The sequence below is a fragment of the Microbispora sp. NPDC046933 genome, from assembly GCF_040644635.1.
GTDB lineage: Bacteria > Actinomycetota > Actinomycetes > Streptosporangiales > Streptosporangiaceae > Microbispora.
Window position 1 is genome coordinate 99,813 of record NZ_JBEYWW010000003.1, and the last position, 227,772, is coordinate 327,584.

Below are 227,772 nucleotides of genomic sequence, written 5' to 3' on the forward strand. Positions count from 1 at the left end.
CTCCACCGGCTGCCCGGCCCGGCGGGTCTGCTCCACCAGCTGGTGCAGCTCACCGGCGGACGGCATCCTGACGTCGGTGTCGTGATCGGCTTTGAGCAGGTCGAGCAGGTGCCGCAGGTCGGCGATGGCCCGCCGGCCGGTGTCGGTGACGGCGCTCAGCGTCGCGTCCAGGCGGTCGGGGGCGGCGGTCAGGTAGCGTGCCGCCTCGGCCTGCACGACCATCGCCGTCACGTGGTGGGTCACCACGTCGTGGAGCTCGCGGGCGATGCGGGTGCGTTCGGCGGCTCGGGTGGCCTCGGCGATGTGGCGGCGGCGTTCGGCCTCGGCGGCGCGGGTGGAGCGCAGCCAGGCCCCGATGCCCCACGCGAGAGCCAGCGCCAGGTAGAACACCACGTACCCTTCCACCTTCTCGGTCGCGCCGAGCCGACCGAGCGCGACCGCCAGCGGCAGGTACGCCGCGGACAGGAGGAGCACGGCGACGCGCCGGTGGCGCTCCAGATGGGCGCCCGCGCTGATGAGCGCGATGGGCATCGCGTTGCTCGCCAACACGTGGTAGGCGCGGATCTGGTCGAGGACGAAGCCGAGCGACACCAGAGCCAGACACACGGCCGGCCAGCGCCGGCGCACGGCGAGCGGAAGGCACTCCAGAGCGATCACCACGAACGTCAGCGCGTCGAAGGGGCGGACCGGCAGGTCCCCGACCTGCGTCCCCTTGCCGTGGAGCGACGGCAGGAGCGATGCGACGGCCAGCAGCAGCCCGAACGGTAAGTCCCGGACAACGACGTCGCACCGCCGCCACAGGTCCATGACCCGCCGTAGATCGATCACTGGGCGAGCGTAGCGGTCGCGCCGCGCCGGAGCGGGACCACGTTGCCGCGCCGGCGGGCCAGCCACATGAACACGAGCGTCAGCAGCAGGCCGAACACCACCGCGTACGGGCTCGCCTCCGGCCCGAACTCGCCACCGGTGAGCAGGGCAGGGCCCGACGTCACGCCGTGCAGCAGCCCTTCCGGCGTGCCGTTGCCCGAGACTTCGGTGCCGAAGATGCCGGCCGCGGCGAAGTTCCAGCCGAAGTGCACACCGATCGGCACCCACAGGGTGCGGGTGGCGGCGTAGGCGGCGGCGAGCATGCCCCCGGCCTCGATCGCGATGGCGATCGCGCCCCACAGGCTGGCGTGCGGGTTGGACAGGTGCGACAGGCCGAACAACAGGCCGGTCAGCGCCAGCGCGATCCACGTCCCGGTCCAATCCTCGACGATCCGGAACAGGATGCCGCGAAACAGCAGCTCCTCCGTCACCGCGGCGGCGGCCATGAAGCCGAGCAGCCCGACCGCGCCGGTCACCGAGCCCAGGCCGTCGACCCGGTAGCCCCCCACGAAAGCGATGTTCACGATGACGGCCGCGAACATCCCGGCACCGATCACCAGCCCCCGGCCGACGGCGGCGACGGCGCCTTTCGCCGCCACCTCCACCGGCGCGCGACGCTCGGACCACCGCACGACCCTGGCGTACACGAACACCGCGAGCACGGCCGTCGCGACACCGAGGACCAGGGTGAGAAGCGCGTTCCCCTGCACCACGCCAACGATCGTGCCGCCGACGAAGGCGACCACCGCGACCGGCACGAGTTGCTTCAACAACCGCATGACCACTCCCTTATGTGGGGGACTCCGCGACGGGGCGCCGCGGCTACGCCGGAAACGCTAGGGATTCGGCGGCGTGGAGTCGTCACCGCGCGGTGGACACTCGCGGGTAGCTCGCACGGGGGACAGGCACACATGCGGATTCGTCGTACGACGCCGCCGCGTTCGACGTCGCCGTGGATCGCGTACATTTCCGGCGGCGTCCGCACCGCACGACACAGCGCGGCGGTCGCGGCCCTCCCCGGCAGACCACGCTTGTCCCCCGCGCGAGCTACCGGTGAATGTCCACCGTGCGGTGACGATCCCGGACCGCCCGATCCCTAGCGTTACGACGCAGCCACGGCGCTCCGTCCGCTTTTCCCGCTACACCGCCGTGCGCATCACCCCGGCGTCGACTCCCTCACTGGAGGACCTCATGCTCCGCAATATCAAGACATCCGTTGTGGCCGCGCTGTGCTGCACCGTGCTCGGCGCGGGGGTCGCCGGCTGCGACGGCGACGCGCTGGAGAACTGGGACCCCTTGGCCCCCGCCACGCGGACAGCCGATGCCGCCCCGATCTCCGGGACCGAGAAGATCGATGTCGCGGGCCGGTCGGTGAACGTGTCCTGTTCGGGCGACCCGGAGAAAGGCAGGCCGGTCATCATCCTGATGCTCGGGGCAGGCGATGGGCTGGACAAGCTGGCCGCCATCCAGAAGACGCTGAGCAAGCAGAACCGGGTCTGTTCCTACGACCGGCTCGGCGCGGGCGCGAGCGACCAGCCGGACGGCCCGCAGAACTTCTCCAGCACCGGGAAGATCCTGACCGGGGTGCTCGACCGCGTCGCCGGTGACAGCCCGGTCGTCCTGGCCGGGCACTCGCTGGGCGGCCTGATCGCCGCCAGGTACGCCCCCGACCACCAGGACAGGGTCAAGGGGCTGGTCCTGATGGACGCCACCCCGCCCACCATGGTGGACGACATGACGAAGTCGATCCCCGAGTCCGCCACCGGCCCGGCGGCCGAGCTGCGCGCACAGAACCTCGCGGTGTTCAAGGGCGAGAACCCGGAGAAGCTCGTCGTCACCGACGGCAAGGTCCGTTCCGCCGGGAACATCCCGGTGGAGGTGATCCAGCACGGGAAGCAGTACCTCGCGGCCGTCCCCAAGTACGGGCCGCGCCTGGAGCAGGCGTGGGCCGCTGGACAGCGCAAGTGGCTCGCGCTGTCCAGCGACAGCACGCTGAGCACGGCCAAGAACAGCGGCCACTACATCTACGTCGACCAGCCCGAGGTCGCCGTCCAGGCCATTGAACGCGTCACCGCGCAGGCCGCACGTCAAGCGCATGGCGAGTGACCGGCCCGGCCGGGCCCAGGATCAGTGGCCGGTTCGTCCGTGCGAGGTAGCCGGCGAAGTGCTCGCGGGTGGTGGCACGCGGCCCCGATCGTGATCACGCCCGCTCGTCCTGGGCCGAGGGGTGCGGGGCGTCCTTGGCCCGGCAGGACTGGCCGGTGAGCATGTTGGTGGTGGCGCCGGTGATGACGGAGTCGAGCCGGTTGCGGGTGTCGGTCAGGCCGGCGATCTGCTTGTCGATGTCGTCGCGTTGGGTGGCCAGCCGGGCGAGCAGTTCGGGTGTGGCGCGACCGTCGACGACGCACGGCATGAGCTCGACGATGGTCTTGCTGGACAGGCCGGCGGCGTACAACTGCTGGATCAGCCGGACCCAGTCGACCGCGCTGTCGGGGTAGTGGCGCTGACCGCTGGGGCTGCGTTCGGCGGCGAGCAGGCCCTGCTCCTCGTAGTACCGCAGGGCCCGGACGCTGACCCCCGTCCTGGCGGCGAGTTCCCCGATGCGCATCTGTCCCCCTTCGTGATGTGCGGCACACACGTTTGCCTCTCACGTCAACGTCAGGTTTTAGCGTACTGGCACGGGGCTGATCGCCCCCTTCCCGGTCCGTCTACACCTCACTGCGGCCTGACCACCGCACAGAACCTGAAAGATGGAAACGCTCATGACCACTTCCGAAACCGCGGAGACCCGCATCACCGACGGCCTCGCCGCCACCCCGATCGTCTCGGTCAAGCCGATCGTGCTGCCCGCCCCGGAGCGCGGCGAGGACCTGCACGTGCGCGTGTCCGCGCCGGTCGCCGGACGCGACCTGCCGATCATCTTGTTCGCGCACGGGTTCGGCTCGCACCTGGACGGCTACGCACCCCTGACCGACTACTGGGCCGCCCACGGCTTCGTGGTGATCCAAGCCACCCATCTGGACTCCAAGAGGCTGAATCTCTCCGCGGACGACCCCCGCAAGCCCCAGATGTGGCGGTTCCGCGTCGCCGACATGAAGCGCATCCTCGACGAGCTCGACGTGCTGGAGGCGGCCGTCCCCGGCCTGGCCGGGCGCCTGGACCGCGGCCGTGTCGTCGCGGCCGGGCACTCCTTCGGCGGCCAGACCGCCGCAATCCTGGTGGGTCTGCGTGTCATCGACCCGCGGACCGGGATCGCCGAAGACCTGTCCGACCCGCGGATCAAGGCGGGCATCCTGCTGGCCACGGCTGGGAAGGGCGGAGACGACCTGACCCCCTTCGCGCGGGAGAACCTCCCCTGGCTGCGAGACCAGGACTTCTCCCACATCACCACACCGGCCCTCGTGGTCGTCGGCGACAAGGACGAACTCCCGCTGTCCACCCGGGGAGCCGACTGGACCGCCGATCCCTACACCCTGAGCCCCGGCGGCAAGAGCCTGCTCACGCTCTTCGGGGCGCAGCACTCCCTCGGCGGCATCGCCGGCTACGAGGCCGCCGAGACCACCGACGAGAACCCCGCACGCGTCGCCCTCATCCAGCAGGTCACCCTCGCCTACCTGCGCCACGTCCTCGGCATCGACAGCTCCACCTGGGCCGCGGCGCAGGCAGCCCTGGCCGACACCCCCCATCCGCTGGGACGACTCGAATCCAAATGAGGGTGCCGTAAGGATCGGCGCGCCAGGGGCGCCGCCACGGTGAACAAGCCCGTGGAGAAGCCCGACTGGGCGGCCCCTGGCTCCCCCACCCACCAGGCCTACAGCCGCTTCCTCGTCGACAATCCTCAACTGTGCACCGTCATCCAGCAGCGGGTGGCGAGCTACTGGGCCTGCTACCACCGCTGGGAGTTCCCTCGGCTCGCCGACTACCCAGGACACCGGCTCATCACCGCCATGCGCGCCGTCGCCGGGACCTTCACCACGCACCGTGGCGGCCGGCGCGATGGACCGCCGATCTGCGTCGCCGAAGGATTCCCAGTGGCTCACAAGTCGTGATCTCCACGCTCCCCGCCGGGTGATCGACCGATCACCCGGCGCCCTCCGGTGCCTCCTGTGGCGAGAGAAGAAGAGATGGCGAGCGAGATACTCATCCTCACGGTCGACGGCGACCCCCACGCGGAACACGTCGCCGGCCTCCTGGCCACGCGGGGGGCGGAAGTGGTCGTCTTCGACCCGGCCGAATATCCGGCCCGCGCGGTGCTCGACGCGGCCTACGCCCGCGACGGGCGCGTACGGCGCCGGCTGCGCACCGGGACCGCCGACGTCGATCTCGACAACCTGGCGGCCGTGTGGTTCCGCCGTCCCACGTCTCCGGCCGCCTCGGCTTCGAGCTCCCGGCGACGCGGGCGGGCCGTCCGCTCCGCATGACCAACGGCGTACGGCTGCGGGCTCACCGGGGTCTGTCCCGTGTCCTGGGGACGTGCTCCGGGGACCGGCGCCGTCCTGGTGATTCACAAGTGATCTCCAAGGTTTGATCTCTACCTTCCTTGCCATGTGCTCAACCGACCGCCGAGGTGCTCCCCCGTGATGCCACGGTCACCGTGCGGGGGAAGGATCGCCGTTCTGCGGACCGGTGGAGAGGAAATCAATGACCAAGATCAAGATTGATGACATCGCGACTGTCGGCCCTGAGCTGGACGAGGGCGACCTGCGCCTGGTCAACGGCGGACTGCCGCGGCGGTTCGAGTAGAGCAGCACCGTCTACAGCGGGGGCTGGGATGGTCCGTACTGCGAGCAGACCACCGGCCCGGACGTGTGTGCCCGCGCCCCGTCACGGCTCAGATCGACCCCCAATCGCCAGAGAGGAGACCGGGGATGTTGTCCGACGCGCTGGACACCCTGCGCGGCTTGGCCGACCTGGAGCCCCCGCAGGCGCGGGAGCGCCGCCGGAACGCCAAGATCGCATGGTTCTGGGGCACGACCGCGAGGACGAGCGCGCTGTGAGCCATCGGATCTTCCGGGGAGAGGCGCTGCGCCGGCACGCCGCCCAGAGGGAGCAGCGGTCGCGGACCCTGGAGCCGGGACCCGGCAGGTTCGTGGTTCTGTGGGTGGTGGTGGTCCTGCTGGTGGCCGTCCTGTCCCTGCTCACCTGGCCGCTCCTGAGCGGTGGCGGATCGGGCGCCGAGGCCGGCGCGGGCGTGACGGTTCACGACAGCCGAGGAGGCGGGAAATGAGACGGGTCCCCGTCGTCCTGCAGAACGCCACGACCGAGTGCGGGGCCGCGTGTCTCGCGATGATCCTGTCCTTCCACGGCCGCCGCACCACGGTCCAGGAGGTCGCCGCCCACCTGCATGTGGGCAGGGACGGCCTGAGCGCGCTGGCGATCGTCCAGGCCGCACGGGAGTACGGCCTGCGGGCGAAGGCGTTCTCGCTGGAGCCCGCCGACCTCGCCCGGCTCCCGATGCCGGCGGTGATCCACTGGGAGTTCCGGCATTTCGTCGTGGTGGAGCGGTGGGCGCCCGGTCACGTGGACATCGTGGACCCGGGGCTGGGACGCAGGCGGCTCACGACCGAGGAGTTCGACGCCGGCTTCACCGGCGTGCTGCTGGTGTTCGAACCCGCCCCGGGCTTCCGCCGGGCACGTTCGAACGCCGCCCGTGCCTGGCGCCGCGACTTCCTGCGCACCCTGCTGCTCAGGAGGAAAGGGCTGTTCGCCCAGGTGCTGGCGGCCTCGGCGCTGCTCCAGGTCCTCGGCCTCGGCCTCGCGACCGCGTTCCAGGTCGTCGTCGACCGCATCCTCCCGCGCGGCGACGAGGGGCTGCTCGCGCTCGCCGGCGCCGCTGTGCTGGCCGCCGTGGTGACCCAGTTCGCGGTGTCGTACCTGCGCTCGCTGCTGCTCGTCGCGCTCCGCGCGCGCACCGACGGCGAGGTGACGCGGAACCTGGTCTCCCATCTTGTCGCGCTGCCGTACCGGTACTTCACCACGCGGGGAAAGGGCGACCTGCTGAACCGGTCGAACAGCGTGGCCTTCCTCCGGCAGATGCTGACCGGCCAGATCCTCTCGACGCTGCTCGACGGGCCGCTAGCGCTGGTCTACCTCGTGATCGTCTTCCTCGCGGACCCGGTGCTCGGGGTCTTCCTCGTGCTGCTCGCCGTGGCCCAGGCCGGCCTGCTGCTCGGTACGGCCGGCAGGGTCGGCGACCACACCCGGCGCGAGCTCACGGCCCTGGCCGCCACGCAGGGCAGGCTGATGGAGGCCATCGGCGGCATCGAGACGCTCAAGGCGTCCGGCGCCGAGCCACGCGCGATGAAGCGCTGGTCGGAGGAGTTCGCCGTCCAACTGGACGCCGACGTGCGAGCCGGTCTCGTCAAGGGGGCCGTCGAGTCCGCGCTCGCCGCGATCCGCTACCTGGCGCCCCTCGGGCTGTTGTGGGTCGGCGCGTGGCGCGTGCTCGACGGGTCGCTGAGCCTGGGGACGCTGCTCGCGCTCAACTCCATCGCGGCGGCGGCGCTCGCCCCGCTCGGCTCGCTGATGACCGCCCTGCAGAGCCTCCAGCAGGCGGGAGCGCACTTCGACCGGCTGTCGGACATCCTGGCCGCCGAGCCGGAGCCGTCCGAGGGGATCGAGGTCCTGCGGCTGCGCGGCGCGATCGAGCTGCGCGGCGTGAGCTTCCGGCACGACCCCCGCGGCCCCTGGGTGCTACGCGACGTGTCGCTGGCCGTACGGCCCGGACAGAAGGTCGCGTTGGTGGGCGCCTCCGGCTCCGGGAAGAGCACGCTGGCCCGGCTGTTGCTCGCGCTCCACACACCGACGGAGGGCGAGATCCGGTACGACGGCGTTCCCGCGTCCGAGCTCAACCCGCGCTCGCTGCGCCGCCAGTTCGGAGTCGTCACCCAGGATCCGTCCCTGTTCACCGGGACGATCAGGGAGAACATCGCGCTCAACGATCCGGATGCGTCCCTGGAGCGGATCGCCGAGGCGGCCGGGCGCGCCTGCCTGCATGACGAGATCGCCGCGATGCCGATGGGCTACGAGACGATCCTCGTCGAGGGCGGCGGGCTGTCCGGCGGCCAGCGCCAGCGCCTCGCCCTGGCCCGCGCGCTGCTGCCTCGCCCCAAGGTGCTCCTGCTCGACGAGGCCACAAGCCAGCTCGACGCCGCGACCGAGGCGCGGATCGAGGCACGCCTGGCCGGGCTGACGCAGACCCGCGTCGTCATCGCGCACCGGCTCAGCACGATCAGGGACGCCGACCTCATCCTCGTCATGGACAAGGGACGCGTGGTCGAGGGCGGCACCCACGCGCAGCTCCTCGCTATGGGCGGACGCTACGCCCGCCTCGTCGCCGCCCAGATGGCCGGCGTCACGGGCTGACACCGGCCGCCTCCGAGCCGATCGCAAGTACGGGGCGAGAATCCTTGACGGGTGGTCCGTCCGGTGCGGCGTGCCAAGAGCCGGCGGAGCGAAGCGCGCTCAGCCGGTCGGCGGCGTGGCAGAGATCAATGGCATGAGCACCTCGTCCACGATCGCCTCGACGTCCGCGGCCGTGACGACGCCGGCGTCCATGTGCTCCATGACCACCATCTTCGGGCCGACCGATGCGATGCGGTCGGTGACGGCGGCCGGGCGCACCTCACCGCGGTCGGCCGCGGCCCGCAGCAGGTCACGCAGGAACGCCTGTCGTGGTTTGAGGATCACTGTTCTGATCTGGGCGTACAGCTCGGGATGACGGGACCGCTGGGACAGCAGCGGCCGGAGCGCACGGCCGTGCGGCTCGTCGAGTGTGCGGGCGAGGTTGCCGAGCAGTGCCACCAGATCGGTCCGCAGGGCGCCGGTGGCCGGGACCGTCATCTCGCCGCCGAATCCCGCGGACGGGTCCGTGAGCGCGGCCATGACGAGCTCGGCGGGCGTGCTCCAACGCCGGTACAGCGCGGCCTTGCCGGTGCCGGCCCGCGAGGCGATCTTGTCGAAGCGCAGCCCCTCGAAGCCGACCTCGGCGAGCTCGTCAAGCGTGGCCCGGTAGACCGCCTGTGTCAGCGCGTCGCCACGCCGCCGCGTCTGCCGGGTCCCCGGCGCCGCGTCACCTGCCGTCCGGCGCGTGGAGGAACTGCTCATAGCCCCTTCTATACCGGTGGCGCCCAGGACGACAAAGCCGACTAGCATCTTAGTGAACAGATTTGTTCCTTATTGAGAAATGGCGGGTGAGCCATGCCGTCCTCCGAGAAGGTCGCCATCACGAACGTCCGGGTGTTCGACGGCCGACGACTGTCCGAACCGGTCACCGTGGTCATCGACGGGCCGCTGATCGGCACAGACCCGGCCGGCGCGCATCGGATCGACGCCCACGGCGGCGTCCTGCTGCCCGGGCTGATCGACTCCCACCTGCACCTGGAGGGCCGGGACACGCTGGAGACGCTCGCGCGGTACGGCGTCACGACCGCACTCGACATGGCGTTCACCGCACCCGAGAAGCTGCCCGGGCTACGTGGCCTGCCCGGCCTGCCGGACATCCGCAGTGCCGGCCTTCCGGTCATCGGCCCCAACGGTCCCCACGCGCGCCTTCCCTTCACGCCTGAGCGGGTCATCCTGACCAGCGCGGACCAGGCCGAGGCGTTCGTCGCCGCCCGGGTCGCCGACGGCTCCGACCACATCAAGATTGTGCTCGAGGCACCCGGCGAGGGCGGGCCGGACCAGGACGCGGCGGACGCCCTGGTCCGTGCGGCGCACGCCCACGGCAGGCAGGTCGTCGCCCACGCCGCGTCGGGCGGCGCGTACCTGGTCGCCCTCGATGCCGGCGCCGACGTCATCACCCACGTCCCGATGACGCCGCCGCTGTCCCTGGACCCCGAGCTGGTGAAGCGCGTCGCAGCCGACGGACGCGTCGTCGTGCCGACGCTCACCATGTCGGAGGGAGCACTCGCCGCCATGGGCCATCCGGACGCGCTCGTCGCTTCGATCCGCGTGGTCGGCCTGCTGCACCAGGCCGGCGTGCCAATCCTGGCGGGCACCGATGCCAACGCGCAGCCCGGCACCCCGTACCAACCGCCGTTCGGCGAGAGCCTCCACCATGAGCTGGAGCTCCTCGTCGAGGCCGGGCTCAGCCAGGCCGAGGCGCTGCGCGCCGCCACCGAGCTGCCGGCTCGTCACTTCGGCCTCACCGACCGCGGCGCCGTCACACCTGGGCTTCGCGCCGATCTGGTCCTGGTCGACGGCGACCCGCTCGCCGACATCAGCGCGACCCGCGCCATCACCCGCGTCTGGTGTGGCGGGCAAGAGGCCGTCCCGCCCAGGCCGTGACGCGCACCTATTCGCCCTGCGCGCGGCCGCACCTACGGGACGATCCTGGTCGGCATCACCACCAGCCGGCCGGTCGACATGCCGCCCGAGCGGTCAGCCGACACCCTGTCACGGGTTCGAGTGGCGAGGGCGAGTGGCCATGGCGCGGGCTGCGGGAGCGGTGCCGATCACGAGCAGGGTCAGTGCGACATAGCCCAGGGGAACGGGACGGCCCGGCAATACGAAGACGGCCACCGTCAGAGGGCTGCTGGCTATCATCGACCAGGCCGCCCACCCCGGGATGACTCTGGCTCGGCGGAGCGCGACACCGAGCAGCACGTAGGCCACCAGGTGTCCGACGATGTAGATCACGAGAAATCCGCCCATGGCCGCATCGTTGGAGAACCGGTCCAGCAGTGTGGCGTACGAACCGCCGTCGGGTAGTGCGGCCATGGTCATGGTGAGGTCGTCGAGGGCGGTCAGGGCCGAGAACGGCAGCCAGCCCACCACGGCGAGCAGCCCGCCGATCGTGGCGAGCCACGGCGCCCGGGGATAGGCGAGACAGGCGAGTCCGGCGGCTCCGATGGGGAGCAGGAAAGAGGCGAGGAAGTACGCGGCCAGGTGCACGGCGTTGGTCATCGGGTTCGCGGCGGCGTTCGCCGCTATGCTCGTCAGGCCGTCCTCGTGGACGGCCGGGATGAGTGCGCTCCCCACGTCGTAACCGAGTGGTCCGCCGACGATCGCTACCGCCAGGACAAGTCGCCAAAGCCGCTCGTATCCCGGCATTCTGGCGGAAGAACGCTCGTCCGGCATGGACGGATTCACCGCGTGTTCATGCCGGGACGAGCCGCTGGAAGTGGAAGCGATCATTTCGGTACCTCCGGGGAAACCGCAGACGCAGGACGGCCGGTGCGAGGGAGCACCGTCGCGGTGCTGCCGACAGCTTTCCGCCGGCCCATGGCCCACGTCGTCGGTCGCCTGGCGGCACTTCAACTGCGCAGGTCCCGGTATCCGGGGCCCCGGGAGTACGTCGCCGTACGTAGAGGTGGGGTCTTCTCGCAGGTCAACCGCTGCGACCAGGGTGAACCAGGCCGGATTCGTAGGCGAAGACGACCAGTTGGGCTCGATCGCGGGCGGTGAGCTTGACCATGGCTCGAGAGACATGGGTGCGGGAGGTGGCTGGGCTGATCACCAGCCGATCGGCGATCTCCTCGTTGGACAATCCCCGGGCCACCAGCGCCACGACCTCCCGTTCCCGCGGAGTGAGCAGATCCAGTGCCCGCACGGCCGGCCGGGTCGGTGCGGGGGCGGCGGCGAACGCCATGATCAGCCGGCGCGCGGCCTGCGGGGCGAGCAGCGCGTCGCCGGCGGCGGCCGTCCGGATGCCGCGCAGCAACTCGGCGGGTTCGGCGTCCTTGAGCAGGAATCCAGCCGCCCCGGCACGGATCGCCTCGAAGACCAGTTCGTCCTCATCGAACGTCGTCAGTATCAGCACCTTCACCTCGGACAGGTGCGGGTCCGCGGCGATCGCCCGGGTTGCCGCGAGCCCGTCCAGTACCGGCATCCGGATGTCCATCACGACCACATCGGGGCGATGAGCACGAGCGGCGGCGAGCGCCTGCTGTCCGTCGCCGGCCTCCGCGACCACCTCCAGGCCGGGTTCCGCGGTCAGCAGTGCTCGTAGCCCGTGACGGATCATCACCTGGTCGTCGGCCAGCACGACTCGCAGCACGTTCACCGCTTCGCCCCCAGCGGCAGCCGGGCATGGAGGGTGAAGCCGCCGCCGGTCTCCGGGCCCGCATCCAGCTCGCCACCGACTGCTGCGACCCGTTCGGCCAGCCCTCGCAGTCCGTGGCCAGTGGCCCCCACGGCCACGCCTGCGCCCATGCCGTCGTCCGTGACCTTGATCTCCAGTCGGCCGTGGCCGGTTTTCACATCGGCGCGAACACGCGCACCGGGTCCGGTGTGGCGCATCACGTTGGTCAGCGCTTCCTGGACGATTCGATAGGCGGTCGCGGAGATCACCTCGGGGATCGCACCGCCGTCCAGGTCGGCGGCCAGGTCCACCTCCAAGCCGGTCGCGCGCACCGACGTCACCAGCGCGTCCAGGTCCGCGAGATTGGGCGCGGCCTGCGGCTGCCCCTCACCGGTCCCACGCACGACCGTCAACGCGGTACGCGCCTGGGCCAGCGCGTCGGTGCTGATCTGACGTATCGCCTGCAGGGCCTCCCGGGCCTGCTCCGGCCGGTCACCCACCAGGTGCAGTCCGACGCCGGCCTGGAGGCTGATCGTGGCAAGGCTGTGAGAGAGCACATCATGCAGCTCTCGAGCGATCCGAAGCCGCTCCTCGGCGACCCTTCCGGCGGCCTCCTCCTCGGCGAGCCTCCGGCGAACGTGCGCCGCCCGGGCGGCCAGGACCGCCACCGCAGTCCACACCACCGCGATTGTGATCATCCGAAGTGGCTGCCAGCCTTCCGGTGGGCCGGTGGCGACGGCCATCCCCACCCCTCCGGCAGCGGCGAACGGAACCCACAGCCGCGCCTCGGTGACCCCGGAGACCAGTGCCACCAGGCCCGCGAAAGCCCCCAGGTAGATGGGCCAGCCGGCGAACCGCAACGCGAGGTAGGCCACCGCTGTGCCCACGGCCAGTGTGAAGGCGAGCAGGGGGTTGGCCCGTCGCAGGGTCAGGGCCAGCCCGCACACCGCCAGGAGCGCCAGCCCGAGCGCGGTCACGGGACGGGCCTCAGGCTGGGTCACCCGCGCGACCAGCGACACCAGGGTCATGACCGCGGTCAGGATCACCGCCGCTGCCACATCCACCGCAGTACCCGCCCGCATCATCACAGGATAGGGACGAACAACTCCTCACGTAAGTGACGCCGTTAAGTGCCCACTTAGCCGCGTCTCGGCCCCGTCACGCGGACCACGCAGACGCGGCCATGACCGCCGGCTCCTCTCAACCCACCGGGCGGCCTGTCAGATTGCGCCGATGAGAGCCGTTCGATGACGAGATCAGGAGACCCTTGCTCGTTATCCGAGTGGCATCCGCGTCCATCTGCTACCACTGACACCCTCCCCTGATACCACTCGGGTAGGTACGATGACCGCATGGCGATGACCCTGCGGTTCGACGACGACAACGACGCGACCCGGCTCCGCGCCGCCGCGGCGGCCGAGGGCGTTTCCATGAACGAGTTCGTTCGGCGCTCCGTCCACGAGCGTCTGGAGCGGATGTCGGTCCTGCAGAAGCTCCGTGAGGCGTGGGGGCCGCTCCCGGCTGACGCCATGGACGACGTTCACCGGGCCGCCGCCTCTCTCGGCATCGACCCCGACCACGCGGCCGAGCTTCTTGGAGTGGCGTCCTACCGCGCGGCGTCGTGACACCATCGCCTGGTGACCTCCCCCGCTGACCGGCCCCGTGGCCGCGTCCTCGACACCGCCGCACTCGTCCAGGCCACGACCGGCAAGCCGCTGTACGCCCGCGTCCTGGTCGAACTCGCCCTGGCGGCCGGCACCGCGACCTTGCTCATCCCGGTGACCGCCTACGTTCAGGCGCTCGCGGAGCTGCCTGCGGATCTGCGGTGGCGGCTCATGCTGCTGACCACCTCTCCCGGCGTCGAACTGGACCTGCTCGACGACCGGGAGAAGGCTCACGAAATCGCCGACCTCAGCGCGGCCGACGCCACGCTCGCGCACGTCGCCTGGTGCGGGGTCCGCTATGGTTGGCCGGTCGTCAGCGACCGCATGGTCGACCTGCGCATCGTGGCCCTGGGCGTCGAGGTCGAACCCCTGCCCTGACTCGGGCCGCATGAAGCAGACGAGCACAGCATGATCGCCCTGGTAGCCGAAGCACCAGCCTCAGTCGGTCAACCCCCGAGAGACTTCCGGGCCGAACCACTAAGCCCGGCGGGTCACGGCGGTCTCCCGCTCCACACGCGACAACTTCTCGGGATTACGCACGTGGTAGGCGCCGGTGACGTAGCCGTTCTCCACGCGCACCGCCACCACTCCGTCGATCTCCCCGCCGACCCGTACGAGCAGCCCGGGGCCGCCATTGATCTGGACCAGCTCGACCGACCGTTCCGCGTCGCGTCTCCACCAGCCGACGGCCAGCAGCCGAGCCACTTTGTCGATCCCCACGACGGGCCGCAGCAGGGCGTGCCTGACTCCGCCGCCGTCGCTCAGCGCGACGACGTCCGGCGCGAGGACGTCGAGCAGGCTCTGCAACTCGCCGGTCTCGACCGCTCGCTTGAAGGCCTGGAGCGCGGCTCGGGTCTCGGCCGGGGAGGCGATGCCGCGGGGCCGGCGCGCGGCGACGTGTGCCCGCGCCCGGTAGGCGATCTGGCGGACCGCGGACGGACTCTTGTCGACGGCCTCGGCGATCTCGTCGTAGTCCAGGTCGAACACCTCGCGCAGCACGAACACCGCCCGCTCGGTCGGCTGCAGCGTCTCCAGCACCAGCAGCATCGCCATCGAGACGCTCTCGGCGAGCTCGACGTCCTCGGCCACATCGGGCGCGGTCAGCAACGGCTCTGGCAGCCACGGCCCGACGTAGGACTCCTTGCGCCGGCCGAGCACGCGTAGCCGGTCCAGCGCCTGCCGGGTGACGATCCGCACCAGGTAGGCGCGCTCCTCCCGCACGGTGTCGAGGTCGACGTCCACCCATCGCAGCCAGGTCTCCTGCAGGACGTCCTCGGCGTCGGCGGCCGAGCCGAGCATCTCGTAGGCGACGGTGAACAGCAGGTTGCGGTGGGCGACGAACGCCTGGGTGGCGGAGTCCACGGAGTCGACATGGTCGGCACGATCGAGCGGCTCGGCCGGGTCCGCACTTCGTTCGCTCCGCTCGGTCACGCCCCGCTCCTGCCTGTTCGTTCTCAGCGCTGCCACACGCACAAGACGTCGGTCCCCCACCGCTTTGTAACACCCGCGGTAAGTGGCCTATGTCACATGGCCGCGCTGTTACAAGGATCGGGGCGCCGGCGTCTCGTGGTCGTCAGGACGCCGCGCGAACGATCCGTACGGCACTACGACGAGCTGAGAGTGAGAAGGGAAGCCTTCCCCATGTCCACGCCCACGACGACCGACCAGCGGTCGCGCATGCCCAACCCCCTCCCCTTCCTCCCCGAGATGGCGGAGGTCGGCGAGGGTCTGCACAAGGCCCTCCAGAACGGCGCGATTCCGCAGACCACCATCCACCTGCTGCAACTTCGCGCCGGGCAACTCCTCGGCAGCACGTACTTCACCATCAGGGAAACCGGCAACCTCCGCAGGATCGGGGAATCAGAGGAGCGCATCACCGCCGTGTCCACCTGGCGGGACGCGATCCACTTCACCGAGGCCGAACGGATCGCGCTGGAGCTCGTGGAGGCCGTCCTCACCCCGAACCCGTCCGGGGAGCGCGTCCCCGACGAGCTGTACGCCAGGGCGTCCGCGCACTACGACCACAAGGCGATGTGGTCGCTCATCATGGCGATCGCCCACATCGGCTTCTTCACCCCCGCCGCTCTCATCGCCAAGCCGATCCCCGGCATGCCCCCCGGCCAGAACTACAGCGAGTGAGAAAGGCACCCAGCATGAGCATCACGACGTTCGCGGTAGCAGGGGCGACCGGGCGGCTGGGCCGCCACGTCGTCGACGTCCTGACCGAGCGGGGACACCAGGTCGTGCCGATGTCCCGAGCCACCGGCGTGGACATCATCACCGGTGAGGGCCTCGCCGAGGCCCTCACCGGGGTCGAGGTCATCATCGACGTCGCCTCGTGGCACTCCTCCGACCAGGACGCCGCGACGGAGTTCTTCCGTACGTCGGCCCGCAATCTCCACGAGGCCGGCCAGAAGGCGGGGGTCGCCCAGATCGCCATGGCGTCCATCATCGGCACCGACAAGGCCACCGCCGGTTTCCTCGCCGCCAAGAAGGTGCACGAGGAACTCCTCCTGTCCGGCCCGCTCCCCGTCAGCATCCTGCGGGCCGCGCAGTTCCACGAGTTCGTCGGCCAGCTCCTGGACTGGCAGCAGGGCGACGTCGCCTACATCCCGGCCCTGCCCACCCAGCTCGTGGCCTGCCGCACCGTGGCCGAGGAGCTGGTCGACCTGGCCACCGCCCCCGCCGCCCCAGGAACACCGATCCCCGAGATCGCCGGCCCTCGCAAGGAGATCATGGCCGAGGCGGCCCAGCTCCTCGGCGCCCGCCGAGGCATCAAGGTCGTGGGCGTCGACGGGTCCGGCATGCCCGATGCCGAGATCGCCGCCAACGGCGGGTTCCTGCCCAGTCCGCATGCCAAGCTCGCCGGACCCACCTTCCAGCAGTGGCTCGGCACCCAGCCCTGAGCCGACCTTGCCCTTGTTCTCGGAACTCCACCACCCGGGGCCCCGAGGGCAAGGGCTCCCCCGTGACCAAGCGCATCTGCAGCGCCTTCTACGGCGCCGACCTCGACCTGCGGCTACGCCGCCTCGGCGGCACGCAGCTCGTGCCGGCCGGGATCGCCACCAGTATCGGCGTGGAGTCCACCGCCCGCGCCGCCCACGAGCACGGCTACGACGTCACGCTGGTGACGGACGCCATGACCGATCGGGACGCCGAGGTGCATCGCCACAGCGTGGAACGGATCGTCCCGCTCCTCGGCGAGAGCGGCTCCACCGCCGAGATCATCGGCCTGCCGGCCAAGATGACCGCGTTCACAGGTGTTGGTCCGCCACAGCCGCATGCAGGGCAGGTCGGCGTCATCGCTGACCAGCACAAACGCCGCCACCCGGTCCTGCCGAGAATGCTTCCCACATCACGGGATATTCTTTGTCTTTCCTACCGATTTACTAGCAAACTCTCCTCCATGACCGCAGCCGTGCTCGAAACCATCTGGTTCACCCGCTGTCCCATGTCCACCGCGACGGGCATCGCGGCCGACCAGGGCCGGCTGGCCGGGCTCGGCCTCGGCGACGCCGAGCCGGTGGATGTCGCGGCCGGGCCCGGCGGCGGCCAATGGGAGGCCGAACCGGCCACCGCAAGGTGGACGCGGTCTATGTCAAGGGCGCGCTCGCCGTCGAAGCCGCCCTGCGCCATGGCGCGGAGGTCGGCATCGACCGAAGATCTCGGTCGCGGACGCCGTACTTCCCGAGATTGGCGAACTGGTGCCGCGGAGCCGCCGAGCTCCGGCAATTATTTCCCGCCTTTCCTGGTTGGCTTCAATTGAGGAGGAACCACCGTGCCGCTGCCCACGCAACGACTACGCAAGTTGGGTTTCCTGACCATCGGGCTGTTCGACGGGGACGACCCTCGCCCGGGACACGAGTCGACACTGCAGATCATCGAGCTGGGCGAGCGGCTCGGCTTCGACAGCGCGTGGGTGCGGCACCGCCATCTGCAGTACGGCATCTCCTCCCCGGTCGCCCTCCTGGCCGCGGCCTCCCAGCGCACCACCCGCATCGAACTGGGGACGGCGGTCATTCCCCTCGGCTGGGAGAACCCGCTGCGGCTCGCCGAAGACCTGGCCACGGTGGACATCCTGTCCGGGGGCCGGCTCAACCCGGGCGTCAGCGTCGGACCGCCGCTCCATTACGACCAGGTCAAGGACGCGCTCCACCCCGGCACCGCCGACCTGGAGGACTTCAGTCACGAACGGGTGCGCCGGCTGCTGTCCTTCGTACGCGGTGAGCCGGTCACCGGCTTCAGCGGCACCGAGGGGTTCGAGGTCTTCTCCGACCGGGTCCAGCCCCACTCGCCGGGCCTGGGCGCCCGCATGTGGTACGGCGGCGGCAGCCTCCGCTCGGCCCGATGGGCGGGCGAACACGGCATGAACTTCCTGACCAGCAGCGTCGTCAAGGCGGAGGAGTCGGAGAACTTCGCCGAGATCCAGCTCTCCCACATACGGGAGTTCCGCGCCCGCCACCCCGACGGCCAAAGGGCCCGCGTCTCCCAGGGCCTGGTCGTCATCCCCACGGACACGGCCACGCCGGAGCAGCGGGCCAAGTACAAGGAGTACGCCGACAAGCGCGCGCCCCGCACCGCCACGCCGCAGGGACCGGCCCGCATGATGTTCGCGCCCGACCTCGTCGGCAGCTCCGCCGAGATCGCCGAGCAACTGTACGCGCACGCCGCCTTCCGGGAGATCGACGAGGTCGCGTTCGCGCTGCCGTTCACCTTCGACCACGAGGACTACGTGCAGATCCTCACCGACATCGCCAGGAGGCTGGGGCCCGCGCTCGGCTGGCGGCCCGCGACAAGGTCAGGCGGTGAGGCTTCCCCGGTCGTGCGGTGAACCCCAGACACCCGTGAATGTTCCACGTCGATGCGCTTGACGCCCTCCATGGGTCTGATCGCGGTGTGGCGGTAGGCGGAGAAATCGGTGGTGTCGCCTAAGGCGGGGTGCTGTTAGAGGTCGCGGGCCCGACCTTGTCCTCCGAGAAAGATCGGCTGTGCGGGAACAGATCCATCTTCCAGAGTATTCCTACCAATAAAGCGGCTAAATCCTTGAGTGGAAGGGCCGCGGAGGAACGCCGCACGGAGAAGAGAGGATGAGCCGACCATGACCGACCGTCGCCTGTTGCTCGCCATCGATCTGGACGGAGACGGCGCCCATCCGGCCGCCTGGCGCCACAGCGGCCATCCGCCCGCGCACACGCTGACTGCCGCCGCGCTGCGGCGGGTCGTCACCGAGGCGGAGGCGGCGGGCTTCGCGCTCGCCACCTTCGCCGACACCCCGCTCCCGCCCGGCCCTGCGCCGGACAGCGCCGGGCGGCTGGAGGCGGGTGCCCGGGCCGCGTTCGCCACCCTTCTGACCAGCGGGATCGGGCTCGCCCCCACGCTGCACACGACCACGACGGAGCCGTTCCACCTGGCCACGCAGCTGGCGAGCCTGGATCACGCCAGCCGGGGCCGGGCGGCCTGGGTGGTCGGCGCGGCCGACGGGGACGACGCTCTCGCCACCATCGGGGCGCAGGCGCTCGCGGAAGAGGACGCGCGGCGTGAGGCGGCCGACGTCGTCGAGGTGGCGCGCCTGCTGTGGGACTCCTGGGAGGACGACGCGGTGATCAAGGACGTGGCCACCGGCCGCTACCTCGACTCCGACCGCGTGCATCACGTCAACTACACCGGGAGGAGCTTCACCATCGCGGGACCTCTCATCACGCCGCGCCCACCGCAGGGACAGGTCGTCGTGCTCGCCCCGGCCGGCCTGGAGCTCGACGCCCTGGCCGACGTGGTGCTCGTGAGCGAGACCGACGTCGGCGCGCTCGCCCGTCGGGCGCAGCAGGCCAGGGACGCGGGCGCGGCGCTCGCGTTCGCCGAGATCGAGGTCGTGCTCGACGCCGCCGAGCCGGCGGCGCGGCGGCTCGCCGCCCTGGACGCGGCGACGCTGTGGCCGGACTCGGGACGCCTGCGCTACACCGGACCGGCCGGCGGGCTCGTGGAGCTGCTGCGCTCGCTCCCCTCGGCCGTCGACGGGGTTCGCCTGCACCCCGCCGTTCTCGCCGCCGACCTGCCGGTGCTCGCCGGGGAAGTGCTGCCCGCTCTCGCCGCGGCGGGCCTGCACGCGCCGCCCGCGCCCGGGGCCACGCTCCGCACGACGCTGGGCCTGCCCCATCCCGCCAACCGCTTCGCGGCCGTCGCGAGCGCGACCGCCTGAAGGGACGACACCATGACCTCCCCCAGCCCGACCGGCGCCCCCTACGACCCGCACGCCCACGTGCACCTCGGCGTGTTCTACCCCGGGGTCGGCCCACAGCTCATCTGGACGGGCCCGGACGCCGCGCCCCACACCGCGATCGAGACCTTCGTCCACGTCGCGCAGCTCCTGGAGCGCGGCCTCTTCGACGCCTTCTTCCTCGGCGAAGGACTGCGCGTACGGGAGAACCGCGGACGCGTGCACGACCTGGACGTCGCCGGCCGCCCCGACGCGATCACCCAGCTCTCCGCGCTCGCCGCGGTGACCGAGCGGATCGGCCTGGTCGCCACCCAGAACACGACCTACAACTTCCCCGCGGACCTCGCCCGCCGCCTGGCGAGCCTGGACCTCCTGTCCGGCGGGCGGGCCGGCTGGAACATCGTCACCACCGACAACGCCTGGACGGGCGCGAACTTCCGTCACGGCGGCTGGCTCCCCCATGAGCGGCGCTACGAGCGGGCCACGCAGTTCGTGGAGGCGGCCAAGGAACTGTGGGCGTCCTGGGCGCCGGACGCGATCGCCGAATCAGGAGAGGAGGCGTCCTGGGCACGGCCCGGAGCGGTCCGCGAGGTGGAACGCGACACCGACCTGGTACGGCTGCGCGCCCGCGCCACCGTTCCGGCCAGCCCCCAGGGACGGCCGGTGCTGTTCCAGGCGGGCGACTCCGACGGTGGCCGTGAACTGGCGGCCCGCCACGCCGACGTGGTGTTCTCGGCCAACACCGACTACGACAAGGCCGTCGCCTACGCCGCCGATCTGCGTGCCCGGCTGGCCCGCCACGGCCGCTCGCCGGACTCGCTGCGCATCCTGCCCGGCGCCTCGGTGATCCTCGGCGACACTCCGGAGGAGGCCAGAGAGCGCGCCGAGTGGGTGCATGCGGAGCAGCTCTCGCCACCCCGGGCGATCGCGTTCCTGGAGCAGTACTGGGACACCGACCTGTCGGACTACGACCCGCACGGCCCGCTGCCCGACATCGAGCCGAGCCAGGCCGAGCTGGACCCCTCTCGCGGCACGCTCCCCATCGAGCGGCGCACCGGCAAGCTCGCCACCATCGCCCGGTGGCGGGAGCAGGCCGCGGCGGAGAACCTGTCGATCCTGCAGCTCGTGCGCCGGGTCACGCCGCGCGAGCGCGCCTTCGTCGGCACCCCGTCGCAGGTCGCCGACGAATGGGTGCGGTATGTGCGTACGCGCGCGGTGGACGGGTTCAACATCAGCCCGCACCTGCTCCCCTCCTCCCTGGAGGACATCGTGAACAAGCTGGTTCCGGAGTTGCAGGAGCGGGGCGCCTACCGCACCGAGTACACCGGGACGACGTTGCGCGAGCACCTCGACCTGCCCGCGCCGTCTGGAGGGTCAGGCGTGGGGGGCCACTTCGCCGGTTGAGATCAGCAGGATGACATGACCTTCACCGTCGTACGGCCGGCTGCCGCGCGAGGTGGCCCCCCACCTCGCGCGCGTCGGCCTCGATGCGGTGGATGAACGTGGATTCGCACCGCCGCAGCACGGGCAGCCCCGGCACATACAGCTCCGGACTGCCGACCGCACCACACTCGCCGGTGACCCTCCCGAGCAGCGTCGCTCAGGCGGGCCCGGCTCTCAGGCCAGAACGTACATGCGGATGGCGACGACCTCGCCTTCTTCCTCTGGCCGGGCGAGACCCACGAACACGCTTTCGGCGAGCCATCGATGCGCGGGTGCGTCGGTACGGAACGTGGGCGAGGTGCGGTAGTAATGCCCGGCCTCGGTCACCCGCAGGTCGCCGTCGTACTGGTCGGGGCAGTCGGAGCCTTCGTGGTAGTAGCCCCGGTTGACGATGTCGATGACGGCGCCGTCGTCAGCCTGAAGCAAGTAGCGGGCGTCCAGCTCGCAGACGCGGCCGCGGGTGTTCGACCAGTCGCCGCCGCCGGGCAGGACGATCCCGCGCAGCAGCGGGCCGTCGACCGTGCCGCCGACGATCGGAGTGAACTCGGTCTTCTCACCGTCGCCGTGTCCGACGTGCAGGGTGGGGGCGAGGCGAGCGCGGATCTCGAACGCGAAGGTCAAGGCGGGGGCGAACGGGACGGATGCTTCAGGCATGATCAACTCCTTGGTGTGGAGGGCGTCCGGCGTCGCCTCCGGGTCGGCGCACCCGCGAACACCCTGCGGAGGCCGTCTGCGGTACGGAAGGAACAAGAACGAGGACCACCGGCGGCGTGCCGAACCGGTCAGCGGAGGGTGACCGGGGTGAGCCGAGGGGCCCGGTCCTCTATCTCCTGGGCGGCATCCAGAATGAGGTCCTCCGCGAATCGCCCGCCGATGAGCTGAACGCCGGCCGGGAGCCCGTCCGTCACTCCTGTCGGGACGGTGACCGCGGGGAACCCGAGAACCGGCACGGAGATCATCGGCCACTGCGCCGCGAACAGGCTCCGGGCGCGCGCCGGGTCGGTGATGTCGGCGTCCTGCTCGAAGGGAGGCTCCGCCGAGGCCGGGGTCAGCAGGATCCGGTCCGTGCCGAGCGACTCCTGCAACTGGCTGATCAGCGTCGCCCGGCGGGCCCAGCCCTGAATGTACGCCGTGATGTCCGGCTTCTCACCCCAAAGCTCCGCCGCCGCCTCGTAGAAGTGGGTCATGTTGACGCCGGTCGCCTCGCCGCCCAGCTCCAGCATCCCGGGCAGCAAGGGCCGCATGTCTTCGGCGAGCAGCAGATGCCACAGCCGCGCCGCCTCGCCGAGCAGTGGCAACTCCAGCTCCTCCACCTCATAGCCGGCGTCGATCAGCCACCGCGCCGCGGTGTCCAGCGCGTCGTTCACGGACGGATGCGGCTTGACGAGCCCCACGTCGCGGACGAGCCCGACGCGGATCGGCCCGGACCGCGGCGAGGCTCTGTGCACGGCGGGGATGCCGAACGGGTCGCGCAGGTCGGGGCTCGCCATCGCGTACAGGGCGGTTCGCGCGTCGGCCACGGTCCTGGCCAGCGGGCCGTGCACGGCCCAGGCCTGGAAGGTGAGCGGGCCCTCCAGCTCCATCTCTCCGGGGGCCGTCCAGTTGGACACCAGGCCGACCGTCGGGCGGATGCCGACCAGGCCGCAACAGGCGGCGGGGTAGCGGACCGATCCGGCGATGTCGTTGCCCTGCGCGAGCGGCGTCATTCCCGAGGCCACGCTGCTGGAGGCGCCGCCGCTGGAGCCGCCGGGGGTGCGCTCGTGGTTCCACGGGTTGAGGGTTCTCCCGTGCGGGTCGTTCGACGAGAACCAGCGCAGTGAGAAGGCCGGCGCGTTGCTCCGGCCGAGGAAGATCGCCCCCGCGCCGCGCAGGGCGGTGACGCACGCGTCGTCCCCGGGGGCCATCGCGTCGGCCGTGGCCGACAGCCCGTTGCTCATCAGGCGGGACTTCTGCCCGGTGTTTATCTTGGTCGACATCGGTACGCCGTGCAGCGGGCCGAGGACCTCACCGGCGGCCACCGCTTCATCGGCCCGGCGCGCATCGGCCAGCGCCTCCTCGGGACGGACGTCGAGGAGAGCGTTCAGCACCGGATTGACTTCCTCGATCCTGCCCAGGCAGGACTCCACGACATCGACCGTTGAGAACTCGCGGTCACGGATCCCCGCGGCCAGCCGGGTCGCGGACAACTGCCAGAGTTCCATGGCTGCTCCTAGATGGTCTCCCGCGGGGATCACGAGTAGGGGACACCCTTCCGCCCGCGGAGGGGGAATCGGGCCGGGGTAGGCGCCGGAGGTGCGCGCATTTGGCGATGTCGAAGGAGAGTACGTCATGTAACTGCCATATACAACACTGTTGTATCACCGGCTTCTTGTGGTTAACCTGCCGTCATGCCGGTGGAGATTGACGTCGCCCTGCGACTCGCGAACATCGCCGACGCCACCCTGGAGATCGTGGCGGCGGAGGGCACCGACGGGGTGACCATAAGAGCCGTGGCCAGGCGGATCGGTGGTTCCACGACGCTCGTCACCAACTACCTGCCCACACGCGAAGCCTTGCTGCGCAACGCCATCGAGCACGCGATGCAGTCGTGGGAGACGGAACTGGGCGAGGCCGTAGGGGGAGCGACCGGACGGGAGCGCCTGTCCGCCATAGCCCGCTGGGCGTGCTCCACGACCGGCAACGACCAGGTGCTGCGCCGGCTCTTCATGGAGATCCTCGGCCGCGGCGGGCCCGGATCGGAGGCACTTCAGATCGTCAGGGAGGACGCGCGGCAGAGTCGCGACCTGCTGATGGATGCCGCTCAGGAAGCGGGTGCGGCCGACGCCGCCTTCACCGCCGACATCCTGCATCTCGTCCTACGCGGTTTCTACCTTTCCAGTCTGGAGGATCCCGAGTGCTGGAACAGCGAGCGCATGACCCCGCTCGTCGAGCGGCTCGTCCGCTTTTTGTCCGCCCTTCCCGCCGGCCCCTCCGACCCGTCCTTGGGCGCGCCGCGATGAGACGCACGGCGTTATGAACCGCTCCCACCGAGCGCCGATGGACTGGTCACGATTACCCGCATAGCGCACGGGACGTGAGATCGGCCCATTCGGACGCGGCCGCGATCCGCCCCTGTTCGCATCTTCCGGCCGAGCCGTATCGACCACCGGCTTTTGAATCGCCGTTACGATCTGGGTCAGTCCTTGCCCCATGAGGCGTGACCTCCCCGCCCTGACCCTTTTCACGTTCGGCAGTTCTTCGACTGCGACGATTCCAGTTATGCATCCATAAGGTGTTCGACCATGGCGAGGATATCGACGTCGCTCCCCTGATTCCGGATGAGCCGCCCCCTATATCGCCCCGTGCGTTGGTGTCAGTCTCACGGCCACGCTCTTTTCAATTTGGAGCATTGACAATCAATCGGTGACCAACCACCCTGAGTGGCCAAGACCTGATATCTGGTCCACCCACCGCCTCGCACAGACGCGGCGTTGAACACATTTCCCCCCGCCGCCGCAGCGGCCTGGGTTCAATCACCTCCTCGAATTCGGCGATGTAACTCGCCTCGGCCCGCACCGGCATGAGAAGGGTCCTCCCATGACACGTCCCCGTCCCCGCCTGGCCGCGTTCGCCGCGGCCCTCGTCGGCACCTGCACGCTCGCCGGGTGCGCGAACGACGACGGCCCGGCTGCCTCGAACTCACCGGCCACGGCCGCCCTCACGACGTCCGTCCCGGCCGCGACCACAGACGTCGACAGCGTCACCTGGAACGTCCCGGCCGGCGAACCGCCCACGCTGGACCCCGCGCAGTCCGCCATCGAGTCGGTCAGCACCATCGTCCCCAACATGTGCGAGGGGCTGTTCACCCTCGGCCCGGACTACGAGCTCCAGCCCGCGCTGGCCACCTCCGTCGACCACCCCGACCCGCTCACCTACGTGATCCACCTGCGCGAGGGCGTCAGGTTCTGGGACGGCAAGCCGGTCACCCCGGAGGACGTCGTCTACAGCGCCGAGCGGATCCTCGACCCCAAGCTCGGCTCGTCGTGGATCGGCTGGGCGGCGCACCTGAAGAGCATCGACGTCACCGGCCGCCGCGAGATCACCGTCAGATTGAAGCAGCCGGACGTCATCGTTCCGAACCACTTCGCGATGCCCTCCTTCTTCGTCGTGGAGAAGTCTTTCGCCGAGGCCGCCGGCACGGACTTCGGGACCGCCAAGGGCGGTGTGATGTGCACCGGCCCCTACAAGCTCGACAAATGGACGCAGGGGCAGAACATCACGCTGACGCGCAACGACGCCTGGTGGAGCACCGCGACCACGCCCAAGATCAAGAACCTGCGCTTCACCTTCATCACCGACCCGTCCGCGATGGCCGCGGCGCTGGCCGGCGGCGACGTCGACGGCCAGTACACCGTCCCGCGCGCCGCGCAGGACCAGCTGGCGGCCAAGGGCCACATGCTGTACGGGCCGAGCCTGTCCACGGCGTTCCTGTCGGTGATCAACCAGAACGGCGCGCTCTCCGACCCCGCCGTCCGGCAGGCCCTGCACGCTCTGATCGACTACAAGGGGATCATCGCCTCCGTCTACCGGGGTACGGCGCAGCCGGAGCGGGCCCTGGTCCCGCCCGAGGCCTGGGGGTACGGCAAGACGGTCTTCCAGGAGGAGTACGACAAACTGCCCGAGCCGGTCCAGGACCTCGACAAGGCCAAGAAGCTCATCAGCCAGTCCGCCAAGGCCAAGGAGAAGATCGTCCTGGCCTACGCGACGGTCATCGAGGAGGAGAGCAAGATCGCCACGGTGGTCGCCGACATCGCGAACCAGGCGGGCCTGCACATCGAGCTGAAGCCGCTCACCGCCGAGCAGTACGGCGCGATGTTCGCCTCCCCCGAGGCCCGAGCGGGCATCGACCTGTTCATGTCGACCGGCTACCTCGACTTCCCCGAGCCGCTGGCGTACTACCAGTTCTTCACGACCGGGAGTTTCTACAACTTCGGCGGGTACGGCGACAAGGACTACGACAGCGCCGTCGCCGCCGCGCTGACCACTGAAGACGACGCCGCCCGGGCCCGGGAGGTGGCCAAGGCGCAGGCCATCATGGCCAAGGACCTGGTCAACATCCCCATCGCGACGCCGTACGTCAACGTCTACTACGGGCCGAACCTGGCCGGTCTGGTCCCGCGGCAGAGCTATGTCAACACGCCGTGGGCGGTCGAGCTCGGCGGCAAGTGACGGTCCCGTGACGATGCAACGCATTTTCGCTGTCTGGATCGGCAAGCGGGCCCTTGGCGCGGTCATCACGGTCCTGATCGCATCGATCCTCATCTATGGGGCGCTTCGGCTGGTCCCCGGCGACCCGGTCGTGGCCCTGGCCGCCGGCCGGCGCCTCACCCCGGACCAGGTCGAGGCCCTGCGCCACCGCTACGGACTCGACCAGGGGGTCGTCCAGGGCTACCTCGGGTGGATCGGCGGCGCGCTCCGGCTGGACCTCGGAACGTCGCTGAACTACCAGACCAGCGTCGCCTCGCTCATCGCGGGCCGGCTCGGCGTGTCCGGCCTGCTGATCCTGTACTCGGCGGTCCTGGCGATCCTGTCCGGCTCCGTGGTGGCGCTGGTATCGGCGGTCAAGGGCGGCCTGGTCAACCGGGTCGCGGCCGTCGCCGCTGCCATCACCACCGCCACGCCTCCGTTCGTGGCGGTCATCGTCCTCCTGGCGGTCTTCGCGGTCGGCCTCGGCTGGTTTCCCGCCACCGGCGTCGGCACCGGTCTCGTCGACCGGCTGTGGCACCTGACCCTGCCCGCGGTCGCCATGACGATCGCCGTCTTCGGCGTGCTCGCCCGGGTGGGCAACGCGGCGTTCGCCGACGAGCTGCGGCGCGAGCACGTGGAGGTGGCGCGCAGCCGCGGGGTGAGCGGTACCGCTGTGATCGGAAGGCACGTGGTGCGCAACGCGCTCGCGCCCATGCTGACCGTCGTCGGTGTGCTGTTCGCGAGCCTGTTCGTCGGCACCGCCGTCGTCGAGACCGCATTCGGCTTGGACGGCATCGGCTCGCTGCTGGTCAGCTCGGTGTCGCGGCGGGACTTCCCCGTCGTGCAGGGCATCGCGCTCATCGCGGTCGTGCTGTTCGTCGTGGTCAACACGCTGGTGGACCTGGCCATGCCGTTCATCGACCCGCGGGTCACAGTGGGAGGGCTGCGCCGATGACGCTGACGATTCCCGCGCTGCGCGCACGAAGCGCCAAGAGGCGCCGCCGCCGGCCGCTCAGCGTGGCGCTCGCGGTCGTGTTCCTGCTCCTCGTCGCCCTCACGGGGCTGCTGGCCCCCGTGCTGGCCCCGCACTCCCCGAACGCCACGGACCTGCTGAACTCCCTGGCGCCTCCGGGGTCGGCAGGGCATTCGCTGGGCAGCGATTCCACCGGGCGGGACGTGCTGTCGAGGATCATGTACGGTGCCCGGCTGTCGTTGCTCGCGCCGCTCGGCGTGGTGCTGCTGTCCGGGTTGCTGGGGACCGCGATCGGCCTGCTCGCCGCCCGCGCGGGAGGATGGATCGACACCCTGCTGTCGCGCGCCATGGACATCGTCTTCGCCTTCCCCAGTCTCCTGCTGGCGATGCTCGTCGTGGCGGTGTTCGGGCCGGGGCTCACCGCTCCGATCTGCGCCCTGGCCATCAGCTACACCCCCTTCGTCGGCCGCGTCGTTCGCAGCATGGCGATCCAGGAGGGCGCCCGTCCGTACATGGAGAGCTACCGGGTCATGGGCTTCGGCGAGCTGTCGGTGGCGATCCGCCACCTGCTGCCCAACGTGTTGCCGGTGCTCATCGCCCAGAGCGCGTTGGGCTTCGGCTACGCGCTGGTGGACCTGGCATCCCTGTCCTACCTGGGGCTCGGCGTACGGCCGCCCGACGCGGACTGGGGCTCGATGATCGCCGAAGCGCAGAGCGCCATCCTCCAGGGGTCGCCATGGAGCGGATTGATGCCCGGCCTGGCGGTGCTGCTGACCGTTGTGAGCGTCAACGTGCTGGGCGAGCACATCGGCGCCTCCGTCGGCAGGAAGCAGAGTGAAGGAACATGACCATGCTCGTGAAGGAAGAGCCAGCGGCGCGGCCGGACGAACGGACCGCCCTCGCCATCTCGGGGCTGAACCTCGCGATCGGCACGGGTGACAAGGCGATCCCTCTGCTTGCCGACGTCACCGTCCGGGTGGGCCGGGGGGAGACCGTCGGTCTCGTCGGCGAGTCCGGCTCGGGCAAGTCGCTGACGGCCCGGAGCGCCCTGGGCATGCTGCCGCGCGGCGCGCGCGCCACCGGGAACGTCACGGTCGCGGGTGCCGACGTGCTCGCCGCCGGGCGGAAGGCCCTGCGCGACCTGCGGCGCACCCGGGTGGCGATGGTGTTCCAGGACCCCCGGGCGTCGATCAACCCCGTGCGGCGCGTGGGCAACTACCTCACCGAAGGGCTGCGCGCCCGGGGCATGCCCTCGCGCGCCGCGACGGAACGAGCGCTGGACCTGCTCGACCGGGTCGGCATCCGGGACCCTCGGAGCGCGATGCGACGCTTCCCGCACGAGTTCTCCGGCGGCATGCTGCAACGCGTCGTGATCGCCGGCGCCCTGTCCACCGAGCCCGAGCTGCTCCTGGCCGACGAGCCCACCACCGCCCTCGACGTCACGACGCAGGCCGAGGTGATCGGCCTGCTGAAGACCATGCAGCGCGAGCGCGGCACCGGCATGCTCTTCGTGACCCACGACCTCGACCTCGCCGCCGCCATCTGCGACCGCATCTACGTCATGTACGCCGGCCGCATCGTGGAGGAGTCGGCCGGCGTCTCGCTCTTCCGCACGCCCGCCCACCCGTACACGAAGGCACTGCTGGAAGCGAGCCCGTCCGTGCACGGCGACAAAGTCGAGATCAAGGCCATCAGGGGACGCCCGAGGGCGCTCGCGGAGTCGCCGTCGGGCTGCTCGTTTCGCGACCGTTGCCCGCTCGCCGGCGACGACTGCGTCGAGAGTGTGCCTGCCTTCCGTCCGCACAAGACGTCCCTCGTCGCGTGCCTCCGCCCGGAACAGGTGACGCCGTGACCGCCACTTCCCCCGACCTGATACGGCCCGTGCTCACGGTGACATCGCTGACGAAGAAGTTCGGAGACTTCATCGCGGTCGACGATGTGAGCTTCGACCTGATGCCCGGCGCCTCGCTCGGGATCGTCGGCGAGTCGGGATCCGGAAAGACGACCACCGCCCGGATACTCGCCGGGCTCGAACGACCCACCTCCGGGACGGTCACCCTCGCCGGCGAGGTCGTCGAGGGACATTCACGCGGCGACCGGCTCAGGCGGGCACGACAGCTCCAGATGATCTTCCAGGACCCCTACGGCTCCTTCGACCCCCGTCTGACCATCGCCCAGGCCATCGCCGAACCCATGAAGCTGCATGCGCCGGGCTCCACGCGCGAGCAGCGGGCCCGCGTGAACGAACTCCTGGACCAGGTCGGGCTCAGCAGCCGGGCCGGGGAGTCGTTGCCGCGCGATCTGTCGGGCGGTCAGCGGCAGCGCGCCGCGATCGCCCGCGCGCTCGGCATCGCGCCACGCGTCCTGGTGCTGGACGAGGCGGTCGCCGCGCTCGACGTCTCGATCCAGGCCCAGATCCTCACCCTGCTCGACCGGCTGCGCCGCGACACCGGCATCGCGTACGTCTTCGTCAGCCACGACCTGGCGGTCGTGCGCCACATCACCGACACGGCCATCGTGATGCGGCATGGCCGCGTCGTCGAACGCGGCGAGACCGAACAGATCCTGCGCAGCCCCCAGCACCCCTACACCCGCCTGCTGCTCCACTCGATCCCCTCCCCCGATTGGGACCTCGAGCAGGTGGCTCGTGACCGCCGCGCGCTCGACCGGCACTGAGCCGCCATCACCGATCACCCTTCCAAGACACGGAGACACAACGTGCTGACCATCAACCGGGTCGGACCGGCCGACCTGCCCCACGACGCCACGCAGGTCATGATCCCCATGCGGGACGGGGTCCGGCTGGCGGCCGACGTCTATCTCGCCACCCCGGAGGCGCGGGGCGCCGTCATCCTGGTCCGCCTGCCGTACGACAAGGACGGCGTCTACTGCTTCATGCCCACCGTCAGCCGCTACTTCCGGGCGAAGGGCTACCACGTGGTGGTCCAGGATGTCCGGGGCAAGTACCGGTCGGAGGGACCGGCGGAGTTCGGTCTCCACGAGGCCGACGACGGATACGACACCATTCAGTGGCTCACCGAGCAGCCCTGGTGCGACGGGAACGTCGTCATGTGGGGGGACTCCTACTACGGCTACACGACCATCGCCGCGGCGATCGGCGGCCACCCCGCGCTCAGGGCGATCTCCCCGCGGGTCACCGGATCCCAGCTCTCGATGGTCCTGGAGTACGGCGACGGCACGCGAGAGGTCGAGGAGACGGCCCGCAAGTTGTACTTCGCCTCCCACTATGTGGACGCGGATCGGTACGAGTGGGAGCCCGACTGGAACAGCCGCCCGCTGCGGGACACGTTCGAGCGGTTCTTCCAGCAGCTCGGCAAGCGCTCCCCCAACTTCGACGCGGAGTTCGAGGGTGAATCGCGATTCGTTCCGCCGCCGCAGAAGGCGCTGCTGGAGAGCCGTCCCATCCCGGCGCTGTACACCATCGGATGGTTCGACAACTGCGCGAACTGGTCCTGGCATGACGTCCGCGCCCTGTCACAGACCCCGGCCTGGGCCGCACACCTCTATCTCCGCCTGGAAGCCATCGACCACGAGAACTACTGGCTGGGCGACGCCCCCGTCGCCCCACACGACGACCACGCCGCCGACCCCGCCGCCATGGACCGGATGCTGCCCAGGTACCTCGACCCCGCGATCGAGTTCTTCGACGCCGTCCTCGGCCGCTCAGGTGATCTGGCCGCGCTGCCCCGGGTGCGCTACGAGGTCTGCCACGGCGAGTGGCGTGAGAGCGACACCTGGCCTCCCCGGCAGGCCTCCGACCTCGAATACCACCTGGCCCCGGGGCTCCTCACCACCGAGGCGGTGCCGGAGGAGAGCCTGGCGGAGTGGACCCACAACCCCGTCGACCTGCTCCCCTCAACCGGCGTGAACCCCTTCGCCGCCCTGTTCGACCGGTCGGACCTGAGCGCCATCGGGCAGCGCGGGGACGTGCTGCGCTTCACGGGTCCCACCACCCTCAGGGACGTCGACCTGATCGGCACCGCCACCCTGACGCTGCGCCTTACGGCCCCCGCCGGCGCCAACGTCCACGTCCGGCTGCTGGATGTGACCCCCGAGGGCGCGTTCCTCGTCGCCAAGGGCCAGCTCCACCTCGACGTGCCGCTGGCCGCCGAGGAGGCCGTCGTCGACCTGCAGAGCATCGCCTACCGGCTGCGCGCCGGGCACCGCCTCGCGCTCGACGTCATGAGCAGCGACTTCCCCGACTACGTCCCCGAATGCCCCGCCGGAGCCGACCCGTGGACGAGCCTTCCGGGAGCGCCGGCCACCCGGGCGCTCACACTGGGCGGCGCCAATCCCTCCTGTCTCCGCATCGGCAGGTGGCAACCCGAGCAGCTCCGGCGGATTCGCCGGCGTCAGGGAAGCGAGTAACGAGCGACACCCCTGCGGTAGCGCATCCGCAGGGGTCCGCATCACCATCGACACCAGATCGCGAAACGGCGCAAACCCGGCGAGTCGCGTTGATCCATCAGCCCGGCGAGCACGGTGGTCTCGCAGGTGCCGCAGGTCTCCTCGCGACATGAGGGCGACACCGAGGACGGCGTCGAGGTCGAGCAGGCCGTGCTTGTCCTGCGGCCGCAGCTCCGCGGCGAACGCCATCGACGCGACCGTACGACCAGCATGGACCAGCCTTCAGAAGGCGTTACGCACGTTGATGTCCCTTCCGTCGCTTGCGCTCGGGATGGCGTGCTGGTCAAGGGCTCTGCAGGGCTACGGTCGAGGCTGAGCGAACAATCCGGGCTCGTCCTCGACGAGGAGGCCGCGGCCGGCACGTCCTCGTCACCGAAACCTTCTCCGGCTTGCCGATCACGACATTCCGGGCGTCTACCCCTGACGGCCGACTTCGCTCTCTTCGGCCGTTCGAACACCCCTTATCCACGACCTGCCATCATCGTGAAGATCACCAAGCATCCGGGGAAAGCGTCAGAGCCAGAATCGCGTAGCCCCATCACGTGGCCGGGGGCCGCAGGCCGAGCCACTGCTCGGCGTCCCAGGCATGGAACCGCTCGACCTCGGTGAACCCCAGCTTTGCCGCGAGGCGCATCGAGCCGACGTTGGCGCTCTGGGTGGTGAGCACCACCGGCTCGCCGGGAAGGGCGCCGTCAAACCAGTCGAGTGCCGCCGCGCACGCCTCGGCGGCGTACCCCTGCCCCCAGGCCTTCGGCAGGAACAGGTAACCGAGATCGGCCTTCCCCACGGCAGCCGGGCGACGGTGCCCGGCTGCTCTCCTGAGCAGGATCTGGCCGATCATCGCCCCGTCGAGCTCGACGACGAAACTCCCGGGCCATCGCTCGGGCACCTCGGGCATCTCACGCTCAAGCTCGTCACGCGGGCGGGGACCGCCGAGGTAGGTGTGCACCTCTGGCGAGGCGAGCAGCTCGATGAACGTTGTACGGTCCCGCGCCTCGGGCTCACGGAGCACGAGCCGCTCGGTCCGGATCAGCTCAGGCGGCCAAGCCACATGTCCTAGATCTGCCATGCGCGCAAGCTAGCGACCCTGTAGGACGACGTTCAACTTGGGTGTTAACGCGTGGCTCACCGGCCGAGCTATGAGCGCGACGAGGATGCCGCGGTTGGTCGGGGAGAGCGTCGATCTCCGCCTGGGTCTGCTCGATGTGGCAGGTCAGGGAGTGCTCGCGGGCGTCGATCCGGTTCAGGAGCCAGCTGCCGGCGGTCGGATTGGCACACGTCGCGTCCGGTCGTGTCCACCGCCGTGACGGGGCGGTGCCACGGGTCAGGCGGCGGGACATCACATAAGGACATGACTCGCGAACCGCACTCTCACGGGACTGCTCCAGCACTTGAGTGCCTCGACGTCTTGCAGGATGACGGTTCGGTTGTTCTCCGCGAGGAAGTCCGACACGCTCTGGTCCTCGAGGGCGAAGTCGCGGGCGACGGCCCGGACGCCGTTCGAGGGCTGCTCGGTCTCGGGGGTGATGGCGTAGACGACCTCGACGTGGACGTCGTCCGGGTCGCTGCCGTCGGCGTTCGGCGGCGACCCGCGGGGCGCGATGCGAGAGTGCAGCCTGTACAGGGTGCACTCGATGTCCTGCCAGCGCATGTTCCGCCCGGTCAGCCCCGAGCTGTGGTCATACCGGAGAAGTGGAGGCGCCGGCATCCGGCGGCGGGAGTCGTCGCAGTTGGGACTTCTGGATCTTTCCCGAGCCGGTCTTCGGCAGGTCGTCGACGATGTCGAAATGGACCGGGACCTTGTACTTGGCCAGGCGGGAGCGGAGGAACTCGCGCAGCTCGCCGGCGGTGACACTCGCGCCGGGGCGGAGGACCACGAACGCGCGGCCGACCTCGCCCCATCTGGCGTCGGGTACGCCGAGCACGGCGACCTCGGCGACGGACGGGTGCTCGAAGATCGCCGCCTCGACCTCGGCCGGGTAGACGTTCTCCCCGCCGGAGATGTACATGTCCTTGACCCGGTCGACGATGTACAGGTGGCCCTCCTCGTCCACCGTGGCGACGTCGCCGGAGCGGAACCAGCCGCCCTCGGAGAACGCGGCGGCGGTCGCCTCCGGATCGCGCCAGTAGCCAGGCGTCACGTTCGGCCCCTGTATGAGCACCTCGCCCGGCTCGCCCGGCGACGCGTCCGTGCCGTCGGGCCGGACCACGCGTACGTTGGCGAAGAACACCGGCACCCCGGCCGAGCCCACCTTGCGCACGCTCTGGCTCGGCTCCAGGAACGTCGCGCCGGGCGCCGTCTCGGTCAGCCCGTAGCCCTGGCAGAAGATCAGGCCCCGTTCCTGGTAGGTGCGGATCAGCGCGGCCGGGATCGCCGCTCCCCCCGCCATGAGGCTGCGCAGCGAGGACAGGTCCGCATCGGCCCACCTGGGCGACCGGGCGAACGCGGCGAACATGGTGGTGACCCCGAACATCCAGGTGACGCCGTACTTCTCCATCAGGTCGTAACACTCGTGCACGTCCCACGACGGGGTGATCACCGAGCAGCCGCCCTTGAGGAAGGTCGGCAGCAAGGTCTGGTCCAGTGCGGCGACATGGAAAAGCGGTGCGCTGATCAGCGTCACCTCGTCACCGGCGACATCGACGCCGGTGAGGAGGTTGAAGCAGTTCCACACGAGGTTGGCGTGGGTGAGCATCGCGCCCTTCGGGCGCCCGGTCGTACCCGAGGTGTAGAGGATGAGCGCCGTCTCGTCCAGCCCCACAGGCGTGTCGATCGGCGTGGGATCGCCCTCGGCGAGCCAGGTCTCGTAATGCCGCTCCCCCGGCCCGGGCTCACCGAGGGCGACGATGTGCCGAAGGGGAGCCGCGGTGTCCGGCAGGGCGCGGACCACCTCGGCGCACTCCGGCGCGTAGATCAGGACCTCGGCACCCGAGTGGTCGAGCATGTAACCGATCTCGGGCGCGGCCAGACGGAAGTTCAGCGGCACGAAGATCGCCCCGAGCAGGTGCGAGGCGAACATCGTCTCGACGAAGGCGACGTGATTGCGGCCGAGGTAGGCGACCCGGTCACCGGCCCGCACCCCCGCTGCGCGCAACTGCGACGCCAGCCGTGTCGTCCGCTCATGGACCTCGGCGTAGGTGACGGGCCGGTCCGCGAAGATGAACGCGGTCCGGTCCGGTGTCATCCGGGCCCGGCGGGCGGGCCAGCCTCCCAGTCCGGCGTTGCGCATCGGTCTTCGACCTCCTGTGAGCTGGGGGGATCAGGGAAGGGCCTTCTCGCGCACCAGGCCGCGGCCGATGACGTCCTTCGTGATCCCGGCGGTGCCGCCGTGGATCGTCTGGATGCGGGCGGCGAACTCGCGCACCGCGGACCGGAAGACCTCGTGGTCCTCCTCACAGAAACGGCGTCCGATCACGGGTCAGGCGTAGTGCCGGTAGATCGCCCGGGCGACGCAGGCCGGCTTGCCGGCGCCTTCGATCTCGACGGTGAAGTCGAGCGACATCTGCACGCCGTCGCCGGGGACGTCCTCGACCGAGGCGACCGTGGCACCCAGGCGGATCCTGGCGCCCACCTTGACGGGGCTGGGGAAGCGGACCTTGTCCAGGCCGTAGTTGATGCTCATCTTCACGCCCTGGATGTGGAGCAGTTCGTTGAACAGCGGGATGACCAGGGACAGGGTCAGGTAACCGTGGGCGATCGTGCCGCCGAACGGCCCGTCCGCGGCCCTGTCGGGGTCGATGTGGATCCACTGGTGGTCGTCGGTGGCGTCGGCGAAGGTGTTCACCCGCTCCTGGCTGATCTCCAGCCAGCCGCTGTGGCCGAGATCCTTGCCGGCCAGCGCCTTGATCTCGTCGAGCCCGTCGGCCGTGGTGGTCATGCGTGTGTCGTCCTCTCCTGCGAGCTTTCCTGCGTGCCGAGGCCGAGCAGGCGTACGGCGTTGTCCTTCAAGATCTTCGGGCGGACCTCGGGCTTGATCTCGAGCTTGTCGAAGTCGGCCAGCCAGCGGTCCGGGGTGATCACGGGATAGTCGGAGCCGAACAGCACCTTGTCCTTCAGCAGCGTGTTGGCGTACCGCACGAGCTGCGGCGGGAAGTACTTCGGCGACCATCCCGACAGGTCGATGTAGACGTACGGCTTGTGCGTGGCCACCGCGAGCGCCTCGTCCTGCCACGGGAACGACGGGTGGGCCAGGATGATCCGCAGCTCGGGGAAGTCCACGGCCACGTCGTCCACCAGCATCGGGTTGCCGTACTTCAGCCGGATGCCGCCCCCTCCCGGGACACCCGCGCCGATGCCGGTCTGACCGGTGTGGAACAGCGCGATGGCGCCGAGCTCCTCGATGGCCGCATACAGCGGGTACGCCACCGGGTCGTTGGGGGCGACGCCCTGGATGCTCGGGTGGAACTTGAAGCCGCGCACGCCGTGCTCCTCGACCAGACGCCGCGCCTCGCGAACGCCCGCCCGGCCCTTCCAGGGGTCGACGCTGGCGAACGGGATCAGCACGTCGGCGTGCTCGGCGCAGCTCTCCGCGACCTCCTCGTTGGAGATGCGCGGGTGCCCGGTGGCGTGCTCGGCGTCCACGGTGAACACCACCGCGGCCATCTTCCGCTCCCGGTAGTAGGCGGCCATCTCCGCGATGGTCGGCTGCCGGTGCCCGTGCGCCTTGAAGTAGTCCGCCGATGCCCCGAACAACTCCGGGCTCAGCGAGCCGTGCCCATCCTTGGAGATCTCCGCGTGGGTGTGCACGTCGATCGCGACCAGTTCGTCGACGTTCATCCTCACGCCCCCTCAGGCGCCTTCGGCGCGGGGATGCCGTACGTCTCGGGGTCGGCGCCGACACCCGACTCCCAGGCGGCGGCGATGTCGTCGGCCGTCCACCCGCCGTCGGCGAACGCCACGGCCTTCTCCTTCGGATGGGCCCACAGCGCCAGGCGGTCGCCACCGATGCCGATCGCCTGGCCGGTCACGCCCGCGGAGGCGTCCGAGGCGAGGAAGACGACGAGCGCGGCGGCGTCCTCGACCGTGCCCAGGCCCTCGTCCTTGCGCAGCCAGTCCGGGAACGGCCGGCCGGTCCGCTCGGCCTCCTCGATGACCGGCGCGAACGCGGGGATGGTCTTGGTCATCTCCGTGGCGGCCACCGGGACGACCGCGTTGACCGTGACGTTCGCCCTGGCCAGCTCCAGCGCCCAGGTGCGGGCCATCGCGGCGATGCCGGCCTTGGCCGCCGCGTAGTTGGTCTGGCCGAAGTTCCCGCGCTGCCCGGCCGGCGAGGCGACGAGGACCAGCCGCCCGCCGCTCCCCTGCTCGCGCATTCGGACCGCCGCGGCCCGCGCGCAGGTGAACGTGCCGCGCAGGTGCACGTCGATCACGGCGTCGAAGTCCTCGTCCGACATCTTCCACAGCACCCGGTCGCGCAGGATGCCCGCGTTGGTGATCATCACATCCAGCCGGCCGAACTCCTTGACCGCGGTGGCCACCAGCCGCTCGGCCACCTCGGCCGAGCCGACCGGGGCGACGACCGCGACCGCCCGGCCGCCCCCGCCGTTGATCGTCTCGACGACCTGCGCGGCCGCTTCGGCGTCCACGTCGTTGACGACCACCGCCGCTCCGGCCGCAGCCAGCGCCTCGGCGTACGCGCGGCCGAGCCCGCGGCCCGCACCTGTGACAACGGCGACCTTGCCGGATAGATCCATGGGATCCCCTCTGACTTGTAGGGCGATTGCGGCGAATATAAGTCACTATCATGACGACCGTCAAAGAATTGCCCAATGTCTTCTCGTCTCCTACCCTCGTGCGCACGCAGGTGCTCGCGGACGGGCACCGCCGCGTCTGGGAGACCGGCGCGGTGAACCGCGAACGGGACGGAACCTGGACCCTCGTCGGGTTCTCCCTCACCGACAGCCTCCGCACCACCCGGCACGATCTGCGCTCCCAGCTCGTCCGGGCCGGATTCGGCCTGCTCCAGAGCGCACTGTGGGTCGCCCCCGGCGCGAAGGACGTCAGCGGTATCCTCGCCTCCCTCCAGCCGAGCGATCTCCGGCTGGACGACCATGTCACCGTGCTGCAGGCCCGGGCGCTCAAGCCCACCGAGTCGGCCGACCTCGTCCGCAAAGCCTTCGGCACCGAGCAGATCGCCGAGCGCTACCGGGCCTTCCTCGATCGCTGGGACAACCCGCATCCCCTCCCCACCGCGGCCGACGACCTCGCCGTGGGAGTCCCGGACAGCAGACCGAGCATGACGTCCGGGGTCATCCGCAGGTGAAGGATGCGGAGGACTGCGATGCAGGCGGTTTCTCCAGGTTCTCGCGGCGACGGATGCGGATCCGCCTGACCGAGCTCACGTACAACGGCCACGCCCGGCGAGCCATCCGGGTGGACGACGCGAAGTCCCGGGCGGTTCTGGAGAAGTTCGCCGCGAAGCGGCTGGTCGTGCTGCGCAGGGACGAGGCCGAAATCTCCCACGACGTATTGCTGAGGGCCTGGCCGCGCCTGCGTGAGTGGCTGAAGGGTGACGAGCAAGGCCGGCTGCTCGTCAGCGAGCTGAACCAGGACGCGCAACGCTGGAAGCGGGACGCGCGCGACCGCCGCTCGCTCTACGGTTTCCGCCGGCTCAGGAGGGTCGAGAAGGTCCTGGACCGCTGGAACGCGGACGACCGCGACCGCTACCCGCGGCTCGAACCGGCCTCAGAAGCGTTCCTCACCGCCTCGCGCCAGAAAGTGCGCAGGACCGGCATCACCGGGCTCGCCGTGGTGGTGGCGGTTCCCGTGATCGCGGGCGGCGCCTGGGTGAGGCTCAACGATACGCGGGCCGCGTCCGAGGCCCACAGCCTGGCTGAGACAATCATCAACCGGAGCCACGCCGTACGGCAGAGCGACCCCTTCGTATCGGGTTTGCTGGCCGCGGCGTCCTGGCAGACCCGGCACAGCGACGAAGCCAGGCAGGGCATGCTCGACTTCCTGGCCACCACCGCGCACGCCGTGATGCCCGCCTCGTCCGCGGCGGCGTTCAGCCCCGACGGCAACACCCTCGTCACGACCGGCGCCGACGACACGATCGAGCGTTGTCGCCGGCCCGTGTCCACAAACGGGTTCCGTCGGTGGTGAAGCCCAAGGAGGTGATGGTATCTCTGTGGCCGGTCACGGTGGTGCCCGTAAGGCGGTGGGTCCTGACATCCCAGTAGTGGACGCTTCGGTCGGCGGCCGTGGCGAGCGTTGAGTCGTCGAGGCTGACGGCGAGCATGTCGATCTTCCCCGAGCGGATGGGACCACCAAGGGGGCGGAGCGAGGTGGACTGCCACAGCCGGATCTCGCCGCCGTGGTACGTCGCCAGGAGGTCGCCGCCCAGGGCCAGCAGGTCCGCCTTGGCGGGGACGGTGCGCATACGCCGGCCCGTGACCCGGTCCCAAAGGGACATGATCGCACCCTCCCGGACGATGACGGTGCGGCCGTCGGGACCGAACGTCGTCATCTGCGCGTCGGAAGGTATGCTCAGCGGCCTGCCTGCGGGCCTGCCCGTTGCGACCTCGTAGAACCGGATCCGGTAGTCCAAGGTGGCTACGGCGATGAGGGTGCCGTCCGGGCTGAAGCCGACGGTGTCGACACGGCCGTCGGCGTCGGACACGTCGGGGACCGGCATGATGGGCGGGCTGATCGGCTTGCGGGAGGAGACATCCCACAGGTGCACCGTGTGATCCTGTCCCACGCTGGCGAGGACCTTTCCGTCCGGGCTGAACAGCGTGTGGTAAACCGCTCCGATGTGTGCGTCCGGCAGGGTGCCGAGCCTCCTGCGCGACCGCACGTCCCAGACACCGGGCGGCTCTGGAACACCAGGCTCCTGGCCGAGGTCGGCGACCCCATCACGCTGAGCACAGCCGAGACCGCCTTCGAGCGCGACTCCCGGGTCCTGTCCTTCAGTCCCGACGGCAGTCTGCTTACGGCGGCCGTGGGGGACGAACTCCAGCAATGGACGACACACGCCGAGCGGGCTCCGGCTCTGCCAGCGGGCACGCTCGCCGTCTCCCCCGACGGCCGAACCGTCGCCATCGAGGAAGCCGGGAGGCTCGTGCTCAAGGACAGAGCCTCTGGCCGCCGCACGGGAGCCCCGTTGCCGCTGCCGGACGCGGCGATGCGGCGGATCGCCTTCAGCCCGGACTGGCGCACGGTCGCGATCTCCAGCGAGAACGACATCCGGGTCTGGGATCCGGCCACCGGACGCCCGCTCAGCCCGGTCATGACCGGGCACGGTGAAGGCTATTCGGGGTACGACCCGGACGGCACGGTCGTCACCGGGCCGATCGACGGCATCGTCGACATGGCCTTCAGCCCCGACCGCACCACCTTGGTCTCCGCCGGAGTGGACGGGGTGCTGCGCTTCTGGGACGTCGCGACCGGCCGCTCCACCCGGGAGGCCGCGTACGTCGAAACCGTGAGAATCGACAGCCGCGGCCGGCACGCGGTGACGCTCGCACTCGATCCCACAGACGAGAGCTTCGGCGAGGTCAGATTGTGGGACCTAGCCACCCGCAGGCCAGTCGGCACACCGTGGCCGGCGCACGCCGGCGGCGCCGACGCCGCCGCGTTCAGCCCCGACGGGCGCATCCTGGCCACCGGGGGCTGCGGTTCGAACTGAGGGGTCCTGACCCGCGCGTCGGAGGTCGAGGGACAAGTCCTCTGACGAGAGGAGCAGCTGAGAACATAAGCCAGAGCAGGAGCGGCCTCGAAGAGCCGGGAAGCGGGGAGATTCCTCAGGCGCTTCCGCCCTGGAATATCTCGGTCGGTATCAACACTCCCGGGCGCCCGGTGGGCCCCGCGTCGATTTCGGCCTGGCATCGATCGATCAATTCGCCGGCGACCTTCTCCAGCGGAATCCGTACGCTCGTGATGGTCGGCTCGGTGATCAGTCCCATCGCTCCGCCGTCGAAGCCGGTGACCGCGATGTCGCGGCCGGCACGCAGGCCGAGGGAATGACAGACGTTGACCACGACGGCGGCGATGGAGTCGCTGCTGGTCACGATCGCGTCAGGCCGCCGGCGCCGGCTCAGTATCCGGCGTACGTGGTCACGAATCGCGTCGCCCGAGCCCTGGAAGATGTCGTCGTCCGTCGCCTCAAGCCCGTGGCGGTCCAGACCCCGCTGGAAGCCGTGGAGTCGTTCGCGCTTCCAGTACTCGTCGCCCTCGGCCCCCACGTAGGCGAACCGGGCGTATCCCTTCGCGACCAGGTGGTCCATCAGCATGGCCATGCCGTGGGCATTGTCGATGTCGACCCACTGCTGGGGGAGGTCGGGGGCGAGGCGGCCGAAGGACACGAAGGGAAGCGTGCCGCGCGCCAGCAGTCGGACGCGGGGGTCGTCCACCTGTGATTCCGAGATGATCAGTGCGTCGATGTTGCCCCGGGCGATCAGCTCGGTGAATACGGACAAGGGGTCTTCGTCGGTATGCGTGAATACCAGAATCTGGTAGCCGCGCCGGGCCGCCGCCTTTATCAGCGCCTGGAGGAAACTGAGGGTGAAGCCTTTCACCGTCTCCAGTTCCTCGCCGGACATGTGGTAACCGATCTGCATGCTGCGCCGGGAGCGCAGGGTCTGGGCCGCGCGATTCGGCTTGTATGAAAGCGCTTCCATCGCGGCCATCACGCGGGCCTGCGTCTGCGTCGAGAAGTAATCCTTGCGGTCGTTCAGCACATTGGAGACCGTCTGTCGCGAAACGCCGGCGAGTTTTGCGACATCGTCGATGCTGGGGCGGCGGACTGAGCGACGATCGTTCGCGCCGGCCATTTTCCCCCGATCGGCTGTGTCTGACATTCGCACCACTCATGGTGTCGCGGGCGCCCGGACCCAAACGCCTCCGGACTCTAGCACGCACCGCAGGCCCCGGAGAGGGCCGCGCAGACCGGCGGAGCGCCACTCCGTACGCCCCCCGAGTGAACCGCGGAGGACATCTTGACGTAACGCCGGTGTCATGTCACTCTCGGCTCCATTGAACGTTACATGTGAGCGCAAACACACTCCATCACCCCCATCGAGACATGTAGCCGGGCCACAGGCTCTCGGCGGTTGACGCGTGGCCTGATTCGGATGAAAAGGACGTAAGTGTGGCAATCGTGGAAACTGTCGTCGAGGCGGGAGATCCTCACTCTGGTACGAGCGACGAGGTCGCGGCGCGGCCGGACGGGCGCGGAGCCGACGGCTTAGTCCACCTCCAGGCGGCCGGGGTGAGCCTGGTGCTCGACTGCCGCGGCCCCCGGCTGCCACGGGTGCTGCACTGGGGACGCGCGTTGCCCCACGCGTCGGACGCGGACCTTTCGGCGTTGGCACTGGCTTCGCTGCCGGCGACGGTACCGAACTCGCTCGACACGCCGGCTTCGGTGGCGGTGGTGCCGGAGCCGGCGACGGGGTGGTTCGGTCTGCCCGGTGTCCTGGGCCACCGCGACGGCCGGCATTGGTCGCCGCTGTTCGAGACGGAGCACGTCGGCCTCCACGACCGCGGCGCCGGCGAGGGTGGCGAGGTGGCCGTCCTGGCGTCGGACACCGGCTGCGGGTTGTCCCTCGAACTCCGCCTCGACCTGACGGCCGACGGCGTGCTCCGCATGCGAGCCGCGCTCCGCAACACCGCTTCCGGGTGGTACACGCTCGACGGCCTGGTGATGGCTCTGCCGGTGCCGGCGGAGGCGACCGAGCTGCTCGACTTCACCGGCCGCTGGAGCCGGGAGCGGGACCCCCAGCGACGCGCGTTCTCGGCCGGTGCTCACGTCCGGGACGGGCGACGCGGGCGCACTGGTTCGGACGCGTCGTTCATCCTGGTCGCGGGCGAGAAGGGGTTCGGGTTCCGGTCCGGCCAGGTGTGGGGCGTCCACGTCGGATGGAGCGGCAACCACCGGACGTACGCCGAGCGGCTGCCCACCGGAGAGTCGGTCGTCGGGGGCGGCGAGCTGCTGCAGAGCGGCGAGGTCCGGCTCGCGCCCGGCGCGTCGTACGAGACCCCATGGGTCTACGCCGCCCACGGTGACGGCCTCGACGAGATGGCCGCCCGCTTTCATCGCCTGGTGCGGAGCGGGCGGGGCGGGCGGGGCGGACCGCGACCGGTGATCGTCAACACCTGGGAGGCCGTCTATTTCGACCACGACCTGGGCCGGCTCACGGCGCTGGTCGACGCGGCCGCCGAGGTCGGCGCCGAGCGGTTCGTGCTCGACGACGGCTGGTTCCGGGGCCGCCGCGACGATCGGGCCGGTCTCGGCGACTGGTTCGTGGACGAGACACGCTGGCCGGACGGGCTGCACCCGCTCGTCGAGCACGTGCGGGCCCGGGGCATGGACTTCGGCCTGTGGGTCGAGCCCGAAATGGTCAACCCCGACTCGGACCTGGCCCGCGCGCACCCCGACTGGATCATGGCGACCGAAGGCCGGCAGCCCCCGCCGGTCCGTCATCAGCAGGCTCTCGACCTGCGCCGGCAGGAGGCCTACCAGTACATCCTGGAGCGGCTGGACGCGCTCGTGAGCGAGTACCGGATCGCGTTCCTGAAGTGGGACCACAACCGCGACCTCATCGACGCGGGCGTACACGAGCAGACCAGGGCGGTCTACCGCCTCATGGACGAGCTGCGGGCGCGCCATCCCGGGCTGGAGATCGAGTCGTGCTCGTCGGGCGGCGCCCGGGTGGACCTCGGCATTCTCGAGTGCACCGATCGTGTCTGGGCCAGCGACTGCATCGACGGCATAGAGCGGCAGGCGATCCAGCGGTGGACGGCGTTGCTCCTGCCGCCGGAGCTGATCGGTTCACATGTGGGGTCGGCGCGCTCGCACACCACCGGACGGACGCAGAGCCTCTCGCTGCGGGCCGGTACCGCACTGTTCGGCCACTTCGGCATCGAGTGGGACCTGACCGCGGCCTCCGGCGAGGAACGCGCGGAGCTGCGGCGGTGGGTGCAGCTCTACAAGCGGATGCGCGGCTGGTTGCACCGCGGTCTCGTCGTACGGGCCGACCATCCCGACCCGGCGCTGTGGCTGCACGGAATCGTGTCGGCGGACCGCGATCAGGCGCTGTTCTCGGTGGTGGCGATGGCCACCGGCGCCCGCACCCAGCCCGGACGGGTCCGCATCCCCGGACTCGACCCGCATCAGCGCTACCGCGTGAATCCGCTGGCCCCGGGCGACAGTCCGGGCACCACCGCGGTGACCCCGAACCCGTGGCTGGCCGAGGGAGTCGTGGTCACCGGCCAGGTGCTGGCGGAGGTCGGCCTGTCCGCCCCGCCGCTCCACCCCGAACAACTGCTCCTGCTGCACATCACGAAGGCATGACCGTCATGAGGACCAGCACCGAACGGCAGCGCGACACGGCGGCGCCGCAGCCTGACACGTCCCCGCCGCAGCCCCGGCGCCGGGCGGGCGACCTGCCCGTCGCGATGGTCTTCCTCCTGCCCGCGGCGGTCGGCTTCGCCGTCTTCTACCTGTGGCCGACGCTGCGGACCATGTACCTCAGCTTCACCGACTACAGCCTGCTCGCCCCGCCGGAATGGGCCGGCTTCGACAACTACCGGCGCGTGTTCGGCGACCGCCTGTTCTGGAACTCGCTCAAGGTCACGGTCGAGTACGTCGTCATCAACATCGGGGTGCAGACGATCGTCGCCCTCGGCATGGCCGTGCTCATGCACCGGCTGACCCGCTCGGGGCTGATCCGGGGCATGCTGCTGCTGCCGTACCTGGTCGCCAACGTGGTGGTCGCACTGATCTGGTACACGATGCTCGACGCTCAGCTCGGCATCGTGAACCAGGCGCTGGAGTGGATCGGCCTCGACCCGGTGGCCTTCTTCGGAGAGACGAGCACCGCGATCCCGACCATCGCGCTGGTCAACGTCTGGCGGCACATGGGCTACACCGCTCTGCTGATCTTCGCCGGTCTGCAGGCCATCCCGAAGACCGTGTACGAGGCGGCGGCGACCGACGGCGCCTCCGAGGCGAGGATGTTCTGGCGGATCACCCTGCCGCTGTTACGGCCGGCCCTGGCGCTCGTACTGGTGCTGACCGTCATCGGATCGTTCCAGATCTTCGACACGGTGGCCGTCACCACCAAGGGCGGGCCGATCAACGCGACCCGGGTGATCTACTACTACATCTACGAGCAGGCGTTCCAGCGCTTCAACTTCGGTTACGCCGCCGCCATCTGCGTCGCCCTCTTCGCGATTCTCGCCAGCCTCGCGCTGCTCCAGCTCAAGCTGCTGCGCGCCGGCGAATCGGACCTGGACTGAGAGGCAGGCCATGAGCCACACACCGAGACAGCTGAGCTGGCAGCGGACGGCGGCCTGGGCGATCCTCGTGCTGTTCCTCCTGATCACGCTGCTGCCGTTCTACTGGATGCTGCGCATCTCGCTGTCCAACAACCGAACCCTCTTCGCGAACCCGAGTTCGCTGCTGCCGACGGACTTCACGTTCGGCGCGTTCAAGCGGGTCCTGGGCATCGCGACGCTGGCGGAGGCCAACGCGGAGGGCGGCTCCGGCGCGAACATCAACTTCTGGCGCTACCTGGCGAACTCGGTGGCGACCTCGGCCGTCATCACGGTCTGCCAGGTGTTCTTCAGCGCCATGGCGGCGTACGCGTTCGCCCGGCTGCGCTGGCCCGGACGGGAGAAGGTCTTCTTCGTCTTCCTCACCGCACTGATGGTCCCGCCGATCTTCACCGCGTTGCCCAACTTCGTGACCGTCAAGCAGCTCGGGCTGCTCAACACGTACGCGGGGATCGTGCTGCCGTACCTGTTCATGACGCCGTTCGCGGTGTTCTTCCTACGGCAGTTCTTCCTCAACATCAGCAGGGAGGTGGAGGAGGCGGCGATCGTGGACGGCGCGGGACACGCGCGCATCTTCTTCCGGTTGATCGTGCCGATGAGCTCGGCGCCGATCGCCACCATCTCCCTGCTGGTCTACATCGGAGCCTGGAACGAGTACTTCTGGCCCCTGCTCGTGGGGCAGGAGGACGGCGTCCGGGTGCTCACCGTGGCACTGGGCATCTTCCGTGCCCAGACTCCGCAGGCCGGACCGGACTGGTCCGGGCTCATGGCCGCGACGCTCCTGGCCGCGTTACCGGTCATCGCGCTCTTCACCATTTTCGGACGATGGATAGTCAACTCCATCCAGTTCTCCGGGATCAAATGATCCCTCTCCGAACCACCCTCATCCCCCCACCGCAACAAGGAGATCTGGCATGAGACGGATAAGGCGCCTCGCCGCTGTCGCGACGATATTTCCGCTGGCCCTGGCAGGGTGTGGCAGCGGCGGCGAGAGCGGGGACGGCGGCGGCGCCGCCGGCACCGCGAAGACCGAAATCAGCTATTGGCTGTGGGACTCCAACCAGTTGCCGGCCTACCAGGCCTGCGCTGACGCGTTCCACGCCGCGCACCCCGAGATCACCGTGAAGATCTCACAGTTCGGCTGGGACGACTACTGGACCAGCCTCACGACCAACCTCGTGTCCGGAACCGCGCCGGACGTCTTCACCAACCACCTGAACTACTACCCGGAGTTCGCCGGCAAGCATCAGATCCTGCCGCTGGACGAGTTCGTCGCGGCCGACGGCATCAAGACCGACGCCTACGCCCCCGGCCTCGCCGACCTATGGGTGTCGGCCGACGGCAAGCGGTACGGCCTGCCGAAGGACTTCGACACGATCGCGATCTTCTACAACAAGAAGATGCTCGCCGACGCCGGCATCACCGAGGACCAGATGAAGTCGCTCACCTGGAACCCCAAGGACGGCGGCACCTACGAGAAGATCATCGCCCACCTCACCGTCGACAAGAACGGCAAGCGCGGCGACGAGCCGGGCTTCGACAAGAAGAACGTCAAGGTCTACGGCCTGGGCCTGGACGAGAACAACGGCGCCGGTGTCGGCCAGCAGATGTGGAGCATGTACGCGCTGTCCACGGGCTGGCAGTTCACGGACAAGAACCCGTGGGGCACCAAGTTCCGGTACGACGACCCGCGCTTCCAGGACACGATCGCATGGTGGCGCGGGCTGATCGACAAGGGGTACATGCCGAGCCTGGCCATCGCCCGGTCCGGCACCAGCGTCAACGACGGCTTCGGCGCCGGCAAGTACGCGCTGTCCACCAACGGCTCCTGGATGATCAACACGTACTACGGCTACGACAAGGTCGAGGTGGGCACCGCGCCGACGCCCATCGGCCCCTCCGGGAAGCGCGCGACCATCTACAACGGTCTGGCCGACTCCATCTACGCCGGCACCAAGCACAAGGACCAGGCGTGGCAGTGGGTCAAGTACCTGGCGTCCGCCGACTGCCAGAAGACGGTCGGCGACAAGGCCGTCGTCTTCCCGGCGATCCCTGAGGCGCTCGCCATCGCCGAGGAGAAGTTCAAGGCCAAGGGCATCGACATCAGCGCCTTCACCGTGCAGATTCACGAGAACACCACGTCGCTGTTCCCGATCACCGACCACGCCAGCGACGTTGCCGCGATCATGGGCCCGGCGATCGACGCGGTGCTGAGCTTCGAGGCGGAGCCGTCCTCGCTCAGCAAGGCCAACGACGAAGTCAACGCCCTGTTCCAGTAGCGCGCGGCGTGCCACCTGCCGGCACGAACGCCCGTGGGCAGTAGATCACCGCCACCGGCGGAGCAGGAACACGCGAGACCGAGTGAGAGAACGCGGTGAACCGGCCGAGAAACGCCTGTCCAAGGGCTCGGCCGGCCACCTTCGATCACCAAACCCCTACCCCATTGGCCGGCAGTTGGAGAGCCAGAGGAGAGGCATGTCCAAGTTACCAACACATCGGCGAGCACGGCGAATCATCGCCGCGGTGACAAGCACGTTCGCCCTCGTCGCCGCAGGGGCGACGGCGGCGGTTCCCGCCCACGGAGACGGCCCGGCGGCCCCGCGGCTCGTCGTCGACCTCGGCCAGCGGACCGGCGCGTTCCGCGGCGCCGCAGGCGGAGCGCTGTACGGGCTGAGCGACGAAGGCGTGCCCAGCGACAACACGCTGGAGCCGCTGCGGGTGGCCACGGTCAACCAGAAACCCCCTGCGGGCGCCCAGCACCCCAACGGCGACGCCTTGTCGGTGGCGCCCTCGTTCTTCCGCAACGGCGGCAAGTACATCCAGATCAACGTCCAGGACATGTACGCGCAGTGGACGTACGAGAACGCGGGCGGGGTGATCCCCTGCAATCAGGTCTGCTTCGACAACTACATGCAGAAGCTCGCCTGGGTGGTCGACCAGGTCAAGAACAGCCCGTACGCCGACCGGATCGTCTACGTGCCGTTCAACGAGCCGGACGGGATCTGGTACGGCACCTCGACCGGCAACGCCGCCCAGTACCAGACCCGGATGGCCGCCCTGATGGCGCACTGGAAGGCGGCCGTCGAGTACATCCGCGAGCACCACAAGGGCGCGCGGGTCATGGGCCTCAACGACGCCACCTTCCGGGCCCGCAACTACGGTGACTTCCTCACCTACGCCCGCGACAACAACGTGCTGCCCGATTTCGTGTCCTGGCACCAGCTGGAGTCCGGCAGCCTCAACCCCGCCGGCGGCAACTACTACCGCACCAACTACCGGACCTACCGGAACCTGGAGCAGGAGCGAGGCATCTCCCCCATCCCCATCAACATCAACGAGTACGGCGGCAACCGCGACCTGACGGTGCCCGGCCAGCTCATCCAGTATGTCGCCATGTTCGAGGACACCAAGGTCGACGCGGGCGGCAAGGCGTACTGGACCGCGGCCGGACTGCTCGGCGGTGACGTCGTCGAGACCAACAAGCCCGGCGGCGGCTGGTGGTTCTACAAGATGTACGCCGACATGGCCGGCGGTGACACCGTCAAGGTCACCCCGCCGACCCCGACCACCCTCGACAAGCTCGAAGGCATCGCCTCCATCGACGACAGTCGCAGGCAGGCGCGCATCGTGGCCGGTGGCGGAACGTCGAACGCCTTCGACGTCGTCATCGACAACATCGACAAGGAACTGTTCGGCGACAAGGTCAACGTGACCCTGGCGGCGACCACGTGGAGCGGCCAGAACTCCGACGCCCCGCCGCCGACCGTGCTGCTCGACAGCGACTTCACCCCCGAGAACGGCTCGCTGACGATCCCGGTCCGGGGGCTCGGCGTCAGCGGCGACGGCGGGACGAACATCGACCTGATGTCGGCGTACGAGATCGTGCTGTCGCCCGGCGGCGCCGGCACCCGCCAGTCCGTGGACCTGCCCTGGCGAGCCTCGTACGAGGCGGAGCTGGCCACCGTCACGGCCGGGACGATTCAGACCTTCGGCACGCCGTCGAACTGGAACGCGGCGGCCACCTCCGGCACGCGCCACGTCGGCAGTCTCACCCAGAGCGACAGCGCGGTGACGTTCGACGTGAACGTGCCGAAGGCCGGTGCGTACAAGCTGAGCATCCTGTACGCCAACCAGACCGGTCAGCCCGCCCAGCAGGTGCTCACGGTCAACGGTGGTGAGGCGCGGTTCGTCGACTACCAGGCCACGCTCAACTTCCAGTGGCGCACCCGCAAGGACGTGGTGGTCCAGCTCCAGGCGGGCGCGAACCAGATTCGCCTGGCCAAGTCCCATCCCGGGCTGGGCACCGCGGTCGGCCAGGCGACGCTGGACCGCATCGACCTGGAACCGGCCTCCACCGGCCCGGTCACCCGTGACTACGAGGCCGAGCGGTCGCAGACCAAGGGCGACGTGACCTACGAGTACGACCAGCAGAAGCAGTCGGGGGCGGGCTTCCTCACCCTCAAGCGCGGCGGCGAGGCCATGTTCACCGTGTACGCCGAGGAGGACGGGTACTACGACCTGGAGTTCCGGCACAACAGCCCCGGCAAGCCGGGGTCGATCACCGCGAACATCGGGCTCGACCGGCGCGCGGTCGACGGTGCGGTGCTCCGGGCCAAGCCGGGCGGCGGCACCTTCTGGAAGAGCGACCGGCACCGGCTGTTCCTGTCGGCGGGCGTCAACCGGGTGACGGTGGAGCCCACCGGCCCCACGCCGGTGCGCCTCGACAAGGTGAGCGTGACCTCGGCGACGTCCGGACCCCGCCCGGTGCAGGTGATCGAGGCCGAGTCCGCCGCCCGGTCCGGCTCGGCCGCGGTGGACAACCACGGCTACGCCTCCGGAGGGAAGTTCGTCGGCTGGATCGGACAGGGGCCGCAGAACCGGCTGACCCTCACGGTCGACGTGGACAAGGCGGGTGACTACATGCTCGTCGTGCACTACGCCAACGACGAGCGGAAGTCGGGCCACGTCTACAACGCCGACATCATCTCGCGCCCCCTCGACATCTCCGTCAACGACGGGAACTCGAAGCGGTACTGGTTCAAGAACACCTGGTCCTGGGGCAACTGGTGGGCTCGCGGCGTACCGGTGACCCTGAAGGCCGGCACGAACACGATCAGCGTGTACAACGATCCCGCCAACGGCGCGAAGGCCCAGGGATGCCCGGCACCGTGCATCTCCGAGCTCGACAGCCAGTGGGCGCCCAACCTCGACAAGTTCGACATCGCGCCGATCAAGGTCGGCTGATGCGGCACCCCGGGGCGGGAGCGGCGGTGGGACAGCCGCTGCCGCCCCGGGCTCTGAGCAGCCTGATCAGACCGCGCACGGCGGCCGGGATCACGAATCTCCCAGGATGGCCGCCTAACCTCGGGCTTTCACGGCGAATTTGAGCAGGCTTGATCGTTTAGGCGAGCCACGCGCCGGGCGCGGGCGGCTGGTCCCCCTCGACATCGACGCCACCATCGTCATCGCCCACTCCGACGAACAGCAGGCCGCGCCGACCTGGAAGAAGACCTTCGGGTTCCACCGCGCGCCGGCCCTGTTCCCCCGGCGTACCGCCATCCTCGGGGGGTGATGTAGCCGGAGCCCGGGTCCTCACGGGTCCGGGCTCCGGCTGCACAAGCGATGCCCCTAGCCGGTCATCCTGGAGCGGAGCCCGAGCAGGGTGTCGATCACCAGGAACGCGGCCAGGGAAATGCCCATCAGGGGCAGGAAGTACCCCACGACGAGGGCGAGCAGGGCCAGCGGCGCCAGGACTCCCCAGTGCACACCCCGCCAACCGCCGCGGGGGTAGGGCCTGCCGAAGCCGCGGGTCGGACGGCGCCGCCACCACATCCGGTAGCCCAGCACGATCAGCGTGATGAGCCCGACCGCGATCGCGGCCAGGACGATCTGGTTGACCAGGCCGAACAGCAGCCCCATGTGCGCGTCGATGCCCCACCGGGTGAGCTTGGCGGCCAGCGGATAGTCGGCGAACCGCAACGCGCCCACGATGTACCCGGTCGCCGGGTCGACCGCCACCTGGTCCAGCCGCGTGGGCGCGGTCTTGTCGATTTCCTTGGCGATGTAGGGGCTTCCGGTTTCGCCAGGCCAGGTAATCTCCAGGGGGCCGGACAGCCCCGTGCCGGTCGCGACCTCCAGGACCCGGTCCACGCCCACGTCAGAGTTCAGGTCGACGTTGTGGTGGCCCATCGAGGCGTGCGCGGCGTGGTCGAGGGGAGCCGCGCTGATCGACGGGGTCGCCCAGCCGAAGGCGGCGCGTAGTTCGTCGATGTTCGCTCCGGCGTACTTCGACCAGGTCAGACCGGTGGCGGACAGGAACAGCACGCCCAGCACGGCCCACAGGCCCACCGAGCCGTGCCAGGACAACGTGCGGCGCAACCCGGTGGCGGCGCGGTCGGGAGTGAGCAGGCCGCGCAGGCGCCGGCCGTCGCGGCGACGCCTGCTCAGCCACAGCGCCAGCCCGCCGAGGGCGACGACCCACAGCCAGCTGGCGGCCAGCTCGCTGTAGATCCGCCCGGGCTCTCCCAGGTGGAGGCGACGGTGCAGGTCGGAGATCCAGGCGCGTACGGGCAGTGCGCCGGAGCTGCCGTAGCTTTCCAGCGTGCCGCGCACCTGACCGGTCCCGGGGTCGACGAAGACCGCCATCTGGGTGCTTTCGGGCAGGTTCGGCACGTCCAGCAGCACCCTGGTGGTCAGGCCGGGCTCGGCCGCGGGCTGTACCGCGGTGACCTTCCCCTCGGGAAGTGCCTGGCGGGCCGCGGTGACCTGCTGATTGAGGGGAAGGCTGGTCTGGCTCACGGGTGCGGTGAGCTCGTGCCGGTAAACGACCTTTTCGATCTGAAAGGAGACGGCGTACAGCAGACCCGTGGTCGCGGCGACGAGCAGGAAGGGGGCGATGAGGATTCCGGCGTAGAAGTGCAGGCGCAGCACCAGCGGGCGCAGCGCCGCCCAGGTCGCACGCCTGGGGTGGGGAGGCCGGGCCGGATCGACGGCATGCTGAATGTCAGCGGTAGAAGTCATGCGGGTTCTCCGTTCAAGGCGAGCGCACACCGACGGATACGCGTCACCTGAGTAGGGGGGTTGAGCCGCGGACCGCGTTCAGCGCGGTTCAGGGCGGCGAAACGGGCGTACGGCATGGCGAGCCGATGCCGCCGATGGCAGGCAGCCCGTATCAGAGAACGGAGACAGCCAGAGGCGGACCGCGCCGGGCGACCACCACGACGAAGTCGGAGCGACGAGGGACCGGGAGGAGATGTTCCCCGACTGGGCGGGGAGTGGGCGGGGCGATGTCGACCAGCGCACCCGCGAGGACGCGCAACACGGCCCGCAGTCCGCGCACCGGCGTGACGGCCAGATGCACGATCAACGCCAGGGCCGACTCACCGTGTTCCAGCACCCAGGCGGACAAGATCGCCGTCGCGGCATGAATCAGCAGCATTCCCAAACCGGTGCCGTGCTCACCCGTCCACGGCGACGGCGACGCGTGCGCGGCGCCGAGAGTGAACAGGTGGTGCATCCCGTACTGCGCGCCGAAGGAGGCGCTCAGCAGGACTCCCATGCCCCGCTGACGGCTTGCGAGCAGGAACGCGCCCAGCCAGGTCAGCGCCATTGCGGCGACCAAGGTTCCCCCGCGCACGGGAGCCCCTCCGGCCAGCATGTGCAGAGCGGCCGAGACCAGCACGCACGCTGCCGCGAACACCGCGGCACGTAACGCACGCAGGGACGATCCGCCGACATGCACAGCCCGATCGTCCCAGAACACCCATATACCTTCCATTCTTGACTTGTTTGATCACTATCGGATATGGGCGTCCATTTCCTCCATATGGGGCCTGGCCAGGCTTTACCGCCTGCCGCGGTTGCGAACCAGCACAGGTGAGCGGGTGCTGCCGCTCGCCGTGGTGCTGGGGCCAGGCGACGACGGGGTGAAGTCGTCAGAAGTACGTACGGCTCCGGGTGGCCTCCTACCGGCCGCGCCGTGGGTGGCCCGGCCAGGTAGGAGGCTCGTTCACGGTCAGGCTAGAGCCTGCGTGGTGATCAGCAGTTCTCCGTGCGCTCGTACGCGCCATAGTGCCCGGCCAGCGAGTCGGTCTCGGTCCAGGTGTAGGAGGTGTAGCCGCCCGGGCCGATGGTCCTGCAGCCGCTGTCAGAGTGGTTGTTGATCACGGCGTTCTTGCGAACCGTGCCGGAGCCGCAGTTGTGGTACGTCCAGGTGTGCGTCCACTGGCCCCAGCCCACGCCGCTGCGGGCGTCGTACGTCTCGACGGTCGCCCCGCAGGGCTCGCCGCCGGCCGCGTTGGAAGCCGTAGCGGGCAGGACGGCAATGGTAGCTGCCGACAGGCTGAGCACAGCCGCCACGCCCAGTTTGGATAGGCCATTCCTGATCAATTTGACCCTCCAGAGGTCCTCCGCCGACCTCCCTGGCCGGCGTGGTCGAAGCATCGGATGCGCCGGTATAGGCGGTGTATAGGCCCAGGTAGAGCACCCTCTGGTGGCCGAGCCGACGCCCACGAGCCCCCTCGCAGCCGTAGTTGAGCAGGCCAGAGATCGAGAGCCCAGAGGAAACAGAACGGCCGTCCGTGCGCGCTTCCACGTCGCCGAGATCACCCGAGCCGCGTACAACCCGATAGCCGTCAAGAGATGGGGCAAGTCCTGGCGGGAGGTGCTCATCTACATCATCACGTCACCCGAGGACCGCTCGGGTCGGACGGGAAATCGCCGGACGGGGCGGAGCCCTGGGATGCCGGCTGCCGCCAGTGCGTCGATCCGGGACTGGAGTTCCTGGGTCAGGTGCGAGCAGCGGGCACAGCCGATGCGGATGTCCGCGCTCGGGACATCACCGTCGGCACGGGGTAGGCACCGGTGCCGTCCTTCGAGGTCGGCAGACAAACGTACTCCCGACCAGCGCGGGCGGACCGCACCTCTCGGCCAACCGCGCCACCGACTCGCGGCCGCCGTGCGCGATCTAAGCGCGAAGGGCGTCGATCAGGGCATCGACGGCGGCGAGCGCGGCGGCCGTGTCGAGTCCTGCGCGGGAGACCAAGGAAAGGCCCTGGACGGTGAACAGCAGTAGCTGCGCCTGGGCCTCGGGGGTGGCGGCCTGGGTGACCTCGCCGCTGGCCTGCGCGCGCCGCAGTGCGTCGGCGACGATCTGGGTGAAGCGGGCGTGCGAGCGGGCTACGATCTCGCGGGCCTCGGCATCCTGCGGAACGAGTTCGGCGGTGGTGTTGCCGATCATGCACCCTTGCGGAACGCCGACGTCGGAGGCGTACTCCTGCGCCCGGGCCGGGTTGGCGAGCACCTCGCGCAGCGCCGGCAGCACCGGCCCGGCCTCCAGCGCCGTGGCCAGCTGGCGCTCGTAGGTGTCCCAGTACAACTGGACCGCGGCCAGGTAGAACTGCCGCTTGTCGCCGAAAGCGCCGTACAGGCTGCCCCGCTCCAGGGTCAGCGCGTCGACGAGGTCCTGAACGGAGGTCGCTCCGTAGCCCCGGGACCAGAACAGCAGCAGCGCGCGCTCCAGGGCCTGGTCCTTGTCGAAGGCGCGGGGGCGCCCTGTCCGTGCCATGCCCCCAGGTTACGACTTTTTGACTGCCTGCACAAAAGGCCGTACGGTGATGACCGAGCGACTTTTTGAACGCTGACACAGAAGTCGGCACGCGCGAGCGTGCCGGCGGACGAGAGGCAGGACCACATGGACTTCGAGGGAAAGACGGCGCTGATCACCGGATCGGGCGCCATCGGCGGGCTCGGGCACGCGACAGCGAGGATCCTCGCCGCCGGCGGGGCTAACGTGATCATCACCGGCACCGACCCGGACCGCGGCGCCCAGGTCGTGGACGACGTGCGGGAGAGCGCGGCCGGCTCCGCCGGCACTGTGCGCTTCATTCCCGCCGACCTGGCCGACCCGCAGGCCGTGCAGCGGCTGGCCGAGGACGCCGGGGCGGTGGACATCCTCGTCAACAACGCGGGCGTCGTCCCGTTCAGCGCGACCGCCGACCAGGACATCGCCGCCTACGACGCCGCCTTCGCGGTCAACGTGCGCGCGCCGTTCGTCCTGGTCGCCCAGCTCGCGCCGAAGATGGCCGCCGGCGGGGGCGGCAGCATCGTCAACGTCAGCTCCACCGCGGCCGGCCTGGGCCTGCCGCTGATGGCGGTCTACGGTGCCACCAAGGCAGCGCTCGAGTCCCTGACCCGCACCTGGGCGGCCGAGTTCGCCGCCTCGAACGTGCGCGTCAACGCCGTGTCGCCCGGCCCGATGACCACCTCCAAGGTGGTGGCGGCCATGGGACCGGACCTCGGCGGCATGGGACTGACGACCGCGCTGAAGCGCGCCGCCGACCCGGCCGAGGTCGCCCAGGTAATCGCCTTCATCGCCAGCGACCAGGCAAGCTACGTAACCGGTGCCGTCGTGGCCGCCGACGGAGGCCGGACCGCCATCTGACCCCGGACGTGCCGGCTACCGACACGGCGGAGGCGGTCGCGGCGTTCTCCGATCATCTGTATTCCCATGCCGGGCCTGTCGGGGCCGCACATGGACTCGGCCACTGCCATGACACTTATGCCCTCCGAGGACGGGACCTGGAAGACCAAGAAATGTGCCCCGGTCCGCATCCGCATAGACGTGAAGTCCGCCGGGGAAAGCCGCCGGCCAGGGCCCCGTCCGCAGTGAGGAAGCCGGCCTCTGGCGGGTGTCCCGTGATGGCGGGAATGGCCCGTCGTCGTTGCCAGAACCACCGTTAGCAGAACCACGCGCCTTGGGCGCGAGTGAGGAGAATGAGTTCAATGGGTCGTCTTGAGGGAAAGCGCGCACTGATCACGGGCGGGACGAGCGGCATCGGGCTTGAGACCGCCCGCGAGTTCCTCGCCGAGGGAGCGGCTGTCGCGATCACCGGCCGCTCGCGGGAACGGCTGGATGAGGCCGCCCGGCAGCTGGACGGCCCGCTGCTGCCCATCCTCAGCGACGCCGGCGACGTGCCCGGCCAAGCGGCACTCGCGGCGCGGCTGCAGGAGGAATGGCCGCAGCTCGACATCGTGATGAGCAACGCCGCCGACGTCACCCATCTCCCGATCGAGGAATGGACCGAGGAGGCATTCGACAGGCTCGTCGCCACCAATCTCAAGGGACCGTTTTTCCTGATCAAGGCCTTGCTGCCGCTCTTTTCACGGCAGGCCTCGGTCATCCTCGTCGGATCTGTCTCCGCTTTCATCGGGCACGAGAACGCGGCAGTCTACGGGGCCGCCAAGGCAGGCCTGCTGTCCCTTTCCCGCGGGCTGACCTATGAGCTGAAGGACCGGGGCGTCCGGGTCAACGGGCTGAGCCCGGGGCCGACCCTCACGGACACGTTCAAGTCGCTTGGCCCCGAGCGACAGGCCGCCATCTACGAGGAACTCCGGCAGACCGTGCCCCTCCATCGCATCGGCACCGCCACCGAGCTGGCGAAGGCAGCTGTCTACCTGGCCTCTGACGAGTCCGCCTACACCGCCGGCACCGTCCTGCGCGTCGATGGCGGCATCGGAGAACTCGCCTATTAGGGCGTGCATCTGGTTGTGATCAAGAGGTGGTCTGGGCGAGGTCTTTGATCCAGATCATCGCGGCGCGGAGGTGGAGGCCGGCGAGGTAGCTCACGGGGGTCTTGTCATAGCGGGTGGCGATGCCTCGCCAAGCTGTTGATGCAAGCCCCCGGACATGGGGCGAGCCATCGCGTGACGGTCCCTGCCCTGACGAGCAGCCGAGCCGTTCTGACCACCGCCCCTGGACAAGGCGTTCCTATCGGCGGTCGTTCAGTCTCATGTACGGTCGGGCCGACTCTGGAGCGCGTTTCTCAGGTTGTTCAGTATTCCGATGCGGTTGGGGTGGTCGGCAGGAGTGAGTTGCACGGCCTGGCGCCCCCGTTGGATCGCCTCGTCCAGGTCCGCCATCGCGCCGGTCCGCTCGAACCGGGTCAGCAGCACGATCCCTAGGCTGGACAGACATAGGGCACGCTGGGGGTGATCGGCAGGAGTGGCGCTGAGAATGCGCTGCCACAGCTGAACCGTACCCGACGTTCAATTCCCTTGGGTGCCTCCAATCTGGATCGCCCGAAATGGCCCTTCTCGTTTCGTAAGCAGCGCCGTGCAGCGGCAAGGCGGTATGACAACGCGGCTGCCTGAGCAGCCCATTTTCTATCCCGTACTCAACGAGGACTACGCGATCAGAATCGCCCGCGACTGGAATGCTCCCCGCCACGAGGTGGGCTTTGATCAGCCCGTGGCCCGACCGTCGACCGCCACCCACCGGTAGGAGCGCACCTCGGCGCCGGAGGGGTCGTACGCCACCTCGAACGTCCGGTCCTCCCGCTGAAGCGTCAGGGAGACACGCTCCAGACTGCCTCTGGCGATCTCGGAACCGGCCGGTCCGTCCAGGATGCGGTCGCCCTCGCGTACGCCCGCGAGTTCAGCGGCCGACCCGGCGACCAGACCGGTGACGACACGGGTTTCCAGGCTGGGGATCGCGAAGCCGAGTTCCGTGACGTGATCGCGGATCTCCTCGCGGACGAACCGGGGACCGAACGCTTCCGAGGCGGGGACGATCCACTCCCCCGCTCCCATCGCCGCGAAATCCCTCCGCGCGGTCTCACCAAGCTCGTCGGTCACCAGGTCGAGCCATTCGGGAACGCCGATCTTCTCTCCGGCCCGCTGCCGTTCGAGCACGGTGAGCACGAGGTCGTCGAGGCTGCGCCGTCCGCCACTGGCCGCGCGGATCTTGGCGTCGACGTCGACGAGGTAGAACATGCCCCGGCCGTACGGCACGCGCTGTGCCCGCTGGTCCTTCCAGAACAGCTCGAACGCCTCCGCGTTGCTGAGCGTCTGCAACGGGTTGGTGTAGTAGCCGCGAGCGCGCTCGTTGACCAGCTCGAGGAACTCCGTGTCGTCGACGAGCCCGGCCCGGTGGGACAGCATGATTGAGTAATACTCAGCCGTGCCTTCGGTGTACCAGGCGGTGTCGCCGTGATCGCCGTCCAGACGCGGCCAGTTGTGCGCGGTCTCGTGGGCCAGCAGGGAGGCCAGGCTGTCGACGGTCGGCGTCTCGGCGTCGCTCCAGCCGAACATGAACGAGCGCGGCAGCGCCGTGCCGCCGTTGCCGGGGTAGGGGTGCTTGCGGATGAACACCCGGTGTCCCGGCGCGGGCTCGCGGAAGAAATCGCACATGACCTGGTAGATCCGCTCGATGCGGGCCGCCACGGCGACGAGGTCGAAGGACGGCTCGCTGAGCCAGTACATCGAGAACGACCGGGGTTCCTCGGCCGGGTACGTGTTCACCGGTCCGGCCATGTAGAAGGCGTACAACAGGGTGTCTACGGTCCCGATCACCTGGACGGCCCCCTCTCCGAGACTCGACACGCCCAGCCCCCCGTCGAGGCCTTCCCACCGCAGAGTGATCGCGTAGTCGCGGGTCGTGTCAGGCAGAGCGAGGAAGGTGATGCCGGCGCCCTGCACGCCGCCCGCCTCGGCACGGAGGTCGAACAGCGGGCCGTTCCTGGTGGCGGCGTCCACGGCACGGACTGGCGCGAGGTAGGAGACGGTGACGTCCCCGACGCTGTCGCGGGTGGCGCACCAGCGCCGGTAGGCCCAGGACGGCGTGGGCGGCTCGTCCTCCTCGCGCAGGGGCAGCTCGCCGAGGTCGTCGGTGACATGAAGGTCGGCGGCGCGGACAGACACGCCGGGGATGCCGGCGATGACGATGGGCAGGCGGCAGAGCGTCCGGCCTGCCGGGATGGACGGTGCCTGAAGGACGTAGCGAACGGCGATGCCGTCCGGCCGGGGCGACAGAGTGAGGGAGAGGGTGGGGAAGGTCACTGATCACGTCCCTGTGGAGGTGGTGCGGATGAGGGCGCGCAGAGCCGCACTCGCCGTGCGCAGCGTGTCGTCGTCGGCGAGGGAATGGCCTGCGGTCAGCTGAAGCGTCTCGACCCGGGATGGCGGAGCCCCGCAGTGCCGGATCGCGAAGACGCTCGCGGCCAGCGGGGTGGCCAGGTCGAAGTAGCCGCCGATGAGCAGCGCGCGAGCGTGGGGCCGTTCCCGCAGGAGAGTCGAAATGTTGGCTGTGGGGTTGCGGTAGAAGTCGGGCTTGGGGTGGTCGTTGCGCCAGTCGAAGGCGAAGTTGAGCTCCAGGGAGAGCGAGACGTATGAGCCGTCGTCGGTGGCCTCCGCCTCGGAACGGAGATAGTGGGCCAGCGCGTCGGAGTGGATGACGTTGGACCGGCCGATGCCGAGGGCGGGGTCGTCGGCGGCGGGTGGCCGGTCGTCTACGGCCTCAGGCGGCATCGGGCCGGTGATCCGGGTGTCGAGGCGGCCCACCAGCTCGCCCCGGTCCGCGAGCAGCATGCGCAGGAAGGTCTCGCTCTGGACGCGCAGGTCGTCGGCGAGCACGCGCTCGGCGGGTAGTGCGATCAGGTCGGCCACGCGCTCGGCGACGGCGGCGCGGTCCCGCTGCGGCAGCCCCGACCCCAGGTGCAGCGCTGTGAGGTACTCGGACTGCGCGAACGCCTGGGCGCTGGCGAAGACGGTGGCGGCGTCGGGGATGCCGGCCGAAGCACGACCGTGCACCCAGGCGGCCACGGCCATCGTCGGCAGGTCGAACACATGAGGCAGGTCGTTCCCCGGTGCGGGCGCGGTGGCGCTGGCGTCCAGCATCGGCGAGATGAAGACGAGCCCGGCCACGTCGAGGTCGGTGATGCGGGCGCACATGGTCGCCAGCCGGAAGCCGCCGAAGCTCTCCCCCACCAGGTAGATGGGCGAGTCCTGGCGCTTGTGCTCCGCCAGCCACCACCGGATGAAGCGCTCGGTGGCCGCGGCGTCGCCGTGCACGGACAGGTACGGCGCGGCGCCGTCTTGACGCAGTTCGCGGCTGAAGCCGGTGCCGACGGGGTCGATGAAGACGAGGTCGGCCGCGTCGAGAAGGCAGAAGGGGTTGGGGACCACCCTGCGCCGGCCGGACGCGTGGTCCCTGCCGAAGCTCAGGGGATCTACGGGGTCGGTGACGAAGCGTCTGGGGCCGAACGCCGACATGTGCAGGGGTGACGACGACGCGCCCGGTCCGCCGTTGAACAGGAACATGACCGGCCGCGCGGACGGGTCGCCGGCGAGGTAGGCGGTGGCGGAGATCAGGGCGTCAGGGGTGCCGTCGGCGCCCGTGAGCGTGAGGGACTCCCACTGGGCGTCGTACTCCACGGCCCGGCCGGCGATGGTCACGGTGTGCCTCATGCGCCACCACCGATGAAGGCGCGCAGGTCGGCGGCGAGGTCGCGGAGGGTGGATTCGATGGAGTACATCATGTGCCCGCCCGGGTAGCGTTCCAGGCGCACCCGGCCGGCGGGCCAGCCGCACTGCGCGGCGGCGTGCTCGGCGGCGCCGACGGTCGTGGACAGGTCGTGCATGCCGGTGCCGACGAAGACGCGCAGTTCGGGCAGCACGGTCATGGCCTCGGTCAGCGCGTGGCCGTAGGGCCAGTCGGCGAACGGCGACGTGCTGGCGTTCCACCGCCAGTGTTCGACGTCGCCCGCCGTCCTGCGGTATTCCTCGCCGGTGTCGACCTTGAGGAACTCGCGCAGGTACGGCTCGATGGCGGCCTCGATCGCCTGCGGCACGGCGTCGGTGCCGAGCGCACGCGGACCGACCATGCGGGCCTGGATCGACTCCGGAGGCAGCGATTCGGCGGGCGGCCCTGCGTAGCGGCCGTCGTGCATGGCCAGGACCAGGTTCCGCTCACGGAGCAGCTCGGCGCGGAACTCGTGCTTGGTCAGGCGGAGGTCGCGCTCCTCCCACAGCGCGGCGGGGATGCCGGTGAGCTGCGCCAGCCTGGCGGCCAGCCGCTCCAGATCCCGCCTTGGGAGGGCGGGGCCGCGCAGCAGCGCGGTGACGTACTCGGTGCGGGCGAACGCGAACGCCTCGTCCACCGCCCGCTCCAGCGGGACGGCGCCGAGCTTGCCATGGTGGTGGGCGACGGCGGTGAGGGTCGGCAGCGAGACGACGTAGCTGAGAACGTTGGCCGGACGGCCCGCGGTCTCGATGATGTTGGTGGCCTGACCGAGCAGCGTCACTCCGGCCACCCGGATGCCGGCCTCGGCGAGCAGCCTGGCGGCGAGCGCGACCCTGATGGTGCCGTAGCTCTCGCCGAGCAGGTGGACGGGCGCGGTAAGCCGGTCGTGCACGCGCAGCCACTCCCGAACCCAGGCGACCATCTGGTCCACGTCTTCGGCGACGCCGCCCAGTTCGGTGTCGGCCCGGCTGTAGCCGGTGCCCGCCGGGTCGAAGAAGACGAGGTCGGCGACGTCCAGCAGGCAGTGCTCGTTGTCCACCACGCCGGTGGACGGGGCGTGGATGTCGTCGGGGAAGGCGACACGGCGCGGCCCGAAGGCCCCCATGTGCAGGAACGCCGACGACACGACCGGCCCGCCGTTGCACAGGAACAGCACCGGCCGGTCCGGCTCATCGGCGAGGTAGTCGAAGGAGACGATCCTGGCGCCGGGGATCGGTGTCTCGTGCATCGAAGCGCTGTAGCCGATCGTGCGGCCTCCGAAGCGACCGGTATGGCTGGTCGTCACGATGGAGCTCACCAGGAGGCCCCCTTCACAGGTGGCGGCACCGTGAACGGTGCGATGGACAGGGCGCTGTGGATCTCGGCGGGGAAGTAGACGTCGCCGCCTTTCACGGTCATCCGGACGCGGCGAAGGGCGGAGATGTCACGGGTCGGGTCGCCGTCCACGAGGATCAGGTCGGCCCTCTTGCCGCGGGCGACGCTGCCGCTCATGTGGTCACGGCCCAGGTGACGGGCGCAGTCGAGGGTGGCCCTCCGCACCACCTCGGCGGCCGGGATGCCGGCCTCGCAGTACAGCTCCAGCTCCCGGTGCAGGGTGAAGCCGGTGCCGTCATCGGTGCCCGGCCACAGCTCGACGCCCTCGGCGTGCAGCGACGCCATGGTCTCAAGCAGCCGGGAGAACGCCTCGTCGTAGCCGTCGGCCGGATTGGGGACGAAGGTGCGCTTCCGGTAGCGCTGGTAGCCGACGGGCATGTGGTCCAGGTATGCCTGGTCGCCCTCCTGGACCTGCCCGGCGCGGCTGAGCATCAGCCGTTCCAGGATCACGGCGGTGGTGTCCAGGCCGACACCGCGCTCGCGCATGAGGCCGATCGTGCGGCGCACCTGCGGCGAGGCCAGGTCGAGGTCCTTGGCCCGGGTCATCGCGGTGAGCCGCAGCGGCGTCCTGGTGTCCTCGCCGGGGTCGAGCACCCAGCCGAGCATGAGCTGGTTGAGGTGGGCGATCTCGTCGTACCCTGCCTCGATCATCTGGTCCGGGGTGGCGAAGGCGGGCACGTGACCGGTGACGCGCAGCCCGAGCCGATGCGCTTCGGCGGCCAGCGGCTCCACCCAGGCGGGGTCCACGGAGTTGTAGATCTTGATCTGGTGGTAGCCGCGCTCCGCGTACCAGCGCACCATGCCGAGCGCCTCGTCCAGTGTGCCGGGAATAACGCCGATGCGCGCCGAGTACGGGCTTCGCCCTTCGATGAGCCCCGACGGCACGATGCTCGGGCCGGGCAGCTCGCCGGAGTCGAGCCTGGGCATCAACGCCAGGAGCATGTCGTTGTCGTTGCCCATGTCGCGCGTGGTGGTGACACCGGCGGCCAGGTAGAACAGGCCCGTGGCGAGCGAGTTGTGCGCGTGCATGTCATGCAGGCCCGCCAGCAGGGTCCCGCCCTGCCCGTCGATCTCCACTCCGGTTCCCGGAGCGTCCGGCTCGACGGAGGTGATCATTCCCCGGTAGAACACGACCGAGTGGGGATCACCGAGCCGCAGCGTCCGGGGGTCGAAGATCCGCACGTCCCGAATGCGGACCGGAGAATCGCACGTGTGGCGAACCTGCCCGCCCACCAGCGACAGGTGCTCGATCGACAGGGTGGTGTCCAGCGCGGCCAGGTCGTCCGCGTCGTCCAGGTGATCCTCGCGTACGACGAGTTCGCGGAGCATCAGCGTGCCGCCGAGCCGGGCGACCATCCGGCGGTCGGCGTCCAGCAGCACGAACTCCGGCAGCAGCCCCGCACCCCCGAGCACGTACGCCTGCAGTGCCCGCTCGCCCAGGAGCACCTGACGCAACGGCTCAAGGGTGAGACGACCGCTTGGCAGTACGTCCACCGCGCCGCCGTGCGCCAGGGCGGCCCTGGCGTAGATGCCGGAGGAGTAGGGGCTGGTGTCGTTGGCGAGGTACAGGCGCCCGGCCCCGGCCGGAGCCCGCCCGCGATCGGCCTGACATTCCCACGTGCCGTCCTGGAGCCGCTCACGGACGGGCCCGCCCATGAGGGACGTGCCGTCGATCTCCCACGCCAGCGGGATGCCACGATCGCCCAGGGTGATCCGCTCGCGAAGCCTGGCGCCGCGGCCGTTGTCGTCCACCGCGTACTCCACCAGCAGGTCGGCGCCCGCCCGGTCCACGGTGATCCGGCCGATCACCTCACCGCCGCGGATCACGGCGAAGCGCTCAGTCATCGTCGCCGCGCCAGGCCACGCAGGTGATCTCGACGTTGGCGTGGGCGGGCATGTCCTGGACGACGACCGCGGCCCGCGCGGGCGGCTCCTGGCCGAAGTAGTCGCTGTAGATGTCGTTCAGCAGGGGCCAGTGCTCGATGTCGCGCAGGTAGCAGGTCGCGGAGACCACGTCCTCCAGGCGGAAGCCCGCCTGCGTGATCGTGGCCTCCAGGTTCTTCATCGTCTGCCGGATCTCGGCCTCGATGCCGCCCTCGACGATCTGGGTCGTGCCCGGGACGAACCCGCCGGTCCCGGCCACGTAGCAGGTGTCGCCGGCCACGACGGCCGACGAGTACGGGCCGAGGGCGGTCCCGGTGTTGACGACCTTTTTCGGCATCGACTCTCCCATCAGAGGTTCTTCAGTTCGGTGAGCAAGTGATCGACATCGGTGTCGGTGGTGTAGAAGTACGGGGACATCCGCAGGTAGCCGCCGCGGGCGGCCACCGACAGTCCGGCGGACGACAACCGCGCGACAGCACCGGGCAGGTCGCGCAGCCCGCCGAGGCTGACGATCCCGGCCATGCGCTCGGGACGCGCGGCCGGTGCGTGGCCGAGCTCCGCCGCCCCCTCCCAGAGGCGTCGGGCCAGGTCGGCGACGCGGGCTCGGATCTCCTCGTGCCCTACGGATCGCCGGTAGGTCGCCGCCGCCTCCAGCGCGTACATGCCGGGGAGGTTCGAGTGACCGATGCTCAGGCGCGGCGTGGGCGGCCTGTCACCCCAGAGCGGCGAGGGCCGCAGGGATGCGAGGGCGGCCCGCTTGCCCGCGACGACGGCGAGGCCGAAGCCGCCCAGTAGCCACTTGTAGCCGGTCGCGATGTAGAAGTCGACGTCGTCCAGACCGACCGTCACCACGCCGGCCGCCTGTGCTCCGTCCACCACCAGCAGCGCGCCCGCCCGCCGGCAGGCCGCTCCCAGTGTGCCGATGTCGACCAGAGTGCCGGTGAAGGAGCTGACATGGGAGACAGCGACGACTCGAGTGCGTGGTCCGATGCCCGCCAGCAGGGCCCCGAGCCGGTCATCGCCCGCCAGCGCGTCCACCTCGACCACCCGGACCGCCTCGCCCAGCGCCCGCCAGGGCAGGACCACGGTCGGGAACTCGTCACGCAGAACGAGCACCTCGTCGCCCTCGCACCAGGGCACGGCATGGGCGATGGCCTCGATCGCATCGGCGGTGCTGGGCATGAAGGCGACCTCGCCCTCCGCCACACCGAACTCGGCCGCGTACGCCTGATGGGCCCGCTCCACGACGGGGCGCCACTCGCGGGATCCGCGCGTGCCTCGCCCCATCGCCTCGTAGCAGGCGCCGACCGCCGCCCCGACAGCCGCCGGCACGAGTCCGATGGACGCGGTGTCGAGATATCCGGTCGGCTGCATGCCATCCTCCGCTGTGCCGGTGAGTTCAACACACAGTAGAGGATTTCAAATATCAGTCAAGAGTGTCCGCTTGGAGCTCGTTGAGATAGTTGTAGATCGTGAAGCGGCTGACGCCGAGCCGCTGGGCCGCCAGCTCCACGGCTCCGCGCAGGGTGAAGAAGCCGCGCTTGTTCAGGTCCTCGACCACGGCGACCTTGTGGGACTTCTTCATCAGCTCGACCGGCACTCCGACGCCGGCCACGGCCTCGTCCAGGATGCCCTCGCCGAGACTGTCCAGCGACACGGGGAACGTCTCGGCGGGAGCGCCGGGCCGTGCGCCAAGCAACGGGCCGGCACCGGCGTTCGTCGTGGTCAGCGCTTCGAGGATGTCCGCGGCCCGCTTGAGTTCCCCGATGTCGGTGTTGATGCACAGGCACACCACGGACTTCCCGGAGGGGGCGTGAAAGAAGATGCTGGACGAGCGCATCACCAGCCCGTCCGCGGTCTCCGACCTGTAGCCGATCAGATGGTCGGTCCACCCCGCCTTGAAGGTGCGCAACCCCAGGTCGGTGGGCGGGCCGCCGATGTCCCTGCCGGTCAGCGTGCCGCCGATGGCGGCGATCGTGTTGGGCATCGCGGTCAGATTGTGCAGGACGACCTCGGTGTTGGGACCCAGCGCCTGAGCCAGAACCGGAATGACCGGTCCCAGCAGCTCCACCACCAGGGCGGCATGCGCTCGCTCGCTCGTGGTGAACGTCAACTTGCCGTCCTCGGACGTCGCTGTCATGGCTGCACCCTGTCTCATGGGAACCCGATGTCAACAGCATGTAGGAAAGAAGTGCGGATATGAGGGAGAGAAACGAGCTGTTACAGTACGGAAACTTCTCACTATTGTAGAGGCTTGCAACGAGTCGTATAGTTCCCGTCACCTTGGTGAAGGGAACCAGCCCATGTACGAGCACACCCGACGACGTGTCCTGGCAGGCCTGGCGGCCGCAGCCGGTCTCACCCTCGTCAGCGCCTGCGCCTCCGGTGCGAACGGTGGACAGAGCGGGCATAGCGCCCGTCCAGCGACCGAGCAGAACATTCCGTCGTTCACGTACGCGATCACACAGATGCCGACCTCGCTGAACAGCATGTCGACGAAGGTCAACACCCAGATGATCACCTCACTGGTGACCGAGCCTATGGAGCGCGTGGCCTTCGAGCAGGGCACGGTCAAGATCACCCCGCATCTGGCGGCCTCTGTCACGGAGCCCGACCAGAGCACGGTCGTCTACAAGCTGCGTGAGGGCGTGAAGTTCTCCGACGGCAAGCCGCTGACCGCCGAAGACGTGGCCTGGAGCTTCACCGCCTCCGCCGCGCCGACCGCGGAGACGGCCGGCAACATGGCCGGGCTGAAGAGCGCCAAGGTCACCGGGCCCGACGAGGTGACGGTGACCTGGAAGTACCCGCTCGTGGGGCTGCGGATCGCGCTGGCCGCCGTCCAGGTGCAGGAGGCCGCGTTCGCCGAGGCGCACGCCAAGGAGCTCGGCACCTCCGCCGCGCTGCCCATCGGCACCGGCCCCTACGCCTACCAGGGGCAGACCTCCCAGGACATCACCCTTGCGCGCAACCCCGCGTACTGGGGAACTCGGCCGAAGCCCGACGCGGTGAAGTTCACCGTGATCAGCGACAACTCCGCCGCCCAGCTCGCCATGCGCTCCGGCTCACTTCAGGCCGGGGAGGTCACCGACCTCAAGACCGCCTCCCAGTGGAAGAACAGTGGCGCCTCGCTCTATCCGGCCGACGACTTCAACTCCAACCTGCTGTCCATGGACACCAGCACGCCGCCGTTCGACGACGTCCAGGTGCGCAAGGCCGTGGCGCACGCCATCGACGTCAAGGGCGTGCTCGCGGCGGCGTTCGGCGAGTACGCCAAGCCGCTGGGCACGCTCGTGCCCACCGGCGTGCTGGCCGGAGTCGCCCCCTCGCCCGCCGAGGCCCAGGCGTTCGTGGACCAGTTGCCCCGCTACGAGTTCGACCTGGCCAAGGCCAAGGCGGAACTGGCGCGGTCGGCCCACGCCGGCGGTTTCGACGTGACCGTGCCCTACATGAACACCGACCCCTGGCAGAAGCTGCTGCTGCTCAACCTCCAGCAGAACATGAAGCAGCTCGGCGTCACCGTCACGCCCAAGCCCGTGCCCCCCGGCCAGTGGTTCCAGACCTTCTTCAGCCACCAGACCTCCGGCATCCAGGTGATCCCCGGATTCACGAGCACGCTTCCCGACCCCTCCGGGCTGATGTTCTCCTTCGTCGGCAAGGCCAACATGAAGGCCAACTTCATCAACGCCGCGAACTTCACCACCGACACGGTGGAGAAGAACTATCGGGCCCTCGCCCCGGAAAGCGCCGCGACGTACGACAAGGAAGCGCGCTGGGCGGCCACCCGGGCCGTACTCACCGAGGTCGCCGAGCAGGTGCCGTACGTGCCGCTCTTCACCCGCCAGAACGTGTACACGATGGCCGGTGGGCTGACCTATCTCCGGCCGCCGAGCTTCTACGACAAGGTGAGTGGCACCTGGATCGACCTGGTGCGTTCGAGCAAATGACGATCGTCCGCTTTCTGGCGCGCCGGCTGGGCGCCACGCTGCTGTTGCTGCTGGTGCTCAGCTTCCTGGTGTTCGCGTTGCTCGCGGCGAGTCCCGGCTCGCCGCTGCAGACCCTGATCGGCTCCCGCCCCCCATCGCCCGAGCTCCTGGCGGCGGTCGAGGCCAAGTACCACCTGGACCAGCCGTTCCTGGTCCAGTACTGGCACTGGCTCGCCGGCGCGGTGCACCTGGACCTCGGCCAGTCGATCTCCGTCCAGACCGACCTGGCCGTGCTCGCGCTGATCGGGGATCGTGCGGCGATCTCGGTGCAGCTCGGGATCTACGCCGTTGTGCTCGTGCTCGGCTTCGGCATCCCGCTCGGCATGGCGGCCGGCATCCGGCGCGGCAGCGCCACCGACCGGACCGTGTCCTTCCTGGCCACGTTCTGCATCAGCGCGCCCCCGTTCGTGCTGTCCATCGCGCTGCTGTACGTGTTCGGCGTGGCGCTCGGCTGGTTCCCCGTCTACGGGGTCGGCGAGGGGGTCGGCGAGCGGATCGCGCACCTGACCATGCCGGCCGCGGCGCTGGCCGGATTCCTGTCGGCCGTGGTCATCCGGCAGACCAGGGCGGCGACCCTGACCGTGATGCAGCAGGACTTCATCACCTTCGCCCGGATCCGGGGGCTGAGCCCCGCGCGCGTCCTGATCCGCTACGCGCTGCGCAACTCCTCCCTTCCCGTGGTGACCAGCGCGGGACTGCTGCTGATCGCCACACTGTCGGCGGGACTGTTCGTGGAGCAGGTGTTCTCCCTGCCCGGGATCGGCACCCTGCTGCTGCAAGCGGTGATCAACAAGGACATCCCCGTGGTGCAGGGCCTGGCCATCCTCATGGGGGCCGTGGTGGCGGTGGTCAACCTGACGGTGGACCTGCTCGGCCTGGCCCTCGACCCGCGCACGCGGACGATCTCGAAGGCAGGTGCCTGATGGCGACGATCGCGGCCACCGTCTCGACCACCGCCCGCGGCGTGGCCAGAGCCCCGGTCACGGTGCGGCTGGCCGCCGGTTTCCTCCTGTGCGTGGCGATCCTGGCGGCGGCCGGGACGTGGCTGGCGCCGTACGACCCGACCGCCCAGGACCTGATGCTGAACGTGTCGGGACCGAGCGGCGCGCACTGGCTGGGCACCGACCAGCTCGGCGCCGACGTGCTGTCGCAGGTCCTCGCCGGGACCCGGGCCGCGCTGCTCGGGCCGCTGGTCGTGGCGCTCGGGACGGTCGTGCTCGGCGCCTCACTGGGCATCCTGGCCGGCTACCGCGGCGGCTGGATCGACGCGCTGCTCAACCGGCTCGCCGACCTGATGTACGCCCTGCCCTCGCTCCTGGTGATCATCGTGCTGATCGGCATCGTGGGCGGCGGCTACTGGTTCGCCGTGCTGGTGCTGACCGTGCTGTCGCTGCCCAGCGAGATCCGGCTGTGCCGCAGCGCCACCCTGGCGCAGGCCCGCCTGCCGTACATCGACGCCGCACGCACCCTCGGCCTGCCCGCTGGGCGGATCATGGCCAGGCACCTGCTGCCCAACATCATGCCGACCGTGATCGCCACCTTCCTGCTGGACTTCGTCACCGCCCTGATCAGCCTGTCCGGCCTGTCCTACCTCGGCCTGGGCGCCCCGCCGGGCACGCCGGACTGGGGCACTCTGCTCGCGAGCGGCCAGAACCTCCTGGCCGACAATCCCTGGATCTCCCTGGCCCCCGGCGCCATGATCGCCCTCACCGCGACCAGCTTCACCCTGCTCGGCGACTGGCTCTACGACCGCTACTCCGCGAACGGCGACCACTCATGAGCCCACTTCTCACCGTCACCGATCTGCACGTACGCGCCGGCGGCAAGACCCTGGTCCGGGACGTCGGCTTCACCCTGGAGGCGGGCGGCAGCCTCGGCATCGTCGGCGAGTCCGGCAGCGGCAAGACCATGACCGCCCGCGCCGTCCTGGCCGCCCTCCCCGCCGGGGTCACCGCGAGCGGCGAGATCGTCTTCGACGGCATCTCCATGGTCGGCCGCAGGGAACGCGACCTGCGGCCGCTTCGCGGCACCCGCATCAGCATGGTCATGCAGGACCCCTTCACCGCGCTCAACCCGTTGCAGACCATCGGCGAGCACATCCGCGAGTCCCTGCCCCGGCAGGTACGGCGCGACCGTGCGGCCGCCCGCGGCGAGGTCGCCCGCCGCCTGGCGGAGGTCGGCCTGGACGCCACCGAGGTCGCGGGCAAGTACCCCTTCCAGTTGTCGGGCGGCATGCGCCAGCGTGTGGCCATCGCCGCTGCGCTCGCCGCGGACCCCGACCTGCTGATCGCCGATGAGCCCACCACCGCGCTCGACGCCTCCACCCAGGCCGAGATCCTGCGCCTGCTGCACAAGCTCCAGCGCGACCGCGGCATGGCGCTCGTGCTCATCACGCACGACCTGCGCGTGGCCTTCTCCGTCTGCGACCGGGTCCTGGTCATGTACGCGGGATCGGTCGTGGAGGACGCCCCCTCGGCCGCGCTCATGGAGGCGCCGGAGCACCCCTACACCCTCGGCCTGCTCATGGCCGAGCCACCCGTCACGCACGTGGTCGAGACCCTCACCGCGATCCCCGGCAGTGTCCCGCGCGCCGACGACGTGGCCGCCCAATGCGCCTTCGCCGCCCGCTGCGACTGGCACGCCCAGGAGTGCGTCGCGGGCCGGCCCGCTCTGGCTCCGGCCGGCGAAGGCCACCTGTCGGCCTGTACGCGCCTGCACGAGATCGGCACCGAGTTGCGGCTACGCAGGCAGCAGGCCGCCGCCCCCGCCGCGGCGTCACCCACGCCGACCGGCATGCCGATCCTCACGGTGTCCGGGCTGAGCATGACCTACCGCGCCGTCTCCATGGTCTCCCGGGCGTCGGTGAAGCAGGCCGTACGAAACGTCTCCTTCGAGATCGCCGAGGGCGAGTCGCTCGGCCTGATCGGCGAGACGGGCTCGGGCAAGACCACCATCGCACGCTGCATCCTCGGGCTGCAGACCGCGACCGGCGGCACGATCCGCCTCGGCGACCTCGACGTCTCCGACCACCGGCGGCTCAGCGGGAAGCAGCGCCGCCGAGCCGGCCGCCTGGTCCAGGTCGTCTTCCAGGACCCCTACGCCTCGCTCAACCCCATGCTCACCATCGGCGCGGCGTTGGAGGAGGCGATCTCGGTCGGAGACACCGGCCAGACCGCCGGCGAACTGCTGGAGATGATCGGCCTGTCCGCCTCCTACGCCGGACGCAGGCCCGGCGCCCTTTCCGGCGGCCAGCGTCAGAGAGTGGCCATCGCCCGCGCCATCGCGGTCCGGCCCAAGCTGCTGATCTGCGACGAACCGGTGGCCGCGCTGGACGTGTCGGTCCAGGCCCAGATCCTCGAACTCCTGCGCCAGATCCGCCGCGCGTACGGCACGAGCATGCTGTTCATCACCCACGACCTGTCGGTGGTGCGGCAGATGGCCGACCGCGCCATCGTGCTGCGCCACGGCGAGATCGTCGAAAGCGGCAGCACCGCCGAGGTGCTCGACGCTCCCCGGCACCCCTACACCGTCAGCCTGGTCGAATCCGTTCCAGGACACCAGTAGCCAGTTCATCGAGAGACCGGCCCCTCATGACAGATCCGAAGCTTTCCGAGCCCGCCGTCCTGCACAGCTCCAGATCCCTGACGAGGCTGCCGCCCACCTCCCGGTAGGACGAACTGCTCGGCCGCGGTTATCCCGAAGACGCCGTCGCCGCAATTCTGGGTGGGAACTTCCACCGGGTGGCGGGCGAGGTGTGGCAGCCGCCGACGAGCGAATAACGCATCGCCTTCACCCCTGCCGGGGGGCTTCGGCATCGCGGAACGCCGGAGCCCGGCCGCCGCCGCGGGCGTGCCGGGCCAGCAGGGGCGGCACGCGGGATGCCACCACCGTCGACAGGATCACCACGCTCGTCGAGCGTGCGACGTGGGGCGAGCGGTTCACTTCCAGGAGCGCCTCCTGGAACTCGCCCTGGGTCCGCGCCGCCATGCGGCAGATCACGTCGCTGGTCCCGGTGGTGGCGAACGCCTCCACGACCGCCGGGTGACGCTCGAGCTCGTCTCGGACCTCGTACAGCGCGCCCTGCGCTATCTCCAGCGTGACGAAGGCCTGGACGGCGAAGCCCGCGGCGTTCAGATCCACATCCGGGCCATAGCCGGTGATCACTCCGGCCGCCTCCAGCTTCTCGATCCGCGACTGCACGGTGGCGCGCGCCACGCCGGTCACCCGGGACAGTTCCAGCGGCCCGGCACGGGGGTGGTCCCGCAGCGCCTTCAGCAGGGCGAGGTCCAGCTTGTCCACAACGCTCAAGGAAGTCCACCTTCTCAGGTGTCACGGTGATCAACTAGGCAAAATGCATAGCAAACAGGCAAATCCGCCAGTCCATCATGGCATGTAGATCAGTCGGGACTGAGCCGCTTGCGCAGCCAATTTCCCATGTTGTGACATATCGCCTAGTTCAGCACCGTCGCACCGCGACATCCACCCCCTGGAGGATCACCATGAGCATCGAGCAGATCCTGACCGATCAGGAGCGCCTGGCCGAGCTCGGCATCGACGAGCTGAAGCAGCTGGTCGGGCTGGTTTCCTATGACGACTCCACCGATCCCTTCCCGGTCACCGGATGGGACGCGGTCGAATGGGTGGTGGGCAACGCCACGCAGTCGGCGCACTTCTTCCAGTCAGCCCTGGGCATGGAGCTGGTGGCCTACTCCGGCCCGGTGACCGGCAACCGCGACCACCACGCGTACGTCCTGCGGAGCGGCGCCGTGCGCTTCGTCGTCAAGGGCGGGGTCGCCCCGGACAGCCCGCTGCACGACCACCACCGCAGGCACGGGGACGGCATCGTCGACATCGCCCTCGAGGTGCCCGACGTGGACCGGTGCGTCGAGCACGCCCGCGCCCAGGGGGCGACGGTGGTCGAGGAGCCGCACGACGTCACCGACGAGCACGGCACGATCCGGATCGCGGCCATCGCCGCCTACGGCGACACCCGCCACAGCCTGGTGGACCGCTCGCGCTACAACGGCCCATACCGGCCCGGCTATGTGGAGCGGACCTCGTCCTACGTCAAGCGTCCCGGCGCGCCCAAGCGTCTGTTCCAGGCGCTCGACCACGTCGTGGGCAACGTCGAACTGGGCCGCATGGACGAGTGGGTGGACTTCTACCGCCGTGTCATGGGCTTCACCAACATGGCCGAGTTCATCGGCGACGACATCGCGACCGACTACTCGGCCCTCATGTCCAAGGTGGTGGCCAACGGCAACCACCGTGTGAAGTTCCCGCTGAACGAGCCGGCCATCGCCAAGAAGAAGAGCCAGATCGACGAGTACCTGGAGTTCTACCAGGGGCCGGGCGCCCAGCACCTCGCCCTGGCCACCAACGACATCCTGCGTACGGTCGACCTTCTGAGGGAGGAGGGGATCGAGTTCCTCGACACCCCCGACTCCTACTACGAGGACCCGGAGCTGCGGGCCCGCATCGGCGAGGTACGCGTCCCGGTCGAGGAGCTGCAGAAGCGCGGCATCCTCGTGGACCGCGACGAGGACGGCTACCTCCTGCAGATCTTCACCAAACCGATCGGCGACCGGCCCACGGTCTTCTTCGAGTTCATCGAGCGGCACGGCTCCCTCGGCTTCGGCAAGGGCAACTTCAAGGCGCTGTTCGAGGCGCTGGAGCGCGAGCAGGACCGGCGGGGGAACCTCTAGCCGCGCGGCGACCGGAAGGAGCGAGCGATGGCCTACTACCTCCGCGTCGGGGACGTCCCGCCCAAGCGGCACACAGAGCACCGCGCCCCCTCGGGCGAGCTGTACTACGAGGAGCTGATGGGCGAGGAGGGCTTCTCCTCCGACTCGTCCCTCCTTTACCACATGGGCATTCCCGCTGCCGTCACGGATGTGCGGAGCCGGGAGCTACCGGACCAGTCCACCGTTCCCAACCAACCGCTCGCTCCCCGGCACCTGAAGCCGGTCCCCTACTACCACTCGAACGTGGACTCCGACGAGGTGATGTTCTACTGCGGCGGTGACTACGAGGCGCGGAAGGGCTCCGGGATCGGCCAGGGCTCGGTCTCGCCGCACCCGGCGGGCCATGCCCACGGCCCCCAGCCGGGCGCGGTCGAGCGCAGCCTCGGAGCCCGCTTCTTCGACGAGCCGACGGTGATGGTCGACACCTTCCGGCCGCTGGAGCTGGGCGAGGCAGGCCGGACAGCCGACGATGGGGAATACGTGTGGTCCTGGTCAGGACGGAGGTCCTCGTTGTGAAAGCCTCATCTCCCGGCACGGTTCCGCGGTCAACCGGCTTCCGGGCGTTCTTCGACGACGCCGCACTCTTCCCACCGGGCGACGCGCCCATGGCGGAGGCGGTGCCCCGCCACCGAGACCACCACGCCGCCTGGTACGGCGACACGGTGGGGCCGTTCGTCTGCCCGCGCGGGCGGCTGGGCGAGCTCCACGACCTGCTCACCGGCGACGGACCCGCGCTCGACGTCGCCCTGACGGTGCCCGAGGGCCCAGAGGCTCTCGCCGCGGGCGTCGCCGAGGCCACCGCGCATCCCCGCGTGCGGCTGCGGGCCGTGGAGCTGCCGGCCGGCCGTTCGCAAGGGGCGTTGGAAACCCTGGCGGAGACGGCCGGCGCGGCCGTGCCGCGCGACGTGACCGTGTACGCCGAGGTGGCTCTCGACCCGGACGCACTCCGGGCGATCCCGGCGTTGGCCGGGACCGGCCTGCGTTTGAAGTTCCGGACCGGGGGCGTCAGAGCGGACGCCTTCCCCGGAGAGCCGGCACTCGCCGCGGCCCTGACGTGCGCCGTCCGCCACGCCATCCCGTTCAAGCTCACGGCGGGCCTGCACCACGCGATCCGGCACACCGATCCCCGCACCGGGTTCGAGCATCACGGATTCCTCAACGTGCTCGCCGCCACCGACGCGGCCCGGCAGGGCGCGGACGAGGCGGCGGTCTCGGCCGTACTCGCCTGTCGGGAGGCGGAGACCGTCGCAGGACGGTGCACTCCCGAACGGGTCGCCGCAGCCCGGCAGTCCTTCGTCTCGTTCGGCACGTGCAGCATCGAGGAGCCCGTCGCCGATCTCATCGCGCTGCGACTCCTGGAAAGGGCCTGACATGGTGGCACATCACGTTCCACGATCCTGGGTCGCCATGCGGGAGAACCATCCGTTCGGCCTGCAGACCCTGCCGTTCGGCTCGTTCGCCGGGCCGGACGGCCGGCCTCGGGTCGGTGTGGCGATCGGGGATCACATCCTCGACCTGACCGCGGCCTGGCCCGCGCTGTCCGGCAGCGACGACGGGTTGTTCGCCGCCGGCACGCTCGATCGGTTCCTCGCCGCGGGACCGGAATGCTGGGCCCGGGTCAGGCAACTCCTCACGCATTGGCTGGGCGAGGTGAGCGAACGCGGACGAGTAGCCACATTCCTGTCCCTCGCCTCGGCCCACACCATGCTGTTGCCGTTCGAGGTCGCCGACTACGTCGACTTCTACGCCTCAGAGCACCACGCCGCCAACCTGGGCAGGATGTTCCGCCCCGGCTCAGAACCGCTCACGCCGAACTGGAAGCACATGCCCATCGGCTACCACGGCCGGGCCGGCACGGTCGTCGTGTCGGGCACGCCGATCGTCCGGCCCCGGGGCCAGCGGCGTACGGCGGACGGGGACATCCAGGTCGGGCCAAGCACACGGCTCGACATCGAGGCCGAACTCGGCTTCGTCGTGGGCGTGCCGAGCACCATGGGCACGCCGGTCCCGCTCAGCCGGTTCGACCGGCACGTCTTCGGGGTGTGCCTGCTCAACGACTGGTCCGCCCGCGACATCCAGGCGTGGGAGTACGTGCCGCTTGGGCCGTTCCTCGGCAAATCCTTCGCGACGTCGATCTCGCCGTGGATCGTCCCCCTGGCCGCTCTGGAACACGCCAGGGTGGCGCCCCCGCCGCGCTCGCCCCGGCCGGTCGAGTACCTCGACGACACCGGCGAGGCCCCGTGGGGGCTGGACATCCGGCTGGAGGTCCGGCTCAACGGCACCAAGGTCAGCGAACCACCCTTCGCCGAGATGTACTGGACTCCCGCCCAGCAACTGGCCCACATGACCGTCAACGGCGCCGGCCTGCGCACCGGTGACCTCTTCGCCTCCGGCACGATCAGCGGCCCGACCCCGGAGAGCCGGGGCTCGCTCATCGAGCTGACCTGGAACGGCGAGCACCCTCTGCGGGTCGAGAGCGGCGAGCGCACCTTCCTCGCCGACGGTGACGAGGTGGTCATCACAGCGACCGCCCCCGGACCGTACGGGACCACCATCGGCCTGGGCGAGGTCGCCGGCACGGTCGTCGCGAGCCCTGAGTCGAAGAGCCTGGACGACAGCGCGGCACCTGCCCACTCGACCTCTCGACGATAAGAGTCGGGGACGCCGCGAAGTGCGCAGGGCGGGCCTGGACAGCGTACGGCTCGACCGGTTGGCCACCGCGCTGCAGACCGCGGGTGACATCGCCTTCCGGGTGACGGCGCCGGGAGCCGCTGAGACGCTGGCCGCCGCACCCCTCAGGGCACAAGCCGGCGAGGTAGTCGAAGAACTCCATGCGTGGTAACGGTCGTTCGCCCCAGGGCACCTGCTATGCGAGGGTTCACGAGGCGCCCGGGAGATAGTCGATGAGCTTCAGGGCGGCTGGAGCGGTGGTGTCGGGAGGTGGGGCGGCGACCGACAGCCGCCAGAACGGTTCCGGGCTGGCACCGGTCAGCCGGACCACTGCCAGGGCGGCGGCCTGGGGCTTGCGTGCGATCGGCTCCGGAACGACCGCGACGCCCAGGCCGTGGCCGACGAGGTCGATCAGGGTGTGGACGTCATTGACCTCCAGCGACACCTGGCGGGCGGCGCCGGCCGCCGCGAAGGCGCGGTCGGTCAAGCCACGAGCGCCCCAGCCGGGATGAAAGTCGATGAAATGCTCCCCGCCCAGTTCTGCCCACCTCACCTCCCTCGCCTCCGCCAGCCGGTGATCGGGATGACAGAGCAGAACCATCGGCTCGCGGGTCAGCGGCAGCATCCGTAGGTCCGCCGGAGCCTCATCGGGCAAGGCGACGAAGGCGAGGTCCAGCCGGCAGGCGGCCACCTCGCCGATGAGGGTCGCGGAGTCCGCCTGTCTGAGCCTGATCTCCACGCCAGGGTGCGCCGATCTGAAGCGGGCCAGCAGCGCCGGGACGTCGACCCCGGCAACGCACTGCTCCGTGCCCACGGACAGGGTCCCCCTCAGCAATCCCTGGACCGCTTCCACCGCCTCCTTGGCGGCACGCACCGATCCGAGGGCCCGCCGCGCCTCGGTGAGCAGCACCCGCCCGGGTGCTGTCAGCTCAACGCTGCGGGTGTTGCGGGCGAAGAGCCGGACCGCCAGTTCCCGCTCCAGAGCGCGAACCGAGGCCGACAGTGCCGACTGGGAGATCATCAAGCGCTCGGCGGCACGCGTGAAGTGGCGCTCCTCCGCGACGGCGACGAAGTGCTCAAGCTGGCGCAGTTCCATGATTCAGAAATTTAGCCGATAAATCCGTGCGATTTATTCTGTTGGACGCCAGCGTGATCCCGGCCCGATTCTGGTGGCGGTCGGCCGTGACGGTCGGTTCTCACACTGGAGGAAGACGTGGAACGACGGGCACTCGGTAGGACGAGTCAGCACGTGTCGGTGATCGGGCTTGGCACCTGGCAGCTCGGTGCCGACTGGGGTGAGGTGAAAGAGGACGACGCTCTGGCCGTACTGGACGCGGCGGCCGAGAACGGGGTGACCTTCTTCGACACCGCCGACGCCTACGGCGACGGGCGAAGCGAGCAGTTGATCGGCAGCTTCCTCAAATCGCGGCCGAACGAGGGCATCGTGGTCGCCACCAAGATGGGGCGCCGAGTCATGCCGCAACGTCCCGATCTCTACTCGCTGGACAACTTTCGCGCATGGACCGACCGGTCGCGGGCCAACCTGGGCGTCGACACCCTCGACCTGGTCCAGCTGCACTGCCCGCCCACGATCGTGTACTCCACCGACGCAGTCTTCGACGCGCTCGACACCTTGGTGGAGGAAGGACGCATCGCCGCCTACGGAGTCAGCGTGGAGACACGGGCGGAGGCGTTGGCCGCGATCAGCCGACCCGGTGTGGCCAGTGTGCAGATCATCCTGAACATGCTGCGGCTCGGGCCACTGCTGGACGTGCTCCCCGCGGCGCGCAAGGCCGGCGTGGGCGTCATCGCCCGAGTACCGCTCGCCAGCGGTCTGCTGTCGGGCAAGTACGACGAGCACACGGAATTCCCTGCCAGCGATCACCGCAACTACAACAGGAACGGCGAGGCGTTCGACATCGGAGAGACCTTCTCCGGGGTCGATTTCGCCACCGGCCTGGCGGCGGTGCGGCGGCTGGCCCCGCTCGTGCCCGCCGGCGCGACGATGGCCCAGTTCGCCCTGCGATGGATCATCGACCAGCCCGGTGTCACGGTCGTGATCCCCGGCGCCCGCAACCCCCGGCAGGCGCGGGACAACGCAGCCTCCGCCGCCCTGCCCTCGCTCTCCGAGGACGCCCTGCGCACGGTGCACGAGGTGTACGACGAGCTCATCGCCCCGCAGGTCGGTGACCGGTGGTGAACGAAGTCGTCTCCCCGGACGGGCTGGCCGTACGCGCCGGACATCACCACAATCCGTACCGCTACCTGCTCAGCGACGACGAACTCGACGAGCTGCTGCTGGAGCTGGGCACGCGGCGTGCCGCGAGCATCTGGCGCAACCACACGTCCACGGCCGAGTCGGCACCGCGCGGCGTCTACGGCCGGGCATGCATGGCCTTCGTGATCATGGACCCCACCGCCGGGCCCTGGATCCCGAACGACCGGGCCGTCCTCGGTGCCATAACGGTCGGCGACGACGGCTCGTCGTTCCTGCCCAACGCCGCGGCCAAGGCGGGCGGGCACCGCCGGCTGGCGCGCAACTACGGGGAGGCGGTCCTCGTCGACACCCACCTGTGCGGCGACGGCCATTTCCGCTACGGCCACAGCGCCGACGTGCGCGGCCTGATCGTCGGTGCCAGCGCGCAGACCACCGACCAGGACCTGTTCGAGGCGGCCGCACTGGCCCACGACTTCGTCCACGCGATCACCGAGCGGCATCTCGCCTGGACCCAGCGAACTGGCCCGGGCGAATGGCTGACAGAGTCAGACACTCCCGCCGCGGAACACATCGCCATGGTGGACTGGTTCGCTGCCACATAAAGGTGCTCGCGAGCCTTACGGGCACCCACCGCTCGATCACCCGAGCGGCGGCGATTCAAGCTTAGACGGCAGGAAGGCCGTAGCCGAGGGTTCTGACGAAGGCGTCGATGTGTCCTATGACCAGAGGACGCACATGGGGGTTCAGCACCTCGAAGTGGCCGCAGGGCAGTGTTCGGACACGCAGCCGGGTCGCCAGAGAGTGCCAGTTGGCGACTTGCTCTTCGTAAGTCGGGCCGGTGCAGGCGAGCAGGAGCGCGTCCCCGGCGAAGCGTGTGGTCACGGTGTGGTTCAGCGCGGCCGTGAGATGAGCCTTGGCGAGCAGGCTGATCTGGTGAGCGGTGAGCCGCGGCGTCAGCGCCGAGCAGGACCGTTCGATGGATCTTCGGATGGACTTCGGTCCCCCGGGGATGAGGGTGGGGTTGGGGTAGCTGTCGATCAGGGTGATCGCGGGAGTGGGCGCGGTCTCGGCGATACGCGCGGCGAGTTCCCAGGCGACGATCCCGCCCAGCGACCAGGGGCACCGAGAGCCTTCATGACTTTTCGTGCCGGATCTCGTGGTAGCCGCCCTCGACCAGCGCCTGACCAGCCTGTAGCACGGTCACCCGGCCGGCGAGGGTGGAGACGACGTTCATGTTGTGCTCGACCATCACCACGGTCCGCCCGGTGCGGAGCTTCTGCACGAGCGCCACTGTCCGGCCGATGTCCTCGACGCCCATCCCCGCGGTCGGCTCGTCCAGCAACAGCACCTTCGGGTCGAGGGCCAGCGCGAGCGCCGGTTCCAGCGCGCGCTTACGCCCGTAGGCGAGAGTCCGGCATGCTGCTCGGCCTGATGGAGCAGGCCGACTTCGTCGAGCAGTTCGTCGGCGCGCTCAGTGAACCGGTACACGGCCTTGTCCGACCGCCAAAACCGCCAGCCGAGCCCGGTCGGCCCCGCGAGCGCCAGCTCCAGATGGCGCCGCAGGCTCAGCTGCGGGAAGAGGTTGGTGATCTGGAACGATCGGGCGAGCCCGACCCGCGCGACCTCCTCGGGTCTGCGCCCCCCGATCTCGACACCGGCCAGCCGGATGCTTCCCGAGGTCCGTGGGATGAAGCCGGTCAGCAAGTTGAACAGCGTGGTCTTGCCCGCGCCGTTCGGGCCGACCAGGGCGTGCACGCTGCCCTCTGCGATGTCGAGGTCCACGCCGTCCACGGCCCAGAACCCGCGAAACTCCTTTGCGAGACCGCGGGTGACGAGTATGGCCTCCGCCATCAAACCTCCAGGGGGTGAGATGGAGTGATCCAGGACACATGCAGATCACGCTGAGACGCCGCACACTATGACCGCATGACATGCCGTTCCATGTGCGAAAGCCACGCAAAGCCATCGAGATAAGGGGTCCGCGGCCACATCACATACCGATCCCGACTTCGCGCTCGTCCACGCGGCGCGCGGCGACCGGTTCGGCAACCTCGTCTTCCATTCCAGCGCGCGTAACTTCAACCCGCTCGCCGCGATGGTCACGCGCGTGATGACCGCCGAGGGCGAGGAGCTCGCCGACGAGCTCGACCCGGACGCGATCCACCTGCCGGGAGTCTTCATCGACCGGGTGGTCGTGACCGAGGTGGGATCGAGCCCGCGACGGCCGGCCGGCCGCGGCCATCCTCGGCGGCATGCAGGTCTCCGAACGGGGCGATCTGGCCAAGTGGACCATCCCCGGAAAGATGATCAAAGGGATGGGCGGGGCGATGGACCTGGTCCACGGCGCCGCCAATTGATCGTACTGATGGAGCACGTCCCACGACGGTTCGCCGAAGATCGTCGAGGAGTGCCGCTCACCGGGCGTGAGGTCGTCGACCGGATCATCACCGATCTCGCTGTCATCGATGTCACGGACGAGGGCCTGGCACTGGTCGAACTCGCACCGGGCGTCACCGAGGAAGAAATGCGCGCGGCCACCGAGGCCCTGCTCCCATAGGCGCTCTGCCAAATGTGGTGGTGAGCCACATGGCAGAGATCACATCCGAGGAGTTTTCTAACTGCACTCCCCCCAGCCCGAGGAGTGCGGAATGTTTCGCAAGGCCGTGACCGCCGCCCCGTTCGGGGCTGCGGTCGCCATCCCAGCCGGGCCCGCCGCCACAGCCTCTGACCGCCCCGCTGCTCCACCGATACCCGGCGGGAACTGCAGATCTCCGCCTGCCCTGACGATCTGACGACCACCGCAACCCTCACCACCGGCCACACTGTCCATGGCGACCGGGCCGGGCTCACCCCGGCCGGCGCGGTCAACTCGACCAGAGTCCGCAGCCTCCAGATCGACGGCTACTTCCCCGACACCTCGGCGACCAACGCCAACCCCGGCTGGAACCACGACTCCCAGTTCGTCATCCGGCTCCCAGCGCGCTGGAAGTGCGGCCTGGTCATCGTCGACAGCCCCGGCAACCGCCGCCAGTACGCCAACGACTTCGCCATCTCCGACTGGGTCCTTGCCCAGGGCTACACGTATGCCGCGACCGACAAGGGCAACACCGGCCCCGCGTTCCACGAGGGACGGCAGGAAGCCGGGTGACGCGATCGCCGAGTGGAACGACCGGGTCACGCAGCTGCTCACCTTCTTGCCGACCGCTCTCCAGGGCCGTCCGGAGCACGTCTACCCGGCGGAGTCGGCCGTGCTGTGGCCCTACCACCAGCAGGTCTACCGGGGCCTCACCCAGACCATCTACCGGAAGGAGCTGGACCCCCGGCTAGACCGGTGAGGACGCGCTGTACGACTACGCCTTACCTCCGCGCTCCGTCCACCGGGCGGTGGCACGGATCCTGCTCACGGTCCGCATCGGCCGACCCCTGATCAGCCTGCAGGACACCCTCGATGGCCTCTACGACACCTACCCGTCGCTGCTCCGGCCGATCCTGTCCTGTTTCCGCTCAGCCTTCAGCGCCCTCGACGCCTGACGCCGCAGGGCGTCCAGCCCGCGGCGTCGGCCACGGTGCCCCGCCCGGCGGCAGGCGACCTCGCCAACACCTACTCCCTGAACCGACAGGGACCATGATCGGCGCCCCCTCGCGGGGCGCTACGGGGGAGAGTCCACCCACCCCACCCAGAGGAAGAGCAATGGAATTCCGCAAGACCCTGACCATCCTGACGGCTGCGGTATGCCTCGCCACCGCCTCCGCCACCGTCGCCCTCGCCGCCGTCCCCTCACCCGCCCAGGGCGCCTTGACCCGTTACAACATCAGCGCCAGCTACGTGTCGGGGGTGTCCTCCGGCGGATACATGGCGGGCCAGCTGCACGTCGCCTACTCAAGCGTCTTCCAGGGCGCCGGCATCTTCACGGCCGGACCGTACCGGTGCGCGCAGGACTTCGACTACGCGGTCACCGCGCAGGCCGGCTGCATGCAGAACGGCTCCCGCAAGACGCCCGCCCAGTTGGAGAGCGAGACCCGTACCCTCGCCAGCTCCGGCAAGGTGGACGCCGTCGCCAACCTGTCGGGGGACCCGGTGTACCTGTATCACGGCACCAGTGACAGCACCGTCGTCCAGGCCGTCAACGATGACCTCGCCACCTATTACAAGGACTTCGGGGCGAACGTCACCTACAACAAGACCACCAGCGCGGGCCACTCCTGGGTAAGCCCGCTCGGCACCGTGTCCTGCTCCTCGACGGCGTCGCCGTACATCAATTCCTGCGGCAACGACGCCGAGAAGGAGATGCTCACCACGCTGTTCGGCAGTGTGAAGGCGGCGGCCTCCACCCTCACCGGGAGCCTCATCCAGTTCGACCAGAACACCTACGCGCCCGGCGGCAATGCCAACGCGATCAGCATGGACAGCAAGGGGTTCGCATACGTGCCCACCTCGTGCGCGGGCGGCGCGAGCTGCCGTCTCATGGTCGCCCTGCACGGCTGCAAGCAGGGCTACAGCTATCAGTCGTTCGGCAACACGTTCATGCGGCTGGCGTACCTCAACGAGTACGCCGACACCAACAACATGATCATCCTGTATCCGCAGGCGATCCCGCTGTCCTCTGCCTCCACCACCAACCCCAATGGTTGCTGGAACTGGTGGGGGTACGGCGGCGACGCGAACTACGCCTGGCACGGCGGCAAGCAGATTGAAGCGATCATGAACATGGTCGAGCAACTCACCGGCGGCACCACCCCGACGGCCAGCCCGAGCCCGACCGCCAGTCCGACCGCCAGCCCGAGCCCGACCGCCAGCCCGACGGCCAGCCCGAGCCCGACCGCCACATGTGTAACGGCCTCCAACTACGCGCACACCGTCGCGGGCCGCGCCACCGCCACGTACGGCTACACCTACGCCAAGGGCTCCAACCAGAATCTCGGCCTGTGGAACTTCTACGTCAACAGCACGATCAGGGAGACCAGCCCGGGTTACTGGGAGAAGTGCTGAGATAGCGCGGGCAAGGTGAAGGCCCCGGGACTCCGGAGGGAGTTCCGGGGCCCCGGTCGGAGTGAAAGACCACGCCGTCCGCGTCACCGCCGCGCGTGGTCACGGCCATCTGCAGCGAGGCGACCGTCAACGCCGCGTCGTGATGCTCGCTCATCGCATAGCCAAGCAGCCGCCGGGAGAACGGGTCCTCCACGGTCGCCAGGTACGACTTGCCCTCGCCGGTGTCGATCTCGGTGACATCACCGCACCACAGCACGGCGCGACCGCGGTGAACTTCCGGCGGACCAGGCCAGAGACAGCCGGGCGCCTGCCTTGGCGGGTCAGCGACCGCCGCTTCTTCGGCGGCCGCCCGGCCAGGCCGAGCTCGGCCATCCGCGTCGCCACCGTGTTCTTCGACACCCGCCGGCCCGCTTGGTGCAGGTCATGGGTGATCCGCGGGGAGCCATAGGTGCCCCCGGAAGCCTCGAACAGGCGGATCATCTCGTCCTCCAGCTCCGCGCGTTCCTTCTCCATGCCGCCTTCCTCGCGGGCGTGCTGCTTGACCAGCTCGGCCTTCTCCCGTCGCAGCCGCGCCGGCTCCTCGCGCCCGGACTCCTTCAGCGTCCCGGTTCGGTCTCCACGCTACGAGGGGAAGCGCGGCACGCGTCTCCCCTAGTGTGAGGCACCGAACTGGCGGGCCTGCGGGATGGTCATGGTGACATGCAGGACGACATGGTCGGTCAGGCAGATGTGCTGGTAGGGGACGTCGCCGGGGAACCGGGCGAAGTCGCCGGCCGCCAGCTCGACCTGGTCTTCGACGGGGCCGGTGCGGAGCCTGCCGCTGATCACGTAGACGTGGTGCAGCGCGCCCAGCGTATGGCCGGGCACGGGGCCGCCGGTCTTGCCACGCTCCAGCTTGAGCACGAGGGTGTGCACGTAGCCGGAGCCGTAGGTCTGATCCAGCATGCGCTCGGACCAGCCGTCCCGTTCCTTCCACGCCGCATCACCCTGACGTTGGACGTAGACGGCGCTGCCCCATTCGGTCAGCAGTTGCCGGGGTGCGACGTCGAGGGCTTTGCCCAGCGCCGCCAGGGTGTCCACGGTGGGGTTGCCGGCGCCCTGCTCCACCTTGGACAGCGTCTGCTTGGAAAGTCCCGACCGGCGGGCCAGCTCGCCGAGGGAGATGCCCTGCTCGCGCCGGAGCCTGCGCACGTTCCGGGCCACGAGTTCGTTGTGGTCCACGGGCACCTCCCAACTGTCACTTATAATTACCGGTTCGTCCATGTTGACTGACGTCCGTCTTAGCAGACATTCTGTCACATATAAGCACCCCCTGTTGACCTGCGAACATCGGTAGTCAGCGGAGCAGCACATGAGCAACATCGTCGTCGAGAGGCATTCGCCGAGCAGGGATGACCGCGCCGCCGTGGAGAAGGCGGTCAATCTGCTCGAGTCCTTCGGCAGCCAGGGCAGCACCGGCATCGGAGTGAGCGAACTGGCCCGGCGGGCGGAGCTGAGCAAGTCCACCGCGTTCCGGCTGCTCGGTGTGCTGGAACGCAACGGCGTCGTGGAGAAGGTCGGACAGAAGTACCGGCTGGGCGAGCGACTGCACGAGTTGGGGCGGCAGGTGCTCGCCCCCGGCCACGATCAGGTCCGCGACGCGCTCCTGCCGTTCATGACGGATCTGTACGAGCTGACGCGCGGAACGGTGCACCTGGCCGCGCTGCGCGGCATCGAGGTCGTCTACCTGTTCAAGCTGCACGGCCATCGTCCCGTCCCGTCGCCGTCACGCATCGGCGGCCGGGCGCCCGCGCACTGCACGGCGGTGGGCAAGGTGCTGCTCGCCTACGACCACGACGCCCTCGACCGGGTGCTCTGCACCGAGCTGCGCAGGCATACGCCCAGCACCATCACCGACCGCGCCGGGCTGGCCGAGCAGATCGGCCGGGTGCGCGCCGAGGGGGTGGCGTTCGACGATCAGGAGGCGGCACCCGGGCTGAGCTGCGTCGCGGTGCCCGTCTTCGGCGCGCCTGGCAAGGTGGTGGCGGCCATGTCCGTGTCGGGGCCGACCGGCCGCTTCGACACCCGCGCCCAGGCCGCCTCGCTGCGGCGGGTGGGCGCGGCCGCGTCCCAGCAGCTCACCCTGCTGGGACGGCGGAGCCGCGGTTAACCGCCCGGTACGTGGTCGAGGTCCATGTCGGTCCTGGTCACCCACTCCGGCTCGACCACCAGGAGGCTGAGCTGGGCGTCGGCCAGATCCACGTCGATCACGTACCGGAACCCGGCGGCCTCGGCCACGGCCATCCGGTCCAGATCGCCCTCCGGCACGGCGTAGACGACGCGGCGGCATTGCGGGTCGGCCTCCGCCACGGCGTCCACCAGCGCGCGAAGGAGTCCGGCGTCGGCCTCAGCCGCCTGCAGTTCGATGTCGTGGGCGGCCACGGGGTAGGCGTGGCGGAGGCGTCCGGCCGCGCAGCGCTCCAGCCGTACCGCGACGCCGGGCGGGGCGAGATCAGGTACAGGCGGCACGTTGATCATGTGTTCTCCTCGGCCATGCGCCGGATGACGAGCTTTTCCAGCTTGCCGGAGGCGTTGCGCGGCACCTTCGGCACGACCTTGAGCATTCTGGGCAGCTTGTACCTGGCCAGATGCGCGGAGGCGTACTCCCGTATGTCCTCCAGCGTGAGGGTCACGCCCTCGGCCAGTGAGACCACCGCGACGACGGTCTCGCCCCACTGCTCGTCGGGGGCGCCGACGACGGCGACGTCCACGACACCCGGCATGGCGGACAACACTCGCTCCACCTCAGCCGGGTAGACGTTCTCCCCACCGCTGATGATCATGTCTTTGAGCCGGTCCACGATGTACAGGCAGCCGTCCTCGTCGAGGTAGCCGATGTCGCCGGAGTGGAACCAGCCCTCCTCGTCGAACGCGGCGGCGGTGGCCTCGGGGTTCTCCCAGTAGCCGGGGGTGACGTTGGGGCCGCGGACGACGAGCTCACCGGCCTCGCCGGGCTTGAGCGGCTGGTTGGTGTTCGCGTCCACGACGCGTACCTCGGTGTACGGCATCGGGATGCCGGCGGAGCCCACCTTCGTCAGCGTGAGCTCGGCGGGCAGGTGGGTGGCGAACGGCGCGGTTTCGGTCAGCCCCCACGCCTGCTGCAGCAGCACGCCGTGTGCGGCGAACTGCTCGATGAGCGCGGGCGGCACCGGTGCGCCGGCGACCACGATGGAGCGCAGCGAGGTGAAGTCGCGGTCGAAGACGCCCGGCACCCGGCTGAGCGCGGCGAACATCGAGGCCACTCCGAACATCGAGTTGAGCCGGTATGTGGTCAGATCGTCGAGGAAGCCGGCCGGGTCGAAGGACCGGCGGACGAGCACGGTGCCGCCGCGCACGAGCGCCCGCAGCGCGAAGCTGTTCAGCGCTCCGATGTGGAACAGCGGCGCGCCCACGTAGGTGACGTCGCCGCGCCGGGTGTCCAGCATGGTGTCAACGTTGACGGCGTTCCACCAGGCGTTGCCGTAGGTGAGGATGACCCCCTTCGGCAGCCCGGTGGTCCCGGAGGTGAACATGAGGATCGCCGGCTCGTCGAACGTCTTCGCCACCACCGACGGCGTCGGCGTGGCCGTGGCCAGCGGGCCCGACCACAGCTCCCAACCGGCGACACCCGTGGTGGCGGGCACCTCCGCGTCGTCGTCCACCAGGAGGAATCGCGTCAGCGCGGTCGCCTCGCGCACGTTCTCGACCTGCCTGCGGTGCCCCTCCTCGCAGACGACCGTGCGGGCGCCGCTCTTGTCGAGCACCCGCTCCAGCTCGGGTTCGGCGAGCCGGAAGTTGACCGGGACGAAGATCGCGCCCAGCCGGAAAGTGGCGAGCATGGTGACCAGAAACGAAGCGCTGTTGAGACCGACGTACGCGACGCGGTCGCCCGCGCTGGTCTCGCCCTCGGCCAGGACGGTCGCCAGCCGGGCCGCCTTGGCGTCGAGCTGGGCGTATGTGAGGTCGCCGCCGGAGTAGCGGACGGCGACGACGTCCGGGAAGTATCGAGCGTTGCGCGCCACAGCGGAGGCGGGGTTGACGTCGACCTTCGGAGTGGGGGGGTGGGTCACGGTCGGCTCCTCAAAGATGGTCGCCGCCGGCGGCGCGGGCGAACCCCCGAACGCCGATGCCGCCGTCGACAGAGATCGCGTGTCCGGTAATGGGTCCGCTCTGCTCGCGGGCCGCGAGCAGGACGTAAGGTGCGGTGAAGTCGCGCGGGTCGGTGCTGGAGTCGTGCAACGGAATGGGCGGGGTGCCCTGGCGCTTGGCGAACGAGGCCCCGATCGAGCGGTCACGCAACGCCAGCGTCTCGGGGCCGCGCAGGTCGGTGTTCATCCCGCCACAGGCGACGCCGTTCACCCGGACCTTGGGAGCCAGCTCGTAGGCCAGCTCGCGCATCAGGCCGAGGCAGGCGTGCTTGCTGGCCGTGTAGAGGGGGCCGCCGCCGTTGACGTAGAAGGACGCGTTGGACAACGTCATGACGATGCTCCCGCGGGTCTTGACCAGCTCCGGCCAGGCGGCCTCGGCGGCGAGGAGGTAGCCCTTGACGTTGATGGAGAAGACCTCGTCGAAGGCGGCGTCGATCTCATTGGCGGTGAGGCGGGTGAGCTGACGCTGGTAGTCCCACACACCGGCGTTGGCGACGAGAGTGTCGAGTTTGCCGAAGCGCTCGACGGTCTCGGCCACGGCGGCGTGCAACCCCTCCGAATCGCGTACGTCGGTGGTGAACGTGTGCAGCCGGGACGGGTCGGCCGTGGCGCGCAGGACGTCGGCGAGCTGGTCCCGGTCGCGACCGACGATGGTGACCGCGGCCCCTTCTGCCAGGAAGCGTTCGGCGACGGCGCGGCCGATGCCGGAGCCGCCGCCGGTGATCAGGGTGACGTATCCGTCCAGCCAGCCGCTCATGCCAGGAACCTCGTGACCAGGTCCTCGAACTCGCGCTGCCGCTCGAGCTGCACCCAGTGGCCGCACCGGCCGAACACGTGCAACTGCACGTCGCGGATCTGCTTGAGCATGAGCTGGGCGCCGTCGAGGGTGATCGTACGGTCGTCGCGGCCCCACAGGAGCAGCGTGGGAGCCTTGATCTTGTGCAGGTCCTTCCACAGCGGATCCATGCCGCCGCGCTTGGCGAAGGCGGCGTTGTAGCGGTGGTAGAAGGCGACGTGGCTCTCGTCGAGGGAGGCCTCGTAGCGGGCCTTGACGACGTCCTCGCCGAACTGCTTGTGGTCGAAGACCATGGCGCGGATGAACGCGGCCATCTTCTTCTCGCTCGGCCCTCCGCCGTTGTAGTAGCGGAACATCTCCTTCTGCCCCTCGGTGGGGGTGGGCCCGAACGGCAGCCAGCCGCCGCCGGGGGCCATCAGGACGAGCCGGGTGACGCGGTCGGGGCGCTGCTGGGCCATCGCGATGGCGGCCGCGCCGCCGAGGCTGTTGCCGAGCAGGTGGAAGGTGTCGATGCCCAGGGCGTCGAGCGCCTGGAAGAGCGCGTCGACGGTGATCTCGGTGATGGACCGTTCGTCCAGGTCCTCTTCCGTGGGGCGGTAGCTGCCGCCGAAGCCGGGCTGGTCGGGCAGTACGACACGGAAGCGGCGCGACAGAGCGGGCAGGTTCTGGTGGTAGTTGCTGACGCCGGAGGCGCCGGGGCCGCCGCCGTGCAGCATCACCAAAGCGGGGCCCTCGCCGGTCTCGGCGACAGCGATGTCGCCGAGCGTGGTGGTCACTACGTGGTGTTTCACGGAGATTCCCTTTAGAAGAAGGTCGAGATGTTCTTGGCCAGCAGGATGTTCTGGTCGAGCAGGATGGTGCGGCGGGCGATCTGCAGGCCGTTTTCGGTGCGGCGCAGGATGTCGGTGCGGGTGCCGGCGAAGACGTTCTCCTCGCGCTCCAGGCGGTTGCGGTAGACCAGGAACGCCGAGTGGGCGAGCAGGTCGTCGGCGGTGAAGCCCGCGTGCTCGGCGGGATCGACGTGGCGCACCATCACGTTGGTGATCAGATGGCGGGTACGCGAAGGCGGATCCTCGGCCCAGGCCATTCCGGAGTCGAAACGGCGGATGCGCCAGGCCAGGCTCTCCTTGCTCTCATCGTAGAAGGCGGCCTCGCCCCGCGCAGCCACCGACAGTGCCTGCTGGCGGCGCAGGCGGTTGGTGCGCGTGGGCATCCAGTAGTCGAGGTCGTCGGCGAGCAGGTCGAGCCAGTCGGTGTAGCGGCCGGCGTCGAGGAGGTCGGCCTCCTCGTAGTAGAACTGCTCGACCTCGAAGTGGGTGTCGCGGTCGGCGCGCACCCCGGCGGTGCTCACGGTGGTCATGCGTTCCCCTCTGGGCCCCTCTAGGCGCGTAGCAGCGTGCGCAGGTTCACGGATGGGTCGGACAGCCGATTCGGGTCGGCCGGGATCCGGCGGTCGATCATGCGGCGGGCGGCCCGTACGGCGGTGGAGTCGTCCACGGCGGCGGCCGCCACGACCCTGCCGTCGCGCAGCCCGAAGACGGAGAACGCCGGGTCGTCGAAGGAGCCCCGCGTGACGACCTGTTCGGCGGTCTCCATGTGGCCCACGACCTCGACGTGGCGGCCGTGCCGATCGGTCCAGAACCACGGCGCGGTCTGCGCGGGCGGCCGGGTGCCGAGGATGGTGGCCGCGGCGCGCGCGCCGTCGTGCCGGGCCGCCTCCCAGTGCTCGCTGGGGGGCAGGAGCAGCCCGTTCCTGCGGATGCGGGCGGGATCCCCGACGGCGAGCACCGCGGGATTGCTGGTGACATGGCGGGCGTCCACGACGATGCCGCGGTCCACCTCCAGTCCGGCGGTCGCGGCCAGCGAGGTTCTGGGCAGCATGCCCACCCCGAGGACGGCCAGGTCGAACACGCGCGGCTGCAGGGTCCCCAGGAAACTCGCCTCGATCCCGTCGGAGGTGTCAGCGAAGGCGGACACTCCGGCACGCTCGACCGTGACGCCTCGCCGGGCGTGCAGTGCGTGCAGCCAGGTGGCGAGCTCCTCGCCGAGAGCGGCGGCGAGCGGCGTGAGGACGGGATCGACCAGGACGACCTCGCAGCCGAGGTCGACGGCGGTGGAGGTGACCTCTGCGCCGATCAGCCCGGCGCCGACCACGAGAACACGCGCTCCGGGAGTGAGCGCCGTCCGGAGCCGGTCGGCGTCCTCGGCCGTGCGCAGCACGTGCACGCGGTCGCTGCCGGCGCCCGGAATGGGCGGTCGGGCCGCTCCCCCGCCTGTGGCCAGGACCACCCGGTCGGCGGGCAGCAGGCGGCCGTCGGCCAGCTCGACGCCGCCGTCCCGGGTACGCAGGGCGCTCACCGTGGTCCGGTTGAGCAGACGGATGCGCTGCTCGTCGTACCAGTGCGGCGGCTGGAGGGCGATCTGCTTGAGATCCCTCGACCCGGCCAGGTACTCCTTCGACAGCGGCGGCCGATCGTAGGGGAACTCGCCCGCGTCGACCAGGGTGAGGTCGCCGTCGAAGCCGCCCGCGCGTAGCGCGGCGGCGGTGCTGACGCCGGCGACGCCGCCGCCGACGATCACCACTTTCATGGCGTCTGACCGGGGAAGAGGTAGATTTCCCCATCGCGGACCTCGACCCGGTGCGGGCAGGTGCTGCGGGTGGCGGGCAGGCCCTGGACCTCGCCGTTCTTCAGGCAGAACCTGCTGGAGTGCAGGGGACACTCGACGTAGCCGTCCTCGACCCAGCCGTCGGCCAGGGAGGCGTCCTCGTGGGTGCAGGTGTCGTCCAGCGCCCACACGCTGCCGTCGGTGTCGCGCAGCAGCGCGATGTCGTCGGCCGTCCCGGTGATCGCCTTGTCGATGGCGATGCCCTCGCCCTCGGGGATGTCGTCCAGCGCCGCGACGCGGATTCCCTCGCTCACTTGCCGTCCTCCTCGTGCCAGGCAGGGGTGTTCATCAGCTCGCGCCAGCGCGCGTAGAAGGCCCGGCCCGCGGCATCGCTGTACAGCTCGCTGGTCTGGCCGGGGTGCCGGCCGTCGTCGCGTTCCGAACCCAGGCCCATCTGGTAGTTGAGCGGCACGCTGTTGGTCACGAAGCCGTGCGAGACGGCCTGCACCTCGCTCCAGTTCTCACCGTCGTCCTGCTCGAAGATGCCGCTCGGGCCGAACGTACGCAGGTTGTACAGGCGCTGGGCCTCGCGCACCTCGGGCGGCATGGACTTGTCGACGATCGTCCAGGCCCACACCTCCATCCGGTCGGGACCCTTGGGGTGCCAGACGCGGATGGAGCCGTTGACCGGCAGATAGGAGAAGTTCGGGAAGACGGTGGCGTGACCGTTGGTGAGCGGGCCCTCCACACGGGCCTCGCCGAGGCGCTCGCGCAGCGCGGCGTAGTCCATCCACTGGTGCACGGTCCTGGCGTCGAAGCGGTTCTTCGGGTGGACCGGGAAGCCGGCGCCGTGGCCGTCAGGACTGGCGTACTGGCGGCCCGTCCGGTGCACGATCTCGTCCTTGGGGCCCTTGCCGGTGGGCGAGAGCACCATGAGCGCCGAGGCGTGACTCATGTTGACGTGGTACCAGTCGGTGGCGAACTGCTCGGCCGCCAGCTTCCAGTTGCCCTCCAGCACCCACTTGTGCACGCCGCCCACGACCACCGTGCCCTCGTCGTCGTGGTCGAGCATCGCGTCCATGTACCAGGCCATGTCACCGAGCGACTCGCGCAGCGGCACCGGATCCGGGTTCCACGTACCGAAGATCAGGCCGCGGTAGCTGTCGATGTGCGGCACCTCGACCAGGCCCCACTCCCCCGTGTCGAACGACTCCGGGTAGCCGGCCCTGTTCGGGACGCTGACCAGCTTGCCTTCCAGGTCGTAGGACCAGCCGTGGTAGGTGCAGGTGAAGTTGCGGGTGGCCCCGTAGTCGGCGCGGCAGACGCGCGCGCCGCGGTGGCGGCAGGAGTTGAGGTACGCCCTGATGCGCCGGTTGCGGTCGAGGGTGACGATGACGGGGTCCTCGCCCATGTAGGTGGTGAAGAAGTCGCCGGGCTTGTGGAACTGGTCGGCGTGCGCCAGGAACAGCCAGCTCGGCGCGAAAACGCGGCGCAGCTCCTGCCGGTAGATCTGCTGGTCGGTGAAGATGGCACGATCCACCAGCCCGCCCTCGGCATCCACCAGCCCAGAGACGTCGATGGTCGGCGCCAGCTCAGCCGGGCGCCGCAGGGCCCCGCGCGGGGGTTCGATCGTCGAGGTCATGCCGCTCACACAACCGCAGCGGACAGGTGCGTTTCCAACGGTCGTTCCGCACGACGGCACACGAGCTGTCTTACGGCGGCAACCATCGGACAACGTGGTGGCCATGCTTGCCGCCACCGCCGTCTCCCAGAGCGCGACCGACCCGCTGTCCGGTCTCGTCCTGGGCGATGTACCCAAGCCCGAGCGCCGGCCCGGCTGGTCCATCGTCCGGGTCGTCTCCTCTTCCTTGAACATGCACGACCTGTGGACACTGCGCGGCGTCGGCCACCCGCCGGAACGACTGCCGATCATCCTCGGCTGCGACGCCGCCGGTTACGACGAGGACGGCAACGAGGTCATCGTGCACCCCGTGATCGCCGACCCGGACGCAGGCCGGGGCGACGAGACGCTCGACCCGAACCGGGCCCTGCTGTCGGAGCAGCACAACGGCTCCTTCGCCGAGTACCTGACCGTCCCGGCCCGCAACCTCATCCCCAAGCCGTCCTGGTTGTCGTTCGACGAGGCCGCATGCCTGCCGGTCGCCTGGACGACCGCGTACCGGATGCTCTTCACACAGGCGCGGATCAAGGCCGGGGACCGAGTGCTGGTGCAGGGCGCGGGGGGCGGGGTCGCCTCAGCCGCGATCAGGCTGGCCGTCGCCGCGGGCGCCGTCGTCTACGCGACCAGCCGTAGTGAGGACAAGCGCGCCCAGGCGGTCACCTGGGGCGCGCGGGCCGCCGTCCCGACCGGGGAACGGCTGCCAGAACGCGTCGACGTGGTGATCGAGACGGTCGGCGAGGCCACCTGGTCACACTCCCTGAAGTCGCTGCGCCCGGGCGGCACGATCGTCATCGCCGGCGCCACCAGCGGCGCCAACCCGCCCGCCGACCTCGCCCGCATCTTCTACCTGCAACAGCGCATCATCGGCTCCACCGGCTGCACCCGCAGCGAGCTGGTGGCGCTGCTCAACATGATGGACGCAACGGGCCTTCGCCCGGTGATCGACCGAACGCTCCCGCTGAACGAGATCCACAAGGGTTTCCAGCTCATGCTCGACGGCCGCCTCACCGGCAAGCTCGTCATCAAGGAGATCACCTCATGAACGCCGTAGCCGTCGGCCTGTCCCATTCCCCGCTGATCGGCAAGAACGACCCCGCACCCGACGTCATCGCAGCCGTGGACGCCGCGGTGGACGAGGCCCGCGCCTTCGTCCGCGCCTTCGACCCCGAGCTGGTCGTGCTGTACGCGCCCGACCACTACAACGGCTTCTTCTACAAGGAGATGCCGCCGTTCTGTCTCGCGACGGAGGCCAACGCGGTCGGCGACTTCGGCTCGGCCGCCGGACCACTGTCGGTGGACACCGAGGCCGCCCGCGCCGTCGCCCGCGGTGTGCTGGATCGGGGTGTCGATCTGACGATCTCGGCGCGGATGACCGTGGACCACGGGTTCGTGCAGCCGCTGGAGGTGCTGTTCGGCGGCATCGACCGGGTCCCGGTCGTGCCCGTCTTCGTCAACGGGGTCGCCACCCCGCTCGGCCCGGTCAGCCGTATCCGCGCCCTCGGCACCGCGATCGGGGAAGCAGCCGCGGAGCTGGACCGGCGGGTGCTGTTCCTCGGCTCCGGCGGCCTCTCCCACGACCCGCCCGTGCCGGTGCTGGACGGCGCGCCGCCCCGCGTCGCCGACGCCCTCATCGAGGGCCACCCGCCCACCCCCGAGCAGCGTGCCCGCGGCGAGCAGCGCGTCATCCAGGCCGGACGCGAATACGCCGCCGGCTCGACCACGATGATCCCCATCAATCCGACCTGGGACAACCTCGTGCTCGACACCCTCGCAAGCGGCCGCCTGGAGGACGTGGACGGCTGGAGCGTCGAGTGGATGGGCGCCGAGGGCGGTGGTTCGGCGCACGAGGTGCGGACGTGGATCGCCGCGTTCGCCTCGCTCGCCGCCACAGGCAAGTACCGCATGACCTCCCGCTTCTACCGGGCCATCCCCGAGTGGATCGCCGGCTTCGCGGTCGCGACCGCGGAGGCCGAGCGATGACCGCCATAGACGAGGCCGTGGACCGGCTGGCGGACGCGGCTCTCACCGGCAAGCCGTGCCAGCCGGTCCGCGACCTCATCACCGACGTCGCGACCGCCTACGAGGTGCAGCGCCGCCTCAACTCGCGCCGCCACACCACTCCCGTGACCGGGCGGAAGATCGGCCTCACCTCCCCCGCGGTGCAGCAGCAGCTCGGCGTGGACCAGCCCGACTTCGGCGTGCTCTTCGCCGACATGGAAGTGACCGGCACGGCCCCCACCGGGCAGCTCCTGCAGCCGAAGGTCGAAGCCGAGATCGCCTTCAAGCTCGCCGCCGACCTGTCGGGCGACCTCGACCTCGCGACAGTGCGGGCAGCGGTCGAGTACGCCGTCCCCGCACTGGAGATCGTGGACAGCCGCATCGCCGACTGGGACATCACGATCACCGATACCGTCGCCGACAACGCCTCCAGCGGACTGTACGCGCTGGGTTCCGAGCGGCTGCCGCTGAGCGCGTTCGAGCCGGTCGACGCCACCATGCGGATGTACGCAGGCGACGAGCTCGTCTCTCAGGGCACCGGATCCGCCTGCCTGGGCGACCCTCTCAACGCCCTGCTGTGGCTGGCCCGCACCGCCCGCGACTTCGGCGACCCGCTGCGCGCGGGCCAGGTGATCCTGTCCGGCGCTCTGGGACCCATGGTCCCCGTCTCCCCCGGCGTCACCGTGAGAGCCGAGATTTCCGGACTCGGCATGGTGGCCGTGACCTTCGAGGACAAGGCATGAACAAGACCAAGGTTGCCGTGATCGGCTCCGGCAACATCGGCACCGACCTGATGATCAAGGTGCTCCGCCTCTCCGGCACTTTGGAGATGGGCGCCATGGTCGGCATCGACCCCGATTCCGACGGCCTGGCCCGCGCCCGCCGCCTGAAGGTGCCCACCACGCACGAGGGCGTGGACGGCCTGATCGCCATGGACGGCTTCGCCGACATCGACATCGTCTTCGACGCCACCTCCGCCAAGGCGCACCTCGCCAACGCCGCCAAGCTGGAGCCGTACGGCAAGACCCTCATCGACCTGACCCCCGCGGCGATCGGCCCGTTCGTCGTCCCCCCGGTGAACCTCGACGCCCACCTCGGCACCCGCAACCTCAACATGGTCACCTGCGGCGGTCAGGCCACGATCCCCGTCGTGCACGCCGTCTCCCGCGTCACTCCGGTCGCGTACGCCGAGATCGTCGCGTCCATCGCCTCCAAATCGGCAGGACCCGGCACCCGCGCAAACATCGACGAATTCACCGAGACCACCTCGGCCGCCATCGAGAGCGTCGGCGGCGCCGCCCGCGGCAAGGCGATCATCATCCTCAACCCGGCCGACCCGCCGCTCATCATGAGGGACACCGTCTTCTGTCTGACCGGCGATGCCGACCACGACGCCATCCGCGCCTCCGTCGAGGAGATGGTGGCCGAGGTCGCGAAGTACGTCCCCGGCTATCGCCTGAAGCAGGACGTGCAGTTCACTCCGATCGACGAGCCGGTCACCACGCTCACTTCCGAGCCGGTCACCACCCGCGTGTCGGTGTTCCTGGAGGTGGAGGGCGCCGCCCACTACCTGCCTGCCTACGCCGGCAACCTCGACATCATGACCTCGGCCGCCCTGCGCGTCGCCGAGCGAATCGCAGGAGCCACCGCATGACCCTCTACATCCAGGACGTCACCCTCCGCGACGGCATGCACGCCGTACGGCACCGCATGTCCCCCGCCGACGTCGGCCGCATCGTCGCCGCCTTGGACGCCGCCGGCGTGGACGCCATCGAGGTCGCCCACGGCGACGGCCTCGCCGGCGCGTCGGTCAACTACGGCCCGGGCAGCAACACCGACTGGGAGTGGATCGAGGCCGCCGCCGCCAATATCAAGCAGGCGAAACTCACCACGCTCCTCCTCCCCGGCATCGGCACCATCGCCGAGCTCAAGCACGCCTACTCCCTCGGGGTCCGCTCGATCCGCATCGCCACCCACTGCACCGAGGCCGACGTCGCCGCCCAGCACATCGCGACCGCCCGTGAGATCGGCATGGACGTGGCCGGCTTCCTCATGCTCAGTCACATGGCACCTCCGGCCGAGCTCGCGCGCCAAGCCAAGCTCATGGAGTCCTACGGCGCGCACTGCGTCTACGTCACCGACTCCGGCGGCCGTCTCACCATGGACGGTGTCCGCGAACGCATCCGCGCCTACCGCGACGTTCTCGACGAGAGCACCCAGATCGGCATCCACGCCCACGAAAACCTGTCATTGTCGGTCGCCAACAGCGTGGTGGCGGTCGAGGAGGGCGTCACCCGCGTCGACGCGTCGTTGGCGGGCCAGGGCGCCGGCGCGGGCAACTGCCCCATCGAGGCGTTCATCGCCGTGGCCAACCTGCAGGGCTGGAAACACGGCTGCGACCTGTTCGCCCTCCAGGACGCCGCGGACGACCTCGTCCGCCCGCTGCGCGACCGCCCCGTCCAGGTCGACCGGGAGACTCTGACGCTCGGCTATGCCGGTGTCTACTCGTCCTTCCTCCGGCACGCCGAGAACGCCGCCGAACGGTACAGCGTCGACGCCCGAAGCCTGTTGCTCGAGGTCGGCCGCCGGCGACTGGTCGGCGGCCAGGAGGACATGATCGTCGACATCGCCCTCGACCTGCTGAACGCCTAAATCCGGCGGGAGCCCAGCCCTTCAGCCGTGACCGGTATAAGAACACAAAGTCGACCATCTCTAATGAGATTCTGAACCGCTTCCGTATTCGCAGGTCTAGCAGTAGCCGAAAAGGAACCACGCCTGAAGGCCGTGGTGTCGGCGCCAATTGTAGAGAGGACGAATAGTGGATACTCGCGCAGTGGTCTGGAACGGACCAAAGCAAGTCGAGCACGGCACCGTGTCGCTCGCAGAGCCGAAGCCGGGCGAAATTCTGATCGAGACCGCCTATTCGCTGGTGAGCCCGGGTACCGAGCGGGAATTGCTCGCCAGCGACGAAATCCACGCCGTGGTGGGTATAGCGTTCCCGCTCGTGCCCGGCTACAGCGTGGCCGGCCGCGTCGCGGCGCTCGGCGCGGGCGTGACCGGCCTGGCCGTAGGTGATCGTGTCGTCGCAGGGCCACCTGTCGGCTGCCACGCCGCGCATGTGATCGCGCCGGTCGACACCGTCTTCCCCGTCCCAGACGAGGTGCCCTTGCGCAGCGCGGTCTTCTTCCATCTTGGCGCGGTCGCAGCCCACACGGTGCGACTGTCCGGGGTCCGTCTGGGCGATTCGCTCAGCATTGTGGGGCAGGGTCCGATCGGTTCGTTGGCCACGCAGATCGCTGCCGTGCAGGGTGTCTGGCCGATCCTGGCGCTCGACCTCGACGCGGACCGCCGCGCGGCGGCCCTCGCCCACGGCGCCACGTTCGCCGCGGATCCCAGGGACACCGCCTTCGACGCGATCCTGGCCCGCGTGGGTGGCGGGACCCGGGCGACCATCGACCTGTCCGGCGTACCGGCGGGAGTCAACACCGCACTGCAGGTCACCGCTCCACTGGGCACTGTGGTGCTCTCCGGCGGCATGATCGCGCCCATCAGCCTCGACTACGGTTCTCTGTTCGTCAAAGGCATCACGATGATCGGCTCCCTGGTCTCCGCCCGGCCGGCCGAAGTAAAGAAGGACACCGAAAACTTCCTGCATCTCGTGGCTACCGGTGCCGTCACAACGCCGGATCGCGACGAGGACGTTTACGACCCCGCAACAGCCGCCCAGGTCTACCAGCGACTGCTCGATGGCGACCGGACCCTCACCGCTCCCATGTTCGCCTGGAACCCGGACCTGTAGGCCTGGCACTTGCCGGCGTTGTTACCGTACGTAAGCCTCGGGCTTTCGCGGCGAATTTGAGCGGGTATTGATCGTTTACGCGAGAAAAGCGCCTTTGAGTTGCAATGCCAGTGAGTTAAGGCATTCTGCAGGCAGAAGCGTAGACACGCGGGATCAGGTGACGATGCTCTTGAGCAGAGTGTCGCGATTCGGTGACATTTGGCGAGTCTCCCGGTAAAGCAACGAAGCCCTCGATAGGACGGCGATCGGCCAAGAACGCATCCGCCCTATCGAGGAGCTTCGTTGCTCGTCAGTCTGTCACGCCCGTGCGGCCGCTCTCCAGCAATAACGATCTCTCCGTCCTGCCGCCGGAGCAGGAGGACGCTAGAAGCGGCCCGGAACAGGAGTATCCCATCGGCTTTGGGGTGCTGACCTGCGAGATCCATCCCGAGCTGGTCGAGGACGTCATCGAGCAGTCCGGGTGCCGGGAGCAGCGGCGGCGATTGCTCCCCGCCAGGGTGGTGCTCTACTTCGTTCTCGGGTTGTTCCTGTTCAGCGGGGCGGACAGCCTGGAGCAATGCTTAGAACCTGTGGATCTCCAGGGAAGGGTGTACCTTCCCGATGATCATGTAGGTCTCATGCATGACCGACGCGCCAACGTCGGTCGGGAAGGCACACCCGTACTCACCGTAGTCCCTGACCCCGCTGACGGCGACCGCCGTACCTCAGACGCCCCGGTCTCCTCCTCGCTGATCGACGAGATCGTCCGGGAAGGCGCCCGCCGCATGCTCGCCGAAGCGCTCAAAGCCGAAGTCGACGCCTACATCGCCCAGTTCGCCGGCGAACGTGACGACGATGGGCGCCGTCTGGTGGTACGCAACGGCTACCACCAGCCGCGCCAGGTGCTCACCGCGGCTGGCACCATCGAGGTCAAAGCGCCCCGCGTCAACGACAAGCGCACCGACGAGGTCACCGGCGAGCGTAAGCGCTTCTCCTCGTCCATCCTGCCGCCCTGGGCGCGCAAGACACCGAAGATCAACGAGGTGCTGCCACTGCTCTACCTGCACGGCCTGTCCTCCGGCGACTTCGTCCCGGCGCTGGGGCAGTTCCTCGGCTCGACGGCCGGGCTGTCGGCGCCGGTCATCACCCGGTTGACCGAGCAGTGGAAGGCTGAGCAGCGCGCCTTCGCCGACCGGGACCTGCCGGCTGTGGACTACGTCTACCTGTGGGCCGACGGGATCCACGTCAACGTCCGCCTGGAAGAACACCGGCTGTGCCTGCTGGTGGTGATCGGCGTGCGCGCCGACGGCCGCAAGGAACTCATCGCACTGGCCGACGGCTACCGCGAGCCGACCGAGTCGTGGGCCGACCTGCTGCGCGACTGCAAACGGCGGGGAATACGCGCGCCGGTGCTGGCCGTCGGGGACGGCGCGCTGGGGTTCTGGGCAGCGCTGGATGAGGTGTTCCCGCAGACCAGAGCCCAAAGGTGCTGGTTTCACAAGATCGCCAATGTGCTGTCGGCGCTACCGAAGTCCGCCCAGCCCGGCGCGAAGAAGGCCCTGGCCAAGATCTGGAACGCCGAGGACAAAGACCACGCCCTGGCGGCGGCGAAGAAATTCCAGACCGCCTACGGCATCAAGTACGACAAGGCCGTAGCCAAGGTCGTCGATGACGTCGAGGAACTGCTGGCCTTCTATGACTTCCCTGCCGAGCATTGGGTGCATCTGCGCACGACCAACCCGATCGAGTCGACGTTCGCGACCGTCCGGCATCGCACGAAGGTCACCAAAGGGCCTGGGTCCCGGGCTGCTGGGCTGGCTATGGCGTTCAAGCCGATCGAGTCGGCCCAGGCCCGCTGGCGCGCGGTCAACGCTCCCCATCTCGTCGCCCTGGTCCGTGCCGGGGCGACCTTCATCAACGGCAAGCTCGTCGAACGCCCCGAAGAAGTCGCAGCGTGAGCGGCTGGAGCGAGGCCGGCACCCAGCCGGACGAGGACGAGCATCAGCGCTTCAACCGCTACCTTCAGCAGCTCGAGGACGTCTGCCGAGAAGACGAAGCCGAGCTGGTGCGGGTGATCCTGCGCGATCCGGATGAGGTGATGGCGCAGTCGGCGGTGGCTCGGCATCTGGACCGGCGGTCACGCCAGTTGCTCACCGACCCCGGATTCGGCGACTGGTTCCACGCCATGGCAACCGAGGTCGGAGAGCACGAGTTCCTCGTCCGCCGCCTGCACGACTGGATGTTGCTCAGGTCGATCGCCGTCAACGCCCATTTGGCAGGAGGATGTCCTTGCCGCTTCCGACTGGTTTCAGCGCACGGCTGTGCAGATCCTGACGTCACCGGCTGCTCTGCGGCTGCTCGCCAGCGATGGAAGGACACGACGTGTTCGCACCGCCGCCGACCGCCGGCTCGCCGAGCAACGCCGATAGCTAACTCGTCTTAGTCCACAGGTCTTGACGATTCCTCGACAGCCTGACCCGCCGGGTTATCGATCGGTGATGCGTTGGCTGGCAGGCCCCCTAAGGATCATCGAGTACAGCGTCACCGTCAAAGGCCCTTGCGGCTCGACCAGGGTGGATCAGTTCCGGCTGATCACAACGTTGCTGGACCACAAGCGGGCGCCGGCGGCCAAGCTCGCCGCTGTCTATCACGAGCACCGGGAGAGTGAGAACGGCTACGGCGAGCTCAAGACCCGGCTCCGCGGGGCCGCCTTCACCCTCCGTTCCGGGTTGCCTGAACTCCTCAATCAGGAGATCTTCGCCTTTCCTGACTGTCTACCAGGCGTTATGCAGTCTCAAAGTTAAGGCTGCCCAGAACGCCGGGATCGATCCGGACCCTGAGCCGGCGTGCGGCCCCCGCTCCACCAGCGCCTGCTCCCACCGATCTGCCGCCACCGCACCGTGGTGGCGATGCCCGCGATGCCAAACCCGACCACTACGGCCGGGGGTGTCACGCTCGCGTCGGGCGGCGTGTCGTGGCATAGGTGATCAGCGAGAACAGGGCAGCGACGAGGACGCCGAGGGTCAGCATGACAGCGGTGGCACCGTTACCGGAGATCAGCGGGGGCACCACGGCGCCGAGGAGGAACTGCGCGGTTCCCAGGAAGGCCGAGGCACTACCGGCCCGCCGGCCGTGCGGCTCGAGCGCGAGAGCCGTCGCGTTCGGCATGATGACACCCAAACTGGAGACCACCAGGAACAACGCGGGCAGCAGGCCCGGCAGGCCCCAGCCGGCCAGGACGACCGTCAGGGAGATCGCGGCGCCGGTCAGGCCGACGCCGATGCCGCCCCCGAGGAGGGTCCGCGGGCTCAGCCAACGGGTACCCACGCTGTTGAGCCTGCCTGCCAGGACGATGCCGAGAGAGTTGACCGCGAAGATCACGGAAAAGAGCTGGGCGCTGATCTCGTACTCGTTCTGCAGGACGAACGAGCTGAGCGAGATGTAGATGAACAGAGCGCAGCTCATCAGGGCCAGGACCAAGGTGTATCCGACGAACTGACGGTCGCGGCCGAGCACGGTGAACTGGACGGTCGTCTCGCGGAGCCCTCCCTCCTGCCGGTCTCGCGGCGGCAACGTCTCGGGCAGGGTGAACGCGGCCAGCAGGAGCAGCAGGCCGATGACCGCGAGGACCACGAACATCCCTCGCCAACTGGTCACGCGGGCGAGCTGACCGCCGATGAGCGGCGCCAGCACGGGGGCCAGGCCGCTCACCATCATGAGCGTCGAGAACACCCGTACGGCGCGCTGCCCGTCGAACAGGTCGCGCACCATGGCCCGGGAGATGACCATGCCGGCACCTCCGGCGAGCCCCTGCGCGAACCGCAGCAGGACCAGCGGCCAGATGCCGGGGGCGACCGCGCACAGCAGGGACGTGACCATGTAGACCGCCACGCCTGTGAGCAGCACCGGCCGCCGCCCGGTGCGATCGCTGAGCGGACCGGCGACCAGCTGGCCCAGGGCCAGGCCCACCATGCACAACGACATGGTGAGCTGGGCACTGGCATCGCCCACACGGAGATCCCGGCCCAGGTCCGGCAGGGCAGGCAGGTACAGGTCCATCGACAGGGGGCCGAAGGCGGACAGCGCGCCGAGCGCGACCAGGACGCCCGCGTGCCGCCGCTTCGACCTGACCGAGACGGTGTCGGTCGTCATGCGAGGTGGACCCGCACGGCGTCGCCGTCCGCGCTGAGCCATTCCTTGCGGCGGGCGTACTCGATCATGGCGTCCCACCCGGCGGCCCAGCCGGGCATGGTGGCCGAAGCGCTCGCCAGGCTGCGTAGCGCGGCGAGGTCGAGGTACGCGTGATCGGGACCGTGCAGCCGCCCCAGCCCGGCGGCCTGCAGGGCCTGTCCGGCGGCATCCGGCCCGATCTCGTGCAGTTCCAGATGCAGGCGGGTGAAGTCGTCGGCCTCATGCACGGACACGACCTGGTCCGGGCCGATGCTGAGATACATGATTTTCCTCTCGGCGCGGCCGCTCAACGGAAGGCGGGAATGACTTCCTTGCTGAACAGCTTGACCGACTCCAACGACACCTCGGGCGGCAGGAAGTCGGCCGAGAAGATGAGGTCGGCGATGCCGACGCCCGCCTCGCGCACCGCCTGGAGCTGCTCGATGACGGTCTCCGGGCCGCCCATGATCGCTGGACGCACGGGGCCCGCGCCGGGCGGGGGACCGGCCGGGCCGCCGAAGCCGGCCGCGACCTCTCCCATCATGGTGGCCGTGCTGGCCAGTTGCCGGGGAGTGGGGGCGAGGATGCCCATCGCGTCGCCGTAGTCGTACTCGTCGCAGACGGCGCGCGCCTTCTCGTCGGTCTCTCCCACGTGCGCGAACGCCCGCCACAAGACATCGTCGGGACCGGGCTCCCAGCCGTGCCGCCGGGCCGCCTCGCGATAGACCTCCACCATCTGCGGAATCTTGTCCACGGGTACGAACGACAGGCCGATCTTCAGGCGGTGCCTGGCGGCGAACTCGGCCGACGAGGGGCTGTTGCCTGAGACCAGGACCGGCGGACGGGGGCGCTGGATGGGCTGCGGCCAGATCGACACCATGCGGTACCGATAGTGGATGCCCTCCCAGGCGAAGGGTTCCGGTTCGGTCCAGGCGCGGAGCAGGAGCTCGACGGCCTCGTTGAAGGAGGCCTTGGATTCGGCGGGATTGTGGCCGTAGGTGATGTATTCGTTGGGGGTGCCGCGGAACAGGCCGACCAGGAGGTTGCCGCGCGCGAAGGTGTCGAGCATCGCCAGCTCTTCTGCCACCTGCACCGGATTGTGCAGCGGCAGGTCGACGCCGAGGATGGCGATCTTGGCGTTCTTGAGCCGCTGGCTGATGAGGGCGGCGGCGAGGGTGGGGCTGGGGCACATCTGGCGGCTGGCGTAGTGATGCTCGGCCACGGAGATGTAGTCGAAGCCGCCCTCGTCGGCGGCGTCGATGATATCCATGTTCTGCTGCACGCTGGTCAGGGCGTGCTCGGGCGTGAACAGCTTGGGCGCCTGCGGCCAGCCGGTGGGCTGATCGGGAGCGAAGTACGGCAGCGGCTGGAAGATGGAGAACTGCATCAGGGGCTCCCGATCAGCGGTTGATCACGGTGGAGGTGCGGGGAACGTAGAAGCGCTCCTGGCGCTCGGCGAACTCGCCGACGATGTCGGCGAACGCCTCGGGCCGGTCGCCGGCCATGTCGTGGGCGGCGTCATACACCAGCGCGTACGTGCACTGCGGGATGAGGTCCCTGAAGACACGGCCCGGCTCGGTGCCGAACAGGCCGTCGCGCGTGCCGTACATGACCAGGGTGGGCACGGGCAGCTCGCGCAGACGGTCGGCCAGCTCCGTGTCGTACGGGGGACCGACCAGTCGCTCGACCAGCGGCCACACCCGCGCCTGCGCGTCCGGGTCGGGCGGCGTCAGCTCCTTGCGCTCGGGGTGGGCGTGGAAGGCCGCGACGAACTCCTCCGGAGTCATGCCACTGGGGTCGCGGTCGGGCCGGAACGCGGCGGGCGCTTCGAGGATGAGGCTGGTCAGCCGCTCGGGGAACTGCACCGCGAGCCAGCAAGCGATCGCACCGCCCATCGAGGTGCCCTGCAGGGCATAGGTCTCCACGCCGAGCGCTTCGACCGCGGCCGCGATGGTGGCGGCCATCTCACGGCCGTCCTTCGTACGGTCGTTGACCTCGCCCTGGAATCCGGGGCACTCGAAGGCGAGCACCCGGAACCGCTGAGCGAGCAATGAGTGAGCGGCATTGAGGGCCAGGCCCCCCGCACCGTGCAGCATGACCAGAGGCGGCCCGTCTCCTGCCTCCACATAACGGACGGAGAAGCCGTCGGCCTCCACCCGGCGTTCCTCGAAACGGATGTCGTGCATGAAGGCTCCTTCACTGTCCGTCGGGCAGCGCGGCGTGGGTGCCGAACAGACGCTGGTGGTAGGTGAGCGGCGAACGCTCGTGGTGATCGGCGGCGACGACCGTGGCCATGGCCACGACGTGGTCGCCGCCCGGGATGAGCTGCTGCACCTCGCAGGCCAGCCAGCCGGCCGCGCCGTCGAGACGGGGCAGGCCGCCGTCGGCCGACCAGCACACGTCGGCGAACTTGTCGGCGCCCTTGCGCGCGAAGGTCATCGCCAGCCCGCTCTGCTCGGCACTGAGCACGTTGAGCCCGAACCGGCCCGAGCGCCGGATGATCTGGAGCAGGTCGGACCCGAGATCGAGGGCGACCAGCACCATGGGCGGCGCGAGCGACAGCGATGCGAACGCGCTGACGGTCGTCCCGTGCGGTCGCTGGTCGTCGAAGGCGGTGACTACGGACACCGGGGTGCACACCGAGGACATGACACGCCGGAATTCCTCGGATGTCACGGTGGGCACAGGTGTGGAGTCAGTGGAGATCACGTTACGGACTCCTTCCACGCAGATTTCGTGGAGGTGTGGTTCTTGTGTCCACAACGATGGTGCTGAAATGTGTAACGTGTCAAGCTGAAATTTCAGCGGTCCGCACACGTCATCCCCGCATGCGCCCGCTCCTCGGTTACTGCGCCCTCCCGCCGCCCGGCAGGACGACTTCCGCCTGAGCCACCGAGGGCCAGGAGAGCAAGATCTCCAGCACGAGCCGGTGTGCCCTGTCGATGAACTCCTCTATGGACTTCCGGGCCTTCCCCGGATCATCCATGAAGGCCCAGCTTTCGGAGGAAGCGAACTTGCTGGCCTTCAGCGCCGCCGGATCTTGCACCACAAGGCGGAAGACGCGGCGCAGGTCGCCGAGCAGACGGACGTACATGTCGAGCAGGCGCCCGTTGCCGGTCTTCTCGGCGAGGGTCATCCACGTCTCACTGGCCCGCTCGATCAGCGCCATGTCGCCGCCGGCCACGACCTCGGCCTGCACCCTCGCCTGCTCCTCGGCCTTGAACGCGGCCCGCTCCTGTTCGGTCATGTTGTTCACGGCGAGTTCGCCGATGGCCGGGCCGAGAATGCGCCAGACCTGGAACAACTCGTTCACCGACGCGATGCTCAGCGGCGTGACCTGGTAGCCCCGGCGAGGCAGCGTGCGGATCAGGCCCTCCTGGTTGAGGCGCAGCAGAGCACGGCGGATCGGCGTCAACCCGAAACCCAGGTCGCTCGCGAGCTGCTTCTCGGTGATGCGCTCCCCGGGGGCGAGGCGACAGGTCACGATCAGCTCGCGCAACGCCAGATAGGCGTCGTCCGCGAGCGAGGTCGAGCGGTCGTCGCCCGTCGCCACCATCTTTGACCTCCCGTAGCCGCAGCCATACCCGACCATGCTAGAGCTCCGCAACCTGCGTGATCGCGCAGGTGAGCTATTGACACATCTCGGAAACCTGATGCAGATTGTGCAGACCAATCCTACTGAAATTTCACACCGCCACACTTGTAACTTCAGGAGGCCGGATGAAGCAACTGGACGGATCGGTGCTCCAGAAGCTGCGCGACCAGGTGCGGCGTGAGGTGGAGGAGGGTCCGCTACAGGCCGCCTCCTTCGCGATCGGCCTCGACGGGGACGTCGTGTTCGCCCGCGCCTACGGCGCCGCGACGCCGGACACCCCGATGGTGGTCATGTCACCCTCGAAGACGGTGCAGGACGCCGCCCTCTGGCTCCTCATCGGCGAGGGTGCGATACGCGTCGAGGATCCGGTCGCCCGCCATGTCTCCGCCTTCGCCGCCAACGGCAAGGACACGGTGACCATCGGGCAGGTCATGACGCACACGGGTGGTTTTCCGCTCGCCCCCTTGGACTGGCCCGACTGGGCCGACCGCGACAAGCGACTGCAGGCGTTCGCCTCCTGGACGCTGTCCAGCGAGCCCGGTAGCCAGTACGCCTATCACCCCGCGTCCGGAAGCTGGGTCCTGGCCGAAGTGATCGCACAGGTGTCCGGGCTGGACCACCGCGAGTTCCTGCGCAGGCGCGTGCTGGAACCGCTGGGTGTCGCCGGCGTCCACGGCGTCTCCCTGGGGGAACCGGTCGCCGAGCAGGCGAAGGTGCTGGAGCACACGTACGCGCTGCCCGCCGAGACCCTGGCGGCCCTGCCCCCGATGTTCACGACCGGCGAGGGAGCCGTCACAACCCCCGGCGGCCTGGGCGAGGCGGAAGGCCGTGCCGCGGGCTTTCCCGGCGCCGGATGCGTCGGCACCCCCAGCGGCCTGGTCCGTCTCTATCAGGCCTACCTGCACAACCCGGGCAAGTTCTGGAGCCCGGACGTCCTGGCCGACGCGACCGGACACGTCAGGGTGAACATGCCGGGCCCTACCGGCAGCCGCGCCACTCGCAGCCTGAGCATGTACGTCGCCGGCGAGCCGGCCGCCAGGCCCGGAACCGATCAGGCGTTCTTCGGCTCGTCGGTCTCGCCGCGCGCGTTCGGGCACGACGGTCAGGGCGGCAACCTCGTCTGGGCCGACCCCGACTCCGGGCTGTCCTTCGCCTACCTCACCAACACGGTGACGTTCATGCCGTGGGAGCGCGACGACCGCGCCGCACAACTGTCCACACTCGCCGGGCGACTGCTCGGCTGACTCGTTTCGATTGGAGACCGACATGAAGTTCGGCGTCTTCTACAACCCCATGGTCCCTAAGGACCCCGACCGCGACGACTGGGAGCCCGGCAGGGAACGCCGGGCGTACGCCGAGATGATCGAGCAGATCCGGTTCGCCGACAGCCTGGGCTTCGACTACGCGTTCCTCGGCGAGCACCACTTCATGCCGGAATACGCTCACAATTCGGCGACCGAGGTGCTGCTCGGCGCTCTCTCGCAGGTGACGCAGAACATCCGGCTCGGCACCGGCATCGTGCACGCCTCGCACAACGATCCGATCCGCACCGCCGAGCGGATCGCGATGCTCGACCAGTTGACCGGCGGACGCGCGGAGTTCGGATTCGGCCCCGGCACCCCGGCCGAGGTCCGTCCCCTGCTGCACGTGGACCCGTCGAAGTACAGGGAGGCGGCGCACGAGTCTGCGCAGATCTCCGTGGACGTGCTCGGCAGTCCCGGCGTCTGGCCGGGTGTGCGGAACGCGTTCTTCGACTATCCGGCCGTGGATGTTGTGCCCAAGTCCTTCCAAACCCCGCATCCTCCACTGTGGACGTCGGTGTCCAGGCCCGGCCAGGTGGCCGGCGTGGCCGAGCGTGGCCTGGGCGTGCTCATGCTCACGCTGGCGGGCCCCGAACTCGTCGCCGCCGAGGTTGCCGCGTACTGGGAGGCGCTGCGGACCAGGCCCGTCAAGATGATGGGCAAGGGCATCAATCCGGCGGTGTTCACCTTCACCATCGGCCTGGTGGCGCCCACCGACGAACTGGCGGTCGAACGCGCCCGTGAAGGAGTCGAACTCTACGGGTTCGGCCTGAGCGGAGGCTCCTATGCCCGCATGGGCGACCCTGCTCATCACCTCTACAACGAGTTCCTGCAGTTCAAGGCTGGTCAGGGGGACGTCCGCACCCTGACGGACACCCCTGCGCCCCTGCTGGAGATGGGCGCGCACTTCGCCGACCTGCCCGGAACGATGATGTGCGGCCCGGAGCGGGCTCGCGAGTTCACCCGGCAGATCGAACAAAGCCATGCCGACGGGCTGCTGCTCAATCAGCAGTTCGGGACCACCAAGCACGAACACCTCATGGAGTCGCTCGAGATCTGGGGGACCCAGGTCATCCCCGAGTTCCGCGAGCGCGAGGCGGAGCACCAAGCCTGGCGGCGCAAGCAGCTGAGTGAGATCGGCCTGCCCGTCGTCACGTCCGTCTGAGAACGTAAGGGAGGATGTCGTGCCTGGTGCACTGACGGGTCTTCGCGTGGTGGATTTCGGCCAGTGGCTGGCTGGACCGCTCGTCGCGGCGTGGCTCGCCGATGCGGGAGCGGACGTCGTACGGGTGGATCCGCCCGGCGGGCCGAGATGGCGCCACCCGGCCAACGCGATGCTGCAACGGAACAAGCGCAGCATCGTGCTGAACCTCAAGGAGGCGGACGACCGATCCATCGCTCATCGGCTGATCGAGCGCGCGGATGTCGTGATCGAGAACTTCCGGCCGGGCGTCATGGATCGTCTCGGGCTCGGCCCGGAGGCGATGACGGCGGCCAACCCGGGGCTGGTCTACTGCTCGATCCCGGGCTTCGGAGCGGACGACCCCCGGGCGGCGCTCCCCGGATGGGAGGGCGTGGTCAGCGCAGCCGCCGGTCTCTACCTCTATCCCGGGTGCACGCCGATGGACTACATCGGTGACCGCAGCGGGGAGCCCATCTACAGCGCGCTGCCCGTCGCGTCCTCGTACGGGGCGATCGTCGCGGCGCACTCGGTCGTAGCAGCGCTGATCGCACGTGAGCGCATCGGGCTCGGACAGCGTGTCGAGGTGCCGCTCTTCGACGCCTGCTTCGAGCTGATCGGATCGGGCGTGATGAAGACGGAGCAGCCGCCGGCTCCGAAGGGCCCGCGCCTGACGGGCTCGATGCCCCAGCTCGGTCACTACCAGTGCGCCGACGGCCGATGGCTGGAGCTGTGCCTGTTCCAGGACAAGCATCTGACCTGGTTCGCCGAGAGCTTCCTTCCGCGGGAGTGGATCGAGGACGGCATGGGCGACGCCGAACGCATGCTCACCGATCCGGACCTGCAGGAACGTGCCCGGCGGCGCTACGCGGAACTGTTCGCGACGCTGCCCGCGCGCGACTGGGAGATCAAAATCAACGACGAGAGCGGTGCGTCCGCGGCGTTGTGCCAGACCGCGGAGGAATGGCTCACTCTCGATGAGCACGCGCGCGACTCTGGGGCCGTCATCGAGCTCGACGACCCGGAATACGGTCGCACGGCGCAGGCCGGATTCCCGATCCGCATGTCGGCCACGCCGCCTGCGGTCGGATTCGCCCGCAGGCCGCTCGACGCGGATCGGGCCGCCATCCTCGCCGAACTCGACGCCGCTCCTCCTCGTGCCGTTCCGAAGCCGTCCGGCCTCGACGCCGGACAAGCGCTCGCGGGCGTCCGGGTGCTCGATGTCGCGCAGGTGCTGGCGGGCCCGACCGTGGGGCGGGTGCTCGCCGAGTACGGGGCCGAGGTCGTGAAGATCCACAGCTTCGTCGACCGCCAGCTCGGCATGCACATGTACACCAACAGCGGCAAGAAATCCATCATGCTCGATCTCAAGACCCCCGAGGGCATGGAGGTCTTCGAACGGCTCAGCGATGGGATCGACGTCTTCGTCCAGAACTTCACCCGTGGCGTCGCCGACCGTATGGGCATCGGCGAAGCGGCGCTGCGCCGGCGCAACCCCGGACTCGTCTACGTGTCGATCAGCGCCTTCGGACACGAGGGCTACCGCGGTGGATGGCGCGGGCGCGAACAACTCGGCCAGGGGCCGACGGGCATGCAGATCCGGCTCGGCGGCGCCGGCGAGCCGTTGATGGCGCCGTACCCGTACAACGACTACGGCTCCGGCAACCTGGCAGCGTTCGCGGCTCTACTCGCACTGTACCACCGCATGCGCGGCGGCGAAGGACAGCACGTTCAGTCGTCCCTGACACACAGCGCGACCTTCCTGCAGATCCCGTACATGGTCGCTTACCCCGGGCGACTTTGGGATGAGCCTTCCGGTCAGCACACCAAGGGATGGAACCTCTTCGACCGGCTGTACGCCGGATCCGACCGCCGCTGGTTCTACCTCTGCGCGCCTGACGGTCTGGATGCAGTCCCGGAGTTGCGGGGCCTGGACGAAGCCGGCCTTGAGAAGACTTTTCTCACTGAGACCGCCCAGACCTGGGTCGATCGGCTGAACGCCGCCGGGATCGGCGCACATGTCCTCGTCGACCAGCCCGACCTCATGGACGACGCGCTCGTGCGATCGCGGGGTCTGTCCATCGAACGGCAGCACCCCGGAGTGGGCAAGGTGCGCATGGCCGGGCCCGGCCGACGGCTGAGCCGGACCCCGCCGCTGCCCACCGCCCCTATCGGGCCTCCCGGTGCGGACACCAGGGCGGTCTTGGAGAAGCTCGGTTTCGACAGCGAGGATCTCATCGCACGAGACGTGGCACGAGACGGCCTGCCCGAGGGCACCACACTCATCGGGATGTTCCGATAGTCGAACTACGCTCGCCGAGGTCGCCTCGGCGAGCCACGAGAGAGATGAGTGCCGCTGCCAGCGGGTTCTCGCCGTGATGGAGGGCGAGACGGTGCGTGTGGCAGAAGGAGAGCACGGCGGCGATCAGTGCGACGACTGGAGAACGCTCACTGTCGTGATCTACCGGATCCACCGGTCGGAGCGCATCTCACCCCCCCGGGTTCCGAAAAGGAACCCGGGGTCTGCCTCGATTGGGACCGCGCCGCCGCGAGGGCCGCCTCTGCCGCATACGCCCCGTGCGCCAGCCAAGACGTTGCGCGGTAGTTGTCCACGTCGCTCGCCACGATCACCTCGAACCCGCCGTGATCGCCAGGGCGAGTACGGCGACCCAGGTTGCCCTTCGTCTCGTAACCAGTCGCCGATGCCTTTCCACAAGGCCGTCAGCCGTGACCGCGCATCGCTCCGGCCAGCCCGAGACGAGTCATGCGCGTTTACTTCGAGACATTAATGTCTCATATGGGGTAAATTCGTCTCATGGCGTTCGATCGTGACCACGTACTCCGCTGCGCTGCTGACCTGCTCTCGCGCAAGGCGACCGCAACCCAGGACGAGATCGCCAAGGCCGCCGGGATCAGCCGCGCCACCCTGCACCGGCACTTCGCCGGGCGGGACGTCACCGGGTCGACGCCCTCGCGCTCGCACACCTCCAGGTACTCGGCCAACCCGCGTGCGTAGGCATCGATCGTCCGCGGCGCCCTTCCCAGATCCGCCCAGATTCGCAGCCACTCGGCTGCCCGCGCGCGCCGGCCCAGGACCGGCCACTTCTCCTCCAGCGTCACCGTGCCGCTCAAGCCATCTCCCCATTTCCGTGGTCAGGACCGAGGAGACATGATCACCCCACGGCCAGATTCCACGTAACTTTTAGGTTGAGGTGCCCTTCGACGGGACCAGAGCTGTAGGGCAGGGTGAGGCCAGCGGTGACGGCGTCTTGGGCGCGGCGTAGTCCGGTGACGAAGGAGCGCAGGTCAGGCAGGTCGTCGCGGAGTACCGCGTTGATCCATTCCTTCAGGTCCCGGCCGCGGCGGTTCGTCATCATTTCGGCGAACTGACGCACATGGCCCCGCAGCGCTGCCAGCTGGGGACATAAGGCGGTGAGTGTTCGAGCTGGTGTTGCTCGCCGGGTTCGAGGTGGGTCGGGTTGCGCAGGAACCAGCCGGTGGCCTGCCGCACTGTGGGCGGGCGGGGCGAGGTCGGGGTGGGTGGCAGGCTCCTTCGCCAGGGGCGGACGTATTTGCGGACGGCGGTGCTGCTGCCGCGGTTGCCGAGATTCCGCAGTTCACGGCAGAGGAGTTCGGCGTTGGTGCATCCTTGCGTCCACCGCTTGCGCAGGTAGCCGTCATAAGCGTCCAATGCCTTGGGGCGTTGACCGGTGCCGGTGTGTACGAGCAGGTCTTCAGGGTTGCCGGCGCGGGCGAAGCGCCGGACGGTGTTGCGGCCGAGGTTCAGCCGCCGGGCGATCTCCCGGACGCCGTGGCCCTGCTTCAGCAGAGCGTGAACGACGGCATGCCGTTCCCGGGCACGGACGGCGATCCGGTCGTCCCGGTCGGCGGGCGAGCGAGACTCATCGTCATGTAAAGGCCCGTCACTATCTCTGCTCCGGAGTCAGGACGCGTCGGGTCCGGTCCCCGATCCAGGCCGCTTCGAGGATCGCGGTCAGGCTGGCGGTGTCGGTCGGGCCTGGATGGTTCTGGATCAAGCGGGTGACGCCACTGGCCATCTCCGCGAAGCGCGGGAGGTCGGCGCGTGCCACACCGATGTCCGCCAAGGTGGCAGGGATGCCGATGTCGGCAAGGAGCCCGTCGAGCCAGGTGAGGAACGCATCTGCGGCCTCGGCATCCGAGGCGTCGGTCACGTCGAGCCCGCACACCCCGGCGAGGATGGCCAACCGGTCGCCGATGGCATCCTTGGCCGCGTCCAGCGCGTAGGGTAGCAGCAGCCCGACGCCCAGGCCGTGCGGCGTGTGGGTGGCTGCGCCGATGGGGTACTGGAGGGCGTGCGGAGCCGCGGTGCCTGCGTGGGAAAACGCGAGCCCGGCCAGCATGGACCCATAGGACATGTCCGCGCGCGCGTCCTTGTCGCCTCCGTCCCTGACGACACGGGGCAGGCTGCGGGCGATCCGCTCCGCGGCCAGGAGCGCGTAGTGATCGGTGATCGGGTTGCGGCCGAGGAAGACCTGCTCCACCGGGTCGCGCGGTCCGTGGGCCCGGGGTCGCGCGGTGTAGCTCTCCACCGCGTGACAAAGCGCGTCGATGCCGGAGTGGGCAGTGACGGTCGCAGGGCAGGTGTAGGTGAGCTCGGGGTCGACGATGGCGAAGTCGGGCACGATGTGGACGCTGGAGACCCCCACCTTCAGCTCGCGGTCCGGGTCGGTCAACACCGAGACGGGCGTGAGCTCGGAGCCGGTGCCTGACGTCGTCGGGACCGCGACGAGAGGAATCGTCGGCCCCGGCACCTTCGACTCGCCGTAGAAGTCGCGCGGCGTCCCACCGTGGCGCCGGATGACGCCGACGATTTTGGCGAGGTCGATCACCGTGCCACCCCCGATGGCGAGGATCACGTCGGCGTCCACCTCTGCGGCGACCGAGACGGCCAGGGCGACATCGGCCAGTGGCACGTCCGGAGTCGCGTCGGCGAACACCCCGACGACTGCGACCTTCTCCCGCACGCCGGCCACGATCTCGGCCACGCCCGGCTGTCCCAGAAGAACCCGGTCGGTCACGATGAGGACTCGCGAGCCACACTCGGCCACCACTCGTGGGATGTTCTGCGCGACCCCTTCGCCCACTATCAGCTGGCGTGGTCCGCGGACGGTCTCAAGCATGTCAGTGCCTCTCTGGAACGTCGGCGGTGATTTGCTGGGCGGACGTCCAGGTCACCTGCGAGACCGGGACGGCGTCGGCACGGTTGGCTGCCGGGTGGCGCGGGCGCGCGCCGGGCTCCCGGACTCGGTCGTGCCCGGGCGCCCTCGGGTCCATCGCGATGAAGACGTCGCCCTTGGTGGGCGGGTCAGCCGGGTCGAGGGTCCCGCGGACATCGCCGCCAAGGGCGGTACGAGTCAAGGTCGCGACCAGCACCTCGATCATGAGCCTGAGGGCGTGGCCTTTGGGACCGCCGAAAGGGCTGATCGCCCTATCCACCGCCGCAGCCGCGTCTGTGGCGCGCACACCGGCGGAGTCGACGGCGTCCCCGGGTGCCGGCGGATTCGTGCCGACCATGGCCCGGGTCCCGCCCCACGGGTGGAGGCCGGTCAGGTCATGTGTGCACAGGGCGCGATGATCCTCGGCGGGCACCCGGAACAGCAGGCCGGTCACGGTAGGTCGATCGCCGCGTAGGTGACGTCGAGGTACTCGAGGATGCCCTCGTGCGATCCCTCCTTGCCGATCCCGGACTGCTTCACGCCTCCGAACGGAGCTGACGGGTCCGAGATCAGACCACGGTTGACGCCGACCATTCCCGTCTCCAGCCCCTCGGCGAACCGGAGCGCCCGCTGGAGGTCACGGGTGAAGACGTATCCGACCAGGCCGTGCTCGGTGTCGTTGGCCTTCGCAATTACCTCGTCGTCGGACGTGAACGAGATGATCGGCGCCACCGGGCCGAAGATTTCCTCCTCCAGTATCCGCGCGTCTTCGGGCACGTCGACGAGGACCGTAGGCGGGTAGAAGTGGCCCGGCCCATCCGGACGCTCGCCGCCCACCAGGACACGGGCGCCGCGATCGACCGCGTCGGCGACAAGCTCGTCGATCTTGGTGACCGAGGGCTCGTCGATCAACGCCCCGACGTCCACGCCGTCGTCGAGACCATGGCCCACCGAGAGCGCCCCCATCCGCTCGGCGAAGCGCGCCGTGAACTCCTCGCGCACCGGCTCCTCGACGTAGATTCGGTTGGCCGCGATGCAGGACTCCCCGATGTTGCGCATCTTGGCCACCATGGCACCGTCGAGCGCGACGTCCAGGTCCGCGTCGGCACACACGATCAGGGCCGCGTTGCCGCCCAGTTCCATGGAGGTGCGCAGCACGTTGTCCGCCGCCTGCCGTAGCAGCACGCGCCCGACCTCGGTCGACCCGGTGAACGAAAGCTTGCGGGTCCGACGGTCGGCCAGCAGTGCTGAGACCACCTCGCCGGAACGCTTGGTTGTCACGACGTTGACGACGCCCGGGGGAACGCCGACCTCCTCCATGATGCGGGCCAGGAACAGCATGGTGAGTGGCGTCTGGGCGGCCGGCTTGGTGATCGTCGTGCAGCCCGCCGCCAGCGCAGGAGCGATCTTGCGGGCACCCATGGCCAACGGAAAGTTCCAGGGCGTCACGAAGACGCACGGTCCGACCGGCTTCGGCACGGTGAGGATGCGATATCCACCAGCGGGAGCTATGTTGTAGCGCCCCTCGACGCGCACCGCCTCCTCAGCGAACCAACGGAAGAACTCGGCGCCGTAGGCCACCTCTGCCCGAGCCTCGGCGAGCGGCTTGCCCATCTCGAGCGTTATCAGCCGGGCGACCTCCTCGGATCGCTCGGTCAGTGCCCGGTAGGTCGCGGTCAACAACTCTGACCGTTTTCGCGGCGGGGTCGCCGCCCACTCCGCCATTGCCTTGCTCGCCGCGTCCAGAGCGGCGAGCCCGTCAACGACGCCGGCGTCCGCCACCTCGGCGATGGTCTTGCCGGTGGCCGGGTCCTCGACGGCAAAGGTGGCTCCGCCGGCGGCGTCGCGCCAGGCGTCGCCGATCCGGAGCCGCCGGTGCTCGGGGGCCAGGACGTTCATCGGGTCACTCATTGCGCCGCCTCCTGTGATGTTCTTGGTGATGTCCAGCGTGACCTCGGCGATCGCGCCACGCGCGTTGACGAACGGGTCACACGACCTCGTCGGGGTCGAGGTTGCCGAGCGGGTCGAACGTGGCCTTGGCCCTGGCTGCAGGGCGACGCCCCGCGTCACCGATCGCCTTCTCGGGCCATGGCTGCTTCAGCGTCGTCAGGCCGTGCTCACCGGTGACGGTCCGCCGAGGCTCGATTGCCACGTGCGGGCGCATGGTGACGTCGCCGCCCTGTGCTGTTACCTCCCGGGCGGTTACCTCCCGGCCTCGGACAGCGCCAGCCCGGTGCCCGCATCGAACAGGTGCGCACGGTCCAGGTCGACCGTGACATGTAGCCGCTCGCCCGGTGTACCGGTGACGGTGGGTCGTGCCTTGACCTTGAGGATCTCCGTCCCCACTCGGACGTCGACCACCGTCCGGTCGCCGAGCGGCTCAAGCCCGTAGAGTTCCCCCGACAACGACGCGTCCCCACGCTGCTCGACGGACAGGTCCTCCGCGCGCAGGCCCAGCAGCAGCGGACGACCGTCCTCAGCCGTGGTCCAGCGGGGCCGCGGCAGCGTCCAGCCTTCCGCACCGACGAGACGATCTCCCTCGGCGTGGCAGGCGAGCAGGCTGATCGGCGGGCTCCCGACGAATCCCGCGACCCACTGGTTGGCCGGCCGCTCGTACACCTCGGCCGGCGTTCCGACCTGTTGCACCTTCCCCTCCTTGAGGACCGCGACCCGGTCGGCCATGGACAGGGCCTCGACCTGGTCGTTGGTCACGTAGACGAAGGTTGCTCCGAGGCTCCGGTGGATGCGGGTGAGCTCGGTGCGCATCTCGACGCGGAGCTTGAGGTCGAGGTTCGTCAGCGGCTCGTCCATGAGAAACGCGCGCGGGCTACGGACCAACGCCCGGGCCAGGGCGACACGCTGCATCTCACCGCCCGACATCTGCGCCGGACGACGCTGCAGCAGACGTTCGATGTGCAGCAGGCTCGACATCCGCTCGACGGCAGCGGCGATCTCGCTCGAAGAACAGCGGCGTGCCCGCAGCGGCGAAGCGATGTTCTCGTACGCCGTGAGTCGCGGGTAGAGGGCGTAGCTCTGGAAGACCATGGCCAGGTCGCGTGCGGCCGGGGCGTCACCGGTCGCGTCCCTCCCGTCCAGATGCACCGACCCGGCGTCAAGCTTCTCAAGACCGGCGATCGCTCGCAGGGTCGTCGTCTTGCCTGCCCCGGAGGGCCCGAGCACGACGAAGAACGAGCCGTCCGGCACGTCCAGCGTCACCCCGTCCAGGGCCTGGACCTTACCGAAGGACTTGCACAGCCCGTGCACTGCCACGGTTCCCATCAGGCCACCAGCTCTTCCGTGCTCACGTCGTAGACCGGCGGGGGCCCGCCGGTGTGCCGCAGCCCGACCGGTGCGTCAGCGGCGAAACGGACAGTCGGTGGCATCCGAACCCGTACGTCGCGCTGGCCGCCGTGGTCGACCACGTAGATGATTTCGTCGCCCAGCCACTCCGCCGAGACCACGCGGGCCGGGACCGAACGTTCCGCCCCTGGTTCCGTGACTTCCAGCGCCTCCGGCCGCACGCCTGCGACCAGGCGACGTTCGCGCGGCAGGCCTGGCGGTGGCGTGAGGACCAGTCCGCCCTGACTGCGCAGCTTCCCGTCGGCCACCTCCACCTCGATCAGGTTCATCGGCGGAGAGCCGATGAATGCGGCGCAGAAAAGACTCGCCGGACGGTCGTAGACTTCCAGCGGCGTGCCGATCTGCTCGACGCGGCCCTTGTTGAGGATGGCGACTCTGTGACCGAGCGACATCGCCTCGACTTGGTCGTGGGTGACGTAGACCATCGTCGTCCCCAGCTCCCCCTGCAGGTGCTTGATCTCCGTGCGCATGTCCGCCCTCAGCTCCGCGTCCAGATTGGTGAGGGGTTCGTCCATGAGGAATGCGCGCGGTCGTCGCACCAGGGCACGAGCAAGCGCGACGCGCTGCTGCTCCCCGCCGGACAGCCGGTGCGGTCGCCGGTCCAGGAGCGGACCGAGCCGCATCAGCCGGGCGGCCTCGTCGACCCGCTCGCGCACCTCCGCCTTGGGCAGTCCCTCGGCCCGCAGTGGGAACGCCAGGTTGTCGCGGGTTCTCAGATGCGGGTAGAGAGCGTAGAACTGGAACACCATGGCGATGTCGCGCTCGGCCGGCGGCAGGTCGTTGACCAGCGTGTCGCCGATGCGGATGTCGCCCGTCGTCTGCCTCTCCAGGCCGGCTATGGCCCGCAGCGTGGTCGTCTTGCCGCAGCCCGAAGGGCCGAGCATCACGAACAGCTCGCCGTCTCCGACGGACAGGTCCACGTGGTCGACTGCGACCGTCCCGTCCGGGTAGCGCTTGTGCAGGGCGGTCACCTCGATGCCCGCCATCAGCGTCGCACCGCCCCGAGCGTCACACCGGCGACGAGGTGCTTGCGCACCAGGTAGGCGAAGACGAGCACCGGTAGGGCGAACACTACGGAGGCGGCGGCCACGAGACCCCAGTCCACAGTGGTTCCACCGATGAGGCCGGCGATGGCGGGTGGGGCCGTCCGCACGCTGTCGCTGGAGGTAAGGAAGATGGCGAACACGAACTCGTTCCACGAGAAGATGAGTGCGAAGACCGCCGTCGCGGCGATGCCGGGCAGGAGCAGGGGAAGGGTGAATTTCCAGAACGCCTGCAAGCGGGTGTAGCCGTCGAGCATGGCGGCATCCTCGTACTCTGCGGGCACCTCGTCGACGAACCCCTTCATCATCCAGATCGTGAACGGGACGTTGAACGCGGCGTAGATGAGGATCAGGCCGAGCTTGCTGTCGATGAGTCCGACTTGGCGGTACATGAGGAAGATCGGGATCACGACCACCACGGGCGGCATGAAGCGGGTGGACAGGATGAAGAACAGTTGGTCCTTCTTGGCCTTCACGGCGAAGCGTGAGTAGGCCCAGGCCGCCGGGACCCCCAGTACGGTGGCCAGCGCCGTGGAGACCCCGGCGACCACGACGGAGTTGAGGAACGAGACGGACAAGGCCGAGCGACCGCCGGAGGCGACGAACACGTCCTTGAAATGGTCCAGAGTGACCGTGAAGTCGAAGAACTTGGCCGGGATGGCGTAGACGTCCCGGTTCTCCTTGATGGACGTCTCGATCATCCACAGCGCCGGAAAGAGCATCACGACGGCCAGCACGGTCAGCAGCGCGACCTCCAGCACGGAGCGGCCCCGGCCGCCGCTGCGTCGCGCGGGGGGCGTGTGATCCCGGCCAGGACCCGTGGACACGGCCTCGTCGACGGAGACGGCCATCAGTCCTCCTTGAGCTTGTTCAAGTAGCGCAGGTAGAGCTGCGTCAGGACGATGACGACGAGGACCATGAGGATCCCGTACGCCGAGGCGGTTCCGGTGTTGAAGCCCAGGAACCCGACCTTGTAGACGTGGAACGACAACGTCTCGGTGGAGACCCCCGGACCTCCGTTGGTGAGGATGTAGACGAGGTCGAACAGCCGGAAGGCCTCGATGGCCCTGAACAACACGGCGATGAGGAGCAGCGGCCACACCAGCGGAAGAGTGATGGTGCGGAACCGGAACCACTCGGACGCCCGATCGATCGAGGCGGCCTCGTACAGGTACTTGGGAACCGCGGTAAGGCCCGCAAGTGCGATGAGCATGATGAACGGCGTCCATTGCCAGGTGTCGACCACGATCAGGGAGATCAGTGCCGTTCGCTGCCGGGTGAGCCACTCCACCTGCCCCAGGCCGAGCGAGCCGAGCATGCTGTTGATCACGCCGAACTGCGCGTCGAGCATGAATCGCCAGAACAGCCCGACCACGACCGGCGACAGCATCATCGGAACCAGGAACAGAGTGGTCAGCAGCCCTCGCCCGTGCGTGCGCCGTGAGATCAGGTAGGCGATGGCGAAACCGAGCACGGTCTGCAGGGCGACCGCGCCGACCACGTAGATCAACGTCGTCAAGGCCCTCAGGTGGACCTGCGCCGAAGCCAGGATGGCGGTGTAGTTCTCGAACCAAACGAAATGGGCCGGCCCCCCGCGGGTGGCCGAGTAGTCGGTGAAAGACAGGTACAACGCCCACAGCAACGGGAACACCGACATTGCGAGCAACAGCAGCAGCGCGGGGGAGATGAAGGCCACGCTGAGCCAGCGGTCACTCAAGCGGCGGGACCGACCCGGCGCAGGCGGCGTCGCGGACGCCACCTGCCCGGGGTGGTCGGTCGTCAGAGGGACGGGGTCACTCACAGTCCGCCGCCGCCCTTGCGGTTGCCGGAGTCGAGCACGCTCTGCTGCTGCTTGGCGATTTCGTCGAGCGCGTCCTTCGGCTTCTTCGCACCGTTGAGAGCCGCGTTCACGTTGGTGTTCTCGATGTCGACGAGGCGCGCGTACTCGGGCACGTTCCACATGTCCCGCATCCGCGGAACCGAGTCGGCGTACACCTTGTTGAACGGCCCGGCATTGAGGAACTCGGGCGACTCCAGGGCGTCCGTACGCGATGGCACGCCACCAGCCGCGGCCCACTTCTTCTGGATGTCAGCCTGCTCGAACCACTTCATGAAGTTCAGGGCCTCCGCCTGGTTCGCCTGTGGGGAGTAGGCCGACACGTGCATCCCCATGCCGCCGAGAGGCACCAGGTTCGTCTTCTGGCTCGGCAGGGGGGCAAAACCCAGCTTGTCGAGAATCTGCTCCCGCGTGGTGCCGAGCGTCGACTGCTTCGGGTCGAGCAGGCCGCCGCTCGCGGCGATCCAGTTGAACGCGATGCATGCCTTGCCCTGGGCGACCGCCGCGTTCACCTCGTCGATGAACCAGTTGCCGGAGCCCTTGGCGGTCAGCGGCTTCATCTTGTTGACCAGGACGTCCATCGCCTCCTGGCCCGCGGCGTCGTTGAGGACGCCGTCGATCTTGCGGGTCTTGGAGTCCCAGAGGTTGCCGCCGTAGACGCCGTTGACCGTGTTGTAGGTTACGGCCGCGGCGTCGGAGCCGTTGGCCTGGTGGAAAGCCAGCCCGCTGACGCCAGGGTGGTCCGCCTGGCACTTCTCGGCGACTGAGATCATCTCGTCCCACGTCTGCGGTGGCTTGTCGCCGATCAGGTCCTTGCGGTAGATCATCGTCCAGGTGTCGCCGAGCAGCGGCAGTCCGTACATGCTGGCGTTTTCGTCGCGCTTGCCGGTCTCCGCCTGGGGGTACTGGCCGTAGGCCGCCAGGAGGTACGGGTTGTAGGCCTTGACATCGATGTTCTTCTTGACGAAGTCGGTGATGTCGAGGATGTTGCCGTTCGTCACGGCCTCGCCGATGTGTTGCGAGTCCAGGATCGGGATGTCGAAGTCGGTCTTGTGCGCTGCGAACTGGGTGAACATCGCGTCGTGCCAGTTCGCGTTCGGCACGGTGTTGACCTTGATGGTCACGTTCGGCCGCTCCTTGCTGTACTCCGCGTTCGCGAAGGCTTCCAGCGCGTGGGCGGGGGGCCAGTCGAACCAGATGAACTTGAGGGTCAGCGGGTCCTTGGTGAGCTCCGGGATGGTCGCCGGAGCCTTGGGGGCGCTCGCATTCGCGCCGTCGTCCTGGCCGCAAGCCGCCACGGCCGTGGCCAACAACATGGCCGCCGTCGCCAGCCGCACCTTTCGACCGGGAACGGACAGTTGTCCTATTCGCTGTGGATACCGCATCCTCTTGCCTGCTTTCTGGGGGGGACTTCTGGAGCCTTGCTGCGTGCTTCGCCGAGCAGTTGCTGGGGGGTGTTCAGGCGTGTTGCCGGCTGTCGCAGGGGCTGACCCGCAGACCGGCGTCACGACTACGCCGCGACGTGATGGGGCTTCAAGCAGTCGAGAAGCTCTTCGGTCCTTGTGCGGCCCGGCGGCGAATCGAGTAGAACGTCGAGCATGCTCATGGGAGCCCCAACTGATCGAAGCGGAGCGATGGCGGGCAGTTCCGCGATGGGTGAAGGATGGCTGGCATCCGCCACCTTTCCTATACGATCCGAATGGGGGCGTCAACATCCCGCAGCGTTGCGACCGATGTCAACAGGTTCCCGAAGACGTAAGAAAGGACCTCACGTCAAGATGGACGACGAAGTGATGATCGCGCGGCGCCACGGGGCCATGACGGGCGGAACTCCGCCGGGAAGATCTCGCGGCCGGCTTGCCGACGAGGTGTACGACACGCTGCTCGGACAGCTGATGTCGCTACGGATCGAGCCTGGCTCCCGCGTCACGATCGACGCCCTGGCGCGAGAGCTGGGGGTCTCGCAGACGCCGATCCGAGACGCTCTCAACCGCATGGAGGCCGAGGGCCTGGTCGTGCGTGTGCCCCATGCTGGCTATCGCATTCCCCCCCAAATCACCCGTCAACGATTCGAGGACATGCTTGAGCTCCGCCTGCTCCTCGAGCCGGCGGCGGCGCGCAGATCCGCCGAACGCGCATCCTTGGAGCAGGTGGCCGGTCTGCGACGACTGCTGGAGGAGATGGCGGAGCTGGAGGGGGGCAACGGGATTATGGCCTATGGCGCCTTCGGGCTACGCGACGCCGCTTTTCACGATCTCGTCGCCCTGAGCGCGGAGAACCAGGTCATCCGCGAAGCGCTCGCTCGCCTGCACACGCACGTGCACCTGTTCCGGCTTCTCCACGACACCCAGGTCACTCACTTGGCCATGGCCGAGCACGAAGAAGTCGTGGCCGCGATCGCCGCGCGTGACCCCGACGCCGCCGCCTACGCCATGCGTCGGCACATCCTGCTGTCCGGCGAGCGGTTCCGACGATTGTTCGACGAGGTCAAGGACGCGGACGAATGACGGTAAAGGCTTGACGGGCGGGCTGGGCCGAGGAATGCTAACTCACGGATCGGATCCGATTGGATCCACCTCACCCGCCCCAGTTGCGAGGAGAAGCAGGTGCCCAGAGCACTGCTCCTGACCGGCGACGCCGCCGAGGAGCTCGACACCATGTATCCCTACTATCGCGTGCAGGAGGGCGGCTGGGACGTTGACGTCTCGTCACGGACGATGCGTGACGTTCAGCTGGTCATCCACGAGTTCGACCCCAACTCCGACGCCTATGTGGAGAAGAACGGCCGGAAGTTGCCGGTCGACGTGACCTGGGCCGAGGTCGACGTCGAGCGCTATGACGCCCTCATCATCCCTGGGGGACGCGCCCCCGAGTGGATCCGGGTCGACGCCGACGTCAGGCGCATCACCGAGCACTTCTTCGCGCGCAACCTCCCGATCGCGCTGGTGTGCCACGGCGCGCAGGTGCCGGCTGTGTACGGGCTGCTGAAGGGTCGAAAGACGGCGTGCTTCCCCCCCATCACCGGTGACATGGAGAACGCGGGCGCGACGGTCATCGACGCTCCCGACGTCGTGGACGGCAACCTCGTCTCCTGCCGGGGGTGGCCCGACATGCCGCAATTCGGCAGGGTGATGATGGAGGTCTTCTCGAAGTCCATCAACTCCGCATCGGCATGAGCACACCTGGCCTGTCCCGGTGACGGCACTTCGGACCGTCACAGTCGACGGCTCCCCCGTCCACGTCATGGAGAGCGGCACCGGGCCCGCGGTGCTGATGCTGCACGGCTCCGGACCCGGTACGACCGGATCCGGAGCCTGGGCAACGACGGCACAGGCGCTGGGCACGTCCTGGCACCTGGTGGCTCCTGACCAGGCGGGGTTCGGCCGTACACCCATCCCGGCGGGCTCCAGGGGTGGGCTCCGGCTGTGGACGGAGCAGGCCGCGGGCCTGATGGATGCTCTCGGTGTCGAGCACTACGCCGTGGTGGGCCACTCCATGGGCGGTGCCGTGGCGCTGGCGTTGGCGGCCGCGCGTCCCCAGCAGGTCACCCGTGTCGTGGCGGTCTCGACGATGGGCGCCCCCGGGGCGCCGCTGTCCGCCGAGCTCGACGCGATCTGGGCCGCCCCCGCCAGCCCGCTCGGGGCACGAGACATGTTGAGTCGCCTCGTCCTCGACCAAGCGCTCGTGACCGAGTCGGCCGTCGCTGCCCGTGCAGCTGCGATGCGAGCGGGGGCGGCCGCATTCGCGTCGTTGTTCCCTCCACCCAGGGCACGCTGGGCCGACGAGCTCACCCTCTCGGCGCAAACGCTGGCAGGGATCCGCGCGCCCGTGCTGCTCGTCCACGGCGCCGAGGACCGAGTCACCCCGCTCGGGATGGCAGCCCTGCCCCTGCTCGAACACCTGGCCGATGTCCGTCTGCACGTGCTCGGACGATGCGGGCACGTGCCGGCGCTCGAGCACCCGCACGACTTCAGGCGACTCCTGTCGTGCTTCCTTGGCAGGGAACGAGGTCACTAGTTGCTGCGACAGGTCCGCAGCCCGTGCTCAAGCAGATCAGCATGAATTAGGCGTGATCCGCGCAGAAGCTAGCGCCCTCCCCGAGACCCGAGCCATGACGAGGCAGTGGCCGAGGTCATCCCTCGACATGGTCGCGTCGACATCCTCGTGAACAACGCCGGACGTAGCCACGTCGGTGCCGTGGAGGAAACCGGCGAGGCCGAGCAGCGGGCCCTGTTCGAGGTCCACTTCTTCGGCCCCGCCGCGCTGACCCGCGCCGCCCTTCCCCACTTTACCTGTGCAATCTCTGACCTCGAGGCCAGAGGAAGGCCATCCGCTGCTCGCGCAGCACCAGGCGATGGCTGGCGGTCACCCAGAATCAGCAGGTACGACGAGGGCTCCTGCACGATCAACAACGCTAGCGGGTCAGGCGACGGCGGCGCTCCAGCCGAACTGTTCCAGGCGGTGCCGGGCGACCTCGGTCTCGGCGGGCGTGAACAACTCCGCGAACCTCGGCTGCACGACCAGGGCCTCGACCGTGAGGTCCAGCCGGCCGCGCTCCCACAGGGCCGCGAACCCGTCGGATACCGCTGGCGAGCGCAGCAGCCTGCGGGCCGTCGCCAAGCTGCCGTGCTCGGCCAGCATGCTAAGGAAGTAGGAGGCGTGATAGTTGGCCTCGCTCCGCGCCCGGTCGTAGACGGACCGCATCGCGGCGTCGAACTCCGCGTGCACTCCGCTGCTCGCCGAGGCCTGCGGTGCGACCGGCTCCTGCGATGCCTGCTCGTCCCCCGCCGCCGTCTCGTTGCGGCGCGTCGCGTAGCCGAGCAGCGCGTCAACGGAGGTGAAGACCTCGTACCCCAGCTCTTCGAGCCTCGGCAGGTCCGCCACCTCGGGGTCGAGCTCCAGGACGACCGGCTTGCCCTGGCCGGGCTGCAACCCGTCGGCCCAGAAAGCCTCGGCCATCGCCAGCGCCCTTCCGCTCGCGGGATCGGCGATCTCGCTGTCCAGCGCCGGCTCGGCGTAGCCCAGCCGCACCAACTCCTCGACCATCGCCTTGATCTGGGCGGCCCGTACGTCGTCCTGCTCGTCGGCCACGACGGCCACGGGACGCAACTCCCCGGCGGCGAGCGGGACGGCGCCCTTGCCCAGACCGGACAGGAACGACTGAGCGGCCCCGGCGAGCAGCTCGCGCCGGGCTTGGAGGAAGTCGAGGTAGCGGTCCACCCGCCACAGGTCCCGGTCCATCGGAATCCACTGGGAGGCGAGGACGCCGGGGTGCTTGTCCTCTGCCTCGGCGAAGTAGTCCTCCGGGCTCCGCTTGCCGATCGCGAGGTTGGTGTTCTGTGTCAGGAAGCAGAAGTTGGCGACGGCGTTGACGTGGACGCGGTCGTACCCGGCCTTGTACAGCAGTGCCTTCGGGAAGATGTGATGCACCTGAAGTGAGGTCAGCTTGCCGAGCATCTCTGCGTGCAGTTCCAGCCCGCTGCCGAAGTCACGGGCACCATGCACCCGGGTGAGCATGTAGAGCAGCGGGTAGAACCGCGACCCGCGCGTCGAGCCCTCGAAGTCGTGCGGCCGGACCTCCAGGTTGCCGCCGCGCCACCGTTCGAGAGCAGCGATAAGCCCATCGATCCCGGACCGTTCCACGGTGTCGTAGTCCTGAGCCAGGATGGTCTCGGTGGAACCGGCGAAGCGCCCCCACAGCGCCGCGTGCACGTACCAGAACAGCACCCTGTCACGGTGGGCACTGTCGAGGAACGTCCCGCCAGGCGTGAGATGGAGCAGGCGGGAGACGACCGGAATCGCGTATCGGCCCATGAGGACCTGCTCGTGGTCGAGCCCTAGCCGCCCGGACACCGCGCCGAGCAAAGTGTTCACGTACCCGACCGACTTCGTCAGGGCCGTCTCAAACTCGCTGTCCGTCACAGCGTCGAGGGCGGTGAAGACGGCACGCCCGGTGGCGACGGCGGTGATGTTGCGCAGCAGCCAGTCCAGCGAGAAGTCGAAGCCTTTCGCCTGCCACTGATTAAGATGGTCGCGCATGACCTGACGCGCGGGCGCCCACTGCGCACAGATTTTGGCCAGGGCGAGATCACCCTTAGAAAGAGCGGTTCCTCCCGAGTTGACCCGGTTGAAGATGTCGACGACGACGTCGACGTTCTTGTCCGGTCCGGTGATCTTTTCCTCGTGGAACTCGCGGTTCTCCAGGTTCTTCAGCTTGTTCAGCCGCGCGATGTAGGTGGCGAACTTGTCCGGGTGCTGCGCGAACGCGCCGATGAACGGCTCCAGTCCCTCGACGAACAGCCGGGTGACGTCCACCCAGCGTGGATCGTCACGCATCTTCGCCGGGCCGTAGAACTCGAACGTCTCGTCCTCGACGTTGAATCGCAGGCCGGTGAAGGCGGACGGATCCCCGTCGAAGAAGGCCGGGGGCTTGCCGCGCATGATCCCGTACAGCGACGTGATCCGCTGCTGTCCGTCGAGGAGCAGGAGACGCACTCCGCCGCCGGTCGCGGCGCCGCGTACGGAAGCCATCTCGGGCTCGGTCGCCCACAACAGCAGACCGCCGACCGGATAGCCACGGTACAGCGAGCGCATGAGCCCGCGGACCTGGTCACGGTTCCACACGTACCCCCGCTGGAACTCGGGGAGGAGCACGGTGCCGTCGTCGATCTGGTGGAGGAGCACAGAGAGCGTGGCCAACAGTCCGTCCCTTGGTCCTTGACGATCTTTGGATGATTCACTGTAGGCACGCACTCACCCGAAATTCAGGCGGTCAGGTAACGATCCAGGGTCAGCGAGCTGCGGCGAGGCCGTCGAGCAATTCCCTCACCTTGCTGACGTTCGGGTGCCCCGAGCCATACCGGCGTTCCAGATCCGGCAGCAGGTCCCGCAACGTGCGGCCCGCCCGGGTGCGGTCGCCGGCTCCCAGCTCCAGCAGCCCGATGCGACGCCGCAGTTCCAGAATCCGGTCCTCGTCGACCCCGAACCGCTCCTCGTCCGCCAGCAGCCGCCGCATCTGGTCGAGCGCGAGCGCGGTCTCGCCCAGCGCGGCGTGACAGTTGGCCTCCATCAGGCGGAACCGAAGGACGAGGTGGTCGTCCTCACCCCTGCGGGAAGCCAGGTCGGCGGCCAGCTTCTGGAATTCGGACGCCGCGCGCCGGTAGTCCCCGCCGAGGAACAGCACGTCGGCCAACTCGATCCGCAGTTCCAGCGCCTCGTCGTCCGCCGTCCCCATGGACCGGACGGCCTCTGCCAGCAGTTCCGCCGCCTGCTTGAAGCGGGACTCGGCCTTGAGCGCGCCGGCGTCCTTCCGTACGCGCCGGACGTCCTCGCCACGAAGGGCAGGCGATGCGGGTCTGGGCGTCTCCACCACCGGTCCTTTCGAGCCCGTCGCGGCCACCCGCCCGACGACGGCCGCGTACATCCGCACCGGGTGCGCGGCGGCGCCATCCACGAAGCCCGGCAGGGGCGGCAGGTCGGGGCAGAACGGCACGAGCCGCTCATAGACCAGGGTGGCATCGGACGGACGGTCATCGGGCCTCTTGGCGAGCAGCCAGAGGATCAGCCGTTCGATGCCCTCGGGGACGTCCGGCCGCAGCTCGCGCACCGGGCGCGGCGGCTCGTCCACATGCTTGCGCATGCAGGCGAGCGGGGTCCCACCGGCGAACTGGTTCTCCCCGGTCAGCAGTTCGTGGAGGATCACGCCGAGCGAGTAGAGGTCGGTCTGCGGGCTCGTAGTGCCGCTCATCGTCTGCTCTGGCGCCATGTACTCCGCCGTGCCGATGATGACACCGGTCGCGGTCAGCTTGGTCGCCGACGGGGACAACGCGGCGGCCACCCCGAAGTCGAGCACCTTGACCGTCCCGTCGGGGCAGAGCATGAGGTTGGCGGGCTTGAGGTCACGGTGCACCAGCGAGTTGGCGTGAGCGACGGCCAGGACCGAGCACACCTGGGCGGCGACCGCCGCGGCCCAGCCCACCGGCAGTTCCTCCACCTCGGCGATCAGGTCGGTCAGCGGGACGCCCTTGATGAGCTGCATGACGAGGTAGAGGTCGTCGCCGTCGGTTCCGCAGTCGTAGACCGCGGGCACCCCGGGATGCTCCAGCCGCGCGGTGATACGAGACTCACGGACGAAGCGCTTGGTCAGCTCGTCGTCGGGCTTCCCGTCGGGTTGGCGGTCCACCCGGATGAACTTGATCGCGATCGGCCGGTCGAGCCGCTTGTCGTAGCCGAACCAGACCTCCCCCATCCCGCCCTTACGGCGCGAGTTCGGGTCGAGTTCGTACCGGCCACCGATGATCTTTCCCTGTGCCACCACACCCTCGTCTCACGCAACAATCTCACGAACTTCGCCTCCTACCGGAGACGCCGCAGCACGCCACGGCCGCGCGGGCGGGCCACGTGCTGGGCGGCCCGCTGTGGTGCCGTGCCGCCGCGGACCAGCAGCCCGGCCTCGATGTTCCTCGTGACCCCCGACTGGGTCAGGTTCGCGCTCGACACCAGCAGCACCCGCTGATCGGCCACGGCGAGCTTGGCATGCATCTTCGCCCCCTGCTCCGCGCGTTCGCCCACCGGCCAGTGCCACACCTGAACGCCCTCGACGGCGCTGAACGCGTGCGCGGGCTCCGGGCCGTTCAGCGCCGAACCCGCGCCCTGCAGCGTCTCGACCACCACCATCACCGTCACACCGCGCCCGACCGCCCCGCTCAGGGCCTTGAGCAGCGGCTCGTACGCCGCGGCCGAATACGTCATGAGGACCAGTTCGTACGACGCCTCATCCACCAGGTCGACCAGCACCTGTGCCGTGGAGCGGACCGGCACGGCATGCGTGGCCGGCCCGGTCCACACCGACTCCACCGTGGTCGTGGCCCGGTGCCGCTCATATCCGGCCGCCACTCCACGCAGATAGACGGCGGCCTCCCCCGCGGACATCCGTACGGACACCAGGGCGGCCAGCACCCGGCGGGCTGCGTCGGGAAAGTCCGGCAGCGGCACCGCGTCCACGATACCGGCCACCGGACCGCCCTCGGCGATCCGGTCGGCTAGGGTCCGCAGATGCATGGGCCCGATGCGCTCCACCGCGTCGGCCGCCGCCTTCTCGAACGCGTCCGTCACGGTGACTCGGGATAGACGGCCAGGGCCGGGTCGTCGATCGGCACCACGAACCTGCGGTCGAGGAACCGGTTGCCGCGCTCGCACGTGGTCTCGGAGACGAACAGGCACACGTGGCAGGCGGCGCCGTGCAGGAAGTCCTCCGGCGAGCGCGGCAGCCGTTCGGAGCACAGCGGGTCGGACGAGCAGCTCATCGCCCCGATGAGCGCACGGCGAGTCAGCCGGACCAGCTCGTCGGGCTGGGCCAGCGACACCAGGCCGCCGAGCGTGCCCTCGGCGTCCGGCACGGCCGTGTAAATGAGGATCCCGGAGCGCTTGTCATCCTCCGTGGTCCCCGCGTAGATCCGCTCGGCGAGGCTGGCGGAGTTGTAGCCGCATTCGAGCGCGATCGTACGGATCAGCAGGTGCGACAGCGTGTGCAAGACGTAGTAGCGCGGGAGGGGCCAGTAGTCGTACCTGGTCGACTCGTCGAACGGCTGGCCGGTCCGGGCCGAGTAGCGATACTCGCGGAAGCGGCCGTACGCCTCCTTGTGCAGCCGCAGGGCCTCGGACTTCTCCACCTGCATCTCCCACCGGGACAGCAGGTCCTCGGGCAGCCGCAGGAAGATGCCCTCACCCCTCACCTCGCTCGCCGGCACCCAGGTCGGCCTGGAACGGGAGAGCGGCACCCGCTTGACCAGCGTCGGGTCCTCGGGGTCGGGAGCGTCGAGCCGGGTAAAGCCGATCATGGCCCGCACCTCGCGCAGCCGCTCGACCTGGACGACGTCGGAGTAAAAGCCCTTGAGCAGCGGCGGAACGGGCCCGTCCTGGTCCCGGTGGGCGGTGAAGTCGTCACTGGGCGGCGGCAGCACAGGGCTGGAGAAGATCTCCCACTCCGGGGTCAGCAGGTCGGGGTAGCTCTCTGGGCCCTGGTCCTGCCCTGCCGTCTGCTCCCCCCGGCGCCGTTCGATGGCCGCCCAGACCTCCTCGTCCGTCCATTTCTCGAACTCGAACGAGAACGGCGGAACCGTTCGCATGAATGGGAGCATCTGTGGGCCGGGAAGGTTTTCCAGATTTGCCCAGAACTTCGCCACCTGCGCGTCGAGCTCGCTCCCTCCCGCCTTCGGCACCGCGAGGGCCGACAGCGTCTGCGCGAACCACTGGTTCGACGCGCCGACGACGAGCACGTACGGCTGCTCCTGACAGGGCGAGAACGTGCCGAGGTGGGGGTGGCGGCCTCGGCACTGCGGCAACTGGTCCCGGCCGCGCTTGCCCATCGCCTGGCGGATGTTGCGCTCCGCGCGGCAGCGCTGGCAGACGATGCGCACGTTCGCCCCGATGTTGCCGCCGCGGTCCTCCATCTGCAGGTTCGGCTTGGCCGCCTTCTCGCACGGCTGGCCCTCGTGGACGAACTCCAGATAGGGGAAGTCGTCCAGGTGCCCGTCGGTGCAGGCCAGCACGAATCGAGCGCCGACCACGAGGCGCTTCTTGTTGCCCTTGCCGCACTCGTGGAAGAACCGCGCCTCGTGCGGCTTGCTCGGCTTGTCGTTCTCGAAGCCGAACGCCCGGGAATCGACGCGCGCCAGCAGGTTGCACGCGGTGCAGCGCATCCACCCAGGGAAGGGCACGACCGGCACACCGGTCCTGGCCGCCTCACCGTTGGGGTTCGTGTCGGTGCCCGGCATCCAGGGTGCGGGGCGCAGTTCACGCACCGTCTTGCTGAGCAGCGACTGCACGGCCGACAGGAGCCGGGGCTCGGTGATGAGCGCGGGGTTGTTCTCCGGGTCCTCGGGGGCCCTGTAATGCCAGTCGTCGAGGCCCTTCACCAGCACCGAGAAGTTCGGCAGGTCGACGAGCGAGCCGACCCCCGAGGTGAACATCAGATGGCTGGGCCGCACCGCGCCGACCCGGCGCCGATAGGTAGAGTACGCGGCCATCTACTTGCCCTTTCCGTCCAGGGTGGTCACGCCCATCTCGTCGCCCACCGGCTCGTCGTCGGCCTCCCCGGCACCGCCGGGGAAGCCCCATTCCGGTGCGCCCACCGGCGCGAGGAAGATCTCGTCGTTCCCCGGCAGGAGCAGGTTGATCTCGTTTTCCGTCTCCCGCATCGAGTTGCCGACCGTACGGGCGTCCCAACGGCCGTTGCCCGCCCGAGACAGCAGGCCGTCGACGATCTCCTTCGCGTGGCCCTTCTTCCGCTCGTAGCCGAGCCGGGCCGAGCCCTGCTTCGCCGCATTCCACAGGTCGGTGAGCGTCTTCAGCCGCTCGTCCAGGGCCTGCCTGCCGCGCGGGCTGCCCGCGACCTCGGCCCTGGTGAGGAAGCGTTCGACGAAGCGGGTCACGACATCGCCGTTGAGATCCACGTCCTCCGCGTCGCGGTTGCGCGAGTGCGCCTCCTCGGCGTTGCGCACGGCCGCGACGAACGCGGCGGTCGTGCCGCGGTCCAGAGCCCGTGCCGTGTACGGCGTGACCGACAAGGCCTCCACCTGGCGGTAGAACGTGGCGTGGTAGTGCTCGAAGTCCTCATAATGTGCGAGGTCACGCGGGCGGGACCAGTTGTAGAGCGTGATCACCAGCCCAGGGCGCGCGGCGTCACGGCCGACCCGCGAGGACGCCTGGATGTACTCGGCCGTGTTCTTCGGCTGGCCGGTATCCGTCCGCGAGCGGCGTCAGCCCGGCGTCGAGTTCCTCGGGCGAAGCGTCCGCGAGGGCGTCCATCGACAGCTCCACGCCGGCGAGGGGCGTGCCCTCCCCCACCGGGGCGACCGTCGCGGGCACGTCGTGGTACGGCAGCCAGGTGGTGCACAGCTTCGTCGCCCGCCGCTCGCCTGGGGACACTGTCGCGTGTACGGCGACGTTGCGGCCGACGGCATACCTGCGCTCGTTCCGGTAGAGCAGTCGCAGGTGCTTGTCCTCCAGATCCTCCTGGCCGTTGTCCTCCCGGCCGCCGTCGAGAGGGTCATCGATCGGGAGGAAGACGTCCGCGGGCCCGTCCGGCGGAGCGGTGGCGGCGAGTTCGGGCTGGAACAACCACGCCGTGTCGGCGCTCGTGTCCGGCTCGATCTGCTGGTTGACCAGCGTCAGCTCGACGACCCGCCGGTGGTCGGGACGGGGCCGTACGGCCACCGCGAGCAGGACGCCCGGCTCGTCGGCACGTTCCATCGTGAGGGGGATCTTCTGGGTGGGCTCGTCGAGCCGGATCGTCATGCGGTGCTCGACCGGCCTGCGTCCCCAGATGCGTTCGGTCCGCGGCTTGCCGTTGGCGCCCTCGATCTGGGTCTCGGCCTTGACGTACTGGCCCCAGCGGGCGATCACCGCAAGAGCGTCGAGGTTGGCGGGCACCGCGAACGACATGCCCATGGAAGACGCCCACAGACGGCCGAGGTTCTGCGGGGTCAGCACGTCGGGCAACTCGCCCTCGGCCCCGTCACCCTCCGCGCCGATCTCGATGTCCGGCAGCTCGTCGGCGTCTTCGGCGACCCGCTTCGGCGACGGCTTGGGACCAAGCATGCCGACCAGGTAGCGCTCGCGCGGGCCCATCGACCGCGGCGGCAGCTCCTCGAAGTCGCCGTCGTACGGCCCGAGCAGGTCGCGCTCGACCAACTGCTGGAAGGCATCCCTGACATCGAATGATGTGACCGGCGGGAAGTCCTGCGGTACGTCGAGCGGATGCCGCCCCTCTTCTGTGGGCTTCGCCGCCTCCGCCTCGTCTCCCGTGCCGAACAGGTCGCCCTGGTCGGCTCCCGCAGCGAACAGCTTCTCCTGCCGATCGAACACGTGGGGGGTGTCCTTCCCTCGCCTGATCTTTGACGCAACGTTAGTTGCTCTTGATAAGCATCTGAATGACGCGTGGCCGGATCGTAAGGTTGCGCTCAACCGCCGGCTGAGACTCCTGCTATCCAGAGGGAGACAACGATCCTCAGCACGGGACACACCCTCGGCGTCCTTGTGATTACTCCATGTAACCTCCTGGCCATGACGACGATCGATCGCGGAACGCTCCTGGAGTTGGTCCGCAACCGTCCCCTGCTCGCAGCGGAGCTCCTCGGGGACGCCCTGGCCGCAGGCGACGAAGATCCGACCGACCGGGGAGCATTCCTGCGGCGGTTGCCCCGTCTGGAACTCACGAGCACGGACGAGCCCGCTCTCGCCGCCCGCTACCGGGAGATCGTGGCGGACGCGCGCAGGGCGCGTGCGCACCAGACGGAAGCCGTGTTCGAGGGGTTGATCGCGTTCCTGCGTGCTCGCATCGCCGAGGGTCTGGACCAGGCACACAGGGCCGTGGACGCCGGGGAGCCCGACTCGCACAAAGCGGAGCGGGACCTGAGCGCCAAGCGGGACCGCGTGAATTTCCTGGAGTCCGTGCTCATCGACGAGCTCTACCTCGCGATCGAGGAGCACGCCCAGGCGGAGCACCTGCTGAAGCTGGAAGCATCGGCGTACGACTGGCACGACGACTACCAGGACGCCTGGCAGCCCTGAGCGACGAGCCCACCCATTCCGACGCGTCGGCGCTGGTGTCCCGCCTTCTCAGCGGTACGGCGGTGTTTTACGCTTCGGCTCTGCGAGTCGTTCGGCAGCCGGAGGGGGCCCGCGATCACCGGCAGCCGGCAGGCCATGAGCGACTCCTGAGCAAGCCTGCTGGGACTACAGGACCCAGCACGGACGTACGGGCGAACGGGGGAGGCGATGGCAGAGCCGTCATCTCCGGGGACGGGGCCGCTGTCACCGGATTTCAGCGGCATCGACCCGGTCCGCATGCGCGAGTTCATCGACTCCCTCACGCGCGGCCACGACGTCATCCGACAGGAAACGGACGCCATCCGGCGGATTTTGGCCTCTGTGAACGTCTCGGCTGCCGGCCTGAATCCGGTCGGAGAGGTCCTGGCCTGGCTTGAGACCGAGCTGCCGAAACTGCGGCGGCGCCAGGCCACGATCCTCGCGTCCGAGAACACACCGGGGTGGCTGCCCGGCATGGGCTCCGGACTGGTGCCGTTGGACGAAGGCGCCATACTCACCACGTCCGAGGCCCAGCGCCAGGGCAAGGCGCTGGCCGAGCGATTCGCCGACACAACCGCGAGCGACTACGGCTTCCCCGTTGGGAAGACGAACGACGACGACTTCGCCCGTCTGGTCGCCGAGCTGAACGCGCATCGGGGAGACGGTGACTTCACCGCCGCCTTCTTCGCCGGGCTGGGAGCCGCCGGCACGCTCGATCTTCCCGAGAAGCTCCGAACCGGGATGGACAACCCGGAGAAGGCGATCGACGTGGTGAGCCGGGCGTTCGGAACGGCGGTCCGAGAGGGAGCCGGCGTGCCCGGGTTCGCCGAGGTGAGGTACGAACTCGTGACCGGGAAGGCTCCCCCGTCTCACTGGTCGCCATTGCTGCAGTCCGCCACCGGTCCGCAGCCGCCCACACATGCCGGGTTCGCCGAGCTTCGCAACGATCAGGCGGCCGTGCCGGCGAACGGTGAGCGGCGACTGGGCGACCTACTGCGAGCCGGCGAGTTCCCTGCCGAATGGCTCGCCGCGGTCGTGAGCATGCACGCCATCGGCAAGAAGAGCACGGTCAACGGGACGGATTTGGCGGGCTTCCTCAACGCCCTGGGCAACAACCCCAAGGCCGCCAGGACTGCGATCGCCACTGCGACCAAGGAGTACGGCTCGTTGCCGAAGGCGTTGACCGACCTGAACAAAAGAGCCGAGGTTCGGGGGTCGGCGTTCGTCCAAGCCGATGTGCAGAAGAGGGAGGAGTCCCGGGCGGACGCCTTCGGCCGCATGCTCGCCGCCGCGTCGGGAGCGTACGACGAGAAGGACGGCGCACATTCGGCCGAGGCCGCCCAGATGGCGTTCCAGCTCATGCGTGAGCTGCCCAAGCTCGACATCCAGGACCCGACCCGCGTCCACCTGGCCGAGATCGCCGGGGCGTACGCGACGGAGATCACCGAAGGTGCCAACCTCGGCGACGCGAACCGCACCCAGCCCAGCGCGTTCGGGCCGGTCAAGACCATCATCCCCGGCCTGAAGCCCGCCTTCCGGCTGAGCCCGAAGGACACATACGCCTTCATCAAGACGTTCGCGGACTCCCCCGAGCACATCAAGCCTTTCGAAGAGGGCATGGGCAACCTCACTGACCGCATCGTCACTGCCGCTGCGCGGAAAGACGATGGCACCGGGCGCATCGACAACCTGGAACGAGCGATGCAGGCGCTCGGCTATGTCTCCGGTATGCAGTTCATGGCGGAGCGCAAGAGCCAGGCCGCGCTCGATGCGGAAGACCAGCAGCGGATCAAGAACGAGCTGTTCCTCGCCGGCTTGGCCCTCGGCGTGGGTGGGATTGAGATTCCCCATTCGGGCCAGATCCTTTGGCTGGCAATCTCCACCTTCACGCCGATGGGCCTGGAACCGATGCTCACTCCCGACAAGACCCGGGTAGGCGCACTGGAAGAGAGGGACCGTTCCGCTTCGTTGGCTCGGGAAAGTTGGCTAGCGACCACGTTGATTTCGAACGGTTTCAAAGCCGAGGTCCCTCCTACCGACCCCCGATTCTCCCATCCGCCGATCACCGCAAGCGACGGCAAGCTCCTGCCCTTCAGCGAAATAGCGAAGAACAAGGAAGCCCTACAGAACTTCGACAACTGGCTCATCGCCAACGGCTCCGGCGGAACTGATAGAACGAAGGTCGGCGCGGCCCAGCACTGGGCGAAAAGTGCGTTCAACGGGGCGAGGCAGGACGTGGAACTACGCGGACCCGCCCAACTCGAGTGACCTTAGGTGATTAACGTGACGGCAGACATTCCGTCTCACCCCGCACCACCATCTTGCCCTTAGAGGGGGAATAAAGAGTAATCCGGGTGTGATATTGAGCGTTCACCGCCTCCCGCTGAGTCAGGTCGTCGCTAGCGCTTACCAATTTATACTTCCCCGCGTATTGCAAGGCACCGATAAGTGCGGTAGCGATAATGTCCGGATCGGAGGGCCACAGAGAATCCGCCTTCACGGCATAAGTACGCTTGTACCTACCTCCTCCGCAGGAAATATCTTTCCCACCAGGGTCGGTCACCTTTACATTTTTGGCTAGGGCGTTCTTGATGGTCACATCGACGTGGCTCTGGAGGGTCGGTTCGACTTGGGCGGCCGTGGGGAGCTTGGGGGCGGGTTCGGTGCAGGCGGACAGCGCGAGGCCGGCGAGCAGGGAAATGGAGATGATGCCCCTCAGGCGAAGCGCCATGTAATCCTCCAGACAACCCGGTCCACGCGTCCCACTCCATGATGTCAACCGACCGGCCCATCGTACGTTCGGATCACCGAAATACATAGGTTTCCTCTCGTGATTAACCTGCGATTATTCCTGTGCCGAATTGAGCGGCGCAGGGCCCGCCTGCCGTCACGGGGGCGTCCGGCAGGCGGGCGGCTCAACTGGCGGGGCAGCGATGGGCGGCGTCGCGGTTCGGGGAGCAGCAGACGACGGCGCAGGTGACGAACCGGCCGCCGCGCAGCCAGATGCCCCACTGCACGTCCAGCCCGGCGGCCAGGGCCTCGCCCGCGTTCTCCAGGCGCAGGCCGAGCCCGATGCGCGCCTCGTCGTCCGGCCGCAGGAACTGCGGCTCGGCCGCGCGGTAGCGCTCGGTCAGCCATCCCAACGCCTCCCCCACGGTCCCCGGCGAGGAGTCGATGCGGGTGCGGGGCTTGAGCAGCCAGTCGCACGTACGCATCGGCGGCAGCGGGGAGGCCAGGAAGGGCCCGGGGTCGCCGGACGGCGGGGGCGGGCGACGTTCGGCCTCGTTGCGCCGGTCGTCGCCGACTCCCGTCCAGGAGTAGCAGTGCAGGTGCATGAGGCCTCTCGGACGTGGTCGTTACAGTGGGGTGCGGTCCCTGCCTGCTATCACCGGGCAGGGGCCGCACCCGGCCTCGACGAGGCGGCTACAGAAGGGCGGTCATTCCGGCCGCGCGAAGCTCGTCGCCGGTGAAGCGGAGCGTCCCGGCGTTGGGGTTCTTGCTGTCTCGCAGGGCGAAAGCGTCCGCTGCCCCCGGGATCGGGGCGATCTCGACGCAGGTCTCCTGCTCCTCCTCCTGCTGATTGCCGCCACACAGCCGGCGGAAGCGCGCCCCGGCCAGGTCGCGCTCGTACAGATCGGTCATCTCGTCCTCTTCCTTGTCGATCCGTCCCCGCCCTTGTGGGCGGGTCCTGTGAGATGGGCGGCCTGCCGCGAAACCCCCTCAGGCGTACGGCAGGCCGCCCGGACCCCGCCGATCCCGGTTTCCGTGATCGGCGGGGGGCTTCATCGGGCCTGGCCGGCCAGCAGGCGGCGCCACCACTCGTACGCCTCCTCGCGCCGCCACCGGCGGGCCGTCCAGGACACCGGGGGCACGTCGCGACGGGCGAGGCTGCGGCGGCAGAACTGGTAGACGCCGCCGCAGCGGACCATTTCGTAGGAGGTCATCTGGCAGGCGCAGGTGTGGGCGACGACCCGGCCGCGGCCGAGGCTCTCCTCGATCCACCACAGCTTCGTACGGCCGGGACGCGGCACGGCCGGGTGCGGCGACACGCCCGGACAGTCCTCGTCGTCGTCCTCTTGTTCGGCGGCGACATCCAGCACCGCGGCGGACGCGGTCACCCGAACGCCCCTTCTGCGATCCCCTCCTGCGCCGCGATCGCCTGGCACAGCTCCACCAGGTCGTCGGCGTCGACCGTCCGGTGCGCGCCCGCCTCCTCCACCGCAGAGGGGAACGGCCGCTCACGCGTCGCCCACAACCGCCCGGCGTCACTCCGCATGATCCGCCACCCGGCGAACACCGGACGGGCGGCGGCAACAGCCCTACTCTGTGTCATGGGTCAGGACCACCATCCTGATCAAGGACCCGTCGGCGATGTAGGGCACCGTCGGCGGGTCCGCTTCATGCAGGCAGTGGCTCTGGCGCTTTTACCTGCATGACCGGCTTGGACGATCCCAACCCTGATACGGAGAGTAGACAGCAAGTGACACAGCGTGTGTCGCGATACCGCTGGGACGCGCCGAGCCAATCCGTAACAGGAGGGCGTTTGCCATGCGCGATGCACAACGCGTCGAAGGCAATGTCTCTCATGTCGACCCAAAGCCTGGCACGTCAACTCGGCGATACGCCGCTTCGACGTTCGGCACGTCCACCTCAGCGCCGTCCGTTTCTGGCCCAGCACACATGAGACAGCTGGACTGACTACCTCACGGCTAGCATGGGTGACGAATTTACGACTCGGTGACGCGAACCTCGCCGTCGTGCGTAAACCACGCGCGCTTGCCCCCCAGCGCGTTCTTCACCATCCATGCAAGCCGTTCCCGGCCCCCGACAGTGCAGTCGAATGGATCAGTGAGCTCCTCTCCGACAGTTGCGGAAATGGAACGCACCTCTGCCGCGGGGCGGCCGCTCACCGTCAAGACGACCGGCGGATCGAACCGGCGCGTCACGCGGTGCAGGGGCGTCGGCGGCTCCGCCATGGGGTGGAGCTCGCTGTCTTGGAGGAGATCCATCACACTCACCCGACGGCCGCCCGGCTCCTCGATCTCAAGAGCTCGGTTCAGCACCGGCCCGCTCAGGGCGTCAGAGAGCAACACGGAGACATCCATGCCGATGTCCCTAATCACCGGAACACGGCCCGTCATCGAGATATGGATCTCCATCACTCGGCCGCTGACGTCCTTGTCGGATGGAGTTCGCATCTCCAAAATAATCAGACCATAGGTATCGGCGATCTTCCGAGCACCCAGCTGAAACCCGGTGAGATGGACGATGACACCAGTGGTGGGAATCGAGTCATAGCCGACCTCCTCGACCACGCCCTTGAACGCGAGCGCGTCATTCTGCTCTAGGGAGCGACTCTTGCGGCGGCATTCAAAGATGACCCGATGCGCATGACCGGACTGGACCGTAAATTCCCACAGGACGTCGATCTGGTGTGCCGAGGCACGGCCCGGCAGAACAACATTGTGCTCCAGCCGGGTCGTGGTCACCGGCGAACGCTCCGCGATTCGCCTGACAAGAAGCCGCGTCAGCTTCTCATACTCCGTCGAGGTCATCGAGCTGGTGCCGCCAACCATAAGTACTGCCTCGCAAGCCGCTTAGTGTCGGTGATAAGCAGCAATCTACCTCCCCTCGACCGGCGCTCGGCCTGGCGCCTCACTGATGTCTCCCCAATGTCGAGGGCTACCAGCCAGAGGCGAATAGCGCAGCATGGAACACCGCCTTCACCAGTCGGCACGACCTCCGAAAGATCATCAATAGAGTCAGAGGATGGCGAATGATCTTTTCGGCGAGAGCGGGCCGCACCATACGAGGTCAGAAACTCCGTGAGGGCGAGGATTGTCTCTATCGATCGTCAAGGCAGTTCAGGGCTCGTTCCCAGGGGAAGAGGTGCAGGTAGCGACTACCAGTGCCCGGTTCGTGCAGCGGGTAGACGTCGGGGCCGAAGAGCACGTCGACTCCCCAGGACCGGAGCTTCTCGATGTGCTCCTGGAACGCGGGGTGAGCGGCATGCGCGCGGTTCGTGAAGGGCACCGCGACGATCGGAAGCCGCTTGCCGACGGCCTCGACCAGGATGCCGAGCGCGAGCGTGTCGCACACCGCCAGCGCCCATTTGCTGATGGTGTTCACCGTGGCCGGCGCCACGATGATCGCATCAGGAGAGGGAAGCACATCCGGCTCCCCCGGGTTCTTGTACTCGCTGCGCATCGGATGCCCAGTCAATCGCTCCAGCCCGTCGACATCGATGAACCGCCGCCCCATCGGGGTCGTCAGGAGGCATACCTCCCAACCCCTCCCCTGGGCCGCGACGATCAACTTGCTCACTTCGCGTGCCGGAGGAGCACCGCAGGCAATCACGTAGAGCACGCCCTGGCTCATGCCCGCACTCCAGCGCGAGCGGCGAGCCGTACAAGGTCCGAGGGTGCCGGTCCTCGGGTACGGTGCAGAAGGTCGGCAATTACAGTTTGAGCGAGGGGACGGCAACGCACTTCGCGAGAGGCAATACGCTCAGCCTCTAACAGCGTGCGTACAGCGTCCTCCCGGCGACCCCACTGGCTGTATCCGCGCGCCACGTCCACGAGGAACGCGGCACGGCGTTCACGGCGCATCCGCGCGAGCGCCTCTGCATCGGCCGCCGTCGCCGCCTCGACGGCCAGGCCGCCCTCACCGAGTACGACCAGTGCGCCGACTTCGTGAGCCGTGACGTTGGCCGGGCCGAATGAGAGCCAGAAATGGTTGCTGCCCGTTTCGACAAACCGTGCCGCCTCCCGCGCCTCGCCGATCAGGTGGCGCACCACGGCGTGCCTGCCAAGCGATGCGGCGGCCATTGCTCCCTGTAGCAGCACGTGGCCATACATGGCGCGCTGCTCCTCGCCATCCGGGTCCACGCTGAGGCGATTCGCCAAGCCCGTGAGCATGTCCAATGCCGGCTCCGCTCGCCCCATGGACAGCAGCGCGTTGGCGATCCGGAATCCGGCGGCGGCCAGCAGCGGCAGGTCCCCGATTTGCCGGGCCGCCGCCATGCTTCTGTCTCCCGCGAGCCACGACAGTGAGTGCTCTCCGAGCTTTCGCAGGGTGCTGGCGGTGATCTGGTAGACCTCGGCGAGGACTCTGGCCGTCTCCTCCGTCCCGAGGGCGGCATGAGTGCTCTGCGCGTTCTGCAGCGTCTCCGGGAGTACCTGACTCATAACGTCGTAGTCCGCCACCTCGAAGGCGCTCCACGCGTAGGCGACCTGACGGTGAAGGCGTACAAGATCGCCCAGCCCCGCATCGAGGGGATAACGCTCCAGCGCGTCCCGAATGCGCTCAACCTGCGCATCGTCGATGCATAGGGTTCCGCTTCGGGCGGGTTCCTCTCCGACAAGGGTCTGGAGGTCGACGTTCAGCGCCTCACAGAGCGAGTCCAGGATGGATAGCCGGTCAGCGCTTCGAACCCCGGATTCCACTTTGCGCAGCCAACTGACCGAGCGGCCCAAACGGTCGGCGAGGATCTGCTGTGTCAGACCGCGTCGACGTCGCCAGTACGCGACCCTCTGGCCCAACTCCCGATCGTTCATCCCACCGCCTCAATCATCCGCGCCCGAATGCCTTCAGGATCGCCGAACTCAAGGTTCCGCGACAGCCCACCTGGCTGACAACGGCATCAGCGCGATCGGGCCATATGATCACGCTGGTCGCACGTAGGTTGGTACATGAGGAGCCGGAGAGGTGACACGTGCTGTGTCACCTTGAGAGCGCTATTCCAAGAACACCAGACCGAGGGGCCACTGGACAGCGAGGACGTTCCGTTCGGACAGAAATTCACACCTGTTCGCTGCCTACGCAGCCGGGGCAGGGCGTCCAGCCGTCGGCTCGCGCTACCGCTTCGGGCATCCGCAGGACGTTATGCAGCCGATTGCCCTGGCTCTCACTGCCGAGGCGGCCTGCTAGCCACATGGGGCATTCGTCGCTGGCGTGGTAACGATCGCTGCCCCTAGTCGTGATCACCTGGGCAAGGTCTGGCATGCCTCGCTCCTCTCCGGAGTGGCCGGTGTGTAGGGAGAAGTCTCCCTACACACCGACGCTGCTGGTCAGGGCTACCGCTCTGGGCTCAGCGGACAGGCTGAAGCGCATCGGCTGTCACTCGAACTATGAGCGCTCCCGACGCGAGCCGCTACCGCTTCAGAACAGGCCGGGAGGTGCGGCCTCGGGGTTCTTGGGGGTACGAGCGGGCTTGGCTGGCTTGGGCTTGGCGGACTTCTTCTTGTCGTGGAGGCCCTTGGCGACCTCTTCGGCGTAGCGGGCGTGGTTGAGTTCGAGCAGGAGGTCCACGAACTCGCGCTGCGCGTAGGGGCCGACCGTGTACCGGGTCTCCCGGCCGCCCACCGCATGGAAGCCATGATCGAGCTTGTCGAGCATACTGTTCCAGCCGTAGGCCCGGCAGACCGCCGCATCGATATCCCGGTGGGTGCGGCGCAGCTCGACGATGTCCTCGTCCTGGCACGCGGGGTCGTTGACCAGGTTGTAGGTCGCGGTCAGGCCGGCCTGCCGGGCGAGCATCAACTCCCGCCGGTACGTGTCGAGCCGATCACCAAGCTCCCGCATCTCCTGCGTCAGCCCAGGTAACGGGAGCGTCTCGAATACATCAGTAGGCGTGTATCGGAGATCTCCTTTCATAGAGGACCCTCGGGAGATGGCCCACCAGTAATGGGGCGCACTCGATAGAAGTGCCAGCACTGCGGTGTCATCCGTCGCGAATACGACGATCATCTCACTGAAAACCTGCCCAGTCGACACCATCACAGGCATGGCAGTTCTGCTTACTCTGGCGATAACGGCGACTCGATCAAGGCCAGCTATGGCAGCTTGCAGATTTGGTCGCATGGCCAAGAATTGCCACCAGCGCTCCCGAGCCGATTTGCTGTACTTGTTGCGATCACGCTCCGGCTTCACGAGCCGCAGCACCTGATTATAGGGCTCTATATAAGAACGAGCCCTACCTTCCGACCAATCCTGAAAATGAATTATCCAACGACTAGGCGAGCAGTCAGGACTGGAGTTCAAATTCTCTCCAGTGAGATATGGAAATAATACCTCCTTATTTCTAGCGTCCCTACTTATCAATGCGCTCGCAGCGGCTGGCTCCATTGTGAATCCGAGACCAAGGACATTGGCCCCCTGAAACGCTATCCCTGAACTCGCCGCGAGCCGGTGAGGGTTCCCAATTGCCCGGGACTCTGGGTCGAGGGATGCCGTAATCCCCCGCACCACCTTCCCGTCCCAAATACATTGAGCCATGTCACTCATGCGCGCACGACTCATCCAAACTGCGCAGTACTCGAGGACCGCACTCTTCGAAGGCCACGGGCGACTTTTCACCGCCTGTCGAATAGTCGACCCACCAGTCAGGAGCTGATCGAGCCCTACTTTACGACTGTCGCCTTGCGCTATAGTGTTGGTAGCGATAATTCCCAGCTGCCCCCCTTTATGAAGTAGGCTGTGAGCCCGCAAGAGAAAATAGGCAGCAAGATCTCCCGTGCCCCGGTTACCGCGAACCCCCTGCCCCAGAAACTCTACGAGATAATCGCGATAATGTTCGCCCAGCGCCGTCTTCAACTTCAACCCGCCCAAGAAGGGCGGGTTGCCGATTATCGCGTCGAAGCCGGGCTCAGCCGAGGTCGCCTTGCTGTTCTCAGCATTCGCTATCGGCTGAATATCGAAGACCTCGGCAAAGGCTAGGGGCCAGTGCATCGGCACTCGAGTTGAGCCGCTTATTTCATTCTCAGCCCGCAACCATGCCTTCCTCATCTCCTCAACCCGCAATGGCGCTTCCGGCTCGCCCTTCCCGGCCCCATTGGCAAGCTGGGCTGCTTGCAGCGAAGCTCGGTCAAAACCGCGCGTCTTTTCTGGCTGGTTCGGGACTGATGTCTCATTCAGTCCTTCCTGCTCATTGGCATACATTAGCGACGCCCCCACCAGCAGGTCGGCGAACAGCCGATGCTGCCGGGTCTCGCTGTCGATCTCGAACAGGATGCTGCGCTTCTTGTTCAGCGCGTCGATCCCGTTCTCCTTCACGGAGATGTCGACGAGACGTCGTCGCTTGTCAGCGGTGCCGCGCACCATGCGCTGCACGTCCTTGGTGAAGTCGAGCGCCGAGTCCTTGAACAGCTTGCGCCCGCGCGACGGCACGAGGTGCATGTATTCCAGCTGCTCCAGCGACGTGATGCCGAGCAGCGCGTCGCCGACCACGAGACGGTCGTCCACGAAGGTGAACGGCCGGGTAGCGTCCATCGACACCAGCCACAGCGACAGCTTGGCCATCTCGACGGCCATGGGGTTGATGTCCACGCCATACAGGCAGTGCTCGATGACCTGCCGCCGGGCCTCGATGACGACGGGGTCGGCGTCGGCGTCGACGGTACGGTCCTCGGCGGTCTCCAGGTATGCCGCGGCCTCCTCGCGGCCCTCCTGCGACCACGCCTCGACCAGCCGGTCCCCCAGGTAGCGCGCGGCGGCCACCAGGAAGGCCGCCGAGCCCATGGCGATGTCGGCGATCTTCAGGCCGCGGTGGCCGTCGCCGCCGACGATCTCGGCCGAGCTGCGCAGCTTCCACTGGGAGCGGTCGGCCGTCTGCAGCGGTCCCGGCGAGTAGACCAGCGGCTCCAAAGCGTTCTTGACCACGTCCTCGGCCAGGAACTTCGGCGTGTAGTGGGTGCCGGTGTTCTTGCGCAGCGCCGACTCGGTGACGTACAACGCGCCGGGCAGGATGACCACGGGCAGGCCGCGCAGGTCGTCGCGCAGCAGCCCGGCGTACGGCAGCAGCCGCCTGGCCAGGTTGGCGTCGCCGCCGGTGACGGCGAGCAACCTGCGGGTGGTCTCCAACGAGCCGGCCTCGTCGAGCGGCGCGAGCCGCTTGCGCAGCGCGGCCGGGCTGCCGATGCCCGAGTCCTTGTACTTCTCCGCCAGACTCTCGGCCAGGTCACCGGAAGCGTTCCGGGCCAAGGCCTCCAGGTCGTAGAGCTCGACCTCCTCCTCGCGGCCGGGCTTGCCGACCAGGCCGACGACCACGTCGGCCGCGCGGAAGCCGTCGAACGACAGCAGGCCCTCGTACACATAGCCGATCTGCTCGACGTCGAGCATGCGGAAGCTGAGCCTGCGGCGCTCGCGGTTCCTGCCGCTGCCGACCTCGACGTACTGCACGGCGCGCAGCATGTGCATGACCGTGCGGTCGTCAATCGTGAGCGGCATCCAGGCGTACGCGTCGGGGTCGAACAGCGACCCGTCGTGGGCGTGCATGGTCAGGCGCGGGTGCTCGACTCCGCTGTGCACGGCGCGGAACAACGCGAGCAGGCGGTGCCAGGCGGCGTGGCTGTTTTCCAGCTCCTCCTCGCTGCCCTCGATCGCGCGCTGCTCCAGCTCGGCGCACAGGCGCCCGGCCGAGTACGCCGTGGCGTACACCTTGTTGTCGGACGGCAGCAGGCCGCGTTCCTCGGCGAACAGCAGGAAGACGACGCGCATCATGACCGAGACCGCGCCGCGGTAGACCTCGTGCGCGGTGACGTCGTCGGGCACGCCGGCCCGGCCGATGGCGGCGACGAGCAGCTCGACGGCCTGGCGCACCTGGACGCCGAGCGCCTCGGTGATGTCCTCCTGGCTGTCGAGGCTGGCCTTGAGCAGCGCGGGCAACCGCTGGGAGTCGGGGAACGAGAAGAACCGGTCGAAGCCCAGCAGCGAGACGAACGCGCGCAGCACGTCGCGCTCGGCCGCCTCGGGCCACGGGATGGCGTCGAACGTCGCCGTGGTCGTCACGCCGCCGCGCGGCGCCCAGACCAGCGTCCACCAGCGGCCGTCGGTGACGAGGCCGAGCTCCACGCCGTGGTGGCGGCACAACTGCGCCATGCGGTCGGCGGGGGTGGCGGGCCCACTTGGCGTGCTTCATGCGGGCCGTGGGGTGCCCGCTGGTGATCATGCCGAGCAGCCGTACGGTGTCGGGCTTGGGCTGGTGGCCCGGCACGGCCAGCGCGAACGCCGGCGTGATGGTGGTGTCGTGCTCGGGCACGTCGACGGCCAGGTGGTCGAGCCCGCCGATGTGGACGGCCTCGTCCCAGCGCAGCAGGCCGCGCAGGACGTGCGCAATCCAGGCGCGGCTGTCGCCGCCCTGCTGCCAGGCGGTGTGGGCGAGGCGGAGCCTGTCGCGCTGCTGCTTGTCGATCGCGTCGAGGGCGGGCCAGGTGGCGCGCAGCACCGGGAGGCTGAGGAACGGCCCGCTCACCTCGACCAGCGCGAGCCACCCCTGGTGGTCGACGTCCCTGGTGAAGGTGCTCCTGAACCTGCTCATCGGACTGCCTCCCGCCTCGGCACGACGAAGACTACGGCCACCGGGAACCGGTGCGCCCGGGGGTCGCGGTAGCGCGCCGCGATCTCCTCCAGCTCCCGGTCACGCTCCCGGCCGAGCCCGGCCAGGCGTTCCTCCCAGGATCTGCGGTCTCTGCGGTATTGGTCGCGCTCCTCCTTGGACACCGCCTCGTGGCGGCTGAACAACGCGTCGCCCTCCTGGTCACCTTCGGCGAGCTTGGCCCGCAAGGTGGCCTCGAACCGCTCCAGGTTGGCCTTGACGCGGGCCTGCTCGGCCTCCATCCGCTGGGCGAGCTTGCGTTCGAGCTGGTCCCGCTTCTGATCCTTGCCGTTGATCCGCCAGTCAATCGACTGCAGAAGCGGATCACTGATCTTCGGCCACAGCCCGGCCAGGCGGTGCCGTACGGGGGCGGAGGCGGGGGTTCCCTGCGACAGGGCGCGGTCGAGGATGCCGCCGAGCACCGTCAGGTTCTCCAGCCGGCGGAACCGGCCGGTGTCCGAAGGCACCCAGCCGCCCGCGTACAGGACCTCCTCGTGCAGCCGCACGCCGTCCCCGCCGACCAGCACGAACCGGGAGAACGCCCCGGCCAGGGTGGTCTCCAAGGCGGGGTCGTCGCTGACGACGGCGGTGACGCGATGCAGGCCGATCTCGGCGTTGGAGACGGCGGCGCGCAGAAGCCGGGTGGACATGGCGACGAGCGGATGGCCCAGGTGAGCGAGCACGACGTCGTCACGCACCCGGCCCTCGGGATCGAAGGTGGCCTCGGGGTCGAACGTCACCGGCCGCTGTCGCGGCGTCTCGTCCTTGCGCGTCGTCTTGGCCAGCAACCCAGCCCCCGCGCGTTCCCAAGAACCGGTCAGCGGCGGCACACCGTACAGCCCCTCGGTGAGGTGCTTCTCGTCGAGATGCGGTGTGAGCGGCTGCTGCCGGGCCAGCGACAGGGCGGTGTCGACGACCCGCTTGACGTTCGCCGGGGTGATGCCCAGCTCGGCCACGGTCTCGTCCAGGTTGGCGCGGAGCTTGCGCACCTGGTCACGAACGTTCGTTTCGGCCGGGACGGCGCTCGCCGGGTCACCGGCCTGCTCGACGTCGTAGTCGGCGATGTCACCGAGCATGCGCCGCTGCACGGCCCGCGCGAGCACGGCGTTGACCGAGCCGAGGTCCTCCTCCATCTGGGCGACCTTGTTGGCCACCCGGGACAGGAACTCCAGGTCGGCCTCGTACGAGTCGACGGCCGTGTCCCAGCCGGTGCCCACGAAGTGGCGGATGTCGGGCGTGCGCTTCTGGCCCCAGCGGTCGACGCGGCCGATGCGCTGCTCCAGCTTGTTGGGGTTGAACGGGATGTCGTAGTTCACCAGCCGGTGGCAGTGGTTCTGCAGGTCGATGCCCTCGCTGGCGGCGTCGGTGGCGACCAGGATGCGTACGGGATGCTCGCTCGGGTCCTTCTGGAACGCCACCCGGAGCTGCTCACGCTCCTCGGCGGACATGCCGCCGTGCAGCACGGCGAGGTGCTCGTCGCCGAGGTCCTCCTGCCGCAGCAGGTCGACCAGCCACTTCTGGGTGTCGCGATATTCGGTGAAGACCACGACCCGCTCGTTCGACCAGTGCTGGTCGGGGCGGCAGACGGACCGCAGGTAGTCGATCAGCTCGCGCGCCTTGGTATCGGGCGAGGACTCGTAGTCGCGGGCCCAGGCGCGCATGCGCGTGAGCAGCTCGATCTCCTCGTCGCCGGCGACGCCCTGCAGCGGCGCGGCCAGGGAGAGCGCGTCGTCCTCGGCCTCGGCGAGTGGCTCGTCGTCGAGGGTGGCGGTCTCCTCCCAGAAGTCGTCCATCCACTCCTCGCCGTCAGCGTCGTCGTCCTGCCAGGCCTGCTGCTGGACCTGGACGGGTTCCCGTACGCCGTCGAGGTAGACGTCGAGGGTGTGGGCGAAGGCGGCGGGGCTGGAGAACAGGCGCTTCTTGAGCAGCAGCGTCACGAGGTCGGCGGCCTTGCGGCCCTTGACGTTCTTGTTGAGCCGGGCGCGGCGCACCTGCGCGAACCGCTTGAGCAGGTCGTGCACCTCGCGCTCGCCCGGCGGGTAGACGACCGGGATCGCGCTCGCCTCCCGCTCGACGAACCGCTTGGTGCCGTCGGCGTTGACGATGTGACGCTTGAGCCGCCGGATCACCGTCTCCTTGACCGCGGCCTGGTCGGGGTCGACGCCGCGGGCGAACCGCTGGTCGTCGAGGATCTCCAGCAGCGCGGTGAACGACGCCTGGTAGCCGTTGTGCGGCGTCGCCGACAGGAACAGCCGGTGGGTGAAATGCGGGGCCAGGCGGCGGATGAGCTTGGTCTGCTGGGAGTCGACGGCGTACACCTGCTTGGGCGCGGCGGGCGCCACGTGGTGGGCCTCGTCGAGGATGAGCAGGTCGAAGCGGCGCTCCATCACACCAGGGTCGAGCACCTCGTCGAGCAGCCGCTGCGCCTTCTGTCCGCGCAGCCAGGGCAGGCTCACGATGCTCAGCGGATAGACCGTGAACGGGTTGGCCGCGCTGCCGTGCGTACGGCGGACCTGGGCGCAGCGCTCGGTGTCGATGATCGTGAAGTCGAGGCCGAACTTCTCGGCCATCTCGTCCCTCCACTTGAGCGTGAGGCCCGCCGGGCACACGATCATCACGGTCCGTGCGCGGTGACGCAGCAGCAGCTCCTGGGCGACGAGCCCGGCCTCGATGGTCTTGCCGAGGCCCACGTCGTCGGCGAGCAGCAGGTTGACGCGGGGCGCGTCGAGGGCGCGGGAGACCGGTTCGAGCTGGTAGTCCTCGATGGCCACCCCGGAGCGGTACGGCGCCTGCAGGGTCTTGACGTCGGCGCTGGTGACAGCCGACCAGCGAATGGCGTCGAGGAACGCGGCGAGCCGCTCGGGCGAGTCGAACCCGTCAGGGGTCACGTCGGGCAGCGAGCCGCTGGGCAGCACGCGGCGGCCGGGCTCGATCTCCCAGACGACCTCCAGCGTGTCGCCGTACCGGCCGTCCTCGACACTCTGCAGGGTCACCAGCGTGCTGCTCTCGCCGGGCTCGACCTCCCCGACCACCCATCGCTGCCCGCGCACCGCGACCAGCTCGCCGATGGCCGGTCTTTCCGACGTCGCGCTCGTCACCCGTTCACCCCTCGCCGACGACCCTTGCCAGCTTGCGCCGTGCTCCGCTACACCAAGACACCGTAATGCGGCTCCTGCATCATGGCCTGAAGGATCGGTCCAAAGCCGACTGCGGGAAGATCCCCGTCCGGAAGCACGCGCCGCAATCTACGCCAGATCATCAATACCTGTCTATATCAGGATAGGGTTGTGTCTCGAATTCACAGGTGATCTACTCGTGACCCTAAACGCGCGCTACGCATGGCAGCCCCCTACGCCGGCCGATGGGAGTCACATGGCGGATCGCCGGGAGGCGAAGCTCGTCACTGTGGTGCAGAAGGCGCTCGCCTCCGGTCCCGTGCCACGCGATGCGCTGCTGCAGGCGGTGCAGCAGGCGGGCCTGCGGCGCATCGATTTCGGCCTGCTCTGGGAGACCTGCGTCACCCATGGGATCGCCGACCTTGACGGCGATCCCATGGGTGCCCCGGGGCCGGGCCACACCGGTCGTCGATAAACCCCAGCGGCAGGAGACCCCCGGGCAGAACCTCTTCGAGGAACATGCGGTAGCGGTCGTGCGTCGCCTGGCGGAGGCGGCCGGTCTCCCCGCCGTCGAGCCCGTCCCGCCCACGGGCCCCGTCCCTTCCGGCTGGGCGGAGGTGGCCGCGGGGGCGGCCCGTGCGCTCCGCGACGAATTGAAGACCGTGACGAACCGCCGGACGCAGAGCGACGTGCCTTTGTCCGGGGGCGACGAGGCGGGTGCGGCGGGCCGCCGCACGCTGATGCGGTTCGAGGCCCAGGGCGAGCTCGGCGTGGCCGAGGGAAGCCCGGCCACTCTGATCGTCAAGGAGCTCGCCATAGAGGTCGAGGTGGTCTCGGTCTTCGGCAACGTCGTCACCTCTCGTTGCCTCCGGGAGCTCCTACGGCGCGGGAGGCGACCCTGCGGCTGGACCTGTCGTGGCTGCTGACGACCCAGAGCAAGCGGCTGGACGAGCTGGCCCACGGCGGCCCCGGATTCGACGCGGCCGCCGCGCTGGCCGTTGTGACGCCGGAGCGGGGCCGGGTCTCGACCGCACGCGGGGAACCGCTCGCCAGAGAGCTGGTCGGATTGAACGCCGGGCAGCGCAACGCCGTGGAGCTCGCCCTCGCGCCGACGCTCACGTGGCTGTGGGGCCCTCCGGGCACCGGCAAGACCACGACTGTCTCCGCCCTCATCGCGACGTTGAGCAGGCGCGGGAAGCGCGTGCTGCTCGCCGCGCCGACGAACGCGGCGCTGGATGTGGCGGTCCAGTCAACTGCTGAAGCGCATGCCGGAGCTCGCGAACGGCGCCCTGGTGCGCCTCGGCCAGCCGGCCGACCAGTCGCTGGCCGACCGGACGGAGGGCCGCGTCCTCATCGACGAGATCGCGGCCGAACGCGGCGCCCCACTGGCGCAGCACCGCGTCGAGGTGAGCCGGCGGCTGCGCGAACTGCGCAGGACACTGAACGCGCTGAAGCCGGACCAGGGGCAGCTCACGCCCAGGCAGGAGACCACACGGCTGCGCGCCGAGACGGAGATCGCCGAGCTGCAGGCGGTCGTACGTGAACTGGACAGGAGCCTGCGTGACGTGCGGCGGCAGATCTGCCGGGAGGCGACCGTGGTCGCCGCCACCGCTCACCAGGTCGTCCTGGAAACCCTCAAGGAGATCTCCTTCGACGTGGTCGTCCTCGACGAGGCCAGTATGACCAGCGCCGCCCTCGCCATGCTCGTCGCCGGGGCCGGCCGCGGGCACACGGTGATCGCCGGGGACTTCCGTCACCTGCCGCCGGTCGCCGTGGCGGACACCCCCGCCGCTCAGGAGTGGCTGCGGCGCAGCCCCTTCGAGAAAGCGGGGATCGCGAGCGCCCTGTCCGAGGGCCGCATGCCCGCCCGCCTGGCCGCCCTCACCGAGCAGTACCGGATGCGTGAGCATATCGGCCACATCGTCAGCACGGCCTTCTACCCCGAGAGCCCGCTCGTCACGGCCCCGAGCGTCGCGGGCAGAGCGATCCGAAGCCGGGCGCCATGGGCGAGCGCCCAACTGGTGGTCGTCGACGCCTCCGGTATGAAAGCCCGCACCGCCCGCAGGCAGGGAGTCTTCTCGCGGTACAACCTCATGCACGCACAGCTGGCGGCCGCATTGGTGGCCGGGGCGAGCGAACAGACCCGGGACCTCGCTCTGATCACTCCGTTCGCGCCTCAGGCCCGCCTGCTGGAGTCGCTCCTGCCCGAGGCACACCTCGACGAGTGGGCGGCCTCCACCGTGCACCGCTTCCAGGGTGGCGAGCGCGACATCGTCGTGTACGACACCGTCGACAGCGGTCGTGGTGTGTCCCGGCTCCACCGGTGGTTCACGGAAGGCGGCACCGGGAGCAAGGGAGCCCGCCTGCTCAACGTGGCGGCCAGCCGCGCCCGCGATCACCTGGTGGTCATGGGCGCCCTCGATCACCTGCATCCGCACGGGTCCCCCCGAGACCCCGTCTGGACGTTCTTCGCCCACCTGCTCGATCGGGCCACACGCCTGCCCTGGGACCACCTGCCCGCCTTCTCCCGTGGTTTCACCGAACGTGTCACGAGCGGGATCGTTGATCGGCTGCGCGACGACATCCGCGCAGCGGCCACGGTCGACATGTGGCTGCCGCGCGCACCCGTACGGGGACTGATCGAGCTCCTCCCCGCGCTGCGGTCGATCCGCGACGACGACCCCGAGTCGGAGGCGGTGAACATCTGGATCGAGCCGGAGGCCGACGGCCACCTGCCCACGGAGGCCCTGTACGCCCGGCGCGACGGCGTCAACGTCCGTCCCTGCCTGCCCGTGTTGGAGTCGTGCGCCGTTATCGGCGACGTGATGTGGTCCGCCGCCGAATCGCTGCTCGGCCCCAGCACCGGTGTCGTGCTGCGGACCGAACACCATGCGTTCGCCGACGCCGTACGGCGCATGCAGCGGCGGCGCTCGGGAGCGGCACCCGGGAGTGGCCGTCCCGGCGACGACTGCGGACGCTGCCGGCGCATGCTCGTCCGCTACGAGCAGGGCCGCGCGGGACAGCCGGACCTTCGCTACGAGTGCCCGGCCTGTGATCGAACGATGGTGGGGAGCAACGCCAGACGGCGCCGCTCACGAATGAGGTGACAGCGCCCACTGCGCCGACTGCGAATTCTCCCGAATCACGTATTCGCTCTATTGCGCGAGTTTCGATCCGAGGAACGCCGCCAACAATAACGACGGACCGAATGCCAGGTGAAACATCCGGACAAAATTCGGAAAGGCGAGAAGTGCCTCAGCGCATGATTTAGCATCGACTGCCGGGCAAACGTCGCCGAATCGACGGGGCATTCGGCCACATGGGGTGTCGTTGGCGTGGAGGGGCCGCTTGGGATGGCGTGATGAGGTGGCTACGGCACTGGACCAATGGATCGCGTTGGAAGGCGGAGGCGGGCGATCGCCGCAATGGCGACGGGTCGGCGCCGCACGGTCCACGTCCGAGCCCGGAATCTTCGTGGTCGACATCCGGGGTTCGGATCTGAGCGCCGATCAGCTGAACGAATTATGTCTGGCGGGCGCGGAACCGGACAGCGTGAGGGCCGGCTTTCCGGCGATGGACGCGACGGTGGAAGGACGTTTACTGCGGATACGGGTGGCAGAGTTCGCCGAGCCGTCCGACCCACACGTCTGGATCCTGCGGCACCCGTCGGCCTTCCTGCTCACCGCGTTGCGCGACGGCATCGCCGGACTCGCCGACGGCGGTCTCGCCAACCTGCTCGCCCGCGGCGAAATCGGCGGAACCCTGGCGGCGGCTCCGGTGCCCCCGGGGCTCTTACCTGCCCAGCAGCTGGCATATCGAGCCTGCCTCGGAGCGGGCGTCTGGCTGGTATGGGGACCTCCCGGGACCGGAAAGACGCGGCTGCTGCAGGCCGCGATCGGTGACCTGATAGCGGCCGGCAAGCGGATCCTGCTGGTCTCCAGCACCAACATCGCCGTTGACAACGCCCTGAAGGGGGTGCTGGCACAGCAGCGTCATCGGCCGGGCGAGATCGTCCGGGTGGGGCCGCCGCAACTTCGAGAGGTCGCCGAAGATCCGGACGTCTGCCTGCCTCTGATGGTGCGCGCGCGGCTGGCCGAGGTTGAAGAGCGACGCCGGGCCGTGGCGGCGAAGCTTCTGGAGATGCGTCGCGACGAAGACCGGTTGCACCATCTCGATGCCCGGCTCACCGGCTTCGACGCCGCCGCATACGAAAAGGCGCGGGCCCGGTTGCGTACGCCCGGCCTCAGCACCGAGTCGCTGGTGGAAGCTCTCACGGCATGCGAAAGGGCCGCGGAGAACGGCGCACGGGCTGCGGCGGACGCGCAGCGGCGATGCGATGCCGCCGAGCGGGCGGCCGCCGAGGCGCTCCCCGCACGGCGTGAGTGGCAGCGGGTCGAGGAGAGGCGCCGGGAAGTGGTGAAGGTCGAGGAGGCCGCCACACAGGCCGAGGCTCGTGCTCTGCTCGCAGAGAACGACTGCGCGCGGATCGAAGGCGAGATCAGGAAGCTGCGACGCGCTTCGGGGAAGGTCAGATGGCGAGATCGAGGCAGGCTGGCGGAGCACGAGCGCGCACTCGTGGACGCGATGTCCCGCCGAGATGAGCTGCGCTCCCACGCTGCGACGGCCCGCCGTACGGCGGAACGCTTCCGCGAGGACACCGAAGCGGCGCTGACGCAGGTCGTCGCCCGCATCCCGTTCGGCCCTGACGAAATCACGGGCCGCGAGGACACTGCGCGCCGGGCGGCCACCGAGCTCAGCGGTCTGCAGACGACCCAGATGGAGACCCTGGATCGCCTCGAAAGCCTACGGCAGGCCCAGGCGATGTCTCGGGCCGCGGAAGAGCTGGTGGCCGAGTGCGACCGGCATGAATGGCCCGCTCACCATGCGGAGGCCGAGGCTCTGCGCAGGAAGGCGTCTCGGGAAGCCGCTCGCCGCACCGAACTGGAGAAACAGCACACCCAGCTACAGGAGGAGTACGACCGGCTTGCCCGTGATGCTCAGGGGGAGATCATCAAAGCGGCGCGGCTGGTGGCCACGACACTTGCCAGATTCCGCACCACCAAGGCCGTCCTCGCGGGCCCCTACGACGTCGTGCTGATCGACGAGGTCGGGGCCGCAACACTGCCGGAGGTCCTGCTGGCCACGGCCAAGGCCTCGGGTTGCGCCGTTCTGCTCGGCGACTTCATGCAGCTCGGCGCGGTGCTGCCGAATCCGATCAAAGACAGTGAGCGGCCCGACATCCGCCGCTGGCTGGTCCCCGACGTCTACGAGCACTGCCGTGTCGCCTCGCCGGAAGCCGCCGCCGACCATCCGGGCTGCCTGGTCATGGACACCCAGCACCGCTTCGGTCCGTACGTCATGGATTTGGCCAACCGCCTCGCCTACGGCGGAGTCCTCAAGGCGGGCACTGGAGTGCGGCCCCGCACCCTCGACGATCCGGAGATCGTTTTCATCGACACGGACGGCCTGCACGAGCTGGCCCAGGTCCACCGTACGGGCCGCAAGAGCGGCTGGTGGCCGGCAGGAATCCTGCTCTCCCGCGCCCTCATCGACCTTCATCAGGACGACGGCGAAACGGCGGGAATCGTCACCCCCTACGGCGTCCAGGCAGAGGCCACCCTGGAGGCGCTGCGCGACATCGAGCAGAATGATCGGCAGTTGGTCGAGGTCGGCACGGCCCATCGCTTCCAGGGCCGGGAGTTCCCCATCGTCGTCTTCGACACGGTGGAAGGGCGTCACGGAGAGGGCATGTGGATGGCCGACGCATCCGCACTCCCTAGTGCCGGACGCTGGGAGCGCGAAGGGCTGCGCCTGTTCAACGTCGCCGTCACGCGAGTCCGGACCCGGCTTTACGTCATCGGAAGCGGCGACCGGGTCTCTCACGCACGTGCCGGAACCGCGCTCGGTCACATCGCCGCCCTGCGCCGGGAGCGGAAGATCCGCCGGTTGGAGGCGACGAAGCTGATCTCACCACCCGCCGACGCCGCTGCCGACCTCGGCCCCTTCGGCGCCCGGCTGGCCGACGTCCTCGGGCGCCACGTGGAGATCACCGCCGTCGACGACGAGCGCTCGTTCTATGAGACCTTCGCCGCCCGCCTCGCCGAAGCACGCCACTCCGTCTGGCTGTGGTCTCCCTGGGTGGCCACGCGGGTCAGGACCATCCTCCCCGCGCTGAAGGACGCGGTGGCCCGCGGTGTCCGCGTCACGGTCTTCGTCCGGGATCCCAGCGACTCTATGCAGCAGAAGCAGAGCTTCGCCGATTGCCTGGCCGAACTCCGCGCGATCGTTCCCGCTGTCATCGAGGTCAACGTCATGCACCAGAAGATCGTCGTCATCGACGAGTTCCTCGTCATGCTGGGCAGCCAGAACGTGCTCTCCCAGAGCTGGACACGGGAAGTGATGGTGACCATGCGCGGCGGCCACTTCGCTCGCAAGATCCTGCAGCACGAACACGCGGAGGACTTCAGCCGGCCCCCTCGTTGCGATCGCTGCCGGCAGCCGCAGGTCGATCTGCGACGCCGTCAGAATGGGCGTTGGTATTGGCGCTGCTACAACAAAGCCTGCCCGGGACGGTCAGGTAGACAGGCGTGGACGGCCGACGTCGTCTTTCGCGGCAGCCGCGCCGATCGCACCGTCTGAGATCGGCCGGACGCGCTGACGACATTCTCAGGCCGGAGGAGTGAGCTCGCCCGTGCCGAAACCTTTGACGATGGCGGTGGCGGTGGCGCGGCCCGCGATGTCGAGGTTCCGGAGCTCGTCTTCGAACTCGAAGACTTTCCGGAATGCCTCGCCGTAGCGCCGCTGCTCCTCGACGGGCATGCGCGGCACCAGCACCCGGCGCGGGTCGAACCGGCTGATGCTCGATTGGGAGCCGCTGCCCGGCCCGGTGGAGGTCGCCTTCAGGAAGCCTGCCAGGAAGTACGCGTCGATCCGTTGCGGGTCGGGCCGCAGGAGGGTCAGTCGCGGGCCGAGCACGATACCCTTCTCCGTGACGACTCTCACCGCGAACTCGCCTGCTCTGGCGGCTACGACGACGTCACCCGGTTCTGTGACGATGCGGTCGTCCGCCTGGGTGCGAGACTGCGGTGTGGTGCCGGAGAACAGGTCCTGGTCGGTGATGACGGGGTCGCCCGATCCGGATATGTCGAACCGTCCCGAGCTGAACACCTTGATCGCCCCGGCCCGCTCAACCTCGGCGAGATCGACCGAGGGCATCGTCTTGGCCGGAGCGGGAACGGCTGCGGGGACCATCGTGGTCAACCGCTCCAGGCGTTGGAGCAGCTGCTCGCGGACCGCCGGGAACTGCTGTGCCGACGCCTGGTCTTCCATGTTCACGTGCCGGCCGGGGGTGAGGTCGACGTTCTCGTCCATCAACTCGATGATGGGGACGGCACACACCGGCCCTGCTTGTTCCGCCCATTGCCCGGGGGCGGAACGGAACTCCTGCCAGCGGTCGGCGATCTCGTCGAAGGTCTCCGGCTCGGCCTCGGCCATAAGAACGTGGGATGGGACCGGGTCGCCCTCGGCCGGCTTGCGGAGAACCCACAGGTGCAGGGGAAGGCCCGTGCCTACCCCCATCCTCGACGGCAGGCCGATGACCGCCTGCAGCGTCCCCTGCCGGAGGAGATTGCTCCTGATCCGCCGGCCGGACCGGCGGTTGGCGGCCACGGCGGGCATCAGCATGACGGCGATGCCGCCGGGTTTCAGGTGTGACAGGGCGTGTTGCACCCACGCGAGCTCTGATTCGGCCTTGGGCGGCAGCCCGTACGCCCAGCGGGGGTCGCTGGCCAGTTCGTCGTAGCCCCAGTTGCGCTCGTTGAACGGCGGGTGGCACAAAACCGCATCAACAATGAGATCGGGCCAGGAGTCGCAGCGCAGGGAATCACCGGTCCCCACCGATCCCTTGATCCCTGCCAGAGCCAGCCGTGTCCGGGCGAGGCGTGCGACGGTGTCGTCCGCCTCCTGACCGTACGCGTGGTCCACGTGGCGGATCGTGGTGAGCAGTGTCCCGAGACCGCACGCGGGGTCGAGGACGGATCGGACGTCCGGGCCGGCCAGCCTCGCCATGAACTGCGCGATCTCCGGCGGCGTCTCGAACAGCCGGCGGGAGTGGACGTCGGCGTAACGGTCGAGAAGGAACCGGGCCGCCTCGGCACTCCCCTGCTCCTCGGCGAGCTCCTGCAGCAGCCGCCAGGCGGGAGCGGCGACAAGACGGCGTTTCCCCTGGCCGAGCAGAAGCTCCGTGGCCTCGGCGACCACCGCTCCCAGGTGCAGGTCGTCGGCGGCGTTCCTGATCTGCTGCCAGGCGCGTTCCCTGAGCGGGACCTCCTCGACCTTGCCTTGGTGGAGAAGCCACTCCTCCACGGCCTTGAGCGAGAACGTGGGGCTGGTCGCGGTGCCGCCGACCGGTGCCGGGAAGTCCTCGTACCGCTTACGCCAATTACTCACGGCCGCACGGCCGACGCCGACCATTCTGGCGATATCGGCCGCGGTGACGGTCGCCTCGTCCCCCGCCATCATCGGCCTCCTCATCGTCCCCGGCTTACGCCGTCAGGATCCACGTGTATGCCGTTCACAGTTTAGCCGCATGCTTGTAGCCCCTGAGGTCGGCCGAAGCGATTACCTGCTTGTAGCCCTTCTCGTCCTCCGGATGCGCGCTCAGCACGTAGAAGGCGACCTTCGACTGCGGCAGGTACCAGATCATCATCGTGTACCCGAGGTTGACCTCGCAGGCGACCTGCCACTTCCGGTAGTACGCCTTCCTGCCGTCACGCATCTTCGCGAGCCCGGAGTGGACGAGCTGTGAGGCACAGGGATCGATGCCGTAGTACAGCCCCGACTCTCCCTCGTCCTCCGAGTTCGATCCATAGGGATCGCGGAGCACGCCCCCTCCCGTCAGGCAGGGCACGTGCTCCCCCCACATGAAGCCGAATTCGGAGTCCTCGATGCCGAAACCCGGCCAGCCATCTTTGGTGGACGTGAGCTCGATAGCCATGGAATCGGGACGGCAGAAGAAGTCCCAGGGACCGTCGACTCCCCCTGACCGGGGAGACTCCACGCAGGCCCGATCGTCGCCGTCGGTGGTCATCCGCCAGCCCTTGGGGAGCGTCAGTGAGACGCCCTTGAAGGACACCCTCCTGCCCGCGTTACTGCAGGAGTCTGGTCGGCGGAGCGGGAGCGACGCTGACCTCGGGCCAGTCGGGCGTCTCGTGCGGAGGGAGCACCCAGGTCCGCTGGATGAACGAGGTGACATCGCCCGGTTCCGTCTCGGGCTCCTCGCCCTGCCAGGTCTCGGACACCACAGCGAGGACGTTGGCAGCGGCGGGCCGCTTGGCGGGGTCCTTGGCCAGTGCCCGGCCCACAAGGTCACGCAGGTCCTCCGGCACGGCTTGGAGGTCAGGGATCTGCTCGCGCACCCGGTAGGCCAGCACCTCGGGACGGCCGGTGCCGTACGGCGGCTCGCCCGTGGTCGCGTACAGCACCAGCAGGCCCCAGCCGTAGACGTCGGCCGGGGTGCCGGCATGGCCGTCGCCGTACTCCTCGGGGCTGATCCACCCGGGCGAGCCGATCAGCGTGCCGGTGTGTGTCATCGAGGTGGAGTCGAGGACCTTGGCGATGCCGAAGTCGATGAGCCGGGGCCCCTGCGGCGAGAGGATCACATTCGGCGGCTTGAGATCGCGGTGCACCACCCCGGCGGCGTGCATGGCCACGAGCGCCTCCGCCACCCCGGCGGCCAGGCCGTACAGGGCGTCTCCGGTCAGCGGCCCCTCGGCCTGCACGTGCTGTTCCAGCGTGGGCCCGGGGATGAACTCCGTGGCCAGCCACGGGCGCTCCGTCCCGGGGTCGGAGTCGAGCACGCGGGCGAGACAGGCTCCCTCGACCCCGGCGAGTACGGAGGTCTCCCTGCTGAAGCGGCGACGGAACTCAAGGTCGACCGACAGGGCCTCGTGGACGAGCTTGACCGCCACACGCCGGCCGGAGCCGTCCAAGGCCGCGTAGACAACCCCCATGCCGCCCACACCGAGACGGCCGACCACCAGGTATGGACCGATCCGGTGCGGATCGCCCGTCAACAACGGCTGCACGCACCCTCCGTGCTGATGTCACGAGGCGCGACCAGTTCGAGCGGATTCACCGCTCTGTGCGCCGCAAGAAACATGACACAGAAGTCGGATCAGAGCAACCGTCGATTAACTTGTGTGCGTAGTTCACAGCATGCTTTACTTGCGGCAGTCCTCGTTCACACCCCCGCCGTGGATTCCCGGCCGGCAACGACGAAGAAGGCCTCCCTATGCACTCGAACCCCCAGCAGCCGGCGCACGGCTACCCGCCGCCCTACTCCCAGACCGTCGTCGTGCAGAAGAAGGGCGGCGGCTGTCTGAAAGCGCTCCTGGTCGGCGCCGCCGTGCTCATGGGCCTGATCGTCCTTGGAACGGTCCTCAAGGGCGGCGGGCAGACCGACACCCGGGTGAGCCTGACCGAGACACCCGAGCGCACCACCCAGACCGGCAAGCCGAGGAAGCCGCAGGTCCCCGGGCTGGGCGACGTGGTCAAGGACGGCAAGTTCGCGTTCAAGGTCAGCAAGGTCGAGAAGGGACTGTCCCAGGTCGGCGAGGGCTTCACCGTCTCGAAGGCCCAGGGGCAGTACGTCCTGATCCACCTGACCGTGAAGAACATCGGCGAGGAGGCGCAGATGTTCAGCGACTCGGCGCAGAAGCTCATCGACGCCAAGGGCCGCACGTTCGACGCCGATTCCGGAGCCGCCGCGCTCGGGCTCAAGGACTCCAACGCGTTCCTCAACAACATCAACCCGGGAAACGCGGTCAACGGCATCCTGCTGTTCGACGTGCCCAAGGACGTCACGCTCACGGCGGTCGAGCTGCACGACTCGATGTTCTCCGATGGTGTAACCGTCTCCCTGGCCCGGTGAGGCATGGGCTACTACTCCAGCGTCATGGGCTGCATGCTCGGCGGTGCCATCGGAGACGCTCTGGGCAACCCCGTCGAGTTCATGTCCCTGGCGCAGATACGCGCCGTTCACGGACCGGACGGACTACGCGACATGGTCTCGACCGAGGTCACCGACGACACGCAGATGACCCTGTTCACGGCAGAAGGGCTGATCCGCGCACGCCTTCACCGCATCGACCCCGTCGAGGCCGTCCGGAACGCCTACCTCCGCTGGCTCGACACCCAGCAGTTCCCCGAGCCGCCGGCCGCAGACGAGGTCGTACGCAACGGGTGGCTCAGGCAGGAGGGCTGGCTGTACGCGAGACGGGCGCCGGGCATGGCCTGCCTGTCAGGGCTGTACGCCAGTGGGCGGCACGTGGACGTCCCCGCCCCTGGCGCCATCGGTGAGATCAACCCGCTTTCCAAGGGCTGCGGGTCCGTGATGCGTTCCGCGCCTTTCGGACTGTCGGTGTTCGACCCGTTCGAGACGGCGGCCCGCTGCTCCTACCTCACCCACGGGCATCCCACGGCCTCGCTGTCCGCCGGCGCATTCGCCGCGATCATCCACGACCTGGTTCGCGGCGACTCCCTGGAGCAGGCCGTACGACAGGCACTCGGCCGCCTCACCGGCTACCCCGCGCACGAGGAGACCGTCAGCGCTCTGCGCGCCGCTGTCCACCTGGCTGGACCCGAGCCGACAGCTGAAGCGGTCGAATCCCTCGGGGCGGGATGGGTCGCGGAGGAGGCTCTCGCAATCGCCGTCTACTGCGCGCTGGCCGAACCCGACCCAAGAAGGGCCCTCCTCCTGGCGGTCAACCACTCCGGCGACTCCGACTCCACCGGCGCCATCTGCGGCAACATCCTCGGCGCCCAGCACGGGTTCAGATTCCTGCCCGCCGAATGGCTCGACACGGTGGAAGGCCGCCAGACCCTCGTAAAGATCACCTACGACCTCCTGACAGAACCCACCACACACGGTTACTGGACCGACCGCTACCCCCTCTGAGGAGAACGCCCGTGTTCCGCCGCATGCTCGCCGTACTGGCGTTGACCACCGCCGCCCTCACCACGCCTGCCGCCGCCCACGCCGACACGACCTACCGCAGCGAGGGTGACGACGTCGTCCGCATCCACGCCACGAAAAAGCCCGGCCTAATCCGCTTCACCCACGACGGCGAGTCCAACTTCATCGTCCACACGGTCGACCCGCGCGGAAGGGCCGGGGAGTACCTGGTCAACGAGATCGGGCCCTACGAGGGGACAGTGCTCTACAACGACTACGGCACCAGGGGCACGAGCGGGCTGGAGATCAAAGCCGACGGATCGTGGACGGCGACGTTCCTGCCCCTGACCAAGGCACGCTGCTGGTGCTCGGCGACGATCCGCGGCGCCGGCGACCAGGTCCTCAAGCTCTCCCCCACCCGCGGTCTGCACACCGTCCGTGCCGCGCACAACGGCGAGTCCAACTTCATCGTGCACGCCTACACCCGCATCGGCTCCTACGGAGACCTGCTCTTGAACGAGATCGGCAGGTACAGAGGCAAGGCCCTCCTGCCCGTCGCCACCCGTCTCGTCACCGTCCACGCCGACGGTGCCTGGACCCTCACCCGGAACTGAAGGCCACGAGCCGCCTTCGCCTCACTGGTCGCATAGGCATTTCTAACCATTTGTGTGGCCAATAGTTGACACTTGCACCACGAAATCGGGAAGATCACGCCGATTTATCGCGTCTGGACCGGTCCACCCGGAATCCCCTTTGACGCTGACCCGAATCTGACGAGAGGACGTCGGTCTTCCGTGACGGACCAGGAGCTTGCCGCCGAACTCCGTGAGCTCGCCGGACATCCCGCATTGTCCTCCCGCGCGGACCAGCTGACAGAGCTGGCAGACGCGCTGGACGACCCCGGTAAGGCCGACCTGTGGTGCGAGGTGGACCTGTTCGCCGCCTTCCCACCAGAGGACACAGTCAAGGTGATCGTGCAGTCCACCCCGGCCTGGCAGAAGATCGTCAGATTCATCTACTACATTCAGGCCGTACTGGTCTTCCTCCCGATCACGATCACGTGGCTGGGACTGAAGAAGGCGACCACGGCGTACGGCGAGGCCCTCGCGTCCGGAGGGGTCGAGGCCGCGCGCCGTCCCTTCCTTGAGATGTGGCAGCGGGGCTTCGACGGCAAGCTGGCGAGCCTGTGGAAGTTCGACAACGTAGCCGTGATGACGCTCAGCACGATCGGCCTGCTCATCGCCGTCACTCTGGCCGAACGCTACATGCACCGGTGGGAGGACGAGCGGGCGAGCGAGCAGGAAGAAGAACTGCGACCGCGCCTTCTGTCCGCACTCACCAGAGCGACCCTGCACCTCGGTCAGGTGAAGCTGGCCTCGCCGGCTCGGTTCCAGGCCGAGCTGACCAAGAGCGCGAGCGAGCTGAACAAGGTCGGCAGGACCATGAGCAAGGTCCACACGCAGGTCGTGGAGGAACTCGAGAAAGCGCTGGAGGCCACCGGCCAGGCCACGGATGCGCTGACGGCGGGCGTCGCCGAGGTGCGAGACTCGATCGCGACCCTCGACAAGCACATGGCCGCCGTCTCCTCCGCCGCGGAGGCCCTCCTGCAGTCGGTCGAGCGCACCGCCTACGCCATCGACTCCGTCGGCGAGAAGACGGACGTGGCGGTGGACCGTGTCGGCGACCGGCTCGGCACGGTGATCCTCGACTCCACGACCGGGGTGCGAAAGTCGCTCGACGAACTGGCAACCCTGACCGGACAGGCCGTACGCGACATGACTGCATCCACGGGGGAGGTCGTCCGTGACCTCGCAACCTCGACCGGGCAGGCGGTGCGGGACCTGGCGGATTCGACCGGACAGGCCGTACGCGACACGGCGGCGAGCCTGGACGCGCGGGTCGGCGAGCTGGTGAGCGCGACGGCCGGTATCGGTTCCGCCGTGGGCCGGGTGGAGACCGCAGCCACCGAGAGCGGAGACCGGATCAGTCATGCCCTCACCAGCGGCAGCGGAACCCTCTCCGCCGTGCTCGGCGGTGCCGGAGCCGACATCAGAGAGGCGCTCGACGACTGGGCCGGGACCGCGAGCGCGCACGCCGCGAGGATCGAGATGGTCTCGGACACCGCCGGTCGCACCGTACGGCTGCTCGAGGAGACGCGGGACGCCCTGGACCGGCTGCCCGCGGACCTGGCTCGGTCTCTCCAGGAGGTTCCGGCAGCCGTCCGTGAGGTCACCGGCCCCGAGATCGCCGCGCTACAGGCCGCCATCGCCCGGCTGGACGAGGCGGTACGGCAGGCCGCCGCGGCCGTCACCGCGGGCCTCGCCACCGGCGCCGGGGAATCCGCCCGCGCCAATGCCGTAGCGATCCCGACCCACACTTCGGCCTCGGCCGGCCCCACGGGCGATCGGCATGACTCGGCCCCCCTCGACACGGGCAGCACCTCGGGCATCGAAGAGAACAGCGGCGAGCGGGCCGAGGGATGGCACCTGTGATCAGGCGTCGCGGTTCGGCCCCATCGCTGCTCCTCGCAGGCTGGCTGTTCGCCGACCTCCTGCTGGGGCTCACGATCATCATGCTGGGCGCGCAGGCGCCGCCCCCCATCCCGGCCAAGCCCCTCGCGGGTAAGGGAACCGCGTCGCCCTCGCCGAGCCCGTCCCCATCGCCCTGCGTCACCCGCGCCGCCGGGGTGGCCGCCAAGCCCACCAAGATCTCCTTCCGGGTGAATTCCGGCGCCTCGGATACCGAGCTGCTCGGCACGGTGAGGCGAGAGCTGCTCAAGCACAGGAAGCGCCTGGCCGGACGGCACGCCGGCATGGTGCTGACCTTCGGCGCCAACGGCGGCGCGGGGGAAGGCGTCCATCTGGCTACACGAGTCAACGCGGCCGCGGGTAAGGCGTTCCCCGGCATCTTCCAGACCGCGGCCACCCGTAACTTCCATGACCTCGCCGCCCCGAGCGGGTCGATCTCCATGGAGATCTACTTCGTCTCCGGCGGCTGCTCCCCCATCACTCAAAGCTGAGGACCACCTGATGAGCGAACAGGTACTCCCCTTCTACCTGGTCTGCGACGAGTCGTACTCCATGCAGGGACCGCCCCTCGATGCCATCAACCAAGAGCTTCCCCTGATCTACCAGGAGATCGCCAGCAACCCCGTGGTCGCGGACCGGGCCAGGCTCGGCATCATCGGGTTCAGCAGCACCGCCGAGGTGCTGCTCCCGCTGGCCGACCTCAACGACGTGCACTCCATCCCGCAGCTGTCCCCGCGCGGCGCGACCAGCTACGGCGCCGCGTTCTCCCTGCTCAAGCGCACGATCGAGCAGGACATCGCGGGGCTGAAGCAGGCCGGGCACGCGCCGTACCGGCCCACGGTGTTTTTCCTCACCGACGGGCTCCCGACGGACGACTGGCACGTGGAGCACAAGGACCTGGTCAGCCACGGCTTCCGGGCTCACCCGACCATCCTGGCCTTCGGCTTCGGCGACGTGGACCCGGCGACTCTGCAGCAGGTGGCCACGTTCCGGGCGTTCATCGCCAACGGCGACATGTCACCGACACAGGCTCTCCGCGAGTTCGCGCGGCAGCTGCTCAACTCCGTGGTCCAGTCGGCCGTCGCGTCGTCCTCGAACCCCTCGGGCACTCCGCAGATCATCATCCCCGACCAGGTGAAGGGCTACACGGTCCTCGCTCCCGACCCGCTCTGACCGCGAACCGTAGCCGGAAGAGGAACCGCACATGGAACAGGTCCAGGAGTACGAGGCGCCCTCGACGGCGGAGACCGTGCCCGGATTCCCCCAGCCGCTCGTCATCGGCCGTGAGCCGCGGGTGATCTCACAGCCGGGTCCGCTGCCGGCCGTGCGACGGCCGGACACCGAAATCGACGGTGCCGCGCTGCCCGGGCTGGAGGTGCGTGCCGCGTCCATCCGAGGGGACGCGCACCGTTACTACGGCACCGTACGTCAGGACGCGATGGGGCTCTGGCACGACGGCGACCGCACGCTGCTGGCCTGTGTGGCGGATGGACTGGGCAGCAAGGAGGGCTCACACGTCGGAGCGGCCACGGCCTGCGAGGTCGCGCAGGCGTATCTTTCTACGCTGCCGATCGACCCTGACTACGTGACGGACGCCCGGGGCTTCGTCGACGGCGTCGCCGGCGAGATCCGCAACCGGGCGGACGAACGCGGGATGCCGCCGGACGAGTTGTCTACAACGTTCCTCGCCGCCAGAGTCCAGGAGGTGCCCGAGGCGTCCGTGCATCGCGCCGTGCTGGTCCGGGTCGGCGACTGCATGGCGTGGCACCTGCATAGGGGGGTCTGGACATCGTGCTTCGGCGAAGACAATGCCGATACGGGGGTTGCGACCTCGGCGACCCACGCGCTGCCCCATGACATCGAGCATGTGGAAGTCGGCTATGCCGACTTGTATCCGGGCGACATGCTGCTGCTGTGCACCGACGGCCTGGCCAAGCCGATGCGGGGGCCGCAGGTGAGCTCCCGGTTGGCGAGCTGGTGGAGCCGGCCGCCGTCCCTGCCCGAATTCTTCTGGCAGATGAGCTTCCGGGCGAAGACGCACGACGACGACCGGACCGCCGTGTGCATCTGGAGGCTCTGAATGGCCTTCACCCCCCATCCGCTCGACCGGCACCGTGCCACGCTGCCCCTTGAATCCGACCCTCTCGACAAGGGCGGCCAAGGAGTGGTCACCCGTGTGCTGGGACCGGAGAACCTCGTCTACAAGGAGTACATGCCGCAGGCAGGCCAGGTGAACGGCGCGGCTCTTGCGGAGCTCGTCGAGTTCGGTCACCGCCAGACTGCCGCGGAAGTGCGCACCCTGCTGCACCAGTGCGCCTGGCCTGTCGCGAGGGTAGTGCACGGAGGCCAGGTGACCGGCTTCCTGATGCCGCACGTGCCCAAGGACTTCTACGGCACGATCGGCGGCAAGCCCAAGCTGGTCGAGCTGCAGTATCTGCTGTACGAACCGAACTGGGCGTGGCAGGACCTGCACCAGCCGGACATCGACGGCCGCCTCGAGATCGCGACGCTGGCCGCCAAGCTGATCGACCTGCTGCACACATATGGGTGGATCGTCGGGGACCTTTCCTTCCGGAACCTCCTGTGGCGCCCGGGTCAGCCGTACAAGGTCTTCATGCTCGACTGCGACGGCCTGCGTCGGCACGGAGCGGAACCGGTGTTACGGCAGGCGCACACGCCGGACTGGAATGATCCCTACCAGCCCTCCAGCGGGCCGGAGCTGGACACCGACCGGTACAAGCTCGCGCTGCTGATCGGCCGGGTGCTCTCGCGGACCGCGTCCGTGCGGCCCGGTGACGAGCCGGCGCTGCTCCCCGGCCTGCCGGACCATGTGGTCACCGCGGTCAGGGAGCTCTTCACCCGCGCGCAGGGCCCGCGCGGCACCCGCCCGATCGCGGGCGAGTGGGTGCTGGCTCTGCTCGGCCGCAAGCGCATCGCAGTGACCCGCCCCCCTCGGTCACAGCCGTCCGTGCACTCCGGGCCTGCCGCCCCGATCCACCTGCCGGGCGCGGGCCGTATCAGTGTGCCCGTCAGCAGGCCGGCACCGGGAAGCAGACCGTCCTTACCGCAGCCACCGTCCCTGCCGCCCACGGAACGGAGTCGGACGCCGGTCCCTCCTCTGAGTGGACCGACGGCCCCCGCCAGGGACGGAAACAGGCGGCAGCCCGCGCCCCAGCCACAGGTCTCCAGACTTGGGGGCCAGGCCGTCTGCAACCTCCCTGTGGCGCAGGGACCGGCGCGCTCCCAGCCCGCACCGGCAGTCCCTACCCCAGCACTGGAGCCGGGAACCGCCGCCACACCACCACCTGCCCAGCCGACGGCACCTCTTACAGCAGCGACAGCTCTACCCACCCTCGGTCAGCGGGTGATCGCCTCGGATACCTATGCCGAACAGCGGCGGCTGGCCCCCCGGGGCGGCGTCGTCGATGACGACGAGGTCGCCCATCTCATCGACCACCTCGCCGCGGGCACCGGACGCGACTCGGTGGCGAACATCGCGGCGCTGCTCGCAGACACCGCAGACAGGACGGTCCTGCTGATGCGGGCGCTGAAGAACCTGCTCAACGTGGAGCAGACCGATGTGATCATGCTCAAGGACGGCGACCGTACGGTCGAACTGAACGTGCGACTGCTGGAAGAGCAGTTCCTTGAGGAGGATGAGCCGTGACGGCGAAGGTGAGCCGGGCAAGGCGGCGGCAGATCATCGACGCTCTGGGCCGCGGGACCGTGCCGCGCAACGGCCTGGACCTGTTCGCGGTCGGCATGGAGCGGTTCGAAAAGGCGCTCGACGACGATCTGACAGCGGTTACTGCCGGAAGCGCGGGCTTCAAGGCGGTCCGCGGCGAGTACGGCTCGGGCAAGACCTTCTTCGCCCGGTGGCTGGCCGAAAGGGCCAAGCGAAAGAAGATGGCGACCAGCGAGATCCAGATCTCGGACCGGACCACGCCCCTGCACCGGCTGGAGACCGTCTACCGGTCGCTCATCGGTGGGCTGAGCACCGCGAGTTCACCGCCGAGCGCGTTGCGGGACATCGTCGACACATGGCTTCTCGCTCTGGAGGACGACGCCGGGGTCGCGAAGAACGACCGCGGGGCGATGAGCACGGCGGTCGAGGACCTCATCGAGTCGCGGCTGGCCGAGACCGCCAAGAACGCACCGGCGTTCGCGACCGCCCTCCGCTTCTACCGCCGGGCCCGGCTGTCGGGTGACCACGCGACTGCCGACGGCCTGCTCGCCTGGGTGGGCGGTGAGCCGAACGTCGCATCCAGCGTCCGCCGCTATGCCGGGCTCAAGGGGGACGTCGACTCGACCGCGGCCCTGCATTTCCTGCAAGGCCTGCTCGTGGTGCTGCGTGACTGCGGTTACCCGGGACTGCTGGTCGTGCTCGACGAGGTCGAGACCCTGCAGCGGATGCGCAGCGACAACCGCGAACGGAGCCTCAACACGCTTCGGCAGCTGATCGACGAGATCGACAAGGGCCGCTTCCCCGGCCTCTATCTCGTCATCACCGGCACTCCCGCCTTCTACGACGGTCAGCAGGGAGTGCAACGGTCCCCGGCCCTGGCCCAGCGGCTGCATGTCGACTTCAAAACCGACGCGCGTTTCGACACCGCCCGGGCGGTGCAGATCAGGCTCACCGGTTTCGACCGGGACAAGCTGGTCGAGCTGGGCTGCGTCGTACGCGACCTGTACGCCCAGGGAGATCCCGCCGAGCGGCGGATCAGAGACCTCATCGACGACGCGTACGTCAAGGACCTGGCCACCGCGGTCGCCGGACACCTGGGAGCCGGCGTGGCGCCCCGGATCTTCCTCCGCAAACTCGTCGCCGACGTGCTGTACCGGGTCTCGGACCACGAGGATTTCGACCCTCGGCGGGACTACCGGCAGGTCACGGTCACGGAGGGAGAGCTGAACGACGACGAGCTGAACGCGTTCCGCCGCGGCCGCCCGGCGGTCTCCGCGGACGATGTGGAGCTCGACCTGCCGTGACCTCGCCGGCCCTCGCACTGCACCCGACGATCGCGTACCACCTCACCAACACGCTCGGCTGGGCCCGGCTGCGGCCGCTGCAGCAGGAGGCGCTGGGCCCCATCGGCGAGGGGCATGACGCACTGTTGATCGCGCCGACGGCCGGAGGCAAGACCGAGGCGGCGACGTTCCCGTTGCTGTCCATGATGGAGGAACAGACCTGGACCGGCCTGTCGGTGCTGTACGTCTGCCCGCTGAAGGCCCTGCTCAACAACCTGGTGCCGCGCCTGCAGGCGTACGCGGGCTGGCTCGGCAGGCGGGTCGAGCTCTGGCACGGCGACGTGTCCGGCTCCCGCCGGCAGGCGATCCTGCGCGATCCACCCGACATCCTGTTGACCACCCCGGAGTCCCTGGAGGCCATGCTCATCAGCACCGGGGTGGACCACCGCCGCCTGCTGGCGGATCTGCGGGCGATCGTGGTCGACGAGGTGCACGCCTTCGCCCGCGACGATCGAGGCTGGCACCTGCTCGCCGTCCTGGAGCGCCTCACCCGGCTGGCCGGACGGCCACTCCAGCGCATCGGCCTGTCGGCGACGGTGGGCAATCCTGACGAACTGCTTTCCTGGCTCCAGGGGTCGGGCGCGGGGAGCCGACCTGCGGGAGTGATCGCCCCGGACACGGGAGCGGATTCCGGAGCCGCCGATGTGGAGCTCGACCACGTCGGGTCCGTCGCCAACGCCGCCCGCATCATCGCCGCCCTGCATCAGGGCGAGAAGCGGCTCGTCTTCTGCGACTCCCGCAGGATGGTGGAAGAGCTCGGTCAGTTGCTGCGGGACCACGGCGTCACAACCTTCCTCTCCCACTCCTCCCTCTCGGCTGAGGAGCGCCGACGCGCGGAAGAGGCCTTCGCCCAGTCTCGCGACTGCGTCATCGTCTCGACCTCCACGTTGGAACTGGGCATCGACGTCGGAGACCTGGATCGGGTCATCCAGATCAACGCTCCGTGGTCGGTAGCGTCCTTCCTCCAGCGCCTGGGACGCACGGGCAGGCGCTCGGGAGTCAAGCGCAACTGCCTCGTCCTGGCCCTGACCCCGGAGGACCTCCTCGCCTCAGCGGGGCTCCTGCTGCTGTGGAGCACGGGTTATGTCGAGCCCCTGCAGCCGCCGCCCGCGCCTCGGCACATCGTCGCGCAGCAACTCCTCGCACTCACCCTGCAGGAGGGCCGCATAGGCGACGCCCTTTGGCCGGACTGGTGGCACGGCCTCGGCCCTTTCCGCGAGCAGCACGCGCGCCCGGTGCTCGACCATCTCATCGCCCAGGGCTTTCTCGAGCGAGACGGCGGCGCTCTGCTCCTCGGCCCTCAGGCCGAGCAGCGCTTCGGCCGCCGGAACTTCATGGATCTGACCGCTGTGTTCACGGCCCCGCCGGAGTTCACCGTCCTGCGCGGCAACGCCGAGATCGGCCGGACGGATCCCGGTCTCCTGACGTCCGCCGTCTCGGGGCCGCGCCTCCTGCTGCTGGCCGGCCGCACCTGGGTCGTGGACTGGATCGACTGGAAACGGCGGCGGTGCTTCGTCCAGCCCGTCGAAGGCGGTGGCGGCAAGGCACGCTGGGCGACCTCGATGTCCGGCGGCGCGTCCTTCGCCCTGTCGCGAGCCATGCGGGACGTCGTCCTGGGCGCCGACCCTCCGGTGATGCTCACCCGGCGGGCGGTGAGCGGACTCACACGGATACGGGAAGACAGCCGTGATCTCGTCCATCCCGGCGGCACAGTGATCGCGCGAAATGACGGCGACCTGCAGTGGTGGACCTGGGCCGGATACCGTGCCAACGCCACGATCAAAGCCACGCTAGGCCCGCTCGCCGATCCGACCCAGCGCGTGGACGATCTGCACGTCAGGCTGAGGAGCGACCTGACCGGCACCGGATGGCGACAGGACATCGCCCGTGAACTCAGCCAGCCCGGTATCGACGACAGGGCGCTGAACGGCCTCAAGTTCAGTGCATTGCTGCCCCGCGAACTCGCCGTCGAGACGCTCGCGACCCGTCTGGCAGACCTCCCCGCAGCGGCTGCCGTGCTTTCGGAGCCAGCGCATTTCACGCTCCGATGAGCATGCGGATCTGGCGATGGCCCGAATCCGATCACCGCATGATCGGTGCGTCGTTCCTGCCCGAGGCCGAGCGGAAGGGCATGATCGCCGATGGCCTGGTGCCGGACATCCCCGCTTTCGCCACCGACCCGCACACCCTGGCCACGCTCAACCGGGACGCCGCAACCCGTGGTGGCGTGGCGCCCGGGTGCTGGACTGTCGGCGGCCGGGACAACGCCGTGCACCGGCTGTTCGTCCCCGCCGCACTTCTCACCGCGGCTCCGCCGGAGGTCGCTGTTCTGTTCGTGGAACGGCTCGCGTGGCAGGCCGCCGAGCAGTTCCACGCCGGGTTCCGCTACCGGGCCGAGCACGTACGGGTGCTGGTCGCGCCGGAATGGCCCGGGGATGACGAAGCCGACGTGATTGCCCGGCGGGAGCCGTACAACGACGGAGCCCGGCCCCGCAACCCGCACGCCGTCTGCCGCTTCGAGGACGCCCTCGTCCGGGTCTGCGGCATCAACGCCGACTCGTTGGCCCTGTGGGAGTCCCGCCTGACCGACGAAGACCGCGCCACCCCCGGCGTCCTGGACTTCCCCCGCATCACCAGCGGGCAAAGTGGGAGCGGTTCTTCCCATCGAGGGAAGCAACGCGAGCCACATCGGAGTGTGGTGCGACACCCCCGACGCTGCCGCCGCGTTGTCCGCCCGGCTCGACACCCTCAACCTCCGCGCCTGGCATCCGAGGTCAGGTGACCTGCATATCTGTGACGCCTGGCCCGTCCAAGGCGACTCGGCGGCCCTGCCGTCCCCCGGGCCGGAACGCTGGCATCCCCACCCGGAGCCCATCTACGACCTCGGCCCGTTGCTCGACATGGGTCCGTACTACCTGACCACCCTCATCCACCTGCTCGGCCCCGTCACCTCGGTACGCGGAGCCAGCGCTGTGACACGCCCGCTCCGCACCAAGGTCTCCGGAGACACGTTCACCTCGACCACTCCCACCCACGTGGACGCGCTCCTGCAGACTGCTGATGGAGCCTCAGTCACGGTGACTACGAGCTTCGACGCCCAAGGGACGACCCGCCATCTGGAGATCTACGGGACCGACGGCACCCTCGTCCTGCCCGACCCCAACTTTCATCACGGGATCGTACGGCTCCGCCACCGCGGCGAGACCACCTGGGATTCCCTCGCCCCGGCCCTTCCCCGCGTCGATGTGGTCGGTCGTGGCATGGGCCTCCTCGATCTCGCAGACGCACTGAAGGACAGAGCCCGAGCCCAGGCGACAGGGGACTTGCCCTGCACGTCCTCCAGGTCATCGAGGCGATCGGGCGGGCCGCTGCCACCGGAGCCCGGCAAGCCGTACCGCATGCCGCCGACGCTCCGCTGACGACGAAGGGACCTGCCCGATGACCGACCGAGCGGGACGTACCCCGACATCCAGACGGCATGGCAACGACTGGCGACCTACCTCGGCGCACGCTTCGATCCCGCGCTCACCGACTTCGACCGCCTACGCCGGTTCCTCGACCAGGAGTGGGCACGCCTGCACCCGCACTTCTACCAGCGCAGCATCGGCTCCTTGTACGACCTGACCTGGTTCCACTACATGGATGCCAAGGACGGCTTCTTCCGCACCCTGCTCGACTTCGCCGACGAGCACGGGCTCAGCCGCATCGCCGACATCGGCTGCGGCGTCGCCCTCGACGCCCAGGCACTACTGCAGGCCGGCTACGAAGTCCACGCCTACGACCTGGACAACCCCTGCCTGGCCTACGCCCGATTGCGATTCGACCACGACTTCGGAGAGAGCGGCCGGGTGCACTGTCTGAGCGAGCTGGGCGACCATCACTACCAACTCGTCTACGCTGTCGACGTCCTCGGCCATGCCGACGACCCCGAAGCCCTCGCGACGCTGCTCTTCCAAGCTGGAGACCACGTGGTGGTCAACCTGCTCCCCCACGACTCCCGCCACCGCTTCGGCCCGGCCGACCTACACCCCCGCCTCGACCACCAATGCATCCTCCCCACCCTGCAAGCCCACGGAGAACTCATCCGAGTAGCCGCCTCCGGCGAGTCCGTCGCCACCATTTGGCGAGCAATTATGAGAACGGGTCGGGATCAATAAGCTGGCGGCCGTGAAGCGGGTCCCCGAGCTGCGGACTTTTATCCGTCAGTTCAGGGTTCGAGTCCCTGGCACCCCACCGCTCCTTACCCCGTCTGACCTGTGCTTTTCGGCCGAGGGTGTCGGTTCCGGTTGAAGTTGTCACGCGTCGCCGAGATCGGGAGGCCTGGGACATACAGAGGAGGACCAATCCCCTGCCTGACTACATTCCAGTGCTAGGGATCGCCTGGGAATGTTCCAGATCGCCGACGAGGCAGTTGCAGCAGCGGCCCTAGCACAGACTGATCGGTTGCTACCCACCAATGCGACATGGCTCCCGATGATGGGGCTGGGTGATCCTCCGCACGATCCCCGGCGACTGCATCATCCGCTCCCGGACGGGTGCGTCAAGGGCGCCTACGGCGTCACACGTGATCGGCTCCGCCGACCCTTGCCTCACCCCCGGCCCCGCTTGCAGACGGGCAGCTATCCGGGGAACGGGGAAGACTGAATCTTGCTTCTCCTCTCCAGCCGAGCTCTAAAACTCGCAAGAAGCGGGGTGGGGCCATTTCGGCAGGGAACTACCACCTGGCCCCCTCCTCGTGGTGGGTCCCAATCAGAAGAGCACGGTGGGACCACTGCAGGTCGACACAGCCATCGCCCTACGCGCTGTCGGGAGTCGAGGAGATCCGGAAGCCCGAAGCCGGTCGGTTCGAGATCGCGACGTTGGCATCCTCAGCGCATCAGAGCAGGTTCGGCGTGCCGGGTTCGGTTGCCTCGACCGGGTAGTCGTATTTCTCGGCGATCTTCTTCAACCCGCCCGACGAGCGGATCTTCTCGATATCATCGTCAATCGCCTCGCCCAGCGCCTTGTTGGACTTGTTGGTCGGGAAGTTGGTCTGGCCCGGAGATGCCGTGGAGCCGATGCGTGGGTCCGGCTGGATCGGCATGATCTTCGCTCCCTCGATGGGATGGTCATGGAGGGCCCCGACGGCGGCACCAAGTCCGATAACGACCCCCTCGATGCGGCCGGCCTTCAGGTCGGTCATCTGGGCATCCGTGTCCGGGTAGGCCTTCAGCTCGTCGCCAAACAGCTTCTGCAGGTCCTGCAAGGCCACCATGCCCGTGCCCGTTCCGATCTTCATCTTCAACATGGCGTCGACGGTGTCCGCCCCGTTCTTGGAGACGAGGGCCAGGGGGGAGGTCACGATGGGGGCACTGAGGTTCACGACCTCCTGGCGGGCCTTGGTCCGGTACCAGCTGCCCAGCGTCGTGTCAGCTCTGCCGGTCTGGACGTTCGTGATCATGGCTGCGGATAGTCCAGGAACGATCGAGATCTTGAGGCACTCCATCTCGGCGATCTTGGTGAGGACGTCACCCTCCACGCCGGTGAGCTTGCCGTCGGCGTACATGGAGAAGGGTGGATACGGGTACTGGGCGACCGTCAGCACGCCCTTCTCGATGGTGGTCAGGCCGGGGTGGGCCGGCGTGCACGAGGCGGACACGTTGTTGGAGTCCGCGCTCGATGATTCGCCGCTGCAGCCGGCGACGGCCAGGGAAGCAAGGGCAAGCAGCGCAGAACCGATGGCGAAGTGACGTCTCATGGGTGGTCTCCCTTCGGGTAGGTGATTCGTGTGTGGTGGTGACAGGAGCGTCGGTGTCAGATTCCGGTGGTCACCGACACGCGACGCCGGAAGACCGATTGACGAACCGTCGTGACACCGCCGAGGCGCTTGGACAGCCAGTCCGCGAAGATCGCCATAGGCACCGTGATCACGAGGTAGATGACCGCGGCGGCCGTGAACACGGTCATGTAGTTGAAGTAGATCGCCCCCTGCTGGTAGGCGATGTGCATGATCTCGCTCACCGTGATCACGCTGGCGAGGCTGGTCGCGTGGAACATGGTGATCGTGAGGTTCACCAGCGGGGGGATCGAGATCCTGGCGGCCTGCGGCAGCACGATGTGGCGGTAGGTGTCGAAGCGGCTCATCGAGAGCGAGTCCGCGGCGTCGGTCTGTCCTCGCGGCACCGCCGCTATGCTCGAGCGGATCATCTCTGCGGAGTAGGCAGCGGCCGACCAGACGAAGGCGATGCAGGCTGCCGGGAACGCGTCGAGGAGGATGCCGACCGAGGGCAATCCCTGGTAGACGACGTAGAGCAGCACCAGGATCGGTATGCCGCGGCCCGCCTCGACAAGGACGAGGGCAACCCAGTTCGCGGCCTTGGAGCGCGCATCCGTCAGGAGTGCCAGGAAGAAGCCGATGGGATATCCGACGCCACAGCTGATTACCGTGAGCAGGAGGGCGACGCCGAGCCCAGGAAGCAAGGTGGGAATCCAGTGCGGCCACTGCCAGAGCCAGGACAGCGGGGTGACGTTGTTCATACGACCGCGTACCTCCGCGTCAGTCGGGTGTGGATGGTGCGCGACAGGACGCCGAGCGGAATGCTCAGGGCGAGGTACAGAGCGCCCGCGAAGACGTACAGCACCAGACCGTTCCCGTGCAGCTCCACCTGCTGGCTGGTGACGTAGGTGATCTCACCGACACCGATGATGGAGGCGAGCGCCGAATCCTTGATCAGCCCCACGAAGTATGTCGCGACCGTCGGGCTCACCACGCGGAACAGCTGGGGAAGGATCACGTCCTTGGCGACACTGACGCGGCTCAGGCTCAATGACCACGCCGCCTCGTATTGGCCGAAGCGGATGGCCTGAAGCCCGCCCCGGTAGATCTCGGCCATGCTGGCGGTGGAGATGACTCCCAGGGCGACAATCGCGGCGGGCAGAGCGGGGATGACGACCTTGAGTTCCGCCATACCGAAGAAGATGATGAAGAGCCACACGAGCGCCGGCACACCGCGGACGACGTGGACGAAGGTCGCATAGATCAATCGGAGGACACGGAGCCGACTCTGCGCCAGGAGCACGAGGGGTGCGCCAAGGACGACGCCGATCACGCCCGACACCAAGGTCAGGACGAGTGTCAACCAGATCGCTTCGGCGATGAGCCCGAGTGCCGTGCCCATCAGCGCCCCAACACTGCCGAGAGGAACTTCTGCGTTCGCTCGTGGGCAGGCGCGGACATGACCTGTTCTGGTTGTCCCTGCTCGATGATGGCGCCATCCACCATCACGACGACCTGGTTTGATACGTGGCGAGCGAATTCCATCTCGTGGGTGGCGATGAGCATCGTCGTCCCATCGGCTGCCAGCTCGCGCATCACGGCGAGGATCTCGGCACCGACCTCGGGGTCGAGGCCGGAGGTCGGCTCGTCGAAGAGCATCAGGTCCGGATCCATGGCCAGGGCCCGGGCGATGCCGATGCGCTGCTGTTGGCCACCGGAACACTGACTAGGGTATGCATTCGCCTTCGACGCCAGACCCACTCGATCCAACTGGGCCAGGGCCCGTTCGGTGGCCTCCTTCTCGGACCGGCCAAGCACTCGCATCTGGGCCAAGGAGACGTTCTTCAGCGCGGTGAGATGAGGAAACAGGTTGAAAGACTGGAACACCATCCCGGTGTGTCGGCGCAGGCGCAGGACCTGCTGCCGCTTGACCTGCCCGGTCCCGAAAACGATCCGCTTGTCGGCGATCGCGAGGCTGCCGCTGTCTGGGGTCTCGAGCAGGTTGAGGCAGCGCAGGAGAGTGCTCTTACCGGCGCCACTGGGTCCGATCAGCGCGATGACTTCACCCTTGGCGACGGACAACGACACGTTGTCGATCGCTCGGTGCTGCCCGAAGTCCTTGACCAGCCCCTCGGCACGCACGAACTCCTGACCGAGTTGGTGGGCGGTGGCGGTTGCGCTGGCGTCTGAGTGCATCGACATGAGGCAGCTCCTCAAAGGGTCCGGAAGGTGCGGTCGAAGAAGTTCAGCCAGTTCTCCCCCATGATCGCGACCACCTCGGCCTCGGAGAATCCACGTGCCCGCAGCGCCTTCTCGATGTTGGGGAAGTCGGCAGGGCTCTGGATCCAGTCGAGTTTCGTGGCCTTCCCCGGGTTGTCCTTGCTGCCGGCGCCGTACTGCTTCTCCCGCGCCCAACGGCCTTGCCGCATCCAGGTGAGGTAGGGCATACCCCCGGTCTGCTCGAAGTCGGTGCCGATCCCGACCTTGTCCAGTCCAATCCGATCGACGGTCCACGCCACCATCTCGGACCACTTCTCGGGCGTCGTGTACTCACCCACGATGTTGCTGTAGACGGCCAGCCCGATCATGCCGTCGTTCGCCTTCAGTGCGTCGAGCACGTCATCGGACTTGTTGCGGGCATGCGGGGCGAGGCTGTAGGGGTTGGCATGCGTGACCGCGACGGGAGCGTCCGAGTGCTCGATGGCCTGGACGCTCGTCGTGTTGCCGACGTGCGAGAGGTCGACGACCATGCCGGCCCGGTTCATCTCGCGGACCACGGCCTTGCCGAAGCGGGAGAGGCCCGAATCTGTCGGTTCATAGCAGGAACCGCCGATATCGGACTGGATGTTGTAGGTCAGCTGCCCGACCCTCATCCCCATCCGCGCGAAGAGCTCGACGAAGCCCAGCCGGCCGGATAGGAATGAGAGATTCTGGCTCCCCAGCAGAATGGCTGTACGGCCACTGGCTGCGATCCGCCGGATGTCGGCAACGGTGTAGGCGATTTCCACCAGGTCGCTGTTGTCTTCCGCCATGTACCGCCACTTGACGAGCTTGTCCATAGTCTCGGCGGCGTCCTCCCACCACGCCAGGGTGGAGACAAAGCATCCGATGCCACCGGCGCGGAGCTGCTCGAGGGCCGGCCGCTGATCGGGGTGGTCCATCTCGAAGGGCGTGCAGAGCAGGCTGTCGACGTAGATCATGCCGTGTTTTCTCTTCTCGTAGGCAGAGAGGAAGGTCAGGAGGCCGAGGACGCGGCACCGAGAAAATAGGCTGACTCGTCTCGGTCGTCCGGGGCCTCAAAGGTGAGGACCTCTTCTGGATCGAACTGGCTCGTCAGTCGCTGTCCCGGCTTGTAGACGTCCTTGATGGTTCCGGTGTGCTGGCGCGAGATGTCCGTGTCGGGGTACATGCCGGCGTGCGAAGGGTAGTAGACGTCCCACCAAGCCTGGGCGGGCAGATCGACGCCGTCTCGGATGAAGCGATCGAGGGCGGCGTGGTACCGCGCGGCCACCTCGTCGGCGGCCATAGGTCGGCGTACCACCAGGACGATGGCGCCCTCGCCCTCCGAGACGACCTCGCCGTCGACCCCGTACTGGTTCAGGGCCAGCAGCAGACCGGGGAGGGCACGGTCCGGGTCCACGTGGCTGATCCTCGCGGTGATGCCGGCAGTGGTCGCGGCGGCACCGAGCACGTTGACGAGCACATGGCCCAGCACGAGCAGACTCTGCCCGCCCCCGTCGATCATCACCTCGCTGTCTGCGCGAGTGACCACGGGCGCGATCCACGGCCCGGCGTTGCCTTCGGAGTCGAGAGACCTGGCCAGCAAGGCGCCGAAGGCGTGTGCGACCGCGGGATCGGCCATCAGCGCGGAGACGAAGAAGTCGCGGGCCCCATGCCACGAGCCCTCGGGCACGCGGAGGGCCTGCATCGCACGACCGGAGATGAGCCGCACCTCACGGTGCCGAAGGGTGAGGCGTTCACCTTCGGGGGATCGGGGGGCCACCAAGGGGGTCTCCCTCGGGGCGATCTTGATCGGGCTCTCGGAGCGAGCTGCCCGTGCCGGCGCGGGCGGTGTGCTTGGCACGGCACCCGTCGAGGCAGGGTTGACGGACCGGTACGACCACCACCAGCCGCTCGGATCGGCGCCGGCGAGCTCGTCCCGGAAGGGCGCGCCCTCGAAGATCAGCCCCAAGATGTTGCGGTTGAGGTAGTCCTCCGTGCGGTCCAGGCCGTGCACGAACGAGTTCATCAGTCTGATGAGCCAGGCCGGCACGAAATCGGAGTCGTGCGGGTCGGCGTGGGGCACCGCGTAGGGACTCGTGGCCAAGGACAACACCAGGCGGGTGATGTACTCCAGGTCGGGACGAGCTGCCAACAGCACACCGATCGGCTCATCGGCTGGCCTAACGAGGAGCTCCGCCCGCAACTCGCGTGTCTTGACGGGATAGTTGGGGACCACCTCGTGGGCATCGGTCACCTCGTGGCGCGGACCGGAGCGCGGCTCCTCGGCCGCGCGCGACTGGTACCACACCCGGTCACGGCGTTCCTCGTCGTTCAGCGGGAGCTGCAGAGCCCACTGGAACCTGGCATCCAGAGCCTTCAGCACACTCGACACCGGTGTGGCCGGATCCAGCATCAAGGTCTCGTCGAAGACGAGCCGCTCCCGGACCAGCCGATCGCAGTACTCGGGGATGATCTCCAACAAGATCGTGTTGAACGACGCTTCGGCGTCTGGGCTGACTCGATCGCGGATCGTACGATGTGCAGCCGCGAGCGACGTCTCACCCTGCTCGCGGTGCAGTTCGCCTCGGCGAGCAGCACGAACGACCGTGCGGATGCGCCGCAGGTCTGCCGCGTGCTCCTTGCCACCGGTGAACACCCGGTACTTGGTGTTCTCCAGGGAACGGTAGGAGATGGCCCGGTCCAGCAGCCGCTCCAACGTCTCGTAGCGGGGGTCGCCGGCGTCGATCGGTTCCGACAGAACGTGCTCGAGGGCCTCGACGTAGGCGGCCAGGTACGCGTGGATGAGGCGAGGCCGGTTGTAGACGAACATCACGAGGCCCAACGCCGAGCCGTTGCCCACGCCGATGACGCTCCGGGTCTCACGGGAGAGCCGGACCGCGCCCCGGGGGTTGTCGATTCGCGCGAGTTCCTCGACCACATCGACCGAGAGCTCACGCATCAGATAGGCGGCCAACATCTGTGCGAAGTACGACGTCGAGAGCGGATGACCAGCCGGGATTGCCTGGAACGAGGTGGTGCCGAACGTCCCGTTGCCGTCCAGGCCGGTGTTGCGCATGAGGTACCCGACCTTCTTGATCGCAGCGGCGTCGGGTTGACGTCCGGCGGCCAGGGACTCGCGCACATGCTGGAAGATGCGCAGAGACTGGTTCGATCGGAACCAAACGAGCGTGCCCTCGGGTGCGCGGCCCTCGTAGAGCTTGTGGATCTCGCGCCCGGTGACCTCGACCTGCTCGTCCGTGGCGATACCGTCGACCAACGAGCCGATCATGTCCCAGCTCGTGCCGACAATCCGCCCGGTCCGGTTGCCGGCCACCGGTTGGTTCAGCCAGCCGAGGAAGGTGATGCGGCCTTGAGGAGTGTTCACGGTGTAGCGAGCCCGGCCGTTGCCGTGCGGGTCTAGCTCCAGGTAGTCCTGCTCGATGGTCCAGCCGTCGCGGATCATGGTGTTGATGAATGCCCTGGACGCGCTCAGTCGCGTCGGCTGCAACGCTCCGAGTCGACGCGCGTCCATGACCCGAGCGGGGTCGGCGATCTCCTGGATGGTGCATCTGGCCACTTCAGCCGGGTTCCCTTCGGGCTGCTCGTTCACTGTGACGTTGAGATCAAATATTGTTTGATAGATGTCCTGTAATGTTTGATTGAGCATCGAAGCAGGGCCGGCGGTTGCCGTCAATAGGTGAACGGTGGCCAGACCCCGGGCGACAAGGCGAGCGGAGCCGTTACGGTGAGCCGCGAGGGCGAGGAGGCACACGATGGCAGGGACGCCGATGCTGCAAACAGTGGTGAAGACCATCGACGTGCTACAGGCGCTGAGCCAGGAGGACACCGAGTCGGTCAGCCTGGCCCGGATGGCGGAAGTACTCCGCTGGAGCCGGCCGGCAACGCATCAGTACCTGACCAGCCTGGTGAGAACGGGGTGGCTTGAGCAGGACCAGGACCGGCGCTACCGCCTCGGGTACGGGGCAGTGCTGTTCGCGGAGGCCGTCGCACAGAAAAGCGGGACTCCGCGCGCAATTCTCCGCACGATGGAGGAGCTGGTGCAAGTGCTCCAGGAGCCAATCTCATTCGCCATCCTGCACGGCGATGAGGTCCTGATCATCGAGAGGCGGGAGCCACGGCGTCCGCTGATCCACCGGAATCCTGAGCGTCACCTGGGCCTCGATTCGGCCTCAGGACAGGTCTTGCTCGCTTTCGATCCTCGGGCTCGAGCCGACTTAAGTCATGAGCTCATGACCCTCGCTGAGGAAGCTCGGCGCAAAGGATACGGTGAGATCCGAAACCACGAGTGGCTAGGTGACGAGGTCGAGGCGGTCGCAGTCCCGATTATGCGCGGGGAAAGGTGTCTCGGCGCCCTGAGTGTCATCGCACCGGCCGGGCGGATGTCCATTCCAGATGCGGTGTCGGAACTATTCAACGCTCGGGCCCGAACCGAGGAAGCTCTCTTGAAGCCCGAGCCGCCGGACGAAATTCCCTATTTCTCGCAATGATCGCGGCCTCACCTCTGACGAGCGTTCTGGGTGAGCCAGCACAAGGGGCTCTACAACCTGGATGGACGCGAACTATACGCGAAATGATCAAGCAAGACACGAGGGCCGATTAAGGCGTTTAGGCAGATTAAGGCCAGGGCTCAAGCTGAAGGATCACCGCTCTCCTAAAGCGGGTGTCGCAGGTTCGAATCCTGCCGGGATGCTCATCAAGCAGGGCGGGCAGGGCTTCGTATTGCGGACCAGGCGACGGTTATGCGGGTCCGGGAGGACAGTGTGGGCGGTGCATGAAACCGTTTGGCTGGCGCCGCAGATGGCCCCGCAACTACGGCAACCCTGCTTCTTGGAGAGTTGGCGGTTCTACCCTGGGGTTCTTCACCTTCTGGGCAGGGCCGCTGACCGGCACTGACCCCTTAATTTATATTGATCAAGGGTTCCGGGTCTATGCTGCGGACCTTTAGCCTCGATCTTTCGTGCCCATCTGGTGGCTGGCTGAGCGGTTCGGCTGGAGTGTGAAATCGCCGCCGTGGTCAGCCTGGTGGCCCGGCTGTCGCGCCGGGTGGGCGGGGTTCCACGGGTCCGCGGGGGTGTCCTTCCTGGGTTGCCGGGGCGGGTTGGTGCTGGTCACGTCGGTGCCGGGAGTGCCTAGAGCCGGGTGATAGCGGTGACCAGCCGGCCGGCCCAGGGCCAGGATGCGGCGATGCGCAGACGCAGGCGTCGTCCGCCGCGGACCAGGCGGGCGGCGACGGCGAACAGGCGCAGCCGCAGCCGTTTCGGCTCATACCGGCGGGCCGGTCCGTCCAGGGCGAGCATCTGCATCCAGGCGATGAGCTCGCAGGCCAGGGCGACGATCTCCACCCAGATCTGGTTCTGGGTGAAGTCGTGCAGCGGCAAGTTGCGCAGCCCGGTGTCCTTGGCGGCGCGGATGCGGTCTTCGCATCGGGCGCGGCGGCGGTGCCGCAGTTCCAGGTCGGCGAGCTGGCCACGGCGGGTGTTGGTGACGAAGCAGGTGAAGCGGTGCCCATTGATGTCGGTGAAGCGCAGCTGGGCGCCCGGGTGCGGGCGTTCGGGCCCTCCCCCCCGATGTGTGGACACCTTGAGTGCCAGATCATGGAGATCTGGAGACCGAGGAGTTCCTGGTGGTCATGAAGGTCTATCCGCCTGAGTTCAAAGCTGACGCGGTCGCGTTGTATCTGTCGGACCCGGCCCGGACGATCACGTCGGTGGCCCGGGATCTGGGGATCAGCCGGGAGACGCTGCGATTGTGGGTGCGCCAGGCCCAGGCGGCGGGCACCGCGCCGGCGAAGGCGAGGCCGGTGCCCAAGCGCTTGCAGGCCCCGCTACCGTCGAGCGACGTGGAAGAGGAGAACAAGCAGCTCAAGGCCCGGATCCGAGAACTGGAGCTGGAGCGTGACATCCTGCGCCGGGCGGCCAAGTATTTCGCCGGGGAGACCAACTGGTGAGTCGCTTCCAGTTCGTCGCCGACCACGCCGGCGCCTTCGTCAAGCGACTGTGCCGCGTCCTTGCCGTGTCCCGCTCAGGGTTCTACCGCTGGCGCTCGGCCGCGCCCGTACGGGCGGCCCGCGCCGCCGCGGACGCCGAGCTCGCCGACCGGATCAGGCAGATCCACACCGAGTTCGACGGGACCTACGGCAGCCCCCGCATCACCGCTGAGCTGCGCCAGGACGGGGCTCGCGTCAACCACAAGCGGGTGGAGCGGGCACGCCTAAATCGAGCCGTCGCACGCTCCTATCAAGCCACACCGGCGGCCGGACCCCGGCGGGCCGCACATCAGGACAAGCCACCAGCACCTGCCGGGGCAGCGAAAAAACGAGCGAACCCGCCGGGATGGTCTCGACGATATTCACGCGAAGAAAACCGCGGCCTTCTTCAGGATCTCCCGCTCTTCCCGCAGCTGACGGACCTCCCGCCGCAGCCGGGCCAGCTCCTGCTTCTCCGCGCTGGTCAGACCGTCCTCACGGCGGCCCTCATCGCGCTCAGCCTGGACCACCCAGTTACGGATGGACTGCGCGGTCGGCTCGAACTCCTTGGCCAGTTCCTCCGGCGTCCGGCCGGCGCGGACCAGCTCCACCATCTGCCGCCGGAACTCCGGCGGATACGGCGGACGTGACATCGGCACTTGTGCACTCCTCCCGGGACACATCGTCCCAAGCACTCAGCTGTCCACAAGACCGGGGCAACATCAATCAGCGCCTCGCGTAGCGGGTCGGGCATCGGCGGGTTCACCATCCGCGCCGCCGCGAGGGCCGCCTCTGCGCGTACGCCCCGTGCGCCAGCCCAAGGCGTTGCGCGGCCGTGCGGAAGTCGGCGTACTCATCCTCGGTCAGCACGAACTTCACCACGTGCGGCCGTGGCACCGCCTGGCGTTGACGCCGCCGCCGCACCTGCCTGGACCCCGTGCTGGACCCGGTGTCCTCTCCCCCATCGGACATGCTCGTGACCGCTCCTCCGACGACCGCGCCCGGTCGCAATCGTCTAGAACCCACCCCCGACTGGTGGCGGGCGGTTCTGATCACGAATGTCCCCCGCCGCATCCCGCCGGATGCAGCGGTAACGGGACATTACGAATATCTTGCTCTCCCGCCCTGCGGGACACTCCCGCCCTGCGGGCCTCAGACTGCGGGCGCAGCGCCGTGGGCCCACTGCCGCCATTCAACGCCTCGGGCACGTCGCGGTACTCCAGCAGGCGCTGGCCAGCGATCTTCTCCAGCAGGTCGCGGACCTCGGCAGGGGTAGCGTAGAAGAACTCACGGCGAGCGTTGGCCTTGTTCACCCGCCGCTCGCGCAGTTCATCGTGGAGCCGGCTTTCGAGAGAGACGGCGTCCTCGCTGAAGATCAGCGCGTGGGTGTCGAACTCGAACGGCACCGAGGCATCCCCCAACTCACGCACCCGGCCTCCGGGCTCCGGCCGCCTCGTCATGCCGAGCTTCACGACGTTCTCGCCGAACGCGCCGATATTGGAGATGACATACACATAGCCCGCCCGGATGTTGGCCTCGCGCGCCTCCACATCGGCGACCGCGGCGCCGATCTCCTCCAGCTTCGCATTCAGCTCCTCCGCGCCCGCCCTGTCGCCGTTCGCCAGCAGCATGGCCAGCGCGGTGCGGTAGTGGGACTCCTCCTTGCGCAGGCGGGTCTTCTCGCGTTCGAACTCCCGGCGCGCGGCCTCCTCCTCCCGCTGCCGCTCCCGCTGCGCGCGGACCTGTTCCTTTCCTCCTCGACCTTGGCCAGATAGTCGGCGGTCAGCTGCAGCTCGTGCACCCGTAAGCGGTGGTAGCCGTCGCTGACGTGGATGTGCATCGTCTTGCCGAGCTTGACGATGGCCTCGCCGACCTTGCAGGCGTGTTCCGATCCGAATGGAGGTCGGTGCGGGTCGCCGGGGCCCGTGCCACCTCGGTAGTGGTGGTGCTGCCGTTGAGCCCGACCGTGGTGCCGAACGAGATCAAGGCGCCAGCCGCAGCGCCGATGCGCTGCTTCTCGGGAAGGCTACTGCACTTGCAAATCCATGCGCGCAGCTGCGGTTTTCTGTCCGCTTCCGGGCAAGAGCTGCTCGTACTGCACGCCGATCTTCACGATGGGTCTCCGCAAGCCATCGTCCGCGGCACTGCATCCGGCACGAACCCTTCATAACCGGCCGCGATATTTGCATGAACCGGTCGGGGAGAGCCGGGTACCGGGCGGACACCTCGAGGGTTCGTATCGGGGCATCCGCATCTTGCGCTGTGGGCGAGGCGCCGCTACTCCTGTCGCTCAGCCGTTCGGCCGACGCTTGCTGAAAAAGGCGACCATCTCGGGGTCGCGGTGGTCGAAGAAGAGACTCGTGCCGGTGTCGAGGGTGGCGATGGCGGCCATCTGATCGTCGGTGAGCTCGAAATCGAACACGTTGAGGTTCTGCGCCATGCGGTCGGGGCTGACCGTTTTCGGGATCGTGACGATACCGCGCTGGATCAGCCAGCGGAGCACGACCTGCGCAACGGACGTGCCGTGCGCCTTCCCGATCTCGGTGAGCACGGGATGGGTGAACAGGTCGTTCCTACCTTCAGCGAAGCCACCCCAGGACTGGTGCTGAACACCGTGTTCGCCCATGAGGTCCTGGTAGGCGGCGCGCTGGAAGAACGGGTGGGTCTCGATCTGATTGACCGCGGGCGTGATCTCGTTGTTGAAGATGAGGTCTAGGAGCCGGTCGGGGTAGAAGTTGGAGACGCCGATCGCCTTGGCAAGTCCCTCGCGGTTGACCGCTTCCATGGCGCGCCACTGGCCATAGACGTCGCCGTAGGGCTGATGCATCAGGTACAGGTCGACGTAGTCCAGATGCAGCTTACTCAGGGACGTCTCGAAAGCGCGCCGGGTGTTGTCTTGGGCGGGGGCGTCCTGGATCCACAGCTTGGTCGTGACGAACAGCTCACCGCGCGGGATGCCGCTGCTCTTGATGGCGCGGCCGACCGCCTCCTCGTTCCCGTACGCGGCTGCGGTGTCGAGCAGCCGGTAGCCTGCGGCGAGGGCGTCGGAGACGGCCTGTTCGGTCTGCTCCGGCGAAATCTGGTAGACGCCGAAGCCGAGGATCGGCATCTCGATGCCAGCGTTCAAGGTGACGTACTGCATGCTTCTTCCATAAGTTGTCGAGTGGCCCAGGAGGGCCGGGCACGGCTGATGGTTTCTTGCCTTCTGCGGCTTCCAAGCGGTGGCCGTCCGGTTCTCCGGGAGCTCGGTCGCTACTTGATTCCGCTGGTCGCGATCGCTGACACGAAGCGTCGCTGTGCGACGAGGAACAGGACGATGACGGGCACGAGCGCGATCACGCTGCCAGCCATCAGGAGTCCGTAGTCGCTGTTGTGCTGGCCTTTGAACAGCGCCAGCGAGGCCGGAAGGGTCTGCATGTCCGCGTCGGAGGTCACCATCAGGGGCCAGAGGAGGTCGTTCCAGTTGGCGATGAAGTTGAACAGGCCGACCGTGACCACGGCGGGACCGGCGAGCGGAGCCATGATGGTCAGGAAGATTCTGAACTCGCCGGCACCGTCGATCCGTGCGGCCTCCTCCAGTTCCTTGGGCAGTGCGGTGAAGAACTGACGGAAGAAGAAGATCCCGAAGGCGTCCGCGATACGCGGAACGATCAGGCCCTGAAAGGTGTTCAGCCAGCCCAACTGCGAGAGGAATTCGTAGACCGGGATGAACGTGATCGATATCGGCACCATCAACGTCAGCAAGACCAGCATGAACCACACGTTCTTGCCTCTGAAGTCGTACCGCGCGAACGCGTAGCCGGCCAGCGCGTCGAGGAACACGGAGGCCACGGTCACCAACCCGGCGAAGATCACAGTGTTCGCCAGGTCACGGCCCAACGGGATGTAGTGCCAGATATGGATGTAGTTCACCCACGTGAAGTGCTGCGGTAGCACCTGGGTCGGTGCCGACTCCAGATCCCCCTGGGTGCGGAAGGAGGTGGACAGCATCCAGACGAAGGGCAGCAGGAAGCACGCGGCGACGATCAGGAGGCCGGCGGAGCCGAGCCACTGTGCGCCGCTGTAGCGGCTGAGTCGGCGCGCTGCCATCAGTACTGCACCGTCCTGTTCTTGAACAGGCGAAGTTGCAGGCCGCTGGCGACCAGCAGGATGGCGATCAGGATCCATGAGAGCGCCGATGCGTAGCCGAGCTGGTAGTTGTTGATTCCGGTGTCGAAGATGAGCATGACGAGGGTCTCGCTCTTGAAGTAGGGCCCGCCGGCGGTCATGACGTAGATCTGGTCGAATACCTGCAAGGAGAAGATGACCGCGATCATGAAGGCGAACATGGTCGTGTTGGCGAGCAGCGGCCAGGTGATGCTGCGGAACGTGCGCGTTCTGCTCGCGCCATCGAGCCGGGCCGCCTCGTACACCTCTTTCGGGATCGACTGCAGCCCTGCCAGGTAGAGGATCATGAAGAAGCCGACGTTGCGCCACACGCCGACCGCCATCACCAGGGGCAGCGCCAGCGAAGGATCGCGCAGTCCATCGCCGAGGGGGATGCCGATGTGACTGAGGGTGCCGGAAAGGAAGCCGATCTGGGGGTCGAGCATCGCGGTCCACGCGATCGCGGTGATCCCCAGCGACGCCACGAACGGCAGGAAGACGGCCGCGCGAATGAGGCCCCGGAACGGCAGCCTCTGATTCAGGCAGAGCGCGAGGAGCACCGCCAGCGCGATGGAAACAGGTGTGGTGACCAGCGCGTACTCGGCCGTGTGGATCAGCGCGCCTTCCACGCGTGGGTTGTGCACCGCGGTCACGTAGTTGTCCAGTCCTACGAACTGCGGGGTGGTGAAGCCGTCGTCATTGGTCAGGGAGACCCAGAACGACCTGGCCACCGGCCACAGAACGAAGATGCTCAGGATCAGCGTCGCAGGCGTGAGGAATCCGATGGCCGAGCGCGTGGACCGGCGGGTACGTGGTGAGCCGGCAGGCGTCGATCCCGTTTTTCCTTGGTGGAGCACGGTCAAGGACACGATGGCTTCCTACTGCAGGTCGGACTGGAGTGCAGCGGAGGCGGACTTGAGCACGTCGGCTGCCGAACCCGGGGTGCGTTCGATTCGCTGCACCGTTGGAATGAAGACGTTGTTGACGATGTCGTTGGCCTTCAGCACGGCACCAGGGAAGAAGCGCATGTTCTGCTTCGCCGCGAAGAGGCTGGCCGTCGGGTTCGCGGCCAGTTCGCCGGCCGGGATGTCGGTGCGGTTGGGCGGGTACGAGGACTTGACCGACCAGGTGACCTGTGACTGCTTGGAGTTCCAGAACGCGAGGAACTTCAGCGCGGCCTGACGGCTGGCGTTGGGAATGCGAGATGCCACGGCCAGCGCCGCTCCGGCGGCGATGGTCATCTGCGAGCCCGATTCCCCTGCGGGGAAGGGCATCACACCGTAGTCGACCTTCGCCGCCGTGTAGTTGGTCGTCGACCACGGGCCGTCCAGGACAAAGGTCGCCCGGCCGGCGGAGAAGAGATTGGACATGTCGGACCCGGCGAGACCGGCAGGCGAGATGTGCTGCTGCTGCATGAGGTTCTTCCAGTAGTCCACCGCGGCGACGGTCTGCGGGCTGTCCAGCTGCGACGTCTTCCCATCCGTGGAGACGATCTCGCCGCCGCGCGACCAGATGAGCGGTGCCCAGATGGGCAGCGACGCGTGGTCCGGGATCGGGAAGCCGTAGACGTTGCTCTGATCCTTGCCCTCGGCGTACCGCGTGGTCTTGATCGCCTGCTCCACGATGCCCTCCAGCGTCGTGGCCGGCTCCTTGAAACCTGCCTTCGCGAGCAGCTTCTTGTTGTAGTAGAGCATGGCCGGCCCGGCTTCGAACGGCGCGGCGTAGGTGTGGCCGTTCCACATACTGGGTGCCAGCAGGGCGGGCGCCATCGCGTTCTTGTCGAGCAGCCCGGGTGAGTACAGGTCATCGATCTGCTGGATGAGTCCCCGGGCCGCGTAGCCGGCGACCGTCGACGCCTCGAACGCCGCCACCGTCGGACCGGAACCCGACTTGTACGCGGGAAGGATCTTCTGCTGGAAGACGTCATAGGGCATAATCGTCATATTGACGCGAATTCCCTGTTGTGAATCGTTGAAGTCGCGAACGATCTGTTCGACAGCCGGACGGTCCGATGCGGTGTTCGTGTTCCAGAACGTGATCGTGACCGTTTCCTTGCCGTTCCCGTTCGTGGCATCTGGCGCGCTGGAGCAGGCGCTCAGCATGGTGGCCGAACACGCTGCCGCCATCGCGCCTACGACGAATCGACGCATTTGTATCCCCTAGCGTGAGGTGTGGATTGGGCGACACGGCCCCTCGCCAGGCGTGACACCAGCCGTGAGGGTTCGTCGCTGCTGCGCAGGAGCGGTGAAGGCAGCCGGATCGGCGGTGCCCGCCCGCGCTGTGCTGTGCCGTGTTAGCAGGCGATCAGGGGGAACCACCTCGGTCGAGCCTGGATTCCCACGTTTACCTTAAGTAGCGGTTACGTTAAACTGCGGCCATGTTCGACGTCAAGGGATCGAACTAGGCGGTTGCAACCTTGGCCCCTGGCGAGGATCACGGGACGCTGCGGCGTTGACCGGCGGGGGAGGCTTCAGGTGGCTGTCACGGTGCGGGACGTCGCGCGCGTGGCGGGGGTGTCGGTCAAGACGGTCTCCAACGCACTGCACGACCGGCCCAACGTCAGCGCCGCTACCAAGCGACGCGTCCTGGAAGCGGCTGCCGAGCTGGGGTATCGCCCCAATCCCGCAGCACGCCGGCTGCGGTCGGGCCGCACAGGAGTGATCAGCCTCGTCATCCCGGAGTTGCGCAACCCCTACTTCGCCGAGCTGGCCGCCGCGGTCGCCGAGGCGGCGCGCGCGCAGGGCCTGTCGGTGATCATCGAGCAGACCGGCGGCGACATGAGCCAGGAGCTGCATCTGGTCACCGGCGCTGATACGCCCCTGATAGACGGCACGCTGTACAACGCTCACGCTCTCGACGAGAGCTACTCCGACATGCTGCTCGCCGGGCCGACCCCCATCGTTCTGCTCGGAGATCGCTACATCAGCGACAAGTTCGACCGCGTGACGATGAACTCGGCCGACGCCACCCAGGCGGCGACCGAACACCTGCTGGCGCTCGGTCGGCGGAGGATAGTCGCGCTTGGCCCCTACCCGCGAGAACTGCGCGGACCTGCGTCGTTCCGCCTCGACGGATACAAGCACGCCCTGCTGCAGGCCGGAGTGCCCTACGACGAGGACCTCGTCGTACCCGTCAGGGAGTGGTTCCGCGGCGACGCGGCCCTGTCCATGCGGCGATTCATCGCCCGGTCAGTCCCCTTCGACGCTGTAGTGGCGTTCAACGACCTGATCGCCGTCGGCGCACTGCGTGCGCTGCACGACGCCGGCATGGACGTCCCGGATCGCGTGGCCGTCATCGGCTTCGACAACCTCGAAGAGTGCAAGTACACATACCCGTCGTTGAGCACCGTCGACTTCGGCTTGGCCGAGATGGCCGAGGTCGCGCTGGGCTTCCTGCGCTCCCGAATCGAGGGAACCTACAGCTCGGGGCCAGGCCGTGAGCATCGCACGCGATACCGCATCGTCGGCCGGGAGTCGACGGCGGAGTCCTGAGGCCGGCCTTCCACCCGCTCGGACGCCTCGCTGTCAGCCCCGCTCCCGTAGTTGACAGTCACGGTCAGCTCGACACGAACTCTTGCCACACCGCAGGCGCTCCCGGTATACCGAAGAAGGTAAACGTGGGACATGGCGCTCCTCGCTTCGCTGTCCCCCCTGTCGGCGGACTCACGCCCGCCCCTTCGATCCCCTGTCGGCGCGCTCAGCCGATCCAACATGGATTGCGAGTCACACACTTGATGTATACGAAACTGGGCCGATCAGGCGTGGACGTGTCCAGGCTCTGCCTTGGCACGATGAATTTCGGACCTCGGACAGCCGAGCAGGATGCACACGCGATCATGGACGAGGCCCACTCGGCGGGCATCAACTACTTCGACACCGCAAATCAGTACGGTGCACCGTTCGGCCAGACCGAGGAGATCATCGGTCATTGGTTCGCCCAGGGAGGAGGGCGCCGCGAGCGCACCGTCCTCGCCACCAAGGTGTACGGAAAAATGGGCAGCTGGCCGAACGAGGGAGGGCTTTCCGCTCTGCACATACGCCAAGCCCTCGACGCGAGCCTCAAGCGGCTTCGCACCGACCACATCGACATCTACCAGTTCCACCACGTGGACCGTGCGACACCGTGGGAAGAGATCTGGCAGGCGATCCAGGTCGCGATAGACCAGGGCAAGATCCTCTACGTCGGCAGCAGCAACTTCGCCGCATGGCATATCGCCACAGCCCAGGCCGCCGCGAAGGAGCGCCACCTTCTGGGCATCGTCAGCGAGCAGTCCCTCTACAACCTCGCGACACGAGACATCGAACTGGAAGTGATTCCCGCCGTTCAGGCGTACGGACTCGCGCTCGTTCCATGGTCGCCGCTGGCCGGGGGGTTGCTGGGCGGCGCTTCAGCCCTTGCCCCCGGCAACAGCCGACGCTCTTCGCCGCGGGCACAGGACCGGGAACTCGCGCAGAGCGAGCGACTCGGCCGGTTCCATGACACGGCCGCCCGCCTCGGGCACGCGCCGGCGTCCGTCGCTCTCGCCTGGCTGCTGCATCAGCCCGCCGTGACCGCTCCGATCATCGGCCCTCGCACCGTCGAACAACTCCACGCCGCGCTCAAGGCCCTGGACGTGGAACTTCGCGCCGAAGACCTCGATGAACTCGACGAGATCTTCCCCGGCAAGGCGCCGGCACCGGAGCACTACGCGTGGTGACGCGAAACGACTCGTCCAGCCCTTTCGACACCCGCGATCAGCCGGGCCGCAATCCGTCCCTTTGGAGTTGAAGTGAACGCATCACCCGCGCGCAGCGCGTCGGTCAACATCCAGCCCGACCGGACGACCAAGACCTACAGCCGTGACCTGTTCGGTCACTTCATCGAACACTTCCACCGCCAGGTTTACGGCGGGATCTTCGAACCCGGATCACCGCTCTCGGACGAGCGCGGCTTCCGCCAGGATGTCATCGCCGCACTACGCGAACTGCACGTTCCGGTCGTTCGCTGGCCGGGCGGCTGCTTCGTTTCCGGATACCACTGGCAAGACGGCATCGGGCCCGAGCGCACACCGGTCTTCGACCGGGCATGGCGGGTTACCGACCCGAACACGTTCGGAACGGACGAGTTCGTGGCGTGGTGCCGGGAAATAGGCGCGGAACCGTACATCTGCACCAATGCCGGGACCGGGACCGGCGAGGAGATGGCCGACTGGCTGGAATACTGCAACAGTCTGCCGGGAAGCCGATGGGCTGACCGGCGCGCCGGCTACGGCAACCGTGCGCCGCACGCGGTGCGTTACTGGAGCATAGGCAACGAGAATTACGGCGCGTGGGAACTCGGCGCTCGCACGCCCGGCGAGTGGGGCCACTACGTGGCCGAAGCCGCGAAGATGATGCGCCGCACGGACCCGACGGTGAAGCTGCTCGCCGCCGCAGTCGACGACGTCGACTGGACGATACCGCTCTTGAAGGCCGCCGGACGCTACCTCGACTACGTCTCGATCCACGGCTACTGGGATCACCTCAACGAGGTCAACGAGCCGTCGGACTACCGCCAGTGCATGGCGTTCACAGTTCTTCCAGAAGCACAGATCGCGAAGACTGAGGCGATCCTGGTCGCGATGGACCTCAAGGACCAGGTCTCCATCGCGTTCGACGAATGGAACCTTCGCGGCTGGCATCACCCGAAGCCAACCGATGCGGAGGCCATCGCGGCGCGCGACCTGAACGACCTGAACGCGACCTACACGATGGCGGACGCGATCTTCTCCGCGGTTTTCCTCAACACATGCCTACGGCACGCAGACACCGTGCGCATGGCGAACATCGCACCTACCGTCAACGCACGCGGGCCGCTCTTCGTCCACCGCGACGGCATCGTCCGCCGCAGCACCTTCCACGTGTTGCGGCTCTACGCCAGCCTGCTCGGCCCCGAGGTTCTGGACAGCCACACGATCGCTCCGCCGCTGGAAGTCCCTGGCGGCTCCGTTCCGGCGATCGATGTGATCGCAACGCGAGGAAACGCCGGAAGCTCGATCATCATCGCCTTCGTCAACAAGCACGACCGCGAACCCGTTTCCTGCAAGGTCGTGATCGGCAGCGGGCCGATCAACGGAACCTTCGACGGCACGCTGCTAACCGCACCCACCCCCGACGCCTACAACGACGTCGACTCCCCCGACGAAATCCAACCCGTGGACACGAAAGTCACGGTCGAAGACGGAGTGCTCACCCTGCCGCCACACAGTGTGCTGTTCGTCACGTTCCCCTGCTAGGTCGTGAAAGCCGGATCAGTCCTGCCTCTCGTCGCCTTCCTGCTGCTTCAGCGGAATCGGCAGGGGCGGTCTGACGGGCGGCAGCCTCAAATGACCTCCGTCCGGGCACCTCCCCGGCCCGTCGTTCCCTCCCCCGTGCCGTCTCTGGCCCTACGTACATCCCGGAGCACATCACCTCATGCTGAGCGCAACCCTCGCTGTGGACCCCGCCTTTCGTGTCGCCGACGTCAGCCACCGTCTCTTCGGCTCCTTCGTCGAGCACATGGGCCGCTGTGTCTACACCGGCATCTTCGAGCCCGACCACCCGCAAGCCGACGAAGACGGCCTGCGCCGCGACGTCCTGGCCCTCGTGCGCGAACTGGGCGTGACCACCATCCGCTATCCAGGCGGCAACTTCGTGTCCGGCTTCCGCTGGGAGGACAGCGTCGGCCCGGCCGCCGACCGCCCCACTCGTCTCGACCTGGCCTGGCACAGCACCGAGACCAACGCTTTTGGCCTGCACGAGTTCGCCCGCTGGGCCGACAAGGCCGGCGTGGAGACCATGATGGCCGTCAACCTCGGCACCCGCGGTGTGAAGGAGGCTGTCGACCTGCTCGAATACTGCAACCACCCGCGCGGCACCGCTCTGTCCGACCGGCGTGTCGCCAACGGAGCGAAGGACCCCTTCGGCATCCGCATGTGGTGCCTCGGCAACGAGATGGACGGCCCCTGGCAAACCGGGCACAAGACCGCCGAGGAGTACGGTCGCCTGGCCGCAGAGACCGCCCGCGCCATGCGCATGGTCGACCCCGGCCTGGAACTCGTCGCCTGCGGCAGCTCCAGCTCGGCCATGCCGACCTTCGGCTCCTGGGAGGCCACCGTCCTGGAACACGTCTACGACCAGGTCGACTACATCTCCTGCCACGCCTACTACGAGGAACTCGACGGTGACCTCGCCAGCTTCCTCGCCTCCCCGGCCGACATGGACCACTTCATCGAAGCGGTGGTGGCCACCGCCGACCACGTCCGCGCCAAGCGGCGCGCCACGAAGCGGATCAACCTCTCCTTCGACGAGTGGAACGTCTGGTATCTCTCCCGCTACCGCACCCAGGACCCGGGCGACGGCTGGCCGGTCGCCCCGCGGGTCATCGAGGACCAGTACAACGTCGCCGATGCCATCGTCGTCGGCGGCCTGCTGATCAGTTTGCTCCGGCACAGCGACCGCGTCACCGCCGCCTGCCTGGCACAGCTCGTCAACGTCATCGCCCCCATCCGCAGCGAACCCGGCGGGCCCGCCTGGCGCCAGACCATCTTCCACCCCTTCGCCCAAGCCGCCCGCTACGCCCGCGGCACCGTCCTGCGCACCGAAGCGTCCACCCCCACGTACGAGACCGCCCGCTACGGCGAAGTGCCTGTCATCGACACCGTCGCCACCCACATCACCGATAGCGACGGCCCGGACGGCGGCGAACTGACCATCCTGGCCGTGAACCGCCACACCACCGACGCCGTCGAACTCGCCATAGACCTGCGGGCCTTCCCCGGCTACATGCCGGTTGAGCACACCGTCCTGGCCGACCCTGAAATCCGCGCTGCCAACACCCTCCATCACCCCGACCGCGTCCGCCCCCGCGCTGCCCCAACCGGGCCGGTCACCGACGGCCACCTGACCGTCACCCTCCGACCCATCTCCTGGAACGTCATTCGCCTGCGCCCCGCCGGCTAACGCACTCCCCGCCGCGATGGCGTCCCTGGAGTCGTGTAACAGCGCCCCAGAAAGCAAGTCGCCCCCGCGTGACGGTTCATGGCGGCGAGGTAGGTCAGACGAAGAAGCACGATCGACCCACCCCCGCGACGAGTACGAACCGGTCCGTTCCAGTCCGGGCGGTGGTGGTGCAGGCGCCACCACCGCATTCACATGTACGCAGCTCCTTACGGCGGTGTTCGCCCTGGTGCTCCTGGTCGTGCACGCGTCGGCGGTCTCAGCGGAAACGATGGCGGCCGGGCCAGAATCAACCGTGTGGGGCGACTGCCCCACGGCGCCGGCCGGGGTGGAGGTAGACCCGAAGCAGAAGTCCGGCACGCTGCGCGTTCCGCTGGACTACCGCCGGCCGCACGGCCGGACGATCGAGAAAGCCGTGTTCCGCATCCCCGCGGCCGACCCCGCCGGACGGCGCGGCGTCCTGCTGCTTGATCCGGGCGGGCCGGGCGGCGAAGGGCTCAACCTGCCGTGCGAGATCGGGCACCGCGCGTCGGGCGCGGTTCTCGACGCCTACTCCATCCCCGGTGCCCGGATGCCGGGGACGGCGGCACCGTCCAGCTCTGACCATGTCGTGCTCAGCGGCCTCGCAGCCAACTTCGCAACGTGGACGCCTCTCGAGCAAGCACGGCGGGATCGTCGCCGGGGACGAACTCAAGAGAGGCATCGATCGCCCGCCCCGTTGCGGCGAGCAGCCGCAGAGCCTCCCGCCACAAGGCCTCTCTGCGGGTGAGCGGCCAACGGTCGCGGTGGGTGGGCCACCAGCTGAAGACGTGCACCGCGTCCACCCGGTCCAGCACCGCGCGCAGGCCCGCCAGCGCCTCGTCGTCCGGCATGCCGTTCGGCGGCTGCCAGTAGGTCCGCAACCCCGGCACATCGTCGAGCATCGACAGCGCCGAGTCGATGTCGTCGGTGAGGGTGTCGGCATGGAACTCCGTCGCCACCACGATGTCCCCCGCCGTGTCGACGCACCGCCGCAACGCGTCCAGGACCTTGCGCCTGTCGATCGCACAGGCCGACGCCTGATTTCCCGCCCAGACCCGCACGCGCGGCGCGCCGAGAGCACGCGCGGCGGCCAGAACCTGCCGCCACACCCGCCTGTCCTCGTCCGGATCGTCGATGGTGCCCGCCCGGTAGTACGAGCCCAGCGCCGACACCTCCAGGCCGGCCGATCTGGTGGCCTCCCCCACCTGCCGTGCGACCGTCTCATCGCCCAGCGGAACGTGGGCGTCCTGGCCCCATTCCACGCGGTCGAGACCGGCGTCGGCGGCGAGCGTGATGATCTGTTCCGCTGTCAGAGCTCTGTAGGTCACGCTGCACAACCCCGCGCTGAGCGTCGCCGCGTTCATCACGACTCGACGCGGAGGCCGGAGGTCCGGACCGACGACGTGCCGCTCGACAACGGAGCGGAGACCGTGGGGACTCCGTCGAGACGCACCGCGATCGACTCGCCGCCGGACAGCTTCAGGGCGACCACGTCACCGTTCACCTCCACCTCCGGTAGGGGCGGCTCCTGCTCTGCTCCCGTAAGCAGGACCAGGCTGACGTACATGGCGGTACCCCCGGGATGGGCGTCGCGGATCAGGTACGGCGTGGCGGAGTGGCGGCCGAAGGCGTTCACCCCCTGCGCGGTCGCCGTGCCCGCGCCGGTGTAGCCGTACAGCCCGCGCATCACGCTGGTCAGGCCGTCCGCGCGCCGCGCGAGCGCCCAGTCGCCTCCTGACCGGGTCGCGGACGGCTCCGGTCCGGCGAGCGCGTGGCCGCCGTCCCTCACCACGTGTCCGGCCGGGGCCGTGACCTGATGGATCCGTATCTCGGCCGCGCCGTCGATGACGGAGGCGGTCACCACCCGGACGGGGCCGTCCTGATAGGCCGAGGCGGCGAAGCGCTCCCCCACGGCGAGGAGCTCGATGCGGCGCCGCCTGGAGGCGACTCCGTCCGGCGATATCACCGTGAGCTGCCCGTCGGGTGCCTCGTCTGTGATGTCGGGGCCTGTGTGGGTGGTGTAGGCGAGCCTCAGGTAGTGCGGGTCCGGGGGTCCCGTGGGATCTTGCACCCGCTCGCGGTCGCTTCCGTGGTTGACCAGCCGGACGACACCGTCCTCCCTGGTGGCGTGCACCAGCCAGCCCGGCGCGGGCATCGCCACCGTCTGGTCGGCGACCTCGACCGGCATGGCCGCCTCGGCCTCCGTCCAGACCGGGTGCCGGGGTGACAGCAGCAGGCCGAGGAAGGCCTTGCTGGCCCAGTAGGGCGACCCCGGGCCGGAGTAGTCCTGCGTGCCCGGTGGGAAGGCGTCGTACCAGCCGCACGTGAGCAGGCCACGGTCGTCCGGGGCGCCGTGCTCGACGAAATGACGCAGCACGCCGCTCGCGATCCGCCTGGTCCGGCCCGGGGGAAGGGGCGAGGCGCCGGTCAGCGCCCCCAGCCACAGCGGTGCGACCGTCGCGAAGCGATAGATCAGCGAACGCCCCTGGTGCACCGGCCCGCCGTCGGCGGCGAACAGGTGCTGGTACTGCGTCAGGAACAGGCGCAGGCGTTCCGCGTAGAGCTGTTGACGGGCGGTGTCGCCGGCCATCCTCGCCCACAGCGACGTGTACAGGTGCATCGCCCAGCCGCAGTAGTAGTCGAAGTTCTTGCCCTCGCCGTCGGAGTACCAGCCGTCGCCGACGTACCACTCCTCGATCCGCTCCAGTCCTCCGGCGATCTCGCCCGGGTCGTGCGGCCCGCCCACATCGGCCAGGAACTGCTCCACGACCACCTGGAACAGCACCCAGTTGTTCGCCGGCGTGCGCCGCCCGATGAATCCGGCCAGCCACGCCGTCACCCGTTCCTGCTGTGCCGGCGACAGGCGGTCGTACAGCCAGGGACGGGTCTCGTGAAGCGCGAGCGCCACCGAGGCGGCCTCCACGAGCGGTTGGGCCATGTCGGCCAGGGGCGGCCAGGCGTACGGGTGCGCGCGGTCGGTGCCGGCCACGAGCCCCGCCGCGTAGCGCTCCAGCAGGACGGGCGGCACGTCGCCCTCCGCCCCCGCGATGCGGAAGGCCGCGAGCAGGAAAGTGCGTGCGAACCCTTCGAGCCCGTCGCTCACCGGACCTGACCTGCTCGGCCGCCCAGGCAGGCGGAACTGCGCGAAGCCGTCCGTGGCGTACGGCACGACCGAATCCAGCAAGTGATCCGCCACGCTCTCCCAGTGAGCGCGGGTCCAGCCGGTGTACCCGGACAGTTGGGGGTCTGGAGGGGGGAGGCACAGACGGGCAGGCATAAAACGGATACTAAGCCGATCACCATTGGGAAGTCACGACACGAACACCATCGCACAGAAAACGCTTCACCACCGACCCGGCAGGCGGCAAGTGGTCCAGCGACCTGGCGCGCTCCGTGGTCACCGACCGCGCGTCACGACCTCAGACAGCCGCCGCCGACGGTTCTTCCAGGTTCGGGCGGACGGAATCGCGGACGACGATGTGGGTGCCGAGCAGGACGTGCTGGGCGCTGCCGGTGCTTTCGCTTTCGAGCGCCAGCCGTACGGCCGTGCGGCCCAGTTCCTCGTGAGGCACGTGCACGGTGGTCAGGTCGATGTCGGCGGCCGGAGGGAGGTCGTCGAATCCGACCATCGAGACGTCGTCGGGAATGCGCAGCCCGCGTTCGCGCAGCGCCTCCCGGGCACCGGCGGCGATCAGGTCGTTTCCCGCGAAGACGGCGGTGAAGTCACGCGGCCCGCTGTCGAGACGCTCGCGCATCATGCGGTAGCCCTCACGCCGCTCCATCGTGCCGTCGACCTCCAGCCCCGGGTCGTGCGGGACACGGTGCGCGGCCAGCGCCGCGCGGTAGCCGGCGATCCGGCTCTCGGGGGTCGTGTATCCGGTCCGACGGCCCAGGAACAGGATGCGCTTGTGACCCGCCGAGAGCAGGTGACTGGTGACGGCGTGGGCACCGCCGGTGTTGTCGTATTCGACCACGATGGCCGGTACGTCCGGCCCCAGCGGGGGCCTGCCGCACAGCACCAGTCGCGAGCCCGCCGCGGCCAGGGCGCGGGCGTAGTCGGCCATGCGCTCGCGGTACGCCTCGTCGGCCACGATGTTCCCGACGAGGATCACGGCCTCCGCGTGCTGCTCGCGCATCAACTGGATGGTCGCCAGTTCCCGCTCGGGATCGCCGCCGGTGGTTCCGACGATGCACAACCTGCCTTCACGTACGGCCTGGTCCTGCACCCCCTGCGCGACATGTGCATAGTGCGGGGAGATGACGGAGTTGACCACGATGGCCACGTTCTGAGGGCGTACGCCGGCAAGCCCTCGAGCATGGGCGTTGGCCACATAGTCGAGTTCGCGCACCGCGCGCATGACTTTGCTGCGCGTGGTGGGAGCGCTGGGATAGGTGCCGGAAAGAATCCGCGAGACGGTGGCGACCGAGACCCCGGCGCGTTCGGCCACGTCCCGGATCGTCGCGGGGCGGGGTCGTCCGTCCTCGGGCGTTACCCGGCGAGGCATCCGACCTCCCTGTGTCCAACAACCTCATGAAACCGCTTCAACACGAAGATGCTACACGGGAAGCAGCACGTCAAATCACGGGTAGCCAGCCATCAGAGGGCCGGGCGATCTTATGAAATCCCTTTCACGCAGGTGGCGTACGTAACCGCTTCGCCTTCTGACCGATCAGGCAGCACAAATCTTGACTTGCATGCCAGCTCGTGGTGCTATCCCATCCATGTAAACGGTTAAACCATCTCAGGTTTCGCCGACGTTACACACCCCCAATTGCGTTCGTTCGAAGTGGAGTCCCCCCATGGCGACGATGTCCCGACGAACCCTGATCAAAGGCGCGGTGCTGGCAGGCGCGGCCGGGCAGATGGGCTGGAGCGCCGGCACAGCGCAGGCGGCCGCGACTTATGAGGCGGGTGCCGCCGACGAGGGCGTCCGGCTCACCTGGCTGGAAGGCGTCCCCCGCGTGCTCGCGGCCGGGGCCACGTGGGGCGTGCCCTGGCCCAGGGGCACGATGCCCCGGACCCAGTCCTTCGCCCTGCAAACGGCAGCGGGACAGCAGGTGCCGGTACAGACGTGGGCCACGGCGTACTGGCCGGACGGGTCGCTGAAATGGACCGCGCACGCCATCGGGCCCGAAGTCGCACCGTCGGAGTACTACGTGCTCGGGCCCGGCTCCCCCGCCGCCCCTGCGAAGGCGATCGCCGTGAGGAACGCCGGCAACGAAGTGGAAGTGGACACCGGTGTGATCAAGTGCCGGATCCCCAGGAAGGGCAACCGACTGGTGTCCGCGATCGCCCGCGGAGACCGCGAGATCGCCAGGAACGGCCGCCTGGTCTGTCTGCGTCAGGGCGACGCCGGCGACGACGAGACAGGTTCGGTCAAGGTCGAGCGGTTCGAGAGCCAGACCGACAAGGTGGTGGTCGAGCAGTCCGGGCCGGTCCGCGCGGTGATCAGGATCGAGGGCGGGCACCGGCACGGTGGCCGTTCCTGGCTCCCCTTCGTCGTGCGCCTGTACCTCTACGCGGGCAGCGACGGGATCCGCGCGGCGCACAGCTTCGTGTTCGACGGCAACGAGAAGAAGGACTTCATCAGAGGGCTGGGCATCCGCTTCGAGGTGCCGATGCGGGACGCGCTGCACGATCGCCACATCCGGTTCGCAGGGCAGGGCGACGGCGTGCTGTCCGAGGCCGTGCGCGGTGTGACCGGACTGCGCCGCGACCCGGGCGCGGCGGTCCGCCAGGCGCAGGTCACCGGGCAGGCAACACCGCCGGTGGCCACCTGGGACAGCCGGGTCAGCTCGCGCCTGGAGCTCATCCCCGCCTTCGGGGACTACTCCCTGCGCCAGCTCAGCGCCGACGGCTTCCAGATACGCAAGCGCACCAGGCCCGGCCACGGCTGGATCGAGGTGAACTCCGGCGGCCGGGCGGGAGGACTCGGCTATGTCGGCAGTCCCAGCGGCGGTTTCGCCTTCGGCCTGCGCAACTTCTGGCAGCTGCACCCCACCCAGCTCGACATCCGCGGCGCGGCCGGCGACGTCGCCGAGGCCACCGTGTGGCTGTGGTCACCCGACGCCGGGGCGATGGACCTGCGGTTCTACCACGACGGCATGGGCCAGGACACCTATCCCGAGCAGTTGGAGGGCCTGGAAATCACGTACGAGGACTACGAGCCCGGCTTCGGCACGCCCTACGGCATCGCGCGCACCAGCGAGCTGATGTTCTGGGCGCTGGACGCCACGCCCACGGCGGAACGGCTGGCGGACATGGCGGGAGCCGTACGTACGCCACCGCTCGTCGTCGCGCCACCCTCGCACCTGCACGGGGCGAGGGTGTTCGGCGACTGGTCGCCGGTGGACCGCTCGACCCCGGCGAAGGCGGCGATCGAGGACCGTCTGGACTTCCTGTTCGACTACCACAGCAAGCAGGTCGAGCAACGGTCTTGGTACGGCTTCTGGAATTACGGCGACATCATGCACACCTACGACAAGGACCGGCACACCTGGTGCTACGACGTCGGCGGCTACGCCTGGGACAACTCGGAGCTGTCGACCGACCTGTGGCTGTGGTACCACTACCTGCGCACCGGCAAGGCCGAGGCGTTCCGGTTCGCCGAGGCGATGAGCCGCCACACCGGTGAGGTCGACGTCTACCACCTGGGGAAGTGGCGCGACCTGGGCACACGGCACGGCGTGCAGCACTGGGGCGACAGCGCCAAGCAGGTCCGCATCAGCAACGCAGGCTACCGGCGGTTCCTCTACTTCCTCACCGCCGACGAACGCGCCGGCGACCTGCTGCGCGACCTCGTGGACTCCGACCGCTCCTTCCTGGCCCTCGACCCGATCCGCAAGATCCGCACCGGGCCATACGAGCCCGACCCGCACGCCCTCGGCGTCGGCACCTGCACCGACTGGGGCGCGCTGGCGCTGGCGTGGCTCACCGAATGGGAACGCGGCGGTGATCCGATCGCCCGCACCAAGCTGCTGAACGGCATGCGCACCATCGCCGCGATGCCCAACGGCTTCATCCGGGGAAGCGGCTGGTACGACCTCGACGACGGCACCTTCAGGCCGGACGACACCGCGGTCGACGTCGGCGCACTCGGTGCTGTCTTCGGGCTGGTCGAGTTGTGCAGCGAGGTCATCTCCCTGACCGGGGACGAGGCGTTCACCAAGGCCTGGCTGCAGTACTGCCGCCTCTACAACGGCACGGCCGCCGAGCAGCAGGCGGAGACCGGGCAGTCCTTCGGCAGCCTGAACCTGCGTCAGGCCCACTCCCGGCTGACCGCCTACGCCGCCGCCAAGCTCGGCGACGCCGGCCTCGCGGCGCGGGCGTGGAAGGAGTTCGACACCGGACACGCCGGCTACCCCAAGAGCCTGCGGTTCACGTCCGTGCACGTGGAGGGCCCGAAGGTGCTCAAGCCGATCGACGAGGCCACCTTCGCCTCGGCCAACGCCTCCGCCCAGTACGGCCTGGCCGCCATCCAGTGTCTGGCCCTGGTCGGCGATCACCTCGCCTCGTGAGGCCGTACGCCCCTCCACCCGGCGCGGACTCCGATACCTGGTCCCGGCACGTACGTGCCGGGACCGACGGCGAGCAGAGAAGGGAGTGGTCTTCGCAACGCATCGACACGTGACCTGGATCCTCAGCGCTTACTCGAAGGCGCCGGCGCTCCGCCGCCGGCGCCGTGCAGAAGGAGTCTTCTCTTGAGACACTCACCCATCGCGTCACGCCGCGGCAGTCGGCGGCGTGGCCTCCTGACCGCGGGTGTCACTGTGGCCCTGGCAGGCGCGGGCCTGACCGTGCCAACGGCCGCGGAGGCGGCCACCGGCTGCCGGGTCACCTATGCGGTGACCAATCAGTGGCAGGGCGGCTTCGGCGCGAACGTCACCATCACCAACCTGGGCGACCCCGTCGACGGGTGGACCCTCACCTGGTCCTACGCGGGCGGCCAGACGGTGACCCAGGCGTGGAACGCCACCGTCACCCAGTCGGGTGCGCAGGTCACCGCCAAGAACGTCAGTTACAACGGCGCCCTGGCCACCAACGCCGAAACCTCATTCGGGTTCAACGGCGCCTGGAGGGACGACAATCCCGCGCCTACCGGCTTCACCCTCAACGGCACCAAGTGCACAGGCGCCCCCTCCGTCCCCTCCCCGAGCTCGACCCCGACCCGGAATCCGAGTCCGAACCCGACGCCCACGACCTCGCCGGTCCCTGGCGGCTCGCGGAAGATGGAGAACCTCGGCCGCGGGGTGGTGGCCGTACGGTCGAACAGCACCAATGTGCTCGTGACATGGCGGTTGCTGGGGCTCGACCCGGACGGCATCGGCTTCAACGTGTACCGGTCCACGGCGGGCGGATCGTGGGTCAAGCTCAACTCGTCCGTTCTGACGAAGGGAACGAACTTCGTCGACTCCACGGCCGACCTGACCCGCTCCACCAGTTACCGGGTCCGGCCCGTGATCGGCGGCGACGAGCAGTCGCCGAGTGAGGCCTTCACGCTGAGCGCCAACCACGCCGTCGAGCCGGTGGTCCGCGTGCCGCTGCGCTCCGGCGGTCCGGTGAAGTTCGTCTGGGTCGGCGACCTCGACGGCGACGGCGAGTACGACTACGTGCTGGACCGGCAGACCAGCCCGCAGAAGATCGAGGCCTACCGGCGGGACGGGCGGTTCCTGTGGCAGGTGGACATGGGGCCCAACAGCACCAACCAGAACAACATCGAGGGCGGATCGTCGACGATCGACGTGGGCAACTGGGACGGCGTCACCGTCGCCGACCTCGACAGCGATGGCAGGGCCGAGGTCGCCGTACGGATCGCCAACGGGGTCACATTCGGCAACGGGGCCAAGTTCACCCAGAGCGACAACAACCGCCAGTACATCGCCATCCTCGACGGCATGACCGGCGCGGCCCGGGCCACGGCCGCGGTCCCGACCGACTACCTGTCCGACGGTCCCATGTACGCGCGTTTCGGGGTGGGATACCTCGACGGGGTCAATCCCAGCCTTGTGGCGTTCATGAAGAACCGCATCGGAAGCGGGGACTTCAACCTCATGGAGAGCGCCTGGAAGTTCGACGGCAAGACCCTGGCCCTCCAGTGGAAGTGGCGGCGCGGCAACCAGAACGCCCCGGACGGCCACAACACCCGCATCATCGACGTCGACGGTGACGGCAAGGACGAGGTCGCCGAAATCGGGTACGTTCTCAACGGGAACGGCACCTTGCGGTACTCGCTGGGCCCCAAAGGCGTCGTCCACGGTGACCGCTTCCACATCGCCAAGATGGACCCCAGTCGGCCCGGCCTACAGGGGTACGGCGTGCAGCAGGACAACCCCAGCGGCCTGCGTGAGTACTACTACGACGCCGCCACCGGCACCATGATCTGGAAACACGTCGAGGACGGCGTCACCGATGTGGGGCGCGGCATGGCCGGCGACATCGACCCCCGCTTTCCCGGCATGGAGGTCTGGTCCTTCTCCGGCGTCTACAACGCCGCGACCAACCGGCTCACGGAAAGCGACACCTCACTGCGGCCGTGGCCGCAGATGGGCCTGTGGTGGGACGGCGACCTCACGATGGAACTGCTCAACGACGGCAAGTTCGAGAAGTGGGATCCGGACAACCCCACCCCCACCAACCGCACCCCCCGGCTGCTGAACATCTCCCAGTACGGCGCGGTCGACGCGGCCCAGGGCGTGAACCCCACGCTTGTCGGCGACATTCTCGGCGACTGGCGGGAGGAGGTCGTCTACACGAACGCGAGCTACGACGAACTCATCATCTTCACGACCAACCAACCGACCACGACCAGGCTCTACACACTGGCGCACAACCCGGCCTACCGGAACGCCATGACGCTCAAGGGCTACATGCAGTCCCACCACGTGGACTACTTCCTCGGAGCCGGCATGACCAAGCCGCCCCGGCCCGACATCACCTACGTCAGGTGACATCGCGAAGGTCCTAGCGATGTCACGCGCATGAGCACGGCCGGCGCCCGACGTTCACCGCGGCGCGCCGGCCGTGCTCCACGTACGGGAGGACTCGGCGAGCCGGGTTCAGGATGAGGCGAGACCGTTCCGCCGGGCGACGTCGCCCAGGTAGCGGGCGCTGTCCTTCACGGTGCGCCGCTGTGTGTCCCGGTCCACCCCGATGAGACCGAACGCCGGGCGGTAGCCGAGCATCCACTCGAAGTTGTCCAGAGCCGACCAGTAGTAGTAGCCGCGCACGTCGACTCCCGCGGCCAGGCAGCGCTCCAGGCCCCGCAGGGCGAGGCGGATGAACTCCACCCTGCGCGTGTCGTCGGCGGTGGCCACGCCGTTCTCGGTGACGATCAGCGGCAGGCCGGCCGCCGCCGCGCGCCGGACGACGTTCTCCAGCGCCTGGGGATAGAACTCGTAGCCCATCTGCGTGAGCTCGGCGCCGTCGGGGAGGACCGCGACGCCGTCCGCGTCGAGCAGTACGCGGGTGTAGTTCTGCACCCCGAGGAAGTCGTCGCCGTCCAGCGCCGGCAGGAAGTCGTCGAAGAGCTCGGCCCACCTTTCGCGGGCGGCCCTCTCCCCGCCCGCCTCGGCCTGGAAGTCCTGCAGGGCGAGGGTGAGGCCGACCCGGGTGGCCGGGCTGACCTCCTTGATGGCGCGACGTGCAGCGACGTGGGCCCGCCGGACGATCGACTGCCCCGACTCGCTGAAGGTGAGCAGGAACACGTTCAACTTGCCGGGGGTGGTGCGGAGCGCGGCGGCGCCGACATCGCGCCATGAGGAGAGGCCTCCGGCCAACGTCTCCCCCAGCCCGACCGGCGCCTGCTCGCTCCCGTCCGGCGGCTTCACACCTGCGGTTTCCTCGATCGTTCTGCGGGTCAGGGCCGCGATGTTGGCCTCGTTGACGGTGCACGCGTACGGGATCAGCTCACCGAGCTCGCCCATCACGAGCCGGCAGTAGGCCGCGAACCGTTCCGGCGTGCCCTCGTACTCCCAGCCGCCCAGCCGCATCAGCCACGCCGGGCTGGTGAAGTGGTGCAGCGTCACCATCGGGGTCACGCCGAACTCGTGACAGGCCGCCAGCACGTCCCTGTAGTGGGCGATCGCCGCCCGTGAGATGAGGCCGTCCTCGGGCTCGACCCTGGCCCACTCGATCGAGAAGCGGTAGCTGGTGAACCCGAGCTCCTTGAGCAGGGCGATGTCCTGACGATACAGCCGGTAATGGTCGCAGGCGTCTCCGCTCGGTTCGATGAACAGGCTGCCGGGCGCGTGCTCCAGTGCCCAGAAGTCGCTCGCGATGTTGTTGCCCTCCACCTGGTGCGCGGCGGTCGCCGTACCCCAGAGGAACCCGTTCGGAAACGCCACGGCGTGCTCCTTCCTCGTGCGATGTCATGGCGGCGTGTGCGGTCGCGACGAGCGACGAGCGACGGCGCGGTGCGCCGCCGCTCGTCGTCGCAGCAGGATGCGCGTGTTCGATCGGGACGTCCCGGATCCGCGGGACGCGCGCCCGCTACCCGGCTCCATTCCGGCTCGGCCGACGGGCTGAGCCCGCCGGTTCACTGGGTGGCCGCGTGCTCCTTGGCCAGTTCCTCGGCCACCTGGTCACCGCCCGCCTGCCGCCACTGGGTGACGACGTCCTTCCACGCCGACAGCGGCTTGCGGCCGAAGACGACCGCCGCGATACCGTCACCGATGATCTGGTTCAGCTGGGCGCCCTTGGCGGCGTCCGTGGCCGAGCGCAGCCCGGCCTGGGGATTCGCGATGCTCTTGGGCAGGCTCGCTTTCTCCCACTCGTACACGGCCTTGGCGGCCTCCGGATAACCGGGCAGGTAGAGCGCCGACGGCGCGACGCCGATGTACTTGACGGGCAGAGTGGTGTTGTTCTCGGTCTGGTACAGGTCGGTGGTCTTGATCCCGTCGGCGTCCTTGGTGAAGTGCACGCCCTCGACCCCGTAGTTGACCAGCTCGTACTCCTTCGTGCCGAAGGGGGCGCTGAGGTAGTCGCAGATGCGCAGCAGCAGCTTGATCCGGTCGGGTGAGGCCTTCTTGAACGCCACGTAGCCGAACAGGCCGGGACCTCGCCACGGTGTGGGCCGCGGGCCGTACGGGCGGCCCAGATCGAGGTCGAACCCGCCGTTGATCTTCGTGAGCGTGGCCAGCGCCACCGAGCCGAAGCCGTCGTTGATCGAGGCGACCGTGCCGTTGTGGTAGTAGCTCTGCATGTCGGTGGAGCTGACGGTGAGGCTGTCGGGGTAGACCGACTTGGCCTCGACCAGCTTGCGCATGACGTCGAGAGCCTGCTCGAACTGCGGAGCGGCGATGGTGTGGGTGAAGTGTCCACCGGTGACCGCCCATGTGTTGGGCGCGCCGAGGGAGCCGGCGTGATAGGTGACGCCTCCCAAGCCGCCGAACAGGGTCTTGAACCAGCCGGTCCCCCACTTGCGGTCGTGTGTGAGCTCGCGCATCGCGTCGAGGTACTGCTCGGTCGTCCAGTCCAGCGGGATGCCCGCCTCGTTCAGGGCCGTACGGTTGACGAACAGGCTGTTGGCCGGGGCCGGGCGCTCCAGCGGGACGCCGTAGATCCTGCCGTTGATCCTCCCCATGCCCTTCCAGGCGTAGGTCGGGATGTTGGCGAGGTTCGGATAGTTCTTGATCGCGTCGCCCGCCACGTGGTCGGACAGGTCCGCGCACTGCGACTGGATGAACTCCGCCGCGTGCGGCAGCGCCAGGTTGGTGAACATGATGATGTCCGGTATGTCGCTGCCCGCGGCCATCAGCGTGGCCATCTTCTGCCCGTACTCCGGATCGGGCACGACCACCATGTTCAGATCGATGTTCAGCGCCTTGTTGATCTCCTGCCAGAACCGGTTCTCCCCGACCGGCTTCGGCGGCGGCCCGAAGGTCACCACCAGCGCGGTGACCTTGGAGCCGTCACCCACGGTGTCGTGCACCGACTGCACCAGCTTGTCCGGATAGCGCAGGTAGAGGGGTTGCACGCCGGAGGCGTCGCCCGGAGCGTCGGGCGTGGGGCCGGCGAAGGGCACGTACGCGGGCCAGGGCACCAGTTTCTTGCCCGCGTTGGAGACGTCGCCGGACGTTCCGCCGCCACTTCCGCAGGCGGTGAGCAAGGGCGCCGCGGCCATGCCGAGCACGCCCGCACCCGCCATTCTCAGCAGGGCGCGGCGGTCGATGGTGCTGTCCATGACGAATTCCTCTCCCGGCGCAGCGCGCCGAAAGGATCTGGTTGGGGGGTGAGGATCAGGCCTTGAGCGCGCCGGTGAGCACGCCCTTGGCGAAGTACCGCTGCAGGAAGGGGTAGACGAGCACGATGGGCAGCGTGGCGAGCACGACGACGGCCATCTGGACCGACTGCGGGGAGGCCACGGCCAGCTCGCCGCTGGTCTCCGCGATGGAGGCGCCACCCGTGACGTACTGCCGGAGCACCGTGCTGATCGGCCACTTGGACTGGTCGTTGAAGTAGATGATCGCCTCGAAGAAGCGGTTCCAGTACGCCACCGCGTAGAACAGGCCGATCACGGCGATGACCGCTTTGGACAGCGGCAGCACGACCCTGCGCAGGACGACCAGCTCTCCCGCGCCGTCCATGCGCGCCGCATCGATCAGCTCCTTGGGGATGGACTGGAAGAAGCCGCGCATCACCACGAGGTTGAACACGTTGATCAGGAACGGCAGGACGAGCGCGGCGTACTGGTCGAACAGGCCGACGCTGCGCACCACGAGGAACAGCGGCACCATGCCGGGCGGGAACAGGAAGGTGAACAGGACCAGCAGCAACATCGGCTTGCCGCCATAGACATCAGGCCTGCTGAGCGTGTAGGCGAGGGCGATGGTGCACACCAGGCTGAGCGCCGTGCCGATCACGGTGACGCCGGCGCTGACGAGCAGAGCGCGGGTGATGATGCCGCCCTTGAGTATGTCGGCGTACGCGTCGAACGACAGGTGCTCGGGCCAGATCACCCAGCCGCCGTTGTCGATGACGTTCTGTGGGGTGGCCAGGCTGGTCGCGAGGACCGTCCACAACGGGAAGACCACCAGGAGCACGACCACCGTGAGCGCGACCGCCTTGGCGATCCGGACAGCCGGGGTGGGGCGGCCCATCCACGCCGGCGCACTGGTCCTGCTCATCCCTTGTAAACCCCCTGCTCGCCAAGGCGGTGCGCGACCTTGTTCGCGATGTAGATGAGGACGACTCCGATCGCGCCCTTGAACAGCCCGACGGCGGCGGCGTAGCCGAAGTCGCCGCTGGCGAAGCCGGTGTAGTAGACGAAGGTCTCCAGCACCTCGCCCGCCTCCGGGCCGACCGACTGCCGTTGCAGGAAGAACTGCTCGAAGCCGATCGACAGGAACTCCCCGAGCCGCAGCACGAGCAACAGCACGATGACGGGCCTGATCGCCGGGAGGGTCACATGCCACAGGCGGCGGCTCCAGCCGGCGCCGTCCAGAGCGGCGGCCTCGTACATCTGCTCGTCCACCTGCGACAACGCGGCCAGGAAGATGATGGTCGCCCAGCCGCACTCCTTCCAGACGAGCTGTGCGACCATCAGCGGGTCATAGAGGTCGGGGTTGCCGATGATCGAGATCTGGCCCGCCCCCAGGTCGGACAGCCAACCGTTCACCACGCCCGCTCCGCCGAGCATCTGCTGGAACAGCGCGACGACGATCACCCACGACAGGAAGTGCGGTAGGTAGACGACGCTCTGCACGAACTTCCTGACCGTGTCTCCCACGATGCTGTGCAGCAGCAGGGCCAGGGCGAGCGGGGCGGGGAAGAAGAAGAACAGTTGAAGCAGGGCGATGACCAGCGTGTTGCGGACCGCGTTCCAGAAGTCCGGGTCGCCGAACATGCGCTCGAAGTGGGCCAGTCCGACCCATTCGCTGCCGGACAGGCCCAGGAAGGGCACGTAGTTCGTGAAGGCCAGGACGTTCCCGAACAGGGCGCCGTAGTGGAAGACCAGGAAGTACGCCAGGCCCGGAGCCGCGAGCAGCCACAGCACGCGGCTGGCGCGAGCACGCTGTCTGAACCGGCTCTGTGACCGGGACACGCCCGCATTCTCGATTCGAGAACCGGATCCGTCCGCGGCGGCGCGGGCTCGCGTCATGCTCACGTTCACTGCCCTCTCTCGCGGCCCGAACGATCTCTCCGTTCATACGGTGGTCATGAAGATAAAACGGTTACATAGAGCCGTCAAGAGCGATCTCTTACGTATCTGCATCTAGAGACGGCTATGCACTTCCCTGCTTGATCTCGGAGGTGCCTGAGATGGCAAACTATGCTGGAAGCGTTTACACGAAGCCGATCCCCTGCGTTCCGTCAGCCCGACCGAAGGAGAGCACTCCCGTGCCACGGCGACCCGTCGCGGTCTTCGCAATCGCGCCCTGGGCCTTCCACGACGTCTACCCGCCCGATCTCGTCCTCCGCTTGCGTCAGTCGGTCGACGTCGGCACAGCGGCGGGACTCACTTCCTTCGACGGCCCGGACGCCGCCAGGGCGATGGCCGGGGCGGAGATCCTTCTCACCGGATGGGGCTGCCCGCGTATCGACGCCGAGGTGCTATCCGCCATGCCCCGGTTGCGCGCCATCCTGCACGCCGCCGGCAGCGTCAAGGCCATGCTGGACCCCGTCGTCTTCGAACGCGGGCTCGTCGTGTCCTCCGCCGCGCAGGCCAACGCCGTGCCCGTCGCCGACTACACCATCGCAGCGCTCGTGCTTGGCGCGAAGCGAGCCTTCAGCCGAGCCCGGCACTACGCCGACGCGCGGGACAGTTCGCTCTGGCAGCCGGGCGCCGGCACCGGGCTGTTCGACTGCACGGTCGGCGTCATCGGCGCCTCCCGCGTCGGCCGTCTCGTGCTGCACCGGCTGCGGAACTTCGACGTGCGCGTTTTGCTGTCCGACCCCCAGGTCTCCCGTCTGGAGGCCACCCGGCTGGGAGCCGAGCTGGTGGACGTCGACGAGCTGTGCCGGCGCAGTGATCTGGTCACGGTGCACGCCCCCGCGCTACCGGAGACCTACCGTCTGCTCGACCGCCGCCGCCTCGACCTCCTGCCCGACCAGGCCGTGCTGGTCAACACCGCCAGGGGCGTTCTCGTCGACACCGAGGCGCTCACCAGCGCGTGCGCGGCCGGCCGTATCTCCGCCATCCTCGACGTCACCGATCCGGAGCCCTTGCCGGCCGGTCATCCGCTCTTCGACATGCCCAACGTGCTCATCACCCCGCACCTGGCCGGAGCACAGGGGCGTGAGGTGCGCCGGCTCGGCGAGTTCGCCGTCGCCGAGCTCGAGCGTCTCCTGACCGGGCACCCCCTCCGCGGCCAGGTTCTGCCCGAGCAGCTCCCCTTCACCGCCTGATCCGGCGGGGCCCGGCCCGCCTCCTCCCAGGTCACCCCGGCATCGTCCCCCTAGGAGTCGTCGCCTTGTCACCGATCTCCCCCGAGAGACAGAACTACCGGTCCGCGATCGTCGGCACCGGCGCGGTCGCCACCGCCCATGCCCGTGCCATCGCCGCCTCCGGCGGCAGGGCGTCGCTCGTCGCCGTCGCCGACATGGACCTCACCCGGGCCAAGGACTTCGCGGGCGTCTGGAACGTCCCGCGAGCCCACGCGAGCCTGACCGAGCTGCTGCGGGAGGAGCAGGTCGACCTCGTGCACCTGTGCACCCCGCCGCGGCTGCACGCGCCGCAGGCCGTCGAGTGTCTGGAAGCCGGCGTGACGGTGCTGCTGGAGAAGCCGCCGGCGCTCTCGCTGGCCGAGTTCGACATGCTGGTCAAGGCGGAGCGACGCTCGGGAGCGTACGTCGCGACCGTCCTGCAGCACCGCTTCGGCGCCGGTGCGCTGCGTCTGCGTCGCCTCGCGAGAGCGGACGCACTGGGTCGCCCGCTGCTGGCCACCTGTGCCACCCACTGGTATCGCGACGAGGCCTACTACTCGGTTCCTTGGCGCGGCACGTGGAGATCCGAGGGTGGTGGCCCGACGATGGGCCACGGCATCCACCAGTTTGACCTCCTGCTCTCGGTTCTCGGCCCGTGGCGGGAGGTGACGGCCGTCGCCGCGCGCCGCGCCCGCGACGTGGACACCGAGGACGTGTCGATGGCGCTTGTGACGTTCGACCAGGGCGCGGTCGCCACCGTGGTGAACTCCGTGGTCTCGCCACGGCAGGCCTCCGAGCTCAGGTTCGACTACGAACACGCCACCGTCGAAGTGCGGCATCTGTACGGGTACACCGACGACGACTGGACGGTGACGCCCGCGCCGGGGCACGAGGGTGTGCCGGACCTGTGGTCGCGGGAACCCGGCGGTGCGCCGAGCGGGCACGAGAGCTGGTTCACCGCCGTGCTCGACGCCCTCGATCGCGGACAGGCGCCCCCGGTGACCTCGGAAGACGCGAGGCGGACGATGGAGTTCATCGCCGCCCTGTACGCCTCCGCTTTCACCGGCGAGCGCGTGCGTAGCGGGCAGATCACCGCCGACAGCCCGTTCGGCAGGACGATGGAGGGCACGGGCGCCCCGTGGGAGAAGGTCCGCACCACATGAGGCCCTCAGGCGAAACACACGCTCAGCCACTCCCCTCCCTCGTCCATGCCGGCGAGCCCGATTTCAGGGGATCGGCGCCCGCTGCCCAGGCGGTCCCGCGGTCCGTACGAGGGTGACTCTGCTGTTCGCGTAAGCCAGGTAGAGCAACGGGCTCACCGCGAGCAGCGCCCCGAGGACGGGCTGGGCGAGCACCGCCGCCCCGGCGGTGACCAGCGCGGCGAGCGACAGCGCGGACAGCGGAGCGCCGCGGACGGCGAGGAAGAGCGATGCGCGGACGACGGCCGCCAGGGAGGCGTCCACCTGCTCGGCAACCGCGACGAGCACGGTCAGGCCGGTGGCCAGCGCGACGACGAGCACCATCACCAAGATCGGTGCGAGCAGTGCACCGTACGCGCTGCCGGCCAGCCACACCAGGTCGAGGGCGACGACGATGGTCAGGGTGGCGAGAGCGAGTCCGACGATGCCTGCCGGCCGGAAGGTGCGCGTCCATCCGCGCCAGAACGCGGCGAACGGGCCTGTCGATCCGTCCGCGAGCGCTCCGAACGCCGCGAAGGCGGCGGCGAGCGCGGGGGCCAGGGTGGGCGAGAGCAGCAGCAGGAACGGCCATGAGGCGAGCGGGTCGCGTACGAGCACGAGTGCGGCGGCGAGCGGGGCGTTCGCCACGACGAGGCTGAGGTTCACGGCGAGACCCGTGTAGACGTAGCCGAACACCGCGTCGAAGGTGCGCTGGCTGACCGCCGGGATGCGCAGGCGTGTCATCGGCTCACCCCTTCATGCCGCTCGTGGCGATGCCGGCGATGAAGAAGCGCTGGCCCACCAGGAAGATGACCAAGACCGGGACGACGGAGATGACCGAGCCGGTCATGATCATTGCATACTGCGCGGAGTACTGGCCGATGAACGAGGCCAGGCCGATCTGCACCGTCCAGAGGTTGTTGCTGGACAGGTAGATGAACGGCCCCATGTAGTCGTTCCAGGTGTTGACGAAGGTGAGCAACGCCAGGCTCGCGAGCGCCGGCTTCGTCAGCGGCAGCACGATGCGGGCCCAGATGCCGTAGTCGCTGAGCCCGTCGAGCCGGGCGGCCTCGACCAGCTCGTCGGGAATCGACAGGTAGTACTGGCGCATGAGGAAGACGCCGAACGCGCTGAAGGCCTGCAGCAGGATGAGCGACAGAAAGCTGTCCGTCAGGTGCGCCTGCTGCATCATGATGTACTGCGGGATCATGTACGCCTGCCAGGGCACGGCGATGGTGGCGATGTAGCCCAGGAACAGCGCGTCGCGGCCGGGGAAGCGCACCTTCGAGAAGCCGTAGGCCGCGAACGAGCCGGTGAGCACCTGCAGGAAGGTGATCGTGACGGCGAGGATCGAGGAGTTGGCGAGGTAGCCGGCCATCGGCGCGACCGACCAGATGCTGTCGTAGTTGGACCACACCCAGTCCTTGGGGATCCATTGCACGGGAATCGACAGGACGTCGATGTCGTGCTTGAGCGATGACGACAACATCCACAGGAAGGGCGTCAGCACGATGGCCAGGAGCACGGCCAGGACGACGTAGAGCGCGACTCGGCGGGCGCGTTCCCGGCCTGCCTTGGCTTTCCGCGACGCGTGGAGCGGCCCCGCGGCGCCGGCGACTGCCATCACTGCTCCCTTCTCTGCTGGAGCCGGAACTGGAAGACGGTGATCGCCGCCACGATCAGGAAGAGGGCCAGGGCGATCGCGGAGGAATAGCCGAAGTCGCCGTCGAGGATGCCGACCTGATAGATGAGCTGGGAGAGCACGAGGGTGGAGCGGCCCGGCCCTCCCTGGGTCATGACGAAGATCAGGTCGAAGACCTTGAAGCTGGAGATGGTGAGCATGACGAGCACGAAGAAGGTGGTCGGCCGCAGACAGGGCACGGTGACGTTCCAGAACGTGCGCCAGCCGGTCGCGCCGTCGACCGAGGCGGCCTCGTAGTACTCGCGGGGGATGGTCTGCAGGCCGGCGAGGAAGAGCACCATGTAGTAGCCCATGTCCTTCCAGACCGCCGTGATGATGACGGCGGGCAGCGCCCAGGTGGGGCTCGCAGTCCAGCCCGGTGGATCCGCTGCGCCGATCAGATGGAGGAACTGGTTGACCGGTCCGCTCGTGGGATTGAACAGCATGTTCCAGACGATGGCGACGGCCACCAGCGAGGTGACGTAGGGGAAGAAGAGCGCGACCCGGAAGAAGGCGATGCCGCGCAGCTTCTGGTTGAGCAGCAGGGCGAGGCCCAGCGACAGAGCCAGGGTGAGCGGCACGTGTCCGAGCGCGTACAGGGCGGTGTTCGTCAGCGCCACCCGGAAGTTCTCGTCCCGGAGCAACCGGGCGAAGTTGCGAAGACCGGCCCAGGAGGGCGGGTTGTACGCGTCCCAGTGCGTGAACGCCAGGACGAACGCTGCCAGCACGGGCACCAGGGTGAACAGGGCGAAGCCGATGAAGTTCGGCAGGATGAAGCTCCAGCCGACAAGGGTGGCGCGGCGGCGCAGCGGACTGCGCCGGGACGGGGGCGGATTCGCTGGGGAGGTGCGCCCGCCCCCCGCTGAAGTGGTGCGTGGCTCCGGCAGCCAGGAGTCCGGCTCGGCGAGTGAGGTCATGTCGTGTCTCTCCTGACGGCATCGCCGGCGGCGCGGCTCGCGTCGTCCTGGACGCCGGGCACCGCGCCGCGGGCGGACGTGCGTTCTTACTGGTGAAGTACCTCGGACGTGACGCGCTGCTCCATTTCCTTGATGCCGTCGTCCACCGATTTGGAGCCGGTCATGATGAGCCCGTGCTCCTGGTTGAGCACGGTGTTGATGGCGGCGGTGCTGTCGGAGATGGGACTTTCGGGACGCACCACGTCCGGCGCGAATGCTTTCTTCGAGAGGTCGTCCTGGGGTATGCCTTCGAGGCCGAAGTACCGCTTGAGGATGGCGTCGCTCTGGTACGCGGGGACGATGCCGATGGACGCGACGGCCTCCGCGCCCTTCTCGCCCGCCGCGAACTCGATGAACTTCTTCGCCGCGGCGACGTTCTTCGCCCGCCTGTTGATGCCGAAGCCGGTGGGGCCGCCCGCGGTGGCGATCTGCTGACCTGCCTGTGTCTGCGGCAGCGGGGCGATCCCCCAGTCCACGTCCGTCTTCCCGGCCTTCCTGTCGGCCAGGAGCGGGGCTATCAGCCAGGTGCCCATCGGCACCATGGCGGCCTTGCCCGTCTCGAACTCGGTCTGGTACGAAACCTGCTGGTTCAGCGCCTCACCGAAGTCCCTGATGGCACCGGCCTTCTGGAGCCGGAGGGTGAGCTCGTACTGGTTCTTCATCCAGCCGTAGTCGCTCGGATCCAGCTGGCTTCGGCCCGTCTGGGCGGCGGCGAGGCCCTGCACCATCGCGTTCCAGGTGTGGATGTAGGCGCCGTAGACCTTGCCTGTCCCCGAGCCGTGGGTCAGCTTGGTGGCCTGGTCGGCGAACTGGTCCCAGGTCAGGTTCTCGGGCGCGGGCAGCCCGGCGTCCTTGAAGAGCTTCTTGTTGTAGTAGAGGACGTAGAAGTCGGTGCGATACGGGATCGCGTAGTACGTTCCCTTCCAGTCGTAGTTGTCCAGGCGGGCCAGCTTCTTGTCCGCCAGCTTCTGCTGCAGGTCGTTCAGCGGAAGCAACTGCTTCTTGGCCGCGTAGCCCGCGTAATCGGTCGTACTCTTGATCGTGATGATGTCCGTCGTGTCACCGCCGGCGAGCATGGTGGTGACCTTGTCCCGGTAGTTGTTGTTCAGGATGTCGACGGGCTTGATCGTGATGTCGGGGTTGGCGGCCTGGAAGGCGTCGATCAGCGCTTTGAACTCCGGGGTCTGCGCGTAACTCCAGAGTGCGATCGACAAGGTCGTCTTGCCCGGGGCGGTGCCGGAGTCGCCGGAGGTCCCGGCGCAGCCGGTGAGAGCCGCGGCCGTCGCGGCGATGGTGACGACGATCGTCGCGCCCTTCGTGTGTTTCATGGCACTGGTCCTTCATTCGGGGGGTGCGAACGTTCAGGCGCTGAGCCTGAGGTATTCCTCGCTGTCGAGTTCGGTCGTCAACGGGAGACCGGTGGTGTAGCGCTCGAGTTCGTCGAGCGCCGCGTCCGTCATCCGGTACAGCTCGGTGCCGAGGGATCCGGCGATGTGAGGTGTGATCAGCACGTTGGAAAGGTCGTACAGCACGGATGACGCGGGCAGCGGCTCCGGGTCGGTGACGTCGAGGATCGCGTTCAGGCGCCCCGATGCGCACTCTCGTTCGAGCGCGGCGGTGTCGACGAGCGATCCTCGCGCCGTGTTGATCAATGTGGCGTGATCGCGAAGTGCGGCGAGCTGCGCCGCGCCGATCATGTGCCGCGTCTCCGGCAGTTCCGGAGCGTGTAGCGAGAGAACATCCACCGTCGCCAGCAGCTCGTCGAGAGAGGCCGGCACGCCTCCTGCCTGCGCCACCTCGAGCGGGTCGGCGTAAGGGTCGTAGACCAGCACGGTGACGTCCTGGAGCTGCTGCAGCGCGGCCACGACGCGTCGCCCCACACGTGAGAACCCCACTACTCCGACGGTGCGAGAGACATTCCCGAGCCGCCCGAACCGGTCCGGCCTGGTCCAGTCGTCACGGAAGGCGCGCAACGAGGCCCCGAGGAACGGCGCCGCCTTGCCGGACATGATGACCGCGGCGAGCGTGTATTCCGCGACCGGGATCGCGTTCACGTCGGCGACGTTGCAGGCCCTGATGCCGCGCTCCCAGAACGCCTCGCTGACGAAAGGACGGATGGTGCCCGCGCAGTGAATCATCAGACGTAAATTCGGCATGCGCGCCAGCGCGGCCGCGTCCAGCACGGGAGCGTCCCATCCGGTCAACAGCACCTCCACGCCGGACAATCGCGTTCGAATCTGTTCGCTTGTGAGCTCGTCGGTCCAGATGGGCTCCGGCAGCGACGCCATGGCCTTCAGCCGTTCAAGCCGAGACTCGTCAAACTGAGCTTCGAACACCTCACGCCCCATCACGATCAGGGCTTCGGGACAAGTGGGCGGGGTCATTGGCTCAAGAACTCCAAGGCAGGGGGTGTTGTTTCGTGGTCGGCCCGTTGGTTGCGCCGCGGTGGAAGTCAGTGAATACTGCACGCGAAACACAAGTCAACATTTCGTTCATATCGATGTAACTCGAACAGAAACGAACACTATGGTGCCGATACCCCCGACGGCCGGTGTCCGTATGACGCCGTTCGAACCCCCCAGCGCCCACCGCGCTCCGACGATCGGGCGTGAGCCGTGAGCAAGCCGCGCTCGGCCGCTTCGCGGTTCGCCATGCAGCGCAAGGAGCAGGTACTCGAGCAACTGCGGCAAGACGGCGCGGTCACCGTGAAGGAGCTGGCGGAGCTGCTCGGCGTCTCCGAGATGACCGTGCGGCGCGATGTCAACGAGCTCTCCCGGCAGGGCCTCGTGACGAGAGTGCACGGCGGCGTGACGTTACGGAGCAAGCTCGACCAGACCGTTCGCGAACGCGAACCGCGTGGCGGCGCCCTCGCCCGGTACACCATCGGCATGGTCGTGCCGTCGCTGGACTATTACTGGCCGCACGTCGTCAACGGGGCGCAGCTCGCCGCCGCGCAGGCCGGCACCCGGCTGCTGCTGCGTGGATCGACCTACGACGCGGCGGACAACCGCAAGAAGATCCAGACGCTCCTCGACCGAGCCGACGTCCACGGCATCCTCGTGGCTCCCGAGACCGCCGGCGAGCAGGGTCGCGAGCTCATGCGCTGGCTCAACACCCTGCCACTCCCCGTCGTGCTCGCCGAGCGCAGACCCATCCGCGACATACCGTCGTTTCACCTGGAATCCGTCGCCACGGACCATGCCAGCGGAGCCGAGAAGGCGGTTCTGCACCTGCGCGCTCTCGGGCACGAGCGGGTTGGCCTGCTGGTGGCGGAGACCAGGCCGACGGCCCCTGCCGTACGTCGCGGATGGCGGGAAACCCTCGATCGTCTGGGACTCGACCCTCAGCAGTCTGTCAACGAGGACGCGGGCCGGTGCGAGGGGCCCGACGGGGAGCGGTTCATGGACGACGTGCTGCGACGGTGCCGCGCCACCGGCACCACCGCGCTGCTGATCTTCGCCGATGGCCACGCGCTCCGGTTCGTCCAGCACGCCACCGACCGCGGCGTGCGCGTGCCCGACGACCTGGCCGTGGTCGCCTACGACGACGAGGTCGCGCACCTCGGCCTCCCGGCCCTGTCAGCAGTGCGGCCCCCGAAAAGCTGGGTCGGCAAGGTCGGCGTCGAGATGCTCGTATCACGGCTCGATGAGGGCGGTTCTCGCCCGATGCACCACGTGCGGCTCGTGCCGGAACTGATCGTACGAGAGTCATCGGCACCCATCTCCGAGACGCTCCAGGTGGCCGCAACGGTGCGCGAGGCGACCGCTCCGTCGCACTAACCCCGAGTGAGTCCGCCCCTGGCCGTCCCCCGACGCGGCAGCGCAGCCCGATGCCGACGAGAGATCGGGGATGTCCGGCCGGAGTCGCGAGAGCCACGAAAGGAACGACATGACCAACCCCACGGCGCACGTGCCAGCCGGACACGGCTCACTGCTCAACAGGCACCAGTACGACTATTCGCCATGGAACTTCTGGACGCATGCCCCCGAAGAGGAGCATGCCCGGCAGCTGCAGATGCAGAGCGAACTCAACGAGCACCCCGGCTACACGATCGAGGAGCGCTGCTTCATCTCGGAGCTGGCGTCCGTGCAGAACGAACAGCTGCACCTCGGTCGCCGTAGCTACATCGCGGCCGGCGCCTACCTCACGGGATCGCTGAGAACCGGCAGAGACTGCACCATGAACCCCTACACCGTCGTTCGCGGGAGGATCGAACTCGGCGACGCCGTACGCATCGGGGCGCACACGTCTCTGCTGGCGTTCAACCACACGATCGACGACCCCGACGTCGAAGTTCACCGGCAGCCGCTCCGCAGCAAAGGAATCCGCATCGGCAACGACGTGTGGATCGGCTCCCACGTCGTGATCCTGGACGGCGTGACCGTCGGGGATCGGGCGGTCGTCGCCGCCGGAGCCGTCGTCACCAAGGACGTCCCCGCCGGCGCGATCGTCGGCGGCAACCCGGCGAAAGTCATCAAGTGGCGAGTACCGCAGCCGACCCCGCCCCGTCCGCCGAACGACGACGACCTCGCCGGCGCGGTGGCCGCCTTCGCCGACACCGCCCGCAGCCAGGCCGAGGAGATCCTGGACCGGTGTTTCCTCCCCTCCGTGGCGGGCGGGCTGTTCGTGGACAAACCCGGGGCCGCGCCCACCGTCCGCGCGCAATGCGACGCCATCGAGATCGCCGATCTGCTCCTCGGGCACGCGCCGAGCCAACTGCCCGCCGACCAGCAGATTCAGCGGCTGCGGAGCTGGCAGGACCCGAAGACCGGCATGGTCGGGCCGCTGCGCGACGACGGCACCCAGCGGCCACCCGGCGCGGGCCTGTTCGACCCGGACGCCGACTACCACGTGCTGTGCGTCGGGTACGCGCTCGACATCCTCGGAAGCCGGTTCCCTCTGCCTGTCCGGGTCGTCGCAGAGGCGGAGCCGAACCAGCTCGTCGCGGCCCTGGAAGGGCAGCCATGGCGGACGAACGCCTGGGCCGCGGGGCATTGGGTCGACGTGCTGGGCACCGCCATGCACTGGAACCGCGAACTCGGTGAACCAGGGCGGCCGGGAGCTGTGGAGACGGTCTTCGGCTGGCTGGTCACTCGTGCCGATCCCCGCACCGGAATATGGGGTTCACCCCGGCGGGAGGACGGGCTGCTGCAGGTCGTCAACGGTTTCTACCGTGCCTCCCGCGGGACCTTCGCCCAGTTCGGGCTTCCGGTGCCCTTTCCGGAGCGTGTAATCGACACGGTCCTCGCGCACGCCCGGGACAGGCGTTTCTTCCGCAGGGACCGGCAGAACGCGTGCAACGTCCTCGACGTCGTTCACCCCTTGTGGCTCACGCGACACAGCCTGTACCGCGAGGAGGAGATCGACGTCCTGGCCCAGAGGCTGTTGCGGGAGGCGCTCGGGCATTGGAGCGACCGGCAAGGCTTCGGGTTCCGGGCGCCACACCCGACTACGGCTGGCGATGACGCCACGTTGCCGGGCCTGCAGGGGACGGAGATGTGGCTGGCGATCATCTGGCTACTCGCCGACCTGGTGGGCGTCTCCGATGCACTGGGCTACCGGCCGCGGGGCGTGCACAAACCGGAGCCGGCCGCCTTGCTGCCCTGACCGCTGAGGCCGTCGCCTGCCGACGTGCGGACCGCGGCCACCAGCGGCTGCGGTCCGCGGCCCGGATTGCCACGACGACGTGGCCCGGTTCGACGTCTCGCCGCGGATTGCGGTGAGATCGGTGCGGAGACCGGCCGCGTGCAGGGCGGCCGCTGACTATTCGAGCTTGTCCTCGGTGATCTCGGCAGGGGGCCGTCGGGCGCGGGGTAACCTCCGAGTCGCGGGTCGACGCCGTGGCCGGCACGGTCCTCGACCGGTACGGCCGGTGCGACATCCTCGTCAACAAGGCCGGCGTCTTCCCGTTCACCGACCTCGACCACGTGACGATCGAGCTGTGGTGGAAGGTGCAGGCGGTCAACGTCGAGGCGATTCTGCTCTTCGGCCCGGGCGTTCGCACATGCGGGCCCGGGGTGGGGGCGCATCGCGGTCGTCCTTATGCGGTGAGACGTCAGGATCGGCTCGATGACCAGTCGTGCCTACCAGCACAATGCGGGCGCACTCACGAACGGACGCCCGCAGATAGAACCACCCGGCGGCGTGCAGCTTCCGTCCCGTCCGAACCTTCGGGTGGCGGATCTCCCGATCGGCAGACCCGCCACCCTTCGGATTCACGGCTAGCTCCTTATCGCACACCCGGTGGCGTACTCCCCAGCGTCATCGTCTGGTCAAAGCGCGATGCCCGATCGCGGTTGGCACCCCTTCGCGAAGATCCCACGACACGCTGCTCCGCCGGTTTCTGGCTCTTTGCCCTCCCCAGCGTGCGTCCGAGACGCTACGACTTCACGCGGCGCGCCCTCCGGACGGGATCTATGTGACCGTGGAGCCGGGCGGCTGGCAGGGCGGTGGTGGTAGCACGTTATGCCCCGCCGTCGGAAGCAGCCGCAGCCGGTGCCCGCACGAGCCGCCACTGCTGGCTGGAGTAGTTGTCGTCCTGGAACTGACTCATCTTGAGCGGGCTGATGGACGTGTAGCCGGTGTTCAGATTGAAGGTCTTGCCGCTGTTGTGATTCAGCAACTGGACATAGCCGTCGCCATGGTCGACGACACGCCATTCCTGACTGGGCGAGGTCGACTTGCTCTTCTGCAGGATGTTCCGGTCGTCGCTGACGTAGGCGCCGTCGACGTCGACATACTTGCCGCTGTTGACGTTCCTGATGCGGTAGAAACCGTTGTCCGCCGGTTCGAAGCGCCACCGCTGAGACGTGCTGCCGGAGTCCTTGGCCCCTTCGGTCAGCCAGCCGGCGGTCGGCTGCTGACCGGTCGCCGCTCCTTCGGCGGTGCTGTCGTTGGCGATCTGCAGGTAGCCACCGGTGCTCCGGTTGACGAGGTACCACTCGCCTTGCGCGATGCCGGTGGCGTCGGCGAGGAACTGGTTGCCCACGGTCCACCGGCTGCGGTCGCCGTTTCTCACATTCGACACGGTGAAGATCGTCTTTCCGTCGTCCATGGGGACGAAGCTGCGGCTGTAGGATCTGGCGACGGTCGAGTGCAGCTTTATCCAACGGCTTCCGGGCGCGGCGTTGTCGTAATTGACGAACAGGCCGTCCAAGGAATTGCCGCTGACGACGACCGCTCCCTTGGGGCCGACGTTCGGCAGGTTGACGACGTAAGGCGTGCCTTTCGGAATTGTGCCGTCCGCCTGTCGCACGACCTGGTTCGGCTTGTCGTTCCAGCTTTCCGGATCGTTCGTCACCCGGTAATTGACCGCGCATCCGCCCGCGGCCCCTGGAGTCTGCGGGGTGCCGCCACAGTACTCGTAGGTCATGATGTAGTTTCCGTTGTTCATCTTCGCGACGACCGGCATGCCGGGCCGGGCGTCTGGACCGGCATCGACGACGTCGTCGACGACGGCACCCCAGCGCTTTCCGTCAGTGCTCACCTGATGGACGAGCTTCTGTGACTTGCTCGCCTCGCGCTCGTCGGTGTAGTAGACGACGAGGCGGTTGGGCGTGCCGCCACCTCTGTTGTAGGCGTACATGAACGGCTCCCAGATCGGGCCGGGAGTCGCTTGCTCCTGCGGGATCCCGCCTTGAGCGACCGTGGACACGAACTGCCACGTCCGTCCGGCGTTGTTGCTCTTGTACAGATCGATGTAGGTATTGCCGCTCTGATTGCCGGTCCGAGCCCACGTCCGGGCCAGCGCCGACAGAAGGATCGTGCCCGCCGGCATGTCCCCGATCGCGACCGGGAGCTCATACAGCGTGGGCTGGGAGACGAGGTGATAGCCCGAGCCGTGGCCCCGGCCGTTGGCGCGGTCGTACACCTTGCTCCAGCTGGTGTTCCAGCTCCGGCCCTCGTCGTCGCTACGGAAGATCGGGATGTGGCTATCGTCACTGTAGGTCAGCCACTGCACCGCGCCGAGCATGACACCGTTATCGTGCGGGTTGCTCTGGTGACGCAGCTGAAGAGCCCTGGGGTAGCGGAAGCCCTCCGAATGGCTGTCGGCCGGAGGGCTCAGAATCGGCGTCGGGCCGAACGGTGAGTACGTGTAAGCGAGCGCCGGAGTGGCCAGGGTGGTCAGGGTGGTCAGGGTGAGGATCGTCAGGATGACACCGAGAAGTCTTGTCCTCGTCATATAAAGACCTTTCGTAGCGTGCTACTCAGCCGTAGTTTGGGCTGCATGAGGCAGCAGGGCGCAGGCATATGCCCGCGCAAGCGCGCTGAAATTCGAAAATCGAATCATTGGTTCTGCCCCGCCTGCATTCGGGCGGAGTCACGTCCGGTCCGGTACGTAGCAATGACGACACGACCGATGAGACTGGCGTTTCTGATATCAGATCGCGGCGGTAGTGGATTTTTGATGGACCGCGAGCGATTCGAAACCGGCCGGCAGGGAACAGCGGCCAGGAGTGCGGCGCGTGGGGGGCGCGAATCACGTCAGGCGGGCCTCGTGCCGCCTTGGTGCCGCCGCCGGTGGTCAACCGGCCGATCTCGGCGGTTGCCCTGTCCATGAAATGCCGCATCTGGCGGAAAGAGCCGTAATAGCCAGCGAATGAACCCCGGACACTGCTGTATACGGCGCATACCGGGGACGGGCATGGACGCAAGAGGCGTGGACGGAAAGCCATTGGGGGGTGACCTCTTCCACGTGCGGGTGGCACAAGTGCTGTTAGCGATAACAGCTCTGGAAGTGGAGTCTTCAACGTGCGGACGGATGGAGTCAATTGTTCGCCGCTACTCAATCAACATCGAACATCGGCCATGCGTGTGATCACCGATCTCCGGCCACCAGGCTCAGGGCCTCTTCTCCATTCCCGGCGGAACGCTAGGAGCCGAAGGCCAGGTCGAGGAAGCCACCGCCGCCTGCCTCAGCCGAGACGGGCTCGGGCCGGTCTGCGCGTCAGGAGATCAGCCGCGGCGCACGCCGGGTGTGCTCTCCCGCAGGACGACCTCGCCTCGTACGACGAGTCGCCGGTGAGGGCCTTCCGCGGGTTCCCGCAGAACCATCTCCAGCGCGGCCGCGCCGATCCTGGCGAGCGGCAGGCGAACCGTGGTGAGGGCGGGAACGATGTCCCGCAGGGTGGCGATGTCGTCGAAACCGGCGACCGCAACCCTGCGGTCGAGACCGCGCGACCGCAGCGCCGCGAGGGCGCCGACCGCCATGACGTCGTTGACGGCGAAGACGCACTCGACGTCGCGTCGGCGGGCGAGAAGTTCGAGCATGGCGTCATGCCCCCCGTCGCGGTTGAACTCGCCGTGCACGATCATGTCCGGGGGAAGCGTGATCCCCGCGCCCGCCATGCCTTCGGTGAATCCGGCGAGCCGGTCGGTGGCCGTGAGCAGGTTACGCGGGCCGGCGAGCACGCCGAACGAGCGGTAGCCGAGGCCGGTCAGGCGGGTGGCGAGGTCGCGGGCGCCCGCGCGGTTGGCGACGACCACGGTGTCGACGGGCAGCCGTCGCTGACCGATCAGGGCGACCCGGCCGCCCGAGCGTTCGAAGGCGTCGAGCTCGGCGCCGAGCCGCTCCAGCGCGTCGCGGTCGTCCGTACGCGACCCGGCGATGACGATCGCCGCCGCGCGCAGGCCGCGCAGCGCGGCGGCATACTCGATCTCCTTGTCCGGTCGTCTCCCGGTGCCGGCGATGCTGACCATCAGGCCGTTGGCCTCGGCCACCCGCATCGCCCCGGCGGCTATCGAGGAGAAGTACGGGTCCTCGATGTCCTGCACGACGAGCCCGACCAGGTTGGTGCGGCCCCGCGCGACGGCCTGTGCCTGCGCGTTGGCCGTGTAGTTGAGCGCACGCGCCGCCCGTTCGACCCGCTCACGGATCTCCGGACGAACAGTGCGTGCGCTGCCGTTGATGGCGCGCGACGCCGTGGCGAGCGACACCCCGGCCTCTCTCGCCACCTCTTCCAGCGTGACCGCGCCACGCTTCGCACCCATGGTCCTCATCTTGGCCTGCCGGCGGTCGTGGTTCGAACGGCGGACCCACGGTTGACGTCTCCGCGGCCCTGGCCGTACGGTCCACGGTAGCGGAAAGCGCTTTCCGCCTCTACGGAAAGCGCTTTCCATGTGATTGTCTCAAAATGAGGAGGCCGTATGGAGACCCTCGGCGTGGTCATGAACGGGGTGACCGGGCGCATGGGCTACCGCCAGCATCTGGTCCGTTCGGTCCTTGCGATCAACGAGCAGGGCGGTGTCGAGCTGTCGGACGGGCGGCGGGTGACGCTTCGGCCGGTGCTGGTGGGGCGCAGCGCGGCCAAGCTGGAGGCCATCGCGGCCCGGCACGGCATCCCTGATTGGACGACCGACCTCGGGGCGGCTCTCGCCGACGACCGCAACGCCGTGTACTTCGACGCGCAGACGACGAACGCCAGGGTCCCGGCCGTCATGCGGGCCATCGAGGCCGGCAAACACGTCTACGTCGAGAAGCCGACCGCGGAGAACCTCGACGACGCGGTCGCCCTGGCGCGGGCGGCCCGCGAGGCCGGGGTGAAGAACGGCGTCGTCGCCGACAAGCTGTTCCTGCCTGGGCTGCTGAAGCTGCGCCGTTTGATCGACGGCGGCTTCTTCGGCCGGATCCTGTCGGTGCGCGGCGAGTTCGGTTACTGGGTGTTCGAGGGCGACTGGCAGCCGGCCCAGCGGCCCTCCTGGAACTACCGGGCCGAGGACGGCGGCGGCATCGTGCTCGACATGTTCCCGCACTGGGCGTACGTGCTGGAGAACCTGTTCGGCCGGGTCGAGGCGGTGACCGCGCGGGCGGTGACGCACGTCGAGGAGCGGGTGGACGAGCACGGCCGGCCGTACAAGGTGACCGCCGACGACGCCGCCTATGCGATTTTCGAGCTGGCCGGCGGGGTGATCGCGCAGATCAACTCCTCCTGGGCGGTGCGGGTGAACCGCGACGAACTGGTGGAGTTCCAGGTGGACGGCACCCACGGCAGCGCCGTGGCGGGGTTGCGCCGGTGCCGCGTCCAGCACCGGTCGGCCACCCCGATGCCGGTGTGGAACCCCGACCTGCCGGTGACCGAGCCGTTCCGTGAGCAGTGGCAGGAGGTGCCGGACAACGCGGAGTTCGGCAACGGTTTCAAGACGCAGTGGGAGATGTTCGTGCGGCACGTCGTGGAGGACGCGCCGTTCCCGTACGACCTCGCCTCGGGTGCGCGCGGGGTGCAGCTCGCGGAGCTGGGCCTGCGCTCCTCGGCGGAGGGTGTGCGTGTCGAGGTGCCCGGAGTCGCGGCATGACCGTCATCACGCTGCCCGGGCCGGACCGCCGGCTGGAGAGCTACCGGATGCGCGAGCCGGTCGCGTGGGCCCCGCCGCCGTCACCCCCTGTGGGCCGGGTCGTCTACGCGGCCGCGCACGTGGTGGCCGACCCGCTCGCCGATCACGCCCCCGGCTCCCCCACCGCCCTCGACTGGGACGCGACCCTGCGCTTCCGCCGTCACCTGTGGTCGTACGGACTGCGGGTGGCCGACGCGATGGACACCGCCCAGCGGAACATGGGCCTGGACTGGACGGCCACGGCCGAGCTGATCCGGCGCAGCGCCGCCGAGGCCCGGGATTTCGGCGACCCGGCCGACCTGCTGGCCTGCGGCGCCGGCACCGACCACCTGCCCCACGCGGCCACCCTGGAGGAGGTCGTCGCCGGTTACCTGGAGCAGATCCAGACGGTCCAGGACGCGGGCGCCCGGGTCGTCGTCATGGCCAGCAGGCAGCTCGCCCGCCTGGCCCGCGGCCCCGAGGACTACCACAAGGTCTACGCGACCCTGCTCGGCCACGCCGACCAGCCGGTGATCCTGCACTGGCTGGGCGAGGTGTTCGACCCCGCCCTCGCCGGATACTGGGGGTCACGCGACCTGGAGGCCGCGACCGAGGCGTTCCTCGCGCTCGTCCACGACAACGCGGCACGCGTGGACGGGGTCAAGGTGTCACTGCTCGACGCCGATCACGAGGTGCGGCTGCGCGAACGGCTCCCGGCCGGGGTGCGGCTCTACACCGGCGACGACTTCAACTACCCGGAGCTGATCGCGGGCGGCAGCCATGCGCTGCTCGGGATCTTCGACCCGATCGCCCCGGCCGCGGCGGCCGCGCTCCAGGCGCTCGACGCCGGAGACGACGAGCGGTTCGCGTCCATCCTCGCCCCGACCGTGCCGCTCGCCCGCAAGATCTTCGAAACCCCGACCTACCACTACAAGACCGGCGTCGTCCTGCTGGCCTGGCTCGCCGGGCACCAGGACGCCTTCGTCATGGTCAACGGCGCGCACAGCGCCCGGTCGATCCTTCACCTGACCGAGGTGTTCCGCCTCGCCGACCAGGCCAGGCTCCTGCCCGACCCCGACCTCGCCGCTGCACGCATGCGCCATCTGCTCGCCACCGCCGGAGTAACGCGATGACGGTGATCGAGCGGCTCTCGCTCAACCAGTGGACGACCCGGCGCTGGTCGGTGCGCGAAGCCGTCGACGGCTGCGTACGGCACGACATCCCCGCGATCGGGCTGTGGCGGGAGAGCGTCGCCGAGCACGGCCTGACCGCGACCGCGAAACTGGTCACGGACGCGGGGCTGCGCGTCTCCTCCCTGTGCCGGGGCGGCTTCCTGACCGGCCCCGGGCTCGCCCTGGACGACAACCGCGCGGCGATCGACGAGGCGGCCGCCCTCGGCGCCGCCTGCCTGGTGCTCGTGGTCGGCGGCCTGCCCGGAATGGCGCCCGGCGGCGCGCGCGAGGCCGGATTCAGCCGCGACGTGGCCGCCGCACGGGCCCGGGTCGCCGAGGCACTCGCCCTGCTGGCCCCGTACGCCGCCGAGCGCGGTGTACGGCTCGCGCTGGAGCCGCTGCACCCGATGTACTGCGCCGACCGCGCCGTGCTGTCCACCCTTGCCCAGGCGC

211 protein-coding genes and 10 pseudogenes (2 of these 221 running past the window's edge) are annotated in these 227,772 nt (G+C 68.7%); 108 read left to right on the top strand and 113 right to left on the bottom strand.

Going from position 1 to position 227,772, the window contains the following annotated elements:
- Nucleotides 1–828, bottom strand: the 5' portion of a protein-coding gene (locus tag ABZ857_RS04970) for a histidine kinase (RefSeq protein WP_357037651.1). 327 nt of this gene lie to the left of the window's left edge; only the first 828 of its 1,155 coding nucleotides appear in the window; its start codon is at nt 826–828; its stop codon lies beyond the left edge, outside the window.
- Nucleotides 825–1,646: a CPBP family intramembrane glutamic endopeptidase gene (locus ABZ857_RS04975; RefSeq protein WP_357037654.1), complete on the bottom strand. Its 822-nt coding sequence runs from the start codon at nt 1,644–1,646 to the stop codon at nt 825–827. The genes ABZ857_RS04970 and ABZ857_RS04975 overlap by 4 nt, the downstream gene beginning before the upstream one ends.
- Nucleotides 1,647–2,058: 412 nt before the next feature.
- Between ABZ857_RS04975 and ABZ857_RS04980 the strand changes: the two genes are divergently transcribed.
- Nucleotides 2,059–2,973 carry an alpha/beta hydrolase gene (locus tag ABZ857_RS04980; RefSeq protein ID WP_357037657.1) on the top strand — a complete coding sequence of 305 codons (915 nt, stop codon included), beginning with the start codon at nt 2,059–2,061 and terminating at the stop codon, nt 2,971–2,973.
- Between the two features lie 94 nt (nt 2,974–3,067).
- Here the strand turns inward: ABZ857_RS04980 and ABZ857_RS04985 are convergent, their stop codons facing one another.
- Nucleotides 3,068–3,475 (bottom strand): MerR family transcriptional regulator, encoded by a 408-nt coding sequence (locus tag ABZ857_RS04985; protein WP_357037660.1) that lies wholly within the window; start codon nt 3,473–3,475, stop codon nt 3,068–3,070.
- A gap of 154 nt (nt 3,476–3,629) precedes the next feature.
- Between ABZ857_RS04985 and ABZ857_RS04990 the strand changes: the two genes are divergently transcribed.
- From ABZ857_RS04990 to ABZ857_RS05015, 6 genes are all read left to right on the top strand, one after another.
- The gene (locus ABZ857_RS04990; RefSeq protein ID WP_357037663.1) at nt 3,630–4,580 is read left to right on the top strand and encodes a chlorophyllase; all 951 of its coding nucleotides are present in this window, start codon (nt 3,630–3,632) and stop codon (nt 4,578–4,580) included.
- Between the two features lie 39 nt (nt 4,581–4,619).
- Nucleotides 4,620–4,916: a hypothetical protein gene (locus tag ABZ857_RS04995; RefSeq protein WP_357037666.1), complete on the top strand. Its 297-nt coding sequence runs from the start codon at nt 4,620–4,622 to the stop codon at nt 4,914–4,916.
- Nucleotides 4,917–4,991: 75 nt separating this feature from the next.
- On the top strand, nt 4,992–5,288 hold the full coding sequence (locus ABZ857_RS05000) for an MvdC/MvdD family ATP grasp protein (protein WP_357037669.1): 297 nt from the start codon (nt 4,992–4,994) through the stop codon (nt 5,286–5,288).
- Nucleotides 5,289–5,735: 447 nt separating this feature from the next.
- Entirely contained in the window at nt 5,736–5,864 is a 129-nt protein-coding gene (locus ABZ857_RS05005) for a hypothetical protein (protein ID WP_357037671.1), read from the top strand.
- Complete coding sequence (locus ABZ857_RS05010) at nt 5,861–6,094, top strand: hypothetical protein (protein WP_357037674.1); 234 nt, start codon at nt 5,861–5,863, stop codon at nt 6,092–6,094. The genes ABZ857_RS05005 and ABZ857_RS05010 overlap by 4 nt, the downstream gene beginning before the upstream one ends.
- Nucleotides 6,091–8,232: a peptidase domain-containing ABC transporter gene (locus tag ABZ857_RS05015; protein ID WP_357037678.1), complete on the top strand. Its 2,142-nt coding sequence runs from the start codon at nt 6,091–6,093 to the stop codon at nt 8,230–8,232. Before ABZ857_RS05010 ends, ABZ857_RS05015 begins: the two co-directional genes overlap by 4 nt.
- Before the next feature lie 99 nt (nt 8,233–8,331).
- Here ABZ857_RS05015 and ABZ857_RS05020 read toward each other — a convergent pair whose 3' ends face one another.
- Entirely contained in the window at nt 8,332–8,973 is a 642-nt protein-coding gene (locus tag ABZ857_RS05020; RefSeq protein ID WP_357037681.1) for a TetR/AcrR family transcriptional regulator, read from the bottom strand.
- 93 nt (nt 8,974–9,066) lie between these two features.
- On the opposite strand from ABZ857_RS05020, the gene ABZ857_RS05025 reads away from it, so the two are divergent.
- Nucleotides 9,067–10,155, top strand: coding sequence for an amidohydrolase family protein (locus tag ABZ857_RS05025; protein WP_357037684.1), 1,089 nt, complete (start codon nt 9,067–9,069; stop codon nt 10,153–10,155).
- Nucleotides 10,156–10,263: 108 nt separating this feature from the next.
- Here ABZ857_RS05025 and ABZ857_RS05030 read toward each other — a convergent pair whose 3' ends face one another.
- The 3 genes from ABZ857_RS05030 to ABZ857_RS05040 form a co-directional block, all read right to left on the bottom strand.
- Complete coding sequence (locus ABZ857_RS05030) at nt 10,264–10,848, bottom strand: hypothetical protein (protein ID WP_357037686.1); 585 nt, start codon at nt 10,846–10,848, stop codon at nt 10,264–10,266.
- Nucleotides 10,849–11,197: 349 nt separating this feature from the next.
- Nucleotides 11,198–11,866, bottom strand: a complete 669-nt coding sequence (locus ABZ857_RS05035) for a response regulator transcription factor (protein ID WP_357038399.1) — start codon at nt 11,864–11,866, stop codon at nt 11,198–11,200.
- A gap of 2 nt (nt 11,867–11,868) precedes the next feature.
- Nucleotides 11,869–12,972, bottom strand: coding sequence for a histidine kinase (locus tag ABZ857_RS05040; protein WP_357037689.1), 1,104 nt, complete (start codon nt 12,970–12,972; stop codon nt 11,869–11,871).
- A 270-nt stretch (nt 12,973–13,242) separates the two neighbouring features.
- Here ABZ857_RS05040 and ABZ857_RS05045 point away from each other — a divergent pair, with 270 nt between their 5' ends.
- Both ABZ857_RS05045 and ABZ857_RS05050 read left to right on the top strand, forming a co-directional pair.
- A complete protein-coding gene (locus ABZ857_RS05045; RefSeq protein WP_357037692.1) occupies nt 13,243–13,515 on the top strand; it encodes a ribbon-helix-helix protein, CopG family in 273 nt (90 codons plus the stop codon).
- 12 nt (nt 13,516–13,527) lie between these two features.
- Nucleotides 13,528–13,932, top strand: coding sequence for a hypothetical protein (locus tag ABZ857_RS05050; RefSeq protein WP_357037694.1), 405 nt, complete (start codon nt 13,528–13,530; stop codon nt 13,930–13,932).
- A gap of 99 nt (nt 13,933–14,031) precedes the next feature.
- Here the strand turns inward: ABZ857_RS05050 and ABZ857_RS05055 are convergent, their stop codons facing one another.
- Nucleotides 14,032–14,916, bottom strand: coding sequence for an RNA polymerase sigma-70 factor (locus tag ABZ857_RS05055; RefSeq protein WP_357038401.1), 885 nt, complete (start codon nt 14,914–14,916; stop codon nt 14,032–14,034).
- Nucleotides 14,917–15,081: 165 nt separating this feature from the next.
- On the opposite strand from ABZ857_RS05055, the gene ABZ857_RS05060 reads away from it, so the two are divergent.
- The 6 genes from ABZ857_RS05060 (at nt 15,082) to ABZ857_RS05085 (ending at nt 21,172) form a co-directional block, all read left to right on the top strand.
- Entirely contained in the window at nt 15,082–15,693 is a 612-nt protein-coding gene (locus ABZ857_RS05060) for a carboxymuconolactone decarboxylase family protein (RefSeq protein ID WP_357037697.1), read from the top strand.
- Between the two features lie 14 nt (nt 15,694–15,707).
- On the top strand, nt 15,708–16,460 hold the full coding sequence (locus tag ABZ857_RS05065; protein ID WP_357037699.1) for an NAD(P)H-binding protein: 753 nt from the start codon (nt 15,708–15,710) through the stop codon (nt 16,458–16,460).
- Between the two features lie 62 nt (nt 16,461–16,522).
- Complete coding sequence (locus tag ABZ857_RS05070; RefSeq protein ID WP_357037702.1) at nt 16,523–17,320, top strand: isochorismatase family protein; 798 nt, start codon at nt 16,523–16,525, stop codon at nt 17,318–17,320.
- 12 nt (nt 17,321–17,332) lie between these two features.
- Nucleotides 17,333–18,385 carry an LLM class flavin-dependent oxidoreductase gene (locus ABZ857_RS05075; RefSeq protein ID WP_357037705.1) on the top strand — a complete coding sequence of 351 codons (1,053 nt, stop codon included), beginning with the start codon at nt 17,333–17,335 and terminating at the stop codon, nt 18,383–18,385.
- A 267-nt stretch (nt 18,386–18,652) separates the two neighbouring features.
- Nucleotides 18,653–19,750, top strand: coding sequence for an LLM class flavin-dependent oxidoreductase (locus ABZ857_RS05080; protein ID WP_357037708.1), 1,098 nt, complete (start codon nt 18,653–18,655; stop codon nt 19,748–19,750).
- 12 nt (nt 19,751–19,762) lie between these two features.
- Nucleotides 19,763–21,172 carry an NtaA/DmoA family FMN-dependent monooxygenase gene (locus ABZ857_RS05085; protein ID WP_357037711.1) on the top strand — a complete coding sequence of 470 codons (1,410 nt, stop codon included), beginning with the start codon at nt 19,763–19,765 and terminating at the stop codon, nt 21,170–21,172.
- A gap of 213 nt (nt 21,173–21,385) precedes the next feature.
- Here the strand turns inward: ABZ857_RS05085 and ABZ857_RS05090 are convergent, their stop codons facing one another.
- Together ABZ857_RS05090 and ABZ857_RS05095 are read right to left on the bottom strand one after the other, a co-directional pair.
- A complete protein-coding gene (locus tag ABZ857_RS05090; protein ID WP_357037713.1) occupies nt 21,386–21,865 on the bottom strand; it encodes a DUF3237 domain-containing protein in 480 nt (159 codons plus the stop codon).
- A gap of 128 nt (nt 21,866–21,993) precedes the next feature.
- A complete protein-coding gene (locus ABZ857_RS05095) occupies nt 21,994–23,412 on the bottom strand; it encodes an amidase (RefSeq protein ID WP_357037716.1) in 1,419 nt (472 codons plus the stop codon).
- A 186-nt stretch (nt 23,413–23,598) separates the two neighbouring features.
- Between ABZ857_RS05095 and ABZ857_RS05100 the strand changes: the two genes are divergently transcribed.
- The 7 genes from ABZ857_RS05100 (at nt 23,599) to ABZ857_RS05130 (ending at nt 31,799) form a co-directional block, all read left to right on the top strand.
- The gene (locus ABZ857_RS05100; protein WP_357037719.1) at nt 23,599–24,210 is read left to right on the top strand and encodes a TetR/AcrR family transcriptional regulator; all 612 of its coding nucleotides are present in this window, start codon (nt 23,599–23,601) and stop codon (nt 24,208–24,210) included.
- Nucleotides 24,211–24,787: 577 nt separating this feature from the next.
- Nucleotides 24,788–26,419, top strand: a complete 1,632-nt coding sequence (locus ABZ857_RS05105) for an ABC transporter substrate-binding protein (RefSeq protein ID WP_357037722.1) — start codon at nt 24,788–24,790, stop codon at nt 26,417–26,419.
- 13 nt (nt 26,420–26,432) lie between these two features.
- Nucleotides 26,433–27,392, top strand: coding sequence for an ABC transporter permease (locus ABZ857_RS05110; protein WP_357037725.1), 960 nt, complete (start codon nt 26,433–26,435; stop codon nt 27,390–27,392).
- Nucleotides 27,389–28,258: an ABC transporter permease gene (locus tag ABZ857_RS05115; RefSeq protein WP_357037728.1), complete on the top strand. Its 870-nt coding sequence runs from the start codon at nt 27,389–27,391 to the stop codon at nt 28,256–28,258. The genes ABZ857_RS05110 and ABZ857_RS05115 overlap by 4 nt, the downstream gene beginning before the upstream one ends.
- Nucleotides 28,255–29,262, top strand: coding sequence for an ABC transporter ATP-binding protein (locus ABZ857_RS05120; RefSeq protein WP_357037731.1), 1,008 nt, complete (start codon nt 28,255–28,257; stop codon nt 29,260–29,262). The genes ABZ857_RS05115 and ABZ857_RS05120 overlap by 4 nt, the downstream gene beginning before the upstream one ends.
- On the top strand, nt 29,259–30,086 hold the full coding sequence (locus ABZ857_RS05125; protein WP_357037734.1) for an ATP-binding cassette domain-containing protein: 828 nt from the start codon (nt 29,259–29,261) through the stop codon (nt 30,084–30,086). Before ABZ857_RS05120 ends, ABZ857_RS05125 begins: the two co-directional genes overlap by 4 nt.
- Before the next feature lie 42 nt (nt 30,087–30,128).
- Nucleotides 30,129–31,799 (top strand): CocE/NonD family hydrolase, encoded by a 1,671-nt coding sequence (locus ABZ857_RS05130; protein WP_357037737.1) that lies wholly within the window; start codon nt 30,129–30,131, stop codon nt 31,797–31,799.
- A 577-nt stretch (nt 31,800–32,376) separates the two neighbouring features.
- On the opposite strand, the gene ABZ857_RS05135 is transcribed toward ABZ857_RS05130, so the two are convergent.
- The 7 genes from ABZ857_RS05135 to ABZ857_RS05165 all read right to left on the bottom strand — a co-directional run bounded on the left by ABZ857_RS05135 (nt 32,377) and on the right by ABZ857_RS05165 (nt 37,532).
- A complete protein-coding gene (locus ABZ857_RS05135) occupies nt 32,377–32,889 on the bottom strand; it encodes a GNAT family N-acetyltransferase (RefSeq protein WP_357037740.1) in 513 nt (170 codons plus the stop codon).
- Nucleotides 32,890–33,177: 288 nt separating this feature from the next.
- The gene (locus tag ABZ857_RS05140; protein WP_357037743.1) at nt 33,178–33,546 is read right to left on the bottom strand and encodes a hypothetical protein; all 369 of its coding nucleotides are present in this window, start codon (nt 33,544–33,546) and stop codon (nt 33,178–33,180) included.
- The gene (locus ABZ857_RS05145; protein WP_357037746.1) at nt 33,518–35,068 is read right to left on the bottom strand and encodes a long-chain fatty acid--CoA ligase; all 1,551 of its coding nucleotides are present in this window, start codon (nt 35,066–35,068) and stop codon (nt 33,518–33,520) included. The genes ABZ857_RS05140 and ABZ857_RS05145 overlap by 29 nt, the downstream gene beginning before the upstream one ends.
- 30 nt (nt 35,069–35,098) lie before the next feature.
- Nucleotides 35,099–35,254, bottom strand: a complete 156-nt coding sequence (locus tag ABZ857_RS05150) for a hypothetical protein (protein ID WP_357037749.1) — start codon at nt 35,252–35,254, stop codon at nt 35,099–35,101.
- A gap of 3 nt (nt 35,255–35,257) precedes the next feature.
- A complete protein-coding gene (locus ABZ857_RS05155; RefSeq protein WP_357037752.1) occupies nt 35,258–35,716 on the bottom strand; it encodes a MaoC family dehydratase in 459 nt (152 codons plus the stop codon).
- On the bottom strand, nt 35,713–36,615 hold the full coding sequence (locus ABZ857_RS05160) for an amidohydrolase family protein (protein ID WP_357037755.1): 903 nt from the start codon (nt 36,613–36,615) through the stop codon (nt 35,713–35,715). Before ABZ857_RS05160 ends, ABZ857_RS05155 begins: the two co-directional genes overlap by 4 nt.
- A gap of 2 nt (nt 36,616–36,617) precedes the next feature.
- Nucleotides 36,618–37,532, bottom strand: a complete 915-nt coding sequence (locus tag ABZ857_RS05165) for an SDR family NAD(P)-dependent oxidoreductase (RefSeq protein ID WP_357037758.1) — start codon at nt 37,530–37,532, stop codon at nt 36,618–36,620.
- A gap of 50 nt (nt 37,533–37,582) precedes the next feature.
- Between ABZ857_RS05165 and ABZ857_RS05170 the strand changes: the two genes are divergently transcribed.
- Together ABZ857_RS05170 and ABZ857_RS05175 are read left to right on the top strand one after the other, a co-directional pair.
- Entirely contained in the window at nt 37,583–38,101 is a 519-nt protein-coding gene (locus ABZ857_RS05170) for a hypothetical protein (RefSeq protein WP_357037761.1), read from the top strand.
- Nucleotides 38,102–38,154: 53 nt separating this feature from the next.
- Nucleotides 38,155–38,943, top strand: a complete 789-nt coding sequence (locus tag ABZ857_RS05175; RefSeq protein WP_357037764.1) for a hypothetical protein — start codon at nt 38,155–38,157, stop codon at nt 38,941–38,943.
- Here the strand turns inward: ABZ857_RS05175 and ABZ857_RS05180 are convergent.
- Nucleotides 38,870–39,541: a hypothetical protein gene (locus ABZ857_RS05180; protein WP_357038424.1), complete on the bottom strand. Its 672-nt coding sequence runs from the start codon at nt 39,539–39,541 to the stop codon at nt 38,870–38,872. The two genes, ABZ857_RS05175 and ABZ857_RS05180, sit on opposite strands and share 74 nt — an antisense overlap.
- Before the next feature lie 15 nt (nt 39,542–39,556).
- Nucleotides 39,557–39,610, bottom strand: a pseudogene (locus tag ABZ857_RS05185) (hypothetical protein); the annotation flags it as partial.
- On the opposite strand from ABZ857_RS05185, the gene ABZ857_RS05190 reads away from it, so the two are divergent.
- Entirely contained in the window at nt 39,596–40,468 is an 873-nt protein-coding gene (locus tag ABZ857_RS05190) for a WD40 repeat domain-containing protein (protein ID WP_357037767.1), read from the top strand. The pseudogene ABZ857_RS05185 and the gene ABZ857_RS05190 overlap by 15 nt on opposite strands.
- A gap of 115 nt (nt 40,469–40,583) precedes the next feature.
- Here ABZ857_RS05190 and ABZ857_RS05195 read toward each other — a convergent pair whose 3' ends face one another.
- Nucleotides 40,584–41,612: a LacI family DNA-binding transcriptional regulator gene (locus ABZ857_RS05195; protein ID WP_357037769.1), complete on the bottom strand. Its 1,029-nt coding sequence runs from the start codon at nt 41,610–41,612 to the stop codon at nt 40,584–40,586.
- Between the two features lie 437 nt (nt 41,613–42,049).
- Between ABZ857_RS05195 and ABZ857_RS05200 the strand changes: the two genes are divergently transcribed.
- From ABZ857_RS05200 to ABZ857_RS05225, 6 genes are all read left to right on the top strand, one after another.
- On the top strand, nt 42,050–44,131 hold the full coding sequence (locus ABZ857_RS05200; protein WP_357038404.1) for an alpha-galactosidase: 2,082 nt from the start codon (nt 42,050–42,052) through the stop codon (nt 44,129–44,131).
- The gene (locus ABZ857_RS05205; protein ID WP_357037772.1) at nt 44,128–45,078 is read left to right on the top strand and encodes a sugar ABC transporter permease; all 951 of its coding nucleotides are present in this window, start codon (nt 44,128–44,130) and stop codon (nt 45,076–45,078) included. Before ABZ857_RS05200 ends, ABZ857_RS05205 begins: the two co-directional genes overlap by 4 nt.
- Before the next feature lie 10 nt (nt 45,079–45,088).
- Entirely contained in the window at nt 45,089–45,979 is an 891-nt protein-coding gene (locus ABZ857_RS05210) for a carbohydrate ABC transporter permease (RefSeq protein WP_357037775.1), read from the top strand.
- 49 nt (nt 45,980–46,028) lie between these two features.
- Entirely contained in the window at nt 46,029–47,393 is a 1,365-nt protein-coding gene (locus ABZ857_RS05215; RefSeq protein WP_357037778.1) for a sugar ABC transporter substrate-binding protein, read from the top strand.
- A gap of 244 nt (nt 47,394–47,637) precedes the next feature.
- Nucleotides 47,638–50,358 carry a CBM35 domain-containing protein gene (locus ABZ857_RS05220; RefSeq protein ID WP_357037781.1) on the top strand — a complete coding sequence of 907 codons (2,721 nt, stop codon included), beginning with the start codon at nt 47,638–47,640 and terminating at the stop codon, nt 50,356–50,358.
- 139 nt (nt 50,359–50,497) lie between these two features.
- The gene (locus ABZ857_RS05225) at nt 50,498–50,686 is read left to right on the top strand and encodes a hypothetical protein (protein WP_357038427.1); all 189 of its coding nucleotides are present in this window, start codon (nt 50,498–50,500) and stop codon (nt 50,684–50,686) included.
- Between the two features lie 56 nt (nt 50,687–50,742).
- Here the strand turns inward: ABZ857_RS05225 and ABZ857_RS05230 are convergent, their stop codons facing one another.
- From ABZ857_RS05230 to ABZ857_RS05245, 4 genes are all read right to left on the bottom strand, one after another.
- The gene (locus ABZ857_RS05230) at nt 50,743–52,134 is read right to left on the bottom strand and encodes a PepSY domain-containing protein (protein ID WP_357037784.1); all 1,392 of its coding nucleotides are present in this window, start codon (nt 52,132–52,134) and stop codon (nt 50,743–50,745) included.
- Nucleotides 52,135–52,285: 151 nt separating this feature from the next.
- Complete coding sequence (locus ABZ857_RS05235; RefSeq protein ID WP_357037787.1) at nt 52,286–52,813, bottom strand: hypothetical protein; 528 nt, start codon at nt 52,811–52,813, stop codon at nt 52,286–52,288.
- Between the two features lie 338 nt (nt 52,814–53,151).
- The gene (locus tag ABZ857_RS05240; RefSeq protein ID WP_357037790.1) at nt 53,152–53,472 is read right to left on the bottom strand and encodes a hypothetical protein; all 321 of its coding nucleotides are present in this window, start codon (nt 53,470–53,472) and stop codon (nt 53,152–53,154) included.
- Nucleotides 53,473–54,079: 607 nt separating this feature from the next.
- On the bottom strand, nt 54,080–54,679 hold the full coding sequence (locus tag ABZ857_RS05245; protein WP_357037793.1) for a TetR/AcrR family transcriptional regulator: 600 nt from the start codon (nt 54,677–54,679) through the stop codon (nt 54,080–54,082).
- Nucleotides 54,680–54,805: 126 nt separating this feature from the next.
- Between ABZ857_RS05245 and ABZ857_RS05250 the strand changes: the two genes are divergently transcribed.
- A complete protein-coding gene (locus ABZ857_RS05250; protein ID WP_357037796.1) occupies nt 54,806–55,555 on the top strand; it encodes an SDR family oxidoreductase in 750 nt (249 codons plus the stop codon).
- 341 nt (nt 55,556–55,896) lie between these two features.
- Complete coding sequence (locus ABZ857_RS05255) at nt 55,897–56,646, top strand: SDR family oxidoreductase (protein WP_357037799.1); 750 nt, start codon at nt 55,897–55,899, stop codon at nt 56,644–56,646.
- Nucleotides 56,647–56,901: 255 nt separating this feature from the next.
- Here ABZ857_RS05255 and ABZ857_RS05260 read toward each other — a convergent pair whose 3' ends face one another.
- Nucleotides 56,902–57,141: a tetratricopeptide repeat protein gene (locus ABZ857_RS05260; RefSeq protein WP_357038407.1), complete on the bottom strand. Its 240-nt coding sequence runs from the start codon at nt 57,139–57,141 to the stop codon at nt 56,902–56,904.
- A gap of 103 nt (nt 57,142–57,244) precedes the next feature.
- Here ABZ857_RS05260 and ABZ857_RS05265 point away from each other — a divergent pair.
- Nucleotides 57,245–57,337 (top strand): annotated as a pseudogene (locus ABZ857_RS05265) (ADP-ribosylation/crystallin J1); the annotation flags it as partial.
- A gap of 17 nt (nt 57,338–57,354) precedes the next feature.
- Here ABZ857_RS05265 and ABZ857_RS05270 read toward each other — a convergent pair.
- The 7 genes from ABZ857_RS05270 to ABZ857_RS05300 are packed head-to-tail and all read right to left on the bottom strand — an operon-like array spanning nt 57,355 to nt 65,810.
- Nucleotides 57,355–58,950, bottom strand: a complete 1,596-nt coding sequence (locus ABZ857_RS05270; protein WP_357037802.1) for a hypothetical protein — start codon at nt 58,948–58,950, stop codon at nt 57,355–57,357.
- 3 nt (nt 58,951–58,953) lie between these two features.
- Entirely contained in the window at nt 58,954–60,357 is a 1,404-nt protein-coding gene (locus tag ABZ857_RS05275) for an alpha/beta fold hydrolase (protein ID WP_357037805.1), read from the bottom strand.
- The gene (locus ABZ857_RS05280; protein WP_357037808.1) at nt 60,354–61,709 is read right to left on the bottom strand and encodes a hypothetical protein; all 1,356 of its coding nucleotides are present in this window, start codon (nt 61,707–61,709) and stop codon (nt 60,354–60,356) included. Before ABZ857_RS05280 ends, ABZ857_RS05275 begins: the two co-directional genes overlap by 4 nt.
- Nucleotides 61,706–63,631: an amidohydrolase family protein gene (locus ABZ857_RS05285; protein ID WP_357037811.1), complete on the bottom strand. Its 1,926-nt coding sequence runs from the start codon at nt 63,629–63,631 to the stop codon at nt 61,706–61,708. The genes ABZ857_RS05280 and ABZ857_RS05285 overlap by 4 nt, the downstream gene beginning before the upstream one ends.
- Complete coding sequence (locus tag ABZ857_RS05290; protein WP_357037814.1) at nt 63,624–64,007, bottom strand: RidA family protein; 384 nt, start codon at nt 64,005–64,007, stop codon at nt 63,624–63,626. Before ABZ857_RS05290 ends, ABZ857_RS05285 begins: the two co-directional genes overlap by 8 nt.
- A gap of 11 nt (nt 64,008–64,018) precedes the next feature.
- Nucleotides 64,019–65,044, bottom strand: coding sequence for an aminotransferase class V-fold PLP-dependent enzyme (locus ABZ857_RS05295; RefSeq protein WP_357037817.1), 1,026 nt, complete (start codon nt 65,042–65,044; stop codon nt 64,019–64,021).
- A 52-nt stretch (nt 65,045–65,096) separates the two neighbouring features.
- Entirely contained in the window at nt 65,097–65,810 is a 714-nt protein-coding gene (locus tag ABZ857_RS05300) for a PAS domain-containing protein (protein ID WP_357037820.1), read from the bottom strand.
- Between the two features lie 163 nt (nt 65,811–65,973).
- Here ABZ857_RS05300 and ABZ857_RS05305 point away from each other — a divergent pair, with 163 nt between their 5' ends.
- Genes ABZ857_RS05305 through ABZ857_RS05320 form a run of 4 tightly spaced genes read left to right on the top strand, consistent with a single transcriptional unit; the run spans nt 65,974 to nt 71,217 of the window.
- On the top strand, nt 65,974–67,614 hold the full coding sequence (locus tag ABZ857_RS05305; RefSeq protein ID WP_357037823.1) for an ABC transporter substrate-binding protein: 1,641 nt from the start codon (nt 65,974–65,976) through the stop codon (nt 67,612–67,614).
- On the top strand, nt 67,611–68,576 hold the full coding sequence (locus ABZ857_RS05310) for an ABC transporter permease (RefSeq protein WP_357037826.1): 966 nt from the start codon (nt 67,611–67,613) through the stop codon (nt 68,574–68,576). The genes ABZ857_RS05305 and ABZ857_RS05310 overlap by 4 nt, the downstream gene beginning before the upstream one ends.
- Nucleotides 68,576–69,433, top strand: coding sequence for an ABC transporter permease (locus tag ABZ857_RS05315; protein ID WP_357037829.1), 858 nt, complete (start codon nt 68,576–68,578; stop codon nt 69,431–69,433). Before ABZ857_RS05310 ends, ABZ857_RS05315 begins: the two co-directional genes overlap by 1 nt.
- Nucleotides 69,430–71,217 carry an ABC transporter ATP-binding protein gene (locus ABZ857_RS05320; protein WP_357037831.1) on the top strand — a complete coding sequence of 596 codons (1,788 nt, stop codon included), beginning with the start codon at nt 69,430–69,432 and terminating at the stop codon, nt 71,215–71,217. The genes ABZ857_RS05315 and ABZ857_RS05320 overlap by 4 nt, the downstream gene beginning before the upstream one ends.
- Nucleotides 71,218–71,442: 225 nt before the next feature.
- Here ABZ857_RS05320 and ABZ857_RS05325 read toward each other — a convergent pair whose 3' ends face one another.
- Nucleotides 71,443–71,952: an Lrp/AsnC family transcriptional regulator gene (locus ABZ857_RS05325; RefSeq protein WP_357038410.1), complete on the bottom strand. Its 510-nt coding sequence runs from the start codon at nt 71,950–71,952 to the stop codon at nt 71,443–71,445.
- 200 nt (nt 71,953–72,152) lie between these two features.
- Here ABZ857_RS05325 and hppD point away from each other — a divergent pair, with 200 nt between their 5' ends.
- Genes hppD through ABZ857_RS05350 form a run of 5 tightly spaced genes read left to right on the top strand, consistent with a single transcriptional unit; the run spans nt 72,153 to nt 76,239 of the window.
- Complete coding sequence (hppD, locus tag ABZ857_RS05330) at nt 72,153–73,358, top strand: 4-hydroxyphenylpyruvate dioxygenase (protein WP_357037834.1); 1,206 nt, start codon at nt 72,153–72,155, stop codon at nt 73,356–73,358.
- Between the two features lie 27 nt (nt 73,359–73,385).
- Entirely contained in the window at nt 73,386–73,913 is a 528-nt protein-coding gene (locus ABZ857_RS05335) for a homogentisate 1,2-dioxygenase domain-containing protein (RefSeq protein ID WP_357037837.1), read from the top strand.
- Complete coding sequence (locus tag ABZ857_RS05340) at nt 73,910–74,767, top strand: hypothetical protein (RefSeq protein ID WP_357037840.1); 858 nt, start codon at nt 73,910–73,912, stop codon at nt 74,765–74,767. The genes ABZ857_RS05335 and ABZ857_RS05340 overlap by 4 nt, the downstream gene beginning before the upstream one ends.
- Before the next feature lie 37 nt (nt 74,768–74,804).
- Complete coding sequence (fahA, locus tag ABZ857_RS05345) at nt 74,805–76,049, top strand: fumarylacetoacetase (protein WP_357037843.1); 1,245 nt, start codon at nt 74,805–74,807, stop codon at nt 76,047–76,049.
- 19 nt (nt 76,050–76,068) lie between these two features.
- Nucleotides 76,069–76,239, top strand: coding sequence for a hypothetical protein (locus ABZ857_RS05350; protein WP_357037846.1), 171 nt, complete (start codon nt 76,069–76,071; stop codon nt 76,237–76,239).
- Nucleotides 76,240–76,275: 36 nt separating this feature from the next.
- On the opposite strand, the gene ABZ857_RS05355 is transcribed toward ABZ857_RS05350, so the two are convergent.
- Nucleotides 76,276–77,163, bottom strand: a complete 888-nt coding sequence (locus ABZ857_RS05355) for a LysR family transcriptional regulator (protein WP_357037849.1) — start codon at nt 77,161–77,163, stop codon at nt 76,276–76,278.
- 117 nt (nt 77,164–77,280) lie between these two features.
- Here ABZ857_RS05355 and ABZ857_RS05360 point away from each other — a divergent pair, with 117 nt between their 5' ends.
- Both ABZ857_RS05360 and ABZ857_RS05365 read left to right on the top strand, forming a co-directional pair.
- Entirely contained in the window at nt 77,281–78,267 is a 987-nt protein-coding gene (locus ABZ857_RS05360; protein WP_357037852.1) for an aldo/keto reductase, read from the top strand.
- A complete protein-coding gene (locus ABZ857_RS05365) occupies nt 78,264–78,887 on the top strand; it encodes a hypothetical protein (protein ID WP_357037855.1) in 624 nt (207 codons plus the stop codon). Before ABZ857_RS05360 ends, ABZ857_RS05365 begins: the two co-directional genes overlap by 4 nt.
- A gap of 530 nt (nt 78,888–79,417) precedes the next feature.
- Here the strand turns inward: ABZ857_RS05365 and ABZ857_RS05370 are convergent.
- Together ABZ857_RS05370 and ABZ857_RS05375 are read right to left on the bottom strand one after the other, a co-directional pair.
- Nucleotides 79,418–79,627 (bottom strand): hypothetical protein, encoded by a 210-nt coding sequence (locus tag ABZ857_RS05370; RefSeq protein WP_357038430.1) that lies wholly within the window; start codon nt 79,625–79,627, stop codon nt 79,418–79,420.
- Nucleotides 79,534–80,136: an ATP-binding cassette domain-containing protein gene (locus tag ABZ857_RS05375; RefSeq protein WP_357037858.1), complete on the bottom strand. Its 603-nt coding sequence runs from the start codon at nt 80,134–80,136 to the stop codon at nt 79,534–79,536. Before ABZ857_RS05375 ends, ABZ857_RS05370 begins: the two co-directional genes overlap by 94 nt.
- A gap of 208 nt (nt 80,137–80,344) precedes the next feature.
- Between ABZ857_RS05375 and ABZ857_RS05380 the strand changes: the two are divergent.
- From ABZ857_RS05380 to ABZ857_RS05390, 3 genes and pseudogenes are all read left to right on the top strand, one after another.
- Nucleotides 80,345–80,422, top strand: a pseudogene (locus tag ABZ857_RS05380) (succinyl-CoA--3-ketoacid-CoA transferase); the annotation flags it as partial.
- Between the two features lie 115 nt (nt 80,423–80,537).
- The gene (locus tag ABZ857_RS05385) at nt 80,538–80,642 is read left to right on the top strand and encodes a CoA-transferase (protein WP_357037861.1); all 105 of its coding nucleotides are present in this window, start codon (nt 80,538–80,540) and stop codon (nt 80,640–80,642) included.
- Between the two features lie 50 nt (nt 80,643–80,692).
- The gene (locus ABZ857_RS05390; protein ID WP_357037864.1) at nt 80,693–80,842 is read left to right on the top strand and encodes a hypothetical protein; all 150 of its coding nucleotides are present in this window, start codon (nt 80,693–80,695) and stop codon (nt 80,840–80,842) included.
- A gap of 344 nt (nt 80,843–81,186) precedes the next feature.
- Here ABZ857_RS05390 and ABZ857_RS05395 read toward each other — a convergent pair whose 3' ends face one another.
- Entirely contained in the window at nt 81,187–81,336 is a 150-nt protein-coding gene (locus tag ABZ857_RS05395) for a hypothetical protein (protein WP_357037867.1), read from the bottom strand.
- Between the two features lie 32 nt (nt 81,337–81,368).
- Between ABZ857_RS05395 and ABZ857_RS05400 the strand changes: the two genes are divergently transcribed.
- From ABZ857_RS05400 to ABZ857_RS05410, 3 genes are all read left to right on the top strand, one after another.
- On the top strand, nt 81,369–81,620 hold the full coding sequence (locus ABZ857_RS05400) for a hypothetical protein (RefSeq protein ID WP_357037870.1): 252 nt from the start codon (nt 81,369–81,371) through the stop codon (nt 81,618–81,620).
- A 49-nt stretch (nt 81,621–81,669) separates the two neighbouring features.
- Nucleotides 81,670–81,816 carry a hypothetical protein gene (locus tag ABZ857_RS05405; protein ID WP_357037872.1) on the top strand — a complete coding sequence of 49 codons (147 nt, stop codon included), beginning with the start codon at nt 81,670–81,672 and terminating at the stop codon, nt 81,814–81,816.
- A 160-nt stretch (nt 81,817–81,976) separates the two neighbouring features.
- Nucleotides 81,977–83,275: a PHB depolymerase family esterase gene (locus ABZ857_RS05410; protein ID WP_357037875.1), complete on the top strand. Its 1,299-nt coding sequence runs from the start codon at nt 81,977–81,979 to the stop codon at nt 83,273–83,275.
- Here the strand turns inward: ABZ857_RS05410 and ABZ857_RS05415 are convergent.
- From ABZ857_RS05415 to ABZ857_RS05425, 3 genes are all read right to left on the bottom strand, one after another.
- Nucleotides 83,238–83,531 carry a DDE-type integrase/transposase/recombinase gene (locus tag ABZ857_RS05415; RefSeq protein WP_357037878.1) on the bottom strand — a complete coding sequence of 98 codons (294 nt, stop codon included), beginning with the start codon at nt 83,529–83,531 and terminating at the stop codon, nt 83,238–83,240. The two genes, ABZ857_RS05410 and ABZ857_RS05415, sit on opposite strands and share 38 nt — an antisense overlap.
- Nucleotides 83,426–83,788: an IS3 family transposase gene (locus tag ABZ857_RS05420; RefSeq protein ID WP_357037881.1), complete on the bottom strand. Its 363-nt coding sequence runs from the start codon at nt 83,786–83,788 to the stop codon at nt 83,426–83,428. Before ABZ857_RS05420 ends, ABZ857_RS05415 begins: the two co-directional genes overlap by 106 nt.
- Nucleotides 83,789–83,926: 138 nt before the next feature.
- Nucleotides 83,927–84,496, bottom strand: coding sequence for an XRE family transcriptional regulator (locus ABZ857_RS05425; protein WP_357037884.1), 570 nt, complete (start codon nt 84,494–84,496; stop codon nt 83,927–83,929).
- A gap of 130 nt (nt 84,497–84,626) precedes the next feature.
- Between ABZ857_RS05425 and ABZ857_RS05430 the strand changes: the two genes are divergently transcribed.
- Entirely contained in the window at nt 84,627–85,424 is a 798-nt protein-coding gene (locus ABZ857_RS05430) for an IclR family transcriptional regulator (protein WP_357037887.1), read from the top strand.
- On the opposite strand, the gene ABZ857_RS05435 is transcribed toward ABZ857_RS05430, so the two are convergent.
- From ABZ857_RS05435 to ABZ857_RS05470, 8 genes are read right to left on the bottom strand one after another with little or no spacing between them, the layout of a single operon-like run.
- Entirely contained in the window at nt 85,421–85,792 is a 372-nt protein-coding gene (locus tag ABZ857_RS05435) for a hypothetical protein (RefSeq protein ID WP_357037890.1), read from the bottom strand. The genes ABZ857_RS05430 and ABZ857_RS05435 overlap by 4 nt on opposite strands.
- Nucleotides 85,789–87,363: an AMP-binding protein gene (locus ABZ857_RS05440; protein WP_357037893.1), complete on the bottom strand. Its 1,575-nt coding sequence runs from the start codon at nt 87,361–87,363 to the stop codon at nt 85,789–85,791. Before ABZ857_RS05440 ends, ABZ857_RS05435 begins: the two co-directional genes overlap by 4 nt.
- Nucleotides 87,364–87,373: 10 nt before the next feature.
- Complete coding sequence (locus ABZ857_RS05445; RefSeq protein WP_357037896.1) at nt 87,374–88,198, bottom strand: SDR family NAD(P)-dependent oxidoreductase; 825 nt, start codon at nt 88,196–88,198, stop codon at nt 87,374–87,376.
- Nucleotides 88,195–89,028 (bottom strand): alpha/beta fold hydrolase, encoded by an 834-nt coding sequence (locus tag ABZ857_RS05450; RefSeq protein WP_357037899.1) that lies wholly within the window; start codon nt 89,026–89,028, stop codon nt 88,195–88,197. The genes ABZ857_RS05445 and ABZ857_RS05450 overlap by 4 nt, the downstream gene beginning before the upstream one ends.
- 11 nt (nt 89,029–89,039) lie before the next feature.
- The gene (locus ABZ857_RS05455; RefSeq protein WP_357037902.1) at nt 89,040–89,597 is read right to left on the bottom strand and encodes a 3-phenylpropionate/cinnamic acid dioxygenase subunit beta; all 558 of its coding nucleotides are present in this window, start codon (nt 89,595–89,597) and stop codon (nt 89,040–89,042) included.
- A gap of 20 nt (nt 89,598–89,617) precedes the next feature.
- Complete coding sequence (locus tag ABZ857_RS05460) at nt 89,618–90,826, bottom strand: FAD-dependent oxidoreductase (protein WP_357037905.1); 1,209 nt, start codon at nt 90,824–90,826, stop codon at nt 89,618–89,620.
- Complete coding sequence (locus tag ABZ857_RS05465; protein WP_357037908.1) at nt 90,823–91,158, bottom strand: non-heme iron oxygenase ferredoxin subunit; 336 nt, start codon at nt 91,156–91,158, stop codon at nt 90,823–90,825. Before ABZ857_RS05465 ends, ABZ857_RS05460 begins: the two co-directional genes overlap by 4 nt.
- Nucleotides 91,155–92,486, bottom strand: a complete 1,332-nt coding sequence (locus ABZ857_RS05470; protein ID WP_357037911.1) for an aromatic ring-hydroxylating dioxygenase subunit alpha — start codon at nt 92,484–92,486, stop codon at nt 91,155–91,157. The genes ABZ857_RS05465 and ABZ857_RS05470 overlap by 4 nt, the downstream gene beginning before the upstream one ends.
- A gap of 103 nt (nt 92,487–92,589) precedes the next feature.
- Between ABZ857_RS05470 and ABZ857_RS05475 the strand changes: the two genes are divergently transcribed.
- The 10 genes and pseudogenes from ABZ857_RS05475 to ABZ857_RS05520 all read left to right on the top strand — a co-directional run bounded on the left by ABZ857_RS05475 (nt 92,590) and on the right by ABZ857_RS05520 (nt 101,105).
- On the top strand, nt 92,590–93,567 hold the full coding sequence (locus ABZ857_RS05475; RefSeq protein WP_357037914.1) for a zinc-binding dehydrogenase: 978 nt from the start codon (nt 92,590–92,592) through the stop codon (nt 93,565–93,567).
- Nucleotides 93,564–94,505 carry a 3-carboxyethylcatechol 2,3-dioxygenase gene (locus ABZ857_RS05480; protein WP_357037917.1) on the top strand — a complete coding sequence of 314 codons (942 nt, stop codon included), beginning with the start codon at nt 93,564–93,566 and terminating at the stop codon, nt 94,503–94,505. The genes ABZ857_RS05475 and ABZ857_RS05480 overlap by 4 nt, the downstream gene beginning before the upstream one ends.
- Nucleotides 94,502–95,266, top strand: a complete 765-nt coding sequence (locus ABZ857_RS05485; RefSeq protein ID WP_357037920.1) for a fumarylacetoacetate hydrolase family protein — start codon at nt 94,502–94,504, stop codon at nt 95,264–95,266. Before ABZ857_RS05480 ends, ABZ857_RS05485 begins: the two co-directional genes overlap by 4 nt.
- Nucleotides 95,263–96,177 carry an acetaldehyde dehydrogenase (acetylating) gene (locus ABZ857_RS05490; protein ID WP_357037923.1) on the top strand — a complete coding sequence of 305 codons (915 nt, stop codon included), beginning with the start codon at nt 95,263–95,265 and terminating at the stop codon, nt 96,175–96,177. Before ABZ857_RS05485 ends, ABZ857_RS05490 begins: the two co-directional genes overlap by 4 nt.
- Nucleotides 96,174–97,175, top strand: coding sequence for a 4-hydroxy-2-oxovalerate aldolase (dmpG, locus tag ABZ857_RS05495; protein ID WP_357037926.1), 1,002 nt, complete (start codon nt 96,174–96,176; stop codon nt 97,173–97,175). The genes ABZ857_RS05490 and dmpG overlap by 4 nt, the downstream gene beginning before the upstream one ends.
- A 181-nt stretch (nt 97,176–97,356) precedes the next feature.
- Nucleotides 97,357–98,322, top strand: a complete 966-nt coding sequence (locus ABZ857_RS05500) for a zinc-binding alcohol dehydrogenase (protein ID WP_357037929.1) — start codon at nt 97,357–97,359, stop codon at nt 98,320–98,322.
- A 404-nt stretch (nt 98,323–98,726) separates the two neighbouring features.
- A pseudogene (locus tag ABZ857_RS05505) lies at nt 98,727–98,864 on the top strand (transposase domain-containing protein); the annotation flags it as partial.
- 75 nt (nt 98,865–98,939) lie between these two features.
- Entirely contained in the window at nt 98,940–100,259 is a 1,320-nt protein-coding gene (locus ABZ857_RS05510) for an IS256 family transposase (protein WP_357038412.1), read from the top strand.
- Nucleotides 100,256–100,744 carry a hypothetical protein gene (locus ABZ857_RS05515; protein ID WP_357037932.1) on the top strand — a complete coding sequence of 163 codons (489 nt, stop codon included), beginning with the start codon at nt 100,256–100,258 and terminating at the stop codon, nt 100,742–100,744. The genes ABZ857_RS05510 and ABZ857_RS05515 overlap by 4 nt, the downstream gene beginning before the upstream one ends.
- A 55-nt stretch (nt 100,745–100,799) precedes the next feature.
- Nucleotides 100,800–101,105 (top strand): hypothetical protein, encoded by a 306-nt coding sequence (locus ABZ857_RS05520; protein ID WP_357037935.1) that lies wholly within the window; start codon nt 100,800–100,802, stop codon nt 101,103–101,105.
- Between the two features lie 145 nt (nt 101,106–101,250).
- Here the strand turns inward: ABZ857_RS05520 and ABZ857_RS05525 are convergent, their stop codons facing one another.
- From ABZ857_RS05525 to ABZ857_RS05550, 6 genes are all read right to left on the bottom strand, one after another.
- On the bottom strand, nt 101,251–102,453 hold the full coding sequence (locus ABZ857_RS05525) for a multidrug effflux MFS transporter (protein ID WP_357037938.1): 1,203 nt from the start codon (nt 102,451–102,453) through the stop codon (nt 101,251–101,253).
- Nucleotides 102,450–102,755: a hypothetical protein gene (locus ABZ857_RS05530; protein WP_357037940.1), complete on the bottom strand. Its 306-nt coding sequence runs from the start codon at nt 102,753–102,755 to the stop codon at nt 102,450–102,452. Before ABZ857_RS05530 ends, ABZ857_RS05525 begins: the two co-directional genes overlap by 4 nt.
- 23 nt (nt 102,756–102,778) lie before the next feature.
- Nucleotides 102,779–103,858: an LLM class flavin-dependent oxidoreductase gene (locus ABZ857_RS05535; protein ID WP_357037943.1), complete on the bottom strand. Its 1,080-nt coding sequence runs from the start codon at nt 103,856–103,858 to the stop codon at nt 102,779–102,781.
- 13 nt (nt 103,859–103,871) lie between these two features.
- Nucleotides 103,872–104,657 (bottom strand): alpha/beta hydrolase, encoded by a 786-nt coding sequence (locus ABZ857_RS05540; RefSeq protein WP_357037946.1) that lies wholly within the window; start codon nt 104,655–104,657, stop codon nt 103,872–103,874.
- 10 nt (nt 104,658–104,667) lie between these two features.
- Nucleotides 104,668–105,180, bottom strand: a complete 513-nt coding sequence (locus ABZ857_RS05545; RefSeq protein ID WP_357037949.1) for a flavin reductase family protein — start codon at nt 105,178–105,180, stop codon at nt 104,668–104,670.
- Between the two features lie 136 nt (nt 105,181–105,316).
- Entirely contained in the window at nt 105,317–106,027 is a 711-nt protein-coding gene (locus ABZ857_RS05550; protein ID WP_357037951.1) for a GntR family transcriptional regulator, read from the bottom strand.
- Between the two features lie 164 nt (nt 106,028–106,191).
- On the opposite strand from ABZ857_RS05550, the gene ABZ857_RS05555 reads away from it, so the two are divergent.
- The 3 genes from ABZ857_RS05555 to ABZ857_RS05565 are packed head-to-tail and all read left to right on the top strand — an operon-like array spanning nt 106,192 to nt 110,849.
- On the top strand, nt 106,192–107,310 hold the full coding sequence (locus ABZ857_RS05555) for a serine hydrolase domain-containing protein (RefSeq protein ID WP_357037954.1): 1,119 nt from the start codon (nt 106,192–106,194) through the stop codon (nt 107,308–107,310).
- Nucleotides 107,311–107,332: 22 nt separating this feature from the next.
- Complete coding sequence (locus ABZ857_RS05560) at nt 107,333–108,532, top strand: LLM class flavin-dependent oxidoreductase (RefSeq protein ID WP_357037957.1); 1,200 nt, start codon at nt 107,333–107,335, stop codon at nt 108,530–108,532.
- Between the two features lie 19 nt (nt 108,533–108,551).
- Entirely contained in the window at nt 108,552–110,849 is a 2,298-nt protein-coding gene (locus tag ABZ857_RS05565) for a CoA transferase (RefSeq protein ID WP_357037960.1), read from the top strand.
- Here the strand turns inward: ABZ857_RS05565 and ABZ857_RS05570 are convergent.
- Complete coding sequence (locus ABZ857_RS05570; RefSeq protein ID WP_357037963.1) at nt 110,830–111,021, bottom strand: DUF2637 domain-containing protein; 192 nt, start codon at nt 111,019–111,021, stop codon at nt 110,830–110,832. The two genes, ABZ857_RS05565 and ABZ857_RS05570, sit on opposite strands and share 20 nt — an antisense overlap.
- A 341-nt stretch (nt 111,022–111,362) precedes the next feature.
- On the opposite strand from ABZ857_RS05570, the gene ABZ857_RS05575 reads away from it, so the two are divergent.
- The gene (locus tag ABZ857_RS05575; protein ID WP_357037966.1) at nt 111,363–111,563 is read left to right on the top strand and encodes a TetR family transcriptional regulator; all 201 of its coding nucleotides are present in this window, start codon (nt 111,363–111,365) and stop codon (nt 111,561–111,563) included.
- A gap of 157 nt (nt 111,564–111,720) precedes the next feature.
- Here the strand turns inward: ABZ857_RS05575 and ABZ857_RS05580 are convergent, their stop codons facing one another.
- From ABZ857_RS05580 to ABZ857_RS05630, 11 genes are all read right to left on the bottom strand, one after another.
- Complete coding sequence (locus tag ABZ857_RS05580; RefSeq protein WP_357037968.1) at nt 111,721–111,942, bottom strand: hypothetical protein; 222 nt, start codon at nt 111,940–111,942, stop codon at nt 111,721–111,723.
- Nucleotides 111,921–112,418, bottom strand: a complete 498-nt coding sequence (locus tag ABZ857_RS05585; protein WP_357038415.1) for a helix-turn-helix domain-containing protein — start codon at nt 112,416–112,418, stop codon at nt 111,921–111,923. The genes ABZ857_RS05580 and ABZ857_RS05585 overlap by 22 nt, the downstream gene beginning before the upstream one ends.
- Nucleotides 112,419–112,473: 55 nt before the next feature.
- Nucleotides 112,474–113,709 carry an iron-containing alcohol dehydrogenase gene (locus ABZ857_RS05590; RefSeq protein ID WP_357037971.1) on the bottom strand — a complete coding sequence of 412 codons (1,236 nt, stop codon included), beginning with the start codon at nt 113,707–113,709 and terminating at the stop codon, nt 112,474–112,476.
- A gap of 1 nt (nt 113,710) precedes the next feature.
- Nucleotides 113,711–114,199 (bottom strand): Ldh family oxidoreductase, encoded by a 489-nt coding sequence (locus ABZ857_RS05595; RefSeq protein WP_357037974.1) that lies wholly within the window; start codon nt 114,197–114,199, stop codon nt 113,711–113,713.
- Nucleotides 114,196–115,656, bottom strand: coding sequence for an NAD-dependent succinate-semialdehyde dehydrogenase (locus ABZ857_RS05600; protein WP_357037977.1), 1,461 nt, complete (start codon nt 115,654–115,656; stop codon nt 114,196–114,198). The genes ABZ857_RS05595 and ABZ857_RS05600 overlap by 4 nt, the downstream gene beginning before the upstream one ends.
- Before the next feature lie 76 nt (nt 115,657–115,732).
- The gene (locus tag ABZ857_RS05605; protein WP_357037980.1) at nt 115,733–115,897 is read right to left on the bottom strand and encodes an FAD-linked oxidase C-terminal domain-containing protein; all 165 of its coding nucleotides are present in this window, start codon (nt 115,895–115,897) and stop codon (nt 115,733–115,735) included.
- A 50-nt stretch (nt 115,898–115,947) separates the two neighbouring features.
- Nucleotides 115,948–117,024 carry an ABC transporter ATP-binding protein gene (locus ABZ857_RS05610; RefSeq protein WP_357037983.1) on the bottom strand — a complete coding sequence of 359 codons (1,077 nt, stop codon included), beginning with the start codon at nt 117,022–117,024 and terminating at the stop codon, nt 115,948–115,950.
- The gene (locus ABZ857_RS05615; protein WP_357037986.1) at nt 117,024–118,091 is read right to left on the bottom strand and encodes an ATP-binding cassette domain-containing protein; all 1,068 of its coding nucleotides are present in this window, start codon (nt 118,089–118,091) and stop codon (nt 117,024–117,026) included. Before ABZ857_RS05615 ends, ABZ857_RS05610 begins: the two co-directional genes overlap by 1 nt.
- Complete coding sequence (locus ABZ857_RS05620) at nt 118,091–118,999, bottom strand: carbohydrate ABC transporter permease (protein ID WP_357037989.1); 909 nt, start codon at nt 118,997–118,999, stop codon at nt 118,091–118,093. Before ABZ857_RS05620 ends, ABZ857_RS05615 begins: the two co-directional genes overlap by 1 nt.
- Complete coding sequence (locus ABZ857_RS05625; RefSeq protein ID WP_357037992.1) at nt 118,999–119,865, bottom strand: sugar ABC transporter permease; 867 nt, start codon at nt 119,863–119,865, stop codon at nt 118,999–119,001. The genes ABZ857_RS05620 and ABZ857_RS05625 overlap by 1 nt, the downstream gene beginning before the upstream one ends.
- Nucleotides 119,866–119,945: 80 nt before the next feature.
- Entirely contained in the window at nt 119,946–121,322 is a 1,377-nt protein-coding gene (locus tag ABZ857_RS05630) for an extracellular solute-binding protein (RefSeq protein ID WP_357037995.1), read from the bottom strand.
- Nucleotides 121,323–121,763: 441 nt separating this feature from the next.
- Between ABZ857_RS05630 and ABZ857_RS05635 the strand changes: the two genes are divergently transcribed.
- The 4 genes and pseudogenes from ABZ857_RS05635 to ABZ857_RS05650 form a co-directional block, all read left to right on the top strand.
- Nucleotides 121,764–122,492 carry a GntR family transcriptional regulator gene (locus ABZ857_RS05635; RefSeq protein WP_357037998.1) on the top strand — a complete coding sequence of 243 codons (729 nt, stop codon included), beginning with the start codon at nt 121,764–121,766 and terminating at the stop codon, nt 122,490–122,492.
- Nucleotides 122,493–122,591: 99 nt separating this feature from the next.
- Nucleotides 122,592–123,161: a DJ-1/PfpI family protein gene (locus ABZ857_RS05640; protein WP_357038001.1), complete on the top strand. Its 570-nt coding sequence runs from the start codon at nt 122,592–122,594 to the stop codon at nt 123,159–123,161.
- Nucleotides 123,162–123,180: 19 nt separating this feature from the next.
- Nucleotides 123,181–124,002 carry an alpha/beta hydrolase gene (locus ABZ857_RS05645; RefSeq protein WP_357038004.1) on the top strand — a complete coding sequence of 274 codons (822 nt, stop codon included), beginning with the start codon at nt 123,181–123,183 and terminating at the stop codon, nt 124,000–124,002.
- Between the two features lie 102 nt (nt 124,003–124,104).
- A pseudogene (locus ABZ857_RS05650) lies at nt 124,105–124,266 on the top strand (SDR family NAD(P)-dependent oxidoreductase); the annotation flags it as partial.
- A 141-nt stretch (nt 124,267–124,407) separates the two neighbouring features.
- Here the strand turns inward: ABZ857_RS05650 and ABZ857_RS05655 are convergent.
- The 6 genes from ABZ857_RS05655 to ABZ857_RS05680 all read right to left on the bottom strand — a co-directional run bounded on the left by ABZ857_RS05655 (nt 124,408) and on the right by ABZ857_RS05680 (nt 132,852).
- A complete protein-coding gene (locus tag ABZ857_RS05655; RefSeq protein ID WP_357038006.1) occupies nt 124,408–126,684 on the bottom strand; it encodes a DUF262 domain-containing protein in 2,277 nt (758 codons plus the stop codon).
- A 91-nt stretch (nt 126,685–126,775) separates the two neighbouring features.
- On the bottom strand, nt 126,776–128,299 hold the full coding sequence (locus ABZ857_RS05660; RefSeq protein WP_357038009.1) for a serine/threonine-protein kinase: 1,524 nt from the start codon (nt 128,297–128,299) through the stop codon (nt 126,776–126,778).
- Nucleotides 128,300–128,340: 41 nt separating this feature from the next.
- Nucleotides 128,341–129,099, bottom strand: a complete 759-nt coding sequence (gene drmC / locus ABZ857_RS05665; protein WP_357038012.1) for a DISARM system phospholipase D-like protein DrmC — start codon at nt 129,097–129,099, stop codon at nt 128,341–128,343.
- Nucleotides 129,096–131,012 carry a DUF1998 domain-containing protein gene (locus tag ABZ857_RS05670; RefSeq protein ID WP_357038015.1) on the bottom strand — a complete coding sequence of 639 codons (1,917 nt, stop codon included), beginning with the start codon at nt 131,010–131,012 and terminating at the stop codon, nt 129,096–129,098. The genes drmC and ABZ857_RS05670 overlap by 4 nt, the downstream gene beginning before the upstream one ends.
- A complete protein-coding gene (locus ABZ857_RS05675) occupies nt 131,013–131,648 on the bottom strand; it encodes a hypothetical protein (RefSeq protein WP_357038018.1) in 636 nt (211 codons plus the stop codon).
- Nucleotides 131,649–131,667: 19 nt separating this feature from the next.
- Nucleotides 131,668–132,852 carry a hypothetical protein gene (locus ABZ857_RS05680; protein ID WP_357038021.1) on the bottom strand — a complete coding sequence of 395 codons (1,185 nt, stop codon included), beginning with the start codon at nt 132,850–132,852 and terminating at the stop codon, nt 131,668–131,670.
- Nucleotides 132,853–133,050: 198 nt separating this feature from the next.
- On the opposite strand from ABZ857_RS05680, the gene ABZ857_RS05685 reads away from it, so the two are divergent.
- Together ABZ857_RS05685 and ABZ857_RS05690 are read left to right on the top strand one after the other, a co-directional pair.
- The gene (locus ABZ857_RS05685) at nt 133,051–133,557 is read left to right on the top strand and encodes a hypothetical protein (RefSeq protein ID WP_357038024.1); all 507 of its coding nucleotides are present in this window, start codon (nt 133,051–133,053) and stop codon (nt 133,555–133,557) included.
- Between the two features lie 207 nt (nt 133,558–133,764).
- Entirely contained in the window at nt 133,765–135,843 is a 2,079-nt protein-coding gene (locus ABZ857_RS05690) for a DUF6571 family protein (RefSeq protein ID WP_357038027.1), read from the top strand.
- A gap of 10 nt (nt 135,844–135,853) precedes the next feature.
- On the opposite strand, the gene ABZ857_RS05695 is transcribed toward ABZ857_RS05690, so the two are convergent.
- The 10 genes from ABZ857_RS05695 to drmD form a co-directional block, all read right to left on the bottom strand.
- Nucleotides 135,854–136,306, bottom strand: a complete 453-nt coding sequence (locus ABZ857_RS05695; RefSeq protein ID WP_357038029.1) for a hypothetical protein — start codon at nt 136,304–136,306, stop codon at nt 135,854–135,856.
- A 184-nt stretch (nt 136,307–136,490) separates the two neighbouring features.
- Nucleotides 136,491–136,910, bottom strand: a complete 420-nt coding sequence (locus ABZ857_RS05700) for a hypothetical protein (RefSeq protein ID WP_357038032.1) — start codon at nt 136,908–136,910, stop codon at nt 136,491–136,493.
- Nucleotides 136,911–136,998: 88 nt separating this feature from the next.
- Nucleotides 136,999–137,217 carry a DUF397 domain-containing protein gene (locus tag ABZ857_RS05705; protein ID WP_142647631.1) on the bottom strand — a complete coding sequence of 73 codons (219 nt, stop codon included), beginning with the start codon at nt 137,215–137,217 and terminating at the stop codon, nt 136,999–137,001.
- A gap of 140 nt (nt 137,218–137,357) precedes the next feature.
- Nucleotides 137,358–137,693 (bottom strand): hypothetical protein, encoded by a 336-nt coding sequence (locus ABZ857_RS05710; protein ID WP_357038035.1) that lies wholly within the window; start codon nt 137,691–137,693, stop codon nt 137,358–137,360.
- Nucleotides 137,690–137,908: a hypothetical protein gene (locus ABZ857_RS05715; RefSeq protein WP_357038038.1), complete on the bottom strand. Its 219-nt coding sequence runs from the start codon at nt 137,906–137,908 to the stop codon at nt 137,690–137,692. Before ABZ857_RS05715 ends, ABZ857_RS05710 begins: the two co-directional genes overlap by 4 nt.
- Nucleotides 137,909–138,302: 394 nt before the next feature.
- Entirely contained in the window at nt 138,303–139,151 is an 849-nt protein-coding gene (locus tag ABZ857_RS05720) for a hypothetical protein (protein WP_357038041.1), read from the bottom strand.
- A 268-nt stretch (nt 139,152–139,419) separates the two neighbouring features.
- Nucleotides 139,420–139,953, bottom strand: coding sequence for a flavoprotein (locus ABZ857_RS05725; RefSeq protein WP_357038044.1), 534 nt, complete (start codon nt 139,951–139,953; stop codon nt 139,420–139,422).
- Entirely contained in the window at nt 139,950–141,131 is a 1,182-nt protein-coding gene (locus ABZ857_RS05730) for a helix-turn-helix transcriptional regulator (RefSeq protein ID WP_357038047.1), read from the bottom strand. Before ABZ857_RS05730 ends, ABZ857_RS05725 begins: the two co-directional genes overlap by 4 nt.
- A 604-nt stretch (nt 141,132–141,735) precedes the next feature.
- Entirely contained in the window at nt 141,736–145,452 is a 3,717-nt protein-coding gene (locus ABZ857_RS05735) for a type IIL restriction-modification enzyme MmeI (RefSeq protein WP_357038050.1), read from the bottom strand.
- A 435-nt stretch (nt 145,453–145,887) separates the two neighbouring features.
- On the bottom strand, nt 145,888–149,046 hold the full coding sequence (gene drmD, locus ABZ857_RS05740) for a DISARM system SNF2-like helicase DrmD (protein ID WP_357038053.1): 3,159 nt from the start codon (nt 149,044–149,046) through the stop codon (nt 145,888–145,890).
- 274 nt (nt 149,047–149,320) lie between these two features.
- On the opposite strand from drmD, the gene ABZ857_RS05745 reads away from it, so the two are divergent.
- The 5 genes and pseudogenes from ABZ857_RS05745 (at nt 149,321) to ABZ857_RS05765 (ending at nt 155,703) form a co-directional block, all read left to right on the top strand.
- On the top strand, nt 149,321–149,539 hold the full coding sequence (locus ABZ857_RS05745; protein WP_357038056.1) for a hypothetical protein: 219 nt from the start codon (nt 149,321–149,323) through the stop codon (nt 149,537–149,539).
- 58 nt (nt 149,540–149,597) lie between these two features.
- Nucleotides 149,598–149,990 (top strand): hypothetical protein, encoded by a 393-nt coding sequence (locus ABZ857_RS05750; RefSeq protein ID WP_357038059.1) that lies wholly within the window; start codon nt 149,598–149,600, stop codon nt 149,988–149,990.
- 74 nt (nt 149,991–150,064) lie between these two features.
- Nucleotides 150,065–150,313, top strand: a pseudogene (locus ABZ857_RS05755) (AAA domain-containing protein); the annotation flags it as partial.
- A gap of 16 nt (nt 150,314–150,329) precedes the next feature.
- Entirely contained in the window at nt 150,330–152,171 is a 1,842-nt protein-coding gene (locus ABZ857_RS05760; protein WP_357038062.1) for a DEAD/DEAH box helicase, read from the top strand.
- A gap of 259 nt (nt 152,172–152,430) precedes the next feature.
- Nucleotides 152,431–155,703, top strand: a complete 3,273-nt coding sequence (locus tag ABZ857_RS05765; protein WP_357038065.1) for an AAA domain-containing protein — start codon at nt 152,431–152,433, stop codon at nt 155,701–155,703.
- A 27-nt stretch (nt 155,704–155,730) separates the two neighbouring features.
- Here ABZ857_RS05765 and ABZ857_RS05770 read toward each other — a convergent pair whose 3' ends face one another.
- From ABZ857_RS05770 to ABZ857_RS05780, 3 genes are read right to left on the bottom strand one after another with little or no spacing between them, the layout of a single operon-like run.
- Nucleotides 155,731–157,596: an N-6 DNA methylase gene (locus ABZ857_RS05770; RefSeq protein WP_357038068.1), complete on the bottom strand. Its 1,866-nt coding sequence runs from the start codon at nt 157,594–157,596 to the stop codon at nt 155,731–155,733.
- Nucleotides 157,597–157,636: 40 nt separating this feature from the next.
- Nucleotides 157,637–158,197: a hypothetical protein gene (locus ABZ857_RS05775; RefSeq protein ID WP_357038071.1), complete on the bottom strand. Its 561-nt coding sequence runs from the start codon at nt 158,195–158,197 to the stop codon at nt 157,637–157,639.
- Nucleotides 158,198–158,210: 13 nt separating this feature from the next.
- Nucleotides 158,211–159,149, bottom strand: coding sequence for a serine/threonine-protein kinase (locus ABZ857_RS05780; protein ID WP_357038074.1), 939 nt, complete (start codon nt 159,147–159,149; stop codon nt 158,211–158,213).
- A 206-nt stretch (nt 159,150–159,355) separates the two neighbouring features.
- Here ABZ857_RS05780 and ABZ857_RS05785 point away from each other — a divergent pair, with 206 nt between their 5' ends.
- From ABZ857_RS05785 to ABZ857_RS05845, 13 genes are all read left to right on the top strand, one after another.
- Nucleotides 159,356–159,994, top strand: a complete 639-nt coding sequence (locus ABZ857_RS05785) for a DUF4352 domain-containing protein (protein ID WP_357038077.1) — start codon at nt 159,356–159,358, stop codon at nt 159,992–159,994.
- Between the two features lie 3 nt (nt 159,995–159,997).
- Complete coding sequence (locus tag ABZ857_RS05790; protein ID WP_357038080.1) at nt 159,998–161,020, top strand: ADP-ribosylglycohydrolase family protein; 1,023 nt, start codon at nt 159,998–160,000, stop codon at nt 161,018–161,020.
- A gap of 11 nt (nt 161,021–161,031) precedes the next feature.
- Nucleotides 161,032–161,631, top strand: coding sequence for a hypothetical protein (locus ABZ857_RS05795; RefSeq protein ID WP_357038083.1), 600 nt, complete (start codon nt 161,032–161,034; stop codon nt 161,629–161,631).
- 180 nt (nt 161,632–161,811) lie between these two features.
- Nucleotides 161,812–163,509, top strand: a complete 1,698-nt coding sequence (locus ABZ857_RS05800; protein ID WP_357038086.1) for a hypothetical protein — start codon at nt 161,812–161,814, stop codon at nt 163,507–163,509.
- On the top strand, nt 163,506–164,036 hold the full coding sequence (locus ABZ857_RS05805) for a hypothetical protein (RefSeq protein WP_357038089.1): 531 nt from the start codon (nt 163,506–163,508) through the stop codon (nt 164,034–164,036). Before ABZ857_RS05800 ends, ABZ857_RS05805 begins: the two co-directional genes overlap by 4 nt.
- Nucleotides 164,037–164,046: 10 nt before the next feature.
- Nucleotides 164,047–164,718: a VWA domain-containing protein gene (locus tag ABZ857_RS05810; protein WP_357038093.1), complete on the top strand. Its 672-nt coding sequence runs from the start codon at nt 164,047–164,049 to the stop codon at nt 164,716–164,718.
- A gap of 31 nt (nt 164,719–164,749) precedes the next feature.
- Nucleotides 164,750–165,625, top strand: a complete 876-nt coding sequence (locus ABZ857_RS05815) for a protein phosphatase 2C domain-containing protein (protein WP_357038096.1) — start codon at nt 164,750–164,752, stop codon at nt 165,623–165,625.
- Entirely contained in the window at nt 165,626–167,212 is a 1,587-nt protein-coding gene (locus ABZ857_RS05820; protein ID WP_357038099.1) for a hypothetical protein, read from the top strand.
- Nucleotides 167,209–168,534 (top strand): BREX system ATP-binding protein BrxD, encoded by a 1,326-nt coding sequence (gene brxD / locus ABZ857_RS05825; protein WP_357038101.1) that lies wholly within the window; start codon nt 167,209–167,211, stop codon nt 168,532–168,534. The genes ABZ857_RS05820 and brxD overlap by 4 nt, the downstream gene beginning before the upstream one ends.
- Nucleotides 168,531–170,624 (top strand): DEAD/DEAH box helicase, encoded by a 2,094-nt coding sequence (locus ABZ857_RS05830; protein WP_357038104.1) that lies wholly within the window; start codon nt 168,531–168,533, stop codon nt 170,622–170,624. The genes brxD and ABZ857_RS05830 overlap by 4 nt, the downstream gene beginning before the upstream one ends.
- A 38-nt stretch (nt 170,625–170,662) precedes the next feature.
- Nucleotides 170,663–171,355 (top strand): hypothetical protein, encoded by a 693-nt coding sequence (locus ABZ857_RS05835; protein WP_357038107.1) that lies wholly within the window; start codon nt 170,663–170,665, stop codon nt 171,353–171,355.
- A complete protein-coding gene (locus tag ABZ857_RS05840) occupies nt 171,267–171,992 on the top strand; it encodes a hypothetical protein (RefSeq protein WP_357038109.1) in 726 nt (241 codons plus the stop codon). The genes ABZ857_RS05835 and ABZ857_RS05840 overlap by 89 nt, the downstream gene beginning before the upstream one ends.
- A gap of 192 nt (nt 171,993–172,184) precedes the next feature.
- Nucleotides 172,185–172,730, top strand: coding sequence for a class I SAM-dependent methyltransferase (locus tag ABZ857_RS05845; RefSeq protein WP_357038112.1), 546 nt, complete (start codon nt 172,185–172,187; stop codon nt 172,728–172,730).
- A 719-nt stretch (nt 172,731–173,449) separates the two neighbouring features.
- On the opposite strand, the gene ABZ857_RS05850 is transcribed toward ABZ857_RS05845, so the two are convergent.
- The 6 genes from ABZ857_RS05850 to ABZ857_RS05875 are packed head-to-tail and all read right to left on the bottom strand — an operon-like array spanning nt 173,450 to nt 180,245.
- Nucleotides 173,450–174,310: a transporter substrate-binding domain-containing protein gene (locus tag ABZ857_RS05850; RefSeq protein ID WP_357038115.1), complete on the bottom strand. Its 861-nt coding sequence runs from the start codon at nt 174,308–174,310 to the stop codon at nt 173,450–173,452.
- A gap of 56 nt (nt 174,311–174,366) precedes the next feature.
- Nucleotides 174,367–175,089 carry an amino acid ABC transporter permease gene (locus tag ABZ857_RS05855; RefSeq protein WP_357038118.1) on the bottom strand — a complete coding sequence of 241 codons (723 nt, stop codon included), beginning with the start codon at nt 175,087–175,089 and terminating at the stop codon, nt 174,367–174,369.
- Nucleotides 175,086–175,730, bottom strand: coding sequence for an amino acid ABC transporter permease (locus tag ABZ857_RS05860; RefSeq protein ID WP_357038121.1), 645 nt, complete (start codon nt 175,728–175,730; stop codon nt 175,086–175,088). Before ABZ857_RS05860 ends, ABZ857_RS05855 begins: the two co-directional genes overlap by 4 nt.
- Nucleotides 175,730–176,530 carry an amino acid ABC transporter ATP-binding protein gene (locus tag ABZ857_RS05865; RefSeq protein ID WP_357038124.1) on the bottom strand — a complete coding sequence of 267 codons (801 nt, stop codon included), beginning with the start codon at nt 176,528–176,530 and terminating at the stop codon, nt 175,730–175,732. The genes ABZ857_RS05860 and ABZ857_RS05865 overlap by 1 nt, the downstream gene beginning before the upstream one ends.
- 11 nt (nt 176,531–176,541) lie before the next feature.
- A complete protein-coding gene (locus ABZ857_RS05870; RefSeq protein ID WP_357038128.1) occupies nt 176,542–177,528 on the bottom strand; it encodes a membrane dipeptidase in 987 nt (328 codons plus the stop codon).
- Between the two features lie 35 nt (nt 177,529–177,563).
- Nucleotides 177,564–180,245 (bottom strand): hypothetical protein, encoded by a 2,682-nt coding sequence (locus ABZ857_RS05875; RefSeq protein WP_357038131.1) that lies wholly within the window; start codon nt 180,243–180,245, stop codon nt 177,564–177,566.
- Between the two features lie 79 nt (nt 180,246–180,324).
- Here ABZ857_RS05875 and ABZ857_RS05880 point away from each other — a divergent pair, with 79 nt between their 5' ends.
- A complete protein-coding gene (locus tag ABZ857_RS05880; RefSeq protein ID WP_357038133.1) occupies nt 180,325–181,059 on the top strand; it encodes a helix-turn-helix domain-containing protein in 735 nt (244 codons plus the stop codon).
- Nucleotides 181,060–181,701: 642 nt separating this feature from the next.
- Here the strand turns inward: ABZ857_RS05880 and ABZ857_RS05885 are convergent.
- A pseudogene (locus ABZ857_RS05885) lies at nt 181,702–182,124 on the bottom strand (transposase); the annotation flags it as partial.
- A 71-nt stretch (nt 182,125–182,195) separates the two neighbouring features.
- Between ABZ857_RS05885 and ABZ857_RS05890 the strand changes: the two are divergent.
- Nucleotides 182,196–182,776 (top strand): annotated as a pseudogene (locus ABZ857_RS05890) (transposase); the annotation flags it as partial.
- A gap of 162 nt (nt 182,777–182,938) precedes the next feature.
- Here ABZ857_RS05890 and ABZ857_RS05895 read toward each other — a convergent pair.
- From ABZ857_RS05895 to ABZ857_RS05905, 3 genes and pseudogenes are all read right to left on the bottom strand, one after another.
- Nucleotides 182,939–183,196: pseudogene (locus ABZ857_RS05895) on the bottom strand (transposase); the annotation flags it as partial.
- 103 nt (nt 183,197–183,299) lie between these two features.
- Nucleotides 183,300–183,509, bottom strand: coding sequence for a hypothetical protein (locus ABZ857_RS05900; RefSeq protein WP_357038136.1), 210 nt, complete (start codon nt 183,507–183,509; stop codon nt 183,300–183,302).
- Nucleotides 183,510–183,589: 80 nt separating this feature from the next.
- Nucleotides 183,590–184,168, bottom strand: coding sequence for a GIY-YIG nuclease family protein (locus ABZ857_RS05905; RefSeq protein ID WP_357038137.1), 579 nt, complete (start codon nt 184,166–184,168; stop codon nt 183,590–183,592).
- A gap of 197 nt (nt 184,169–184,365) precedes the next feature.
- Here ABZ857_RS05905 and ABZ857_RS05910 point away from each other — a divergent pair, with 197 nt between their 5' ends.
- Entirely contained in the window at nt 184,366–184,707 is a 342-nt protein-coding gene (locus ABZ857_RS05910) for a hypothetical protein (protein WP_357038140.1), read from the top strand.
- Nucleotides 184,708–184,827: 120 nt separating this feature from the next.
- Here ABZ857_RS05910 and ABZ857_RS05915 read toward each other — a convergent pair whose 3' ends face one another.
- From ABZ857_RS05915 to ABZ857_RS05930, 4 genes are all read right to left on the bottom strand, one after another.
- On the bottom strand, nt 184,828–185,679 hold the full coding sequence (locus tag ABZ857_RS05915) for an aldo/keto reductase (protein WP_357038143.1): 852 nt from the start codon (nt 185,677–185,679) through the stop codon (nt 184,828–184,830).
- 110 nt (nt 185,680–185,789) lie between these two features.
- The gene (locus ABZ857_RS05920) at nt 185,790–186,626 is read right to left on the bottom strand and encodes a carbohydrate ABC transporter permease (protein ID WP_357038146.1); all 837 of its coding nucleotides are present in this window, start codon (nt 186,624–186,626) and stop codon (nt 185,790–185,792) included.
- Entirely contained in the window at nt 186,626–187,552 is a 927-nt protein-coding gene (locus ABZ857_RS05925; protein ID WP_357038149.1) for a sugar ABC transporter permease, read from the bottom strand. The genes ABZ857_RS05920 and ABZ857_RS05925 overlap by 1 nt, the downstream gene beginning before the upstream one ends.
- Nucleotides 187,553–187,561: 9 nt before the next feature.
- The gene (locus ABZ857_RS05930; RefSeq protein ID WP_357038151.1) at nt 187,562–188,833 is read right to left on the bottom strand and encodes an ABC transporter substrate-binding protein; all 1,272 of its coding nucleotides are present in this window, start codon (nt 188,831–188,833) and stop codon (nt 187,562–187,564) included.
- A 324-nt stretch (nt 188,834–189,157) separates the two neighbouring features.
- On the opposite strand from ABZ857_RS05930, the gene ABZ857_RS05935 reads away from it, so the two are divergent.
- From ABZ857_RS05935 to ABZ857_RS05950, 4 genes are all read left to right on the top strand, one after another.
- Entirely contained in the window at nt 189,158–190,174 is a 1,017-nt protein-coding gene (locus ABZ857_RS05935) for a LacI family DNA-binding transcriptional regulator (protein WP_357038154.1), read from the top strand.
- A 242-nt stretch (nt 190,175–190,416) separates the two neighbouring features.
- Nucleotides 190,417–191,379 (top strand): aldo/keto reductase, encoded by a 963-nt coding sequence (locus ABZ857_RS05940; RefSeq protein ID WP_357038157.1) that lies wholly within the window; start codon nt 190,417–190,419, stop codon nt 191,377–191,379.
- Nucleotides 191,380–191,451: 72 nt separating this feature from the next.
- Complete coding sequence (locus tag ABZ857_RS05945) at nt 191,452–192,936, top strand: alpha-L-arabinofuranosidase C-terminal domain-containing protein (protein ID WP_357038160.1); 1,485 nt, start codon at nt 191,452–191,454, stop codon at nt 192,934–192,936.
- Between the two features lie 178 nt (nt 192,937–193,114).
- On the top strand, nt 193,115–194,641 hold the full coding sequence (locus ABZ857_RS05950) for an alpha-N-arabinofuranosidase (protein WP_357038163.1): 1,527 nt from the start codon (nt 193,115–193,117) through the stop codon (nt 194,639–194,641).
- 611 nt (nt 194,642–195,252) lie between these two features.
- On the opposite strand, the gene ABZ857_RS05955 is transcribed toward ABZ857_RS05950, so the two are convergent.
- From ABZ857_RS05955 to ABZ857_RS05965, 3 genes are all read right to left on the bottom strand, one after another.
- On the bottom strand, nt 195,253–195,987 hold the full coding sequence (locus ABZ857_RS05955; protein ID WP_357038165.1) for a TIM barrel protein: 735 nt from the start codon (nt 195,985–195,987) through the stop codon (nt 195,253–195,255).
- A gap of 35 nt (nt 195,988–196,022) precedes the next feature.
- On the bottom strand, nt 196,023–197,936 hold the full coding sequence (locus ABZ857_RS05960; RefSeq protein ID WP_357038168.1) for a DUF2264 domain-containing protein: 1,914 nt from the start codon (nt 197,934–197,936) through the stop codon (nt 196,023–196,025).
- Nucleotides 197,937–198,078: 142 nt separating this feature from the next.
- Entirely contained in the window at nt 198,079–199,164 is a 1,086-nt protein-coding gene (locus ABZ857_RS05965; protein ID WP_357038171.1) for a LacI family DNA-binding transcriptional regulator, read from the bottom strand.
- 304 nt (nt 199,165–199,468) lie between these two features.
- Between ABZ857_RS05965 and ABZ857_RS05970 the strand changes: the two genes are divergently transcribed.
- Both ABZ857_RS05970 and ABZ857_RS05975 read left to right on the top strand, forming a co-directional pair.
- Nucleotides 199,469–202,177, top strand: coding sequence for a Tat pathway signal sequence domain protein (locus ABZ857_RS05970; RefSeq protein ID WP_357038174.1), 2,709 nt, complete (start codon nt 199,469–199,471; stop codon nt 202,175–202,177).
- Nucleotides 202,178–202,429: 252 nt separating this feature from the next.
- Nucleotides 202,430–204,607, top strand: a complete 2,178-nt coding sequence (locus ABZ857_RS05975) for a cellulose binding domain-containing protein (RefSeq protein ID WP_357038177.1) — start codon at nt 202,430–202,432, stop codon at nt 204,605–204,607.
- Between the two features lie 108 nt (nt 204,608–204,715).
- Here the strand turns inward: ABZ857_RS05975 and ABZ857_RS05980 are convergent, their stop codons facing one another.
- The 4 genes from ABZ857_RS05980 to ABZ857_RS05995 all read right to left on the bottom strand — a co-directional run bounded on the left by ABZ857_RS05980 (nt 204,716) and on the right by ABZ857_RS05995 (nt 209,700).
- Complete coding sequence (locus ABZ857_RS05980) at nt 204,716–206,002, bottom strand: family 1 glycosylhydrolase (protein WP_357038180.1); 1,287 nt, start codon at nt 206,000–206,002, stop codon at nt 204,716–204,718.
- Between the two features lie 191 nt (nt 206,003–206,193).
- A complete protein-coding gene (locus ABZ857_RS05985) occupies nt 206,194–207,840 on the bottom strand; it encodes an extracellular solute-binding protein (protein WP_357038183.1) in 1,647 nt (548 codons plus the stop codon).
- A gap of 55 nt (nt 207,841–207,895) precedes the next feature.
- Complete coding sequence (locus ABZ857_RS05990; RefSeq protein WP_357038186.1) at nt 207,896–208,783, bottom strand: carbohydrate ABC transporter permease; 888 nt, start codon at nt 208,781–208,783, stop codon at nt 207,896–207,898.
- Complete coding sequence (locus ABZ857_RS05995) at nt 208,780–209,700, bottom strand: ABC transporter permease subunit (protein WP_357038189.1); 921 nt, start codon at nt 209,698–209,700, stop codon at nt 208,780–208,782. Before ABZ857_RS05995 ends, ABZ857_RS05990 begins: the two co-directional genes overlap by 4 nt.
- A 296-nt stretch (nt 209,701–209,996) precedes the next feature.
- Here ABZ857_RS05995 and ABZ857_RS06000 point away from each other — a divergent pair, with 296 nt between their 5' ends.
- A complete protein-coding gene (locus ABZ857_RS06000) occupies nt 209,997–211,004 on the top strand; it encodes a hydroxyacid dehydrogenase (RefSeq protein WP_357038192.1) in 1,008 nt (335 codons plus the stop codon).
- Nucleotides 211,005–211,069: 65 nt separating this feature from the next.
- Nucleotides 211,070–212,185 (top strand): Gfo/Idh/MocA family oxidoreductase, encoded by a 1,116-nt coding sequence (locus ABZ857_RS06005; RefSeq protein WP_357038195.1) that lies wholly within the window; start codon nt 211,070–211,072, stop codon nt 212,183–212,185.
- Nucleotides 212,186–212,248: 63 nt separating this feature from the next.
- On the opposite strand, the gene ABZ857_RS06010 is transcribed toward ABZ857_RS06005, so the two are convergent.
- The 5 genes from ABZ857_RS06010 to ABZ857_RS06030 all read right to left on the bottom strand — a co-directional run bounded on the left by ABZ857_RS06010 (nt 212,249) and on the right by ABZ857_RS06030 (nt 217,221).
- Nucleotides 212,249–212,944: a hypothetical protein gene (locus tag ABZ857_RS06010; RefSeq protein WP_357038198.1), complete on the bottom strand. Its 696-nt coding sequence runs from the start codon at nt 212,942–212,944 to the stop codon at nt 212,249–212,251.
- 4 nt (nt 212,945–212,948) lie between these two features.
- Nucleotides 212,949–213,824 carry a carbohydrate ABC transporter permease gene (locus tag ABZ857_RS06015; protein WP_357038201.1) on the bottom strand — a complete coding sequence of 292 codons (876 nt, stop codon included), beginning with the start codon at nt 213,822–213,824 and terminating at the stop codon, nt 212,949–212,951.
- On the bottom strand, nt 213,824–214,798 hold the full coding sequence (locus tag ABZ857_RS06020) for a sugar ABC transporter permease (protein ID WP_357038204.1): 975 nt from the start codon (nt 214,796–214,798) through the stop codon (nt 213,824–213,826). The genes ABZ857_RS06015 and ABZ857_RS06020 overlap by 1 nt, the downstream gene beginning before the upstream one ends.
- Nucleotides 214,799–214,884: 86 nt before the next feature.
- Entirely contained in the window at nt 214,885–216,165 is a 1,281-nt protein-coding gene (locus tag ABZ857_RS06025; RefSeq protein ID WP_357038207.1) for a sugar ABC transporter substrate-binding protein, read from the bottom strand.
- A 33-nt stretch (nt 216,166–216,198) separates the two neighbouring features.
- A complete protein-coding gene (locus ABZ857_RS06030) occupies nt 216,199–217,221 on the bottom strand; it encodes a hydroxyacid dehydrogenase (RefSeq protein WP_357038210.1) in 1,023 nt (340 codons plus the stop codon).
- A 231-nt stretch (nt 217,222–217,452) separates the two neighbouring features.
- Between ABZ857_RS06030 and ABZ857_RS06035 the strand changes: the two genes are divergently transcribed.
- From ABZ857_RS06035 to ABZ857_RS06045, 3 genes and pseudogenes are all read left to right on the top strand, one after another.
- A complete protein-coding gene (locus tag ABZ857_RS06035) occupies nt 217,453–218,616 on the top strand; it encodes a LacI family DNA-binding transcriptional regulator (RefSeq protein ID WP_357038213.1) in 1,164 nt (387 codons plus the stop codon).
- A gap of 109 nt (nt 218,617–218,725) precedes the next feature.
- Nucleotides 218,726–220,444 (top strand): acyltransferase, encoded by a 1,719-nt coding sequence (locus ABZ857_RS06040; protein WP_357038216.1) that lies wholly within the window; start codon nt 218,726–218,728, stop codon nt 220,442–220,444.
- A gap of 218 nt (nt 220,445–220,662) precedes the next feature.
- Nucleotides 220,663–221,259: pseudogene (locus ABZ857_RS06045) on the top strand (hypothetical protein); the annotation flags it as partial.
- 41 nt (nt 221,260–221,300) lie between these two features.
- On the opposite strand, the gene ABZ857_RS06050 reads toward ABZ857_RS06045, so the two are convergent.
- Together ABZ857_RS06050 and ABZ857_RS06055 are read right to left on the bottom strand one after the other, a co-directional pair.
- Nucleotides 221,301–223,019: an RICIN domain-containing protein gene (locus tag ABZ857_RS06050; protein WP_357038219.1), complete on the bottom strand. Its 1,719-nt coding sequence runs from the start codon at nt 223,017–223,019 to the stop codon at nt 221,301–221,303.
- Nucleotides 223,020–223,792: 773 nt separating this feature from the next.
- Entirely contained in the window at nt 223,793–224,827 is a 1,035-nt protein-coding gene (locus tag ABZ857_RS06055) for a LacI family DNA-binding transcriptional regulator (RefSeq protein ID WP_357038222.1), read from the bottom strand.
- A 156-nt stretch (nt 224,828–224,983) separates the two neighbouring features.
- Here ABZ857_RS06055 and ABZ857_RS06060 point away from each other — a divergent pair, with 156 nt between their 5' ends.
- The 3 genes in view from ABZ857_RS06060 to ABZ857_RS06070 are tightly spaced (each overlapping or abutting the next) and all read left to right on the top strand, a layout consistent with a single transcriptional unit that may run on beyond the window.
- A complete protein-coding gene (locus tag ABZ857_RS06060; RefSeq protein ID WP_357038225.1) occupies nt 224,984–226,129 on the top strand; it encodes a Gfo/Idh/MocA family oxidoreductase in 1,146 nt (381 codons plus the stop codon).
- Nucleotides 226,126–227,280, top strand: a complete 1,155-nt coding sequence (locus tag ABZ857_RS06065; RefSeq protein WP_357038228.1) for a dihydrodipicolinate synthase family protein — start codon at nt 226,126–226,128, stop codon at nt 227,278–227,280. Before ABZ857_RS06060 ends, ABZ857_RS06065 begins: the two co-directional genes overlap by 4 nt.
- Nucleotides 227,277–227,772, top strand: partial view of a sugar phosphate isomerase/epimerase gene (locus ABZ857_RS06070; protein WP_357038231.1) — the 5' portion only. It continues 344 nt past the right edge of the window; only the first 496 of its 840 coding nucleotides appear in the window; its start codon is at nt 227,277–227,279; its stop codon lies off the right edge, out of view. Before ABZ857_RS06065 ends, ABZ857_RS06070 begins: the two co-directional genes overlap by 4 nt.

Excerpts from the sequence above, each read along its gene's own strand:
- ABZ857_RS04975 (WP_357037654.1), bottom strand. The coding sequence starts at position 1,646 with ATGCGGTTGTTGAAGCAACTCGTGCCGGTCGCGGTGGTCGCCTTCGTC.
- ABZ857_RS04980 (WP_357037657.1), top strand. The coding sequence starts at position 2,059 with ATGCTCCGCAATATCAAGACATCCGTTGTGGCCGCGCTGTGCTGCACC.
- ABZ857_RS04985 (WP_357037660.1), bottom strand. The coding sequence starts at position 3,475 with ATGCGCATCGGGGAACTCGCCGCCAGGACGGGGGTCAGCGTCCGGGCC.
- ABZ857_RS04990 (WP_357037663.1), top strand. The coding sequence starts at position 3,630 with ATGACCACTTCCGAAACCGCGGAGACCCGCATCACCGACGGCCTCGCC.
- ABZ857_RS05000 (WP_357037669.1), top strand. The coding sequence starts at position 4,992 with ATGGCGAGCGAGATACTCATCCTCACGGTCGACGGCGACCCCCACGCG.
- ABZ857_RS05005 (WP_357037671.1), top strand. The coding sequence starts at position 5,736 with ATGTTGTCCGACGCGCTGGACACCCTGCGCGGCTTGGCCGACCTGGAG.
- ABZ857_RS05015 (WP_357037678.1), top strand. The coding sequence starts at position 6,091 with ATGAGACGGGTCCCCGTCGTCCTGCAGAACGCCACGACCGAGTGCGGG.
- ABZ857_RS05020 (WP_357037681.1), bottom strand. The coding sequence starts at position 8,973 with ATGAGCAGTTCCTCCACGCGCCGGACGGCAGGTGACGCGGCGCCGGGG.
- ABZ857_RS05025 (WP_357037684.1), top strand. The coding sequence starts at position 9,067 with ATGCCGTCCTCCGAGAAGGTCGCCATCACGAACGTCCGGGTGTTCGAC.
- ABZ857_RS05040 (WP_357037689.1), bottom strand. The coding sequence starts at position 12,972 with ATGCGGGCGGGTACTGCGGTGGATGTGGCAGCGGCGGTGATCCTGACC.
- ABZ857_RS05045 (WP_357037692.1), top strand. The coding sequence starts at position 13,243 with ATGGCGATGACCCTGCGGTTCGACGACGACAACGACGCGACCCGGCTC.
- ABZ857_RS05060 (WP_357037697.1), top strand. The coding sequence starts at position 15,082 with ATGGCCGCGCTGTTACAAGGATCGGGGCGCCGGCGTCTCGTGGTCGTC.
- ABZ857_RS05065 (WP_357037699.1), top strand. The coding sequence starts at position 15,708 with ATGAGCATCACGACGTTCGCGGTAGCAGGGGCGACCGGGCGGCTGGGC.
- ABZ857_RS05080 (WP_357037708.1), top strand. The coding sequence starts at position 18,653 with ATGACCGACCGTCGCCTGTTGCTCGCCATCGATCTGGACGGAGACGGC.
- ABZ857_RS05085 (WP_357037711.1), top strand. The coding sequence starts at position 19,763 with ATGACCTCCCCCAGCCCGACCGGCGCCCCCTACGACCCGCACGCCCAC.
- ABZ857_RS05090 (WP_357037713.1), bottom strand. The coding sequence starts at position 21,865 with ATGCCTGAAGCATCCGTCCCGTTCGCCCCCGCCTTGACCTTCGCGTTC.
- ABZ857_RS05095 (WP_357037716.1), bottom strand. The coding sequence starts at position 23,412 with ATGGAACTCTGGCAGTTGTCCGCGACCCGGCTGGCCGCGGGGATCCGT.
- ABZ857_RS05100 (WP_357037719.1), top strand. The coding sequence starts at position 23,599 with ATGCCGGTGGAGATTGACGTCGCCCTGCGACTCGCGAACATCGCCGAC.
- ABZ857_RS05105 (WP_357037722.1), top strand. The coding sequence starts at position 24,788 with ATGACACGTCCCCGTCCCCGCCTGGCCGCGTTCGCCGCGGCCCTCGTC.
- ABZ857_RS05110 (WP_357037725.1), top strand. The coding sequence starts at position 26,433 with ATGCAACGCATTTTCGCTGTCTGGATCGGCAAGCGGGCCCTTGGCGCG.
- ABZ857_RS05115 (WP_357037728.1), top strand. The coding sequence starts at position 27,389 with ATGACGCTGACGATTCCCGCGCTGCGCGCACGAAGCGCCAAGAGGCGC.
- ABZ857_RS05120 (WP_357037731.1), top strand. The coding sequence starts at position 28,255 with ATGACCATGCTCGTGAAGGAAGAGCCAGCGGCGCGGCCGGACGAACGG.
- ABZ857_RS05140 (WP_357037743.1), bottom strand. The coding sequence starts at position 33,546 with ATGCCGGCGCCTCCACTTCTCCGGTATGACCACAGCTCGGGGCTGACC.
- ABZ857_RS05145 (WP_357037746.1), bottom strand. The coding sequence starts at position 35,068 with ATGCGCAACGCCGGACTGGGAGGCTGGCCCGCCCGCCGGGCCCGGATG.
- ABZ857_RS05155 (WP_357037752.1), bottom strand. The coding sequence starts at position 35,716 with ATGACCACCACGGCCGACGGGCTCGACGAGATCAAGGCGCTGGCCGGC.
- ABZ857_RS05160 (WP_357037755.1), bottom strand. The coding sequence starts at position 36,615 with ATGAACGTCGACGAACTGGTCGCGATCGACGTGCACACCCACGCGGAG.
- ABZ857_RS05165 (WP_357037758.1), bottom strand. The coding sequence starts at position 37,532 with ATGGATCTATCCGGCAAGGTCGCCGTTGTCACAGGTGCGGGCCGCGGG.
- ABZ857_RS05170 (WP_357037761.1), top strand. The coding sequence starts at position 37,583 with ATGACGACCGTCAAAGAATTGCCCAATGTCTTCTCGTCTCCTACCCTC.
- ABZ857_RS05175 (WP_357037764.1), top strand. The coding sequence starts at position 38,155 with ATGCGGATCCGCCTGACCGAGCTCACGTACAACGGCCACGCCCGGCGA.
- ABZ857_RS05195 (WP_357037769.1), bottom strand. The coding sequence starts at position 41,612 with ATGGCCGGCGCGAACGATCGTCGCTCAGTCCGCCGCCCCAGCATCGAC.
- ABZ857_RS05205 (WP_357037772.1), top strand. The coding sequence starts at position 44,128 with ATGACCGTCATGAGGACCAGCACCGAACGGCAGCGCGACACGGCGGCG.
- ABZ857_RS05210 (WP_357037775.1), top strand. The coding sequence starts at position 45,089 with ATGAGCCACACACCGAGACAGCTGAGCTGGCAGCGGACGGCGGCCTGG.
- ABZ857_RS05215 (WP_357037778.1), top strand. The coding sequence starts at position 46,029 with ATGAGACGGATAAGGCGCCTCGCCGCTGTCGCGACGATATTTCCGCTG.
- ABZ857_RS05230 (WP_357037784.1), bottom strand. The coding sequence starts at position 52,134 with ATGACTTCTACCGCTGACATTCAGCATGCCGTCGATCCGGCCCGGCCT.
- ABZ857_RS05245 (WP_357037793.1), bottom strand. The coding sequence starts at position 54,679 with ATGGCACGGACAGGGCGCCCCCGCGCCTTCGACAAGGACCAGGCCCTG.
- ABZ857_RS05250 (WP_357037796.1), top strand. The coding sequence starts at position 54,806 with ATGGACTTCGAGGGAAAGACGGCGCTGATCACCGGATCGGGCGCCATC.
- ABZ857_RS05255 (WP_357037799.1), top strand. The coding sequence starts at position 55,897 with ATGGGTCGTCTTGAGGGAAAGCGCGCACTGATCACGGGCGGGACGAGC.
- ABZ857_RS05275 (WP_357037805.1), bottom strand. The coding sequence starts at position 60,357 with ATGAGGCACACCGTGACCATCGCCGGCCGGGCCGTGGAGTACGACGCC.
- ABZ857_RS05285 (WP_357037811.1), bottom strand. The coding sequence starts at position 63,631 with ATGACTGAGCGCTTCGCCGTGATCCGCGGCGGTGAGGTGATCGGCCGG.
- ABZ857_RS05290 (WP_357037814.1), bottom strand. The coding sequence starts at position 64,007 with ATGCCGAAAAAGGTCGTCAACACCGGGACCGCCCTCGGCCCGTACTCG.
- ABZ857_RS05295 (WP_357037817.1), bottom strand. The coding sequence starts at position 65,044 with ATGCAGCCGACCGGATATCTCGACACCGCGTCCATCGGACTCGTGCCG.
- ABZ857_RS05300 (WP_357037820.1), bottom strand. The coding sequence starts at position 65,810 with ATGACAGCGACGTCCGAGGACGGCAAGTTGACGTTCACCACGAGCGAG.
- ABZ857_RS05305 (WP_357037823.1), top strand. The coding sequence starts at position 65,974 with ATGTACGAGCACACCCGACGACGTGTCCTGGCAGGCCTGGCGGCCGCA.
- ABZ857_RS05310 (WP_357037826.1), top strand. The coding sequence starts at position 67,611 with ATGACGATCGTCCGCTTTCTGGCGCGCCGGCTGGGCGCCACGCTGCTG.
- ABZ857_RS05315 (WP_357037829.1), top strand. The coding sequence starts at position 68,576 with ATGGCGACGATCGCGGCCACCGTCTCGACCACCGCCCGCGGCGTGGCC.
- ABZ857_RS05320 (WP_357037831.1), top strand. The coding sequence starts at position 69,430 with ATGAGCCCACTTCTCACCGTCACCGATCTGCACGTACGCGCCGGCGGC.
- hppD (WP_357037834.1), top strand. The coding sequence starts at position 72,153 with ATGAGCATCGAGCAGATCCTGACCGATCAGGAGCGCCTGGCCGAGCTC.
- ABZ857_RS05335 (WP_357037837.1), top strand. The coding sequence starts at position 73,386 with ATGGCCTACTACCTCCGCGTCGGGGACGTCCCGCCCAAGCGGCACACA.
- fahA (WP_357037843.1), top strand. The coding sequence starts at position 74,805 with ATGCGGGAGAACCATCCGTTCGGCCTGCAGACCCTGCCGTTCGGCTCG.
- ABZ857_RS05355 (WP_357037849.1), bottom strand. The coding sequence starts at position 77,163 with ATGGAACTGCGCCAGCTTGAGCACTTCGTCGCCGTCGCGGAGGAGCGC.
- ABZ857_RS05375 (WP_357037858.1), bottom strand. The coding sequence starts at position 80,136 with ATGGCGGAGGCCATACTCGTCACCCGCGGTCTCGCAAAGGAGTTTCGC.
- ABZ857_RS05385 (WP_357037861.1), top strand. The coding sequence starts at position 80,538 with ATGCAGGTCTCCGAACGGGGCGATCTGGCCAAGTGGACCATCCCCGGA.
- ABZ857_RS05395 (WP_357037867.1), bottom strand. The coding sequence starts at position 81,336 with ATGGCGAAGTCGTTGGCGTACTGGCGGCGGTTGCCGGGGCTGTCGACG.
- ABZ857_RS05400 (WP_357037870.1), top strand. The coding sequence starts at position 81,369 with ATGCCGCGACCGACAAGGGCAACACCGGCCCCGCGTTCCACGAGGGAC.
- ABZ857_RS05410 (WP_357037875.1), top strand. The coding sequence starts at position 81,977 with ATGGAATTCCGCAAGACCCTGACCATCCTGACGGCTGCGGTATGCCTC.
- ABZ857_RS05420 (WP_357037881.1), bottom strand. The coding sequence starts at position 83,788 with ATGGAGAAGGAACGCGCGGAGCTGGAGGACGAGATGATCCGCCTGTTC.
- ABZ857_RS05430 (WP_357037887.1), top strand. The coding sequence starts at position 84,627 with ATGAGCAACATCGTCGTCGAGAGGCATTCGCCGAGCAGGGATGACCGC.
- ABZ857_RS05435 (WP_357037890.1), bottom strand. The coding sequence starts at position 85,792 with ATGATCAACGTGCCGCCTGTACCTGATCTCGCCCCGCCCGGCGTCGCG.
- ABZ857_RS05445 (WP_357037896.1), bottom strand. The coding sequence starts at position 88,198 with ATGAGCGGCTGGCTGGACGGATACGTCACCCTGATCACCGGCGGCGGC.
- ABZ857_RS05455 (WP_357037902.1), bottom strand. The coding sequence starts at position 89,597 with ATGACCACCGTGAGCACCGCCGGGGTGCGCGCCGACCGCGACACCCAC.
- ABZ857_RS05460 (WP_357037905.1), bottom strand. The coding sequence starts at position 90,826 with ATGAAAGTGGTGATCGTCGGCGGCGGCGTCGCCGGCGTCAGCACCGCC.
- ABZ857_RS05470 (WP_357037911.1), bottom strand. The coding sequence starts at position 92,486 with ATGACCTCGACGATCGAACCCCCGCGCGGGGCCCTGCGGCGCCCGGCT.
- ABZ857_RS05475 (WP_357037914.1), top strand. The coding sequence starts at position 92,590 with ATGCTTGCCGCCACCGCCGTCTCCCAGAGCGCGACCGACCCGCTGTCC.
- ABZ857_RS05480 (WP_357037917.1), top strand. The coding sequence starts at position 93,564 with ATGAACGCCGTAGCCGTCGGCCTGTCCCATTCCCCGCTGATCGGCAAG.
- ABZ857_RS05485 (WP_357037920.1), top strand. The coding sequence starts at position 94,502 with ATGACCGCCATAGACGAGGCCGTGGACCGGCTGGCGGACGCGGCTCTC.
- ABZ857_RS05490 (WP_357037923.1), top strand. The coding sequence starts at position 95,263 with ATGAACAAGACCAAGGTTGCCGTGATCGGCTCCGGCAACATCGGCACC.
- dmpG (WP_357037926.1), top strand. The coding sequence starts at position 96,174 with ATGACCCTCTACATCCAGGACGTCACCCTCCGCGACGGCATGCACGCC.
- ABZ857_RS05510 (WP_357038412.1), top strand. The coding sequence starts at position 98,940 with ATGCATGACCGACGCGCCAACGTCGGTCGGGAAGGCACACCCGTACTC.
- ABZ857_RS05520 (WP_357037935.1), top strand. The coding sequence starts at position 100,800 with ATGCGTTGGCTGGCAGGCCCCCTAAGGATCATCGAGTACAGCGTCACC.
- ABZ857_RS05525 (WP_357037938.1), bottom strand. The coding sequence starts at position 102,453 with ATGACGACCGACACCGTCTCGGTCAGGTCGAAGCGGCGGCACGCGGGC.
- ABZ857_RS05530 (WP_357037940.1), bottom strand. The coding sequence starts at position 102,755 with ATGTATCTCAGCATCGGCCCGGACCAGGTCGTGTCCGTGCATGAGGCC.
- ABZ857_RS05535 (WP_357037943.1), bottom strand. The coding sequence starts at position 103,858 with ATGCAGTTCTCCATCTTCCAGCCGCTGCCGTACTTCGCTCCCGATCAG.
- ABZ857_RS05540 (WP_357037946.1), bottom strand. The coding sequence starts at position 104,657 with ATGCACGACATCCGTTTCGAGGAACGCCGGGTGGAGGCCGACGGCTTC.
- ABZ857_RS05550 (WP_357037951.1), bottom strand. The coding sequence starts at position 106,027 with ATGGTGGCGACGGGCGACGACCGCTCGACCTCGCTCGCGGACGACGCC.
- ABZ857_RS05555 (WP_357037954.1), top strand. The coding sequence starts at position 106,192 with ATGAAGCAACTGGACGGATCGGTGCTCCAGAAGCTGCGCGACCAGGTG.
- ABZ857_RS05560 (WP_357037957.1), top strand. The coding sequence starts at position 107,333 with ATGAAGTTCGGCGTCTTCTACAACCCCATGGTCCCTAAGGACCCCGAC.
- ABZ857_RS05575 (WP_357037966.1), top strand. The coding sequence starts at position 111,363 with ATGGCGTTCGATCGTGACCACGTACTCCGCTGCGCTGCTGACCTGCTC.
- ABZ857_RS05590 (WP_357037971.1), bottom strand. The coding sequence starts at position 113,709 with ATGCTTGAGACCGTCCGCGGACCACGCCAGCTGATAGTGGGCGAAGGG.
- ABZ857_RS05600 (WP_357037977.1), bottom strand. The coding sequence starts at position 115,656 with ATGAGTGACCCGATGAACGTCCTGGCCCCCGAGCACCGGCGGCTCCGG.
- ABZ857_RS05610 (WP_357037983.1), bottom strand. The coding sequence starts at position 117,024 with ATGGGAACCGTGGCAGTGCACGGGCTGTGCAAGTCCTTCGGTAAGGTC.
- ABZ857_RS05615 (WP_357037986.1), bottom strand. The coding sequence starts at position 118,091 with ATGGCGGGCATCGAGGTGACCGCCCTGCACAAGCGCTACCCGGACGGG.
- ABZ857_RS05620 (WP_357037989.1), bottom strand. The coding sequence starts at position 118,999 with ATGGCCGTCTCCGTCGACGAGGCCGTGTCCACGGGTCCTGGCCGGGAT.
- ABZ857_RS05635 (WP_357037998.1), top strand. The coding sequence starts at position 121,764 with ATGGACGACGAAGTGATGATCGCGCGGCGCCACGGGGCCATGACGGGC.
- ABZ857_RS05670 (WP_357038015.1), bottom strand. The coding sequence starts at position 131,012 with ATGGCCGCGTACTCTACCTATCGGCGCCGGGTCGGCGCGGTGCGGCCC.
- ABZ857_RS05685 (WP_357038024.1), top strand. The coding sequence starts at position 133,051 with ATGACGACGATCGATCGCGGAACGCTCCTGGAGTTGGTCCGCAACCGT.
- ABZ857_RS05690 (WP_357038027.1), top strand. The coding sequence starts at position 133,765 with ATGGCAGAGCCGTCATCTCCGGGGACGGGGCCGCTGTCACCGGATTTC.
- ABZ857_RS05695 (WP_357038029.1), bottom strand. The coding sequence starts at position 136,306 with ATGGCGCTTCGCCTGAGGGGCATCATCTCCATTTCCCTGCTCGCCGGC.
- ABZ857_RS05700 (WP_357038032.1), bottom strand. The coding sequence starts at position 136,910 with ATGCACCTGCACTGCTACTCCTGGACGGGAGTCGGCGACGACCGGCGC.
- ABZ857_RS05705 (WP_142647631.1), bottom strand. The coding sequence starts at position 137,217 with ATGACCGATCTGTACGAGCGCGACCTGGCCGGGGCGCGCTTCCGCCGG.
- ABZ857_RS05715 (WP_357038038.1), bottom strand. The coding sequence starts at position 137,908 with ATGACACAGAGTAGGGCTGTTGCCGCCGCCCGTCCGGTGTTCGCCGGG.
- ABZ857_RS05720 (WP_357038041.1), bottom strand. The coding sequence starts at position 139,151 with ATGGTTGGCGGCACCAGCTCGATGACCTCGACGGAGTATGAGAAGCTG.
- ABZ857_RS05725 (WP_357038044.1), bottom strand. The coding sequence starts at position 139,953 with ATGAGCCAGGGCGTGCTCTACGTGATTGCCTGCGGTGCTCCTCCGGCA.
- ABZ857_RS05730 (WP_357038047.1), bottom strand. The coding sequence starts at position 141,131 with ATGAACGATCGGGAGTTGGGCCAGAGGGTCGCGTACTGGCGACGTCGA.
- ABZ857_RS05735 (WP_357038050.1), bottom strand. The coding sequence starts at position 145,452 with ATGGCGCAGTTGTGCCGCCACCACGGCGTGGAGCTCGGCCTCGTCACC.
- ABZ857_RS05745 (WP_357038056.1), top strand. The coding sequence starts at position 149,321 with ATGGCGGATCGCCGGGAGGCGAAGCTCGTCACTGTGGTGCAGAAGGCG.
- ABZ857_RS05760 (WP_357038062.1), top strand. The coding sequence starts at position 150,330 with ATGCCGGAGCTCGCGAACGGCGCCCTGGTGCGCCTCGGCCAGCCGGCC.
- ABZ857_RS05770 (WP_357038068.1), bottom strand. The coding sequence starts at position 157,596 with ATGAGGAGGCCGATGATGGCGGGGGACGAGGCGACCGTCACCGCGGCC.
- ABZ857_RS05785 (WP_357038077.1), top strand. The coding sequence starts at position 159,356 with ATGCACTCGAACCCCCAGCAGCCGGCGCACGGCTACCCGCCGCCCTAC.
- ABZ857_RS05790 (WP_357038080.1), top strand. The coding sequence starts at position 159,998 with ATGGGCTACTACTCCAGCGTCATGGGCTGCATGCTCGGCGGTGCCATC.
- ABZ857_RS05810 (WP_357038093.1), top strand. The coding sequence starts at position 164,047 with ATGAGCGAACAGGTACTCCCCTTCTACCTGGTCTGCGACGAGTCGTAC.
- ABZ857_RS05815 (WP_357038096.1), top strand. The coding sequence starts at position 164,750 with ATGGAACAGGTCCAGGAGTACGAGGCGCCCTCGACGGCGGAGACCGTG.
- ABZ857_RS05820 (WP_357038099.1), top strand. The coding sequence starts at position 165,626 with ATGGCCTTCACCCCCCATCCGCTCGACCGGCACCGTGCCACGCTGCCC.
- ABZ857_RS05835 (WP_357038107.1), top strand. The coding sequence starts at position 170,663 with ATGATCGGTGCGTCGTTCCTGCCCGAGGCCGAGCGGAAGGGCATGATC.
- ABZ857_RS05850 (WP_357038115.1), bottom strand. The coding sequence starts at position 174,310 with ATGAGACGTCACTTCGCCATCGGTTCTGCGCTGCTTGCCCTTGCTTCC.
- ABZ857_RS05855 (WP_357038118.1), bottom strand. The coding sequence starts at position 175,089 with ATGAACAACGTCACCCCGCTGTCCTGGCTCTGGCAGTGGCCGCACTGG.
- ABZ857_RS05860 (WP_357038121.1), bottom strand. The coding sequence starts at position 175,730 with ATGGGCACGGCACTCGGGCTCATCGCCGAAGCGATCTGGTTGACACTC.
- ABZ857_RS05865 (WP_357038124.1), bottom strand. The coding sequence starts at position 176,530 with ATGTCGATGCACTCAGACGCCAGCGCAACCGCCACCGCCCACCAACTC.
- ABZ857_RS05870 (WP_357038128.1), bottom strand. The coding sequence starts at position 177,528 with ATGATCTACGTCGACAGCCTGCTCTGCACGCCCTTCGAGATGGACCAC.
- ABZ857_RS05880 (WP_357038133.1), top strand. The coding sequence starts at position 180,325 with ATGGCAGGGACGCCGATGCTGCAAACAGTGGTGAAGACCATCGACGTG.
- ABZ857_RS05900 (WP_357038136.1), bottom strand. The coding sequence starts at position 183,509 with ATGTCCGATGGGGGAGAGGACACCGGGTCCAGCACGGGGTCCAGGCAG.
- ABZ857_RS05905 (WP_357038137.1), bottom strand. The coding sequence starts at position 184,168 with ATGCTGCTGGCGAACGGCGACAGGGCGGGCGCGGAGGAGCTGAATGCG.
- ABZ857_RS05915 (WP_357038143.1), bottom strand. The coding sequence starts at position 185,679 with ATGCAGTACGTCACCTTGAACGCTGGCATCGAGATGCCGATCCTCGGC.
- ABZ857_RS05920 (WP_357038146.1), bottom strand. The coding sequence starts at position 186,626 with ATGGCAGCGCGCCGACTCAGCCGCTACAGCGGCGCACAGTGGCTCGGC.
- ABZ857_RS05930 (WP_357038151.1), bottom strand. The coding sequence starts at position 188,833 with ATGCGTCGATTCGTCGTAGGCGCGATGGCGGCAGCGTGTTCGGCCACC.
- ABZ857_RS05940 (WP_357038157.1), top strand. The coding sequence starts at position 190,417 with ATGTATACGAAACTGGGCCGATCAGGCGTGGACGTGTCCAGGCTCTGC.
- ABZ857_RS05950 (WP_357038163.1), top strand. The coding sequence starts at position 193,115 with ATGCTGAGCGCAACCCTCGCTGTGGACCCCGCCTTTCGTGTCGCCGAC.
- ABZ857_RS05960 (WP_357038168.1), bottom strand. The coding sequence starts at position 197,936 with ATGCCTGCCCGTCTGTGCCTCCCCCCTCCAGACCCCCAACTGTCCGGG.
- ABZ857_RS05965 (WP_357038171.1), bottom strand. The coding sequence starts at position 199,164 with ATGCCTCGCCGGGTAACGCCCGAGGACGGACGACCCCGCCCCGCGACG.
- ABZ857_RS05970 (WP_357038174.1), top strand. The coding sequence starts at position 199,469 with ATGTCCCGACGAACCCTGATCAAAGGCGCGGTGCTGGCAGGCGCGGCC.
- ABZ857_RS05985 (WP_357038183.1), bottom strand. The coding sequence starts at position 207,840 with ATGGACAGCACCATCGACCGCCGCGCCCTGCTGAGAATGGCGGGTGCG.
- ABZ857_RS05990 (WP_357038186.1), bottom strand. The coding sequence starts at position 208,783 with ATGAGCAGGACCAGTGCGCCGGCGTGGATGGGCCGCCCCACCCCGGCT.
- ABZ857_RS06010 (WP_357038198.1), bottom strand. The coding sequence starts at position 212,944 with ATGACACGCCTGCGCATCCCGGCGGTCAGCCAGCGCACCTTCGACGCG.
- ABZ857_RS06015 (WP_357038201.1), bottom strand. The coding sequence starts at position 213,824 with ATGGCAGTCGCCGGCGCCGCGGGGCCGCTCCACGCGTCGCGGAAAGCC.
- ABZ857_RS06020 (WP_357038204.1), bottom strand. The coding sequence starts at position 214,798 with ATGACCTCACTCGCCGAGCCGGACTCCTGGCTGCCGGAGCCACGCACC.
- ABZ857_RS06025 (WP_357038207.1), bottom strand. The coding sequence starts at position 216,165 with ATGAAACACACGAAGGGCGCGACGATCGTCGTCACCATCGCCGCGACG.
- ABZ857_RS06030 (WP_357038210.1), bottom strand. The coding sequence starts at position 217,221 with ATGACCCCGCCCACTTGTCCCGAAGCCCTGATCGTGATGGGGCGTGAG.
- ABZ857_RS06040 (WP_357038216.1), top strand. The coding sequence starts at position 218,726 with ATGACCAACCCCACGGCGCACGTGCCAGCCGGACACGGCTCACTGCTC.
- ABZ857_RS06050 (WP_357038219.1), bottom strand. The coding sequence starts at position 223,019 with ATGACGAGGACAAGACTTCTCGGTGTCATCCTGACGATCCTCACCCTG.
- ABZ857_RS06055 (WP_357038222.1), bottom strand. The coding sequence starts at position 224,827 with ATGGGTGCGAAGCGTGGCGCGGTCACGCTGGAAGAGGTGGCGAGAGAG.
- ABZ857_RS06060 (WP_357038225.1), top strand. The coding sequence starts at position 224,984 with ATGGAGACCCTCGGCGTGGTCATGAACGGGGTGACCGGGCGCATGGGC.
- ABZ857_RS06065 (WP_357038228.1), top strand. The coding sequence starts at position 226,126 with ATGACCGTCATCACGCTGCCCGGGCCGGACCGCCGGCTGGAGAGCTAC.